Origin of the sequence: Methanothrix soehngenii GP6, assembly GCF_000204415.1 — an archaeon.
Classification (GTDB): Archaea; Halobacteriota; Methanosarcinia; order Methanotrichales; family Methanotrichaceae; genus Methanothrix; species Methanothrix soehngenii.
The window spans coordinates 571,025-798,560 of sequence record NC_015416.1 but is presented as its reverse complement, the minus strand read 5'-3'; the positions used below and the strand labels follow the sequence as shown (position 1 = coordinate 798,560).

At 51.4% G+C, this 227,536-nt stretch carries 240 protein-coding genes, 3 tRNA genes, 1 other RNA gene and 8 pseudogenes (2 of these 252 cut by a window edge); 131 read left to right on the top strand and 121 right to left on the bottom strand.

Going from position 1 to position 227,536, the window contains the following annotated elements; translation table 11 throughout:
- Positions 1–106: the final stretch of a C1 family peptidase gene (locus tag MCON_RS15075; protein WP_013718753.1), read on the top strand. The gene continues 1,883 nt to the left of window position 1, outside the view; the window shows 106 of its 1,989 coding nt (coding positions 1,884–1,989); the start codon falls outside the window, past its left edge; its stop codon occupies positions 104–106.
- Between the two features lie 36 nt (positions 107–142).
- On the opposite strand, the gene MCON_RS04020 is transcribed toward MCON_RS15075, so the two are convergent.
- Positions 143–595 carry a hypothetical protein gene (locus tag MCON_RS04020; protein ID WP_052297519.1) on the bottom strand — a complete coding sequence of 151 codons (453 nt, stop codon included), beginning with the start codon at positions 593–595 and terminating at the stop codon, positions 143–145.
- Positions 596–668: 73 nt separating this feature from the next.
- Positions 669–1,331, bottom strand: coding sequence for a tetratricopeptide repeat protein (locus MCON_RS04015; protein WP_013718751.1), 663 nt, complete (start codon positions 1,329–1,331; stop codon positions 669–671).
- A 213-nt stretch (positions 1,332–1,544) separates the two neighbouring features.
- Here MCON_RS04015 and MCON_RS04010 point away from each other — a divergent pair, with 213 nt between their 5' ends.
- Complete coding sequence (locus tag MCON_RS04010; RefSeq protein WP_013718750.1) at positions 1,545–1,964, top strand: YkvA family protein; 420 nt, start codon at positions 1,545–1,547, stop codon at positions 1,962–1,964.
- 21 nt (positions 1,965–1,985) lie between these two features.
- Here MCON_RS04010 and MCON_RS04005 read toward each other — a convergent pair whose 3' ends face one another.
- A complete protein-coding gene (locus tag MCON_RS04005; protein ID WP_232844335.1) occupies positions 1,986–2,300 on the bottom strand; it encodes a ribonuclease P protein component 4 in 315 nt (104 codons plus the stop codon).
- A gap of 81 nt (positions 2,301–2,381) precedes the next feature.
- On the opposite strand from MCON_RS04005, the gene MCON_RS04000 reads away from it, so the two are divergent.
- A complete protein-coding gene (locus MCON_RS04000; RefSeq protein WP_013718749.1) occupies positions 2,382–2,645 on the top strand; it encodes a hypothetical protein in 264 nt (87 codons plus the stop codon).
- Positions 2,646–2,931: 286 nt separating this feature from the next.
- A complete protein-coding gene (locus MCON_RS16000) occupies positions 2,932–3,105 on the top strand; it encodes a hypothetical protein (RefSeq protein ID WP_157863662.1) in 174 nt (57 codons plus the stop codon).
- Positions 3,106–3,136: 31 nt separating this feature from the next.
- Here MCON_RS16000 and MCON_RS03990 read toward each other — a convergent pair whose 3' ends face one another.
- Both MCON_RS03990 and MCON_RS03985 read right to left on the bottom strand, forming a co-directional pair.
- Positions 3,137–3,670: an XTP/dITP diphosphatase gene (locus MCON_RS03990; RefSeq protein ID WP_013718748.1), complete on the bottom strand. Its 534-nt coding sequence runs from the start codon at positions 3,668–3,670 to the stop codon at positions 3,137–3,139.
- Between the two features lie 20 nt (positions 3,671–3,690).
- Positions 3,691–4,509, bottom strand: a complete 819-nt coding sequence (locus tag MCON_RS03985; protein ID WP_013718747.1) for a class I SAM-dependent methyltransferase — start codon at positions 4,507–4,509, stop codon at positions 3,691–3,693.
- Positions 4,510–4,669: 160 nt separating this feature from the next.
- Here MCON_RS03985 and MCON_RS03980 point away from each other — a divergent pair, with 160 nt between their 5' ends.
- The 7 genes from MCON_RS03980 (at position 4,670) to cofC (ending at position 10,099) form a co-directional block, all read left to right on the top strand.
- Positions 4,670–5,842, top strand: a complete 1,173-nt coding sequence (locus MCON_RS03980) for an RNA-guided endonuclease InsQ/TnpB family protein (RefSeq protein ID WP_048131852.1) — start codon at positions 4,670–4,672, stop codon at positions 5,840–5,842.
- A 102-nt stretch (positions 5,843–5,944) separates the two neighbouring features.
- Positions 5,945–7,186, top strand: coding sequence for a Glu-tRNA(Gln) amidotransferase subunit GatD (gatD, locus tag MCON_RS03975; RefSeq protein WP_013718745.1), 1,242 nt, complete (start codon positions 5,945–5,947; stop codon positions 7,184–7,186).
- A 61-nt stretch (positions 7,187–7,247) separates the two neighbouring features.
- The gene (locus tag MCON_RS03970; RefSeq protein WP_013718744.1) at positions 7,248–7,763 is read left to right on the top strand and encodes a 50S ribosomal protein L16; all 516 of its coding nucleotides are present in this window, start codon (positions 7,248–7,250) and stop codon (positions 7,761–7,763) included.
- A gap of 5 nt (positions 7,764–7,768) precedes the next feature.
- Positions 7,769–8,398, top strand: a complete 630-nt coding sequence (locus tag MCON_RS03965) for a translation initiation factor IF-2 subunit beta (protein ID WP_013718743.1) — start codon at positions 7,769–7,771, stop codon at positions 8,396–8,398.
- Entirely contained in the window at positions 8,399–8,632 is a 234-nt protein-coding gene (locus MCON_RS03960; protein WP_013718742.1) for a hypothetical protein, read from the top strand.
- Between the two features lie 35 nt (positions 8,633–8,667).
- Entirely contained in the window at positions 8,668–9,408 is a 741-nt protein-coding gene (locus tag MCON_RS03955; RefSeq protein ID WP_013718741.1) for a coenzyme F420-0:L-glutamate ligase, read from the top strand.
- Between the two features lie 28 nt (positions 9,409–9,436).
- The gene (gene cofC / locus MCON_RS03950; RefSeq protein ID WP_013718740.1) at positions 9,437–10,099 is read left to right on the top strand and encodes a 2-phospho-L-lactate guanylyltransferase; all 663 of its coding nucleotides are present in this window, start codon (positions 9,437–9,439) and stop codon (positions 10,097–10,099) included.
- Positions 10,100–10,123: 24 nt separating this feature from the next.
- Here cofC and MCON_RS03945 read toward each other — a convergent pair whose 3' ends face one another.
- From MCON_RS03945 to MCON_RS03920, 6 genes are all read right to left on the bottom strand, one after another.
- Complete coding sequence (locus MCON_RS03945; RefSeq protein ID WP_013718739.1) at positions 10,124–10,396, bottom strand: non-histone chromosomal MC1 family protein; 273 nt, start codon at positions 10,394–10,396, stop codon at positions 10,124–10,126.
- A gap of 430 nt (positions 10,397–10,826) precedes the next feature.
- Entirely contained in the window at positions 10,827–11,549 is a 723-nt protein-coding gene (locus MCON_RS03940) for a UPF0280 family protein (protein ID WP_048132885.1), read from the bottom strand.
- A gap of 29 nt (positions 11,550–11,578) precedes the next feature.
- A complete protein-coding gene (gene hflX / locus MCON_RS03935; RefSeq protein WP_013718737.1) occupies positions 11,579–12,826 on the bottom strand; it encodes a GTPase HflX in 1,248 nt (415 codons plus the stop codon).
- 40 nt (positions 12,827–12,866) lie between these two features.
- Positions 12,867–13,223, bottom strand: coding sequence for a DUF2209 domain-containing protein (locus MCON_RS03930; RefSeq protein ID WP_269798866.1), 357 nt, complete (start codon positions 13,221–13,223; stop codon positions 12,867–12,869).
- A 100-nt stretch (positions 13,224–13,323) separates the two neighbouring features.
- Positions 13,324–13,956, bottom strand: a complete 633-nt coding sequence (locus MCON_RS03925; RefSeq protein ID WP_013718735.1) for a histidinol phosphate phosphatase domain-containing protein — start codon at positions 13,954–13,956, stop codon at positions 13,324–13,326.
- 9 nt (positions 13,957–13,965) lie between these two features.
- Positions 13,966–14,280 (bottom strand): signal recognition particle subunit SRP19/SEC65 family protein, encoded by a 315-nt coding sequence (locus tag MCON_RS03920; protein ID WP_013718734.1) that lies wholly within the window; start codon positions 14,278–14,280, stop codon positions 13,966–13,968.
- Between the two features lie 117 nt (positions 14,281–14,397).
- Between MCON_RS03920 and nifB the strand changes: the two genes are divergently transcribed.
- Positions 14,398–15,306 carry a nitrogenase cofactor biosynthesis protein NifB gene (nifB, locus tag MCON_RS03915; protein WP_013718733.1) on the top strand — a complete coding sequence of 303 codons (909 nt, stop codon included), beginning with the start codon at positions 14,398–14,400 and terminating at the stop codon, positions 15,304–15,306.
- 102 nt (positions 15,307–15,408) lie between these two features.
- Here nifB and MCON_RS03910 read toward each other — a convergent pair whose 3' ends face one another.
- The 9 genes from MCON_RS03910 to larC all read right to left on the bottom strand — a co-directional run bounded on the left by MCON_RS03910 (position 15,409) and on the right by larC (position 25,498).
- Positions 15,409–15,630, bottom strand: a complete 222-nt coding sequence (locus tag MCON_RS03910) for a hypothetical protein (protein WP_048131849.1) — start codon at positions 15,628–15,630, stop codon at positions 15,409–15,411.
- A gap of 144 nt (positions 15,631–15,774) precedes the next feature.
- On the bottom strand, positions 15,775–16,755 hold the full coding sequence (ala, locus tag MCON_RS03905) for an alanine dehydrogenase (RefSeq protein ID WP_048131848.1): 981 nt from the start codon (positions 16,753–16,755) through the stop codon (positions 15,775–15,777).
- A 289-nt stretch (positions 16,756–17,044) separates the two neighbouring features.
- Positions 17,045–17,548, bottom strand: coding sequence for an amino acid-binding protein (locus MCON_RS03900; protein ID WP_013718731.1), 504 nt, complete (start codon positions 17,546–17,548; stop codon positions 17,045–17,047).
- A gap of 43 nt (positions 17,549–17,591) precedes the next feature.
- Positions 17,592–18,692, bottom strand: coding sequence for an AAA family ATPase (locus MCON_RS03895; protein ID WP_013718730.1), 1,101 nt, complete (start codon positions 18,690–18,692; stop codon positions 17,592–17,594).
- 549 nt (positions 18,693–19,241) lie between these two features.
- Positions 19,242–20,402, bottom strand: coding sequence for a radical SAM/SPASM domain-containing protein (locus MCON_RS03890; RefSeq protein WP_013718729.1), 1,161 nt, complete (start codon positions 20,400–20,402; stop codon positions 19,242–19,244).
- Positions 20,403–20,409: 7 nt separating this feature from the next.
- A complete protein-coding gene (gene cobA / locus MCON_RS03885; RefSeq protein ID WP_013718728.1) occupies positions 20,410–21,915 on the bottom strand; it encodes a uroporphyrinogen-III C-methyltransferase in 1,506 nt (501 codons plus the stop codon).
- The gene (gene hemC / locus MCON_RS03880; RefSeq protein WP_048131846.1) at positions 21,902–22,825 is read right to left on the bottom strand and encodes a hydroxymethylbilane synthase; all 924 of its coding nucleotides are present in this window, start codon (positions 22,823–22,825) and stop codon (positions 21,902–21,904) included. The genes cobA and hemC overlap by 14 nt, the downstream gene beginning before the upstream one ends.
- Positions 22,822–24,093, bottom strand: coding sequence for a glutamate-1-semialdehyde 2,1-aminomutase (gene hemL / locus MCON_RS03875; protein WP_013718726.1), 1,272 nt, complete (start codon positions 24,091–24,093; stop codon positions 22,822–22,824). The genes hemC and hemL overlap by 4 nt, the downstream gene beginning before the upstream one ends.
- A gap of 202 nt (positions 24,094–24,295) precedes the next feature.
- Positions 24,296–25,498, bottom strand: coding sequence for a nickel pincer cofactor biosynthesis protein LarC (gene larC, locus MCON_RS03870; RefSeq protein WP_013718725.1), 1,203 nt, complete (start codon positions 25,496–25,498; stop codon positions 24,296–24,298).
- 155 nt (positions 25,499–25,653) lie between these two features.
- On the opposite strand from larC, the gene trkA reads away from it, so the two are divergent.
- Together trkA and MCON_RS03860 are read left to right on the top strand one after the other, a co-directional pair.
- Positions 25,654–26,967, top strand: coding sequence for a Trk system potassium transporter TrkA (trkA, locus tag MCON_RS03865; RefSeq protein WP_013718724.1), 1,314 nt, complete (start codon positions 25,654–25,656; stop codon positions 26,965–26,967).
- A gap of 83 nt (positions 26,968–27,050) precedes the next feature.
- Complete coding sequence (locus MCON_RS03860) at positions 27,051–28,619, top strand: TrkH family potassium uptake protein (protein WP_048131845.1); 1,569 nt, start codon at positions 27,051–27,053, stop codon at positions 28,617–28,619.
- A 13-nt stretch (positions 28,620–28,632) separates the two neighbouring features.
- Here the strand turns inward: MCON_RS03860 and MCON_RS03855 are convergent, their stop codons facing one another.
- The gene (locus tag MCON_RS03855) at positions 28,633–30,498 is read right to left on the bottom strand and encodes an amylo-alpha-1,6-glucosidase (RefSeq protein ID WP_013718722.1); all 1,866 of its coding nucleotides are present in this window, start codon (positions 30,496–30,498) and stop codon (positions 28,633–28,635) included.
- Entirely contained in the window at positions 30,499–31,977 is a 1,479-nt protein-coding gene (locus tag MCON_RS03850) for a glycoside hydrolase family 57 protein (RefSeq protein ID WP_013718721.1), read from the bottom strand. It abuts the gene before it with no gap.
- A 137-nt stretch (positions 31,978–32,114) separates the two neighbouring features.
- Between MCON_RS03850 and MCON_RS03845 the strand changes: the two genes are divergently transcribed.
- A complete protein-coding gene (locus MCON_RS03845) occupies positions 32,115–32,963 on the top strand; it encodes a CPBP family intramembrane glutamic endopeptidase (protein WP_013718720.1) in 849 nt (282 codons plus the stop codon).
- A 313-nt stretch (positions 32,964–33,276) separates the two neighbouring features.
- Here MCON_RS03845 and MCON_RS15570 read toward each other — a convergent pair whose 3' ends face one another.
- The 3 genes from MCON_RS15570 to MCON_RS15070 form a co-directional block, all read right to left on the bottom strand.
- Positions 33,277–33,570, bottom strand: coding sequence for a hypothetical protein (locus MCON_RS15570; protein ID WP_013718719.1), 294 nt, complete (start codon positions 33,568–33,570; stop codon positions 33,277–33,279).
- A gap of 337 nt (positions 33,571–33,907) precedes the next feature.
- Positions 33,908–34,207 (bottom strand): winged helix-turn-helix domain-containing protein, encoded by a 300-nt coding sequence (locus MCON_RS03835; protein WP_162144993.1) that lies wholly within the window; start codon positions 34,205–34,207, stop codon positions 33,908–33,910.
- Positions 34,208–34,978: 771 nt separating this feature from the next.
- On the bottom strand, positions 34,979–35,497 hold the full coding sequence (locus MCON_RS15070; protein ID WP_013718717.1) for a metal-dependent hydrolase: 519 nt from the start codon (positions 35,495–35,497) through the stop codon (positions 34,979–34,981).
- Positions 35,498–37,790: 2,293 nt separating this feature from the next.
- Here MCON_RS15070 and MCON_RS15065 point away from each other — a divergent pair.
- The 28 genes and pseudogenes from MCON_RS15065 to MCON_RS03670 all read left to right on the top strand — a co-directional run bounded on the left by MCON_RS15065 (position 37,791) and on the right by MCON_RS03670 (position 55,530).
- A complete protein-coding gene (locus tag MCON_RS15065; RefSeq protein WP_013718716.1) occupies positions 37,791–38,390 on the top strand; it encodes an acylphosphatase in 600 nt (199 codons plus the stop codon).
- A gap of 39 nt (positions 38,391–38,429) precedes the next feature.
- Positions 38,430–38,690: pseudogene (locus MCON_RS03800) on the top strand (UDP-N-acetylglucosamine 2-epimerase); the annotation flags it as partial.
- Positions 38,691–38,749: 59 nt separating this feature from the next.
- On the top strand, positions 38,750–39,046 hold the full coding sequence (locus MCON_RS03795; protein WP_013718714.1) for a UPF0175 family protein: 297 nt from the start codon (positions 38,750–38,752) through the stop codon (positions 39,044–39,046).
- Entirely contained in the window at positions 39,043–39,555 is a 513-nt protein-coding gene (locus tag MCON_RS03790) for a hypothetical protein (RefSeq protein WP_048131832.1), read from the top strand. Before MCON_RS03795 ends, MCON_RS03790 begins: the two co-directional genes overlap by 4 nt.
- A 563-nt stretch (positions 39,556–40,118) precedes the next feature.
- Positions 40,119–40,322, top strand: coding sequence for a type II toxin-antitoxin system HicB family antitoxin (locus MCON_RS03785; protein WP_013718712.1), 204 nt, complete (start codon positions 40,119–40,121; stop codon positions 40,320–40,322).
- On the top strand, positions 40,322–40,543 hold the full coding sequence (locus MCON_RS03780) for a type II toxin-antitoxin system HicA family toxin (protein WP_048131830.1): 222 nt from the start codon (positions 40,322–40,324) through the stop codon (positions 40,541–40,543). Before MCON_RS03785 ends, MCON_RS03780 begins: the two co-directional genes overlap by 1 nt.
- A gap of 320 nt (positions 40,544–40,863) precedes the next feature.
- Positions 40,864–41,097 carry a type II toxin-antitoxin system HicB family antitoxin gene (locus tag MCON_RS03775; protein ID WP_013718711.1) on the top strand — a complete coding sequence of 78 codons (234 nt, stop codon included), beginning with the start codon at positions 40,864–40,866 and terminating at the stop codon, positions 41,095–41,097.
- Positions 41,098–41,313: 216 nt separating this feature from the next.
- Positions 41,314–41,568, top strand: a complete 255-nt coding sequence (locus MCON_RS03770) for a hypothetical protein (protein ID WP_013718710.1) — start codon at positions 41,314–41,316, stop codon at positions 41,566–41,568.
- Positions 41,558–42,028 (top strand): type II toxin-antitoxin system VapC family toxin, encoded by a 471-nt coding sequence (locus MCON_RS03765; protein ID WP_013718709.1) that lies wholly within the window; start codon positions 41,558–41,560, stop codon positions 42,026–42,028. The genes MCON_RS03770 and MCON_RS03765 overlap by 11 nt, the downstream gene beginning before the upstream one ends.
- 284 nt (positions 42,029–42,312) lie before the next feature.
- Positions 42,313–42,645, top strand: a complete 333-nt coding sequence (locus tag MCON_RS03760) for a UDP-N-acetylglucosamine 2-epimerase (protein WP_013718708.1) — start codon at positions 42,313–42,315, stop codon at positions 42,643–42,645.
- Positions 42,646–42,969: 324 nt separating this feature from the next.
- Complete coding sequence (locus MCON_RS03750; protein WP_013718700.1) at positions 42,970–43,209, top strand: DUF2283 domain-containing protein; 240 nt, start codon at positions 42,970–42,972, stop codon at positions 43,207–43,209.
- A 353-nt stretch (positions 43,210–43,562) separates the two neighbouring features.
- Positions 43,563–43,958: a GxxExxY protein gene (locus MCON_RS03745; RefSeq protein ID WP_048132879.1), complete on the top strand. Its 396-nt coding sequence runs from the start codon at positions 43,563–43,565 to the stop codon at positions 43,956–43,958.
- A gap of 761 nt (positions 43,959–44,719) precedes the next feature.
- On the top strand, positions 44,720–45,676 hold the full coding sequence (locus MCON_RS03740) for a glycosyltransferase family 2 protein (RefSeq protein ID WP_013718706.1): 957 nt from the start codon (positions 44,720–44,722) through the stop codon (positions 45,674–45,676).
- Positions 45,677–45,791: 115 nt separating this feature from the next.
- Complete coding sequence (locus tag MCON_RS03735; RefSeq protein WP_013718705.1) at positions 45,792–45,977, top strand: hypothetical protein; 186 nt, start codon at positions 45,792–45,794, stop codon at positions 45,975–45,977.
- Positions 45,967–46,416 carry a type II toxin-antitoxin system VapC family toxin gene (locus tag MCON_RS03730; protein WP_048131822.1) on the top strand — a complete coding sequence of 150 codons (450 nt, stop codon included), beginning with the start codon at positions 45,967–45,969 and terminating at the stop codon, positions 46,414–46,416. The genes MCON_RS03735 and MCON_RS03730 overlap by 11 nt, the downstream gene beginning before the upstream one ends.
- A 570-nt stretch (positions 46,417–46,986) precedes the next feature.
- Positions 46,987–47,073: pseudogene (locus MCON_RS17225) on the top strand (UDP-N-acetylglucosamine 2-epimerase); the annotation flags it as partial.
- Between the two features lie 62 nt (positions 47,074–47,135).
- Entirely contained in the window at positions 47,136–47,444 is a 309-nt protein-coding gene (locus MCON_RS03725) for a UPF0175 family protein (protein WP_013718696.1), read from the top strand.
- Positions 47,437–47,931 (top strand): hypothetical protein, encoded by a 495-nt coding sequence (locus MCON_RS16480; protein WP_013718702.1) that lies wholly within the window; start codon positions 47,437–47,439, stop codon positions 47,929–47,931. The genes MCON_RS03725 and MCON_RS16480 overlap by 8 nt, the downstream gene beginning before the upstream one ends.
- Before the next feature lie 138 nt (positions 47,932–48,069).
- Positions 48,070–48,336, top strand: a pseudogene (locus tag MCON_RS03715) (UDP-N-acetylglucosamine 2-epimerase); the annotation flags it as partial.
- A 390-nt stretch (positions 48,337–48,726) separates the two neighbouring features.
- Positions 48,727–48,966: a DUF2283 domain-containing protein gene (locus MCON_RS03705; protein ID WP_013718700.1), complete on the top strand. Its 240-nt coding sequence runs from the start codon at positions 48,727–48,729 to the stop codon at positions 48,964–48,966.
- Positions 48,967–49,322: 356 nt separating this feature from the next.
- Positions 49,323–49,718: a GxxExxY protein gene (locus tag MCON_RS03700; protein ID WP_048132875.1), complete on the top strand. Its 396-nt coding sequence runs from the start codon at positions 49,323–49,325 to the stop codon at positions 49,716–49,718.
- 1,065 nt (positions 49,719–50,783) lie between these two features.
- Positions 50,784–51,740 (top strand): glycosyltransferase family 2 protein, encoded by a 957-nt coding sequence (locus MCON_RS03695; protein WP_013718698.1) that lies wholly within the window; start codon positions 50,784–50,786, stop codon positions 51,738–51,740.
- 368 nt (positions 51,741–52,108) lie between these two features.
- On the top strand, positions 52,109–52,363 hold the full coding sequence (locus MCON_RS03690; protein WP_013718697.1) for a UDP-N-acetylglucosamine 2-epimerase: 255 nt from the start codon (positions 52,109–52,111) through the stop codon (positions 52,361–52,363).
- A 34-nt stretch (positions 52,364–52,397) separates the two neighbouring features.
- Complete coding sequence (locus MCON_RS03685) at positions 52,398–52,706, top strand: UPF0175 family protein (RefSeq protein WP_013718696.1); 309 nt, start codon at positions 52,398–52,400, stop codon at positions 52,704–52,706.
- Positions 52,699–53,193: a hypothetical protein gene (locus MCON_RS03680; protein WP_013718695.1), complete on the top strand. Its 495-nt coding sequence runs from the start codon at positions 52,699–52,701 to the stop codon at positions 53,191–53,193. Before MCON_RS03685 ends, MCON_RS03680 begins: the two co-directional genes overlap by 8 nt.
- Before the next feature lie 438 nt (positions 53,194–53,631).
- On the top strand, positions 53,632–53,829 hold the full coding sequence (locus MCON_RS03675) for a hypothetical protein (RefSeq protein WP_013718694.1): 198 nt from the start codon (positions 53,632–53,634) through the stop codon (positions 53,827–53,829).
- On the top strand, positions 53,778–53,981 hold the full coding sequence (locus MCON_RS15560; protein WP_083804662.1) for a type II toxin-antitoxin system HicB family antitoxin: 204 nt from the start codon (positions 53,778–53,780) through the stop codon (positions 53,979–53,981). The genes MCON_RS03675 and MCON_RS15560 overlap by 52 nt, the downstream gene beginning before the upstream one ends.
- Positions 53,982–54,276: 295 nt before the next feature.
- A complete protein-coding gene (locus MCON_RS03670) occupies positions 54,277–55,530 on the top strand; it encodes an IS110 family RNA-guided transposase (protein WP_048131817.1) in 1,254 nt (417 codons plus the stop codon).
- A 74-nt stretch (positions 55,531–55,604) separates the two neighbouring features.
- Here the strand turns inward: MCON_RS03670 and MCON_RS03665 are convergent, their stop codons facing one another.
- The 14 genes from MCON_RS03665 to MCON_RS03600 form a co-directional block, all read right to left on the bottom strand.
- The gene (locus MCON_RS03665; RefSeq protein ID WP_013718692.1) at positions 55,605–55,805 is read right to left on the bottom strand and encodes an antitoxin AF2212-like protein; all 201 of its coding nucleotides are present in this window, start codon (positions 55,803–55,805) and stop codon (positions 55,605–55,607) included.
- A gap of 444 nt (positions 55,806–56,249) precedes the next feature.
- A complete protein-coding gene (locus tag MCON_RS03660) occupies positions 56,250–56,450 on the bottom strand; it encodes a type II toxin-antitoxin system HicA family toxin (protein ID WP_013718691.1) in 201 nt (66 codons plus the stop codon).
- A gap of 13 nt (positions 56,451–56,463) precedes the next feature.
- The gene (locus MCON_RS03655) at positions 56,464–56,718 is read right to left on the bottom strand and encodes a type II toxin-antitoxin system HicB family antitoxin (protein ID WP_013718690.1); all 255 of its coding nucleotides are present in this window, start codon (positions 56,716–56,718) and stop codon (positions 56,464–56,466) included.
- Between the two features lie 374 nt (positions 56,719–57,092).
- Positions 57,093–57,497, bottom strand: coding sequence for a PIN domain-containing protein (locus tag MCON_RS03650; RefSeq protein ID WP_232844371.1), 405 nt, complete (start codon positions 57,495–57,497; stop codon positions 57,093–57,095).
- A gap of 17 nt (positions 57,498–57,514) precedes the next feature.
- Entirely contained in the window at positions 57,515–57,793 is a 279-nt protein-coding gene (locus MCON_RS03645) for a hypothetical protein (protein ID WP_013718688.1), read from the bottom strand.
- Positions 57,794–58,287: 494 nt separating this feature from the next.
- Entirely contained in the window at positions 58,288–58,749 is a 462-nt protein-coding gene (locus MCON_RS03640) for a type II toxin-antitoxin system VapC family toxin (protein WP_013718687.1), read from the bottom strand.
- Between the two features lie 39 nt (positions 58,750–58,788).
- The gene (locus MCON_RS03635; RefSeq protein WP_013718686.1) at positions 58,789–58,974 is read right to left on the bottom strand and encodes an antitoxin family protein; all 186 of its coding nucleotides are present in this window, start codon (positions 58,972–58,974) and stop codon (positions 58,789–58,791) included.
- A 33-nt stretch (positions 58,975–59,007) separates the two neighbouring features.
- Positions 59,008–59,271, bottom strand: coding sequence for a winged helix-turn-helix domain-containing protein (locus tag MCON_RS17085; protein ID WP_394296219.1), 264 nt, complete (start codon positions 59,269–59,271; stop codon positions 59,008–59,010).
- Positions 59,272–59,479: 208 nt separating this feature from the next.
- Positions 59,480–59,752, bottom strand: a complete 273-nt coding sequence (locus MCON_RS17080) for a DUF3368 domain-containing protein (protein ID WP_202795825.1) — start codon at positions 59,750–59,752, stop codon at positions 59,480–59,482.
- Between the two features lie 257 nt (positions 59,753–60,009).
- Positions 60,010–60,657, bottom strand: coding sequence for an acylphosphatase (locus tag MCON_RS03625; protein ID WP_013718685.1), 648 nt, complete (start codon positions 60,655–60,657; stop codon positions 60,010–60,012).
- A gap of 1,330 nt (positions 60,658–61,987) precedes the next feature.
- A complete protein-coding gene (locus tag MCON_RS16630; RefSeq protein WP_013718684.1) occupies positions 61,988–62,248 on the bottom strand; it encodes a type II toxin-antitoxin system HicB family antitoxin in 261 nt (86 codons plus the stop codon).
- Between the two features lie 196 nt (positions 62,249–62,444).
- Positions 62,445–63,359: a class I SAM-dependent methyltransferase gene (locus MCON_RS03610; RefSeq protein WP_013718683.1), complete on the bottom strand. Its 915-nt coding sequence runs from the start codon at positions 63,357–63,359 to the stop codon at positions 62,445–62,447.
- A 148-nt stretch (positions 63,360–63,507) separates the two neighbouring features.
- Positions 63,508–63,750, bottom strand: coding sequence for a hypothetical protein (locus MCON_RS03605; protein WP_013718682.1), 243 nt, complete (start codon positions 63,748–63,750; stop codon positions 63,508–63,510).
- Positions 63,751–64,023: 273 nt separating this feature from the next.
- Positions 64,024–64,410 carry an acylphosphatase gene (locus MCON_RS03600; protein WP_013718681.1) on the bottom strand — a complete coding sequence of 129 codons (387 nt, stop codon included), beginning with the start codon at positions 64,408–64,410 and terminating at the stop codon, positions 64,024–64,026.
- A gap of 143 nt (positions 64,411–64,553) precedes the next feature.
- Here MCON_RS03600 and tnpA (MCON_RS03595) point away from each other — a divergent pair, with 143 nt between their 5' ends.
- Positions 64,554–64,964, top strand: coding sequence for an IS200/IS605 family transposase (tnpA, locus tag MCON_RS03595; protein WP_013718680.1), 411 nt, complete (start codon positions 64,554–64,556; stop codon positions 64,962–64,964).
- A 1-nt stretch (position 64,965) separates the two neighbouring features.
- Complete coding sequence (locus MCON_RS03590) at positions 64,966–66,108, top strand: RNA-guided endonuclease InsQ/TnpB family protein (protein WP_013718679.1); 1,143 nt, start codon at positions 64,966–64,968, stop codon at positions 66,106–66,108.
- Positions 66,109–66,140: 32 nt separating this feature from the next.
- On the opposite strand, the gene MCON_RS16835 is transcribed toward MCON_RS03590, so the two are convergent.
- Complete coding sequence (locus tag MCON_RS16835; protein ID WP_269798839.1) at positions 66,141–66,275, bottom strand: hypothetical protein; 135 nt, start codon at positions 66,273–66,275, stop codon at positions 66,141–66,143.
- A gap of 504 nt (positions 66,276–66,779) precedes the next feature.
- Here MCON_RS16835 and MCON_RS03585 point away from each other — a divergent pair.
- Positions 66,780–67,094 (top strand): hypothetical protein, encoded by a 315-nt coding sequence (locus MCON_RS03585; protein ID WP_013718678.1) that lies wholly within the window; start codon positions 66,780–66,782, stop codon positions 67,092–67,094.
- Between the two features lie 163 nt (positions 67,095–67,257).
- Complete coding sequence (locus tag MCON_RS03580) at positions 67,258–67,857, top strand: acylphosphatase (protein ID WP_013718677.1); 600 nt, start codon at positions 67,258–67,260, stop codon at positions 67,855–67,857.
- A gap of 298 nt (positions 67,858–68,155) precedes the next feature.
- Here the strand turns inward: MCON_RS03580 and MCON_RS17075 are convergent, their stop codons facing one another.
- Positions 68,156–68,317 (bottom strand): NAD-dependent epimerase/dehydratase family protein, encoded by a 162-nt coding sequence (locus MCON_RS17075; RefSeq protein ID WP_394296218.1) that lies wholly within the window; start codon positions 68,315–68,317, stop codon positions 68,156–68,158.
- A 216-nt stretch (positions 68,318–68,533) separates the two neighbouring features.
- On the opposite strand from MCON_RS17075, the gene MCON_RS03575 reads away from it, so the two are divergent.
- From MCON_RS03575 to MCON_RS17070, 7 genes are all read left to right on the top strand, one after another.
- Positions 68,534–70,810: a CDC48 family AAA ATPase gene (locus tag MCON_RS03575; protein WP_013718674.1), complete on the top strand. Its 2,277-nt coding sequence runs from the start codon at positions 68,534–68,536 to the stop codon at positions 70,808–70,810.
- Between the two features lie 136 nt (positions 70,811–70,946).
- Positions 70,947–71,402, top strand: coding sequence for a GNAT family N-acetyltransferase (locus tag MCON_RS03570; protein WP_013718673.1), 456 nt, complete (start codon positions 70,947–70,949; stop codon positions 71,400–71,402).
- Positions 71,396–72,304 carry a DUF2156 domain-containing protein gene (locus MCON_RS03565; RefSeq protein WP_013718672.1) on the top strand — a complete coding sequence of 303 codons (909 nt, stop codon included), beginning with the start codon at positions 71,396–71,398 and terminating at the stop codon, positions 72,302–72,304. Before MCON_RS03570 ends, MCON_RS03565 begins: the two co-directional genes overlap by 7 nt.
- Before the next feature lie 85 nt (positions 72,305–72,389).
- Complete coding sequence (locus tag MCON_RS03560) at positions 72,390–72,623, top strand: hypothetical protein (protein ID WP_013718671.1); 234 nt, start codon at positions 72,390–72,392, stop codon at positions 72,621–72,623.
- Positions 72,624–72,681: 58 nt separating this feature from the next.
- Positions 72,682–72,936, top strand: coding sequence for a hypothetical protein (locus MCON_RS03555; protein ID WP_232844333.1), 255 nt, complete (start codon positions 72,682–72,684; stop codon positions 72,934–72,936).
- 93 nt (positions 72,937–73,029) lie between these two features.
- Positions 73,030–73,497, top strand: coding sequence for a transposase-like zinc-binding domain-containing protein (locus MCON_RS03550; RefSeq protein WP_013718669.1), 468 nt, complete (start codon positions 73,030–73,032; stop codon positions 73,495–73,497).
- 65 nt (positions 73,498–73,562) lie between these two features.
- Positions 73,563–74,126: a transposase gene (locus MCON_RS17070; protein ID WP_157863658.1), complete on the top strand. Its 564-nt coding sequence runs from the start codon at positions 73,563–73,565 to the stop codon at positions 74,124–74,126.
- Positions 74,127–74,187: 61 nt separating this feature from the next.
- On the opposite strand, the gene MCON_RS03540 is transcribed toward MCON_RS17070, so the two are convergent.
- From MCON_RS03540 to MCON_RS03520, 5 genes are all read right to left on the bottom strand, one after another.
- Complete coding sequence (locus tag MCON_RS03540) at positions 74,188–74,730, bottom strand: hypothetical protein (RefSeq protein ID WP_013718668.1); 543 nt, start codon at positions 74,728–74,730, stop codon at positions 74,188–74,190.
- An 87-nt stretch (positions 74,731–74,817) separates the two neighbouring features.
- On the bottom strand, positions 74,818–75,252 hold the full coding sequence (locus MCON_RS03535) for an ACT domain-containing protein (protein WP_013718667.1): 435 nt from the start codon (positions 75,250–75,252) through the stop codon (positions 74,818–74,820).
- Positions 75,253–75,288: 36 nt separating this feature from the next.
- Positions 75,289–76,593 (bottom strand): phenylacetate--CoA ligase family protein, encoded by a 1,305-nt coding sequence (locus tag MCON_RS03530; protein WP_013718666.1) that lies wholly within the window; start codon positions 76,591–76,593, stop codon positions 75,289–75,291.
- 277 nt (positions 76,594–76,870) lie between these two features.
- On the bottom strand, positions 76,871–77,683 hold the full coding sequence (locus tag MCON_RS03525) for a hypothetical protein (RefSeq protein ID WP_013718665.1): 813 nt from the start codon (positions 77,681–77,683) through the stop codon (positions 76,871–76,873).
- 217 nt (positions 77,684–77,900) lie between these two features.
- The gene (locus tag MCON_RS03520; RefSeq protein ID WP_013718664.1) at positions 77,901–78,521 is read right to left on the bottom strand and encodes a hypothetical protein; all 621 of its coding nucleotides are present in this window, start codon (positions 78,519–78,521) and stop codon (positions 77,901–77,903) included.
- A 416-nt stretch (positions 78,522–78,937) separates the two neighbouring features.
- Between MCON_RS03520 and MCON_RS03510 the strand changes: the two genes are divergently transcribed.
- Together MCON_RS03510 and MCON_RS17065 are read left to right on the top strand one after the other, a co-directional pair.
- Positions 78,938–79,405 (top strand): transposase-like zinc-binding domain-containing protein, encoded by a 468-nt coding sequence (locus MCON_RS03510; RefSeq protein WP_013718669.1) that lies wholly within the window; start codon positions 78,938–78,940, stop codon positions 79,403–79,405.
- A 65-nt stretch (positions 79,406–79,470) separates the two neighbouring features.
- Entirely contained in the window at positions 79,471–80,034 is a 564-nt protein-coding gene (locus tag MCON_RS17065) for a transposase (protein ID WP_157863658.1), read from the top strand.
- Here the strand turns inward: MCON_RS17065 and MCON_RS03505 are convergent.
- From MCON_RS03505 to MCON_RS03495, 3 genes are all read right to left on the bottom strand, one after another.
- A complete protein-coding gene (locus MCON_RS03505; RefSeq protein ID WP_048131801.1) occupies positions 80,005–80,334 on the bottom strand; it encodes a hypothetical protein in 330 nt (109 codons plus the stop codon). The two genes, MCON_RS17065 and MCON_RS03505, sit on opposite strands and share 30 nt — an antisense overlap.
- A gap of 157 nt (positions 80,335–80,491) precedes the next feature.
- A complete protein-coding gene (locus tag MCON_RS03500) occupies positions 80,492–80,857 on the bottom strand; it encodes a hypothetical protein (RefSeq protein ID WP_048131799.1) in 366 nt (121 codons plus the stop codon).
- 228 nt (positions 80,858–81,085) lie between these two features.
- Complete coding sequence (locus MCON_RS03495) at positions 81,086–82,540, bottom strand: MFS transporter (protein WP_013718660.1); 1,455 nt, start codon at positions 82,538–82,540, stop codon at positions 81,086–81,088.
- An 80-nt stretch (positions 82,541–82,620) separates the two neighbouring features.
- On the opposite strand from MCON_RS03495, the gene MCON_RS03490 reads away from it, so the two are divergent.
- From MCON_RS03490 to MCON_RS03450, 9 genes are all read left to right on the top strand, one after another.
- A complete protein-coding gene (locus MCON_RS03490; RefSeq protein ID WP_048131797.1) occupies positions 82,621–82,833 on the top strand; it encodes a hypothetical protein in 213 nt (70 codons plus the stop codon).
- Positions 82,834–82,970: 137 nt separating this feature from the next.
- On the top strand, positions 82,971–84,170 hold the full coding sequence (locus MCON_RS03485) for an HD domain-containing protein (protein WP_048131794.1): 1,200 nt from the start codon (positions 82,971–82,973) through the stop codon (positions 84,168–84,170).
- Between the two features lie 25 nt (positions 84,171–84,195).
- Positions 84,196–84,645: a DUF61 family protein gene (locus MCON_RS03480; protein ID WP_013718658.1), complete on the top strand. Its 450-nt coding sequence runs from the start codon at positions 84,196–84,198 to the stop codon at positions 84,643–84,645.
- Between the two features lie 38 nt (positions 84,646–84,683).
- A complete protein-coding gene (locus MCON_RS03475) occupies positions 84,684–85,235 on the top strand; it encodes a hypothetical protein (protein ID WP_013718657.1) in 552 nt (183 codons plus the stop codon).
- Positions 85,236–85,296: 61 nt separating this feature from the next.
- Positions 85,297–86,646 carry a bifunctional hydroxymethylpyrimidine kinase/phosphomethylpyrimidine kinase gene (gene thiD, locus MCON_RS03470; RefSeq protein ID WP_048131791.1) on the top strand — a complete coding sequence of 450 codons (1,350 nt, stop codon included), beginning with the start codon at positions 85,297–85,299 and terminating at the stop codon, positions 86,644–86,646.
- Complete coding sequence (locus MCON_RS03465; protein ID WP_324322687.1) at positions 86,630–86,911, top strand: 30S ribosomal protein S17e; 282 nt, start codon at positions 86,630–86,632, stop codon at positions 86,909–86,911. The genes thiD and MCON_RS03465 overlap by 17 nt, the downstream gene beginning before the upstream one ends.
- Entirely contained in the window at positions 86,904–87,779 is an 876-nt protein-coding gene (gene dapA / locus MCON_RS03460) for a 4-hydroxy-tetrahydrodipicolinate synthase (RefSeq protein ID WP_013718654.1), read from the top strand. The genes MCON_RS03465 and dapA overlap by 8 nt, the downstream gene beginning before the upstream one ends.
- Positions 87,776–88,561 (top strand): 4-hydroxy-tetrahydrodipicolinate reductase, encoded by a 786-nt coding sequence (dapB, locus tag MCON_RS03455; RefSeq protein ID WP_013718653.1) that lies wholly within the window; start codon positions 87,776–87,778, stop codon positions 88,559–88,561. Before dapA ends, dapB begins: the two co-directional genes overlap by 4 nt.
- Positions 88,558–88,983 (top strand): hypothetical protein, encoded by a 426-nt coding sequence (locus MCON_RS03450; RefSeq protein WP_232844331.1) that lies wholly within the window; start codon positions 88,558–88,560, stop codon positions 88,981–88,983. Before dapB ends, MCON_RS03450 begins: the two co-directional genes overlap by 4 nt.
- 6 nt (positions 88,984–88,989) lie before the next feature.
- On the opposite strand, the gene MCON_RS03445 is transcribed toward MCON_RS03450, so the two are convergent.
- A complete protein-coding gene (locus tag MCON_RS03445; RefSeq protein ID WP_013718651.1) occupies positions 88,990–89,829 on the bottom strand; it encodes an SAM-dependent methyltransferase in 840 nt (279 codons plus the stop codon).
- A gap of 397 nt (positions 89,830–90,226) precedes the next feature.
- Between MCON_RS03445 and MCON_RS03440 the strand changes: the two genes are divergently transcribed.
- Genes MCON_RS03440 through MCON_RS03420 form a run of 5 tightly spaced genes read left to right on the top strand, consistent with a single transcriptional unit; the run spans position 90,227 to position 95,633 of the window.
- Positions 90,227–90,733, top strand: coding sequence for an amino acid-binding protein (locus MCON_RS03440; protein WP_013718650.1), 507 nt, complete (start codon positions 90,227–90,229; stop codon positions 90,731–90,733).
- Positions 90,730–91,737, top strand: coding sequence for a homoserine dehydrogenase (locus MCON_RS03435; RefSeq protein ID WP_013718649.1), 1,008 nt, complete (start codon positions 90,730–90,732; stop codon positions 91,735–91,737). Before MCON_RS03440 ends, MCON_RS03435 begins: the two co-directional genes overlap by 4 nt.
- A gap of 21 nt (positions 91,738–91,758) precedes the next feature.
- On the top strand, positions 91,759–93,429 hold the full coding sequence (locus tag MCON_RS03430; RefSeq protein WP_013718648.1) for an ATP-dependent DNA ligase: 1,671 nt from the start codon (positions 91,759–91,761) through the stop codon (positions 93,427–93,429).
- A gap of 26 nt (positions 93,430–93,455) precedes the next feature.
- On the top strand, positions 93,456–94,742 hold the full coding sequence (gene hisD, locus MCON_RS03425; RefSeq protein WP_013718647.1) for a histidinol dehydrogenase: 1,287 nt from the start codon (positions 93,456–93,458) through the stop codon (positions 94,740–94,742).
- Between the two features lie 30 nt (positions 94,743–94,772).
- Complete coding sequence (locus tag MCON_RS03420) at positions 94,773–95,633, top strand: methanogenesis marker 8 protein (protein WP_013718646.1); 861 nt, start codon at positions 94,773–94,775, stop codon at positions 95,631–95,633.
- Positions 95,634–95,645: 12 nt separating this feature from the next.
- On the opposite strand, the gene MCON_RS03415 is transcribed toward MCON_RS03420, so the two are convergent.
- The 6 genes from MCON_RS03415 to MCON_RS15990 all read right to left on the bottom strand — a co-directional run bounded on the left by MCON_RS03415 (position 95,646) and on the right by MCON_RS15990 (position 100,098).
- Positions 95,646–96,176: a hypothetical protein gene (locus MCON_RS03415; protein ID WP_013718645.1), complete on the bottom strand. Its 531-nt coding sequence runs from the start codon at positions 96,174–96,176 to the stop codon at positions 95,646–95,648.
- Positions 96,176–97,525, bottom strand: a complete 1,350-nt coding sequence (locus MCON_RS03410; protein ID WP_013718644.1) for an AAA family ATPase — start codon at positions 97,523–97,525, stop codon at positions 96,176–96,178. The genes MCON_RS03415 and MCON_RS03410 overlap by 1 nt, the downstream gene beginning before the upstream one ends.
- Positions 97,526–97,670: 145 nt before the next feature.
- A complete protein-coding gene (locus MCON_RS03405) occupies positions 97,671–98,225 on the bottom strand; it encodes a hypothetical protein (protein WP_013718643.1) in 555 nt (184 codons plus the stop codon).
- Complete coding sequence (locus MCON_RS16540; RefSeq protein WP_394296217.1) at positions 98,222–98,785, bottom strand: HD domain-containing protein; 564 nt, start codon at positions 98,783–98,785, stop codon at positions 98,222–98,224. The genes MCON_RS03405 and MCON_RS16540 overlap by 4 nt, the downstream gene beginning before the upstream one ends.
- 152 nt (positions 98,786–98,937) lie before the next feature.
- Positions 98,938–99,534, bottom strand: a complete 597-nt coding sequence (locus MCON_RS16535; RefSeq protein WP_202795823.1) for an HD domain-containing protein — start codon at positions 99,532–99,534, stop codon at positions 98,938–98,940.
- Between the two features lie 330 nt (positions 99,535–99,864).
- Positions 99,865–100,098 (bottom strand): Fpg/Nei family DNA glycosylase, encoded by a 234-nt coding sequence (locus tag MCON_RS15990; protein WP_157863657.1) that lies wholly within the window; start codon positions 100,096–100,098, stop codon positions 99,865–99,867.
- A 309-nt stretch (positions 100,099–100,407) separates the two neighbouring features.
- On the opposite strand from MCON_RS15990, the gene MCON_RS03385 reads away from it, so the two are divergent.
- On the top strand, positions 100,408–101,304 hold the full coding sequence (locus tag MCON_RS03385) for a hypothetical protein (protein WP_157863656.1): 897 nt from the start codon (positions 100,408–100,410) through the stop codon (positions 101,302–101,304).
- A 116-nt stretch (positions 101,305–101,420) separates the two neighbouring features.
- Entirely contained in the window at positions 101,421–101,894 is a 474-nt protein-coding gene (locus tag MCON_RS03380) for a hypothetical protein (RefSeq protein ID WP_013718640.1), read from the top strand.
- A 45-nt stretch (positions 101,895–101,939) separates the two neighbouring features.
- Here the strand turns inward: MCON_RS03380 and MCON_RS03375 are convergent, their stop codons facing one another.
- On the bottom strand, positions 101,940–103,904 hold the full coding sequence (locus MCON_RS03375) for a hypothetical protein (RefSeq protein ID WP_048131785.1): 1,965 nt from the start codon (positions 103,902–103,904) through the stop codon (positions 101,940–101,942).
- Positions 103,905–104,110: 206 nt separating this feature from the next.
- On the opposite strand from MCON_RS03375, the gene MCON_RS03370 reads away from it, so the two are divergent.
- From MCON_RS03370 to MCON_RS03340, 7 genes are all read left to right on the top strand, one after another.
- Complete coding sequence (locus tag MCON_RS03370) at positions 104,111–104,491, top strand: hypothetical protein (RefSeq protein WP_162144992.1); 381 nt, start codon at positions 104,111–104,113, stop codon at positions 104,489–104,491.
- Positions 104,492–104,946: 455 nt separating this feature from the next.
- Positions 104,947–105,510: a helix-turn-helix domain-containing protein gene (locus tag MCON_RS03365; protein WP_048132863.1), complete on the top strand. Its 564-nt coding sequence runs from the start codon at positions 104,947–104,949 to the stop codon at positions 105,508–105,510.
- 21 nt (positions 105,511–105,531) lie between these two features.
- Positions 105,532–107,433 (top strand): AMP-binding protein, encoded by a 1,902-nt coding sequence (locus tag MCON_RS03360; RefSeq protein ID WP_013718636.1) that lies wholly within the window; start codon positions 105,532–105,534, stop codon positions 107,431–107,433.
- A 2-nt stretch (positions 107,434–107,435) separates the two neighbouring features.
- A complete protein-coding gene (locus MCON_RS03355; RefSeq protein WP_013718635.1) occupies positions 107,436–108,479 on the top strand; it encodes a 3-methyl-2-oxobutanoate dehydrogenase subunit VorB in 1,044 nt (347 codons plus the stop codon).
- Complete coding sequence (locus MCON_RS03350) at positions 108,480–109,925, top strand: 2-oxoacid:acceptor oxidoreductase family protein (RefSeq protein ID WP_013718634.1); 1,446 nt, start codon at positions 108,480–108,482, stop codon at positions 109,923–109,925.
- A gap of 150 nt (positions 109,926–110,075) precedes the next feature.
- On the top strand, positions 110,076–110,282 hold the full coding sequence (locus tag MCON_RS03345; protein WP_013718633.1) for a DUF2281 domain-containing protein: 207 nt from the start codon (positions 110,076–110,078) through the stop codon (positions 110,280–110,282).
- A complete protein-coding gene (locus MCON_RS03340) occupies positions 110,282–110,677 on the top strand; it encodes a type II toxin-antitoxin system VapC family toxin (protein ID WP_013718632.1) in 396 nt (131 codons plus the stop codon). The genes MCON_RS03345 and MCON_RS03340 overlap by 1 nt, the downstream gene beginning before the upstream one ends.
- On the opposite strand, the gene MCON_RS03335 is transcribed toward MCON_RS03340, so the two are convergent.
- The 7 genes from MCON_RS03335 to MCON_RS03305 all read right to left on the bottom strand — a co-directional run bounded on the left by MCON_RS03335 (position 110,670) and on the right by MCON_RS03305 (position 115,635).
- Positions 110,670–110,894: a hypothetical protein gene (locus MCON_RS03335; RefSeq protein ID WP_048131781.1), complete on the bottom strand. Its 225-nt coding sequence runs from the start codon at positions 110,892–110,894 to the stop codon at positions 110,670–110,672. The genes MCON_RS03340 and MCON_RS03335 overlap by 8 nt on opposite strands.
- 16 nt (positions 110,895–110,910) lie before the next feature.
- Positions 110,911–111,519: a CDP-alcohol phosphatidyltransferase family protein gene (locus MCON_RS03330; RefSeq protein WP_013718631.1), complete on the bottom strand. Its 609-nt coding sequence runs from the start codon at positions 111,517–111,519 to the stop codon at positions 110,911–110,913.
- 30 nt (positions 111,520–111,549) lie between these two features.
- Positions 111,550–112,758, bottom strand: a complete 1,209-nt coding sequence (locus MCON_RS03325; protein ID WP_013718630.1) for an aminotransferase class I/II-fold pyridoxal phosphate-dependent enzyme — start codon at positions 112,756–112,758, stop codon at positions 111,550–111,552.
- The gene (locus tag MCON_RS03320; protein WP_013718629.1) at positions 112,755–113,234 is read right to left on the bottom strand and encodes an Lrp/AsnC family transcriptional regulator; all 480 of its coding nucleotides are present in this window, start codon (positions 113,232–113,234) and stop codon (positions 112,755–112,757) included. The genes MCON_RS03325 and MCON_RS03320 overlap by 4 nt, the downstream gene beginning before the upstream one ends.
- A gap of 430 nt (positions 113,235–113,664) precedes the next feature.
- A tRNA-Thr gene (locus MCON_RS03315) sits at positions 113,665–113,739 on the bottom strand.
- A 24-nt stretch (positions 113,740–113,763) separates the two neighbouring features.
- Positions 113,764–114,582 carry a tRNA lysidine(34) synthetase gene (locus tag MCON_RS03310; protein ID WP_157863655.1) on the bottom strand — a complete coding sequence of 273 codons (819 nt, stop codon included), beginning with the start codon at positions 114,580–114,582 and terminating at the stop codon, positions 113,764–113,766.
- Between the two features lie 15 nt (positions 114,583–114,597).
- On the bottom strand, positions 114,598–115,635 hold the full coding sequence (locus MCON_RS03305; RefSeq protein ID WP_013718627.1) for an mRNA surveillance protein pelota: 1,038 nt from the start codon (positions 115,633–115,635) through the stop codon (positions 114,598–114,600).
- 57 nt (positions 115,636–115,692) lie between these two features.
- Between MCON_RS03305 and MCON_RS03300 the strand changes: the two genes are divergently transcribed.
- Together MCON_RS03300 and MCON_RS03295 are read left to right on the top strand one after the other, a co-directional pair.
- A tRNA-Asn gene (locus MCON_RS03300) sits at positions 115,693–115,780 on the top strand.
- Positions 115,781–115,789: 9 nt separating this feature from the next.
- Positions 115,790–115,864 (top strand) — tRNA-Ile (locus MCON_RS03295).
- 87 nt (positions 115,865–115,951) lie between these two features.
- On the opposite strand, the gene MCON_RS03290 is transcribed toward MCON_RS03295, so the two are convergent.
- Positions 115,952–118,252: a DNA topoisomerase I gene (locus MCON_RS03290; protein WP_013718626.1), complete on the bottom strand. Its 2,301-nt coding sequence runs from the start codon at positions 118,250–118,252 to the stop codon at positions 115,952–115,954.
- Positions 118,253–118,971: 719 nt separating this feature from the next.
- Between MCON_RS03290 and mcrB the strand changes: the two genes are divergently transcribed.
- From mcrB to mcrA, 4 genes are read left to right on the top strand one after another with little or no spacing between them, the layout of a single operon-like run.
- Positions 118,972–120,276 carry a coenzyme-B sulfoethylthiotransferase subunit beta gene (gene mcrB, locus MCON_RS03285; protein ID WP_013718625.1) on the top strand — a complete coding sequence of 435 codons (1,305 nt, stop codon included), beginning with the start codon at positions 118,972–118,974 and terminating at the stop codon, positions 120,274–120,276.
- 9 nt (positions 120,277–120,285) lie between these two features.
- On the top strand, positions 120,286–120,789 hold the full coding sequence (gene mcrD, locus MCON_RS03280; RefSeq protein WP_013718624.1) for a methyl-coenzyme M reductase operon protein D: 504 nt from the start codon (positions 120,286–120,288) through the stop codon (positions 120,787–120,789).
- Positions 120,790–120,791: 2 nt separating this feature from the next.
- Positions 120,792–121,559 (top strand): coenzyme-B sulfoethylthiotransferase subunit gamma, encoded by a 768-nt coding sequence (gene mcrG / locus MCON_RS03275; protein ID WP_013718623.1) that lies wholly within the window; start codon positions 120,792–120,794, stop codon positions 121,557–121,559.
- A gap of 14 nt (positions 121,560–121,573) precedes the next feature.
- The gene (gene mcrA / locus MCON_RS03270; protein WP_013718622.1) at positions 121,574–123,253 is read left to right on the top strand and encodes a coenzyme-B sulfoethylthiotransferase subunit alpha; all 1,680 of its coding nucleotides are present in this window, start codon (positions 121,574–121,576) and stop codon (positions 123,251–123,253) included.
- 69 nt (positions 123,254–123,322) lie between these two features.
- Here mcrA and MCON_RS03265 read toward each other — a convergent pair whose 3' ends face one another.
- The 3 genes from MCON_RS03265 to MCON_RS03255 form a co-directional block, all read right to left on the bottom strand.
- The gene (locus MCON_RS03265; RefSeq protein WP_048131780.1) at positions 123,323–124,618 is read right to left on the bottom strand and encodes a methyl-coenzyme M reductase glutamine C-methyltransferase; all 1,296 of its coding nucleotides are present in this window, start codon (positions 124,616–124,618) and stop codon (positions 123,323–123,325) included.
- 304 nt (positions 124,619–124,922) lie between these two features.
- Positions 124,923–125,594 carry a hypothetical protein gene (locus MCON_RS03260; protein WP_157863654.1) on the bottom strand — a complete coding sequence of 224 codons (672 nt, stop codon included), beginning with the start codon at positions 125,592–125,594 and terminating at the stop codon, positions 124,923–124,925.
- A 355-nt stretch (positions 125,595–125,949) separates the two neighbouring features.
- Positions 125,950–126,225 carry a hypothetical protein gene (locus tag MCON_RS03255; RefSeq protein ID WP_013718619.1) on the bottom strand — a complete coding sequence of 92 codons (276 nt, stop codon included), beginning with the start codon at positions 126,223–126,225 and terminating at the stop codon, positions 125,950–125,952.
- A 263-nt stretch (positions 126,226–126,488) separates the two neighbouring features.
- Here MCON_RS03255 and tnpA (MCON_RS03250) point away from each other — a divergent pair, with 263 nt between their 5' ends.
- The 3 genes and pseudogenes from tnpA (MCON_RS03250) to MCON_RS15525 all read left to right on the top strand — a co-directional run.
- Positions 126,489–126,899, top strand: coding sequence for an IS200/IS605 family transposase (gene tnpA / locus MCON_RS03250; RefSeq protein WP_048131778.1), 411 nt, complete (start codon positions 126,489–126,491; stop codon positions 126,897–126,899).
- A gap of 1 nt (position 126,900) precedes the next feature.
- Positions 126,901–127,728: pseudogene (locus MCON_RS03245) on the top strand (RNA-guided endonuclease InsQ/TnpB family protein); the annotation flags it as partial.
- Positions 127,729–127,893: 165 nt separating this feature from the next.
- Positions 127,894–128,169, top strand: a pseudogene (locus MCON_RS15525) (RNA-guided endonuclease InsQ/TnpB family protein); the annotation flags it as partial.
- A 28-nt stretch (positions 128,170–128,197) separates the two neighbouring features.
- Here MCON_RS15525 and MCON_RS03240 read toward each other — a convergent pair.
- Positions 128,198–129,088 (bottom strand): Mrp/NBP35 family ATP-binding protein, encoded by an 891-nt coding sequence (locus MCON_RS03240; protein ID WP_013718617.1) that lies wholly within the window; start codon positions 129,086–129,088, stop codon positions 128,198–128,200.
- 131 nt (positions 129,089–129,219) lie between these two features.
- On the opposite strand from MCON_RS03240, the gene MCON_RS03235 reads away from it, so the two are divergent.
- Positions 129,220–129,651, top strand: a complete 432-nt coding sequence (locus MCON_RS03235) for a hypothetical protein (protein ID WP_048131776.1) — start codon at positions 129,220–129,222, stop codon at positions 129,649–129,651.
- A 46-nt stretch (positions 129,652–129,697) separates the two neighbouring features.
- Here MCON_RS03235 and MCON_RS03230 read toward each other — a convergent pair whose 3' ends face one another.
- A complete protein-coding gene (locus tag MCON_RS03230; protein ID WP_048131774.1) occupies positions 129,698–130,189 on the bottom strand; it encodes a DUF134 domain-containing protein in 492 nt (163 codons plus the stop codon).
- Between the two features lie 94 nt (positions 130,190–130,283).
- Between MCON_RS03230 and MCON_RS03225 the strand changes: the two genes are divergently transcribed.
- From MCON_RS03225 to MCON_RS03205, 5 genes are all read left to right on the top strand, one after another.
- Positions 130,284–130,544 carry a DUF5320 domain-containing protein gene (locus tag MCON_RS03225; RefSeq protein WP_013718614.1) on the top strand — a complete coding sequence of 87 codons (261 nt, stop codon included), beginning with the start codon at positions 130,284–130,286 and terminating at the stop codon, positions 130,542–130,544.
- 179 nt (positions 130,545–130,723) lie between these two features.
- On the top strand, positions 130,724–131,653 hold the full coding sequence (locus tag MCON_RS03220) for a sirohydrochlorin cobaltochelatase (protein ID WP_013718613.1): 930 nt from the start codon (positions 130,724–130,726) through the stop codon (positions 131,651–131,653).
- Between the two features lie 56 nt (positions 131,654–131,709).
- A complete protein-coding gene (locus MCON_RS03215) occupies positions 131,710–132,162 on the top strand; it encodes a lamin tail domain-containing protein (protein ID WP_048131772.1) in 453 nt (150 codons plus the stop codon).
- A 22-nt stretch (positions 132,163–132,184) separates the two neighbouring features.
- Complete coding sequence (locus tag MCON_RS03210; protein ID WP_013718611.1) at positions 132,185–133,267, top strand: FecCD family ABC transporter permease; 1,083 nt, start codon at positions 132,185–132,187, stop codon at positions 133,265–133,267.
- The gene (locus MCON_RS03205) at positions 133,261–133,782 is read left to right on the top strand and encodes an ABC transporter substrate-binding protein (protein WP_013718610.1); all 522 of its coding nucleotides are present in this window, start codon (positions 133,261–133,263) and stop codon (positions 133,780–133,782) included. Before MCON_RS03210 ends, MCON_RS03205 begins: the two co-directional genes overlap by 7 nt.
- Positions 133,783–133,829: 47 nt before the next feature.
- On the opposite strand, the gene MCON_RS03200 is transcribed toward MCON_RS03205, so the two are convergent.
- The gene (locus tag MCON_RS03200; protein ID WP_232844330.1) at positions 133,830–134,795 is read right to left on the bottom strand and encodes an ABC transporter substrate-binding protein; all 966 of its coding nucleotides are present in this window, start codon (positions 134,793–134,795) and stop codon (positions 133,830–133,832) included.
- 103 nt (positions 134,796–134,898) lie between these two features.
- Positions 134,899–135,900: an ABC transporter substrate-binding protein gene (locus MCON_RS03195; protein ID WP_013718608.1), complete on the bottom strand. Its 1,002-nt coding sequence runs from the start codon at positions 135,898–135,900 to the stop codon at positions 134,899–134,901.
- Between the two features lie 213 nt (positions 135,901–136,113).
- On the opposite strand from MCON_RS03195, the gene MCON_RS03190 reads away from it, so the two are divergent.
- From MCON_RS03190 to MCON_RS03180, 4 genes are all read left to right on the top strand, one after another.
- On the top strand, positions 136,114–137,304 hold the full coding sequence (locus MCON_RS03190; RefSeq protein ID WP_048131768.1) for an ABC transporter substrate-binding protein: 1,191 nt from the start codon (positions 136,114–136,116) through the stop codon (positions 137,302–137,304).
- A 238-nt stretch (positions 137,305–137,542) separates the two neighbouring features.
- On the top strand, positions 137,543–137,812 hold the full coding sequence (locus MCON_RS03185; protein ID WP_013718606.1) for a hypothetical protein: 270 nt from the start codon (positions 137,543–137,545) through the stop codon (positions 137,810–137,812).
- Positions 137,813–137,978: 166 nt separating this feature from the next.
- Positions 137,979–138,026 (top strand): helix-turn-helix domain-containing protein, encoded by a 48-nt coding sequence (locus MCON_RS17060; RefSeq protein ID WP_157863879.1) that lies wholly within the window; start codon positions 137,979–137,981, stop codon positions 138,024–138,026.
- 211 nt (positions 138,027–138,237) lie between these two features.
- On the top strand, positions 138,238–139,491 hold the full coding sequence (locus MCON_RS03180) for an IS110 family RNA-guided transposase (RefSeq protein ID WP_013718605.1): 1,254 nt from the start codon (positions 138,238–138,240) through the stop codon (positions 139,489–139,491).
- Between the two features lie 135 nt (positions 139,492–139,626).
- Here the strand turns inward: MCON_RS03180 and MCON_RS16610 are convergent, their stop codons facing one another.
- From MCON_RS16610 to MCON_RS03155, 5 genes are all read right to left on the bottom strand, one after another.
- Positions 139,627–140,178, bottom strand: a complete 552-nt coding sequence (locus tag MCON_RS16610) for a protease inhibitor I42 family protein (protein ID WP_013718604.1) — start codon at positions 140,176–140,178, stop codon at positions 139,627–139,629.
- 63 nt (positions 140,179–140,241) lie between these two features.
- Entirely contained in the window at positions 140,242–141,006 is a 765-nt protein-coding gene (locus MCON_RS15975; RefSeq protein ID WP_232844329.1) for a transglutaminase-like domain-containing protein, read from the bottom strand.
- A gap of 115 nt (positions 141,007–141,121) precedes the next feature.
- Positions 141,122–143,263 (bottom strand): transglutaminase-like domain-containing protein, encoded by a 2,142-nt coding sequence (locus MCON_RS15060; protein ID WP_013718602.1) that lies wholly within the window; start codon positions 143,261–143,263, stop codon positions 141,122–141,124.
- Positions 143,264–143,539: 276 nt separating this feature from the next.
- The gene (locus MCON_RS03160) at positions 143,540–144,277 is read right to left on the bottom strand and encodes a hypothetical protein (RefSeq protein WP_013718601.1); all 738 of its coding nucleotides are present in this window, start codon (positions 144,275–144,277) and stop codon (positions 143,540–143,542) included.
- A gap of 57 nt (positions 144,278–144,334) precedes the next feature.
- On the bottom strand, positions 144,335–144,736 hold the full coding sequence (locus tag MCON_RS03155) for a hypothetical protein (RefSeq protein WP_162144991.1): 402 nt from the start codon (positions 144,734–144,736) through the stop codon (positions 144,335–144,337).
- A 118-nt stretch (positions 144,737–144,854) separates the two neighbouring features.
- On the opposite strand from MCON_RS03155, the gene MCON_RS03150 reads away from it, so the two are divergent.
- Positions 144,855–146,546 (top strand): IS1634 family transposase, encoded by a 1,692-nt coding sequence (locus MCON_RS03150; protein ID WP_013718213.1) that lies wholly within the window; start codon positions 144,855–144,857, stop codon positions 146,544–146,546.
- A gap of 30 nt (positions 146,547–146,576) precedes the next feature.
- On the opposite strand, the gene MCON_RS15970 is transcribed toward MCON_RS03150, so the two are convergent.
- Both MCON_RS15970 and rnpB read right to left on the bottom strand, forming a co-directional pair.
- Positions 146,577–146,945, bottom strand: coding sequence for a hypothetical protein (locus tag MCON_RS15970; RefSeq protein WP_013718599.1), 369 nt, complete (start codon positions 146,943–146,945; stop codon positions 146,577–146,579).
- A gap of 734 nt (positions 146,946–147,679) precedes the next feature.
- An RNA gene (gene rnpB, locus MCON_RS15435) (RNase P RNA component) lies at positions 147,680–147,982 on the bottom strand.
- A 139-nt stretch (positions 147,983–148,121) separates the two neighbouring features.
- Between rnpB and MCON_RS03145 the strand changes: the two genes are divergently transcribed.
- The 4 genes from MCON_RS03145 (at position 148,122) to aglJ (ending at position 151,670) form a co-directional block, all read left to right on the top strand.
- The gene (locus MCON_RS03145; protein ID WP_013718598.1) at positions 148,122–148,892 is read left to right on the top strand and encodes a 23S rRNA (uridine(2552)-2'-O)-methyltransferase; all 771 of its coding nucleotides are present in this window, start codon (positions 148,122–148,124) and stop codon (positions 148,890–148,892) included.
- 37 nt (positions 148,893–148,929) lie between these two features.
- A complete protein-coding gene (gene albA / locus MCON_RS03140; protein WP_013718597.1) occupies positions 148,930–149,211 on the top strand; it encodes a DNA-binding protein Alba in 282 nt (93 codons plus the stop codon).
- 202 nt (positions 149,212–149,413) lie between these two features.
- Positions 149,414–150,733: a phosphoglucomutase gene (locus MCON_RS03135; RefSeq protein WP_013718596.1), complete on the top strand. Its 1,320-nt coding sequence runs from the start codon at positions 149,414–149,416 to the stop codon at positions 150,731–150,733.
- Positions 150,734–150,758: 25 nt separating this feature from the next.
- The gene (gene aglJ / locus MCON_RS03130; protein ID WP_013718595.1) at positions 150,759–151,670 is read left to right on the top strand and encodes an S-layer glycoprotein N-glycosyltransferase AglJ; all 912 of its coding nucleotides are present in this window, start codon (positions 150,759–150,761) and stop codon (positions 151,668–151,670) included.
- Between the two features lie 22 nt (positions 151,671–151,692).
- Here aglJ and MCON_RS03125 read toward each other — a convergent pair whose 3' ends face one another.
- Positions 151,693–156,033: a C25 family cysteine peptidase gene (locus MCON_RS03125; RefSeq protein ID WP_013718594.1), complete on the bottom strand. Its 4,341-nt coding sequence runs from the start codon at positions 156,031–156,033 to the stop codon at positions 151,693–151,695.
- On the bottom strand, positions 156,030–157,610 hold the full coding sequence (locus MCON_RS03120) for a COG1470 family protein (protein ID WP_157863652.1): 1,581 nt from the start codon (positions 157,608–157,610) through the stop codon (positions 156,030–156,032). The genes MCON_RS03125 and MCON_RS03120 overlap by 4 nt, the downstream gene beginning before the upstream one ends.
- Positions 157,611–157,782: 172 nt before the next feature.
- On the opposite strand from MCON_RS03120, the gene MCON_RS03115 reads away from it, so the two are divergent.
- From MCON_RS03115 to MCON_RS03080, 8 genes are all read left to right on the top strand, one after another.
- On the top strand, positions 157,783–158,256 hold the full coding sequence (locus MCON_RS03115) for a DUF2240 family protein (RefSeq protein WP_157863651.1): 474 nt from the start codon (positions 157,783–157,785) through the stop codon (positions 158,254–158,256).
- Positions 158,257–158,289: 33 nt separating this feature from the next.
- A complete protein-coding gene (locus MCON_RS03110) occupies positions 158,290–158,598 on the top strand; it encodes a hypothetical protein (RefSeq protein ID WP_013718591.1) in 309 nt (102 codons plus the stop codon).
- 114 nt (positions 158,599–158,712) lie between these two features.
- Entirely contained in the window at positions 158,713–160,077 is a 1,365-nt protein-coding gene (locus MCON_RS03105) for a B12-binding domain-containing radical SAM protein (protein WP_052297604.1), read from the top strand.
- A 37-nt stretch (positions 160,078–160,114) separates the two neighbouring features.
- Positions 160,115–161,575 carry a B12-binding domain-containing radical SAM protein gene (locus MCON_RS03100; protein WP_013718589.1) on the top strand — a complete coding sequence of 487 codons (1,461 nt, stop codon included), beginning with the start codon at positions 160,115–160,117 and terminating at the stop codon, positions 161,573–161,575.
- A gap of 144 nt (positions 161,576–161,719) precedes the next feature.
- Positions 161,720–163,360, top strand: coding sequence for a type I restriction-modification system subunit M (locus MCON_RS03095; protein ID WP_013718588.1), 1,641 nt, complete (start codon positions 161,720–161,722; stop codon positions 163,358–163,360).
- A gap of 1 nt (position 163,361) precedes the next feature.
- Positions 163,362–164,618: a restriction endonuclease subunit S gene (locus MCON_RS03090; protein ID WP_013718587.1), complete on the top strand. Its 1,257-nt coding sequence runs from the start codon at positions 163,362–163,364 to the stop codon at positions 164,616–164,618.
- A 24-nt stretch (positions 164,619–164,642) separates the two neighbouring features.
- Positions 164,643–166,484, top strand: a complete 1,842-nt coding sequence (locus MCON_RS15055; protein ID WP_013718586.1) for an ATP-dependent nuclease — start codon at positions 164,643–164,645, stop codon at positions 166,482–166,484.
- The gene (locus tag MCON_RS03080) at positions 166,465–168,261 is read left to right on the top strand and encodes a UvrD-helicase domain-containing protein (protein WP_013718585.1); all 1,797 of its coding nucleotides are present in this window, start codon (positions 166,465–166,467) and stop codon (positions 168,259–168,261) included. Before MCON_RS15055 ends, MCON_RS03080 begins: the two co-directional genes overlap by 20 nt.
- A gap of 169 nt (positions 168,262–168,430) precedes the next feature.
- Here MCON_RS03080 and MCON_RS03075 read toward each other — a convergent pair whose 3' ends face one another.
- Together MCON_RS03075 and MCON_RS03070 are read right to left on the bottom strand one after the other, a co-directional pair.
- A complete protein-coding gene (locus tag MCON_RS03075; RefSeq protein ID WP_013718584.1) occupies positions 168,431–168,730 on the bottom strand; it encodes a hypothetical protein in 300 nt (99 codons plus the stop codon).
- Complete coding sequence (locus MCON_RS03070; protein ID WP_048131762.1) at positions 168,730–169,776, bottom strand: hypothetical protein; 1,047 nt, start codon at positions 169,774–169,776, stop codon at positions 168,730–168,732. The genes MCON_RS03075 and MCON_RS03070 overlap by 1 nt, the downstream gene beginning before the upstream one ends.
- Positions 169,777–169,896: 120 nt before the next feature.
- Here MCON_RS03070 and MCON_RS15965 point away from each other — a divergent pair, with 120 nt between their 5' ends.
- The 3 genes from MCON_RS15965 (at position 169,897) to MCON_RS03060 (ending at position 170,935) form a co-directional block, all read left to right on the top strand.
- Entirely contained in the window at positions 169,897–170,052 is a 156-nt protein-coding gene (locus tag MCON_RS15965; RefSeq protein WP_157863649.1) for a hypothetical protein, read from the top strand.
- Positions 170,053–170,469: 417 nt separating this feature from the next.
- On the top strand, positions 170,470–170,721 hold the full coding sequence (locus tag MCON_RS03065) for a type II toxin-antitoxin system HicB family antitoxin (protein WP_052297603.1): 252 nt from the start codon (positions 170,470–170,472) through the stop codon (positions 170,719–170,721).
- On the top strand, positions 170,714–170,935 hold the full coding sequence (locus MCON_RS03060; RefSeq protein WP_048131760.1) for a type II toxin-antitoxin system HicA family toxin: 222 nt from the start codon (positions 170,714–170,716) through the stop codon (positions 170,933–170,935). Before MCON_RS03065 ends, MCON_RS03060 begins: the two co-directional genes overlap by 8 nt.
- Before the next feature lie 237 nt (positions 170,936–171,172).
- Here MCON_RS03060 and MCON_RS03055 read toward each other — a convergent pair whose 3' ends face one another.
- On the bottom strand, positions 171,173–172,387 hold the full coding sequence (locus MCON_RS03055; RefSeq protein ID WP_232844326.1) for an MFS transporter: 1,215 nt from the start codon (positions 172,385–172,387) through the stop codon (positions 171,173–171,175).
- Positions 172,388–172,446: 59 nt separating this feature from the next.
- Positions 172,447–172,896, bottom strand: a complete 450-nt coding sequence (locus MCON_RS03050) for an Hsp20/alpha crystallin family protein (protein WP_052297515.1) — start codon at positions 172,894–172,896, stop codon at positions 172,447–172,449.
- Between the two features lie 91 nt (positions 172,897–172,987).
- Here MCON_RS03050 and MCON_RS15050 point away from each other — a divergent pair, with 91 nt between their 5' ends.
- Positions 172,988–173,572, top strand: a complete 585-nt coding sequence (locus MCON_RS15050; RefSeq protein WP_157863648.1) for a GbsR/MarR family transcriptional regulator — start codon at positions 172,988–172,990, stop codon at positions 173,570–173,572.
- A 53-nt stretch (positions 173,573–173,625) separates the two neighbouring features.
- On the opposite strand, the gene MCON_RS16830 is transcribed toward MCON_RS15050, so the two are convergent.
- The gene (locus tag MCON_RS16830; RefSeq protein ID WP_269798836.1) at positions 173,626–173,748 is read right to left on the bottom strand and encodes a hypothetical protein; all 123 of its coding nucleotides are present in this window, start codon (positions 173,746–173,748) and stop codon (positions 173,626–173,628) included.
- Between the two features lie 135 nt (positions 173,749–173,883).
- Here MCON_RS16830 and MCON_RS03040 point away from each other — a divergent pair, with 135 nt between their 5' ends.
- The 3 genes from MCON_RS03040 to MCON_RS03030 all read left to right on the top strand — a co-directional run bounded on the left by MCON_RS03040 (position 173,884) and on the right by MCON_RS03030 (position 177,048).
- Positions 173,884–175,029, top strand: a complete 1,146-nt coding sequence (locus tag MCON_RS03040) for a DUF2202 domain-containing protein (protein WP_013718577.1) — start codon at positions 173,884–173,886, stop codon at positions 175,027–175,029.
- Between the two features lie 170 nt (positions 175,030–175,199).
- Entirely contained in the window at positions 175,200–176,060 is an 861-nt protein-coding gene (locus tag MCON_RS03035) for an MBL fold metallo-hydrolase (protein ID WP_013718576.1), read from the top strand.
- Between the two features lie 19 nt (positions 176,061–176,079).
- Positions 176,080–177,048: a radical SAM protein gene (locus MCON_RS03030; protein ID WP_013718575.1), complete on the top strand. Its 969-nt coding sequence runs from the start codon at positions 176,080–176,082 to the stop codon at positions 177,046–177,048.
- 169 nt (positions 177,049–177,217) lie between these two features.
- Here the strand turns inward: MCON_RS03030 and MCON_RS03025 are convergent, their stop codons facing one another.
- The 8 genes from MCON_RS03025 to zupT form a co-directional block, all read right to left on the bottom strand.
- Positions 177,218–177,817 (bottom strand): hypothetical protein, encoded by a 600-nt coding sequence (locus tag MCON_RS03025; RefSeq protein WP_157863647.1) that lies wholly within the window; start codon positions 177,815–177,817, stop codon positions 177,218–177,220.
- A 55-nt stretch (positions 177,818–177,872) separates the two neighbouring features.
- A complete protein-coding gene (locus tag MCON_RS03020; protein WP_013718573.1) occupies positions 177,873–178,727 on the bottom strand; it encodes an ATP-binding protein in 855 nt (284 codons plus the stop codon).
- A complete protein-coding gene (locus MCON_RS03015) occupies positions 178,709–179,572 on the bottom strand; it encodes a P-loop NTPase (protein WP_013718572.1) in 864 nt (287 codons plus the stop codon). The genes MCON_RS03020 and MCON_RS03015 overlap by 19 nt, the downstream gene beginning before the upstream one ends.
- Before the next feature lie 22 nt (positions 179,573–179,594).
- Entirely contained in the window at positions 179,595–179,954 is a 360-nt protein-coding gene (locus tag MCON_RS03010) for a NifB/NifX family molybdenum-iron cluster-binding protein (protein WP_013718571.1), read from the bottom strand.
- Positions 179,954–180,433 carry a NifB/NifX family molybdenum-iron cluster-binding protein gene (locus MCON_RS03005; RefSeq protein ID WP_013718570.1) on the bottom strand — a complete coding sequence of 160 codons (480 nt, stop codon included), beginning with the start codon at positions 180,431–180,433 and terminating at the stop codon, positions 179,954–179,956. The genes MCON_RS03010 and MCON_RS03005 overlap by 1 nt, the downstream gene beginning before the upstream one ends.
- Positions 180,434–180,551: 118 nt before the next feature.
- Positions 180,552–181,790 carry a cation diffusion facilitator family transporter gene (locus tag MCON_RS03000; RefSeq protein ID WP_048131758.1) on the bottom strand — a complete coding sequence of 413 codons (1,239 nt, stop codon included), beginning with the start codon at positions 181,788–181,790 and terminating at the stop codon, positions 180,552–180,554.
- 18 nt (positions 181,791–181,808) lie between these two features.
- The gene (locus tag MCON_RS02995) at positions 181,809–182,465 is read right to left on the bottom strand and encodes a DUF2202 domain-containing protein (protein ID WP_048131756.1); all 657 of its coding nucleotides are present in this window, start codon (positions 182,463–182,465) and stop codon (positions 181,809–181,811) included.
- 44 nt (positions 182,466–182,509) lie between these two features.
- Positions 182,510–183,268 (bottom strand): zinc transporter ZupT, encoded by a 759-nt coding sequence (zupT, locus tag MCON_RS02990; protein WP_013718567.1) that lies wholly within the window; start codon positions 183,266–183,268, stop codon positions 182,510–182,512.
- 68 nt (positions 183,269–183,336) lie between these two features.
- Here zupT and MCON_RS15515 point away from each other — a divergent pair, with 68 nt between their 5' ends.
- Positions 183,337–183,597 (top strand): hypothetical protein, encoded by a 261-nt coding sequence (locus MCON_RS15515; RefSeq protein WP_162144971.1) that lies wholly within the window; start codon positions 183,337–183,339, stop codon positions 183,595–183,597.
- 4 nt (positions 183,598–183,601) lie between these two features.
- Here MCON_RS15515 and MCON_RS02980 read toward each other — a convergent pair whose 3' ends face one another.
- Positions 183,602–184,453, bottom strand: coding sequence for a class I SAM-dependent methyltransferase (locus MCON_RS02980; protein ID WP_048131753.1), 852 nt, complete (start codon positions 184,451–184,453; stop codon positions 183,602–183,604).
- Positions 184,454–184,506: 53 nt separating this feature from the next.
- On the opposite strand from MCON_RS02980, the gene MCON_RS02975 reads away from it, so the two are divergent.
- Positions 184,507–185,157 (top strand): class I SAM-dependent methyltransferase, encoded by a 651-nt coding sequence (locus MCON_RS02975; RefSeq protein ID WP_013718565.1) that lies wholly within the window; start codon positions 184,507–184,509, stop codon positions 185,155–185,157.
- A gap of 44 nt (positions 185,158–185,201) precedes the next feature.
- On the opposite strand, the gene MCON_RS02970 is transcribed toward MCON_RS02975, so the two are convergent.
- Genes MCON_RS02970 through MCON_RS02955 form a run of 4 tightly spaced genes read right to left on the bottom strand, consistent with a single transcriptional unit; the run spans position 185,202 to position 188,193 of the window.
- Positions 185,202–185,534, bottom strand: a complete 333-nt coding sequence (locus MCON_RS02970) for a CGGC domain-containing protein (protein WP_013718564.1) — start codon at positions 185,532–185,534, stop codon at positions 185,202–185,204.
- Between the two features lie 42 nt (positions 185,535–185,576).
- Positions 185,577–186,308 (bottom strand): ABC transporter permease, encoded by a 732-nt coding sequence (locus MCON_RS02965; RefSeq protein ID WP_013718563.1) that lies wholly within the window; start codon positions 186,306–186,308, stop codon positions 185,577–185,579.
- Positions 186,309–186,313: 5 nt separating this feature from the next.
- Positions 186,314–187,300, bottom strand: a complete 987-nt coding sequence (locus tag MCON_RS02960) for an ABC transporter ATP-binding protein (RefSeq protein ID WP_013718562.1) — start codon at positions 187,298–187,300, stop codon at positions 186,314–186,316.
- A gap of 32 nt (positions 187,301–187,332) precedes the next feature.
- Positions 187,333–188,193: a 4Fe-4S binding protein gene (locus MCON_RS02955; protein ID WP_013718561.1), complete on the bottom strand. Its 861-nt coding sequence runs from the start codon at positions 188,191–188,193 to the stop codon at positions 187,333–187,335.
- A gap of 208 nt (positions 188,194–188,401) precedes the next feature.
- On the opposite strand from MCON_RS02955, the pseudogene MCON_RS17055 reads away from it, so the two are divergent.
- Positions 188,402–188,821, top strand: a pseudogene (locus MCON_RS17055) (HEAT repeat domain-containing protein); the annotation flags it as partial.
- A gap of 1,417 nt (positions 188,822–190,238) precedes the next feature.
- Here the strand turns inward: MCON_RS17055 and MCON_RS17050 are convergent.
- The 6 genes from MCON_RS17050 to MCON_RS02925 form a co-directional block, all read right to left on the bottom strand.
- Positions 190,239–190,745 (bottom strand): metal-dependent transcriptional regulator, encoded by a 507-nt coding sequence (locus MCON_RS17050; protein WP_083804650.1) that lies wholly within the window; start codon positions 190,743–190,745, stop codon positions 190,239–190,241.
- A complete protein-coding gene (locus tag MCON_RS02945; protein ID WP_048131750.1) occupies positions 190,742–192,466 on the bottom strand; it encodes a ferrous iron transporter B in 1,725 nt (574 codons plus the stop codon). The genes MCON_RS17050 and MCON_RS02945 overlap by 4 nt, the downstream gene beginning before the upstream one ends.
- A complete protein-coding gene (locus MCON_RS02940; RefSeq protein WP_013718558.1) occupies positions 192,463–192,699 on the bottom strand; it encodes a FeoA family protein in 237 nt (78 codons plus the stop codon). Before MCON_RS02940 ends, MCON_RS02945 begins: the two co-directional genes overlap by 4 nt.
- A 368-nt stretch (positions 192,700–193,067) precedes the next feature.
- On the bottom strand, positions 193,068–193,322 hold the full coding sequence (locus tag MCON_RS15505) for a type II toxin-antitoxin system RelE family toxin (RefSeq protein ID WP_013718557.1): 255 nt from the start codon (positions 193,320–193,322) through the stop codon (positions 193,068–193,070).
- A complete protein-coding gene (relB, locus tag MCON_RS02930; RefSeq protein WP_013718556.1) occupies positions 193,306–193,539 on the bottom strand; it encodes a type II toxin-antitoxin system RelB family antitoxin in 234 nt (77 codons plus the stop codon). Before relB ends, MCON_RS15505 begins: the two co-directional genes overlap by 17 nt.
- A gap of 320 nt (positions 193,540–193,859) precedes the next feature.
- Positions 193,860–194,045 carry an MM0924 family protein gene (locus tag MCON_RS02925; protein ID WP_013718555.1) on the bottom strand — a complete coding sequence of 62 codons (186 nt, stop codon included), beginning with the start codon at positions 194,043–194,045 and terminating at the stop codon, positions 193,860–193,862.
- 258 nt (positions 194,046–194,303) lie between these two features.
- Between MCON_RS02925 and MCON_RS02920 the strand changes: the two genes are divergently transcribed.
- Entirely contained in the window at positions 194,304–195,332 is a 1,029-nt protein-coding gene (locus tag MCON_RS02920; protein ID WP_013718554.1) for an ABC transporter substrate-binding protein, read from the top strand.
- Positions 195,333–195,369: 37 nt separating this feature from the next.
- Here the strand turns inward: MCON_RS02920 and MCON_RS16600 are convergent, their stop codons facing one another.
- The 6 genes from MCON_RS16600 to MCON_RS02895 form a co-directional block, all read right to left on the bottom strand.
- The gene (locus MCON_RS16600) at positions 195,370–195,459 is read right to left on the bottom strand and encodes a hypothetical protein (protein WP_232844367.1); all 90 of its coding nucleotides are present in this window, start codon (positions 195,457–195,459) and stop codon (positions 195,370–195,372) included.
- 122 nt (positions 195,460–195,581) lie between these two features.
- On the bottom strand, positions 195,582–196,316 hold the full coding sequence (locus MCON_RS02915) for an ABC transporter permease (RefSeq protein WP_013718552.1): 735 nt from the start codon (positions 196,314–196,316) through the stop codon (positions 195,582–195,584).
- A 1-nt stretch (position 196,317) separates the two neighbouring features.
- Positions 196,318–197,169 carry an ABC transporter ATP-binding protein gene (locus tag MCON_RS02910; RefSeq protein ID WP_048132839.1) on the bottom strand — a complete coding sequence of 284 codons (852 nt, stop codon included), beginning with the start codon at positions 197,167–197,169 and terminating at the stop codon, positions 196,318–196,320.
- 22 nt (positions 197,170–197,191) lie between these two features.
- A complete protein-coding gene (locus MCON_RS02905) occupies positions 197,192–199,252 on the bottom strand; it encodes a putative cobaltochelatase (protein WP_013718550.1) in 2,061 nt (686 codons plus the stop codon).
- Between the two features lie 9 nt (positions 199,253–199,261).
- Positions 199,262–200,044 carry an ABC transporter ATP-binding protein gene (locus tag MCON_RS02900; protein ID WP_013718549.1) on the bottom strand — a complete coding sequence of 261 codons (783 nt, stop codon included), beginning with the start codon at positions 200,042–200,044 and terminating at the stop codon, positions 199,262–199,264.
- The gene (locus MCON_RS02895; RefSeq protein WP_013718548.1) at positions 200,038–201,099 is read right to left on the bottom strand and encodes a FecCD family ABC transporter permease; all 1,062 of its coding nucleotides are present in this window, start codon (positions 201,097–201,099) and stop codon (positions 200,038–200,040) included. Before MCON_RS02895 ends, MCON_RS02900 begins: the two co-directional genes overlap by 7 nt.
- 396 nt (positions 201,100–201,495) lie before the next feature.
- Here MCON_RS02895 and MCON_RS02890 point away from each other — a divergent pair, with 396 nt between their 5' ends.
- Together MCON_RS02890 and MCON_RS17045 are read left to right on the top strand one after the other, a co-directional pair.
- Positions 201,496–201,831, top strand: coding sequence for a hypothetical protein (locus MCON_RS02890; protein ID WP_013718547.1), 336 nt, complete (start codon positions 201,496–201,498; stop codon positions 201,829–201,831).
- Positions 201,832–201,877: 46 nt separating this feature from the next.
- Positions 201,878–202,075, top strand: a pseudogene (locus MCON_RS17045) (hypothetical protein); the annotation flags it as partial.
- Here the strand turns inward: MCON_RS17045 and MCON_RS15045 are convergent.
- Together MCON_RS15045 and cobN (MCON_RS02880) are read right to left on the bottom strand one after the other, a co-directional pair.
- Complete coding sequence (locus MCON_RS15045; RefSeq protein WP_013718546.1) at positions 202,042–203,136, bottom strand: radical SAM/SPASM domain-containing protein; 1,095 nt, start codon at positions 203,134–203,136, stop codon at positions 202,042–202,044. The pseudogene MCON_RS17045 and the gene MCON_RS15045 overlap by 34 nt on opposite strands.
- A 17-nt stretch (positions 203,137–203,153) precedes the next feature.
- Positions 203,154–207,002, bottom strand: coding sequence for a cobaltochelatase subunit CobN (gene cobN, locus MCON_RS02880; protein ID WP_013718545.1), 3,849 nt, complete (start codon positions 207,000–207,002; stop codon positions 203,154–203,156).
- 68 nt (positions 207,003–207,070) lie between these two features.
- Between cobN (MCON_RS02880) and MCON_RS02875 the strand changes: the two genes are divergently transcribed.
- Positions 207,071–208,816, top strand: a complete 1,746-nt coding sequence (locus tag MCON_RS02875; RefSeq protein WP_202795821.1) for a carbon-nitrogen hydrolase family protein — start codon at positions 207,071–207,073, stop codon at positions 208,814–208,816.
- On the top strand, positions 208,813–210,033 hold the full coding sequence (locus tag MCON_RS02870) for an adenosylcobinamide amidohydrolase (protein ID WP_013718543.1): 1,221 nt from the start codon (positions 208,813–208,815) through the stop codon (positions 210,031–210,033). Before MCON_RS02875 ends, MCON_RS02870 begins: the two co-directional genes overlap by 4 nt.
- A gap of 20 nt (positions 210,034–210,053) precedes the next feature.
- Here MCON_RS02870 and MCON_RS16595 read toward each other — a convergent pair whose 3' ends face one another.
- From MCON_RS16595 to cobN (MCON_RS02845), 5 genes are read right to left on the bottom strand one after another with little or no spacing between them, the layout of a single operon-like run.
- Positions 210,054–210,725 (bottom strand): methanogenesis marker protein 6, encoded by a 672-nt coding sequence (locus MCON_RS16595; RefSeq protein WP_232844323.1) that lies wholly within the window; start codon positions 210,723–210,725, stop codon positions 210,054–210,056.
- A 30-nt stretch (positions 210,726–210,755) separates the two neighbouring features.
- Positions 210,756–211,766, bottom strand: coding sequence for an ABC transporter substrate-binding protein (locus MCON_RS02860; protein ID WP_013718541.1), 1,011 nt, complete (start codon positions 211,764–211,766; stop codon positions 210,756–210,758).
- Positions 211,767–211,798: 32 nt separating this feature from the next.
- On the bottom strand, positions 211,799–212,818 hold the full coding sequence (locus tag MCON_RS02855; RefSeq protein ID WP_013718540.1) for an ABC transporter substrate-binding protein: 1,020 nt from the start codon (positions 212,816–212,818) through the stop codon (positions 211,799–211,801).
- A gap of 27 nt (positions 212,819–212,845) precedes the next feature.
- Positions 212,846–213,814 (bottom strand): ABC transporter substrate-binding protein, encoded by a 969-nt coding sequence (locus tag MCON_RS02850; RefSeq protein ID WP_013718539.1) that lies wholly within the window; start codon positions 213,812–213,814, stop codon positions 212,846–212,848.
- Positions 213,801–217,595 carry a cobaltochelatase subunit CobN gene (cobN, locus tag MCON_RS02845; RefSeq protein WP_394296216.1) on the bottom strand — a complete coding sequence of 1,265 codons (3,795 nt, stop codon included), beginning with the start codon at positions 217,593–217,595 and terminating at the stop codon, positions 213,801–213,803. Before cobN (MCON_RS02845) ends, MCON_RS02850 begins: the two co-directional genes overlap by 14 nt.
- A 315-nt stretch (positions 217,596–217,910) precedes the next feature.
- Here cobN (MCON_RS02845) and MCON_RS02840 point away from each other — a divergent pair, with 315 nt between their 5' ends.
- Positions 217,911–219,224 (top strand): IS4 family transposase, encoded by a 1,314-nt coding sequence (locus MCON_RS02840; protein WP_083804753.1) that lies wholly within the window; start codon positions 217,911–217,913, stop codon positions 219,222–219,224.
- An 86-nt stretch (positions 219,225–219,310) separates the two neighbouring features.
- On the opposite strand, the gene MCON_RS02835 is transcribed toward MCON_RS02840, so the two are convergent.
- Positions 219,311–220,360, bottom strand: a complete 1,050-nt coding sequence (locus MCON_RS02835) for an ABC transporter substrate-binding protein (protein ID WP_162144990.1) — start codon at positions 220,358–220,360, stop codon at positions 219,311–219,313.
- 238 nt (positions 220,361–220,598) lie between these two features.
- Between MCON_RS02835 and MCON_RS02830 the strand changes: the two genes are divergently transcribed.
- Together MCON_RS02830 and MCON_RS02825 are read left to right on the top strand one after the other, a co-directional pair.
- Entirely contained in the window at positions 220,599–221,102 is a 504-nt protein-coding gene (locus tag MCON_RS02830) for a hypothetical protein (RefSeq protein WP_162144989.1), read from the top strand.
- 183 nt (positions 221,103–221,285) lie between these two features.
- Positions 221,286–222,689, top strand: coding sequence for a C13 family peptidase (locus tag MCON_RS02825; RefSeq protein ID WP_157863644.1), 1,404 nt, complete (start codon positions 221,286–221,288; stop codon positions 222,687–222,689).
- Positions 222,690–222,782: 93 nt separating this feature from the next.
- Here MCON_RS02825 and MCON_RS02820 read toward each other — a convergent pair whose 3' ends face one another.
- Complete coding sequence (locus MCON_RS02820) at positions 222,783–223,409, bottom strand: precorrin-8X methylmutase (RefSeq protein WP_013718534.1); 627 nt, start codon at positions 223,407–223,409, stop codon at positions 222,783–222,785.
- 583 nt (positions 223,410–223,992) lie between these two features.
- On the opposite strand from MCON_RS02820, the gene MCON_RS02815 reads away from it, so the two are divergent.
- Positions 223,993–225,012 (top strand): ABC transporter substrate-binding protein, encoded by a 1,020-nt coding sequence (locus MCON_RS02815; RefSeq protein WP_013718533.1) that lies wholly within the window; start codon positions 223,993–223,995, stop codon positions 225,010–225,012.
- A 79-nt stretch (positions 225,013–225,091) separates the two neighbouring features.
- Here MCON_RS02815 and MCON_RS02810 read toward each other — a convergent pair.
- Positions 225,092–226,221 (bottom strand): annotated as a pseudogene (locus MCON_RS02810) (RNA-guided endonuclease InsQ/TnpB family protein).
- Between the two features lie 322 nt (positions 226,222–226,543).
- Here MCON_RS02810 and MCON_RS15955 point away from each other — a divergent pair.
- Positions 226,544–227,536 carry the 5' portion of a hypothetical protein gene (locus tag MCON_RS15955; RefSeq protein ID WP_013718532.1) on the top strand. It continues 63 nt past the right edge of the window, so the window shows 993 of its 1,056 coding nt (coding positions 1–993); its start codon is at positions 226,544–226,546; the stop codon falls past the right edge of the window.

The following is a 227,536-nucleotide window of genomic DNA, read 5'->3' as shown; positions in this document are numbered from 1 at the left end:
TCGCTGGGAGGACCTTTACGGTCTGAAGGACACCGACTATAACGACCTGGTGGTGGAGATCAAGATGGATCCAAAACAGGATCCTAAAAAGCGGGTGACTGGATAATATCCAACGGGTGGCATGGGATTAGGCTGGAATAAATCAGGAACAAGGCAGCCAGTCCACGCAGATCTCGCCGGACTGGCTGTCAGACCACAGCTGGATCAACTTCTCGATGGAGAATACACCGGTCAGATCCTCAACGCTGCGGCCGATGAGAGGATGGCGGCCTTTTGCGGTGACGCCAGGGTCGACGGACTGCCAGGCGATATGAGCATTGCCTATGACATTGGAGCTGATGCTCGCCTCCAGGCCTCCTCTCGGCGATGCGGCGTCTGCGGAATTTGCATAGGCCCCCGTTCGAACCTGAGTATCTCTATTCAAGTGCTCTACATCGGTGTATGATTCGGTCATGACTGCACCGGTATCATAGTTTTTGACAGTGAGCATATCGTTCTGGCCGCCACTGATAGCGGCTGGTGTATAGGCCAGGGGTATCTCACCCTTAATGCCGGGAATGGCCATAAAAATGATCACCAGACAAATCAGCTTCATCCACATCCATCGGTCACCATTTCGGTAATTGACGTATTCGCATTTCAAGCTGTTGCTCTGAATAGAGTGCTGCTTATGCCCTGCCCGTTCCCAGCTGAACGATCCGATTCATATCTTGCAGGGTGTTATTCCGGTTCGTCTGAGCCGCCTGGTTGTTAGGGTCAAGAAGCAGGGCTTTATCGAAGCGTTCCAGCGCTTCCTGGTACTTTCCCTGCTCCCGCAGGACTACCCCCTCATTATTCCAGGCACCTGGATTCAGAGGATCGAGTTTGCTTGCCATCTGAAGACAGACCAGCGATCCGGAGAGATCGCCTTTATCAGCCAAAGCCATGCCCTTTCCATTCCAGGCTTCAGAGTCTGAAGCATTCAGCCCCAATACTTTGTCAAAGCAGGCTATAGCCTCATCATGCCTGTCTAATCCTCTGTAGAGGGCAAGGCCCTTCCAGTTCAAAGCCTCGACATTCGTGGAGTTTATCGCCAGAGCCTTTTCGAAACTTGCTATTGCATCCTCATAACGACCCAAGATGCCAAATGCATATCCCTTGCGGTTCCAAAGGTTAACATTGCCGGGGTCCAACTCCAGGGCCTCATCATAGCTTCTTGCGGCCTCTTCTATGCTGCCGTTATACAATTGCTGATCTCCAAGGCTCGACCAGTATTCCGCCGTATGCTCTTCCGCCGCCGAGGGAATGCTTGTCGCTGCCAGAAGAGCTAATAGGGTCAATGCGAGCTTCATGAACAGCCATCTTTCATTCTGGAGATATATCTCTACCTATTCTATCTATATCCCGCATTCTACTATTCTCTCTTGATCTGATCCATCTTCATGGATAGAATGAATATTCTCCAGCCCAAAAGTTAATTAATTCCCCCTTCATATCACCATATATAACGAGGCCAGGTTTATCGCTCTGGGGATCCTGGCAGAGGAGTGGAGGAGGTTCATTATTTGAAGAGATTCGATGTAATGCTGGAAAAGGATATATCCGGATACGAAGGAGAATTTTCCGATATCATTCATCAAGCTCCGGCCTTTTATAGAATGATGACCAGGCTGCTAGATGATAAAGATCTTCCCAAATCCATGTCGCCGCAGATTATTGCCGCCATCGCATACTTCATTCTGCCCGAGGACATAATTCCCGAAGATAAGTTCGGCCCGGTAGGATATGTCGATGATATCTATCTATGCGCCTTCGTCGCATATGAGGTGATGAAGGAAACAGGATCTTCCGATATCATATCCCGGAACTGGGATGGAGGCAGGCCTGTGATCGAGCTGGTAGAAGAGATACTCAATCGCGAAAAGGAGCTTTTGGGCAATAAGAAAGAAAGGATGATGCAGTATATAGGCTTCGACGAGATTTAGCTCGAGCAAATTTTTTGGTCCCTATTCCCTTCTGGGCTTATAGGGACGCCTCATCTGACCATTGCAGAATATGCAGGTAGTGACCATAACGCCTTCTGATAGCCTCACCCTGGAGTTCCCCGGGGACAGGTAGCTGCCACAGTGTCGGCAGCAAAGCCTCTTAAGAGATCGGGGCATTCTGACCCTGGTGCGAGTGCTTATCCGCCGGGCGATCTGGACATACCTATTGCTTCTCTCAGGATGAAGCCGGTGCGCCTCCTCTGCCAGGACAAAGAGCCTTTCCATACGCTGCAGGGCAAGATCTCTGGATCTATGATTGTCCTTTCTTCGTCTCACGCCAGGACTGTGGCCACCGGGTCTATAAACCTATTTCGTCGAGAGAATCTATTTCTACATCCAGTGAGAATATCGGATTCAATGGCTGCTACATCGCTTTCCATCAAGATCGCCCCGGAGATGGAGGATTATATCCGCGCTCGCTCTACAGATATGCGCATCGCCACCACCTGCGAAGGCCCTCTGATCTTCTCCGTCAAGACCAGTCCACCCAAGCCCACAGATCATGTCATATCTGTTGGAGGGCGTATGGTCTACATCTCTGCCGTCCAGGCACCTTATATCAAGACCATAGATGCGAGTATGCTTCCGCGCTGCGCTCTGGAAAAAAGGACCCGTAACTGATGGTCGCCAAAAGAAGGCTATTTCATTGCTATGTTATGCGACTGCCTCAACCCGGATGCGATCAGAATCATCCACCATACGGCCAGGCTCATCAACGCCAGAAGTGATAAAGAGGCATAATCCATTATCGAGATCACCAGAACGATAATTGCCTTTATATGGTGATATAGACGATTGTGATAAGATCGCATCCGGGCGGTATATTCAAAGGAAAATAGAGGATATCACAGATAAGATCGCAAACCGTCAAACCGAAACCATTAAGTCGCCAAGAGGGCGAATATGTATGGGAATGATTCCCAGGCGGATGCATGTGAATAAAACCAAGTCGTCAGTCTGGCTGACACTGATAGGCGCAATTGTATTTCTGGTTCTCTTGTGGCGTCGGATTTTGCAGATGCCTGCAGAAAGAGATGAAGAAGACGACAGCAGAAATCGCAAGAACCGTCCGGTATCATAGACTTCGATCTCCTTTTTTAAGCCAAAAAAATTTAGCGGCCCTCCAGCCATTCATCAAGAGCGCGCATTGATGCAGCACGGTGAGATATTCGATTCTTCTCCGCCAGCTCCATCTCGGCCAGGCTCTTTTCCCCCACATAGAATATGGGGTCGTATCCAAAGCCCGAGCTTCCCCGCGCCTCATGGCCGATCTGCCCCTCAACTATCCCCTGGAACATCCGGGGCTCAAGCCCCGGCTCGGAATACACAACCACCGACTTGAAGAAGGCCTTGCGATTCGAGATCCCATCCATGAGCCGCAGTATTCCCTCATTGCCAATGGTCTTCTGGACATAGGCGGAGTAGACCCCAGGAAAGCCGCCCAGCGCCTCGATGAAAAGGCCAGCATCCTCCAGCATTGCTGGCTCCTTTAGCCGGGCCATGATCTCGTTGATGCCATAGACCGCCACCTCTTCCAGAGTATCCGCTTGAATCTCAGTATAGCCAAGATCCTTCTGCTCCAGACCATCGATAATGGCCCGGGCCTCCACATACTTTCCTTTGTTACTGGTGATAAAGCTGATCATATTATCTCCCAAAATTCTTCTCAGTCGGATCTATTAAGCTTATTATCGGAATCGCTTTTCCTGGCCTCTACCTCCAGCCTCACCATCCCCACATGAACATCACCATTCTCATCCAGAGGATGAAGCTGGATGTATCTATCCACCACCTCATGAATAAAATCCGATCTCATCTCCACCGGGACTCTTTGGATATAGGGCAACCAGGTGCTCTCAATCCATGAGGCCAGGCCCGCCTTGTCCTTCTGGACCATATCCTTATGCAATAGCTCTACCCGAACCGCTCTCAGGCCGGATTCATCCAGCCAGGCCCGGTACTCCTCCGGTCCATAAAAGCCGTAAGGAAACTGGAAGCCTTCGAAGTAAGGATACCATTTCTCTTCATCGATCATCTCCCCGGCAAGATCCAGGACGCTGGCCGCATTGCCCCTTCCTCCAAACTGCATAAAGACCCGGCCTTCGCTCTTCAGGCTCCGCCTGATCCCCGCCAGAACTGGCCTGTGATCCAAAATCCAGTGAAGAGCAGCAAAAGAGAGGATAAGATCAAACTGGTCATGGTATGGCAGATCCCGGGCATCCTGGTGCTGGAACTCGAGGTTTGGCCATAGCTCATCAGGGAAGCGTGATTGTGCAAAGTTCAGCATCTCCAGGGAGCTATCAAGCCCCACCACCGACCCCCTGGGAACGAGGCGCGATATCTCGGCGGTGATCTTGCCGTCTCCGCATCCGATATCAAGTATCCTTTCATCTCCCCTGATTGAGATCTTGGACAAAAGTTCCTGCGCCCATGTCTGCTGGGCAGACGAGCTCTTCTCATAGGTCTCTGGATCCCATCTGTGCATGGTTTTCTCCTTATGCTATCCTTCTTCCCTATATGATAAGCCTTTTCGAGCGCCATATCACATAAACACAGGCTGGAAGCCCCGCTCTTCAGGGCGGGGAGGAAAGCCGCAAGTAGCCCACCAAAACCTATATATCACTCAGTGACTATACTGCCTACTGATGACTGAGCAGGTGTTAACCGTCCGATGCAAGTTAAGTCCAACAGACTCCCAGGCCGAAGAGATGGAGGATACTCTGAAAGCCTTTGCGGATGCCTGCAATTGGATAAACCAGAATACGCCTGCTAAGCTCAGAAATAAGGTCCGTATTCAGGGCATTGTATACCAAGATGTTCGAGCTAAGTTTGGTCTTTCTGCCAATCTGGCAATCAGGGCTATCAATCGCGTTGCATCTAACCGTAAGACTGCCATGAAGGATCATTCATCAGTTAAGAACTTTGAACCAACCAGTATAGATTATGATACTAGGATCTTTGCTTTCAGAGAGAAAGACGAAGAAATCAGCGTGACTCTTCTTAGATCGAGACAACGAATCAAGTTGGTTCTAGGCGACTATCAGCGAACCAGACTCAAGGATTCTAAACCGACAAGCGCAACGCTTTGTAAGAAAGGATCTGAATACTATATCAACATCCAGGTTAAAAGCGAAGCACCGGAGCAGATACATGTTGATACAGTTCTAGGTGTCGATCTTGGTATAACTGATATAGCTGTGACCTCCGAAGGCCAGAAGTTTGGCGGAAAGACTATCAAGCTAATCAAGAATCATTATGCGTCTATGCGTGCTGTTCTTCAACAGAAAGCCGTGAAAGGTACAAGGAGTTCAAGGCGAAGATGCCGAGAGCTTCAGCAACGACTATCAAGCAAAGAAGCACGCTACCAACGGCAGATCAACCACGAAATCAGCAAAGCCATTGTGACCAGAGCCCAGGAGATTCCTGCAAAGATAGCTCTGGAAGATCTAACCGGAATTAGAGAAGGCGTCAACCAGAAATCAGGAAAAAACCATAGACGAAAAGTCAATGGTTGGGCCTTCTACCAGCTTAAGGAGTTCCTTAGCTATAAGGCTCTCGCGGCTGGTGTTCCTCTGGTTCAGGTGGACCCCGCATACACCAGCCAGACGTGTCATCAGTGCGGTGAGCATGGAATCAGGAATGGCAAGAGCTTCAAGTGTCCTGTGTGTGGTTGGTCTGGCGATGCTGATTTCAATGGTGCTAAGAATATAGCTTTCTTGGGCCGCTATGTAGACCGGCCTGGAGGCTCGGAAGGACTTCCAAGCATCAAGGCAGTCCTTTCAGGGCTACTGAAAGCTCCGGTCTTTAGGCCGGAGTAGTTTACTATCTGATACCATGCCGCTGCCTCCATCTCCCAAGGGGAACGTTTTTAGATACGAGCAATAGTGACAGAAGCAAATTTGCATTCTGGTGAGGACGAAATGGATCTGGGAGATAGAGTCTTGGTGGAGAGGAACGGCATCTCCTATGAGGGGGTTCTCATGCCATCCCGCCGTGCGGATCACGTGGTCATAAAGCTCAAGAACGGCTACAACATCGGCCTTAAGGCAAGAGAGAGCGACATCAAGCTCATAGAAAAAGGCAAGGAGATCAAATCCCAGCAATTGGACAGACCCCTCAAGGATAAGCCTGGCCTGCCCCCGGTATCCATTCTCTCAACCGGAGGGACAATAGCCAGCAAGGTTGACTACCGGACGGGAGCAGTCACCAGCCAGTTCTCCGCCGGCGAGATCATCACCGCCATCCCTGAGCTGGAGGAGATCGCCAACTATCGAGCTCGGGTGATCTACCAGATCCTGAGCGAGAATATGCGTTCGGACTACTGGACGGCCCTCGCGCGGTCGGTGGCAGAGGAGATCGAGAGGGGCGCAGAAGGAGTCGTCATAACCCACGGCACTGACACCATGATGTACACTGCTGCCGCACTCTCCTTCATGCTAAAGACCCCGGTTCCTGTGGTGCTGGTCGGCTCCCAGAGGAGCTCCGATCGTCCCAGCAGCGATGCCTCCATGAATGCCGTCTGTGCAGCTACCGTTGCCACCAGCGATATCGCCGAGGTCAGCGTGGTCATGCACGGCACAACCAATGACGACTACTGCACCATCCATCGAGGCACACGGGTTCGCAAGATGCATACCTCTCGTCGGGATGCCTTCCAGACCATCAACCAGCACCCTCTGGGCAGGGTAGATTACCTCAGCAGAAAGGTAGAGACCTATCTTCCCTTTTGCCACCGGGGCGAGGTGGAGATGGAGCTGAATGAGAGGCTTGAGCCCAGGTGCAGTCTGGTCAAGTACACCCCGGGATCCTCTCCGGAGATCCTGCATTACTATATCGATAAAGGTTACCGGGGAGTAGTCCTGGAGGGGACTGGCTTAGGTCACGTCGCCTCCGACTGGATAGAGGGAATTGGCAGGGCAAAGGAGGAAAATATACCGGTGGTCGTGACCTCACAGTGCCTGCGGGGCAGGATATGTGACCGGGTATACGATACCGGTCGAGATATGCTTGATGCCGGTGCAATTGAGGGGGGCGATATGCTGCCCGAGGTGGCCCTGGTCAAGCTGATGTGGGTGCTGGCCAACAATCCAGAGGAGGTCGTCACACTGATGAAGACCTCATTGGCCGGCGAGATCTCCCACTCCATACCGATCACCGTTTAGCCAAAACCTTATAAGCAAGGTGAATAGTGCACCAACCTCAGGATTATTGGAGGAATTAGTTTTGACACGCAAGCCAGCAAGCATGTATCGAAGGCATGAACGTCCCTACACGCGCAGAAAGTACATGGGGGGCGTTCCGGGAAGCAAGGTAGTTCACTATGATATGGGGAATCTGCAGGAGGACTATCCCCTAAAGCTGACACTGGTTGTCATGGAGCCCTGCCAGATCAGGCACACCGCCCTGGAAGCGGCAAGAGTAGCAGCCAACCGTTACCTCCTGAAGCAAATGGGCAGGACCAACTTCCACCTCAAGCTCAGAACATATCCCCATCATGTCATTCGCGAGAATAAGCAGGCCACCGGTGCAGGTGCGGACCGTGTATCCAGCGGCATGAGAATGGCCTTCGGCAAAGCGGTAGGGACCGCGGCTAGAGTTGAAGCCGGCCAGAAGCTCTTCACCCTGGGAATACCCCCTCAGTACCTCAACGATGCTAAAGAAGCATTGACCAGAGCCGGACATAAGCTGCCCACTCCCATTCAGATCATAGTTGAATCCGGTCAAGAGCTGATAAGGTAATCTGGATGGATGACTATTTAGCGGGCCTGGATAGGGCCATGAAGAAGATGCCCGCCAACAGAGAGTCCAAGGAGAGGTTTGTGATACCTTCTGCGAAGGTATTCTATGAGGGCAAGACCACCGTCCTTGAGAACTTTGGGGCTATAGCTGATACTCTGAATCGTGATCCGGAACACCTTATGAAGTATCTTCTCCAGGAGATGGGTACAGCCGGAAAGATCGAGGGACAGAGGGGGATCTTTCAGGGAAAGTTTGGCGAGACCGCCATCGCCCGCCAGATAGAATCCTACTTCGAGGAGTATGTCGTCTGCACAGAGTGCAGGCTTCCAGATACTCATCTCATCAAGAGCGACCGCGTCCTCACCCTCAAGTGCGATGCCTGCGGCGCACATCGGCCGGTGCGCAAGAGAAAGGCAACGACAGCGGTTCAAAAGGACGTCATCGAGGAGGGAGAGACCTATGAGCTGCGCATTGAGTCTGTGGGCAATAAGGGCGACGGCATAGCCAAGGTCGACAAGTATCTCATCTTCGTGCCCAGCGCAATAAAAGGGGAGATCGTCCGAGCTAAGATCAAGAAGATCAGCGGAACCCTGGCCTTTGCCGAGGTTGTGGAGAGGAAGGGCAAGGTGTCCTGAATGGAGGAGAAGATCAGCCTCACCTTTACAGAAGAGCATAAGTATCAACTGGATTTTTTCCCTCCTTTGTTCTGGAGGGAGTTTGCAGAAGGTTATGGTGGTCTTCCCTGGATAGAGATCAGCGACGAGCGAACTGCAATAGTCGCTGCTAACTACTCTTATCTGCTCGATCTCCTGGTTCAGGCCAGGTTGTACCGCCTGAGCAGATTGCCATCTGGCTCGCGGCCACAGTAGAGAATTACAGTCTACAGGTTTCGGATCGATAGGTTATGTCTGAGCCAGCAGCATCTTTAAAGGGTTATCTGATCCGTGGCCTGCCGATTATAAAAGAAGGAGACGATATCCCAACGCTTATCCAGTCCCTCTTTGAGATCGAGGACGGGGATGTCATCTGCCTTGCCAGCACCATCGTGGCCAAATCAGAAGGCAGGATGAGGCATCTGGATGACTACCAACCGAGCAGCCACGCCATAGAGGCCGCCCGCGATCTGGGAAAGGACCCCAGATTTGTGCAGGCAGTTTTTGAAGAATCCAGCGATATATTGATCGAGCGACCATTTCTCTTGACTGTGACCCACTTTGGCCATATCGGCGTTAATGCCGGGATTGATCAGTCCAATGTGGGCGATGAAATGATACTGCTCTTGCCGATAGATCCCTGCAGCAGCGCCCAGAGGCTGCGTCAGGCTCTTGGCAGGGATTGTGCCGTCATAATCACCGATACCTGTGGCCGCCCATTCCGCAATGGCGTTGCCGGTGTGGCTGTTGGCTGGTCGGGCATCGCTGCTCTGCGAGACTGGCGCGGTGAGCTCGACATACATGGAAGAGCACTCAGTATCACCCAGGAGGCGATTGCGGATGAGATCGCTGCTGCTGCCAATCTGTTGATGGGTGAGGCTGGGGATCTGACCCCTGCAGTGGTCTTCCGGGGGCTGAAGTATCCCCGCTCTGGAGATGATCTCTTCAGGGCAAAGGAGAAAGACATAATCCGGTCCCGATTGAATAGATGAGATTTTGACAGTTCGGAGATTGCATTACATGCTGCAATCGATCCATGTGATCATTCCCTTCAAAGCCCGGGAAGGAAAGACCAGGCTTTCATCAGCTCTCAAGCCGGCAGAGCGGAGGCTCTTTGCATTTGCCATGCTCAGGGATGTTCTGGCGGCGGTCTTTGGCCAGGGAAGAACGACCATCCTCTCCAGGCAAGAGTTCAGAGCTGAGGAGTTGGGCATAGATGTCGAGATTCTGCAGTCGGAGCTGGAGCTGAACGATGCACTCAACTCCCTGATATCACATCAAGCCGACCTCGACTGGCCCGCGGATATTCTCATTGTAATGGCCGATCTGCCCCTCTTGAGAGAGAAAGAAATAAGAGGGATTCTCAGCTGCCAAGGAGATGTGGTCCTCTGTCCGGGACGGGGAGGAGGGACGAATATGATCCTCATTCGCAGCCCGAAATTCCGGACATGCTATCATGGCCTGAGCTTTCCTGAGCATATGGCCTACGCCCGAAAAGCATGCCTGAATTTTTCAGTCTTCGAATCCTTCCGAGCAGGCTGCGATATAGATGAGCCGCAAGACCTGGCGGAGGTGCTACTGCATAGTGATGGAGAGGCAAAAAAGGCTCTGGAGATGATGGGCTTTTCTCTTTCCGAGAGCGGGAGGTCAATTATTGAGCGCCACTACCAGAAGGCGATCTGATCGAAAAAAAATGAGTCTGGACCATCAGATCTCGTCGAGCTTCTCCACGCCGATCTTCTTTACCTTTGGCTTCCAGATCTCATTGGGCATCCATGCCGGTGCGCCCTTTGGTTTCTTTACCTTAACCCTCTCCCCCGCAAATATATGGACTTTCTTAGTTCCCCTCTCTCTTAGCCTTATATCCTTATGACCTCTGTTGGCTGCTTTTAAGGCTGCTTGTCTGGGCTGCTTTCCCGTAAAAACCCCGATCTCGTTGCCCTTCTTGTCCCTGAGGGCGAAATTTCTAGTCTCGGCCATGATATCCTCCATTTTCCAGCTAATCGGACTCTTATTTATCAATTGTTTTGCCCAATACCATTATATTAATTTTATCCAGATGGCATAAAAAACGGCCGGATTTTTAATGAATAAGGGATTGCGGCTGCAGAGCACAATTCCCATCCATAAACGATAATATGATAGCATAAGGCACTGTGGCTCTGCAAGAGTCCCTCTTGGCCGCCCATAATCATCGCGGCGGATATGCTCGCTCTGCCCCAAGTGAGCGCTCTTCGCTGAATTATGGGGGTGAGTTCAGGCAGAGATATGGCCTTTTGTTCCTCTGCGCCTCTGTGGTTGGGTCAGATCATAGCGGTTCACCACAGAAGGCACGGGGACATAGAGTTTCTCCGATTCAAGTTCACCCGCACTGAATAGCGAAGAGCATTTTTTTGACTGCAAACGGAACTCATCCTTTTGTAATCCTCTCCTCGCTAACATGAGCGCGCAGCAATGGGGGCAGTTCCCCCCATAGCGCCATCTCCTGTCCCCTGATCACAAGTGCGCCGGTTATTCCCGGCCGTTCGATGGCAGAAAAGCACTCCTTCAGCGATCCGGTTGACTGCACAGAATTACCCAGGGCAGTGGCAGCAGCGTCCGCTAAAGCCAGATTATCCGATATGACGGTGGCTGCATCGGCACAGCCGAAGGATATGGATGGGCCCACTGTTCCCGAGCTGGTGCAGATGCCAAAAGGCTTATTGCGAGCAGGGATCTGGAAGGCAAGATCCCGAATAGAAGAGCTTCCGGCGTATATTCCCACCAGTATGGGCCCGTCGTTTAGGATGCAGACATCTCCCCCGTTATCTACAATGGCATAAGTCGCTCCGTCATCGATCATCGCCTGCACAGCAAAACCGGCAATTGCGCCTGCTACACAGGCCATGGGACCGACGCCAATGATAGCGCTGGATTCGATCATCTGCTTGACGATATCCGGTGCATCATTCGCTTGAAGGTCATAAGGCTCTAAGGTGATGCGGAAGAATGGATCGTTCTCTATGAACTCCTCTAGATAGCAGCGCTGCTCGGCAATCGATGCTCTGGCGGCATCCATATGCTCCTTCTCCCGAGCAGAGATGGTGACTATCGTCTCCTTGAGGCGAAAGTGCTCATGCAAGATCTCCGTCATCGCTCCTGATCCTATGGCTTTCGCTGCGCTCACTTTGCTCGTTCATCCTCTGCAGCCTTGCTGAGCCGGGCCACATCCTCAGCCCTCCCCTGCAGGCTCAAGACCAGCTCATCCTCATAGCTCACATCCAGAAGCTCAGCCGTCCCATAGAGACGGGACAGCACTCCAAAGCTGCGGGAGGTATACGGGAGCCTGATTTGATACTCCTTTAATGGTGGCAGGTGCTGATAGATGCATTCCTTGAGGCTCTCTTGACCCTGAGAGGAATGTGCTGAGACCATAACCGGATTGGGAGCCAAATCCTTTATCTGATCAAACCTCATCCTGGCATCGAATTCATCCAATCGGTCCATCTTGTTCAAAACGGTGATCATGGGCGCAGTCACCTGGCAGTCCCAGAGGGCCTTGTGAGATGCCACCAGCTTACGCCTGAGAAGCTCTAATGGATCGCTCAGGTCGGCAACCAAAAGGACCAGATCCGCCTGGGCGATCTCAGAAAGGGTGGATTGGAAGGCTTTGATCAGGAAGTGGGGCAGATCATCGATAAATCCCACGGTATCGGTAAGCATAGTTCGGCGGCCGTTGATCTCAAGAGCCCTGGTGGTGGGAGAGAGGGTGGTGAAAGGCTGATCCTGGGCATTGACCACAGAGCCGGTGAGGGTGTTGAGCAGGGTGCTCTTGCCAGCATTGGTGTATCCGGCCAGGGCGATGAGGTCAAAGCCCAGTTCTCTGCGTCTCTTTCTCCTTCCTTCGCCCATTGCCTCCACCTCTTTAAGCTCCCCCCTGATCTTTGCCATCCTCCCCCGGATATCGTGGTACATCGACTGCTCATAAGCACCTGCACCGCGGAATCCTGGCTGCTCACCCCGCTTCTTAAGGGCAAGCTCGCTTCTCACCTGAGGAGCATCATAGCTCAGACGGGCCAGCTCCACCTGCAGCTTGGCCTCCCTGGTGGATGCCCGGGAGGCAAAGATCTCGAGGATCAGATTGAACCGGTCCAATACCTGGGCCGGAAACTCGCTACGAATGTTGAATACCTGGGTGGGGCTGAGCGGATTGTAGAAGATGAGCTTTTTTGGATGGCAGGAGAGGGCCTCCTCTATCTTTCCCCTGCCGATTTGAAAACGGTGGTCCCTCTCTCGGCGCTGCTTTATCTCTTGCAGGACTCGATAGCCGACGGCATTTGCCAGGCCCCGGAGCTCTATCATCCTGTAGGGATCTATTGGATTGGCAGGATTCTCCCTCATGAGAAGAACTGCGGTCTTGTCATTATCCATCAATTATCGTCCTTATTGATCAATTATCATTCTTCCTTAATTATTCATCATCCGGTTCAACGATAAGCCTTCGACCGGCCAGAGATATATGATGAGCCAACTCTATGGCGGTCCTTTCTGCTATCGTCTCAGGATACTTGAAATCCCTTCCGAGGATGCTCTGTGCCCTCCAGACCTCCAGGTTGTATAAGTCCCCCTGCTCAGCCACAATAGTCCCCGGGAGGCATAAGCAGGCATCGCTTATCAGGTCAGCAATAACATTGAGGTCCAGAGCCTCAGCGATGCGGGGAACGAGCCTGACCGAATGGACCTTCTCGATAAAATTGGGTGATACCCGGGCGGATAGGACGGCACATACCATCTTATACCTCCCCTTTACAGAATGCCGGCCCGATATGTCAATCGCTACGATGTCTATCTATTCAACCCCCTGGTAGATGCCCGGAGAATCCTGCCATTGCATAATCTATGATCGAATCTTCCACTCAATAGCGGTCTCATCTTATAATGGCATGGTGCAGTACGATCTCCCTGGCCTCTTCAAGAGTCAGTCCCGCGCCAAATGCAATCTGAATTGCCCTTTCGCTATCGATGAGATCTTCGGGAGCATGGGCGTCAGTGTCCACCACCATCTTCGCCCCGGCCTGAATTGCCATCTGCACCACATGGCCGTTGGTTATGTTATGGCCGGAGCGGGAGGTTATCTCCAGACAGACGTCGTTGTCCCTGGCCATCTCCGCCTCCTCTAAGGTGATGAACCCAGGATGGGCAAGGATATCCACGCCTGCCTCCAGAGCCGCCCGGTTGGTGCCAGGACGGACGGGCTCCACAGGAGATTCCCCGTGGACAACCACGATCTCCGCGCCCAGGTTGCGGGCCAGATCCGCTAGCTGCGCTATCTTCTGTGGCGGCACATGAGTCAGCTCCACCCCGGGAAGAATCCTGATATCCAGTATGCCTTCCAGATACTTGGCCTTGGAGACGCAGCTTATGATGTGCTCTATATTGGTATAGTCGGCATGATCGGTTATGCCAATGGCGGTATAGCCCAAGACCTCTGCCCGACGCACCAGCTCGCTGGGTATGAGCTCGCCATCGCTGAAGGTTGTATGGGTATGCAGATCGATCATATAAACCGCTCAACCTCGCTTGCCAGTGGCCTGCTTTTTATATTTCATCTTTAAGGATCCTGCGATCTTCTTCAAGGTAGCGGATTTGGAGCCCTTCTTCGCCACCAGTATTCGGCCTGCTGCCTCCGGCTTGTGCCAGGTCTTTGGGTGCTTTTTCTCCCTCTCGATCTCCGGCTTCAGCCCGGATTTTATCGATGCCGTTATGATCATATCCAGGTTGGGCTCATTTATGGCGTACTCTCTGGAGACCATTCTGCCCTCATCACGGGAACGGGCAGCATCGAAATATATCGGCCAGATCACAATCTTGCTCTTGTCAGGCATATACCCCCTGCCTTCTCTCCCCTCCTTAAAGTATCTTTGTCTAACTTCGCTTCTGGCACGCAAGTCTTTTAGCCATGGGAAAGGATACTAAGAGCAATACAATCGTGGAGTTCGATCATGAGTGAAGAGAGTTATCCCGTTGCCAATGTAAGAGGACAGGAGGTCCCCTACGACCCGGAGCAGCTGAGGAGGATATCAGAGCATCCCTGTTTCAGCGAGAAGGCCTGTCACAGCTTTGGCAGGATGCATCTGGCCGTGGCCCCAAAATGCAATATCCAGTGCAAATACTGTATCCGGGACTTCGACTGCGTGAACGAGTCCCGTCCCGGGGTCACCAGCCAGGTTTTAAAGCCCAAGGAGGCCCTGGAAAGGGTCGATCAGGTGCTGGAGAAGTACCATTACATCAAGGTGGTCGCTGTGGCAGGCCCTGGTGAGCCTCTGTTCAATGAGGAGACCTTCGAGACCCTGCGCATGGTGGGAGAGAAGTATCCCAACATCATTCTCTGCCTAAGCACCAACGGTCTGCTCCTGCCCGATAAGATCCAGGAGCTGGATCGCCTGGGCGTATGCAATATCACTGTCACCCTGAATGCCATCGATCCCCAGATCGGCCAGCATATCTATGACTACGTCAATTATGAGGGCAAGAGATATGAGGGCCTGGAAGCGGCGACGCTCTTATGCAATCAGCAGCTTAAGGGGATTGAGGAAGCGGTGAGGCTGAAGAAGATCGTCAAGATCAATACCGTCATCATCCCGGGGATAAATGATTTGCATATCATCGATATCGCTCACAAAATCAAGTCCATGGGGGTGTTCATCCATAATGTCATGCCCCTCATACCCCAGTACAAGTTCGCTCATATCAAGCCCCCATCGCCGGAGGAGAAGAGAAAGATTCAGGATGAGCTGGGGAAGATCATCAAGCAGATGAGGCACTGCCGGCAATGCCGCTCGGATGCCATTGGAAAGCTCGGATGCGATGTGCAACAGGAGTTCGAGAGCAGGACGAAGGAGCAGGCCTGACGAAATCCCCTTGATACCTGATGATCCATCCATCGATCTTCTCATCAGGCGGATGAAAAAAGCATGCCTGAGGCACCCCGGCACGCCTCAGCATGTTATATTTTAATGCTTGAGCTTCTTGGTTAGACTGCCTGTGGCACTGGAGATGCTCTTGGAGATGCCGGAGAGGAGGCCCTTCTGCCCGCTTGATTTGGAGCTGGCCTGCGCGGCGCTGGCGGAGCTAGCCTTTTTATCCCTATTCTTGGAGATGGGATTGCCGTTCTTCATCTGATAGTTGCTGTTTCGATCCTGTGGACCTTTGCTCTTCTTTTTATTCTTTGCCATAATAACCACCGCCTGCCTCTATGTCAAAATTTATATAGATTTCGGCCTCAAGATGCCAGATCCTGCCAGCCTCTTTTATTAATGGCGACATGAAATAAATATCCATAACAGCGGTTGGGAAGTGCTATCATATGGGCAATCCTCTCATGCCAGCCTCATTCTTCTCCCTATATTAGACCGAAGAGCCTTCTCATAGACCGCATGGCCTGCTGCTACATCCTGGATCCCAAGGCCGGTGGAGTCGAAGATGGTGATCTCATCATTGCTGGTCCGTCCGGTTTTTTTGCCAGTCAAGATCTCGCCGATCTCTGCATAGATATCCTTCTCGCGAATAATTCCCTCAGATAGGGGGACGTTGACCTCGCCGGAATGGACGGCCTGGGCGATATCATCCACCACGATCTTGGCCCTCTTCAAGAGAGTGGATTCCAGCTCCTGTTTGCCTGCGGCATCTGCCCCGATGGCGTTGATGTGCGTCCCGGGCTGGATCCATTCATCCCTGACCACTGGACGGCGTGAAGGGGTGGTGGTAACCAGAATATCGCATTCGCAGGCCTCTTCCGGTCCCGAGACCGCAATGCAGCTGCATTTCATAAATCCAGAGACGTCGTCTTTAAAGGCCAGGGCCTGATCTTCAAAGCTATCGAAGACCATCACCTGCTCGATTGGGAAGTAGCGGGAGAGGCCTTGAAGCTGCGTTCGCGCCTGGGTCCCGGCTCCGATCATCCCTACCACACGAGAATCCTGCCTGGCCAGATGCCGGGCGGCGACGGCACCAGCAGCGCCGGTGCGCATGCTGGTGAGATATGTTGCGCCCATAACAGCCAGTGGCTCGCCGGTCTGGGGGGAGTTCAAGATCAAGAGCGCCATGACCGAAGGAAGCCCGATCTGCGGATTTCCCGGATGGACGTTGACTATCTTCACCCCGGCCAGATCCTGCCCCTCAAGGTAGGCGGGCATGCATCTCAAGTCGCCATTATGCTTGGGCAGGTAAAGGTAAGACTTGGGAGGCATTTGAGTTCTGCCATTTCCGTGATCAAGAAAGGCCCTCTGGACTGCCGCTATCGCATCATCTATGGTCAGGAGTGACCTTACTTCCTCCTCTGTAAGCCAGAGCATTTCCATAAATCCACCATTTATGGGCGGAGGGTGCATGGGAGAAAAAGCCTTTGGCCTGCATCGGGATTGAGAGTCCTGTCAAATAGGAATCAAAGAACGATAATAGGGGGGGTTAGAGCCTTCGAGAGAAGGGATGAAGGGATATCACCGGAGGCTCCAAGAAATCACTTGTATTTTAAACTATTTAAGTTTAATTAATTGTGCAGCGGTCGCATTATTCCTTTGAAATAATCATAATGGTAATAACGATATTGCCGATATTGTTGATAGTAATAGGCCAACGAAATTATGAGGTCTAATATACGGTCACCCTTTTCACGCCCTCGATCTCCTTGAGCAGAATGACAAGATCGCCTGGGATCTTCCCCTCAGTGATGATGGTGAGCTTTGGGCTCTCTACGAAGTATGGATCGTCTGAGACAGCCTGGCGGATGGAGAGGCCGTTCCTGGCCACAGCGCTGGCCACATCGCCCAAAAGCCCTGTCTTGACGGCATTCACGGGAGTTATCTCGATAACACCCAATCCCAGGATGGGCGCCACCTCACCCAGATAGATCATGGAGCGCACATTTCTGAAGACCTTCCAGAGGACCTCATCCTCGCGAATGGCTTGGGCCGTGGTGTCCACCACTCTTCTGTCCACTTCCAGCTCCTTTGCGATCTGAGCATGAGGGATCTCTATCTGGCCCGATACCACCCGGGCCTGATCGTTGATCTGAAAGCCCCTCTGCAGGACGAGGCGGATGACCTTCTCCTGCGCGGGAAACCTCTTGAACTTATCCAAAATCTCCTGCCACATGTGCCTCAAGCCATATTGGACTTATAAGTACAAAAGGGCTTCCTCATGAGAACATTTCCGTCGGAGGCTGTCGGTAATGCTTTCGCGCTCTTGGTAATGCCTCTTCGATATGCTTTTGGGATATATTGCATTCATCCATGAGAGCATGGTGCAGTGCCACCTTCAGCACCTTCTCCACCAGATCTCGCCCGGAGAAGCCATCCGTCTGCCTGGCAATCTCCTTCAGGTCAACATCAACCATCTCCAGAGGCAGGGTGCTGGCATTCTTCTCCAGAATCTGCAAGCGCTCATCTTTATCCGGCAGCTTGAACTCGATCTCCTCCTCAAAGCGGGAACGAATGGAAGAGTCCAAGACCTCGATCTGATTGGTGGCGGCGATGGTGCAGATGCCCAGCCTGCTGGATATTCCATCCATCTCCGTAAGCAGAGAGTTGACCATCTCAGAGACATCGCCTCTCAGGTCCTGGTAGCGCCGGTCGAGGGCAATGGCATCCAGTTCATCGATGAAGATTATGCATGGTGCCATCTCCTCTGCCTTCTCATAGAGGCTGTGGATCTGTCTCGCTCCCTCGCCCACGAACTCGCCGATCAGGCTGGTGGACTTGACAGCGAGCATCGGCACACCAGCTTTAGCAGAGAGTGCTTTGGCGATCATGGTCTTTCCGGTGCCGGATACGCCATAAAAGAGGATGTTGCGCGGTGCCCAGCGCCCGAACCTCTCCGGGTCGGAGAGGTACTTCTCCACGATCTTCACCTTGCGCTTGGCCTCCTCCTGACCCACGACCTCATCAAAGGAGACGTCGTAGCTTACCCCTTTCTTGACCTCCGCTTTCTGCTCCACCTTGATGGTGGTTTCAAAGCCGACCACAGAGCGCCTGGGATAGGCCCGAACCACCTGGAAGGCATAGTCAGGATAGAGCCTGCGGTCGAAGAGGTAGCAGCCAGGTTTTACCTCCTCACCGTACCATTGCTCCCGGGCGTACAGCTCAAAGAGCCTGGCATCAGCAACGGATGGACACTCCTGAAATATGCTCTTCAAGGGATAGCCAGCAGGCCGCAAGAGGAGAAACTTTGCCCCTACTGCTTTTCCTCTCTCCGGCTTTGCCCCCTGAGGCTTGGACTGGGTCTTCTGGATGGATCGCACAATATGGTTCTTGCTGACGGAGATAGTTAAATCTTTTTATCGTTGAAAAAAAGATGGCCCTTCGCTGAATTATGGGGGTGAGGTCCAGGCAGAGAATATGGCCTCTGCGTCTCTGTGGTTGGGCCAGAGCATAGCGGTTCGCCACAAAAGACACATAGATTTTGCGATTCAAGTTCACCCAGAACAAATAGCGAGAGGACAAAAAAAAAATTCCAGTTAAGGTTAGCCAGCAGCTCACTGGCAGGTATCGAGAAGACCCTTCTTTTTGCCTCCCCTCTTGTCGCCAGGCTTTATGGGTTCAACCTTTGCTGCCTTCTCCTCTTTTTCCTCTTTCTTCTCTTCATGATGTGTCAATTTATCGCCTCCGTTTATCTCTATTATCCATCATAATGCAGCTGATCTCAAATATATCTTCCGGTGGAAGGAATGGTCTAGAGAAAAGATGATAAAACGGCCTAAAAAGAATGAGTTGTGGAGGGCAGCGGAATTCATCCCATCAGTTGAGCCGATCGGTTCAATTCAGGGATATCCCGCCCGGAGGATCGCGATTCAGCCGCATTTATTCTCGACGATGCAGGTGGGATCCTCTCCCAGCAAGTCGCCATTATAGTAATATGCCTTCTGGCGGCACCCTCCGCACAGATCCCGGTAGTTGCAGCTGCCACATGCTCCTTTGAGATTGGACTTGATCCCTCGCAACGCTAAAAGCTCTGGGGTTGGATGGTCTATCCAGATGTCCTGGAAGGACCTATCCCGGACGTTGCCCACCACCACCTGGGGCATGAAGTGGCAGGGATGAACATCTCCCTGATAGCTGATGTTGGCCACCTTAGCCCCGGCGGAGCAGCCCCCGGCATTGGTCAAGAGCTTTCTCACATAGTCCCTTCTCGGATCGTCCTTCAAGATCTCCAGGAGATAGGCCCCATCCATGGGAGAATCGGTGGTCAGGATCTCGATGTTCTTATCCTTGAGCTCCACCGCTGCCTCGGCCAGCAGGCGGATGACGCTGCGACGCTGCTCAGAGCTCACATCCTTATCCGATATCCCCGCCCCCCGGCCAGTGGGAACCAGATGGTAGAGGCAAAAGCGGGGGATGTTCTCCTCCAAGGCCAAATTGAGGAGGGCGGGAACATCCTGCCAGTTGTCCCGGGTCAGAGTTATCCTCAGGCCGGTCTTCAGGCCCGCATCCCTGGCGTTTCTCAATCCCTGGAGGGCGCGGTCGAACGCCCCAGGAACGCCCCGGAATTTGTCATGGCTGGCAGGGAGGGCGGAGTCCAGGCTGACCCCTACGTATCGAATCTTAGCCTCTGCCAAAAGCCTTGCCACCTCGGGGGTGATCAGGGTGCCATTGGTGGATATGACCGTCCTCAAACCCGCCTCCCGGGCGTGGAAGGCAATAGAGAAGAAGTTGCGGCTCATCAGTGGCTCGCCGCCAGTGAGGATGAGAATCGGTATCTTCATCCGGGCCAGATCGTCTGTCAGACGCATCCCTTCCTCAAGGCTCATCTCGTCATCCTCCTTTGGGATGGCATCCATATAACAATGGCTGCAGGCCAGGTTGCAGCGTCTGGTCAGATTCCACATCACCACCGGTTTCGTCTGGGCGGAGAAGCGGAGAAGATCTGCCGGAACGTCCTGGCAGGACTCGGATTCCCGCAGGGCCTCCCATACCGTGGCCTGGTCGGCCAGGGCTTTGGAAAATATGATCATGTAAACCTCACAACTCCATTCTATCCTTTGCCATGCTTGCAGCATTGCCAGAGGATCTCTTTCTCCCGACCAGGGCTGCCAGCATGGCCTCAAAGGTGAAGTTCTCCGGGATGACGTCCACCGCCACCCCCAGGCGGGACAACTCTTGGGCAGTAGGCTTGCCGATGGCGGCCACTGTGGCCCTGGCAAGAGCCTCTCGCAGCTGTTCTTCCCTTCCCATCGCTCTTGCTCTTTCCAGCAGATTTCGAGCTGTTGAGGAGCTGGTGAAGGCGAAGATGTCCACCTCGCCTGCCCGCTCTATCAGCCGGTCCAGGCGGGGATCGGATGAATTCACCACTCCATAAAGGGGAATGTCATCCACCACGATTCCCGCCTCCCTCAGGCCATCGGAGAGATACTGGCTCCCCTGGGCGCTGCGCAGGAAGAGAATGCTCTTATATCTTCCCTTGAGCATCCTCTCCAGCCCCTCAGAGCTGTAGCTTTCGGGCATCTCCGACTGGATATCGTATTCGTTCAGGGCCTGCTTCGTCTTGGGGCCGATGGAGACGATCTTCTTTGCTGCTAATGCTCTGGATATGGCCTTATTCCCAAGAGCGATATGCACCCCATTGGCGCTGGTGAAGGCCACGCATTCCGCGGCAGCGATCCTCTCGAGCAGATCTTCGGGCAGGGGATTTCTCTCCAGGGCGATGGCCGGAGCGGACAGGGGAATAAATCCGTAGCGCTCCGCCAGGTCAACCGACTCCTCCTGCTGGCCCGCCGGCCTGAGGATGGCGATCCTCTCCGGGGCGAGGACCTCTGCCAGCCGGACTACGTCTCCCACCACCAGTATGGCCGGAGACTGGACATTCTCTTCCTTTGCCCTCTCGGCGATATCCCCCAGGGTCCCCGAGATCAGCCTCTGATCCGGCCAGCCGCCCTTCTCCACCATGGCCGCCGGGGTCTGGGGGGACTTTCCCGCTTCTATGAGCCTATTGGTGTTCTCCTCCAGCCGGGAGACGCCCATGAGAACAACCAGGGTTCCATCAAGCCCGGCCATGGCCCGCCAGTCGAGGGGCGAGTCCTTTCCCGGCTCCTCATGGCCGGTGACTATGGTCAGGGCCGAGGCCACCTTTCTGTGAGTAACTGGAATTCCCGCCAGCTCCGGAGCGGCGATGGCCGAGGTGACGCCGGGGACAACCTCAAACGGGATTCCCCAATCCCGGCAGGCGATCGCCTCCTCGCCTCCCCGGCCGAAGAGGTAGGGGTCTCCGCCCTTCAGCCGGACAACGATTTTGCCCTCTTTGGCTTTCTCTATCAGGAGCTGGTTTATCTCCTCTTGCTTCAGCTTATGCCTTCCCGCGTTCTTGCCCACATCTATAAGCTCCCCCTTTACCCCGTCCAGCATCCTGGAGTCGAGCAGCCGGTCGAATAGGACAACGTCCGCCTCCATGAGCCTCTTTCTTCCCTTAATCGTCAGCAGCTCCGGGTCTCCGGGCCCCGCTCCCACCAGATAAACCTTACCGATTGCCAAAAAACTTCACCGCCTCGTCCACCAGCTCTCTTCCTCCCATCCTCATCAGCCGCTCTCCCATATCCTCTGCCACTGCCAGATGATTCTGAACGAGAGAGATCCTCTCCTCCAGGCGGACGAACCTCTTGCCGTCCGGGGATAAGACCTCAGCCAGAACCCGCGCCTCTCCCTTTTGCACCAAAGCATGGACGGCCATGGGCACCACACAGCCTCCGCCCACGGTCTCCATGATCTTGCGCTCGATCATGGTCTCAGATCTAGCATGAGCATCATCCAGAGCGCGGGAGCAGGCCTCAGCCTCTGATCCGGCCTTTGCAACTACGATTATCGTCCCCTGGTTGGCAGAGGGAACGAACCTCTCCCCATCTAGCCTCACATAATCTGGATGGTAGCCCATGCGCTCGAGGCCGGCCTCGGCCAGGACTATGGCATCGTAGTCTCCCCGCTCCAGCTTGCTCAGCCTGGTCTGAAGATTCCCCCGCAGGCTCAGAATGTTCAGGTCGGGGCGGGCGCGGAGAAGCTGGGCCATCCGCCGCATGCTCGATGTGCCCACTCGTGCCCCCTGGTCCAGCTCCTCGATGCTTTTGACAGATTTCTCCCTGCATAAGAGGACGTCGTATGGTGAGTCGCGTTTCAGGACAGCGGAGACTATCAGCTCCTCAGGCCTTTTGGTGGGGAGGTCCTTCATGCTGTGCACAGCGAGATCGATCTTGCCGGAAAGCATGCGTTCGTCTATCTCAGCCACGAAGACCCCAAAACCGGTGAGCTGGTGGAGGGGCTTGTCCAGGAAGACGTCCCCGCTGGTCTTAACCCGGCACAGCTGGGTCTGGATGCCAAGGCCCTTAAGCCTCTCCTGCACGATCTGCGTCTGGCGCAATGCCAGAGGGCTGCCCCTCGTCCCCACGATCAGCTTTTCAGGCAGGAGCGGAACGCCTCCAGGGTGGTCTCGATCACATCTTGGTTATGCGCTGCAGAAATGAAATCGGTCTCATACTGGCTGGGGGTGAGGAAGATGCCAGAATCCAGCATCCGGCGGAAGAACTCGAAGTAGCCCTGCCGATCACACCTCAAGGCCTGGGCATAGTTATGAGGCTCCGGGCCGAAGAATACCTTGAACATGGAGGCGATGCCGACCACGCTCCAGTCCTGCCCAAGATCCTCCACCATATCCTTAAGGGCCAGTCTCATGCTCTCTCCGGACCGGTTGAGTTTATTTATGGTATCCTCCTTCTCCATCACATCCAAAGTCGCCAGGCCGGCAGCCAGAGAGGCCGGACTTCCATTGTACGTCCCCGCCTGATAGATCGCTCCCCCTGGGGCCACCTGGTCCATCAGATCTGCCCGGCCTCCGAAGACCCCAATGGGAAAGCCTCCGCCTATTATCTTTCCCAGGGTGGTCAGATCGGGCTTGATGCCAAAGAGCTCCTGCGCCCCGCCCAGGGAGAGCCGGAATCCGGTTATAACCTCGTCGAAGATCAGGAGGACATCGTTCTTCTCCGTCAGGCGGCGCGCCGTCTGCAGGTAGCCCTTATCCGGCAGGATGGGGCCGATATTTCCCAGGACCGGCTCCATGATCAGGCAGGCGATCCGGCCGGAGAAACGCTCCAGGACCTCCTCCAGGGCAGCTGGGTCGTTGTAGGGCACCTGAATGGTATTTTTGGTGGCATCTCTTGGGACGCCCCGTGAGTCGGGAATGCCCAGGGTAGTGGCACCAGAGCCCGCTTTGACCAGGACGCTATCATGAGCGCCATGGAATCCGCCCTCGATCTTGATGATCATATCCCTGCCGGTGCTCCCCCGGGCCACTCGAATCGCTGCCATGGTGGCCTCGGTTCCGCTGCTCACAAAGCGCAGCCGCTCCATGCTGGGGTAGAGGGAGGACACCCTTTCCGCAAGCCGGACCTCCAGCTCGCTTGGCGTACCATAAAGCCAGCCCCGGTCCATCTGATCCGAAACCGCTTCTCTTATGGCAGGATGGCGGTGGCCCAGGATCATGGGGCCGTAGGCCAGGCAGTAATCGATGAACCTGTTGCCGTCGCAGTCCCATAGATAGGGGCCTATTGCCCGAGCGGTGTAGAAGGGATAAGGAGATATGGCGCGCACGGGGCTTGAGACCCCGCCGGGCATCAGTCTTTTAGCCTGGTCAAAGAGCCTGATGGAAGAGTCAAAATGCATCATGGGAGCTTTCTCTTCGGGCAGATTAATCAATCTTACGACACTATTAATTACAAAAACTATATATATTAGGAATTACTACCAAGACTATATTAGTATAATGAAAAGGTTATTAGAATAAATAGAGAGCAGGGAAGAGGACACGCGGGCAGCATAGTTATAAAAAACCGCATAGATCAAATGGAAATCAAAGGGATGGCACGATTCATTTATCTGCTGCCCGCCAACCCAATTCTTCCGCTTTTTTAATGACCATGCGCAAGGGAACGCCTGCCTCTTTTGCAATCCTTCTGCAGTCCTCGTACTCCGCTTTGACATTGACCAGGCTGCCGTCCATCCGGCTGATCTTTATGGCAACGCTATAGGTCACCCCCGCGAGATTCAGGTCCACAGTTCTCTCTTCTCTCTCCGCCACAAAACGGTGCAGGCTGGGAAAGACCCTGACCCCTAAAGATCCCGTCTCCCTGACTATCATTCCCGCCAGCTTCGACATATCCTCGTGACTGCTTATCGCCCGGATGACGTTCCCGCTTCTCCCCTTCTTCATCACCGCGGGAATGACTGAGACGTCCAGCGCTCCCGCCTGCATGAGCTCCTCTATCAGGTGGCCCAAAACCTCGCCTGTGACATCGTCCACATTGGTCTCCAGCTGCACCACACGATCCTTTTGGTGATCCATCCCAGCCCCTCTGGTTGGAGATACGATCCTGGCCTTTAGCGCTCGCAGGAGGTTGGGGGTGGCCAGGTCTTTCTTGCCTGCGCCGTAGCCCACCCTCTCCGCCTGGATGAGGGGAAAGCGGGGCACGAACTCGTCCACCAGAGCCGCCAGTAGGGCCGCCCCGGTGGGAGTGAGGAGCTCATCGTCCACCGGCCCCCCCATCCAGGGGATATTATGAGCCCGCAGAATCTCCAGGGCCGCCGGCCCGGGAACGGGAAGGAGACCATGGGCCGACTGGACATATCCCCCACCGACGGAGATGGGCCGGGAGAGGATTCGATCCGCTTTCAGGCTGCTGGCAGCCTCACAGGAACCGGCTATATCAGCGAGAGCATCCAGGGCACCGACCTCATGAAAATGGGCCCGGCTCTTGGGCACATCATGGACCCGGCTCTCCGCCTCCGCCAGAATATCCAGGGCGGCAAGGGCTTTCTTCAGTGCCTTTTCCTGGAGGCTTGAGCTCTTTAGAATGGATACCGCCTCCTCCAGGGAATGATACCTCCGGTCCGAGATCACCTGGGCCCTGGTGGCAGAGATATGCCCCTTCTCCTGCCGGGAGACCTCCAGGGTGCAGCCCACCGACTCCACTGCCTTCCTAACCCTCTTTTCATCCGCTCCCAGGTCCAGGAGTGAGGCCATGATCATGTCTCCGGCTGCGCCGGCGCTGGGATCGAAGAGAAGGGCGAACATAGTTTAGTGCAGTCGCTCTGTCAATATATACAGATCGGCCGATCAGAGGACGGACGAAAGAAAAGGGCAAACGAATGGAAAACGCTTATAACAAGGATGGATCAATTCTTATCCTTGGATCTCCTTTGCGCCCTGGTTGATGTGGAGGAAACAAGATGCGTATCCTGATCACCGGAGCTGGCGAGGTGGGCTTTCTAATCGCCAGCGAGCTTTATGCTGACCATGATGTCACCGTCATAGATAAGGATCCCGATGCCTGTGCCAGGCTTCAGGACATGGATGTGAAGGTCATGCAGGGGAATGCCGCCAACGCCCGGCTTCTCTCCGAGGCGGATATCAAGAAGGCGGACATAGTCGTGGCTGCAACCGGGAACGATGAGGTGAATGTGATAACCTGCATCATAGCCTCTCATCTGGGGGTCAGGCAGACCATCGCCAGGGTGAGCAATCCCGAGTACATCGATCAGCCGGTCCAGGATCGAAAGGAGATCGGCATATCATTCATGATCTGCCCGGAACTGACCATGGCCGAGGATATGGCAAGCTCTCTTTATTTCTCATCCATGCTCATGAACCGGGACCTGGCCAACGGCCTGGTGGAGCTGGTGGAGTTCAAGGTAACAGCAGAGATGAAGATCCAGGGGCCGGTGGAGAATATCGTCCTCCCCAATAACTGCAACCTGATCGCCATAAACCGGGCGGGCCGGATAGCCATACCGAAAGAGGGAGACGAGATAAGAAATGACGACCACCTAATGCTGTTGTGCGACGCCAGGTCCCTTCCCGACCTGGGAAGCATGCTGCATGAATCCAAGACCACTCAGAAGGCGATGATCGTGGGTGGGGGAATGGTGGGCTTCTACCTGGCCAGCAGGCTGGAGAAGATGGGAATGGACGTCAAGCTCATCGAGAAGGATGCCGATCGTTGCGCTGAGATTGCGGACAAGCTCTCAGGAACCATGATCCTCAATGGCGATGGATCAGATCTCGCCCTACTTCAAGAGGAGGGGGCAGGCGCGATGGATGTGGTCTATGCTGTGACCGGCCTTGATGACAAGAACCTATTATGCTCCCTCTTGGTAAAGCAGCTGGGAGCCACGAAGATCCTCTCCCGGGTCAACAGGAACGTCTACATCAAGCTCTTCGAGATGGTAGGGGTGGACAGAGCGGTCAGCCCGGGGCAGGTGACTGCCGATGCCGTCCTCCAGAGGGTGATCGGCGGAGAAGAGGTCATCACACTGAGCGATGAGAGGATGGAGCTGGTGGATTTCATCGCCAAGCCGGGAGCGAAGATCGTGGGCAAGTCGATATCCAAAGAGCTTCCCAAGAACTCCCTTGCCGGCATGGTGATAAGAGACGGCGCGCCTATTGTCCCCTATGAGGACTTCAAGGTGTCAGCCGGTGATCGGGTGTTCGTGATGTCCATGCCGGACGCTGTCTCCAAGGTCAAGAAGCTATTCGCGGCATAATGAGCAGATCCTTTTTATAGGAACAGGAGACAAGTTGCGCTTTCAGGAGGATGCCCTCCGCCATTTTGGTGCGGCATTGCTTGATGAAATTCAGGGTGTTTCTGCGACTGCTTGCACAGCTGCTGAAGCTGCTGGCCATCTTGCTGCTCGTTCCGGGTGCGGTAGCTGCTGTTTATGCTGAGACGGGAGGGGTGATCGCCTTTGCTGCCACCTCCCTAATCAGCCTGGCCACGGGGATAGCCCTGGGAAGGCTGTCATCTGAGGAGGAGCCGGGATTAAGAGAGGCTTTTGCCCTGGTGGCTCTGGGCTGGATTGCCGTCGCTTTCTTCGGAGCGTTTCCTTATGTCTTCCTGGGGATGAGCCTGATCGATGGCCTCTTCGAGTCCATGTCCGCCTTCACCACCACTGGATCGTCTGTATTCACAGAGATCAATCACCTGGGATACTGGAAGATGAACCAGACCCTGGCCGATAGCAGCCTGGTGGCGGAGATGCAGATGCAACTGGTGAGGATGACCGGCAACTCCATCCTCCTCCGGATGAGGAGCGGCCCCGATGATACAATCATGGGGCTGCTCTTCTGGAGGTCATTTGCCCAGTGGCTGGGAGGGATGGGGATAATACTGCTCTTCGTGGCCATACTGCCCCGCCTGGGAGTGGCGGGACGGCAGCTTTACCGGGCGGAGGTTCCCGGCCCGGATAAGGAATCCATCAAGCCCAGGATCAAGCAGACCGCTCGCATGCTCTGGATGGTCTATATCCTCCTGACCCTGGTGGAGGTCGCCCTCCTCCTTCTGGCAGGAATGCCCCCCTTTGACTCGTTCTGCCATGCCTTCTCATCCATGGCCACGGGAGGATTCTCGCCCCGGGGTTTGAGCATCATGGCCTACAATAGCTGGATCATAGATGCCATCATCGTCCTGTTCTGTTTCCTGGCCGGGGCCAACTTCGCCCTGCACTACAGGATGATCACCTCCGACCGGAAGGCCCTGATCAGCGACACGGAGTTCCGGGCTTATGCCTTGATCATCCTTTTGGCCACGTCGATCATCATCCTCTGGGGAGGGCTGGAGGGAGACATCTACCAGAAGATTCAACTGGCTGGCTTCCAGGTGGTCTCGATCCTGACCACCACCGGGTTTGCCACTGCCGATTTCAATCAGTGGACCGCCACCGCCAGGATCACCCTCCTCTTGCTTATGATCATCGGGGCCTGTGCCGGCTCCACCGCAGGAGCAATCAAGGTTGTTCGATTGATACTGATATTCAAGAGCGCATACAGAGAGCTGATTCGCACTCTTCATCCCAAGGCGGTTCAGAGCGTCCGGCTGGGCGATATGGTGGTGAAAGAGGAGATTTTAAGGGCGAGCAATATCTTCGTCTCCATGTACATCATCATCTTTGCCATAGCCTCCCTCCTCCTGGCCATGATCTCCTACAGCGATCCGAAGATGGATATGGAGAGCGTCCTGTCGGCAGTGGCGACGACCCTGGGGAATGTCGGACCGGGATTTGGTGTGGTGGGGCCGATGTTCAGCTTTGCAGATATCCATCCTGCGGGAAAGATGCTCCTCATATTATGCATGTGGATCGGCAGGCTGGAGGTGGTGACCGCTATGGTCCTCTTCTTGCCAGAGTTCTGGAAAAAATGAATGGAATTTTTTACTATTCATCCCGCAGCTCTTCATAAGCTCTGAGAACCTCTCCCACCGACCAGGCCTGGGAGATGCAGCCACCGGGATTCTGGGGCAGGTCGCCATCGAAGACCTCGGGAATGGTGCCCATCCCTTCTGCCAGATCCAAGAGCGGCCTTAAAGCCTCCAATCCCTTCTCCCGCGTTTCGGCGGAGCGGCCGCCTACAGCCAGCAGAAGATCGATATAGGGGCCGATGAGCCAGGGCCAGACCGTGCCCTGATGATAGCTGCGGTCCCTCTCCTTGGGTTCTCCAGCATATCGGCCCGCATAACGGGGATCGCGGGGGGAGAGGGTTCTCAGGCCGAAGGGGGTGAGAAGATCTCGAGCTACCACCTCCAGGATGCTCCTTCTCATCACATCCGGCAGGAGATCGGGAACGATCGCCGCGAAGATCTGGTTGGGGCGGATGGAGGCGTCCTCATGGTCTATCACATCGAAGAGGCAGCCGTTCTCGCTGTTCCAGAATCGGAGGTAGCTTTTCTGGACCTTATCTGCGAGCTCGGGAATCTTCGGGTCCAGGGGCATGTCCAGGGCCCGGGAAAGGCTCTCTGTCCTCCTCAGGGCGGAGTACCAGAGGGCGTTTATCTCGCAGCATTTGCCCGTCCGGGAGGTGACCGGCCGGCCGTCCACTCTGGCGTCCATCCAGGTGAGAGCCGGGCCGGAATTGATCAGGCCGTCCTCATCTGCGCCGAAGTCATCGCCCGGTCGGGAGTATCTCTCAACCACATCCAAGAGCTTCGGCCAGAGCTCGGCCAGGAAATCCAGATCACCTGTTGCATCGAAATATCTGCTCGTCGCCTGAACAAACCACAAAGAGGCGTCCACGGTGTTGTAGGACCGGGCCCCGAGGTCGTTGGGCAGCACACCGTCCTTCATCGCCCCGGCAAAGGAGCTGAGGACCAGCCTTGCTGCCTCATATCGGCCGGTGGAGAGGAGAATGCCGGGCAGGGCGATCATGGCGTCCCTTCCCCAGTCATCGAACCAGTGGTAGCCGGCGATGAGGCTCAGAGCGTTGCCCCTCTTGACCAGGAAGCTGTCCGCCGCTCGAGCCAGAGGAGGAACGGGTGCCTTTAAGGATATCAGGCGTTCTCTCTCGCTCTCCTGATCCGCCCTCCAGTTGGCCAAGGAGCTCCTCCAGGTGGAGGCGATGATGGCGAACTCCGCCTCTCCGGATACATCCAGCTCGAAGCAGCCGGGGGAGAAGAGGTTCTCCTTCCAGCCCAGGCCCCGGCGGCGCTCCTCCTCGTACTCGAAGTTGCTGTAGACCCTCTCCTGGGGAATATATCGGGCCAGGTCGGAGAAGATGGAGAAACGGGTTTGGCTGAGGATTGTGGTTCCTTTGCCCCAGGTATTCTGGTGAAGTGGAGGAAGATCGCCGGCAGCATGGAAGCTGCGGTCGTGGATCAGGGGTACGATGCGGATCAATCCACGGTAGCCCTTGATCCTGTAGCTGATGATGGTGCTGTTCTCATTGCGGACCATGGAGACGGTCTTCTCCAGGGTTGTAGTGCCCATCTGATAGCAGAACCGGGGGAGGGGATCGGTCCAGAATCCCTGCAGGTGAGAGAAGCCCTGGGGATAGATCGCTCCGGGGTACTGATGATTGGCCAGTCGGAATTCGCCCAGCTCCTCGTCCAGGCTGGCGAGGAGCAGTCTCTTCCTTGCTGGAGGCTCGGTGGCTGCCACCAGAAGGCCGTGATAGGCTCTGGTGTTGCTGCAGTTTGCGGTCGATGAGGCATAGCTGCCCAGGCCGTTAGCCACCAGCCACTCCCGGGATGTCCCCTGGGAATAGTCGGCCGGCTGGAAGGGCTGAGGTTGAGCTGCTCCTACAGTCATTTAGATCACCTCTGTTGCCAGGGAATCGGCCACTGCCCGGAGAAGGCCCTTTCTCAGCCTCTCCCCCTTGAGCTTCTGCAATCCGGCCAGCTTTTCCGCCAGGGCGCTGTCGCCCAGGCTCTTCTCCGCCCAGAGGGCATAATCGCCGTTGGCATTATGGTACTCCAAAGAGGGGAGAGGGATTTTGTCCAGGATGGCCTCCAGGCCCATCAGTGTCCAGGCGGAGTCGCCTGTGAACTGGTCTATTCCGGTGGCAAACCGGAATGGGGAATCGGCCAGATGGGTCTTTCCCTTCAGGCGGCAGTGAAAGTCGGATAAGACGGCAAAGTAGGTTACAGCTGCATCATAGGGGGAGCCGTAGGGGCTGAAGTAGTTGTGCACCTCGGCCGGCCCTCCGCCGTGGGTGAAGATATAGTAGAGATGGTCGGAGAGGCCCAGAGTCCTCCAGATGGCCAGGAGGTCGGGATCGCGGCTCTCTCTTGCCGGTGCCTGGAGCCTCTTCTGCTGGATGAAGCAGGCATGCTGAAGGGCGTTTCCCAGCCAGCAGCTGGTGTTTCTCTCCAGGTCTGCCCAGGAGACGAAGCTCTCTATCGATAGCTCTCTTTCCGGGGGAATTGTGCTGGCCACCTCGCAGGGGGTGGCGAACTGAAGGTTCTCGTAGCGGAGGACCTGGTTTGGCAGGCTGCGGATGAAGTCGAAGATACCGGTATCGATCCACTGGTGCTCGCCGAAGGTCTCGTAGTCGCAGAAGATGTTTATGCACTTGCCTGGGGTCCTCGCCAGCCAGGAGGCGTATTTGTCTGCGGTGAGGGGGTACTCTTCCCAATTATGGGAGGAGAAGCGAAAGCCGATGTCATCGGTGAGCTGGTAGTTACGCAAGAGCAGAGCGATCTTGGTGTTTGGCGGGCGGTAGACGTAGTTGGGATCTGCTACCACCCCTTCGGTGAATATGGCCTTATAGCCCATCCGGTCTGCGATTTGGGCGATTTTGTCGCTGTAGATCAGCTCGGTGTTCTCAAAGGTCGTAGGCCGGAGGGCGAAGATGTCCCAGATCAGCTCCCGGTGCATCTTGATCTGCTCGATGTACTCCTGGGAATCGTCGTAGAGGCTGGCCAGGCTGTGATAGTAGGTCTGATCCAGCACCTCCACCATTCCAGTCTGGACCAGGTCGACAAAGGAGTCTAACACATCCGGGCGGTACCTTTGGCATTCCTCCAGGAAGACGCCTGAGAAACTGTAGGAGACCTTGAAGGATCTATTCGATCCCTGGAGCTTTTTTATCCCCTCCAGGATGGCCCGGTTCGCGGGCAGGTAGCATTTGTCGGATACTCGCTCGAAGATCCTCTTATTCTCTGGGCAATCGAAGTAGTATTTCCATAAATCAGGTACCACCTGCCGGTTCATGTAGCCGTCCCAGAAGAAATTCTTCTTCAGACGGATTGGCTGGTGGACCTCAAAAGAGAGGGAGACAAGGGTCATACTATATCATCAGGGCCGCAAATTATTTACATCCTTCGCATTATATCTGCCAAAGTCAGGGCTAAAGTATGCTGATTTTTTGGTACAGTAAGGTTCGAGGGAATCTATTAAATCTTTGATGAGAACATGGCAATTATATGAAGGCGCTGAATGCGGAGAGGTACTATCTCGACCTGCTGATTCCCGTATTTTTGATACTGTTGGCCGAGATTCTGATCTTCTACGGCAAGGCTGAAGCAGCGATGCCCATTCATGCCCTGAACCTGGTTTTTTTAAGCCTATCAACGATATTCGTCAACAACCGGACCTATCCAGCCCTAATGCTCTTGCCACTGTTCCGCCTTTTGAATGTCGCGATGCCAGTCTTCTTCCACCTGACCCTTTACTCCTATGTGCTGGTTTATGCGCCCATGTTCATTCCCATGTATATGATCTTGAAAGAGAGATTCATAACCGCAGAGGAGGCGGGATTGACCTTTGAGCGGTTCTGGTTCTTTCTGCCCGTTTCCATATCCATGGGACTGGCTTTGGGGTGGGGGGAGTATATGGTGATCAAGCCTCAAATGCTGGTGGTGGACAATGATCTCCAGCAAATGCTCATTTTAGCCCTGACCATGATCTTTTTTGTGGGTATTGTGGAGGAGTTCGTATTTCGGTCGTCTTTGCAGACTGTGCTCCAGGAGAGGATCGGTCTGATTGGGGGGCTGGTCTTGGCCAGTGTGATATTCGGGTTCATGCATAGCGGCTATCACCTGACACTGGAGCTCCTCTACGTTAGCCTGGCGGGGCTGGCTTTCGGGGTGCTCTTCTGGCTATCCAAGAGCCTGCCTATTGTCTCCCTGGCCCACGGGGTCACCAATATAGCGCTGTTCCTCATCGCTCCCCTCAAACCGGAGATCCTGCCGTATTTGATCATAGGCCCGCTATTCCTGTTCTTCTTTTACGCTTATGCTCTGGATAGGATAAAAGAGCGTATCGCGACTTGAATGGTTCAGGGAGAAAAGAGGATTGAGCGTCTCTGTGAACTCTGTGCCTCAGTGGTTAATAATCGTAGCTGAGAAATCAATCCTGGCGGTTTACGGGAATAAAACCACAGAGTCGCAGAGCGCACAGAGGACGAACGAACGGAGACGACTATCCCGGAAGCAAATACGCTATTCATTTCAAGCAGGAAGGTAATTTGGACCTGGAATTTAGGCTCCTCGCTAAAAACGCTATATGCAATAGAATGAATAGACTGCTATGAAGAGCTACAAAAGGTGCTATAAAAGAGAGATTGTATGCAGCAGCAGGGCTTATCTAGCTGCCGATAACCTCTACTACCTTGTAGCCCACAATTAAGAAGAATGTTAAGACCATGGGAACTATGGCGATGTTGAGCACCGTTGAAAGGCGCCTGTGCCAGCAGGATGAGGCAGAGAGTATCTCAGAGGCGCTTAGGAGAGCGATGAGACATATGACGCTCACAACGCTGATATCCGCGACACCCACCGTGGCAAATGTACTGACTGCCGAGGTTGTGCTCATTGTGCTGGTGGCGCTGGCTGTTGCGCTCATGGTGCTACTGACCGTACTCATCATCGACGAAAGCATATATTACATCTCTCCTTTTGGTTCTGCCCTGAGTATCCTACATCAATACTGGGTATCAACTATAGATAACATGTCAAGATGAGTATTTATAGATATCCCTTGTAGAGGGGAGAACTATAGCCAAAAAAGAGCTTTTGAAAGAGGAGGCACTGGGGCAGTTATGCCTATCAAGCAGCCTTGCACTAACGAATGATGCTGGCGGATATGTTACAGGAATTTTTGCATAAGATCCTCGCGGGAGGATAAACGCATCAGAGGAGGATAATTGGAAGAGAATTCGTCCGCAGGATAGTTGAATCATCATCGGCTCAGGCCTCGTGGATCCTTCTTGCTCCCTCTATATCTTCAGGCCTTCCATCAGCTTATGTAGCCCTTCCAGTCGATCTCTCATTGCCAGGCCCTTTGGCGTTGTTTTATAGATTCGCGGAGAGCCATCCTGGTATATCAGAAGATCGTTTTTCATGAGCACAGCGAGATATGCCTTGATGGAAGCAAAACTGATACTGCTTCGATAGACGATATTGGTGAGATTTTCCCCTTTTTCGCATATGTTCAGGATCTCCACTATGATCTGATCTTTGCTCCTGCGTGCCCGCATATAGTTCCCCCAAAGAGCCTCAAGCCCTCCCTTTCGCAATCGAGCTGCATGCATAAAAATGTTTCTTAATTATATTACTTATGATAAATCATTTTAAAATTTTCGCGCATTACAGGATGCTGCCGGGAATAGGGGAAAAGAACCACAGAGGCACAGAGGACGACGGATCCTTGAAAGGGGGCAGGGAGAGAAGAGGATTGAGCAGCTCTGCGAATTCTGCGGCTCTGCGGTTAATTTTGGAGTTGGGGAAGAATGAGGCAGTAATCGGTGGTTTACGGGAATAAAACCGCAGAGTCGCAGAGCGCACAGAGGACGAACGAACGGAGACGACTATTGCTAAGAAGCAAATATGCAATTCTTTTCAAGTACTGTAATAAAGATGAATTTCACGTCTCTGCGAACTCTGCGTCTCTGCGGTTAATAATCGTAGCTGAGAAACCAACCCTGGCGGTTTACGGGAATAAAACCACAGAGTCGCAGAGCGCACAGAGGACGACGGACATTGGAGAGGGACAGGGAGAAAAGAGGATTGAGCGGCTTTGCAGACTATGTGGTTAATTTGGAGCTGGGGAAGCATGAGGCAGTACCCGGTGGTTTACGAGAATAAAACCGCAGAGGCGCAGAGCGCACAGAGGACTACGGTCCTTTGAGGGGAATTGAGCGTCTCTGCGGTTGATTTGGAGCTGGAGAAGCATGAGGCAGTGCCCGGTGGCATCGGGGAATAGAATCGCAGAGGAACAGAGGCCATATTCTCTGTCTGAACTCACCCCCATAATTCAGCGAAGAGCCGGCTGCTGCCAGGGTCCCGATCTAGGCGGAGCCGGTGCCAGTGCCCTTCCCCTGCCTGCGCAAAAGCCTCTTGATTTCTGCCCAGATCAAGCCCCTCTTGAGATATACTAAGACGAGGATGTAGCCCAGGCCGAGCAACTCCGGGATGAGGATCTCCGGCTTCTCCAGGCCAGAGAGAAGGATCTGCAGGTAGCTTAATGTATCCAGGTATGGAGCTGGGGGAAATCCTCCCAGCAGAGGCCAGAGGAGGATGACTGGAGAGCTCCACATGGAGTCCAGGATGAGATGGACCAAGACCCCCCAGGTGAGGGAGGCCAATCTGATGTCTCGCAGGCGGAGGGAGATCGCTCCTAAGATGAGCAGGAAGAGAAGGGTATGGGCGAATGTCCTTCCCATGTTCGGTGTCCCGAATACGAGCAGGCCCAAAGGCTTGTCTATGATATCGGGGAGGATGGACCCCAGGGCGAGAAATAATAGGTCCAGCCGGCTATAGAGGCGAGCGGTGGCCAGGGCCAGGCCCACGTGGGCGAAGAGGAGCATTGGATGAAGGTCGGATGCGAAGGTATAAAACGATTTTGAGGTTTTTTTGCCCGGGCGCGGAGGAGGGATGAGCGGGGCCAAGGCCGGGGAGGGGAAGGAGAGCCAATTCTGTATGGGTGAGCTTGAATCAGAAATTCTCCGTATTTCTTTGCCTCTGTGGTGAACCGCTATGCATTGACCCAACCACAGAGGCACAGAGGACGACGGATCCTTGAAAGGGGGCGGGGAGAGAAGAGGATTGAGCAGCTCTGCGAATTCTGCGGCTCTGCGGTTAATTTTGGAGTTGGGGAAGAATGAGGCAGTAAGTTTACGGGAATAAAACCGCAGAGTCGCAGAGCGCACAGAGGACGAACGAACGGAGACGACTATTGCTAAGAAGCAAATATGCAATTCTTTTCAAGTACTGTAATAAAGATGAATTTCACGTCTCTGCGAACTCTGCGTCTCTGCGGTTAATAATCGTTGTCGAAAAAATAAAAAAAACTGTTGGTTGCGGGATAAAACCGCAGAGTAGAGATCGCACAGAGGACGACGGCCATTGGAGGTGGGCAGGATGGAATGAGGATTGGGTGGATCTGTGGAATCTGTGGCTGTTAATCTGAGCGGGGGAAGCATGAGGCAGTAACCGGTGGTGTACGGGAATAAAACCGCAGAGTCGCAGAGCGCACAGAGGACGGCGGACATTGGAGAGGGTAAGGGAGAGAAGAGGATTGAGCGGCTCGGTGGAATCTGTGGCTGTTAATCTGAGCGGGGGAAGCATGAGGCAGTAACCGGTGGTGTACGGGAATAGAACCACAGAGGCGCAGAGCGCACAGAGGACGAACGAACGGAGACGACTATTGCTAAGAAGCAAATATGCAATTCTTTTCAAGTACTGTAATAAAGATGAATTTCACGTCTCTGCGAACTCTGCGTCTCTGCGGTTAATAATCGTTGTCGAAAAAATAAAAAAAACTGTTGGTTGCGGGATAAAACCGCAGAGTAGAGATCGCACAGAGGACGACGGCCATTGGAGGTGGGCAGGATGGAATGAGGATTGGGTGGATCTGTGGAATCTGTGGTTGTTAATTGCAGTGGAGAAGTATAAGGGCAGTAGTGACGGCTCCCGCGACTGAAGTCGCAGGCATCTATGGTCTCTCGACCAACGCCATGCCGCCCCAGGGCGATTGTTTCATGGCTTCGACGCTCGCCGTTCCAGATTTTACGTACAGGACTTTCCTGCACAACCTCATATCGGGAGTTCTGAGATCTAGTTTGGCTGACCTACCTGATTCAAACTGATATTTGACGCGCTCAATCTCAGTTTAGTGCCAGATGTGTTTCAGTCATTCGGTGCATGAGGGGAATGGCAATCCTTGATTATAATTTTATAGATATCCTTTGATGAATGTTCCCAGTTAGATTGCGGATGGGGCAATATTGCATTATATTTTGTTTTTTTAATTCAATATCATGAGAGCTAGTAGTAATTCATGCCAGGATCAGATAGCGAATATGGTATAAACCCAAGCAGCCAGACAGCATAATTGACCGAAATCTTTTTTAATGTTGCTCGATCCCTTGGATACTAATCATCATCAGTAATTCAGCATAGTATTAGGGCCGGAGCTAGCTGGTCACCTGCAAGAATTACAGTTCTTAGCGGCAACGGCCTGCAGCAAGAGACAACCCAGGAGAGATGATTTACCAGGCAGTGCGCTGAATTGATGGATGGCTCCTTCTCCCGAGCATATCAAGGCGAAGTGGGCTTCATCCTGAGATGATAAGAGGCGCCTGCTATGTAGCGAAGGCTATTTAGATTTGGTGAACTTGAATCGCAAAAACTCTATATCTTCGTGCCTTCTGTGGTGGACCGCGATGCACTGACCCAACCACAGAGGCGCAGAGGAACAGAGGCTATAATCTCTGCCGGACCGCACCCGCATAATTGAGCGAAGAGCCAAATCCGTTATCGTTCAATCCGATCAAACCGATTTGCGACGATATAAACCACAAAGCTCACAAAGGGCACAAAGCCCCCACTTAAAGGATGATCAGGTCTCAATGGCCCCGAAGCAACCTTTGCGGAGTCCTTTGTGATCTTTGTGCTCTTTGTGGTTATAATCCGTTATCCGCAATCCAATCAAACCGATTTGCTATCAAATACAAATCAAAGGCGACAACTACCCATGACCATTGCAATCATCCTCGGGACCGGCCGGAGATCATCAAGATGGCTCCGGTGATCCGGGAGTGCCAGCGCCAAGATGAGAGCCACGGATAGAGCCAAATAGAATGAATGTGGAAATTGTAGATGACGATGAGGCTTACGGCAATTGTATCAGGCAAGGTCCAGGAAGTCGGCTACCGGGCTAGAGTGATAGATATCGCTAACGCATTCGGGCTCAGAGGCATGGTCGAGAACCCGAAGGACGGCAGGGTGAAGATCATCGTTGAGGGCGAGGATGAGAAGATCAAATGGTTTGAGAACGCAATTGTCATTAAAAATGCCCTGATCTCTGTCTCATCCATCGAGAAGAGCTACTCTTCCGCCAACGTGGAGTTTGAGAAATTTGGAAAGCTGGTGACAAAAGGCGAGACTGATACCAGGCTTGACACGGCAGCAGTCTATCTAAAAGAGCTGGTATCTGCGGTCAACAACATGAACGATAATCTGGGCGGAAAGATGGGCCAAATGCTTGGCAAGCAGGATGAGCTTCTTGACGAAGTCAGAAACATGAACGATCGCCTGGGCGGAAAGATGGATCAGATGCTCGATAAACAAGATGATCTTATTATCGAAGTCAAAGACGTGAACCGGAAGATGGATCGAGTACTTGAAACCGATATTGTCGAATTGAAGAGCGACATGGCCGAGGTTAAATCTGCCCTGAGAGCCAAAGGGATAATCTAAGCAAATTTAAAAAAAGACACAAAGCCCGCACGTGGTCTCCGGCTGGCGCTGACCGACTCTGGCGGAGTGCAAGAGGAGACATGCATCCTGGGCGTGCCCTGCGTGACGCTGCGAGATAACACTGAGAGGCCAGAGGCCCTGGAGGTAAAGTCCAACGTTCTTGCTGGGGCTGATGCTCTGCGGATGGTTGAGAATGCAAAGCGGATGATGCAGCAGGGGAATGGGTGGAAGAATCCGTTTGGAGACGGCAGAGCGGGAAGGATTATCGTAAATGATCAAGAGCCAATTAAGTATTCGTGAGCGCTCATGATAGATGGGATCGATCTTATGGTTATTCATACATGGAGTTGTACCTGACAATGGCATCTGCGAATGACGAAATTGATGCTCTGATGCGAACTGAGATTTATAAGTCCCGAGAGGAGCTATTGAAGGATGCATTGAGAGCTCTATTATCTATGAAGCCGGGCCTCCGAATCGAGATAGCTATTGATCTTTACAGGAATGAGAAGGTCAGCCTCTGGAAGGCGGCTGAAATAGCAGGGCTTTGCATGGAAGAGTTTAAGGACGTGCTGGCCTCCAGGTCCATTAAACTCGAGGTAGGTGGGACGGATGAGGAGAGCCTGTTCCGACTGGCCAGATTGGGCCTCATATGACGACGATGATTATCATCGATTGCGATGTAGCAAGCATGCTTGCCAAGGTCGATCGCATCGATATCTTGAGTAAAGCCTTCCCGGATGCGAACTTCTGTATAACCAACTCAGTTTACGCAGAGCTCATGAGGGCTAAGCGTGCCGGTTATTCCTTTCCTGATCGGATCTTCGAACAGCTTCCGGTTATCACAATTGACCGAGATGATCTCAAGGCGTTTAAGGATATCTCAACAGATAGCACCGTGCATTATGGCGAAGCAGAGGGTTTGAGCATTTGCCGGGAAAAGAAGGCAACATTCTTGACTGATGACCGGAAGGTAATTCGATTTGCGGAAAAGAATGGAATTGCCGTTCTGGATATGAAGGATCTCTTAACACTGCTGGCCATAAGACAAGTCCTGGGATACAGCGAGATGATTTCGTTAATCAGAGATATTGAAGTCAAGGATAATACCTGCATAAAATACAAGGATAAGATATTGGCAAGGTATCTGAGAATTGATGTCTGATACGGAAGTATGATCCTATTTCGCTCCTTTGCCTCCCCTTGTGAGCTTTGTGCTCAAAGCCCGCACAAAAGGTTTTTCGGGTTATCAGGAACTGTATTAACCTTTGCGGAGTCCCTTTGTGTTCTTTGTGCGCTTTGTGGTTAAATCTGTAATCCGATCAAACCGATCTACGGCGAGTATAAACCACAAAGCTCACAAAGGGCACAAAGCCCGCACGAAAGGTTTTTCGGGTTATCAGGAACTTGTTTAACCTTTGCGAGTCCTTTGTGATCTTTGTGCGCTTTGTGGTTAAATCCGTAATCTGTAATCCGATCAAACCGATTTGCTATTAGATACATATCAAAGGCGACGATCTACCCATGACCATTGCAATCATCCTCGGGATCCGGCCGGAGATCATCAAGATGGCTCCGGTGATCCGGGAGTGCCAGCGCCGCAGCCTGGACTAGAGCGTGATCCCCACTGGCCTTCTCTGCTCTCGCCTGATGGATTATCTTTAATATGGTTTTGTCCTTTAGGAGAAAGCTATTTAGCCTTTAAAATCCTGTTTACAGTGGAGTCGTATGCGGTTTAAGGTCATTATCAGCAATGGAGAAGATGGCTGGCTCGTTGTAGAATGCCCCTCTCTGCCAGGTTGCGTCTCACAGGGAAGAACCGTTGAAGAAGCCCTGGAAAACATCAAGGATGCTATACAGGGTTGCCTGGATGTGCTTGGCGATAGAACCCTGATCAAAGACAGCGAAAGGATAGTAGAAGTCGAGGCTTAATGTCCCGGCTGCCCTTGGTCTCTGGAGCTGAAGCAGTTAAAGCGTTTAATAAAGCTGGATGGTATCCCGCCAGGCAGACCGGAAGCCATCTAATTATGATCAAGCAAGGCTCTATGGTTACACTTTCAGTACCCATGCATAGCGAAATTGACAGGGGAACACTAAGAAAGCTGATAGGTCTTGCCGGGCTTTCTGTAGAAGAGTTTTTGGAGTTATTGTAGGATTTTTTTGGATCTCTCATTGAATTCGTCTTGCGGCCTGTAAATCTCTCGTCTCTTTTTTTCATGTTAGAGCATCACGATTTCACCACAGAGGCGCAGAGGAACAGAGGCTATAGGCTTTGCCGGACCTCACCCACATAATTCAGCGATGAGCCTCCGTTTGGGGATGGTCGGGCGGGCAAGAGCATACTCGACCATTTAACGGCAGGCTAGAGATGCTCATGAGGACGCCCTTGAATTCTCATGCATATCTATAAATGATCAAATGACAAGAAAAATAGTACCTCTGAATCTGAGGGATCTGAGACTTGCCCGAATACATGGTATCAATAAAGATTGAAAAGCTTGATGAAGGGGCATACCTGGCCACAAGCGATGTTCTGCCCGGTCTGGTGGCAGAGGGAAGGACGATTGCAGAGACGATGGAGATCGCCCAGGATGTGGCCAGAAAGATCATTGAGTCTTACATCGAGCACGGAGATCCGCTTCCTCCCGAGATGGCTCCCGCATCCAGGACGGTCAGGAATATCAAGATCCCTGTGGCTGTGACTTGATGGCCAAACTTCCCGCGTTGTCTGCAATTGAGGTCATTCGCGGGCTGAAGAAGGCGGGATTTCCAGGATTTGCTCTCTGATCCACACAAAATCTGTGAACCTTTACAAATGATTAAGAACTAAGTAAGTAGCAATGAGTATTTCAATGATAGATGAAGACTGCTTTGAAAGAATATACCATGATGCAGAAAATCTCTCAGGATGTTGTTAGAATACATGTCAGATGTCATATTTAAAACCAAAGTGGATGATTTTTTGGCCCAGCGAGTGAAGGCCATCATTAAGCGAGGTTCCTTCAGAGACGAGGAGTCTTTCCTTAGAGTCGCCATTGAGGAAATGGTAAGAATACATGAGCTCAGAGAGCTAGAGGAAATGATGTGGAAGAACTCGCTAAAGATCGCCGCCAAACATCCCATGAGCATCTCTGATGCCTTATTGTCGGCCAGAGTTGAGGAAGACGATGAGTTATAGGCCGAGAGTCTGCCTTGATTCTTCGGTTGTGGTTAAATGGTTCAAGGTCGAAGAGGAAAGCGCAGAAGCCTTAAAGATAAGGAGATGGGCTGAAGAAGGGAGAATAAAGCTAATCATTTCTGCAATTGTTCTTTCGGAAAGTGCCAGGGCTCTTAAGAAGACGGGTTGCGATAAAGAAGAAATATATGAGATATTGGATTTATTCGACGCATTCATCAGTCTTTGCGGAGTTGATGTCGTTCCTGTTGAATTGTTGATAATCAAATCTGCCCAAAGCCTAGTAATAGAGCATAATTTGTATTCGGCAGATGCGATTCATGTTGCAACTGCTACATTGACTGAATCAGATTTTTTTGTCTCAATAGACGAGCATCATTTCAAGGAAAGCCTAAAATCGCATCTTGAGAAGAAGAACGTATGGCCTTTGAAGCTGTCTAATGTGGGAAAAATTTTAGTGTAGCTGCTGACTATAGTTTTCTTAATTTTTCCTTGCGACACACAGTCTTAATCAAACGTTTGCGACGAGTATAAACCACAGAGGCACAGAGTTCACAGAGACGCTCAGCCTTCCTTTCCATCCAACCTAAGAAATCCCACCCAATTGCTTCCGGGGATAGTCGTCTCCGTTCGTTCGTCCTCTGTGCGCTCTGCGACTCTGTGGTTTTCATCCCGTAAACCACCAGGGGTTGATTTCTCAGCTACGATTATTAACCACAGAACCAATAAACTGAGGCTAAATCAGACATGACCATTGCAATCATCCTCGGGACCAGGCCGGAGATCATCAAGATGGCACCGGTGATAAGAGAGTGCCAGCGCCGCGGCCTGGATTACAGCATCATCCACACCGGCCAGCACTACTCCTATCAGATGGACCGGATATTCTTCGAGCAGCTGGAGCTACCGCAGCCAGATCATAATTTAGATGTAGGCTCCGGCAATCATGGCGAGCAGACGGGGCGGATCCTGGCAGATCTGGAAGGAGTGCTGATGGCAAAGCGGCCCGATATAGCGCCATTCGAACAGCCGCTGCAGGGATGCAACGCTGGAAACCGAGGATGGCCATTGATCGGGTAGGAACTGAAAAATGGAGAGTGAATGCATAGCGAGGTCTAAGAATCAAGTACCTATCCGATTGACAGAGGAGAGATGGCTCCATATCGTAACATCTCACACAGAGATGAACGGGAACATCCTGGAGCTTATTAAGACAATTGAAGATCCGGAAACCATCACAAAAGGTGTCAGTGATGAGCTACGATGCATAAGGTTCTTCCCTCACACCCATCTAGGACCGAAGTATCTGATGGTTGCCTATAAGGAATTGTCACCAAACGATGGGTTTATTATCACAGCGTACAAAACATCCACGATAAGAAAGCTCATTGGCCGTGAGATAGTATGGACGAAGCAGAGCTAATAAAGATGATTCCACACGTGGTCAGATCCTCAACGAAGAAGGTCTGGATTGACTACGATGAAGAAGCGGATGTGCTTTATGTCAGCTTTGTCTATCCTCCAAATGCCATAGAGCATGAGGAGGACGAAGATGGGATCATCAGAAATTACGATAAAGAAGGCAAGCTCACGGGTTTGACTATCATTGCAGCCAAGAGATTCACGGAGGAGGCTGCTGCATAGCGCAGTATTTTTACTAATTTCCCACAGAGGTGAGAGACATAGAGGACTGAAACCTTTGCGAGTCCTTTGTGAGCTTCGTGATCTTTGTGGTTAAATTCCGTTATCGAAGCCCAATCAAACCGATCCACGACGAGTATAAACCACAAAGCTCACAAAGGGCACAAAGCCCGGACAAAAGGTTTTTCGGATTATCTGGAACTGGATTAACTTTTGCGAAGTCCTTTGTGATCTTTGTGCTCTTTGTGGTTAAATTCCGTCTACCGAAGCCCATTCAACCGAGTTCTACGACGATATAAACCAAAGAGCTAACAATGATTCCAATATCAGATGGCGACAAGGGATTGACCCATGAGATGCAATCCTCTCCTGAGAGACTGAGAGCGGATGCTCTCTCCAGAGAGATCATCGGCGCAGCCATCGAGGTTCATCGTCATCTCGGCCCCGGGCTTTTCGAATCCGTCTATGAGGAGTGCCTGTGCTGCGAGTTGGGTCTGAGGGGGATTAGTTTCCAACGCCAGGTCCCACTGCCACTGAGTTACAAGGGCCTAAATCTGGATTGCGGCTACCGGCTTGATATCCTGGTGGAGGACCTGGTGATTGTAGAGCTAAAGGCGGTGGAGGAGATCAATTTCCTCCACGAGGCTCAGCTTCTGACCTACCTGAAATTAAGGAATACGTGGCTTGGGTTGCTCATCAATTTCAATGTCAGGATGCTGAGGGATGGGATAACAAGACTCGTGAATGGGTAACGCATTTCGTATACTATTATTAATATTCGATGTGTGCAGTTAATTTAGTTTGATTTGCGACGAAATAATAAACCACAAAGCTCACAAAGGACACAAAGCCCACACAGAAGGTTTCTCGGGCTATCAGGAACTGTATTAACCTTTGCGATTCCTTTGTGATCTTCGTGCGCTTTGTGGTTAAAATCCGTAATCTGTAATCCGATCAAACCGATCTACGGCGAGTATAAACCACAAAGCTCACAAAGAACACAAAGCCCGCACAAAAAGTTTTTCGGGCTATCGGGAACTGTATTAACCTTTGCGAAGTCCTTTGTGATCTTTGTGCACTTTGTGGTTAAAATCCGTAATCTGTAATCCGACCAAACCGATCTACGGCGAGTATAAACCACAAAGCTCACAAAGGGCACAAAGCCCGCACGAAAGGTTTCTCGGGTTATCAGGAATTGCATTAACCTTTGCGAGTCCTTTGTGATCTTTGTGCGCTTTGTGGTTAAAATCCGTAATCTGTAATCCGATCAAACCGATCTACGGCGAGTATAAACCACAAAGCTCACAAAGATTGCAAAAAGGGTTTGGCTCCTCGCGTATCTTTTGTGCCTCAGTGGTGAACCGCGATGCACTGACCCAACCACAGAGGCGCAGAGGAACAGAGGCCATATTCTCTGCCGGACCTCATCCACATAATTCAGCGAAGAGCCATCTAAATTATCAGGATCATAAAGCAGAGATAATGCATCCATAGGGAAGATCTGAGAGGAAATATGTCATTTGTCATAGCCGCCATGCCTGCCTACAATGAGGAGAGGTCCATCGCCAAGATGGTTTTAGGCTGCAAGAAGTACGTCGACCAGGTGGTAGTGGTCGACGACGGCAGCTCTGACGCCACGGCGAGCATAGCCGAAGCTTTGGGGGCTTATGTGGTTCGGCATGAGAAGAACAGTGGCTATGGTGCAGCGCTCCGTTCCTGCTTTGAGGCGGCACGCAATCTGGGGGCGGAGAAGATGGTGATCATAGACTCGGACGGCCAGCATGATGCTGCTGAGATTCCAAAGCTCCTCGATCCACTCAACAATGGCTGCGATCTGGTTATAGGCTCCCGGTTCTGCGACGGCAATGGCAAAGACATTCCCGCCTATCGGAAGGTGGGGATGAAGGTTCTCGATGTAGCAACCAATGTTGCCGGGGGGGTCAGCGTCACTGATAGCCAGAGCGGCTTTCGAGCTTACGGGCGGAGGGCGATAGAGAGCATCTACATCAAGGACAGCGGCATGTCCGCCGGCTCGGAGGTACTCTTGCAGGCCAAGGACAATGATCTGTCCATCAAGGAGGTGCCGATCCACTGCCGGTACGATGTGGAGAGGGCCTCGACCCAGAATCCCGTATCCCACGGGGTGAAGACGCTGATCAAGATCCTGCATGATATGGAGCTGAGAAGGCCGCTTTATTACTTCACAGTGCCTGGGATTCTGCTGGCGGCAGTGGGGGTTGGAATGGGGCTGGATTTTCTGCGAGTGTTTTATCATGGAGGGAGCCTGGCGTATGGGCCTACGCTGCTTATGATATTGCTGACGCTGGTTGGGTCATTCCTGGCCATGACTGGGATCATATTGCACAGCATATCCAAGATGATGATTGAATTCAAGAATGAGATCGAGCAGATAAGAAAAACGAACCATGTCCATGGCCACAATGCTGGGAACAAGGCCAGAGATAATTAAGATGGCTCCTGCATCCAACACAGTAAGAAATGCAAAGATCCCGGCGGCGTGACCTGATGGGCAAGATAGATTTATTTAAATGATCGATGAGAGACAAGTATTGTGAGCATTTATGATGGATGAAGATTGCGTAGAAAGGATATACAAAGATGCTGAAGATCTCTTTCTCTCGGTCAAGCTGCGAAAAGGAAATAAGGTATCCCTTGATGAAGTAATCGCCGAAATTGGGGAACATGTCGTTGAGGATGCCGATTCCACCGAGATCATCCGGAAGATGAGAGATCGATCCTATGGCTACTAACGTAACGGTGGATACGTCAGTAATCGTAAAAGCCCTGGTGCCACCCAGACGAAAAAAGCAAGATAAGCTTTTCGATTTACAGCGCGAACTTCATTTGAGTTGCAGGGATGTTCTTCTGAAGACCGAATCAGGAGAATATGCAAACCATATTCCATTGCTGGCCCTCATAGAAACCGCGTGTGTTGTTTCCCGATTGTCAGACGCGCAGAGAGCAGGTCTCGCCCTGACATTTCTCGGCCAGAATTCCAGATTCTATGGCGACGCATATTTGATGGAGCGGTCGATTAGGATTGGCATGAGAACCAAAGCCAGCGGTTTTGATGTTGTCTTCATGGCATGTGCCGAGGAAACCGGATCAATCCTAATTACGGATGACCGAAAGATGTACGATCGAGCAAATGATTACGGCCTCGATGTCATCTTCATTCGAGATGTCTGATAGCTGATAGATTATTTAGAATTATTTATGGACCGGTTTTTGTGGTTAAAATCCGTTATCTTCAATCCGATCAAACCGATTTGCGACGATATAAACCATAAAGCTCACAAAGGGCACAAAGCCCGCACAGAAGGTTTTTTCGGATTATCAGGAACTGCATTAACCTTTGCGAGGCCTTTGTGATCTTTGTGCTCTTTGTGGTTAAAATCCGTTATCTTTAATCCGATCAAACCGATCTACGACGAATATAAACCACAAAGCTCACAAAGGGCACAAAGCCCGCACGAAAGGTTTTTCGGGTTATCAGGAACTGTATTAACCTTTGCGAGACCTTTGTGATCTTTGTGCTCTTTGTGGTTAAAATCCGTAATCTGTAATCCGATCGAACCGATCTACGACGAGTATAAACCACAAAGCTCACAAAGGACACAGAGCCCGCACGAAGGTTTTTTCGGCCTATCAAGAACTCGTTTAACCTTTGCGAGACCTTTGTGATCTTTGTGCTCTTTGTGGTTAAATTCCGTTTATCGCAGTCCAATCAACCCAAAAATCCAAAGGCTACGATCTACCATGACCATTGCAATCATCCTCGGGACCCGGCCGGAGATCATCAAGATGGCTCCGGTGATTCGGGAGTGCCAGTGCCGCGGCCTGGACCGATGTGGAATCCGATCATCTGAGGTAAGATTATTATAGTAATCAGAGGCAACAATCTTCATATGACTGCAGATATAGATGTTCTCAAAGAAGGAATTGAGGGCCTGATTCGAGCGGGCTATTACAAGAATCGAGAAGCTTTGATGGATGAGGCCTTCAGAACGATGATCGAGGTAAAACCATTTATTAGATTGGAAATGGCAGTTGAGCTGTATAAATCAGAAAAGATATCTATGAGCAGGGCAGCAGAGATTGCCGGGATCTCTATAGAGGGATTTAAGAGCTTTTTAGAATCAAGAGGAATAAAGAGAATAGTACATGCTCCGCCTCGGGAACGGTTAGAAAAGGGAGTTGACGCGATTCTTGGATAAAGCCATCATAGTGGATACCGATATAGCGAGCGCCTTTGCCAAAATAGAGCGCTTGGATCTACTTTTGTGCCTATTCTCAAATCATTCAATATATATTACTCCAAGAATCTTTGAAGAGTTATCTGTATCTCTTGATTATGGATATACATTCCCGTTAGATGTCTTCGAAAGCTTTGATATTGTTTATCCTTCTGAAGGCGAGAACAAGCTCTATAAAGAGATGCTCGTCGGCAACAAATCTCTCGGCAAAGGAGAACTTGAAGCCATAAGCATCTGCAAAAACAGAGGCTATATGTTCTCTTCAATGGATTTTGCGGCCCTGCAGTTTGCTGTTTCCATGAATATCGATGTCCTTGATCTCCAATCAATACTCCGGGCTTTATGGAGATCGGGGATAAAATCGAAAGATGAGGTCAAGATAATAATAAGAGAAATCGAAGATAAGGATAATACTTCGATAGGCGATTCGCATTCAATAGTTGAGTAACGCAGAGCCTTTATGCTAACTCAAGCAACCTTTGCGAGCCCTTTGTGGGCTTTGTGCTCTTTGTGGTTAAAATCCGTTTATCTCAGTCCAATCAAACCGATTTGCTATTAGATACATATCAAAGGCGACGATCTACCCATGACCATTGCAATCATCCTCGGGACCCGGCCGGAGATCATCAAGATGGCACCGGTGATAAGAGAGTGCCAGCGCCGCGGCCTGGATTACAGCATCATCCACACCGGCCAGCACTACTCCTATCAGATGGACCGGATATTCTTCGAGCAGCTGGAGCTACCGCAGCCAGATCATAATTTAGATGTAGGCTCCGGCAATCACGGAGAGCAGACGGGGCGAATCCTGGCAGATCTGGAAGGAGTGCCGATGGCAGAGCGGCCCGATATAGCGCCATTCGAACAGCCGCTGCAGGGATGCAACGCTGGAAACCGAGGATGGCCATTGATCGGGTAGGAACTGAAAAATGGAGAGTGAATGCATAGCGAGGTCTAAGAATCAAGTACCTATCCGATTGACAGAGGAGAGATGGCTCCATATCGTAACATCTCACACAGAGATGAACGGGAACATCCTGGAGCTTATTAAGACAATTGAAGATCCGGAAACCATCACAAAAGGTGTTAGTGATGAGCTACGATGCATAAGGTTCTTCCCTAACACCCATCTAGGACCGAAGTATCTAATGGTTGCCTATAAGGAATTGTCACCAAACGATGGGTTTATTATCACAGCGTACAAAACATCCACGATAAGAAAGCTCATTGGCCGTGAGATAATATGGACGAAGCAGAGCTAATAAAGATGATTCCACACGTGGTCAGATCCTCAACGAAGAAGGTCTGGATTGACTACGATGAAGAAGCTGATGTGCTTTATGTCAGCTTTGTCTATCCCCCAAATGCCATAGAACATGAGGAGGACGAAGATGGGATCATCAGAAATTACGATAAAGAAGGCAAGCTTACTGGTTTGACTATCATTGCAGCCAAAAGATTCACGGAGGAAGCTGCTGCATAGCGTAGTATTTTTACTAATTTCCCACAGAGGTGAGAGACATAGAGGACTGAAACCTTTGAGAGTCCTTTGTGAGCTTCGTGATCTTTGTGGTTAAATTCCGTTATCGAAGCCCAATCAAACCGAGATCTACGATGAGTATAAACCACAAAGCTCACAAAGGGCACAAAGCCCGCACTAAAGGATGATCAGGTCTCAATGACCCGAAGCAACCTTTGCGAGTCCTCTGTGATCTTTGTGCACTTTTGTGGTTAAAATCCGTCTACCGAAGCCCATTCAACCGAGATCTACGACGAATATAAATTACAGAGTTAACAATGATTCCAATATCAGATGGCGACAAGGGATTGACCCATGAGATGCAATCCTCTCCTGAGAGACTGAGAGCGGATGCTCTCTCCAGAGAGATCATCGGCGCAGCCATCGAGGTTCATCGCCATCTCGGCCCCGGGCTTTTCGAATCCGTCTATGAGGAGTGCCTCTGCTGCGAGTTGGGTCTGAGGGGGATTAGTTTTCGGCGCCAGGTCCCACTGCCACTGAGTTACAAGGGCCTAAATCTGGATTGCGGCTACCGGCTTGATATCCTGGTGGATGACCTGGTGATTGTAGAGCTAAAGGCGGTGGAGGAGATCAATTTCCTCCACGAGGCTCAGCTTCTGACCTACCTGAAATTAAGGAATACGTGGCTTGGGTTGCTCATCAATTTCAATGTCAGGATGCTGAGGGATGGGATAACAAGACTCGTGAATGGGTAACGCGTTTCGTATACTATTATTAATATTCGATGTGTGCAGTTAATTTAGTTTGATTTGCGACAAAATAGTGAAACGGCGGCAGCGCACCCACGCCGCAAGCGGCGGGGCATCCGAGGCGCTGCCGCATGAAGTTGGAGCCAGGCCAAGCAGATCTGAGCCTAAATTGAATACGCATGCCCTTTATCCCAGCCGCAGCGAGCTGCGGGGTATTACGTTTAAAAATAAACCACAAAGCTCACCCGCACAGAAGGTTTTTCGGGTTATCAGGAATTGCATTAACCTTTGCGAGTCCTTTGTGATCTTTGTGCGCTTTGTGGTTAAAATCCGTAATCTGTAATCCGATCAAACCGATCTACGACGATATAAACCACAAAGCTCACAAAGGGCACAAAGCCCGCACAAAAGGTTTTTCGGGCTATCGGGAACTGTATTAACCTTTGCGAAGTCCTTTGTGATCTTTGTGCACTTTGTGGTTAAAATCCGTAATCTGTAATCCGATCAAACCGATCTACGGCGAGTATAAACCACAAAGCTCACAAAGGGCACAAAGCCCGCACAGAAGGTTTTTCGGGTTATCAGGAACTGGATTAACCTTTGCGATTCCTTTGTGATCTTTGTGCACTTTGTGCACTTTGTGGTTAAAAACCGTAATCTGTACTCCGATCAAACCGATCTACGGCGAGTATAAACCACAAAGCTCACAAAGGGCACAAAGCCCGCACGAAAGGTTTCTCGGGTTATCAGGAATTGCATTAACCTTTGCGAGTCCTTTGTGATCTTTGTGCGCTTTGTGGTTAAAATCCGTAATCTGTAATCCGATCAAACCGATCTACGGCGAGTATAAACCACAAAGCTCACAAAGATTGCAAAAAGGGTTTGGCTCCTCGCGTATCTTTTGTGCCTCAGTGGTGAACCGCGATTCACTGACCCAACCACAGAGGCGCAGAGGAACAGAGGCCATATTCTCTGCCGGACCTCATCCACATAATTCAGCGAAGAGCCATCTAAATTATCAGGATCATAACGCAGAGATAATGCATCCATAGGGAAAATCTGAGAGGAAAAATGTCATTTGTCATAGCTGCCATGCCTGCCTACAATGAGGAGAGGTCCATCGCCAAGATGGTTTTAGGCTGCAAGAAGTACGTCGACCAGGTGGTTGTGGTCGACGACGGCAGCTCTGACGCCACGGCGAGCATAGCCGAAGCTCTGGGGGCTTATGTGGTTCGGCATGAGAAGAACAGCGGCTATGGCGCGGCACTCCGTTCCTGCTTTGAGACAGCACGCAATCTGGGGGCGGAAAAGATGGTGATCATAGACTCGGACGGCCAGCATGATGCCTCTGAGATTCCCGAGCTCCTCGATCCACTCAACAATGGCTGCGATCTGGTTATAGGCTCCCGGTTCTGCGACGGCAACGGCGAAAACATTCCCGCCTATCGGAAGGTGGGGATGAAGGTCCTCGATGTGGCGACCAGTGTTGCCGGGGGGGTCAGCGTCACCGATAGCCAGAGCGGCTTTCGAGCCTATGGGCAAAGGGCGATAGAGAGCATCTACATCAAGGACAGCGGCATGTCCGCCGGCTCGGAGGTCCTCTTGCAGGCCAAGGACAATGATCTGTCCATCAAGGAGGTTCCGATCCACTGCCGGTACGATGTGGAGAGGGCCTCGACCCAGAATCCCGTATCCCACGGGGTGAAGACGCTGATCAAGATCCTGCATGATATGGAGCTGAGAAGGCCGCTTTATTACTTCACAGTGCCTGGGATTCTGCTGGCGGCAGTGGGGGTTGGAATGGGGCTGGATTTTCTGCGAGTGTTTTATCATGGGGGGAGCCTGGCGTATGGGCCTACGCTGCTTATGATATTGCTGACGCTGGTGGGGTCCTTCCTGGCCATGACCGGGATCATATTGCACAGCATATCCAAGATGATGATTGAATTCAAGAATGAGATCGAGCAGATAAGAAAAGCGAACCATGTCCATGGCCACAATGCTGGGAATGGAGCCAGAGATAATTAGTCTCCTCGCTATTTGATATGGGTGAACTTGAATCGGAAATTCTCTGTGTCTCTGTTCCTCTGTGGTGAACCGCTATGCTTTGACTCAGCCACGGAGGTTATATTCCGTGCCGGACCTCACCCGCATAATTGAGCGAAGAGGCAAATCCGTTATCTTTCAATCCGATCAAACCGATTTGCGACGATATAAACCACAAAGCTCACAAAGGGCACAAAGCCCGCACTAAAGGATGATCTGATCTCAATAACCCCGAAGTAACCTTTGCGATTCCTTTGTGATCTTTGTGCTCTTTGTGGTTAAAAACCGTTTATCGCAGTCCAATCAAACCGATTTGCTATCAAATACAAATCAAAGGCGACGATCTACCCATGACCATTGCAATCATCCTCGGGACCAGGCCGGAGATCATCAAGATGGCTCCGGTGATTCGGGAGTGCCAGCGCCGCGGCCTGGACTACAGCATCATCCACACCGGCCAGCACTACTCCTATCACATGGACCGGATATTCTTCGAGCAGCTGGAGCTACCGCAGCCAGATCATAATTTAGATGTAGGCTCCGGCAATCACGGCGAGCAGACGGGGCGGATCTTGGCAGATCTGGAATCCGATCATCTGAGGTAAGATTATTATAGTAATCAGAGGCAACAATCTTCATATGACTGCAGATATAGATGTTCTCAAAGAAGGAATTGAGGGCCTGATTCGAGCAGGCTATTACAAGAATCGAGAAGCTTTGATGGATGAGGCCTTCAGAACGATGATCGAGGTAAAACCATTTATTAGATTGGAAATGGCAGTTGAGCTGTATAAATCAGAAAAGATATCTATGAGCAGGGCAGCAGAGATCGCCGGAATCTCTATAGAGGGATTTAAGAGCTTTTTAGAATCAAGAGGAATAAAGAGAATAGTACATGCTCCGCCTCGGGAACGGCTAGAAAAGGGAGTTGACGCGATTCTTGGATAAAGCCATCATAGTGGATACCGATATAGCGAGCGCCTTTGCCAAAATAGAGCGCTTGAATCTACTTTTGTGCCTATTCTCAAATCATTCAATATATATTACTCCAAGAATCTTTGAAGAGTTATCTGTATCTCTTGATTATGGATATACATTCCCGTTAGATGTCTTCGAAAGCTTTGATATTGTTTATCCTTCTGAAGGCGAGAACAAGCTCTATAAAGAGATGCTCGTCGGCAACAAATCTCTCGGCAAAGGAGAACTTGAAGCCATAAGCATATGCAAAAACAGAGGCTATATGTTCTCTTCAATGGATTTTGTGGCCCTGCAGTTTGCTGTTTCCATGAATATCGATGTCCTTGATCTCCAATCAATACTCCGGGCTTTATGGAGATCGGGGATAAAATCGAAAGATGAGGTCAAGATGATAATAAGAGAAATCGAAGATAAGGATAATACTTCGATAGGTGATTCGCATTCAATAGTTGAGTAACGCAGAGCCTTTGTGCTAACTCAAGCAACCTTTGCGAGGCCTTTGTGATCTTCGTGCTCTTTGTGGTTAAAATCCGTTATCATCAATCCGATCAAACCGATCTACGACGAATATAAACCACAAAGCTCACAAAGGACACAAAGCCCGCACGAAGATTTATCGGGTTATCAGGAACTTGATTAACCTTTGTGAGTCCTCTGTGATCTTTGTGCTCTTTGTGGTTAAAATCCGTTATCATCAATCCGATCAAACCGATCCACGACGAATATAAACCACAAAGCTCACAAAGGGCACAAAGCCCGCACGAAGGTTTATCGGATTATCAGGAATTGCATTAACCTTTGTGAGTCCTCTGTGCTCTTTGTGGTTAAAATCCGTTATCTGCAATCCAATCAAACCGATTTGCTATTAGATACAAATCAAAGGCGACAACTACCCATGACCATTGCAATCATCCACGGGACCCGGCCGGAGATCATCAAGATGGCTCCGGTGATTCGGGAGTGCCAGCGCCGCGGCCTGGACCACAGCGTGATCCCCACTGGCCTTCTCTGCTCTCGTCAGATGGATTATAGTGAAGTCGTATGCGGTTTAAGGTCATTATCAGCAATGGTGAAGATGGCTGGCTGGTTATAGAATGTCCCTCTCTGCCAGGTTGCGTCTCACAGGGAAGAACCGTCGAAGAGGCCCTGGAAAACATCAAGGATGCTATACAGGGATGCCTGAACGTGCTTGGCGATAGAACGACAGCAGATCCAATCGAACGTCTGAGATGGCGGCCATGGTAGGTGCTGCGTTCCTCTGCGGTTGATAATCGTAGCCGAAAAAACAAAAAATGTTGTTTACAGAATAGAACCACAAAGAGCCCATGATCCTCAGGCGGGGATCATGCCCAAAGCATGAAAAACCCATAGAGCCATAGGCAAGGCTGATATGGGCAGTGAAGGTTGATCTGTGACCTGAGACATGATCTCGACACAAAGACAACCATGATCTCGTGGATGCCCAAATGCGTCTTTGAACGCGTATGTGAAGTTGCACGCACGAGTGATCATCATCTGCCCATATCAGGCAAGTGAGACGATGGACTCAGATAAGGAAATAGTTTGCGGAGCAGATATCCACAGGGATTTTCTTATTGCTACAATGATATCCCGAAGTGGATTGAAGCTCCAAGAACGTTTTAATATGAACCAAGATGGCCTCTTGGCATTCAGATCCTGGATAATAAACCACAGATGCCAGAGGCTGGCTGTAGAATCCACGGGAGGTTTTTGGTATCCTATCTTCACCATTCTAGAAGGTCATGTCGAATTTATCCTGGCCAATGCATATCAGATCCGGAATATTGAGCACAAGAAAACCGATAAACTTGATTCGGAACGAATCGCGATATATTGTCTCAATAATCTCATCACGCCCTCCAGAATCTATCCAAAAGACTACCGAGATCTAAGAAGCATAACTCGTGCTCGTGAGACACTGGTCAATGCAAGGTCCAAAATCAAGAACCAGATTCATCAATCACTTTCGACCTGCTGCATCAAGCTCTCCTCAGTCATATCCGACTCTTTTGGCAAATCTGGAAGATATATCATTGATAGGCTTCTGGAAGGAAAGACGATCGATCAGATCATATCTGGAATACCTTCGAAGAGGATTCGGAAAAAGGAGGACGAACTCAGAGAAGCCATCAAGAATGGATTAGATCCCGTTCAGGTATTTTTGATCAAGGCAAATCTTGATGTCATAGATGATATTAGCAAGAAGATAAAAATTCTGGAAGCTGAGATCGCCGAAAAAGTCAAACCCTTCGAGGATGATTTGAAAATTATTTTGTCTGTTCCAGGTGTTGGATTCATTTCGGCAGCTACCATTATTGCAGAAATGGGAGATTACAGGGACTTTCCGAGTGCGGATAAGATGGCAAAATACTTCGGTATTGTGCCTTCGGTCTACCAATCGGCAGGGAAGCTGCGAACTGGGAAGATCACTAAGACGGGATCTAAGCATATGCGAAGGATCTTGGTGGAAGTTGCAAAAGCCATATCCAGGACCAAGAAGAATTCAAGGTTAATGAGATTCTTCCAGAGGATATTGGCAAGGTGCGGAAAGAAGAATATTGCAACCGTTGCGCTCGCCAGAAAAGTGCTCTGCATCATCTATCATTTGCTTATGAATCACGAGAATTATCAAGAACCAGAGGTCACGAAAACCAAACCAAAAATTCCCAGCTCTGTTTCGCCCATAAGAATGATGGATATCGACGAGATGATAAAGATCATCAGTCAGGCAGGATACTTGGTGGAGAAAGATTTGAAGGAGGGATGCGGATGATCCGCAGCATCTTGTTTTTTTAAGTTTTTCATGTGGAGTCACAGAGCGCACAGAGGACGAACGGACGGAGACGACTATTTATCTCGGAAGCATTGTGACCCATATTTCGTATCCTCTATGATTTCATCTATCGATTCTGCGTCAAGTTTAATCAACCCATATGTTCTCTTTACAATATTTTTCTTAATCTCTAATTCGACTTCCTCGCCCTCTTCCAGATCCAGGTCTCCAACTGGCCTCAGTACGTGACTTTTGTAAATGGCTTTTACCTTCAATAAAATCGCCCGAAATTAGTATCTGCTCAATGGCTAAATATTTTTGCACTCGATGAGTTTTGGAATGCTGGAGCGATTCTCGTGAGAGAAATATTCAGTTATATAAGCTGGATCCTGACAGAGCTGGGTTACGGAATAAAACCACAGAGACTCTGTGGGGGAAGCATAGAGCGATGGTGAAATCCTGGGGTTTACGGGAATAGAACCGCAGAGTCAAGAGAGCGCGCTGAGGACGAACGGACGGAGACGACTATTTATCCCGGAAGCAATTGGTGGGCTTTTCAAGGTTGGAAGGGATCGAGATAACAAAGATATCGCATCTCTGTGAACTCTGTGCCTCTGTGGTTAATAATCGTAGCCAAAACGGAATTAGCTTTTTGCTCTTCGTGTCTCTATGATGGGCTAGTAACCGCAGGAGCGATCATTAGTGTATTTGGCCAAATCTTACTTACTATAAAAATTATTTATATATTCGTCCTTATCAAGTTCTGCTTTCGCTATGAGCTTTTTAAGAAGTCCAATGCCCAGATCCTTTCCCTTATGCACTGGTATGGATAAATGGACATCGCTTCCTTCTTTAACCATGATGTAGTGGCTGCCCTCTATGTGATTCACCACCCATCCAGCCCTTTTAAACGCAGCCACGTGTTTATCTCCGCTAGCCCGTGGAAGCTTGTGCATACGAGTTACCTGTCAGATCTATAGATATGTCGAGCCTGCGGTCAAAGAAGGGTATTTTGAGCTTTTCTCCTGCAGTCTTCAGCCGGGATTTCAGGCATCCTATGATGGCCTCGTTTATGTTCTCTATGGCCTCCTCCAAAGTCTCTCCTTCGGAAAGGCAGCCCGGAAGGTCAAGGCATTCAGCCACGTATCTGCCATCATCATCTTTCTCAATGGTAATCTTAAATTTCATCTTTACCTGTCTCTTTCCTGTATTATGATAAGGCTTTCGCGACTACTGCTTGCCACGAGCATATGTGAAATTCGCTGGATTATTGGAAAAAGGCTCTTTTTGTGCGTCCTTTGTGAGGGCTATTGTGCCCTCTGTGGGGGAATCATAGAGCAATGGTGAATCCTGGGGGTTTACGGGAATAAAACCACAGATTCGAGAGAGCGCACAGAGGACGAACGACGGAGACGACTATTGCTACGAAGCAATTATGCAATCCCTTTTCAAGTGCTGCAATAAGATAAATTTCACGTCTCTGTGACCTCTGTGGTTAATAATCTCAGTTCCATAATTAGAAGACATCGTAGCTTTATGATTGAAATCGTACCCGAAGGCAGTTATCGAATTACATATAGAGATGCAACTCTATTGAAATCGCTATCAAACGTGGCTATTTTCTCTATCCCGTAATATTGGCAGGCAGCAACGATAGCTGCATCATTGGGAAGCAATCTGTAAGCCTCAACTGCTTTTAAAAGAAGATCGGGATCCTCGGGCATTGATAAGAGCTTAATCCTGAATTCAACCAAGAATGATTTAAGGCGCTCAAGAAAGACCCTGGCTGTCTCTTTGAGCTTCATTTTCAGTTGATCTCTCAACTTAAATCCGTGGCAACCATAGATGAGTGAAAGTCCAACATATGCCGCTTCTTCCAAAATGCTTATGGTTATGATCGGACCGTTTGACATTTCAAGGATCTCTCTGGCCCTCTCTGATTTATCTGTTGGGAATAGGAAAGAGATGATGATATTAGTGTCGATCAGTATCGCCAGGTATCTTCCTCCAGATCCAGGATCTCCTCTATGCTTATAGTTCTGTCAAGCTTGACGCTTCCATAATACTTATCTAGGATTCTCTTTCGCTCCTCTTTTTGCAGCGGTTCTTTTGTTTCTATTATTTCGTCGCTAAACACTTTCATCTTGTTTGACCTGTCAAGCAACATCAACTTGTCCTCTTCCTCTTTGATGAGCTCAAGGATCTTCTTCCGGAGATCTTTTAAAGGCAGACCCTCGGGTACATCCACTTTTATCTCGCCCACCGTTAACCACTATGAAACTTTAATCGCCTTTTTAGTTATAGACCTTTTCATTCAAAACTCATAAATTTCCGATCCAGTTCACCATGTTCTGCAGTGCTGGCAAATGCTGCGGGTCTGATGCGGACTTGTCTTGTATCCCGAGATGCTCGCCCTTGGATCCTGATAGATCTGAGTTACGGAATAGAACCTCAGAGTCGAGAGAGCGCGAGGGAGGACGAACGAACGGAGACGACTATCCCGGAGGCAATTGGGTAGGCTCTCTTAGGTTGGATGGAAAGGAATTCTGAGCGTCTCTGTGAACTCTGTGCCTCTGTGGTTAATAATCGTAGCTTTTTGATTAACCATCTTCCTAACCGTTTAGAAGTCTTCTTATCCCTTCCACAAGCAGACGCGCGTTGAAATTAATAATCAATCCAAGTCGTACATCTCTCATCATTGATAGTCATTGTATCTCTGCTTTTCCTCTTAGCACCAAGTTATGCCATGGGCTATCACTAATTAACAATCTCAGGTCTCCATAATTTCAGCCATGGAACCCTTTTGAAGTCCCGATCATTGCTGGCCATGCTAATGATGCCATTTGCTTCCATTGTCGCGAGATGGGCTGCATCCGCGGCGGTTAGCATATATTCCTTGGAAAGCCTAACAAATTCAGGATATGCTGTTGTGCTCAGGACAGATATCCCAAAGTTGGATATTAACTCCATCTCAGCCCAAAGTCGTTTTAATTCTCCTATTACGTCTGGCCTCCTCTTTATCAAACCAGCAACATTTCTGGCCTCGATCCCCTCAATCTCGGCGATATCTGCAATCATGAGCTTATGAAATACTTCATTCAAAACCAGATCGGATGTGAAACCTTTTATCTCATCGTTCTCCACATGCTTTAGGAATCCCCTGCAGCTCTTTCCGTAAGTGGGATGCTCGAAAACTGAGTAAAGGAATATATTTCGCATCTATGAAGATTCTTTCGCTTAATGGGACCTGAGATAAAATCAATCCCACATCTCCATTTCAATGATCTCATCGGCCAGTTTCTTTGGTATTTTCATCATTCCGTGAAATTCATCGACTGCGCTTTTCTTTACGACGATCTCTACTTCATCTCCTTCCTTTAAACCTATTTCCTTGAAAGGCTTCAATGCATTACCCTCGTATCTTGCCCTGATCTTGATACCCATAAAATCGCTTTTAGTTATTCGTCCTTGTAGTTCTTAAAGCCTTTCGCATGACATTGTCTCGCGCTGCCAGCCCATCCTCCGCCTCTTATGCAACTTCTGGGCCTCTCGCGGGTGCCCGAGAGCCTTCTCGCCCTTCGGAGGTAGTCCTGTACACACTGGTATCTGGCCCTCTGCGCGCACCACCAGGCCGCGGTTGGTGAGGAGGTCGAGATACGGAACGACGATGCGAAAATTCAGGCAGGATTTCTGGACAATCTGCGTTTTGCTTGCCCCTCCCCCCGCACACTTTTGTAAGATATTTGTGAGAATTTAGTCCTTATAGCGCTTGTTCGACATGAGGGATGGGTTTTGGGGGTACTTATATTAAGTTACTGATGACGTGCTAACTGAACCACAAAGTGCCCATGATCCTCAGGAGGGGATTATACACAAAGCATGAAAAACCAGTATGCTTTATGAGTCTTTCATGTGATGGCACAAAGACCGCACCGAAGATTCTTGGTTATCAGGAAATCGAAGCAACCTTTGGGAGTTCTTTGTGAGCTTTGTGTTCTTTGTGGTTCAATTTTGTTTTTTCTCCTCTGTGCCTCTCTCGTCTCTGTGGTTTCACCGTACCGCACACCGGGCATATGATGAACCCACATGCATGGGCCCGACTGTGATATAACAGTAATATTATATTTCTACGCCACGCTAGGCGAAATCCCAATTCCTGTAACTTATCAAGAGAGGGCTTCACTGCAATTATGTGGCCGGCTCGTTTGGCATCTAGAAGCACTCCCAATTGATGAAGATACTGGAGTGGCGATGTCCTGCAAGACCACTTCAGGCAAGGACAGCCTCCGCCTTTAGCTCTTCTTCTATTAATCTAAATGAATCAACGCCATAGGTTGGATGGAAAGGAATGCGGAGCGTCTCTGTGAATTCTGTGCCTCTGTGGTTAATAATCGTAGCCGAAAAAATAAAAAACTGTTGGTTGCGGAATAGAACCTCAGTGTCGAGAGGGCGCACAAAGATTGAGTCTCTGCGTCTCTTCTAGTTGCAGCTTCCACCGAGCTCCCTTATAGACCTCTTGATCTCAACGATATCATCTTCAATTCGAGCCAACCGCTTGTTCGCATTTTCATGCAGATCGGATCTCATGCCACGAATCTCATCAAGGGTCTCGTCCTGCGTCTCAATCGTACGGTCTTGCTTCTCAAGCATCCCGTCCTGTTTTTCGATCATCTTATCCTGTTTTTCAAGCATTTTATCTTGCTTTTCGAGCATCATCTTTCCGATGGACAAATTCTCTTTGCTCACCATTAGGTTTTCTTTGCTAACCATCAGGTTCTGCTCGCCTACCTCGATACCTCTATGCAGCAGGCCGACAGCAACATCGAACCTTTCGCCCAGCTCTTCCTGCCAGTCTCCCCTCAAGATCTTAAAGTACAGAAACTCGCCCGTCGCGGCAGACCAATTTACCTTCAGCTTCTGTACTCTGATTGGCCCATCCTGGATATTTATGGCCTTCAAAAACTCCTTTAAGGCATCCTCCTCTCCTTCGGCCACGATGCTTACGTCGTATGGCTCCAGGTTTTGAACGGTGCCGGAGAGCCCCAGGTTGCGGGCGATCTTCCAGACGGCATCCCGGAATCCAACCCTCTGGACGTCTCCCCCAGCAATGATCTCCACGCGAATCATATCAACCTCGCAGGGTCCTTTGGCCATGGGTTGTACACCAGACTCATCAAGTCAGTCCTTTCTCTTTCAATTTCGTTTTTTTTGGGTCCTCTGCGGTTTCGTGGTTGCACTGCGCAGTGCCGGCTGCAAACCGACAGACGGAACCACAGAGGAACAGAGACACAGAGAATTTTAGCTTTTTCAGGGAGCTCGATCTGAAATCTTCAAAAGCCCGAGCTATCTGGCCATCCCCTCTTATCACAACCTCAATTCAGATGATGACCGAGAATAGCTCCCAGAGAACTATGCAATTCATTTTAATATTATTTGCCTTTTGAGAGAGTATGATCATTACAAAGATTTAAAAAGATTTCGATCGATTATTGCCATGGCGATCTGCAGGAATCAACCACGAGCACACGAAGGACAAATGGTCTCAGGAGAAAAAGGGGGGAATTGCTCGGCTCTATGGCTCTGTGTGGGAATCGTAGAGCGATGGTGGAATCCAGGGGGTTTAACGGGAATAGAACCGCAGAGTCAAGAGAGCGCACGGAGGACGAACGAACGGAGACGACTATCCCAGAAGCAATTGGGTTGGCTTTCTTAGGTTGAATGGAAAGGAATGCTGGGCGTCTCTGTGAACTCTGTGCCTCTTTGGTTAATAATCCCGGCTCGATTATTGGATAGCTTTCATAAAGGAAAGCTTGGAAGCGTCATAGAAATAGAACCGAGGCAGATTGGCCGAAGTTCGGATAGTAGTTCACAGATCGCTCCGGGGTATAGGGGCAGCGGAAGCCTCGGTCTTTAGGCCGGGGAGGAGCGTGCCCCACCCATTACTTTCGCTGTGCTCTGCATACATATTTAACATGTCAAATCCATCTCCTGTATTGTACTTGGGCATCTTAGGCACCCACGCGGTAAACCGCTTGATGCTGATCCTGTACGGCTCTGCCAGACTCTTGCCCGAAAGGGTGCGGTCGAAACACGATTTGAAGCCGTCTTTGGCAGATCTGAGGCCAATGTTCCAGCAAGACTGGGACCTCTGCAGATCGTCGCTGCATGTAGGCTGGCCTGGAGGTCCGATCTGGTCTCTGATTTTTGGAACAGACCAGATCGGGGCTGCTGAAAGCTCCGGTCTTCAGGCCGGAGTAGCTTACGGCTTATTTTGGCATCACGCAAAATTCTGGATAAGAGCCTGACACTTATATCCTCACCATGATGTGGATTTGGAATCCTCACATAAATACCACTCCTCGCCAGGTATTCGTGGTCTCCCCCGGGATACGGACCTTCGAAGTCCATGCAAGTTAGCCGCCTGATTAGCTCTCTCCTTGAAACCGGAGTAAGTCTATTAGACAATGCAAATGGGCTCCGAGGAAGCATTTATCGTATGGCTATCAATAGGTGGTATTGGATCTCCAAATCTCAGCCTCAAAGCGATCCATCCCTCAATAACGGAAACTAGCTCCTTGCGACAATCCTCGAAGGTCCTGCCTGTAGCCCATACACCAGGAAGATCTGGCACATGAGCGTAATAAGGCTCAGGCTCATCATCTTCCATTACCTCATATTCGGCCCGCTCTAAAGCTGCTTGAATGTATTCTGCAAACATATCGAGATCCTATTATCCTTAATTGGATTTAAAATTAATCGATCGATCTCTCATAACCTCAATCCAGTGACGGCTGATATAGCCTTCAATTAACCGTAATTTCATCATGTTGGACAATGTACTACTATATGGGGGAGGATAATTTGAATAATGGCGGTTTTACGGGAATAAATAATCGGAAACAGCAAAGAGTCTCTCATATTTTCTTTCTCATCCAAAAACTCCCCGGAGAAATTTTCCCCTTCTTATAAGAACTAAAAGCCGCCTCCAATTCATTAGAATGCATAAGGTTCATGTAGTTTCCCATCCATAATACTTCAAAAGCCTGATTATAAATTAGAAATGCCTGTAATAAATATTGCTCATTCCAGAATCTGAAGTCCTCTAATATCCATTCTTTGGGATATTCCGCGGGCAAGAATATATCATGAATATGAACCAAAACCCCTTTTTTAAGTTTTGGCATTATATTGAGATATTCGTACTGGACATCGCTTCCAATCATCAATACATGGCTTGAGTCGATAAACAGTATATCATTCTTATTTAGTTCATTAAACCTGCACGACGGAACGTCCTGAATTTTTGCAGTAACAAGCTTTGAAAGTCCATGAAAGCCAGACTTCAGGGTATCATTCGGATAAGGTTCAAAGGCGATCAGCTCACAATTATCATAACCCTCTTCCTCATTTTTTAAAACCGCTTGAGCGGCCAATAGGGTTGAATATCCTGATCCTATCTCGAATACCTTTCTGGGCTTAAAATGTCGAATCATGCAATACAAGATTTCAGCATCTACCGATTCAAAAGCACCATTATTTAAATAGTATTGATGAGGAATCGATGTTTTATCTCTGGGAATCTTTTCATATTCATCTTTAAATTTCGAGGAAAACATCGCGAGAAGCTTAATTTGTTCCTCCTCGTTGATATCAATACCATTGAGGTCCGACGGTTCTTTCCATAAATCCATTTTCAACTTTCTCGTGTCAGGAATCGGGATGTAGAAATGGTTTGGTGTCAAATGAAGTCCCATTTTTTGAAAAAATAAGAAGGCCTTCCTTCTTGATAAGTTCAAAGCATGATTATATATTTTATTGGCTTTGCTCATTTTATGTATACACCCTGCATGGTTCGCTGTCACTTCGCTTGTTTTCTCTTTTGGGCACACTATGCATGCGTTCTCTTATATCCCGCTATCCGTCCTGCTCGACATCATGTTTAATCGCTAAGGCCATTTCGGTGAGAAATGCTCCCAATCACGTCTCTGTAAGCTCTGTGCCTAGTTGGCGAGATCTCCGTTGGATATGGGGTGTCATCATATTCATCAGATTAGTCCTTTCTCTATTGGTCTCTTCCTGCCTGTTTGGCGTCTGGTCCATCTTGCCGCCCAGGTTCCCGAATCCATTCTTTGTGGTGGTATTAAGGTTTTCGAAGCTCTCCTCAGTGAGGTCAGTCAGGTTGTCAACGCTGACAGTAAGACTCCTGATGTCGATTTGCATTCCTTCAACACGTTGCTCAAAGAGTCCCCATCCTTCAGGGTGGGGAGGAATTGGGCTCTCCCGTAAGCTATTTACTTCCCCTCGTTTTGACGAGGAACAGACAACAGCTTAACTGACTCGTACAAGCAAATACAGGGACACGGTATCGGAGGCATATGAGATCGGGCAACCGATCTAGGTGATAAGATGACAAATGAACCTCTCCTCCCGTACCTGGGGTGCCAGCACGCGAATATGTGCCACAGTGTAGTCAGCATGAAGAGTCAGCCACCCTTACGCCTCGCGACTTTTTGCGTAGAGGCAAGCCGCGCCCTTCAGGAAGCGGTAGTTGACTATCTCGACGCCATCAGGAAGACGCTCTCTGACCTCTTTTGGACCTGCAATCTTCCGGAAAGCTGAGTGTTGTCCTGATCCCTGAGAGTATTGGGCATCGACATTATCCGCATGGATGAGTGCGTTCTTGACTGCAATTGCTGAGGTGAACCACTCAGATTCGTCCTTCTTCTTTCCCTCAGCAATCACCAGGACACTGCCAACACTCTTATCAAGGCGGTCCTGGATAATGCCGGCCGGATCCATCTCATCGGCAAGAGTGATTGCTTTAACCCTGTATCCGACCCCCGGCACTCTGCCCGATAAGAAAGCCGCCAGCCGGATCATTGTTGAATCGTCCTCTATGTTCTAGATGTTTGGTATATATTTAGGACGAACTCAGGGCTAATCCCCGCTTTTTCAAAGGCGGGATACAGCCCGTGCCTACCGATAGATATATATGCATATGGTCACTATATGTATAGTTCAGGATGAATAAACAAGGGCATTGGATACGCGCAAGAGGATGCGTCTATAATGTGTATTACCACTTCGTATGGTCAACAAAGTATCGAAGGAAGGTTCTTATTGGTTCAATCGCCGAAGACCTTCATTGGTTGCATGAATTGATAGCAAAGCAGAAGGGTATTACATTGATCAATCAGGAGATTATGCCCGATCACGTTCACCTCTTTGTGACGGCTCATCCTATATTTGCTCCTGCTAACATTGCCAAGATCTTCAAAGGCATTACGGCAAAGAAGCTCTTTGAAAAGCATCCTGAACTAAGAGATCAGCTTTTGGATGGACATCTCTGGAATCCGTCTTATTATGTTGGCACCTGTGGAGATGCGACCAAAGATGTAATAGAACGCTATGTAGAGATGCAAAAGGTGAAGTGATTTGCTGAAGGTGCTTCGCTATAGGATCTATCCTACAAAATCTCAGAGAACCAAGATGGATGACGCCTTGGAGCTTTGCAGATGGACCTATAACGAAGTAATAGCCATCAGGATGAACGCTTACGAGCAAGAAAGCAAATCTCTCTCCTATTACGATACCAAGAAGCTTTTGCCAGGATGGAAAGAAGAAAAGCCCGAATTGAAGCAAGTCCATTCTCAGGTTCTACAGGAAGTCGTCAAAAGAGTTGATTTGGCCTATCAAGCCTTCTTCCGAAGAGTCAAGGCAGGAGAAAACCCAGGATATCCCAGGTTCAAGGGCTATGGCAGGTACGATAGCTTCACCTATACTCAATCAGGCTTTTCCCTGAAGCCTGGCAAACTATGGTTATCCAAGATCGGAGATGCCACGATTGCATCGATGGCAGCCTCGACGAAGTCGAGGCATATCAAGATCAAGCTTCATAGAGCTGTAGATGGAGAAATCCAGAGGCTTAATATCAGAAGAATGCCTACTGGGAAATGGTTTGTATCCTTCCTGGTTGAAGTTGAACCAGATGAACCTCTTCCTAAGACGGGATTATCAATAGGCGTTGATGTGGGTTTAAAAAGCTTCATCACCCTATCCAATGGCGAGCAGGTAGATAATCCAAGATTCTTTGTTCATGAAGAAAATGCTCTGGCAAAGGCTCAGAGAAAGCTATCAAATGCAGAAAAAGGAACACCGGAAAGGGCTAGAGCCTTAAAAGTGGTTCATAGGGTTCATGAAAGAATTACCAACAAGAGGGATGATTTTGTTCAAAAGCTCTCCATATCCCTGGTTAAATCCTATGACTTGATAGCCTTCGAAGACTTGAATATCAAGGGCATGGTCAAGAATCATTGTCTTGCAAAGCATATTACAGATGCTGCTTGGAACAAACTGATAACTACCACGTCTTACAAGGCAGAATGGGCCGGTAAACGTGTCGAACTAGTGAATCCCAATGGCACATCTCAAATATGCTCTGGTTGCGGTCAAGTGGTTCAAAAAGATCTATCAGAAAGAGTCCACAGATGTTCTTTCTGTGGTCTGACTCTGGACAGGGACCATAACGCCGCTATAAACATTCTCAGACTGGGGCTACAGTCTGTGGCTAAAGCCTAGATGCCCGCCAATTTATTGGTGGGAGTGGTCACCTATATCGCCGCGCACATTGCGATCTGCGTCCCTCCTCCCGCAGCGCTGCGAATGCATCCGCTGCCCTGGCCAACCAGCGCCCATACCAAATTAGAGCCGATGACTCCTGCTCCTCCCCTGACCCGTGCTTTCATTAATTGATATCTTTTTTGATTCTTATTGATATGTCATCAAATCGGTATCATGAATTGGAGGTCAAAAAGACCGGGCTTTGCGCGTCCTTTGTGATCTTTGTGTTCTTTGTGGTTTAATTCCGCTTTTTTTGTCCTCTGCTTCTGTGTGGTTTTGCGGTTGCAGTGCACGGTGCCGGGGCTGCAAACTAACGGACGGAACCACAGAGGCCTAAAGAGCAGCTATGCGAACAATCCAGTCTTCGCTCAATCCTTTATTCAATATCTTTTCGCATTATAAAAGAGAAAATTAAATATTATTTCTTGTCAGAACATGAATGCATAGCTGTCGACGAGTATGAAATTTTCTTAATAGTCATTATCCATTTATTTTTTCGATTTTTTGGAAAAATTTAATCAACTAACCACCATTTTCTTGCTATCTTGTCTTGGATCAATCATCCAGACGGGGAAAGGTTTTTAATTGGGATCAACGATACTTACCTGAAATTTGGGGGCAGAAAAATCATGAGAATAATTGCAGATAACTTAGGTGCTGATCTTGCTACCCTTCTGAGAACCATCAGAATCATCGAACCAGAGCTATGGAGTTCAAGCAATAGACGCTTTTTGCTTCCCAGAAAGCTGGGCGATTTGGATAACCCGGAGTATTTGAGGGAGATTAACGAAAAGGTCCAAAAGCTGCAGCATTATAGATATTTGCTCAATTCCGGATCGATAACCAATTCAGAATATGCCTCACTGAAAGATCAACTGCTCTATGGCGAATGCGAAGGCTGCTCAGCCTGCAGTTGCATTGGATTGGATGAATCGCAGCTTTAGCCTTAATCTCTGAATCATCCCCCAGTTGAATGCCCATTCATGATAAAAGCTGAAAAGTGTTGAGATATTCGAGAGCAACCGCATGAAGACAATACAAAGATATAAGCAATTATGAAGATCAGCGAAACTGCCAAATAGTTCAAGCAATATGTTTATGGATAGCATGAAGCTAAAAGTCACAATCACCGGCGAAAACGTGCACAACGTGGGCTACAGATATTTTCTCATGACCAGTGCCATAGACCAGGGTCTGGATGGTTTCAACGCCCGCAATACTATGAAGGGAAATGAACAGCAGGTAGTGGCCCTGATCGAGGGAAATGAAGAAGCAATTGCAGCCTTCAAGAAGCTAGCAGAGAGCCAAAGGCCGGAGCACTCCCTGGTATCGAGCATCGTATTTGAGGATACCAATAGCAATGTCATGAAGACAGGAGAATATGCCCAGGTTTGCACCGCAATCCAGCTAAACAAGGCTATCCCGCTGCTATTGGATATGAGGGATGATCTGAAAGAGATGAAGGGTGATATGAAAGAGATGAAGGGCGATATAAAAGAGATGAAGGGTGATATGAAAGAGATGAAGGGCGATATGAAAGAGATGAAGGGCGATATGAAAGTTGTAAGGAAGAACACCGACATAATACCTCAGATTCATGAAGAAATCAAAGGCATGAGAGAGGATATCCAGCCGGGATACGCAGCGCAATTCAGGCTGGTGCAGGCCGATATCCGGGCGATAAAAGAGCGTCTGGGCATGTCCTGATTTGAATTATGCTTCTTTTCTCTGTCATCCCCTAAACCAACCACAGTCTCCTTTAACCCTGATATAAGGCCTGTATTCCGGGCTCGTATCCAAGTTCATTTCTTGCCGCGGATATATCCGCTAGAGAATCCTGGATGTCCCCCGGCCTTGGCTTCTCGTACATCAACCCAATCCAAGTCCCACGAAGATGAAAATGGGAATCGACAGCCGAATACTCTGAAGCCGGATCCTGCCTGGGCCCATAAACACTAAAAAATCGCAGGCATACCGTCCTTAATCCATAGAGCCCAGAGAGACCCTAGCATAATATTCGCCTGTGATCTTGCCCGCAGCATAAGGATACAGTGGATCGGGCATCAGGTCCTTGCGCTTGGGCCCGCGCAGGCTCATCTCCGTAAACGGCGGAAGATGATGCGTACACCAACTTTTTAGCCCCGCAATCCCTGGCTGCGAAAAGGATTATTCAAGGCGCCATCGATATTGGCCGCATTGGAGGCCAGGAGATCATTTACAGACCTCTGGAATAAGAGATTTCTGCAAATAGGCTCCAACTATTATGGTCATCTCCCTGGAATAAGAGAGAATTGCCAGCCAATATGGACTCTAACTCAAGATAGCAAACTACTTAAAAAATAGAAACCCCAATACTGATCAGATAAGCAGGTGCATAAGAGAAATGACCGAAGGAGAAACCGTTAGGCTGAAGGCATCTGAGGCCAATCAGGGCGATGTAGGAAAGGGCATTGTCAGGATGGGCGACGAGTTCATGGAACGAATCGGCATCCGTCCCCTGGATGTAGTGGAGATAATCGGATCGCGACCCACAGCTGCTCTGGCCGTGAGCGCCTACACTCAGGACCAGGGCATCGACATGATCAGAATGGACGGTCTAATTCGATCCAATGCCGGAACAAGCATCGGTCAGTATGTAGAGGTCAAGAGGGCGACCTGGGAAGAGGCCAAGCATGTAACGCTGGCCCCCGTCACCCAGGGCATGCAGATCTTCGCCCCGGGCGATGTCCTCACCAAGGTCTTCAACGGCCGACCGCTATTAAGAGGCGATGTCATCTCCACCACCAGCGTGAGAAAGCCCCCCACCGATTCCATGGGCAGGGAGACCATGTTCGAGGAGATCTTCCGGGGCTTTCTTGGTGCTCAGGCCTTTGGCCTGGGGGAGATCAAGCTCCGGGTGGTCTCCACCAGCCCGGGCGGAATCGTCAAGATCACCGAGGGGACGGACATAGAGCTCCTGCCCCAGGCGGTGGAGACGCCTGAACGCTCCGTGCCCTCAGTGGTCTACGAGGACGTCGGCGGCCTCAAGCCGGTGATAACCAAGGTCCGGGAGATGATTGAGCTTCCGCTGAAGCATCCAGAGCTCTTCGACCGCCTGGGCATCGATCCGCCCAAAGGAGTGCTGCTGCACGGCCCGCCCGGCACGGGAAAGACCATGCTGGCCAAGGCAGTGGCCAATGAGAGCGACGCCTACTTCATAAGCATCAACGGCCCGGAGATCATGTCCAAGTACTATGGGGAGAGCGAGAAAGCCCTCAGAGACCTGTTCGAGGAGGCGGAGAAGAACACTCCCGCCATCATCTTCTTAGACGAGCTGGACTCCATCGCCCCCAAGAGAGGAGATGTCACTGGAGAGGTGGAACGGAGGGTGGTAGCTCAGCTCTTATCTCTCATGGACGGGCTGAAGGAGAGGAAGAACGTCATAGTCATCGGCTCAACCAACCGTCCCGAGGCCCTGGACATGGCACTGCGCCGGCCGGGAAGGTTCGACCGGGAGATCGAGCTGGGCGTTCCGGATATGGAAGGAAGGCTGGAGATCTTCCAGATCCATACCCGGGGCATGCCCCTGCACGAGGACGTGGTCCTGGAGGACTATGCAATAGAGACCTACGGCTTCGTGGGAGCGGACATCGCTGCGGTCAGCCGTGAGGCGGCGATGAACGCCCTGCGGCGTATCCTGCCACAGATCGATCTGGACGAGCCCACCATTCCCAAGGAGATCTTGGACCGGCTCATAGTGCAGAAGAGCGACTTCGAGGCCGCCCTGCGGGAGATTCAGCCCTCGGCGATGAGAGAGATCCTGGTGGAGGTCCCCAATGTGAGCTGGGAGGACATAGGTGGCCTGGAGAGGGTCAAGGATCTGATGGTGGAAGCAGTTGAATGGCCGCTGCGCAATGCGGAAAGCTTCCAGCGCCTGGGCATTGATGCCCCCAAGGGAATCCTGCTCTACGGCCCGCCGGGCACGGGAAAGACCATGCTGGCAAAAGCGGTGGCCAATGAGAGCGAGGCGAACTTCATAACCGTCAAAGGGAGCGCACTGCTGTCCAAGTGGTACGGAGAGAGCGAGAAGAGAGTAGAAGAGATATTCAGGAAGGCGAGGCAGGTTGCTCCTTCCATCATATTCTTAGACGAGCTGGATGCCTTGGTCCCCGTCAGAGGGGGAGCGATGGGCGAGCCCCATGTCACCGAGAGGATAGTCAACCAGCTTCTAAGCGAGATAGACGGCCTGGAGGAGCTGCACGGAGTGGTGGTGATCGGAGCGACCAACCGGCCGGATATCATCGATCCTGCTCTTCTCAGGCCGGGAAGGTTCGATGAGCTGATACTGGTGCCCGTGCCGGACCGCGAGTCCCGGCGCAAGATCTTCCAGGTCCATCTGAAAAAGTCGCCCCTGGCAGATGATATCGACGTCGAGGAGCTGCTCGAGCAGACTGATCAGTATACGGGCGCAGACATCGCTTCTCTGGTCAGAAAGGCCGGGCGCCTGGCCCTCAGGGAGGATATGGCCGCCACCAGGATCAGCCAGAAGCATTTCCTTGCCGCCTTAGAGGAGATTGGGCCCTCGGTGACTGCGGATACGATGAAATACTATTCATCAATGGCCAGGGAGCTGCGCAAGAAGGCCTCCAGAGAGGTAGAGAGAGCTGATATATACGCTTGAAGCAAAAACCGGAGCGTCGAGAACTTCCGACATAAGAATAGCAGTGGAGAGTGCGGGGATTGGATAACAAACTCGGTTCAATCACCCATCTTTCCTCGGCTTTTTCAATTTTCCTTTAATATTAGGGGTAGACTCATTGCCGGACAAAAGCCTTTTAGACAATAACAATTGTGTAGTGGTCGAATTCGTCAGCCGCTGGAAAGAAGAGGACATAGTGGAGCTGTACCGGGCCGGCGGCTGGTGGAGGGAGTACATGGACCCATCTCATCTCAATGACCTGATTCAGGGAAGCTTTCTATTCGCAGTGGCGGTTGACGGAAGGAGTGGCAGGGCAGTGGGTATGGGCCGGGTGATCTCCGATGGGGTCTCAGATGGGTACATTCAGGATCTGGTGGTTTTAGCCGACTGGCAGAATATGGGATTAGGCAGGATGATAATTGAGAAGCTTATAGAGGGGTGCAGAGCCAGGAAAATCGCCTGGGTGGGCCTGATCGCCGAGCCGGGAAAGGAGGACTTTTACGATTCAATTGGATTTCGCAAAATGCCTGGGCATGTGCCCATGCTCCTGGATTGGGAGGGCCAAGGGTGCTGAGCTCTTGCGACTTCAAGCCGGTGACGCTCTCGGACAGGGACTTTTTCGTCCAGCACTACCGCCGGTTCCCTCAGAGGCACAGCGACAACACCTTCACCAACATGGTCTGCTGGAACTATTACGCCAACTACCGGTATGCTATTGTCCAGGACTGCGTGCTCCTCTCCAGCACCATTGCCGGCAAGACCCGCTACCGTCCTCCCATCGGGCCAAGAAATCCGGATCTCCTCCATGAGGTTCTGGCCCTCGCTCTGAAGAGCGATGAGACGAGGCCCTTTGTGGTGCTGGACCAGGAGACGCTGGAATGGATAAGCGGTATCTATCCGGAGCTGCAGTTTCAGCCCGAGAGGATGTACTTTGATTATGTCTATCTGGCGAATGATCTGGCCCATCTGCCTGGAAAGGGATACTCGACCATCAGGCGCCAGCTCAACCAGTTCATGAAGACCTGCAGTCCCCTGGTCGAGGAGTTGGGGACAGATAATATCGAGGAGATAAACGATTTCGTAGAGCAGTGGTGCGAGTGGAAGGACTGCGATTCAAACCCGGATCTGGCATCGGAGAAGGATGCCCTGTGCTTTGCCCTGGCCCATTATCGGGAGCTTGAGCTGTCGGGAATAGCCATCCGCTCGGAGGGAAAGATCGGGGCCATATCCCTCTTTGAGGGGCAAAACGAGGATACAGCGCTGGTCCACTTCGAGAAGGGGCTCCCTGACTGCAAAGGAATCTACCGGGCGATAAATGCCGAGACGGCCAAAATCCTGGCCAAAAAATACACCTATATCAACCGGGAGAGCGATATGGGTGTGGAGGGGATCCGGGAGGCGAAGATGCGCTATCATCCTCATCATATGGTCCAGGTGCATATGCTCGGCCGGGAAGAGCTGGAGAAGGTGGTCTGACCAAACTCATTTGCCGCTCTTCAGAGCCTGAAGGCAAGGTTCAAATGAGGGAAAGGATCATCATGGGTCTGGAGCTGATTTAATTATGCACAGCCATGATCATAGCCATGATTCAAAGGGCCACGACCTGAACCGCCATGAGGTAGAGCACCTCCTGGAGCACTGGATAGAGCATAACCAGAGCCATAGCACCTCTTTTCGGGAGAGGGCGGCTCAGGTTGCCAGGGTGAGTGAATTGGCCGCCCAGGACATAAACCGGGCAGCTGAGCTCATGGACGAGTGCACAGAGATGCTGAAGAAGGCATTGAAGGATCTGTAAGAGGAGTCGTAATAAAATGGAATTGGTATATATTTATCCCATGGATAAAAGCAAAGATATGCAGAAGATGCTGGACGAGGAGTTCTGGAAGCGCCTGGGGCCCACGGTGAGGGACTGCAAAGCCATGGGCCTGGACAAAGATGGCATGTGCATCTACATCAAAGTCAAGGACGAGCTGGCAGCAGAAGCCAAAAAGCTCCTGGCAGATACGGCAGCCGAGGAACTCAAGGGCGAGGAGGGCAAGGCCCTGCTAAAAGCCTTCCGGGATGAGGCAGAAGCGGCAGAAGCAGGGATAGGGGCGATGTTCGGCTAAGGCCGGACTGCTCTTAAAAGACTTCCTGCAAATGGGTAGTCCCCCCTAATTAAGTTTATATTCCTTCATTGCATATTTAGCTTGGGGAATGCAATGAAGGCAGGTAGACTGGCAATTGCTGGTTCGTTTTGCTGGAATAAAGACTGTCCTGACTATGGCAAAGTGGATCACGGAAACATAGTCCGATACGGCCGCACTTCCAAGGGCACGCAACGTTTGAAATGCAAAACATGTGGCAGAGTATTTGTAGGAAATAAAGGGACTATCTTTTATGGCCTGCATCACAGCCCAAAAGAGATCCTCGAATGTCTGGCTATGCTTGCGGAAAGAAATAGCCTTGCCGCCATCCATAGAGTGAAAGGAATAAAGGAAGAGACTATTGTGGATTGGCTTCGCAAAGCATCGGCTCATGTTGAAGAGATTGAGGCTTTGCTTCTGGCTAACTACCATCTGACCCGAGTTCAGCTCGATGCGATGTGGACCTATGTAGGACATAAGGGGGAAAAAGCAACCATCCTGAAGAGGTCGATCGAGGCACATTCTGGCGAGGTACCGCGATAGATGTCGATACCAGGCTGAGAGTGGGACGTGCGATAGGAAAGAATGAAGAGGAAGTTGCAGTGGCTATGATGCTGCAAATAAAGAATCGCTGCAATCCGATTGAACCTCCTGCAATATCGAGCGACGGAAATGATAGTTATCCTGAAGCAATGCTTGAAACCTGGGGGAAGTCGCCTGAATACGCTGGCAGGGGAAGACCTCCAACTCGAAAACAACCGCAGCCTGGATGGAGATGTCTCCAGGTTACAAAGCATCGATCAGGTGGAAGATTGATTCGCATCACTCACAGAGTAGTCTATGGAGATCCTAACGAGGTACCAAGTTTTTTGGGATTGAATACCGCATATGTCGAAAGGACCAATCTAACTTCGAGACAAATGAATGGAAGAATGGTTCGAAAAACCTTATCATTCTCAAAAGAAGAGGAGATGCTTAAGGCTTCTTGTGCCTTGGAGGATATGGTTTATAACTATGGAAGACCTCTCAAATCCTTGCGAGAAGAATCCAATAGCGATCAAAGACAATGGGATCCCAGATCTCCAGCTATGGCAGCTGGCATAACTGATCATATCTGGACTATTGACGAGATGATGATGTTGCTAGTGGTTCCTGAAAGTATCAACGCATAAGGGGGTGACTACCTGCAAATGAGTGGCTCGAAAAAAGTAAGAGATCTGATGCATCCACCGCCTAGCTGACGGTCAGAGTCTTAATTATTTGGGTGGTGTTATATTCATCAAATGACGATACCAGCAAAGCATAAGTCGTACTATCCAGGTTCCAGATAGAGATATTGTAGACTCCATGGGGCATCTGAGCGTCTTCATCCCCAGAACTCATTGTGGTGACGCTAACATTTCTGCCTCTGCTATCAGCAGCCATCCATTTGCCGATCTCTGTATCGCCGTTTTCCTTTGCAGCCTCCACCCCTCCGATGAGGAAGAGTTCGGACAGAGCGTCTGGATTCATCTTGGTGAGGATCTCGTCGAATATGGTCAGTATGGATACAAAGGCAGACCCCGTCTGGGCGGTGTCGTTGATGAAGAAGTCATTGGATATCATCCCGCTGCTGCTGGCATCAACATTGCTGCTGACGATCTCGTAGCTCGGCCCAATGTCAATGGAGAGGTTCTTATCGCAGATCGTCAGGACACTTGATTCCAGAGCCGATACAGGCAAAGCAAGGCAGGCCAGCAGAACGATGCCGGTCAGAAAGGCGGCAAGAGATTTCATGTTCGGCCGAATTGGCGATTAATATATAAGAATTTTGTGAGACTATGATGAACAGAAAGCTGATTAAAAAAATGACCGTCCAGGCCGTCAGATGGCCTGGATCTCCTCTTTGGTGGCGATCTTGATGTTCTTGTCGCTCAGGACCTTGCGGGCTTTGGCGATATCGTCCACCCGCAGGATGAGCATGGCTCTCTGCGCTTTGGCGGTGACGAAGGCATAGGCGTAATCCACATTCACCAAATTCCCTCCCAGGGTATTGACGATCTCATACAGGCCACCGGGCTGATCCTTCATCTCCACCGCCAGCACATCGGTCATGGAGACGGTAAAGGCGTTCTCCTTCAGGACCTTGTACCCCTTCTCAGCATCGTCTAAGACCATGCGAATGACCCCGAAATCTCCTGCCTCGGCGATGGTGAGGGCGCGGATGTTCACCCCGGCATCCGATAGCGTCTTGGCAACCTTTGCCGTCCTTCCCGGCCGGTTCTCCACAAAGAGCGAAACCTGTTTTATCTCTGACATCTATAATAGCCTCCTAAGACTTATTCTAAACTTATTCTAAACCTTTCTGTTGTCTGTCACTCTCTTGGCCTTGCCCATGGATCGGGGGATGGTTCCGGGCTCCACCAGATCCACCTTTGCCGCTATGTTCAGCACACCTTTCAGCTCCTTGGAGACCTTGTTCTCCAGCTTCATCAGGTCGCCGATCTTATCCGAGAAGCCGGACTCTGTCAGCTCGACGCGCACGGTCATCATATCCAAAGGCCCCTTGCGGTCGACGATTATCTCCCAGTGGTCTCCCACCTCGGGAATTCTCATCAGCACCGACTCCACCTGGCTGGGGAAGACGTTGATTCCCCGGATGATGAGCATGTCGTCCGTCCGGCCCATGATCCTCATGATACGCGGGTGGGTTCGGCCGCACTCACAGACCTCGTTGCTCATTACGGAGAGGTCGCCAATTCTATAGCGGATGAGCGGCAGGGCGAACTTGTGCAGGGTGGTGAAGACCAGCTCACCCTGTTCCCCCTCAGCTACCGGCTCGCCGGTATCCGGATCCACCACCTCGGTGAGGAACATATCTCCCCAGACGTGGATGCCGTTCTTCGCCTGGCATTCGGTGAAAAGAGGCCCTGAGATCTCGCTCGTCCCGTAGATGTCATAGGCATTGATTCCCGTATTAGCCTCGATTCTCTTGCGGGTCTCAAGAGACCAGGGCTCCGCCCCGAAGATGCCCACCTTAAGCTGGGTATCGTTCCTGATGGAGACGCCCATCTTCTCTGCCACCTCCATGATGTGCAGGAAATAAGATGGTGTGCAGGCGATGGCTGTGGTGCCCAGGTCCTGCATCAGCTCGATCTGCCGCTCGGTGTTGCCCGTGCCGACGGGCAGGACGGCAGCGCCCATACGCTCTGCGCCATAGTGCAGCCCCAGGCCGCCGGTGAAAAGGCCGTAGCCGTATCCCACCTGGACCACGTCATCCCGGGAGAGCCCCAAGGATGTCAGCGCCCTGGCCAGCGACTCAGACCAGGTCTCGATATCGCCCCTGGTGTAGCCGACCACCGTCGGCTTGCCCGTCGTGCCGCTGGAAACATGGTAGCGCACCACCTGATTTTTGGGGGCGCTGAACATGCCTGTGGGATAGTTGTCTCGCAGATCTGCCTTTTTGGTGAAAGGCAGTTTCGCCACATCTGCCAGGGTCTTGATATCCTCTGGCGTTATGCCTGCCTCTTTGAACCTCTGCCGGTAGAAGGCGGAGTGGTCGTACACATAGCGCACTACGAACTTGAGCCTGTCCTCCTGAAGGGAATGCAGGTCCTCAAGGGGCATGCGCTCAATATGAGGGTCCCAGTAACCGGACATTGATGATCAACCTGATTCAGTGATGGCAAGGGTGCATAAAAAGCAATCGATTCACATTTTAAGCTCACTTCGACTTAGAGGTCAAGACGTCCTCGGTGCGTCGGAACAATGCATGCTTCAGCATTCTGCTGTCAACGGCCTGAATTTGCGTGGCTGCTGCCTGCAGAGAGATTCATCCGATAGCTAGAAGACAATATTCCGTCCATAAATTATAAAAATAAATAGTGAAAGAACCAGGTTGGCGGTTCATATTTCCAGCCTGGCTTGAATACATTCTTTACTTGCGCGAATGAGCTCTCTTGGCGATTTCAAGATCGATGAGAGCGAAGCTTCCGGTGGGTGGAGCTAAGCCGAACACCTTATAGAATTGGTCTTTTCCTAACACTTCTGCCAACTGCCTCAAGAAATCTCCAATGCCCTCATTTGCATCATGGACATATCTCTCAATGCTGATTTTTCCGCCCAAAAAGTCCTGATCCATCTCATGCTTGATCTCGAGGAAATTCGCTTGAAGCTTTGTGGCCGAGTCAACCTCTTCTAAGTCAAGAATCCCGCCGAGACGAAACTCCATCATCAATTGGAGTTCTTTTCCCAGGAGAGTAATGTCAAATCTCTCATCTGTACGTTCGGCCTTTGAATAGATGCCGATCACTTTTTGAATATATGCACTCTCTGGCGAAGTTATTGGGGTCTCGATTTCAGGCGACTCTGATAATCTCTTTGCATTTGCATCTTCACATTTTTTTAGCCTTCCGATCCACTCTTTATGATTAGTGCCGTAGGTTCCATACAATAAAACAGATGCGGAATAACCGCCAGCCTTTGATACAACGACTTCTTCTGCGGGAAATAGAATCCGATTTGCCGTCTGATGGCAAACCCCTGTAACCGCATATATGATGCCCGCGTGGGAACTTGGCTGAGATATGCAGTCTGCAACAGAGGCATAACCACTTCCACTGCAGATTTCTTTTCCACCCGAGTCTCTTCCCCAGCAAGGCCAAGAAAATGCGGGATTATCGCATTTCACATAGGTATGATCGGCTCCGGGAGCCCCTGTCGCTACAGCATAGCCTTTAAGTATTGACATAGTCTGTCTCCTAGTTTAAATTTCGATTTGGTAATATATTCCCTTGTATCCGGATTCTTGCGAAGCGTGCTTCGCAGGATGCTGTGTTGGGTTGGAAGACTTTTTCGAAACTCCACATCCAGATATCGGTTCTAGCCTAAGCTTTATTCCTGCTCGGAATGATCTCTTGGCCTGCGGACTTTCGGGATCAGCCCAACACTTGCATCCTTAAGATGATCTATGCCAGGTTAAGATCGGATAACACCCCAATTATCAGCGGTCGGTCATCGGTCGGCGCAAATGTAATCGTCTTGGTATGTTTTTCGCTATTTTCGATGACTGTTACCTTGTGCGTCTTGCTGCTGATCTGAAATGGGCCGATGCGAATGCCAGCATGACCTTCCCAATCTGTGCTGTGCCTGGAATACACAAAATCCGAGATGGTAAGTTCGCACTTAGGTCGGAAGCCCACCAGCACAGCACTGGGGATCAGCTTCAAAGTGCCGTCTTCTCCGAAGAATGTGGCGGGAGTGAAGCGTGAGTCATAGAACGGGCCATTTTTATATTCACTTAGCATACCGCCAATCCACCAGTCAGCGCGATCAAGCGTGTACAGCTTGACATCCTGCAAGTCGATCGTCAACTCCATTTGATTATCCGCCCAAACGTCGCTGTCGAAGGTAATTGAGCCACCAACATTTCCTCCAAAAAAGCCATCAAAGTAGCTGGCATCTGCACCACCACAAACCTTCCAGTGTTGATACACAGAAGTGCCACGAGTGATCTTGATTTCATTGAAATTTCGAAGCCCAGTTTTCCATGATTGCAGATCGGTATTGAGATTAGGCGTAATTGACATAATGGGGACTTCTCTATTGCCTCCACTGGGGGCTGTGATCGTCCACCAGTTCTTGCTATGATCATTGTAATTCTTGATGGCATCTTGGAGAGGTTTGCTCTGGGCGTCCTGCCAGTGAGCGATTTCCTGTTGATAGGCATCGACCTTCTTCTGAGCTGCCTTGATCTTTTCGTTTTCTGCAGACCCTTCCGAACTCAGCCAATCTTTTGCAGTTTTTATGTCCGGATAATCCTCAGAGTGCGTGGGATTGTTCTTCTTCCATGCCTGGTACCTGTTATTTGCATCGATTTTAGCGCTGCTCAGCCCTTCATTTGCAGCTTTTAGAGCTTCATCAGTTTTAACGTAGTCCGGATTTTGGGTAGTCCCCCCTAATTAAGTTTATATTCCTTCATTGCATATTTAGCTTGGGGAATGCAATGAAGGCAGGTAGACTGGCAATTGCTGGTTCGTTTTGCTGGAATAAAGACTGTCCTGACTATGGCAAAGTGGATCACGGAAACATAGTCCGATACGGCCGCACTTCCAAGGGCACGCAACGTTTGAAATGCAAAACATGTGGCAGAGTATTTGTAGGAAATAAAGGGACTATCTTTTATGGCCTGCATCACAGCCCAAAAGAGATCCTCGAATGTCTGGCTATGCTTGCGGAAAGAAATAGCCTTGCCGCCATCCATAGAGTGAAAGGAATAAAGGAAGAGACTATTGTGGATTGGCTTCGCAAAGCATCGGCTCATGTTGAAGAGATTGAGGCTTTGCTTCTGGCTAACTACCATCTGACCCGAGTTCAGCTCGATGCGATGTGGACCTATGTAGGACATAAGGGGGAAAAAGCAACCATCCTGAAGAGGTCGATCGAGGCACATTCTGGCGAGGTACCGCGATAGATGTCGATACCAGGCTGAGAGTGGGACGTGCGATAGGAAAGAATGAAGAGGAAGTTGCAGTGGCTATGATGCTGCAAATAAAGAATCGCTGCAATCCGATTGAACCTCCTGCAATATCGAGCGACGGAAATGATAGTTATCCTGAAGCAATGCTTGAAACCTGGGGGAAGTCGCCTGAATACGCTGGCAGGGGAAGACCTCCAACTCGAAAACAACCGCAGCCTGGATGGAGATGTCTCCAGGTTACAAAGCATCGATCAGGTGGAAGATTGATTCGCATCACTCACAGAGTAGTCTATGGAGATCCTAACGAGGTACCAAGTTTTTTGGGATTGAATACCGCATATGTCGAAAGGACCAATCTAACTTCGAGACAAATGAATGGAAGAATGGTTCGAAAAACCTTATCATTCTCAAAAGAAGAGGAGATGCTTAAGGCTTCTTGTGCCTTGGAGGATATGGTTTATAACTATGGAAGACCTCTCAAATCCTTGCGAGAAGAATCCAATAGCGATCAAAGACAATGGGATCCCAGATCTCCAGCTATGGCAGCTGGCATAACTGATCATATCTGGACTATTGACGAGATGATGATGTTGCTAGTGGTTCCTGAAAGTATCAACGCATAAGGGGGTGACTACCGGATTTTGTGGAGCCACATTAAGTCGCACGTTATTGAGAAAAGTCCCATAGTCTAAATGGATGTTTTTGGACGATGGCGTATAGTAACCATCGAGAGCTTGTGGTTCGCGGTCGATGATTTGATATGCATTAAATTCCGTATCCTGCCACCATGCGGCTTCCATTGGCATTCCTGCGAATTGGAATGATTTTTTTACACCATCTGATTCCAATCCTTTTATCTGCTTGCATAGCTCACTATAGAATATTGCCCAACCGCCTTTATCTATATCCTGATTATCTGCCATAGTTGCTCACCTTTTTTTCGGGTGCAATTGAAGAACATCCCGAATTGCTATCACTAATATTATTATCTATAACTAAAATAATTTTTGTATGTTGCAATCAAAAATAATCTCCAATGATGTCACAGAAAAATTCGTAATATTTTTTATATAATTTATTTTACGCCTCTAAACCCAAAAAAGTCGCCTTTAATCTTCGAGCCTTCGCCAGAGCCTCAATATAACTCAGGTTATTGGTGCTGCCAATGTATACGTTCTTAACTTTCCGGCCATCCCTCCAAGAGGCATACCAGTATGTGTATATCTTAGTCTTCCCCTTTCTCACGACCTTTTCCATCTTCACACAATAGACGCTCAAATCCTCGAGTCTTGCCTGCACCTTCAAGACTCTAATGGCATCCTTTTTCTCGATAATTGATCTCTCGAGTTTGATGGCCAAGTCTCTAGCTTCAACTATGTCCAATAATGTCAAGTTCTCTAAAACCATCATCTCGATACCGGTCATCTTCTTAAGATCTTTAAGCATCTTCCTGCTTTCTGTTGTATGCATGATTTCTTTTTTTGTAACTTAAAATAAAGTTATATTGTAATTACATAATCGATCGTTATGTCACTAACAAGCTTTAAACGAATATCCATTAAATAGGGATCGCAGAACGTCACGAATACTCCGATAATTAGGAAGTTGATGACATGAACACTCACCTATTTTTCGGGGTAAGTTTAAGGTCAATCAAGTGTCAGTCCTTTGGTATTATTTCATTTTCGATCCTCTATATATGGCCACAATGGCGCTTATAATACATAAGCCCCCTGCGATCATCATCACACGGCTTATGCTGCTTGCGAGGATCGCAGGGCCGGCATCGGATATGGTCCCATAGTAACCGGCCTGGGCCATCTGCAGCGAGACCAGAAGGCCGGAGAGGGAGACACCAAGTGCCATTCCCAGGTTTCTGATGGTGGCGGTGAAGCTGGAGGCGATGTTGATCTTGGAGACGGGCAGGGACCTCATCAGCTCGGTATTGTTGGGGCTCTGGAAGAACGCGGCACCCAACCCCATGAAGACGAAGCAGATCAAGAGCTGTCTGATATCGTTCGCCGTGCTCATCGCCAGGAATCCCAGAGCGATCATGGAGAGGGCCATGATCGACATTCCCAGAGCTGCCAGGTACCTGAACTGGTGCCTGTCGTATACGGCACCGGTCAGGGGCGCTCCGAAGACGGTGATGGCCGGGACGATAAGAAAGATCAGTCCCACCTGCGAAGCAGTATAGCCCCTCACCCCCTCAAAATAGAACGGCCCGAGGACGGTTATCATCAGGTTGGCCACGAAAAAGAGGATCATGCTGATGCTGGGCAGGACAAACATCCGGTAGCGGAAGATGGAAAGGTCCAGCAGGGGTGACTTCTGCCTGGACTCGTTGATTATGAATCCGAAGAAGGATAGGACAAAGATCAAGGCCAAGAGGAGTATGGGCGGCGTCGGGGCAAAGCCATAAGAGAGCTGGCCAAGAAATGTCATCATGGAGACGATGAGCGCGATCAGGGTCAGGCCGCCTATCCAGTCCACCTCCAGGCTCTTGGATCTCGTCTCCTCGATTCTCAGGTATCTGGCAGAGAGGAGGAGCTGGACTATGCCTATGGGCACGTTGATCAGAAAGATGTAGCTCCAGCCCAAGAGGTCCACGATGAAGCCTCCCAGAGTTGGCCCCAGGATGCTGCCAATGGCCACCGTCGATCCGATGTAGCCCATGGCCCGGCCCTGCTCGCTCTTGGGAAAGGCGAGGAATATTATCGCCGCGCTTATGGAGAACATCATCGCCCCTCCAGTAGCCTGAAAGATCCGGCATAAGACCAGCATCTCCAGGCTGGTGGAGATGCCGCAGGCAAGAGAGCTAGAGGTGAAGAGGGCCAGACCCAGCATGAAGAGCCTGGCCTTTCCCACCCGCTCAGCCACCTTCCCGAATATCAAAAGCAAGCTCGTGATCGTCACCAGATAGGCGGTCATTATCATCTGGGACTCGGCGATGGACACCCGGAAGTGCTCGGTTATGGTGGGCAGGGCGATGCTGACCACTGAGCCATCGAGAACGGCCATCAGGACGCCGGTCAGGACTAAAACCAGGACGATGTAGCGGTTCTTGCTGCCCGATTCCTGTTCTTTATCCTTATATTCTGCCTTCAGTTCTGTTGAGCCGGATCCCATAGCTCAAGGGCCTTGTACCAAGGGCTTAAAAAGAGTTCCGCAAAGTTGATAGCCTGCAATTGCTCATTCAAAGGAATCAGATGTATGAGAAGATAGACAAAACCACCCGCCTGAAATATGCAGCGATATCCATTCTGCTATTCGTTCTTGGCCTGCTGATCATGCTGACATTCTTTCTCGTGTTCACCATAGTCTTCGCCCTGGCGGTATGGGCATGGTCTGGGATATTCATGTACCTGGCAATTGAGGGGCGGCCTTATAGCGATTTTTGCCGGTCGATTGGATTGAGATAGATGTTTAAAGAAAGAGTCGACTGGCGTCGTCCCGGAAGAATGCGTAAATGCGGTCTTTTCTTTCAGTGAAAATCCTCTTGTTGAGAAAACGCGAAGAGCCAAGATTTTTAAGGTCCAGGATTTAAAAGGCTTCTTTGATGACAGAGGTCCGAGATCCGGTGCACGGCTACGTCAAGCTGGAGGGCCTGGCCCTGGAGATTGCCAATACCCCTCAGATGCAGAGGCTCCGCTGGATCAAGCAGCTGGGCCTGGCAAACCTGGTCTATCCCGGGGCCAACCACACCCGTTTCGAGCACAGCCTGGGAGCCTACCATATGGCTTTTCACCTCACCGATCACCTCGGCCTGGATGAGGATGATCGCTTGCTTGTGGGCGCTGCCGCCCTCCTGCACGACGTAGGCCACGGCCCCCTCTCTCATGCCACAGAGTCAGCCCTGGCCCCCTTTCTGAGAACAGAGCACGAGAGCGTCATCGAGATTCTGAAAAAAGGAGAGCTGGGGGAGGTGTTGGATAGACACGGCCTCAAGCCAACCGATATCCAATCCTTCATCCACGGCCAGGACAAAGGCCAGATCGTGAGCGGCGAGATCGATGTCGACCGCATGGACTACCTGATCCGGGACGCCCACTATACCGGCGTGGCCTATGGGGTGATAGACCGGCTGAGACTATTGCAGAAGATGACCCTTCACCAGGGCCAGCTGGCGGTGGAAGCTGGTGGGGTGCAGGCAGCAACGTCGCTTCTCATCTCCCGGCTGCTCATGCACCCCGCGGTCTACTACCATCACGTCTGCCGCATATCCGAGTGCATGATCTCCTCAGGAATCAGAAGGATGATTGAAGATGGCATCTCCAGCGCCGCAAAGGTGAAGGAGATGGACGACATCCAGCTTTTCACCGCTCTGGAGATAGCGGACGGCTATCCCGCAGAGATGGCCTCTCGCATAAGATCTCGCAAGCTATTCAAAAGAGCGGTCTATGTGGATCTGGAAAGCCTGGAGCCCTCGCTGCAGAGGGTAAGCGAGAAGATCATCGCTCAGGAGATAGCTGCGGAGGCAGGAATGGATCCGGGCAGCATCTTGGTGGACAATCCACCCCTGCCCGATAGCTCTGAAGGCAATTTTCCCGCCCTGGTCGGGGAAGAGACCAGACCCCTGCGAATGGTCTCCCCCCTGGTCAGCATCCTGGAGAGAGCCCAGAGGGCCACCTGGCGATTCGGCGTCTACGCCCCAGCGGAATTGAGGGATGATGTGGCAAAAGCTGCCAGAAGGTGCTTGAACCTGAAGAAGAGCACTGTGCAGCATACATTCTCAGACATCCATAACGATTACCTTTAAGTCAAAAGAAGAGAGATTGATTCCAATGGCGTTTTCCGGAGAAGGAAGAGGATTAAACAAGAACATACTGGTCAAGACCATCCAGACGATGAATCAGCACCTGCCAAACAGGCGGCTCAATCTGACCGAGCTCTTGGCAATGGAGAAGCCCGGAATCAGGGGAAAGGATAACACCTTTTTCATTATGGACAAGTCAGAGCTGAAGCTGATCTCCGAGTCAGTTCCAAGATTCCTGTGGAGCCGCCTCAGACTGCCAATGCTCATTGAGATGTCCCCGGATTTCGGCAGTGGTGGTGCCCGTATTCAGGGTGAGGCAGAGGTGGAGATGGTAAGCAAGATACTGGGCAAAGAGAAGCCGCTGAACAAGCAGATCGTAATCTACCTTCCCGATGTGCGAGAGCTTCGCCGGAAGCTTCCTACAACCACACAGTATGCATTCATTACCAATCTCCGGGACAGAAATATCAGCGACTGAAGGATCGATAAAATCAAAAGATAGCGGTGGAGGATTATATGGCAGAAGATAAGCTGGCAGAAGGCGCAAGACGGTTTAAAGAGAAGATGAACGCAGGGGCCTACAAAGAGGCAGCAAAGATCAAGTCGGATCTGGGCCTTCCGAACTCGATGCTTCAGGATGCGGTGAAGTCGGCATACGATGCCAATATGAAGAAGGGGGATTATTCTCTGGCTGCCGAACTGGCCAAACAATATGATCTTCCCAGCGACCATCGTCTGGAAGCCGCTCAGAGATCGTTTTATAGAAAGATAGACAGCGAGTTCTACCGGGCAGCGGCGGAGTACGCCAAGGAGTTCGGGCTGCCAGAGGATATGGTCCGGCAGGCGGCCATCCAGGCTTTCAATAAGAGCATGAGCATGGGCATGGTCAAGAACGCTGCTGAGATCGCCGATGACTTCGACCTCCCCAGACCAATGAAACAGGAAGCAGCAAAGAAGTCCTTTGAGCAGCATATGCAAGCCGGCCTCTACCGCAAAGCCCTGAAGATCGCCCAGAAGTACGACCTTCCAGAAGAGATGGTGGCAGAGGCAGAGAAGAAGATATCCTGAAAGATATTCTGAAGCCGGATAAAGCCGCTTGAAGCCATCCTGATTTTTCAATGCCCAAGATATGCCGAAAGTAGTGCTGACTATAGGCGGATCGGATTCAGGAGGAGGTGCCGGAATCCAGGCGGACATCAAGACATTTTCCGTCCTGGGCCTGCATGGAACATCCGCCATCACTGCCATCACCGCCCAGAACACTCTGGGAGTGCAAAACGTCTATGCACTCTCTCCCGAAGAGGTAAGAGCGCAGCTCGAATCGATCACAGAGGACTTTTCCATTGCCTGGGCCAAGACCGGTATGCTCCACTCGGCCCAGATTGTGGATACAGTAGCCGATCACCTCCAGGCAAATGATATTCCTTTGGTCCTGGATCCGGTGATCGAGGCTGAGGCTGGCGGCAGGCTCCTTCGGCCCGATGCGGTATCTGCCCTGAAAGAGCGCTTGATCCCCCTGGCAGGGGTGGTCACCCCCAACATCTTCGAGGCAGAGGCTCTTTCTGGAATCCGCGTTCGCGACATGGATAGTGCTGCTCATGCCGCCCGCGGTATCATGAGCCTGGGGGCACAAGCGGTGATCGTCAAGGGAGGGCACCTGGATTGCACCGATCTGCTCATGGTGCGCAACAAGTCCACTCTTCTGCCCTCAGAAAGGATACCAGGAGAGAACCACGGCATTGGATGTACCTTCTCTGCCGCTTTAACCTCTTTTCTTGCCCTGGGCTGCTCAATTGAAAACGCCGCCCTGAATGCAAAGGAGTTCGCAAAGAGTGCCCTTCGCGGGAGCCTCAGGGTGGGAAAGGGGGTGGGCCCGGTAAACCAGTCTGCAGCCCTGAGAGTTGAAGCGAGCCGTTACCGGGTTCTGTGCGATCTGGAAGTGGCGGTGGATCTGCTGGAAAACTCTCACGAGCTCTTCGATCTCATGCTGAAGGGAGGAGCAGGGCCTGCCATGGCCATTCCCGGTGCCAGATGCCCTGAGGATGTGGCAGCGCTGGAGGGAGGATTAACAAAGATCGAGGAGAGAGTATGCCGGTTTGGAGGATTTCGATTCGGTGGCAGGAGCGATAGCGCTTCTGTGATCCTTGCCGCAATGAAAATAGACCCTCTGGCAAAAGCGGCCATCGATTTAGAGCCAAAGGCCCTCCTATCCTGCAGAGAGCTTGGCCTCCCGATAATAGATCGCGCTCGATTGGATGAACTGGCAGCAATTGGCCAATGCCATTTGAAGGGCGAGGAGGAGCTGAGCGAAGGGGAAGGCTCAGCTCTACTGCCCGCTGCGATATGGGATGAGGGCGTCCTGGGTAAAGAGCCCAGGCTTTATCTGCTGGGGGCTTCAGCATCCTTGCTGGTCGAACTGTTGGCCAGCTTGCCGGCGTCCAGGGCTTGGGGCATTCTAGAGGATGATAGCAAGATATAAATTGTGGAGCAAGGATGCACAAAGGATTGATCTAGCTGGAGTGTTGATTATGGGAAGCGTAAAGCCTAGTTATATTAAGAATTTCGCGATGGACCTGTTGAGAACCTACGAGAGCTCATTTAGCCCTGACTTTGAGCAGAACAAGCTGCGGGTATCGGAGTATACCGATATCAAGAACAAAACCATCCGCAACCGCATAGCAGGCTACATATCCAATGTTATGAGGCAGAGAAGTACGAGAAGAGAGGTCGAGGTTGATGTATAGCGGCGTGCTTCCTGCGATAATCACGCCATTTCATGAGGACAAGAGCCTGGACGAGGAGGGTCTGAAGAGAAACGTAGAGTACCTGAGCAAAACAGGAATATCAGGCATGGTTCCCTGCGGCACTACCGGTGAGGCGGCAACTCTGACCTTCGAAGAGCATAAGCGAGTGATAGAGATCGCAGTGGAGAACTCCACGGTTCCGGTGATAGCAGGAACTGGCTCCAATAACACCCGCGAGGCGGTGGAGCTGACCTGTCATGCCGCAGAGGCGGGCGCACATGCTGCCCTGCTGATCACCCCATACTATAATAAGCCCAATGATCGCGGCATGTTCGAGCACTTCAAGACCGTAGCCGAGAAGTGCGACATCCCCATAGTGCTCTACAATGTTCCCAAGAGGACCGGAATCGACCTCAAGCCGGAGCTTGTGGCAAAGCTCTCTCGAATAAAGAATATCGTGGCCATAAAGGAGGCCAGCGGAAGCCTTTCCCAGCTATCTCAAATTATTGAGCAGACATGGGGAAGCGACTTTTCCGTTCTCTGTGGCGATGATGATCTTACGCTTCCAGCCATGGCCCTGGGTGCAAAGGGCGTGATCTCAGTGGTGGCCAATGTTGCCCCCAGAAAGACTGTGGCAATGGTGGATGCCATGATGAAGGGCGACCTGGAGAAGGCAAGATCCCTGCACTATGAGCTTGCTCCCCTGGTTCGAGCGATGTTCCTTGAGACCAACCCCATACCTGTGAAGACTGCTCATAAGTACCTGGGATTGGCAGGTGGCCCATTGCGCCTTCCCCTGGGGGAGATGGCTGCAGATAAAGAGAAGATGCTAAAGGAGCTGCTGGTGACCCTGGGCGAGAGAGCATGACTCGAATTGCGATTACTGGAGCGCTGGGGCGCATGGGCACCCTAGTCATCCAGGAGGCGGCCAGGATTGAGGGGATGGAGCTGGTGGCAGGCCTGGATGCGGTCGGCGCGGGAAAGCCGCTTCAGGGGGGCGTTCTGGTAAAAGATGCCTCACAGCTAGAGCAGGTCTTGAAAGAGACTAGGCCGGATGTGCTCATCGACTTCACAATAGCCAAAGCGGCAGTGAAAAACGTCTGCATAGCGGCCTCTCTAGGTGTCGATCTGGTGGTGGGAACCACAGGCATCTCTTCGGAACAGCATTCCGAGATGAGAGAGGCAATAGAAGGCAATGTGGCCGCGGTCATAACCCCCAACTTCAGCGTGGGAGTAAACCTGTTCTGGAAGCTGGTGGCTGATGCTGCAGCAGCTCTTAAAGGCTACGATTTCGATATAGAGATCATAGAAGCCCATCACAATCAAAAGAAGGACGCACCCAGCGGCACTGCTCTGGCCACATTGGAGGCTATAAGAAGAGCTCGGGGTGAGTCGGATCTCTCGGAGGTCGTCTATGGCCGGAACGGGATCATGCCGCGAGGCAAAGAGATTGGAGTTCATGCCGTGCGGGCAGGGGACATCGTAGGAGACCATACCGTCCTTTTGGCGGGTCCTGGCGAGAGGCTGGAGATCAGGCACCAGGCCCATAGCAGAGCCGCTTTTGCCAGCGGTGCAGTGCGGGCAGCCACCTGGGTGGTTGGCAGGAAGCCTGGTATTTACGGCATGGCGGACGTTCTAGAATCCAGATGAATCAGTTGACGGAGAAAGGGATGTTCCTTCTCTTCAATGGAGAGAGGCATAATCCCCTTTCCCAATCAAGGAATGTGATTGGCTTCTGCAGCACCTGTGGCTCGGATCTGGAAAGCCTGGCCTATTATAGCACTGATTCAGAGTGGCTGGTTTCGGCTCAATGTGCAAAAGGGCATCTGGCACTGATTCGCTATGGCAGGGACTGGAGCTGGCTAGATGATCTGCCGCTTGAATTCCTAAAGGAAGAGGTGAAGGTTGCTGATCTGCCCCGGGAGAAGCTGGATGCCATCTTCACCCCGGCCGAGATCAGGGATATGATCGCCTGCCAAGAGGGATCGCCCTATGTCAGGCAGAACATCTACCGCGCCAGGACAAAGTACGAAAGGTTCGAGAAGCTCTTCGGCATTAAGATCGACATTTAATAATCACTATTTCTTTTGCGCAATGATGGCAAACTCAGAGGCCATTTTATCAAACGGCGCGCCCGCAACGTCAGCATAGAGCTCTTGATCTGCGAAACCTGCCATCTCAAACTCGCGCCACAACGACTCGGGAGTGAAGTATTGCAGCCAGTTGTAGACAGTTCGTTTTCTCGCCGATTCGACGATGGTGTACTTATCCAAAACCACCATTGCGTCGTCGTACTTGAAAGTGTTCAGAAATCCATAGTACTTCTCCGCGGACCAGAATCCATCGAGAAGATTCACTCCATACGAGCTTGCCTCCTTGCGTTGCTTGAACGCACTTTGGGAATAAACATCGAGAAGGACAGACCCACCTGGCAGAAGCATGGAGTGGAACTTAGCGAGCATAATCCTGCGCTGCGACGGGCTTAAAGCGCAGAAGTCGCACATGATCATCAGAATGAGATCGAAGCGGTGTTCTGTTTCGAAATCCAGGTAGTTCTGGTTTATGTATTCAATGGTCAATCCCACCTCTCGCGCTGCTTCTCGGGCATGCTTGATTGAGCACTTAGAGAAATCAATACCAATTACACTAGCACCGACCTTCGCCAGCCGATTTGCATAGAGCCCGGGACCACAGCCAAAATCGGCGATTCGGGTGTCGGCGCCAATACTAAAGCGGGATGCAATCCATTCCACCGATCGATCGATGAACTCGCCTCGACGGGATGATACATCGATATCGGCATTGAGATGATATGCAAGCATTTGCTCTGAGGTATGTTCGTCGGTCCACAGGTCTGCCGCTGTGTAGAACCCAAATGGTTCAGGTCGACTATTGATTTCTTCCAGCTGAATGAACATATCTCTCCAGGTTGTAAATGAATCCACACTTCCGGATAGTAATGTTGGTATATAAAATATCCGTACTACTAGCAATGGTTTACAGGACCCACTAGCGTCCCTTATTAGACCTAATTGCTATAAAATAAATAGAATAGCCCCTTGGCCCGCCTGACTATCAAAACAGGCTGGTCAAGAACACCAGGGGCACTAAAAACAATACTACGAAACCGATAAGCATCAATCCAATTGCCAGACCATTTCCACCTGCCATGAAGATCCTCCTACTTTCGTTGGCAACTGCTTGGATGAGGTAATATTAATTACTATCGGACAGACGCCCACCCTCGGATCCCATCTGCACAAGGTTTATTTAATTTAACCAGCAGGAGAATTCCAGCAAAATATGAGGAATGCTATGCGACTTTCCATGGATTTAGAGCTGCAGGATGTTCCCGGCCAGCTGCTCCTTGCGATGCAACCCTTGAGTGATAACAAGGCTAACATCATCAGCGTGGTTCACCACAGGGACCGCAAGACTCCCCGGGGCATGATCCCGGTTCGATTCGTCGTGGAGATGGACCGCTCAAGAATCGAGGCTGTCCAGGCCAGGCTCCAAGAAAGCGGAATCTCCGTTGTCCGGGCGGGAGAGGACCGATTCATCGAAGCAGTATCAGTTGTGCTAGTGGGCCATGTGCTGGATAGCGACCTGGGAGACACCATAAACCGGATCGACTCCACCGGCTACGCTGAGGTGATGGACCTTTCCCTGACCATGCCCGGCGTGAATGAGCCCTCCTCTGCCTACCTCAAGATTCGCGCCACCGGCAAGGCTGAGATCCAAAAGGCTTTGACCATTCTGCGCAATGTGGGCGAGGAGAAGAAGCTGCTTGTTATCGAGCCCATAGAGACGGAGGCAGTATGAGAGATATTAAGGTCTCCTTGGTTGGCTACGGCATTGTGGGCCACGGAGTGGTTGACGTTCTCACCAGAAAGAGAGAGATCCTCCGGGATATGGGCCTGAACCTGATGCTGGTTAGCGTCACCGATCACACGGGAACGGTATTGTCCGAGGACGGTGTGGATGCGAACAAGATCCTGGGCGAGAGGACCCTGGCCAATGTGGCCACATCGAGCATGAAGGGGAAAGAGGCCATCAATGCCATTGACTCCGACCTGATGATCGAGGTCACTCCCACCAACATCGTTCACGGCCAGCCGGGTCTGGGCCATATGGAAGCTGCGCTCGCCTCGGGCAAGCATGTGGTTACATCCAACAAAGGGCCACTAGTGGTATCCTACGGCAGCCTGAAGAAGCTGGCAGAGGATAACGGCGTGATGCTGAAGTTCGAGGCCACAGTCGGCGGCACCATGCCCCTGATCAGCCTGGTTGAGCGCACCCTGGTAGGCAATACGATCCTCGGCGTCCGGGGCATATTCAACGGCACCTGCAACTATATTCTAACCCGCATGACTGAGGAGGGCATACCCTATGCTCACGCCTTGAGCGAGGCTCAGGATATGGGCATTGCCGAGGCCGACCCCAGCTATGATGTAGAGGGGGTGGATACCGCTGGAAAGGTGCTAATCCTGGCCAACTCCCTGTTCAACATGAATGTCAAGTACTCCGATGTGAATGTGACCGGCATCACAGGAGTCACTCCAGAGGCTCTTGCTCTGGCCAAGAAGAGAGGATATGCCATAAAGCTGATCGGAGATGTGCCCGCACTCACAGTCAGGCCCACTCTGGTGCCCCTGGACAGCCCACTGGCCGTGGCCGGGACTCTGAACTCCGCTGCTATTTATACCGATCTATCCGGGACGATTACTGTATCGGGTCTTGGTGCAGGCTCCATAGAGACGGCCTCGGCCATTCTCACCGATATCATCAGCATCTACCGGACTAAACGCATAGATGCCATATTCTAGATCAATGACTCGGGTCAGATAATGAGCAGCTTCTTGAGCTTCGCCGAGCTCTGTCAGCGAGTGGAGGGGGTCTCCGGCTCTCTGGAAAAGGTCGACCTAGTGGCAGCATTCCTGAAGAATTTGGATGATGATGAGCTGGCAGTTGCCTCAGGGTTCATCATGGGGGATCTCTTCTCCCCCAGCATGGACCTGGTGATGGGGGTGGGGCCGAGCATCCTTTACGAGGCGATGGCACGCGCCTGTGGATGCTCGACGGAGAGGATATCAGATATGCTGCGCGCTACCGGGGACCCGGGACTGGTGGCATCTGCGGCCGTCGATAAGAAAAAGCCCATCGGATTTGCTGCCTTCATCAAAGATGAGCCGCTCTCCATCAAAGAGGTTTATCAGAGGCTTGTAGCCGTGGCCCGGGCCTCGGGAAAGGGAAGCCAGGATGCCAAGGTCAAGAACCTGCAATATCTCTTCAGCCAGGCCACTCCTCTTGAAGCGCAATATATCGCTCGCCTGGCAATAGAGGATATGAGAATCGGAATCGGTGAAGGAGGAGTTAGAGATGCCATCGCCCAGGCTTTTTCCCAGGATGCGTCAAAAGTGGAGAGGGCCTACAACCTGACCAACGATATCGGCCTGGTGGCAGTCAATGCCCGCAAAGGGACGCTCGCAGATCTGAGTGTGCTGATCAACCATCCCATCAAGATGATGCTGGCCCAGGTGGGAGAGGGAATTTCCGCCTCCATGCAGGAGCTGGGGTCTGCGGCGATAGAGTGGAAGTACGATGGAGCCAGGGTGCAGATCCACAAGGATGGGAAGAGGGTTCGCATCTTCTCCCGCCGGCTGGAGGATGTGACCAGGTCCCTGCCCGAGATCGTCCGTCTTGCCCAGGAGGTCAGGGCGGATAAGGCCATCCTGGATGGAGAGGTGGTGGCCATTGGCAAAGACTCCAGACCCCTGGCCTTCCAGGAGATTTTGAAGCGCTTTCGCAGGAAGTACAATGTGGAAAAGCAGGCCAAAGAAACGCCTCTGCACTTATTTTTATTCGATCTGATATATCTTGATGGCCAAAGCACAGTGGATCTGCCCCTGACCAGACGGCGGGAACTGCTGGAGGGTATCGCCGATCCATCGATACTGGCAGATCAGGTCATATCCGACAGCGTCCAGAGGGCAGAAGAGATCTACCACCAGGCTTTGGAAAAAGGCCACGAGGGGCTGATCCTCAAGAATTCGATGTCGGTATACGCTCCGGGAAAGAGGGGCAAGAACTGGCTTAAGATAAAACCGGTTATGGAAACCCTGGACCTGGCAGTGATAGGGGCAAAATGGGGCGAGGGCAGGAGAGCTAGCTTCCTGGGCTCATACCGGCTGGCCTGCCTGGATGAGGCTACGAGCAAGCTCCAGGATATAGGCTGGGTAGCCACTGGCCTAACGGACGAGGCTCTGGCGGAGCTTACTGAGCTGTTCCGAGAGCTGATCCTGGTGCAGAATGGGATGGAGGTCGAGCTGAAGCCGGCGGTGATCTTCGAGGTGGCCTATGAGGAGATACAAAAGAGCCAGAGCTACTCATCGGGATATGCACTTCGTTTTCCCAGATTGGTGAGGGTGAGGGATGACAAGTCCCTGGAGGAAGCGGATAGCCTGGAGAGAGTGGAATCCCTCTACCGGGTGCAGCGAGGAAGGAATAACTCCCGCTGAAAGGGTATTATGAAGGAGGTTTTAAAGTGATAACTAAAAGGCTGAGCGAGCTCGAGGATGAGGATCTGCGTTCACTTCTCTCCAGGGATGTGGGCATTCAGGATGTTCTTCCTGCAGTAAATGAGATCATCATGGAGGTCGGGTCGAAAGGAGATGAGGCTCTATTCAAGTACACTGAGAAGTTTGAAGGGGCACACCTCGATGACCTGCGCGTGACCCAGGAGGAGATCGATCTATCATACGACCTGGTGGATGACAGGCTTCTTGAGGCGCTCTCCTCGGCAGCGGATCATATCTTTTATTTCCATAATGAACAGAAAGAGCATGACCTCTGGATGAGCGAGGCATCTCCCGGGGTGCTGGTGGGCCAGAAGGTCGTTCCTCTGGATTCTGTTGGAGCTTACGTTCCCGGGGGCAGGGCGGCCTACCCCAGTTCGGCCCTGATGACCGTCATTCCCGCCAAGGTTGCTGATGTGCCCAGGATTGTGGTCTGCACCCCGCCCCAAAAAGACGGATCGATCAATCCATTGACGCTGGCTGCTGCGGATATGGCAGGAGCTGACGAGATCTATAAGCTCGGAGGGGCTCAGGCGATAGCTGCCATGGCTTTGGGCACAGATAGCATTGAAAGGGTGGACAAGATCGTGGGGCCGGGCAATGTCTATGTCACTGCCGCCAAGATGCTTACCCGAGGCTCGGTGGAGATCGATTTTCCTGCTGGTCCCAGCGAGGTCTTGATCCTGGCCGATCGGACAGCGGATCCTGGGGTGATAGCTGCCGATATGATCGCTCAGGGAGAGCACGATCCCAAATCGATCTCCGTTTTCGTATCCCTGGATGATCTCCTGGCCAGCGCCGTGGCGGAGGAATTGAACATTCAGGCTCCTGGGGCTGCACGCAGCGATATTGTCTCTGAGAGCCTGGAGCACAGTGCCATTCTGCTGGCGGACGATATGGATGAGGCGCTTGATTTTGTCAATGCTTTTGCCCCTGAGCATCTGGAGATAATCACCAGGGAGCCCATGAACGTCCTGAGGTCCATTCGCAATGCAGGGAGCGTGTTCCTCGGAAAGTTCACCCCGGTGGCGGCAGGGGACTATGCCAGCGGGACGAATCATGTGCTTCCCACCTCGGGATATGCTCGCATCTTCTCCGGCCTGAATGTGGACCACTTCACCAAGAAGATGACCCTGCAGATGATCACCGATGAGGGGCTTCTGGGGCTGGAGGAGACGATTACCACTCTGGCCGAGGCGGAAGGGCTGCTCGCCCACGCCGAATCGGTGAGAAGAAGGCTGGAGCCGCGGGAATGAACCCGCGGCCTGATATCGATCTGATCTAGAGTGTCAGAGCATCTGCTGGAGATGGCCGGGGCCCGGGTCAGGGTTCGGGACGGGAAGGTCGAGGTTCTAACTGAGCCTGCCATCCGCTCATGTCCCTTGCGTCAGGATCTGTATGGCATCAAGGTCGAGAGCAAGGAGACGGTGAAGAGGGTATTAGAAGAGCATATGGCAGAGCTTGGCATGTACGGGCCGAAGAGAGTCCTGGAGCTGGAAGATAAGCCGGTGAGCTTCGGGGCTTCGGAGATCCTCTCAGATGCCCTGACAGAAGGGCTAATAGATGCCGCTGTGCTGGTCAGTGAGGGTGCAGGGACAGTGGTGGCCACTAGGCCCGAGGTCCTGCAGGCGATCGGAGCCCATATGACCGGCCTGGTGAAGACTGAGCCCATCGAAGAGATTCAAAGCGGCCTGGAGGAGAGGGGATGCATTCTGATCGACCGGCAGGGAACAGTAGATCAGGTCCTGGGTTTTGAGAGGGCAGTAGAAGCAGGATATAGCAGGATTGCTGTAAGCCTAGCCGGTCACAGGGCAGATGACGCTCGAGCGCTGCGGGAGAGGGAGAGAGCTTTGGGAGCCCGGGCCACAATTTTAGCCGTTCACACCACGGGCATAAGCGAGAACGAGGCCCAGGTTCTGGCGGAATGTTGCGACCTTGTCTGGTCCTGCGCCTCCCGATCCGTGAGGGAGGTGGCAGGAGGAAAGGCGCTGATGCAGATTGGCATTGCCATTCCCGTCTTCGCTCTGACCCCGATGGGAAAGAGGCTGATATTAAACCGGGCGATGCACTTTTCCGGGCAGCTGGTGCTGCACCGGGCGGGCCTGCCGGTGACGCCGGAGGGAAAGCAGCCGGAGCCACTGGTTTAAGCTTTACATAAATTAGGCAGGAGGACGTATCAGTCGTTCCTCTTCATTAGGAGCGCCCTCCTCTAACCACTGAATTGGCCTCTCGGTTTCCATGGCAGGATTTACCCACAAGATCTGCCTGAGCTCGCCAGCAATGGCGGAAGTTGCGCAGAAATATCTCCTCGCAGCGTCATCAAGCGAGACGATACGGTTATCTGTTGCCCTTGCTGCCTCGACAAGATGCAGATCTTTTTCCATAGCATTAAGAGCTTTTTCTGGTGTATTTGCCCGAACGATCTTTTCCGCCAATAGGGGATCGTGATCTATTCTTGGCCGATCAACCCTCTTTTTGGCGTTCATGCTTCTTCTCCATTTTCGAGCAAAAGGATGAGAGTGGACATCCCATTCAGCGCCTATCTCTTTCGTCATCACCAGCCGATGAGATGTCCTCTCTATCATGATTTTTAAGAATTGCTGGCAGAGCACACCTCTCTGGCCCCGCTCGCCGGTGGATGTGGCCACTGATGCATCGATGACCAGACACAACCCATCTGGGGATGACATTAGTTCGGCTCCAGACGAGCCTCGGCTGCATGAATGTAGCGGATATCAGCGTCCATTTCTGCGGATGAGAAATCCTCCGGCCAGTCACCGAAAGCCCCTGCTTTGTCCAAGTCCGCACTGGATACTTCCGTAACGCCGTCCTCCGGCCTCCTCTTGAACCAGTGGAGCTTGACCTTATCTGGCGATAGCTTTCCTTCGGCAACAATAGACTGTATGCCCAGAAGCAGCATGGAGCTGTGGGTCTCGACCACAACTCGAACACCGCAGTTGGCAGCCTCCGCCAGAATTTGCGCCATCGCCATCTGGGCCTTTGGATGCAGATGGATCTCAGGCTGCTCTATGTAGACCAGTTGGCCAGGCTCTGCCGCCAATAAAGCTACAAGGACGGGGAGAGTCTGCGATAGGCCAAATCCCACATCTGCAATGCTCACCATGTCGTTAGAATCATCATTTTTTTTATGGATGAGGCGCCCAACCATCACCTCAAAGCTGACATCATCGATAGCCCTTGCGCCGACCTTCCAGGTCAATCCCAACACCTCCAGGGCAGCTCCGAGAGCGTGAAGGCGCGGGTCCCGGTTTGCCTGCCAATTGTGGATTATGCTGGCGGCATAAATCTCAAAGGTTCCAGGAAATCTAGGGCCTGTAGAGGTCTTCTTATAGTTTCTCTCCGGATTTCCTCGCAACGCTGGAAGGTGAATCAAGCTTAAAATGGCATTTGAGAAAGTCCTATTTAATTGTGTGATATATTCATCATCACCTGTAATTAATTTTAATTCTAAAAAGAACCTATTTCGCTCAATGATCAGCTTCGGAACCTTATTATTCAGTTCATTTTTAAAATAATTCCTTGTCCACCCAGGACGACGAGCCAATAGAAAAGCTGAACTCATCTCGTCATGTGTCATTTTTGGACGCAGGATAGTATTGCCATATTCATTTTGGAATGAGATCTCACCTATATCTATTTCATAAGATTTTTTGATAATGAATGACTCATTAAATGACATAGAGTTTTCTAATTCCAATCCCAAGCTAAACTGATGTATCAGGTCGACACCAAACTCATTTAACAAACCAGGTGAGATCCAGTACCCTCCTGATGAATTGAACTTAGGCATAAATTGATTAACAGAGGTAAAACGTACATTTGGGCCATCAAGCAAGAGCGGGCCCGGATCATATGTAGCCTCCAGGGTCTGCTTCATTATCAACAATGGCTGCATTATGCTCGACTTGCCTGAGCTATTGGCACCTGCCAGTATTGTCAGGGGACGAACTTCTATGGAGCACTCTTCCGCCAGGGACTTGAAACCCTTCACAGAGATGCGCGTTATTCCTTCTGCCATATGATCCTCATAAAGATATTAGCAAATACAAGATGTAAGCCTTTTCCTCATCAAAGCTCGCCCCGGAAGGCCCGCTCCAGTATCGCGGGTGTGAGGGCGTCAAGCTCGGCGGCGGTCTGGGCCTGGTAGCGCTTGAGGACATGCATCATGAGCTGCTGGATAGTCCTTTTTCCATTGCTTCTCTTTTTATGGCATCAATTTTTTTCAATGCTTCGCAGGATTCATCAATCGTGATGTGAGGCTTCAGCTCAATGATCGTATCCTCTCGTGACTTTCCTTCTACGTTCTCGTCGAAGGTAACATACAGGGCAGTAGCAAGGCGTTCAAGATCTGCAACGCCTAAATTCCCGATCTTCTCAGCGACAAAGTTAATTCTGTCGGCATAATTGCTTAGCGTCTTAGGGTATCGAAGAAGGAATTCTTGGCCTTCTTTTGTGGGAAAAAGGTTTGGCCCATAGGGCACACGTGTTTTATACTCCAGCAAGCTATCCGCTCGCATCGCAGTGACCTCGTCGCTCAGATCAAATGAATACGGCCCATGCTTGTAAAGAATAAACTCGAAACCCATTGGGACTCCCAGCAGCTCTTGCAGAAAATACGCAGCCTTCTGGATGTGAGTCTCACCGCACCAACTCCCTTTATCTTTCATCTCTTTTATCAACGAGAGCAGAACGGCGTCTCGCTGCATTCTCTTCATCATTCTTCCACTCCCTCCTTCGAACTGATGATCCTTGTCAGATTCTTTTCACGCCAGGTCTCAGCTCTTTTTCTGCACACCGGGCTTATATAAACATAATCAATCGCTACCACTGGCACTTTTTCTATAGTCTCCGACCTGGAAAGAGAAGAAAAAATCCGGCCATCTCTGGCGATAACGGGAAAGTTTAGACCACTCCCCTTCTGGATGTATGTATCATGCCGGACCTCAGATTCCCCAAATTCCTTGCATGCTGCAATAAAAACAGCCTTGCCGGACTCGCGGTTTTTTTCTAGATCTTCCCTTGTCCTCTGGTAGAGCAATCTGAAATGCACCCTCTTGGCAATGCAACGGGCCGAATCAAAACCAGGATGATTTTCATCCCGGGCTGCCTTGGAGAGCTCTTGCGTTACCTCGCTGTCGGTCATCCTCAGTAGTTCTTCTATGGATGTAGAGAACACGCCACCAGGAAGCCAGCTCTTGAGAAAGTCTTTTAGATGAATATCGTAAATTCGGCGAACATGGTGACAATAGACCTGAGAGAACATGAAGTACCTCGCCAGCAGTAGCGCTTCTGCAGAGTGAATTCCTCCTTCTTCAATACCCAGGGCCGGTTCCTGTGATCCCGGTTCCTCCTCTGAGGTTCGGTCAACTTTGGGTAGAATGCGAAGGGTATCGATCAGACGATATTGGTCAAATCGCCCATAGGCAACTCCTATGTGATGGAGTCCCTAAGCAAGTAGTCCATCCTGTCGACTCCGAAGGCATCGCCTACTATTATCTCGGAGAGTATAGCCTCCCAGTCATCAAATCTGCTATCTTTGTAGTGTTTGGGACCCACGGCAAGCTTTGCCACATCCTCAGAGTTCACTTTCATCGCAGTCCAAATCGGCTCCATTTCGCCACTGCGAATCAGCTCCAGGGTTAGACGCTCGTGATCCCAGCCGGCTGGCAAGAGATCGCGCTCTGCTGCGTGAGAGAATGGAAGGTGGCCAAGATCGTGACATAAAGCCGCCATGCGCAATGCTCTTCTCCAGTATTCCAGATCAAATTTCCTGGGAATTATTGATCTTACTGATTCATGGATGTTATCCGGGTCCGTTATCACATCATAGACTCTGCTGGCAAGCTCCATGACCCCTAGAGAATGCTCAAATCGACGATGAGTGGCACTTGGATAGAGCAGATAGGTCAAAGCAAGCTGATGGATATGCCTGAGCCGCTGGAAGGGACCACAATCCAGGACCCGCATCTCTTCTGTCTCCAGCCGGATAAAATTATGGATGGGGTCTCGAATCTCTTGATTAGACATAGCTCGCCTTTAGAATGCCTTTTGCCACTTCATGAAATTATATGTTTTCTGCATTAATAAAGTTCACCGAAGGGCGGAACGAAAGTATTTTCTTGATGGAAATGCCAAATGGAGTCCACGATGCTGCTTGCAGCCAGAAGCCTTTGAGAGATGCTTTCGACTCATTTCGGATTTCTTATATCGCTTCTTGCCTCTCCTGCAGAGAGTGTACCGTCTGGGATATGGGCAGTAGTTCAGGAGGCCAGCTGGCCATGAATGCATTGGCCAGGGCATTGAGAAGGGGGTACACTTTGGCTCACAGCTATAATGCCATCATCACCTCAATCGGAATCATCTCTCATCTTCCGGCCCGGAATCGGCCAGTCTCTGATGCTCGGGACAGTAGTAGCAGGTCCGGCCGCCAAGCGTCTCATGCTGAAGAAGCGCTCCGTCTCTAGGGCAGCGACCGCCATGATGGCGATGGCGGAGGAGATAGGATTCGGGCAGGCGGTCGAAATCCGCCCGGACAGAGATCGAGGTCTTCAGAACCTCTTTGATAATTGAGATGAGGCGAGATAGCTGCATCTCATGGTTCCCCTCCTGCTGCGCATGATCTTTTGAAAATCATCCCAGTCTATCAGCAGAGCATCGGGCCCTGTCTTTCCCTCCGTCAGGAAAACGGAGGGGCTTTCTGTGAGTCCCGCCTCTCCAAAGATCCTCAGAAAGTGTGAGCCACAGGTCCTCCTCAAGCTCTAAAAAGAGCCTCTTTCCATGCCTTTGAACGGATCGGAAGGTCTTTCTTGCGAAGCATAGTGCTTTGCGCAGAGCAGTATACTCTGAGAAACAACTTAGCATATATACCTCAGGCCCGAATTTAAGGGCAGTGGCAGAATTGTGGTGTTGGCAGCAGCAAAAGGTGTGAGCATGGGCAGCAGCATAGCCAATGAGGCATATGTCTTCACAGAGACGGACAAGACCAAATCCAAATGGGTGGCCAGAGTCTACCAGGATTTTCTGCGGAGGACCGGCAGGCCCAAGACCACGTTGAGGGGGCTTTTCTATCATGCCCTGCAGATGAAGGATTCGGAATACCCGATCTGCGGGGGATTTGTAGGAGAGATCAGGATCATGAGGCCCTACCATGAGCAGGATGGGCTAAAACTCCTGAAATGGGCTCGAAAATCCAAAGCGATGGGATTCGTATCCCTCGAGGCTATAATCGAGGAGACCTCAGGCGAGGGCAGCTTTCTGCCGGCGGTTATGCAGACGAATGATCACACGAATGGCCAGATGAGATCCACCCCGGCCACTGAGGTCTGGCTGAATAAGCCCTCGCTCTCTTCGCTTCTCATTCCCATATGCAAAAAGCATGGCATCGCTCTAATCTGGTTCGACGGCCGGCCCTCTAAGGAGGCCGTAGCCAGTCTATTCGCTCGCGCCTGTGCCCAGACCACCATCCTTACCCTCTCCGACCTCAGCCCGAAGGACGCATTCTTCGCCCAGGATCTGGCGGATTTGATCGACGGCTCAAGGCCCGTGGGGCACAGCGCAAGCATTGAGGTGAAATCAATCGGTCTGGTGCCCGACCAGATTGGATTGCTGAAGATTCCGCTTGTACATGGCAATAGAGGCCAAAGGGAGGAAGAGGAACGCTACGAAAGATATCTGAAAAAATGCTCTCTCGATCCGAGAAAGGTGGCAGAGCTGGATGCCCTTGAGGTCTATTATCCCGGCGGAGTTGCCGCATATCTTGTCGATGCGCTGTCCAGATATCTGCATGGCGATATTTGATCTCTTTTTATCTTAGCAGCTCTACATTGCTCCTCATGCCGCGCTCCCTTTGCCTTCCATTCAGCTCAGTTCGGACGCGGAAGTATTATAATAGTCTGGATCGCACTTGAACTGATATGACAGAAGTTCCGGATATCCCTCTGGACCAGATCCAGCAGCGAGTGGTGGCCATGTGGATGGGAAGCTTTTACGGCAGCAGCGGCTATGTGGCCCGGAAGCTTGGCAAGAAGGGCTTGAGGGAGTTTCAGGATATCGGAGCCCGCCAGGTTGCGGCCACCTTCAAGCAGCTGGGCCTGGACGAGCCGGAGAGCGTTGCCATGGCCATAGCCACCAATGACAAGAACCTTTTTGGAAGCCAGGTGGAGGTGGCAGAAGGGGACGGCTTTGTGGAGATCAGACGACTCCGCTGCGGCCAGATGGGGGGTGCCAAGTCCTTTGCACGGGTGGGGGCGAGCCTGATCGCCAAGGAACATTGCAAGACCTGCATCGAATCCCACTGGCAGAAGGTGTTCTCTGAGCTGAAGATGGAGCTCCAGGTCGAGCACACCGACGAGGGATGCATAATGAGAATATCAAAGCAGAAAGCTTGAAAAAAAGCAACTGAAAGAGTCCCGTTCAAGATTGGACGAGTAATATCAGGCGGCAGATCTGGATCTGCCCTCTTCGAGCTCTCTGCTTTTTGCATCGGCCTTGGAGAGAGCCGTCTCCTTGGCCAATTCTCTTGCTTTCGTCCGCTCAGACTGGGCCTGGGACCGAAGATCTGCGGCTGAGGCCTTCGAGTCAGCAGCTGCAACATTGCGATCGGCTCTCATGACTGCTATTTTTTCGGACTGCTCTGATCGGCTGCTTTTCAAGTCCCTGCTATTCTCGATTGCCTCTGTCCTCTCTTTTTGCGCCTGATCGCGGGAGCTGGAGGCAGAGGCTTTAGACAGGGATGCAGAATCCTTTTCCTCTTGTGCAGGGGGAGAGGATTGTGCAGACGCGGAGCACTGGTCATTGCTTCCAACTTCTTTCTGAGGATCTGATGCTTGTATGGATAGGATCGCAGCCGCATTATTGCTTTTCTCTGAATTGGATGGTGCTGCAACAGCCTTTGCACTCATCGCTTCATCATTGCGTTCTGCCCGTTCCTCGGCCAGTTCGTCCTTATTCACAGATTGGCTCTCCTGCCGCTCTGTGCTTCTTTGCGATGCTGTCAAGCTCGCTTTTTCTGCAGATTGGCTCGATGACAGAGCTTTTTCATTTGCCACTTTTTCATTATGCTCTGCCCGTTCCTTTGCCAGTTCATCCTTCTTCACAGATTGGCTCTCCTGCCGCTCTGTGCTTCTTTGCGACGCTGTCAAGCTCGCCTTTTCTGCAGATTGGCTCGATGACAGAGCCTTTTCATTTGCCACTTTTTCATTATGCTCTGCCCGTTCCTTTGCCAGTTCATCCTTCTTCACAGATTGGCTCTCCTGCCGCTCTGTGCTTCTTTGCGACGCTGTCAAGCTCGCCTTTTCTGCAGATTGGCTCGATGACAGAGCCTTTTCATTTGCCACCTTTTCATTATGCTCTGCCCGTTCCTTTGCCAGTTCATCCTTCTTCACAGATTGGCTCTCCTGCCGCTCTGTGCTTCTTTGCGACGCTGTCAAGCTCGCCTTTTCTGCAGATTGGCTCGATGACAGAGCCTTTTCATTTGCCACTTTTTCATTATGCTCTGCCCGTTCCTTTGCCAGTTCATCTCTCTTCTCAGATTGGCTCTCCTGCATCTCATTTGCCTTTGCAGGTGTCGAGCTTGCCTCCCCAGCGGCCATAACCCGGGCATCGATATCGTTTGGTGTGTCTGCTTTGACCGTTGTCCCGGTCTCTGTCGTCTCTGGCTTGGCCGGTGTCTCCGCTTTGGCCGTTGCTTTAGCCTCCGCAGATGTTTCAATCTCTGCCGGCGTCTCTTCATTTGCCTGCTTTCCGGCCTTTTCGTCCTCGTCCGCCTTTATCGCTCCCTCATCAGAGCTTTTTTCTGGCAATTGACTTATGGATGTCTGATTTTTGGCAGTAGCATTTGCGCTCTCATTATCCGGGACGGCTGCTTTCTCTTCCTTCTCCGACGAGGACTTTGAACGGGATGAGCTTGAAGAGCCTGATGAGCTATGGCTTTTCTTGCTGCTGGTTGATGAGCTGGTCTTCTTTGCAGAAGCGATGGAGCCTGTCGCCTGCCCAGTTGCGGAGCTGTTTTGGGACGAATCAAGCTCCCTGCTCGCATTTCCATTTTCATCCTTGCCTGTTGAATTCGAGGTCGATTGGCTGCTCATCGCCTTATCTGGGGATGCATTGGCATCAAGAGCACTCAAAGCATTCTCCTGTCCTCCGTCATCCGTAGCACCACTGCTTGCTTTTTTGTCGCCCCAAAGAGCTGGGAATATGATGCCCTTGCCGCCCTGAATGCTCATATTATCGTAATCGATGCCGAAAGAAAAGATATCCGAAATCAGAAAAGCGGCTGTGCCAGTCAGTGACATCAGTGTGAGTATCAAAATAAGATTGTATATTCTGGGATGCTTTCCCTTCAATCTATCTTTAGCCAGACTGTAATAGGTGGTTCTCGATCCCATAAAGTCCTTCATACTTAATCAGATATTTTCTAAAGTTTATAACTCTTGCGATTGAATATTCCATTAATTTACGAAGTCTCTCGATTGAGATCTAATTCTACTTGATTACTGATGAGTATAAATAATTTATGTTCGCCATTGCACTGGATAGAGCGGCTCATTCCAATAAGTATTTTCTTAGGTAAATTATATATACTGTTATTAACTGAGTAATCTCATTGAAGGTGAGTAATATGAAAAAGATCATCTGCAAAAACTGCGGAGTGGTAAACGAGATCTCCGATGGAGCTTTAGACGATGGCGATGATTGGCTGGAATGCACCCTCCCTGAGGGCTTTGAATGGATCCTGCCTGCGGGGAAGATAACTCCGGTAGTAGGCGAGCCCCTCTACATCTCCGGCTTTGGCGAGCACCTCTCCCGCCAAGCCTACCGGGACAAATACGACATCGATCCGGAGATAGCCTATCAGCTCATGCGCGGGAGCAGTCGCGTTCGAACTGCCGCTATGGCATATGCCGGCAAGCAGAGGGTCGCAGCAACGGTCAGTTCAAAGAGAAGATCAGAGAGCTGGCTTGATGAAGACGACTGGACCTCTTGAAAGGATATGTATACTGGGCCCATAACAGGTAGAATATATGGCCATCTGCAGCTGCCAGGAGCCTCTGGCAATTGCTCACGACAGCTATAATAATTAAAAATCGCCCATAATGGCCATAATGGCCCATAGTATTCGTTTTTGCGGGGCAAAACACCTTTTCTCTGGCAAAGAATCGCCTGGTCAGTCAGGTTTCCGTTTTATCTCCAAGCTTCCCTCAGTCATCAATTTTGGGTGAATGATTAAGTGATTATTATGTATTTAAGGCACAATTGAGCATAATTGATAATTAAGGCACCATATCATCCTTATTCATCATCCGATATGGATCGGCCCGAATTGAGCCCATTTCCTGAGATAGATTCAAATATAAATGTATGGCAGTCTCAACCCTGCATTACCTGTGGCCTGGATCTACTGCTCTGGACCATGAAGTTGGGATGCGCCGAGGAATGTGCATGAAAGAAACGCTTGAGGAGATAGGAACGCGACTTCGTGAGCTGAGAGAGCTGAACCGAGTATCGCCCGAAGAGATGGCAGAGCACCTGAATGTGGCAGTTGACACGTACAACTGCTATGAGGACGGTATGCTGGACATCCCGGCCAGCATTCTCATAGGCATTGCGCGACGGCTGAACGTGGATACAGGCCTGCTCCTAACCGGCGAGGAGTCCAAGATGAGCATCTTCGCCATAACCCGTAAGGGCGAGGGTGTGGAGGTGGAGCGCAGAAAGCAGTATCATTATCAGAGCCTGGCCAGAAAGTTCGCCAATAAGAAGGCTGAGCCTTTTATCGTCACCATAGATCCCAAGAAAGAGAGCCAATCACATCCGGTCCACTCGCTATACAGCCACCCAGGCCAGGAGTTCGAGTATGTTCTTGAGGGCACACTAAAGATCACCATCAATGAGAACGAGGTCATTCTCAATGAAGGGGACTCGATATTCTTTGATTCAACATATGACCATGTCATGGAAGCTTTAAGTGATAAGCCGGTGAAGCTTTTGGCCGTGGTCATGTAAACCCGTTACAGAGGATTAAAAATGACATCTTTATTGCCTAGGTATGTCTCGCGATTGGATTTCAAATCATACGATGACTTCAGAGAGAACCTGAAGATCCTCGTCCCAGAGAACTTCAATTTCGCTTATGACGTCGTCGATGTTTATGCCGCTGAATGTCCTGATAAATGTGCACTCGTCTGGTGTAACGATCATGGCGAGGCGAAGACCATCAGCTTCAAAGAGCTGAAGAAATTAAGCGACAAAGCCGCCAACCTCTTTCAGGGCTTTGGGATAAAGAAAGGCGATACAGCAATGCTCACCCTCAAGAGCCGCTGGGAGTTCTGGGTGTGCATGGTGGGCTTGAACAAGCTCGGCGCAATCGCCATCCCTTCCACCCATATGCTGAAAGCCAAAGACTTTCTCTATCGCATCAAAAAAGCAGATCTGAAGCTCATCGTCTGCATCGGTGAGAACGGCGTTCCTGCAGAGTTCGATGCCGCCCACAGAGAGGCGGGAGACGTTCCCCTGGTCAAAGCCCTGGTGGGAAGCCGGGATCTGAATCGGGAGGGCTGGATCAACTTCGATCTGGAGCTGGAACGGGCAAGTGAAACCTTCGTTCGGCCTAAAGGAAATCAGGCGACTAAAAACGATGATATACTGCTGGCATACTTCACCTCCGGCACCACCGGCTATCCGAAGCTGGTCAAGCACGATCAGACCTATCCCCTGGGACATATCCTCACCGCCAAGTTCTGGCAGAACGTGGAGGATGACGGATTGCATTACACAGTTGCCGATACCGGCTGGGCCAAATGCGCCTGGGGCAAGATATTCGGCCAATGGATAGCAGGATCGGCCGTCTTCGTCTATGATTACGACCGCTTCGATGCCGGAAGGATGATGGACGAGATGGGCAAATACGGCGTGACCACCTTCTGCGCCCCGCCCACCATCTTCAGGTTCATGATCAAGAGCGATATGTCTCGCTATGACTTCTCCCGCCTCAAGTATGCAGTCACAGCAGGCGAGCCCCTCAACCCTTCGGTATATGAGAGCTTCCTTGAGACCACTGGCCTGCGGCTGATGGAGGGATACGGCCAGACGGAGACCGTGGTCTGCATCTCCAACTATCCCTGGATGGAGGCCAAACCAGGATCCATGGGAAAGCCCGCAGCAGGATACGATATCCTCCTGGTGGGAAAGAACGACAAGATCTGCGAGGTGGGCGAGGAAGGGGAGATTGTGATCAGGACGGATAAAGGAAAGCCGGTGGGCCTTTTCACCGACTACCACATGGACCCGGACAAGACCCAGAACACCTGGCACGATGACTATTATCATACCGGAGATACCGCCTGGCGAGACGAGGATGGATACTTCTGGTTCATCGGCCGGACGGACGACATGATCAAGAGCTCCGGCTACCGGGTGGGGCCCTTTGAGGTCGAGTCGGCTCTCATGTCCCATCCCGCCGTCCTGGAGGTGGCAATCACAGGAGTTCCCGATCCCATCCGCGGTCAGGTGGTCAAGGCTACGGTGGTTCTCACCCAGGGATTCAGCCCCTCCGAGGAGCTGAAACGAGAGCTGCAAGACCACGTTAAAAAGGTGACGGCGCCCTACAAGTACCCCCGAATAGTCGAGTTCGTTGATGAGCTTCCCAAGACCATCAGCGGCAAGATCAGGAGGGTGGAGATCCGGGATAAGGACAAGCCCTATCCGGTGATCAATTCCCTGGAATGCAAAGCATGCGAGAGGTGTGTTGAGGCCTGTCCGGCAGGAGTGCTGAAGATGGGCAGTGAGCTGAACGTCCGCGGCTACAACTATGTGCTATACTCAGGAGACGGATGCATAGGCTGCGCAGCCTGCTACTACACCTGTCCCGAGCCGCTGGCAATTGAGGTCCATGTGCCTCAGAAAGAGAAGTCTGCGCAGGAGAGCTGAAAATGGCATCTGGATTAATGGCGGGGAACAGTGCAGTGATCGTGGGAGCGCTCTATGCAGGATGCGACTGCTTCTTCGGCTATCCCATAACTCCGGCCAGCGAGATATTGCAGGAGGCCTCCAAATTCTTCCCTCTGGTGGGCCGCAAGTTCGTCCAGGCGGAATCGGAGGAAGCAGCGATCAACATGGTCTATGGGGCTGCGACTGCCGGCCACCGGGTGCTGGCCGCCAGCTCCGGGCCGGGAATGAGCCTGAAGCAGGAGGGAATAACATACATCGCCGGAGCGCAGCTGCCCTGCGTTATCGTGGACATCTGCCGGGCGGGGCCGGGCTTGGGCAACATCGGTCCAGAGCAGTCCGACTACAATCAGGCCTGTAAGGGAGGAGGCCACGGCTGCTACCACAACATTGTCCTCGCTCCAGCCAGCGTGCAGGAGATGTGCGACTTCACTCGCAAGGGCTTCGACCTGGCCTTCAAGTACAGAAATCCGGTGATCATCCTGGCGGACGGAGTTCTGGGGCATATGGTCGAGCCCCTCCAGTTTCCCCAGGAGGCAATAGAGCATACCATTGATACCACCTGGGCGGTGGCAGGCAGGGCGGAGACCAGAGGAAATCTGGTTACATCCATCTCTTTGGACTTCGGCGACCTGGAGAAGCATAACCTGATCTTGCAGGAGAAGTACCGCCAGGTGGAGGAGAACGAGGTTTTGTGGGATGGATACCGGCTGGAGGATGCGGATGTGGTCTTAGTCTCCTACGGCATCAGCAGCCGGATCGCCCGATCGGCGGTGGACAGTGCCAGAAAGGAGGGAATCCGGGCGGGGCTCTTCCGGCCCATAACCCTCTATCCATTCCCCACGGAGCAGATCGCCAAGCTTGCCGATAGGGGCTGCAAGTTCATATCGGTGGAGATGAGCAACGGCCAGATGCGAGATGATATTCGCCTTGCCAGCGGCTGCCGGCCGGTGGAGCTTGTCTGCCGTTACGGAGGAAATCTGATCAACATCGACGAGATCATGGATAAAATCAGGGAGGTGGCATAAATGGCGGCAAAAGAGAAGCTGTTTGGCGGGCATCCGGGAATGTACGACGTCTTCCCGCGCAAGGGTGGGTCTGCTCCTACCGCCACTCATTACTGTCCGGGCTGCGGGCATGGCATACTGCATAAGCTGATCGGCGAGGCCATGGCCGACCTGGGAATTCAGGACCGGTGCGTTGTGATCAGTCCCGTGGGGTGTGCTGTATTCGCTTACTATTATCTGGATTCGGGACACGTGCAGGCCGCTCACGGCAGGGCTCCAGCCATAGCCACAGGCATCTCCCGGGCAGAGGATGATGCCATAGTCATCTCCTATCAGGGGGACGGAGATCTGGCCTCCATCGGCCTGAACGAGACCATCCAGGCGGCCAACCGGGGGGAGAAGCTGGCGGTCTTCTTCGTCAATAACACCGTCTACGGCATGACCGGCGGCCAGATGGCTCCCACCACACTGATCGGCGAGATCACATCCACCACCCCCCAGGGGCGCGACCCCCAGGAGCAGGGCTATCCCATTCATATCTGCGAGATACTGGATACCCTCAGCGCCCCGGTATTCATCGAGAGGGCGAGCCTCTCGGATATCGAGCACATTCGCAAGGCCAGGAGGGCGGTGAGACGGGCGCTGGAGGTTCAGCGAGATAAAAAAGGCTATGCCTTTGTGGAGCTCCTCAGCCCCTGTCCCACCATTCTGAGGATGGATGCCCGGGGATGCGCCCGGTTCATCAACGAGCAGATGGAAAAGGAGTTTCCCTTGAAGAGATTCCGGGACAGGTCGGCTGAAGCAGAGCCCATCATCAGGCCGAACAGCGACTACACCCTGCAGTCCCTGGACAGGATCTTCGGCTGCGAGGATAATGTATGTGTCCAGTTCGAGAATGATCCGGAGTTCGTGCCCAAAGGGGTGAAGATCGCTGGGTTCGGCGGGCAGGGGGTGCTCAGCATGGGGCTGGCCCTGGCCCAGGCGGCCTTCGGATGCGGTCGGTTCGTCTCCTGGTATCCGGATTACGGGCCCGAGCAGAGGGGCGGGACATCCAACTGCTCGGTGATCATCTCAGGAGTGCCCATCGGCTCGCCGGTGGTGGACCATCCCGATGTGCTGGTGGCTTTCAACCGCCCATCTCTGGAAAAGTTCGCCCCTACGGTCAAGAAAGGGGGGGTGATCTTATACGACTCTCTGGCCGGCCAGTTTCAGGCTCCGGAAGGAGTAAAAGCCATATCCGTGCCTGCAACTGAGATCGCTGCGGACAAGGGGGCCAGTATGGCCGCCAACACGGCCATGCTGGGGGCCTTGATGCAGGCCGGAAAACTGGGTCTGCCGAAAGATGCCTATGGGGACGCCTTCCGCGTTACCTTTGCCAAGAAGCCCAAGCTCATACCCAAGAACCTGGAGATCATGGAGGCGGGAGCGCAGGCAGTCAAGGTGCTGGAGATGGCGGCAAGGAAGTAAGCAGTACCTTGGGCAAGATCGAAGAGATCCACTTAATGGGCTGGTGGATTTCATTCTCTTTTTTTTGATGGGGCAAAAAGCCCGTTTCATGATCGTTATATTAATCTCAAAAGAGGTTAATGTCATACTCAAGCAAAGGATGTCATCTCTATGTCTGAGCTGGAAGAAATAATCAAAGAGCTGCCTCCTGATTTACATCAAGAGGTTGTCGATTTCGCAAGGTTCCTGATGGAGAAACGAGGCCCAAAGCGGAAAGGTCGGATGAAGCTGGAGTGGAGGGGCGCTTTGCAGGATATGAAAGATGAGTACACATCAGTAGAGCTCCAGCACAAGATTCTGGAGTGGAGAGGGGATTGATGTACCTGCTGGATACCAATATTCTACTGGAACTGCTACTTAACCAAAAGAAAGCGGATGAGGTAGAACGGCTTCTTTTGGAAACACCTCCCGAGATGCTCTCCGTATCGGAGTTCACAATAGATTCAATTGGTGTTATTTTGATACGTCGCATCATGCATGATATCTTCCTAAAAGCGATGGAGGATATGCTCTTGGTGGGAGGTATTCGGCTAATGCGGATCGGCCCAGAAGATATGCAAAGAGTTGTTCTGGCATCAAGAAGATTCAAACTCGATTATGATGATGCTTATCAATATGCTCTGGCGGAAAAATATAATTTAATCATTGTGAGTTTTGATAGCGATTTTGACAGAACAGAGCGAGGAAAGTTAAAGCCTTCTGATATTAGATAATGGGGTCGGCAGTGAGGCGATCAGCTCCCGCGGATTGATCCACGGTCATCGGGCTGCCCAGAGCCATGGAGGCAAAGACCAGCACCATGAAGAGATTTCCCAGAATCGAGCTGGTGAGGAAAGCCAAGACCAGCTGGATCTGCCCGGCGCGGATGGCGGAAAGGATGATTATCAGGAAGAGCTGGAGCAGTAGCAGTCCGCATTGGATAGTCTTCAAGACATTGGCTTTGAGGCTAGGATTTTGCTCTCAGGGCAAACCGGATCCTCTGCAGGGCAGTGGCATTGGCCAGTAATGCGGTCAAAGCTATGACCGCCATCAGCCACTGGATGTCAAACAGGCCCAGAAACATCCCGAAATAGAGCAGCATGAGCCTCTCCAGCCTCTCGAGGAGACCTCCCATCCTCTTCAGCTCCCCCGGGTCTTTCACAATCCCCCGGTGGTCGGCATAGGCCCGGACAAAGCTGGTCATGAGCCCGCCAAATATCAGGAGCACTATCCAGACCTCATTGGGAAGGCCAAAAAACTCCCCTCGTCCAATATAAATGAGCAGCCCCAGGTAGAGCATCAGCTCCACATACCTGTCAACCACCCCATCGATATAGGCCCCTTTGTCGCTGACCTGATTGGTGACCCGGGCAACCGTCCCGTCCACGATATCGATGAAGGCAGATAGGGCGAACATGGCCAGGCCCAGGGCGAGCTGGTGCATGACCAGGGCCACCAGGCCTGCCAGTGCCGGCACCAGGGAGATTAGGGTCCAGGCATTGGGACTGAGTCCTATTGCTGCCAGGCCTCCTGCCAGGCGGTCGGTCTTCTCCGATCGAAGGGTGGCTTTGAGCATGTCTTTTTCTTCCTCTTTTCCTCTTTGCTCTCACAGGCTCTTGATGAATATCTCCATCCGGTCCAGCGCCTCTATCAGCTCCTCTCTGCTGGTGGCATAGCTGCAGCGCAAAAATCCCTCTCCGCTCTCGCCGAAGACATTGCCCGGGACTACCGCCACCTTCTGCTCGTATAATAGCCTTTCCGCAAACTCCTCTGAGGAGAGGCCAAACCTCTGGACTGAGGGGAAGGCATAAAATGCCCCCTTGGGCTCGAAGCAGTCCAGGCCAATGCGGTTTAATCCTGAGACGAAAAGGCGCCTGCGCAGGTCATACTCATGCCTCATGTGCAGCATCTCGTCCTTGCCCGATTGCATGGCTTCGAGGGCTGCCACCTGAGCCATGGTGGGGGCACAGAGCATGGTGTATTGATGGATCTTGGTCATCGCACCGACCAGCGCCGGGTCTCCCATCGCATAGCCTATCCGCCAGCCAGTCATGGCATGCGACTTGGAGAGGCCATTCAAGATGAGGGTCCTCTCCTTCATACCCTCCAGCTGGGCGAAGCTGATATGGCTTTTGGAATAGGTTAATTCTGCATAGACCTCATCGGATATCACTATCAGGTCGTTTTCCACCACCACATCAGCCAGGTCCTCCAGGTCCGAGCGGGTCATTATAGCTCCGGTGGGGTTGTTGGGATAGCTCAAGAGAAGGCTGCGGGTCTTCTCGGTCACTCTTCTGGCGACATCCTCCGCCTGGACTCGAAACTCATTCTCCAGCCGGGTGGGGACCGTCTTTGGCACTCCACCGGCCAGGATGATGTCCGGAGTATAAGCCACATAACAGGGCTCGGGAACCACCGCTTCCTCGCCGGGGTTCAGAGTCGCCCGGAAGGCCAGGTCCACCGCCTCGCTCACTCCAGTGGTGATGAGGATCTCCTCATTGCAGTCGAAGTCGATCCCCATATCCCTGCTGACCTCCTGACAGATGGCCTCCCTCAACTCGGGCATGCCTTTATTGGAGGTGTAATGGGTGTTTCCCAGTTCCAGTGAGTAGATGCAGGCCTCGCGCACATGCCAGGGCGTGACGAAGTCTGGCTCGCCCACTCCCAGGGAGATCGCACCTTTCATCTCGCTCACCAGGTCGAAGAACTTGCGTATCCCGGAGGGAGGCATATCCCTTACCGACTGATTGATGTGATCTTTTGCATTCCAGGGGAGGACATTCTTGAGGCGCTGCTTTTTTGTCTGCTGCTTCATGGAGTTATCACCAGTCTCTCGGGCTTGGGCTGCTCAGTGAGGATAGCCCCATGCTCCTTATAGCTCTTGAGTATGAAATGGGTGCAGGTGGACTGGACACCATCCAGGGGGGCGATCTTCTCCGCCACAAAATAGGCGATATCCTTCATGGATTTGCCCCGCACGGTAACGGACAGGTCGTGGCCTCCGGAGATCAGCCGCACTGACTCCACCTCCGAGAACCTGGCGATCCTCTCTGCCACTGCATCGTAGCCCGTCTTTCTCTGCAGAGCTACCTTCAGCTCCAGGACGGCGAAGACGACGCTCTGGTCGAGCTTCTCCCAGTTGATCAGAGTGATGTATTTCCTTATTATTCCTGCATCCTCCATCTCTTTGATCTCCCGGGCCACCTCCTCCTCGGATTTGCCCAGCAGCGCTGCGATCTCGGAAGGTGTTGCCTTGGCGTTTTCGTAAAGGATCTCCAAAATCTCGTGCATGAAATTCTCTCTTTTCCCTCTCTATTCAATTATAGGCTTTGCGCTTGCGGCCATAATAGGGATAATCATATACTATCGAAAGTTATTAATACTCTTATTACAACTGTATTAATATGAAACAAATGAAATGCCCCAAATGCCATTATGCATGGGAGACGCGGGTTAGCCGACCGAAGGCCTGTCCCAGATGTAAGACCAGACTGGATGTGAGAAGGACGAAGAAGGCTTAAGTGGATATTTCTGCCCAATATCCATATCCCTGGATTGAAAGGCGGCTCGCAAAATTTGAGCCAAGCCTATCTATTTTATCCAGGGGAAGGATAGAGCCCCTCGGATGGGGAGGGGAAATCAGACTTGATTGTTTTTCTTGTCTTCTTAATTATTTTAGGATTAAATCCTTATTTGCTCGACTTTAAATTTTTTAAAGAAAAGCCCCGAGCGTGATTCGAACACGCGACCTATTGATTACAAGTCAATCGCTCTGGACCAGCTGAGCTACCGAGGCACACCTCTCGGTTGTTTTTCATCATCACTTAAAGGCTTTGCTCCTCTGGGATCCAGATCGATCCGATCTCTCTTTATCCAGCTTCTCCAGGCTGCGCAACAGGGAATACTTCGTTCCCGGATGGCGGGAGTCAAAGCGGCAGAGCTCTTGCCTTGCCTCTTTATGCAGCTCGTCCTCTAATCTCATCTCGGCAAAGCACAGACCATGCTGGAGGGCATAGAGCCGGACCTCCTTGCCGGGTATTCGCCGCAATGGCTGGATGGTGGGGATCATTCCCTGCTCATATCCCTCCTGCCTCGTCTCCTGCCGTCCATATTGCAGCCCACAGATATTCCCCTCCAGATAGCTTATGAATACCTCCGTGGCCATATCGTCCAGGTCATGGCCGGTGGCAATAGCGTTCGCTCCCATCTCCCTCGCGAGTCCGGTCATCATCCTCATCTTTTGAGCAAAGCTGATTGGATCTGGGGCTGGATCGCTCGCCACCCTCTCATTCAGGAGCGATACAGGCAGAGCTTTGATGGACACGCGCAGCCCTAGCTGCTGGGAGGCGATCCAGGCCGACTTCGCGCCAGGGCCGTGGTCATCGAGGATCAGGAGGGCGAGGTCGATATCCCTTCGCCTCGCGAACAGCTCCTTTATGATATTGGCCATAACTGCGCTGCCCTTTCCTCCATCCATGGCCAGAGCCAGTCTCAGGCCGTGGGCAAAGAGCCCGGTCTGGCGAATTGTCTCCCTTACCTTTCGGTGGACATCATCATCAAAGTGAGATTGGCATAGATGCATTCCTGAGTACTTCTGATAGATTACGGCAGGCATAGGACACTTGCAGCATCTGGTCATTTCATCCCCCTTTGATCATGCTATCTTGAACCTGAGCAATGCCGCCACTCCGCCCAAAGAGGCCAGCCTATCCCCGGGCTCAAACTCAGAGCTGAATACGATCACCTTGCCGCGGGAATTGCCTACCTGTCGCATGATATCGTCCACATCACCCCGGCGGGCGAATTCGTCCAAGACCAGCAGGCTCTCTATGGCTCCGTAATTCATCGCCTTCTGCACCTCGGCGATGCCGTAGGCCGCTTTGCCGCCCGTAGCGATCTCCCTGAATAGCTCCTCGATCAGCTTTGCCTCCCTGGCTATGCGGCTGGACTCAAGGACGCTTTTCACCGCTCCCCGGCGGAGCACCTCCTGGAAGCCCGATCTGCCAATTGAGGAGGCATCGTCCATGGCGATCCTCCCCGCCAGGTCGGGGTAAGAGGAGTCTATCACCTTCTTCAGGTCGTCCTTGGCAAATCCCGGGCCAGCGAGGATCACGTCTGCTCCCCCTCCGGCGGCGTTATCTATGGCCTCGGCCACCCCTCTCATAAACGAGGCCCGGGTGTCCTCGCCGCTCCCTTTGCCGCTGCTCATGCGAATCTCTGCTGCCATCTGCACCCCGAACTGGCGGAGAAGGCCTATAGTGGCCTCTCCCTCCTCCACCAGGGCCAGCACCACCTTGGGCCGTTGCGATTCTTTCACCGCATCATCTATGCGCGCCAGGAGGTCTGGCCTCCAGTGATATTTGAGTATGGACAGGTCCGTTCCCACCTCGATATTAAGGGTGTGGTACGATCCCACATCCATGCCCGATACTATGCGTCCATGCAGCCGCAGCCAGTTGGAGTACATGTGAAACTCTACATCTTCTATCTTGACGCCCAGGCGTACCGTCTTTCTCTCCATCTTCTCCGGCCTGGCCTTGTCAGCAATCGCTGGAACCTTTCTCTGGCTCAGGGCGAATACCAGGTCTCCCCTCTCCACTAAGTGGCGCAGGTGCCACAGGTCATCCAGGGACTCGGGAAGAAGGGCGATCTCGCCCTCCTCGCCACGCAGATCTTTCTTCAGGACGCGCATAGGATATCCTCTCTAATCAAAAGGCTTAAATCATTGTGCATCCAGGGTGGTGGTCGAGCCGCCATAACTCAGATGGTAGAGTGTCTGGCTGTTAATTGAATAAGCAGCAACCAGAATGTCACAGGTTCGAGCCCTGTTGGCGGCGCATTCCTCTGGGCCTGTAGCTTAGTCCGGTTAGAGCGCTCGGCTCATAACCGAGTGGCCGCCGGTTCAAATCCGGCCAGGCCCATGCTGGCAACTATAGCCATCTTGGCCTTTCCTGAATTTCATATCTTTGAAAAGCCGAAAAAATTGGTGATGAGGGATATAGCGCGTCTCAGCTCAGGGCTTTGGCAGCGCTCTTCCAGGCGGCGATCTTCTTCTCGGACAGGCCGGTCTTGGCGGCGAGGCTCTTGGCATTGGCACCTGCCAGCTCTCCAGATGTCTTGATCCCTGCCGATGCCAGCTTTTCCAGGGTCTTGGGGCCAATTCCCGGCAATCTGGCGAGCCCATCGCCATCTGCATTGGATGGCCCGCTGGCCTTCTTGGCAGCTTTGGCCCCTGATCCCCTGACCGTCTTCTTTGCCGGCCGCGCTTTTGCCCCTTTTCCTTCCCCGCTCTCCTTGCCCTCCGCCAACTCCAGAGCCTTCTTCGCCTGCCAGTCCAAGAAGTTGCAGTGGGGGCAGCCCAGATCCCAGGGCCTCTTGCCCTTGTTTATGATGCGGATATGAAACATGCCGTGCTTCTCACAGACCTTATCCGTTACCACTACTGCCCCCGACCTGGGGAGCGGGAGGGTGAATCTGCATTCCGGATAGCCGGAGCAGCCGATAAAGCGCGATCCCCGGTGGCCGCGCCTGATTATCAGCTCGGAATTGCACTTCTCGCAGGTCCCCACGATCTTGTCTGTCCTCAGGCCGTCCTTGAGCGACTGGCCTATGTCCTCTTGGTTGCAGCTCAGCTCGTCGAAGACACTGGTGAGCATGACCCTTGACTCCTCTATCACCTCATCCTCCTTGATCTTCTGCTCGGAGATCTGGGTCATGTCCTTCTCCAGGGTCTGGGTCATCTCCGGTTTGGTGATGGTGGGAGCGTACTTCTGCAGGGTGTCCACCACGGCATAAGCGGTGTTTGTGGGCCGCATGGGATTGCCCTGCACATAAGCGCGGGCATAGAGCTTGCTGATGATATCATGGCGGGTGGACTTGGTCCCCAGGCCCAGCTCGTCCATCAGCTTGATCAGCTTTCCCTGGCCGTATCTGGCCGGTGGCTGAGTCTCTTTGGCCTCGACGCTGTGGCCCAAGACCCGGAGGCGTTCGCCCTCTTTCAGGGCGGGCAGGATGCGCTCTTCAGCTTTGCTGTAGGGATAGTAGTACCTCCATCCCGGTTCCACCAGCCGGGCACCGCTCGCCCTGAAGGGCTCGGGGCCGATGTCCACCTTGAGGCTGGTGGCATCCCAGACACAGGATTCGGCTAAGGTGGCGAAGAAGCGGCGCACCACCAGCTCATATATCTTCCACTGCTCCTCCTTCAGCTCGCTCTTATTGACAGGAGCGGTGGGGTAGATAGGAGGATGATCTGTGGTCGACCTCTTGCCCCGGGTGGGCACCATCTTTCCTCCGAGGAGCTTTTCCGCTTCTTTGGAGAATTCGCCCTTGAGGAACAGACGGGTGAGGGCGACCAGGTCGATGGATGGGGGATAGACGGTATTGTCCGTCCTGGGGTAGGATATGAATCCGTTGACGTAGAGCCATTCGGCTATCCGCATGGCGTTGGCCGCTGAAAAGCCGATTCCACTGGCTGCGGAGATGAAGCTGGTGGTGTCAAAGGGTGCTGGGGGCTTCTCGACGCGCGGCTTTGTCTGGATGGAGCGGATGATGCCCACCGGGCCCAGACGGGCCACGATAGAATCAACCTCATCCTTCTCCCAGATGCGGCCCCGGGCATGCTGGACGCGCAGATCACGTTCCAGGTCAGCATATATCTCCCAGTATGGCTTGGGGACAAAGGACTGGATCTCCTTCTCTCGATCGACGATCAGGGCCAGGGTGGGTGATTGGACCCTCCCCACGGAGAGAAACTCTTTGCCCAGACGGCCGGAGGTGAGAGATATATATCGGGTTAAGGCTGCTCCCCAGACTAGGTCTATGATCTGTCTGGCCTCTCCAGAGGCTGCCAGGTCGTAGTCCACCTTGCCGGCGTTCTTGAAGGCCTTGAGGATCTCATCCTTGACGATGGCGCTGTAGCGGACCCGGTCCTCCCTAAGGCGAGGGTTTGCCTCCTTTGCGATCTTCAGGGCTTCCACTCCGATGAGCTCTCCCTCCCGATCGTAGTCCGTGGCCACAGTGATGCGATCGGCTTCCTTTCCCAGGGAGCGCAGGGCATTGACGATCTTGTCATTGATGGGACGGACGACTATCTCCGCCCTGATCAGTTCTTTGCAATCCACCTTCTGCCAGTTGTTGTATCCAGGAGGATAGTCCACTCCCACGATGTGGCCGGATAGGCCCATCACCACCTTATCATCGAACTTGAAGGCCTCAACCCCACCTATCCGGTAAGGTCGGGGCTTATTGCCCGATAGGATTTGGGCAATCCTTTTTGCAGCATCGTGCTTCTCCGCTATTATGAGATGCATTCCTCAAAGGCAAAACATGGCATCGATTTAAATTTTTCTGTAAAAAAAATCGCTCCGATCGGTCAATCGTTCTCACCAGGTGGGCTATTATTCCTATCATTCTGAATCTGAGATTTTCGTAGTCTGGTATTCTGTATATTATTTAATAATGAAGTTTATTGGTCCAACTGACACGATTATTCTACAAATTTTAACTTTTATTATTTCGATATACCTCAATAAAATCGCTTTTGACCGGCGGTATACTCTCTCATGAAGATCAATTCGAATACCTATGTGAAATTGAACTTAGATCAATTATTTTAAAAGCATATATCTATTTATCGATAGCTGAAATAATATTCCTTCATCGGATCACCACTACCAGCAATCGCGATACAAGAAAAGAGGAAAGGTTTCCTTTGAATGCCGTGGAGGGGCCACATGTCAAGAAGCATAGAATTGCACAATTAAAGAGATATATTTTAATAAAAATTAATTTAAAAAAATTTTCGTTTATATCTACTCAAAGTCCACAGATTCATATAATATAATAAGTAATAATAATACCACGCAAAACCTTTAAGTATCAATGATGCAATGGGGAAAAAGGCGGGAGATTGTAACGAACTGCGAGGATGCTGGGTATGATACCTTTTAGACTTGGCGGTCATGCCATCGCTCCAGTATCATCCTTCGTTTCGGTCTTGCTGCTAAAAAGGTAAAGGAGGATAAAGAACGTGTCTGATAAGATAGACCTATATAGCGACCGCGGAGTTCTTTTGAAGAGCGACGTCGACCTGAGCGCCGTCAGCCCTCTCAAGAACGCGGCCATGCAGAGACTTATTTCTCTCACAAAGCGAACTGTAGCCGTCAATCTGGCCGGCGTCGAAGGTGCCTTGAAGACTGGAAAGGTAGCCGGAGGCCGCAGGCAGATCAAGGGACGGGAGCTCAATTACGATGTTGTTGCCAATGCAGGTGCCCTGGCTGAGAAGATCAAAACTCTGCTCCAGGTTGCCCCCGGCGACGATACTAATGTGCAGATCCTCGGCGGCGGCAAGCAGCTGCTCGTCCAGGTCCCCACCGCCAGGGTCAACGCTGCCTCTGAGTTCGTCGTGGGACTGACCGGCGCCGCATCGGCCACGGTTGAGGCTCTGATCCAGCAGTTCAAGGTAGGCATCGTCGAGGCTCCAATGGTCCACGCCTCCGTCTGGGGCGAGTACCCGCAGACAGTGGGCATGAACGGTGGAAATGTAGCTTCTGTTCTGAATATCCCCCAGAACGATGAGGGTCTGGGATTCGCACTCAGGAACGTCATGGCCAACCACCTGGCAATGATCACCAAGAGGAACGCCATGAACGCAGCTGCTCTTGCCTCTATCTACGAGCAGATCGGTGAGATGGAGATGGGCAATGCCATGGGCATATTCGAGCGCCATCAGCTCCTGGGCATGGCATACCAGGGCCTGAACGCCAACAACATGGTCTATGAGACCGTCAAGGCGAACGGCAAGACTGGAACCATCGGCACTGTAGTGCAGAGCATAGTGGGCAAGGCCCTTGAGGACAAGGTCATCAAGGCCGGCAAGAAGCTGCCCTCTGGCTATGTCATGTATGAGGCCAACGATGTATCCAAGTGGAACGCCTACGCCGCAGCAGGCGTTCTGGCAGCCACCATGGTCAACTGCGGCTCCCTCAGAGGCGCCCAGGCTGTGTCCTCAACACTGCTTTACTTCAACGATATCATCGAGAAGGAGACCGCCTTGCCCGGATGCGACTTCGGCAGGGTAATGGGAACTGCCGTCGGCTTCTCGTTCTTCAGCCACTCCATCTATGGCGGCGGCGGCCCCGGTGTGTTCAACGGCAACCACGTGGTAACCAGGCACTCCAGAGGATTTGCCATACCCTGCGTGGCTGCAGCAGTAGCGCTAGATGCCGGCACCCAGATGTTCACTCCTGAGATGACATCCGGACTGGTAGGCGCCATATACGGAGAGATCAAAGAATTCCGTGAGCCGATCGTATCGGTTGCGGAGGCTGTATAAGGCGGAATAATGGTCACTCCATCAGGCACGGAATCGATACAGGTCGAGATAACACCACAGAGATATCTCATGCCTGCTACGGCTCAGAAGCTGCTGAACGCGATCTATGAGAATGGGGGGATAACCAGGATAATGATCCATGGTCCCAACCTGCCCCGGACAATTCCCTACGGTCCAGGCAAAGGCACCCCCATCGATGAGCATAAAGATCTGCTGATAGAGGTAGCTGGACAGGTTTTCGAGTTAGGCGTGAAGGTTGGAAGGGTGAGGCTGGAGCTGGAGAGCGAAAAATACATGCCCGGCCTCGAGGCAGCGTGTGAGCGAGCGCTTCCCTTTTCCTTTCAGATCAAACGCGGCAGGTTCTTCCGCAACAGTCCCACTCTTTCGGACTATGCCAAATATGGCGATGTGGAGGACAAGAGACTCCTGGGGCTGATCGATCCCAAGGCCAGGAAGGAAAAGCTGGCCATTCTGTCTGAAGTTAAAGTGACTATGGAAGATGAGGAGAGATAATTATGGCATACACACCACAATTTTATCCCGGAAGCACCTCTGTTGGCATCAACAGAAGAAAGCACATGTCCGGCAATGTCGAGAAGCTAAGAGATATCCCTGAGGCGGATGTCGTAGCCGTCATGGGCCATAGAGCCCCCGGCGCAGATTACTCCAGCACTCACCCACCCCTCAAGGAGATGGGCGAGCCAGACTGCCCCATAAGGCAGATCGTGGCACCCACCGCAGGTGCTGCCGCAGGTGACCGCGTCAGGTACTCTCAGTGGACAGACTCCATGTACTTCGCCCCCTCTATCCCCTACTTCAGGTCCTATTGGGGAGCAATCAACTGCAAGGGCTGCGATCCAGGCACCCTGTCCGGCAGGCAGATCATCGAGGCCAGGGAGAGAGATATTGAGGATTACACCAAGGCCCAGTACGATAGCGAGATGACCGATGTCGCCCTCTGTTCCATGAGGGGCTGCACTGTGCACGGCCACTCCCTGAGGCTGGAAGAGAACGGCATGCAGTTCGATATGCTGGCCAGGACCGAGCTGGGCAGCGATGGAAACGTCTACGGTGTCAAGGACCAGGTAGGTATCCCTCTGGACAAGAAGGTAAACCTGGGCAAGCCCATGTCCGAGGCCGAGGCCAAGAAGAGAACCACCATCTTCAGGTTCGATGGTGTACCCATGGGTGGAAAGGTCGGCGCCAGACAGTTCGACGAGGCCATCGAGATGACCCACCACATGTGGGAGCGCAGAAGCAAGTGGGGCTACAGGCCGGAGTAAGAGGGGTGATTTAAATGGCAGTTAAGCACACTAAGAAGCTATTCGTTAAGGCTCTGAACAAGAAGTTCGGAAAGGATTTCGATCTGGCCAGCCAGAAGGTCGAGTACAAGAGGCTAGGCCCTGAACAGAACGCCCGCAAGCGGGAGTTCATGGAGTACGCCAAGAAGCTCGAGGGCAAGCGCGGCATGACCGGCTACAACCCCTATGTCCACGCTGGCGGCATTCCTCTTGGACAGAGGCAGCTCGTGCCCTACAAGCTCTCATCCACTGAGTATGTGGTAGAGGGCGACGACCTGCACTTCGTTAACAATCCAGCCATGCAGCAGTTCTGGGATGATATCAGGAGGACCATTGTGGTCGGCCTGGACATGGCCCATGAGGTGCTGCAGAAGAGGTTGGGCAAGGAAGTCACACCCGAGACCATCAACAACTACCTGGAGATCCTCAACCACGCCATGCCCGGCGCAGCCGTGGTTCAGGAGCACATGGTGGAGACCCACCCCGGCCTGGTAGATGACTGCAACGTTCGTGTCTTCTCCGGTGACGATGCCCTGGCTGATGAGATCGATGACCAGTACAAGATCGACATCAACAAGATGTTCCCCGAGGATCAGGCTGAGACCCTCAAGGCCGCTATCGGCAAGACCACCTGGCAGGCCATCCACGTCCCGACAATCGTCGTCAGGACCTGCGACGGCGGCACCACATCCAGATGGAGCGCCATGCAGCTGTGTATGACCTTCATCGATGCCTACAACATGTGCGCCGGTGAGGCCGCTGTGGCCGACCTGGCCTATGCTGCTAAGCATGCTGCAGTCCTGCAGATGTCCGATATGCTGCCCGCAAGGCGCGCTCGCGGACCCAACAACCCCGGCGGCATTTCCTTCGGCTTCATGTCCGATATGGTCCAGACCTCCAGGGTAAAGCCCCAGGATCCAGTATATGTATCCCTGAACGTGGTCGCCGCAGGCTCCATGTTCTATGATCAGATCTGGCTGGGAAGCTACATGTCCGGCGGTGTCGGTTTCACCCAGTACGCTACTGCTGCCTACACCAACGATGTCCTGGATGACTTCTCCTATTATGGTGTGGACTACGCCAACGACAAGTTCGGCGGATTCGCCAAGGCACCCGCGACCATCGATGTCGCCAAGGAGCTGGCCACTGAGGTCACTCTGTACGGCATTGAGCAGTACGAGGCCTTCCCCACCCTGCTTGAGGATCACTTCGGCGGGTCCCAGAGGGCAGCCGTTCTGGCAGCCGCTTCCGGTATCACCTCCGCCATCGCCACTGGTCACTCCCAGATCGGCCTGGCCGGCTGGTATCTCTCCATGCTCCTGCACAAGGAAGCCTGGGGCAGACTGGGATTCTTCGGCTACGACCTGCAGGATCAGTGCGGTCCAACCAATGTGTTCTCTTACCAGTCAGACGAGGGCAACCCATTGGAGCTGAGAGGCGCCAACTACCCGAACTACGCCATGAACGTGGGCCACCAGGGCGAGTACGCAGGCATCACCAGCGCCGCACATGCCGGCCGCATGGACGCCTTCGCTGTGAACCCATTGATCAAGGTCACCTTCGCCAACCCCGGATTGGTCTTCGACTTTGCCAACGTCCGCGATTGCTTCGGCAAGGGCGGTGCACGCGAGTTCCGCGCTGCAGGCGAGAGATCCTTGGTTATGCCCGCTGTGTAGGTCAATCGACCTACGCACCATTTTTCTTTTTTTTATCACGCGAAAAAAAGCTTTTAATATATAATAAGATTAATGGGGAAGTACATCCCGGTATTTTTCCAGGAGCTCAATGACCCTCTTGATATCCCTGCCCTGGCCCCGGCTCTCGTCCAGATAGGCATTGTAAAGATCCTGGCTCAGCGCTCTGGGAACAGGCTTGCATCCCTCTCCTTGCAGCATCAGCTCAAAGCAGCGCGCTTCCGCCTCGGAGAGCCGGAGGGCCTGATACTCTCCCTGATGCTCCTGGTAGAGTGCCAGCACATCTTTTGGCATATCCAGGACCTGCGCAGACAGTGGGGTTCCGGGGATGGGCTCGGCTATGCTTACAAACACATCATCCAGCATCGACTCCTCTACGAAGCTCATCGTCTCCTCAAAGTCCTCCCGGGTCTCCCCGGGATAGCCCACAATGAAGCTGCCTCCTACCTTCACTCCCAGGCTCTTGGCAAGCTCCACTGCCCGGAGGTTATCCTCCACTGTGACCCCTTTTCTCATCGCCCTGAGGATCCTGTCGCTCCCGCTCTCCAGGCCGAAGAATACCCAGCCGATGGTATAGTCGCGAACCGCCTCCAGCACTGTCTCGTCCACCAGATCCACCCTCATGTCCGGCACGGATAAATTCCTCTTGCCCAGGATCTGGGAGAGGGAACGGATCATCTCCACAAAAGCCTCTCGATTGATCTTATTGCGATAGCCGAAGAGAGATCCCGTGCCCCCGCTTATGGCTACCCGTTTCACGCCCAGGCGCTTCATCTCCTTCACCTCATCCACGATATTCTCGATGCTCCGGCTTCTGATGCTCCGGCCGAAGAAGCGAGGGACCTGGCAGAAGGTGCAGCTTCCCAGGCATCCTCGGTGGGTCTCGATGTAGACGTTGGCTCCTCGGACGTTTTGCTGGCCCAGGTCATCTGGAATCAGGGGAAGGATATGGTCCAAGGAGCCGACGGGCTCTGGGGGCGACTTTATGATCTCTCCCTGATGACGATAGGCTACGCCTGCCAGCCCCTCCGGCCCGTTCTCTACTAGCGGGGCCACTATATCCTCACCCTCACCGCTGACCACCGCTTTGGGATTCAGCTCACCCAAGACCATCTCCGGGCAGAGGCTCACCGGACCTCCCACGCAAACATTCCCTCTTTCAGCCACAAAATCTCGGATCTTTGGGTCGAGGAGCTGAAGGGTGGAGAAGAGGCTGAGGAGGACTGATTCACCTCGGGACTCCAGCTTTCTGGTGATCTTTATATCATGCCCTCTGTCCCTCAGCACCCCGCCCAAAACCAGGGAGCCGTAGGTGTATGTTCCCGGTGATACAATGTCTATCATCATCTGCAATCCCTGCTGGCCTGCCAAATCAGAAAAAACCATGCCCGCTCAAGATATAAATCCGCTTGCCAGAGCTGGCTGGCAGAGAGAATGGATAGGTCATGAGCAAATCGATATCAAATAAAAAAAGGGCTCCTCGCTATTTGGTATGGGTGGACTTGAATCGGAAATCCTCTGTGTCTCTATGCTTCCGTGGTGAACCGCGATGCACTGACCTAACCACAAAGATACAGAGGAACAGAGGCTATATTCTCTGCCGGACCTCACCCAATAATTCAGCGAAGAGCCTTATCCTTATTCTCTGCCTTTATGCCTGAGCCAGAACATCTATGATGAGCACATTGCTTGGCTGGCTTTCTATTATGAAGTAGAGCATATGCCTTCCGATCTCATTTGCCTGGAAGTTCATGCTGTTGTAGCCCTGGCCGAATTGATATGTGCTGAACTTCGAGCTGGTGGTATCCGTCTGCACCATCTCATAGAAGCCTGCGGTTCCCGCAGCCGGGGCGTGGGCGATCAGCTGCAACCAGGTTCCCGTGGGGCATATCACATACTGGGTCCAGTTGGACTCTCCCTGGATCCATAGGTCGTTGGTCTGCGATTGCACCGATGCTGAGTACTGAGAGAATGGCAATCCTGCACCGCTACCATAGTAAACGCTTGAAGGGGATTTCTCTGCGATATCATATCTTGCTGGATTGCTTATGATCCCGCTGCCGGCAGCAGTCCCCACGGCTGAGCCAAGGGCTGTATAGTACTCCTTATAGGGAGTGAAGGTGGTAGCTGGTGCTGCTTGCTTATAAAAGCTGGAATCGGAGCTGTACCATGGCAGATTGACTGGCCGATCCAACCACTGAAGCATGCCGGATATACCTGGGTCGGCCATGGAACGATCACCGCTGGCGACATATCCCCCTTCCAGGAAATCCGCCTGTCCAGATGCAGTGCTGAGAAGCAGGCATGCGGCAAGCGCTGCCATGCAAATTAAAATTACGTTATTCTTTTCATATGGCATATAATCACCTATGACAAGAAATGCGCCCTCCTTCGTATCATTTTCGCTCGTGCCTTGATATGCTCTTTTCCAGACGGCGGATGCAGTTAAGGAGGGTGGGCCGACACATTTGTCCTGGGAGGATGATCCTTTCAGCATTTGAAATTGTGCCGGCTTTTATTCGATTGTGTCTGGCTACAACACCGCCTGCGTGAGGCCTAATTAAGAGCTAATACGACTAAATATTTAATGATTTTGGTCGATCTGCGCTGGAGATGGGCCTTGCAGTCAAGCCAAAAAAGATAGGAAATATCGATTGCGAGCCCAGAATAAGCGGGCTCTATCTGAACAGCTCTTTAACGACCTCGGTCAATATAGGGCCGGACTGGTCTATCACTGAGGCCTCGTATAGCCATCCCTTGTGCTCAGGGAGAGAACCGGTTACCATAATGGCTTTGCCTTCGTATTCAGCCAGATTTATCTCATGTGATGCTACCAACTCCTCAGCTATGGATGCCGGCTTCATTATTCGTGTAAGCCTGACGGTGCAGCATTGAGGGCGGGGCAACAAAATCGAGAATCTGCCACCCTCTACTATGCCCAGAAATTTGTCCATTTTCGAAACCTCCTTGGAAAATTATCTATGCTTTTTGACAGTATAACAATTAGCTTTATCAATTAAATATCTTGTGACTCAGAAAGAAAATTAAGGGTTGCTGCCCCAGAAAAGAGGATGGACCGACACATCCCCCTCTCTATCCGAGCTCCTTTTTTTTTTAGGACGAACTCAGGGCTAATCCCCGCTTTTTCAAAGGCGGGATACAGCCCGTGCCTACCGATAGATATATATGTATATGGTCACCATATGTATAGTTCAGTATGAATAAACAAGGGCATTGGATACGCGCAAGAGGATGCGTCTATAATGTGTATTACCACTTCGTATGGTCAACAAAGTATCGAAGGAAGGTTCTTATTGGCTCAATCGCCGAAGACCTTCATTGGTTGCATGAATTGATAGCAAAGCAGAAGGGTATTACATTGATCAATCAGGAGATTATGCCCGATCACGTTCACCTCTTTGTGACGGCTCATCCTATATTTGCTCCTGCCAACATTGCCAAGATCTTCAAAGGCATTACGGCAAAGAAGCTCTTTGAAAAGCATCCTGAACTAAGAGATCAGCTTTGGGATGGACATCTCTGGAATCCGTCTTATTATGTTGGCACCTGTGGAGATGCGACCAAAGATGTAATAGAACGCTATGTAGAGATGCAAAAGGTGAAGTGATTTGCTGAAGGTGCTTCGCTATAGGATCTATCCTACAAAATCTCAGAGAACCAAGATGGATGACGCCTTGGAGCTTTGCAGATGGACCTATAACGAAGTAATAGCCATCAGGATGAACGCTTACGAGCAAGAAAGCAAATCTCTCTCCTATTACGATACCAAGAAGCTTTTGCCAGGATGGAAAGAAGAAAAGCCCGAATTGAAGGAAGTCCATTCTCAGGTTCTACAGGAAGTCGTCAAAAGAGTTGATTTGGCCTATCAAGCCTTCTTCCGAAGAGTCAAGGCAGGAGAAAACCCAGGATATCCCAGGTTCAAGGGCTATGGCAGGTACGATAGCTTCACCTATACTCAATCAGGCTTTTCCCTGAAGCCTGGCAAACTATGGTTATCCAAGATCGGAGATATCAAGATCAAGCTTCATAGAGCTGTAGATGGAGAAATCCAGAGGCTTAATATCAGAAGAATGCCTACTGGGAAATGGTTTGTATCCTTCCTGGTTGAAGTTGAACCAGATGAACCTCTTCCTAAGACGGGATTATCAATAGGCGTTGATGTGGGTTTAAAAAGCTTCATCACCCTATCCAATGGCGAGCAGGTAGATAATCCAAGATTCTTTGTTCATGAAGAAAATGCTCTGGCAAAGGCTCAGAGAAAGCTATCAAATGCAGAAAAAGGAACACCGGAAAGGGCTAGAGCCTTAAAAGTGGTTCATAGGGTTCATGAAAGAATTACCAACAAGAGGGATGATTTTGTTCAAAAGCTCTCCATATCTCTGGTTAAATCCTATGACTTGATAGCCTTCGAAGACTTGAATATCAAGGGCATGGTCAAGAAGGCTCTTCGCTGAAATATGTGGGTGAGTTAAGGCAGGGAATATGGTCTTTTGTTCCTCTGCGCCTCTGTGGTTGGGTCAGAGCATCGCGGTTCACCACAGAGGCGAAAAGATACAGGGAATTTCCGATTCAAGTTCACCCATTCCAAATAGCGAGGAGCCGTCAAGAATCATTGTCTTGCAAAGCATATTACAGATGCTGCTTGGAACAAACTGATAACTACCACGTCTTACAAGGCAGAATGGGCCGGTAAACGTGTCGAACTAGTGAATCCCAATGGCACATCTCAAATATGCTCTGGTTGCGGTCAAGTGGTTCAAAAAGATCTATCAGAAAGAGTCCACAGATGTTCTTTCTGTGGTCTGACTCTGGACAGGGACCATAACGCCGCTATAAACATTCTCAGACTGGGGCTACAGTCTGTGGCGAAAGCCTAGATGCTCGCCAATTTATTGGTGGGAGTGGTCACTTCGCTTGCTGGGCTTCCAGACGGTCCAGAATAGACTTTACGATCTCCTCGAATGCCTTGGCGGCAGCTGTCTTGCTGTTGGCGAAGGTCTTTCCCATATCTCCCAGGCTTCCAATCTCCGTGTCCAGGGGGATGGCTCCCAGGAATGGCACACCCAACTCCCTGGCTGCCTCTTCCCCTCCACCCGTCTTGAATACCTCAATTCTCTGGCCGCAGTGGGGGCAGATCAATCCGCTCATGTTCTCCACAATGCCCAGCATGGGCACATTCATCATCAGGAACATGTTGACTGCTTTGCGAGAATCCAGGAGCGCTACCTCTTGCGGGGTGGTGACGACGATCGCCCCGTCAAGACCCGGAATGAGCTGGGCAATGCTAATGGGCTCATCGCTGGTTCCTGGGGGCAGGTCCACCAAAAGGAAGTCCAGCTCTCCCCAGTTGACCTCTTCTATGAACTGCTTTAAGGCCGCCATCTTCATGGGGCCCCGCCAGACCACGGGCGAGTCCCGGCTCTTCAGGAGCAGGGCCATGGAGATGGCCTTGATGCCCCCGGCATCCGCAGGCTCAAGGCCTGACGGGCCGGCCACTAGCTTCTGGTCTTCGATTCCCAGGAGCTTGGGTATATCCGGGCCGGTGATATCGCCGTCAAGGATTCCCACCTTATAGCCCAGGCTTCTTAGGGCGGCAGCCAGGTTCACAGTAACTGTGCTCTTGCCCACGCCGCCTTTTCCGCTGGCAATCGCGATCTTGTACCCGATCCTGCTCAGTCGGTCATTGATCTTATTTTGCTGGGCTTTTGGGTCATCGCACTTTTCTTTCTCGGCGCATGAGCTGCAAACGCCGTCACAGCTATCATTGCTGTTTTTATTTGAGGGGGATGGATTCATGTCAACACCAGGTTATTCTCGATCTCTTTCTCATCAGCAGAATAAAGAGCCTATGAGAGCTTCTATTTAATTCTTTGGAGAAATAGGATTAAATCTAATAGGCGCGTTAATGGCCAGAGGTGAGAATGATTATGAATGGCGGAATTCTTTTTCCTTTAACGGTGCTTGCTGCTCTTTCCCTCCTGGTCGGCTCATCATCAGCCGATTGGCTGGAGGGCGGATATGTGGGACCGATCGACCGCAGCTCGATATTACCCTATTTCTCAGATCCGATATTCTATATGCCCGTTCCTTCCCATAGCCAGAGCTATCCTTATTTGAATTATTCACGCCCCGATGTGATTCATCTGGGCAAGAATCCATACCTGGGTTCCTTAGCGGTCTATCCCCGGGGAGGATATCCGCCCAGCGAGGAGCCCCGCAGCTCTGAGTTCAGAGTAAGCTCTCTGGCTGCAATGCAGTGGACGCCCTTCCATAAGAACTGGACTGAGACCGTGAGCTATGCTCAACAATACTCCTCTCTGCGAGTGAATCAGGGCGGGGAGTGGAAGACGGCTTTGTGATAGAGGTGAAAAAGGCAGGATGACTGCCTTAGAAAGGATGAGCTATTCATTGATCGGCCTCTTTCGAGACCGATCTCGGCTTCGACGCTGGCCCAGAATCGGCCATCTCTTCGCCCTTCAGGGAGGCCACTCTGCTGCTGAGGTGTTCCAGCCTCGACCCAAGGAGGGCGATCTCCCTTTCCATCAGCGCCATCTCCGTGTGGTGTTCCTGGGAGTCTGCGGTCGTTGATGCCTCCTCTCCTCGCAGGGCAAAGCTGCCTCCTTCAATTCTCAGGCCCATGCCGTAGACCAGGGCCGCAGCTATCTTCCTTCTGGCGTTCATCAGGTCATTCCAGAAGGCTTTCCTGGATATTCCCATGTAGAATGCTGCTTCCTCCTGGTCCAGGTCCAGGAGGTCCACCAGTCGCACCGCTTCCAGCTCCTCTAAGGTTATGGATACGGCCTCCACTCTGGGGCAGCCCTCAGGCAAAAAGCTCCTTACCTGAGGGACCTCTGATATCCAGCGCCGGCCCCTTCTTCTTCCTCGACAGGGAGACATGCTCGTCTGTTATGCATGGCGCGGTATTTCAACCTTGCGAAACAGAAAGCTTTAAATATATTATCTCATAAGTTACTATTGAGGTGTAAAATATATGCCATGGGGAGATTGTACGGGGCCCTGGTGGATGGGCTCTCGTGGGAATAGAGCAGCAGGATATTACAATCCCTGGTGTCGCCGGGCAGCCGGTTTCGGCATGGGCTATGGTAGGGGTTATGGATACATCCCAGCAGAGCCTTTTCGCCAGACCACCCCGGAGGAAGAGAGAGACTATCTGGAGGCAGTAGTTAGGAATCTGGAGGAAGAGCTCAAAGCGGTTCGTGCTCAGATCGAGAGATTGCAGTCCAAGCCTTAGAGACCATCTGGCCGCTCTCCTGCCGGTAGTCGGTCTCTATTCTATTTTCCAGCCCTATTCGATGAACAACGTTTTTTCACAATTTGAAAAATTTTATATCAGATCAATTCAGCGCAACTCTTTTATGTTATAACTAATTCTCTTGTTTTAAATAAACTTTATTTGAATAGGTGCGTCATATGAGAAAGATAGCATTAGGACTGGCGGCATTGATCGCCGTGGCGTTTGTGGTTCCTTCATACGGGGCCATGGACAGGCCTGCCAAGGAAGATCCGGCCATACTTCTGGTGGTATTCGGCACCAGCTATCCTGAGGCCCAGGCAGCCTACGAGAACATAGAGAGAGTCTATCGGGAGGAATTTCCCCAGGCGGAGGTAAGGATCGCTTTCACCTCAGACTATATCCGGAGAAAGCTGCTGGATAGGGATAATGTCACCATAGATAACCCTCTCACCGCCCTTGCTCATCTCAACGATGAAGGTTATACTGATGTTGTAGTCCAGTCGCTGCATGTGATACCTGGCGAGGAGTTCCACGACCTGGCCAACATCGTAGAGAGCGTAAGGGGGATTGAGGGAAAGTTCGGCTTTCGGAATCTGGTCCTTGGCGAGCCCCTGCTCATGAATTTCGTGGATTATCGCAACGTCTCCAGAGCTCTTGCCAGCCAGTTTGAGCAGAATACCACTGGAACGGAGAGAACTCCTCATTCCAGCCCCAGAGATGCCGGGCAGATGGCAGTGATCTATATGGGGCATGGAACCGAGCATTCGGCAAACAGCGCCTACTCCCAGATGGCCAACATACTGGCAGAGGATCACGAGAACGTCTTCCTGGGCACAGTGGAGGGATATCCGGGCTACGATGAGGTGCTGGCCCGCCTGAATGAATCGGGCGTGAAGAAAGCGAGATTGATCCCCTTCATGGTCGTGGCAGGAGATCATGCTTTAAACGATCTCACCGGCAATGAGTCCGAATCCTGGAAGAGCATGCTGGAGAAGGAAGGAGGATTCGAGATCGACTACAATCTCTTGGGAATGGGTGAGAACGACGGCATAGTCGAGATATTCGTTGGGCATACCAAGGAAGCCTTTGCCAAATTTAATAATTAATTATAAAATATATTTTAGGAGGCTTTAAATTGAGATATTCAATCTATCTGCTATCGATGCTCCTGCTGGTAAACCTGGCTGGTGCTGATGTGCTGATCAATGAGATGCTGGCCAATCCAGCCACGGATTGGAACGACAACGGACAGGTTGGGGGAATGGATGATGAATTCATAGAGCTTTACAATTCCGGAAACGAGTCCGTGGATGTCAGCGGATACTCTCTTAAAGATAAGGTATTCCGGTCGACGCCCACAGAGTACTCGATTCCCAATGGGACTGTGATAGGCCCTGGAGAATTCCTGGTCATATTCGTCTCTGAGAGCGGCGTATATCAGGGAAATGAGGGTGACGCTATAATGCTGTATGATCCCACTGGAGACCTGGTGGACGAAAAAGAGTATGATGCCGCAACAGAGGATGTCTCTTTTGCCCGGATCCCGGATGGAGGGGAATGGCGCAACAGCACCGCTCCATCGCCTGGCAAGCCAAACCAAGAGGCAGCTTCCTAGAGAGCAAGATGTGGTGCTTTAAATGGAGAGATCTCATGCTGCCATAGCCTTGCCGGAAATGGATCTTAAGGAGGAGTACGCTAGATTCCTGAAACGCAAATTCCTGGTCTTGGTCGCTGCGCTGCTGGGAATAGTGGCTCTGGCAGGAGTCGCAGTGACGCTTGGCTCGGCCCATATAACACCGTTTCAGGTTTACTCCTGCATACTGGCCAGGTTCTTTCCTGACTACTTTCAAACCACAGACTTCTTGGATACCATCGTCTGGAAGCTGAGGCTGCACCGGGTGATCTTGGCCATTTTTGCAGGGATGGGGCTGGCCATTGCAGGAGCAGCCATGCAGGGCATTCTCAAAAATCCTCTGGCCAGTCCTTTTACTCTGGGAATCGCTTCTGCTGCTTCCTTTGGGGCATCGCTGGCGATAATTCTCGGAGCAGGTTTCATCGGCGGCGAGTATCTGATCGTCGGCAATGCCTTCATCTTCACCATAATGGCCTCTTTAGCGGTCTACGGCCTGGCCAAGTACCGTGGGATCAGCCCGGAGACCATGGTCCTAGCTGGCATCGCCATCATGTACCTCTTCAGCGCCATGACCTCATTTCTGCAGTATGTGGGCCATGCAGAGCAGGTTCACGAGGTGGTCTTCTGGATGATGGGCAGCCTCGGTCGCTCCTCCTGGGACAAGGTGGGCATAATCGCCCTGGTGACGGTGCTCTGCTCGTTGATTTTGATGCGGCTCTCCTGGGACATCAACACCCTGGGAGCCGGAGACGAGACCGCCAAGAGCCTGGGGGTCAACGTAGAGCTGGTAAGGGTCTCGGGAATGATGCTGGCCGCTCTGATCACCGCCAGCGTGATCTGCTTTACCGGCACCATCGGCTTCATCGGCCTGGTGGCTCCTCATATTACCAGGATGGTTGTGTCGGGAGATCACAGGTTCCTGCTTCCGGCATCAGGGCTTTTCGGTGCCCTGCTGCTATTGGGTGCGGACACGGTGGCCAGGACCATCATGGCTCCGGTCATTTTGCCGGTGGGGATCATGACCGCCTTTATGGGAGTGCCATTCTTTCTGTATCTGTTCATGAAAAGGAGGAAGGCCTTTTGGTAAAAGACATCATTCTCCTAGCATCGCTGATCTTGTCAATCTCTCTTGGCTGCTGCCAGGTTCATCCGGCAAGTACGGCGGATAATGATAGGTCGGTGATGATCTCTGATGGGATGGGAAAGAAGGTCGAGGTTCCGCTGTGCCCGGATAGAATTGTCTGCGTGAATTCAGCTGCAGCAGAGTTGATATGCGCCCTTGGTTGTTCGGACCGCATAGTAGCTGTTACCTCTGCATGCACAATGCCTCCTGTTCTCCTGGAAAAGGAGGTCTTAGGCAGGTCGGCCCTGAGCCTGGAGGCTGAGCCTATCATCGCCCTAAAGCCTGATCTGGTAGTAGAAGGAGTGCCTCCACTAAAAGAGGATGTGAGACAGCAGCTGGATGAGGCAGGCATTCCCGTCCTTCAGTACTGGGCTTTGCATGTGGATAGGATACTGCCGATGATCGACGACTTTGGGGTCCAGGGGCACGGCCACATTCCGGCCGTCTTCGTCCGTGACCTTCTCTTCTTCCTCTGCTAAGGCAGGGGCTAGAAGAAGAGCAAGGACGATCAACAGTGTGGTTGTTCTCATTCGATCTCCATCTCTAGAAAGGAAGATGAGGGAAAGGCGTAAGCCCCCTCTAGATCAAGACCATAGAACTTATCTATGAGCTCCCGGTGCACAACATCAGGGTCCACATCTTCGAACCGTTGTGGATGAAGCCATTTAGCTAGATAAAGCTCACCAACTATGGCCCGTATTCCCGATGTGATCTTGCCGCTCATCACAAAGACCCGTCCGTCTTCTACCGCCTTTATGCTCTGCAGCTCCGGCCGGCTCATTATCTCATCCCTCAACTGGGCCAGCTCATCCTCAGTGTAGTTCTTGGTGCTGGGCTCCGACTGAAGGATTACATCTGGGTCGATCTGTACTACCCACTCGGGGCTCACGTCAGGATACGAATTCGATTCATTTCCCAGGTCAGCGGCAACATTCAATCCTCCGGCAAATGTTATGAAATTCTGATAAGAACCGCTGGATGAAACGGTATGATAGGGCGTTCCATACCACTCGAAGAAGACTCTTGGCACGTCCTCTTCCGGCAGATCAGCAACTTGATTCTGGATTTTATCCTGGTAATTCTTGATAAATTCTACGAGCTCTTGAGCTCGCTTTTCTTTTCCTAAAACCTGGCCCAGGTTCTCCATAACCAGGATCGTCCTGGAGGGATCTATGAATTTCTCCTCCATTACCGGTATTCCCGCATCCTCCAGGGTCTTCTTATCTCCGTCGGAGATCATTGTGTCGGCAACTACCAGATCAGGGTCCAGCTCCAATATCAGCTCAATATCAGGCGAATAGGAGTTCTTCCCCACCTCTGCAACCGTGGCCAGATAGGGAGGAAAGTCGGAGTTGGTCGAACGTCCCACCAGGCTCGCTCCCCCGTCCAGTGCACAGATGATCTCTGAAGCTCCTCCTGCGAGAGAGACGATGCTTTTTATCGGCGCATCCACGCTCACAGAGTGTCCGGTAAAATCGACTACTGTGACCATTTCTCCGCTTCCAGTAATGGAAAGGAGGCCGATACAGATAATAACTAGAAAGGCTGTCCTCATTAATGCCACCACACATTGTTTTCGTGCTACCATTGCTATCTCAGGCATTGGAGGGATAAGCATATCCTCCCTCCAGCTTCATGTTGTAGAACTCCTTTATGAGCTTCTCATGCTCGACACCCGGATCTATGTCCTCGAATAATTCGGGATAGAACCACTTGGCCAGGTAAAGCTCGCCGATCGCAGAGCGGACTCCCGTGGCCACCGTACCGCTTAAAACGTAGACCCGTCCCTCTTTGACCGCCCTTGAATTCTGCAGCTCCGGCCGAGATATGATCTCATCCCTCCACTGCTCTAGTTCCTCCTCTGTATAGTCCTTCGAGCTTCCCAGAATGTGAAGTATGACATCAGGATCTTTCTCTATCACCCATTCCGGGCTGACATCGGGATAATCGACCGATTCATTGGCTGCGATGTTGACTCCGCCGGCAAAGTCGATGAAGTTGTCATAGGATGTGCCGTTAGATGCCGAATGATACGGCTTTCCCAGCCACTCGAAGAACACGGTTGGTCTCTCCTCCGAATTTGTGCCCGAGATTCTCTCCTTTATGAGATCATGATAACCTTTCAGCTGGCCCGCCAGCTCAGAAGCGCGCTCCTCTTTTCCAAGAGCCCTTCCCAGGTTCTCGATGACCAGGAGCGTCCTATTGGGATCTATGAACCTTTCCACGACAACGGCAATTCCGTCCTCCTCGAGCACCTTCCGGTCCTCCTCCGAGAGCATGGTATCGGCAATTACCAGCTCGGGTTCAAGCTCCATGATGAGCTCTAAATCCGGTGAGTTGGAGTGCTTTCCCGCGACGGTTAAGCTCTCGATCATTGGGGGAAAGTTGGAGCTGGTGCTGCGTCCGACCATGCTTTTTCCCTCATCCAGAGCCCAGAGGATCTCAGAAGCAGCGGCTGAGAGAGATACTGTCTTGGTTACGGGAGCGGACAGCTCGACCTGATGCCCAGTAAAATCGATCAGGGTTACCGTCTCTCCACAGCATACTGATATGAGCAATAAAAGAGAGATCAGGATCTGCAAAGCCTTTTTTCTCAACGTTACTACCTCCCATTTAGTCAAATTAATTGGCTTTTAGACAAATTAAGTTGTATATAAATCTTGGGCCGGTGCGTCATACTGAGAGGCAATGAATCAAATGCAGCCTCGTCCGGATGAGAAAGACTTAAATCAATTAATCTTTCCTTTAATCAAAAAATGGTGATCGAAATGCTTAGTAAGACGCGAATATGGATACTATTGGCATGGTTAATGCTGTGCTCACTGCCGATCCTGGCATGCGGATCTCATCTCACCCTGAAGATCTATGGCAATGCAAACCTGGATGATACCATAGATCAAAGGGACGTCGATTATGTTGAAGGGATCATCAATGGCACACAGGAATATAGCGAGCTGGCCGATGCCAATAACGATGGCAATATCGGCCAGGAGGACATCGCGCAGATCGAGGACATCGTAGCAGGCAGAGAAACGAATCTCATCTTGAAGGATACTGCCAACCGGACGGTGTCAATCGATATACCTGTGGAAAGAGTCATCGTTCCCAGCGGCCTTACCGCTGAGGCATTCAAGGTTTTGAAGGCGACGGAGAAGGTCGTCGGCGTCTCCAATGCCATTCATGAAAAGACTTACTTCTTCCCCGAGTTTGCCGATCTGCCATCAGTCGGCGGCTGGAAGATAGAGGATTATGAGGCGGCCATCTCCCTTGATCCGGATCTGGTAATCAGCTACGAAAAATGGCCGCCCATATCCGAAGCAGAGGAGAAGCTTGATCCCGCAGGAATACCCGTAGTCGTCCTGGAGTTCACAGATCCGAACTTCGTGACGGAGGAGCTGGTCAAGCTCAGCTACATTCTGGGCACGAATGGGGCAGAGGACCGGTATATTCAATGGCGCTCCGGATATGAAAGGCAGATAGATGATTATGTGAACAATTTGAGCCGGGATGAGCGGCCCAGCGTCTTTTTGGAGACGGGCTTTAAGGGTCTAAATGATGTTGGGACATATGGAGAAGGGGCAAAGGGAAGCCTGGTGCTTGAACTGACCGGCGGCAGGAACATTGCTGCCAATATGTCGGAAGCTTATCCGCATGTGGATAGCGAGTGGATCATCACCGAGAATCCAGAGGTCTTGATGAAGTACGTTTACAGCTCAGAGTTGGACTGGGGCTGGAACAGCACTGATGAGCCCGAGGCGTTGATCGAAGAGATCTCAAGCCGCGATGGATGGGAGAGCATAGATGCGGTGAAAAACCAACGGGTATACTTGATCAGCAACGAGCTGATGACGGGGCTGGATAGCGTGGTAGGATACCTATACTGGGCCAAGCTGCTCCATCCGGAGTTCGCTGCAGATCCGACAGAGGCGTATAAAGAGTATATGACCGATTATTTAGGTATGGAATTTCCTGATTTGGTATTTGTTTTCCCCAAACCCTGAAGATGCTCTTGGGGAGAGAGTCTCAGCTCCATACCAATTTTTTATAAAAATTATTTTAAGCGTTTATAGATCTTTTAACCGCAAACTTTAAGTAAAATTAATTTGTATTAACTCAAACTTAGTGGATTAAGAATTCCACACAACCATTCAAATCAGGAGGTTGGGGCTAACCTGCGGTTTGTCACCACCTCCATCTCCCACTTAAAAAGGGCTGAAATGGTCAAAAGAGGAGGACAAAATGGCAGATGAGAAAAGTTCCATGAAAATGAAAGACATAAACGAGGCGTTATCCGATTACCAGGTTCAGAGCCTGGAGGGGGTCATCCTGGAGGGCGACATAGAAATTGAGATGGACATCTCCAGCGGGGCGCAGTCGCTCCTTTCTCAGTCGCTGGGCCAGGAGTTCACCAACCTTGCCCTACAGCTGTTCAACTTCTCCAGGTCTATGGGTTACCCGGTTGATTCCATGAATCAGATCATGAATACGGGTGGAGGGACGAACAGATAAAATGCAAGTTTCCGTCAGATGACCTCCTTGCTTTTTTAATTCCATCTTATAGGACTACAGTGCTGGGGCGCAGGGGTAGAGAGGGCTCCGGTCTTTAGGCCGGAGATGAATCGTACCCCGCCCTACGCTATGAACCTTAATATACTATAACAGCTTAGAACTGTACATGCTTAAGGCTTACAAGTTCAGGCTTTATCCCACAAAGAGCCCATGATCCTCAGGCGGGGATCATGCCCAAAGCATGAAAAACCCATAGAGCCATAGGCAAGGCTGATATGGGCAGTGAAGGTTGATCTGTGACCTGAGACATGATCTCGACACAAAGACAACCATGATCTCGTGGATGCCCAAATGCGTCTTTGAACGCGTATGTGAAGTTGCACGCACGAGTGATCATCATCTGCCCATATCAGGCAAGTGAGACGATGGACTCAGATAAGGAAATAGTTTGCGGAGCAGATATCCACAAGGATTTTCTTATTGCTACAATGATATCCCGAAGTGGATTGAAGCTCCAAGAACGTTTTAATATGAACCAAGATGGCCTCTTGGCATTCAGATCCTGGATAATAAATCACAGATGCCAGAGGCTGGCTGTAGAATCCACGGGAGGTTTTTGGTATCCTATCTTCACCATTCTAGAAGGTCATGTCGAATTTATCCTGGCCAATGCATATCAGATCCGGAATATTGAGCACAAGAAAACCGATAAACTTGATTCGGAACGAATCGCGATATATTGTCTCAATAATCTCATCACGCCCTCCAGAATCTATCCAAAAGACTACCGAGATCTAAGAAGCATAACTCGTGCTCGTGAGACACTGGTCAATGCAAGGTCCAAAATCAAGAACCAGATTCATCAATCACTTTCGGCCTGCTGCATCAAGCTCTCCTCTGTCATATCCGACTCTTTTGGCAAATCTGGAAGATATATCATTGATAGGCTTCTGGAAGGAAAGACGATCGATCAGATCATATCTGGAATACCTTCGAAGAGGATTCGGAAAAAGGAAGACGAACTCAGAGAAGCCATCAAGAATGGATTAGATCCCGTTCAGGTATTTTTGATCAAGGCAAATCTTGATGTCATAGATGATATTAGCAAGAAGATAAAAATTCTGGAAGCTGAGATCGCCGAAAAAGTCAAACCCTTCGAGGATGATTTGAAAATTATTTTGTCTGTTCCAGGTGTTGGATTCATTTCGGCAGCTACCATTATTGCAGAAATGGGAGATTACAGGGACTTTCCGAGTGCGGATAAGATGGCAAAGTACTTCGGTATTGTGCCTTCGGTCTACCAATCGGCAGGGAAGCTGCGAACTGGGAAGATCACTAAGACGGGATCTAAGCATATGCGAAGGATCTTGGTGGAAGCTGCAAAAGCCATATCCAGGACCAAGAAGAATTCAAGGTTAATGAGATTCTTCCAGAGGATATTGGCAAGGTGCGGAAAGAAGAATATTGCAACCGTTGCGCTCGCCAGAAAAGTGCTCTGCATCATCTATCATTTGCTTATGAATCACGAGAATTATCAAGAACCAGAGGTCACGAAAACCAAACCAAAAATTCCCAGCTCTGTTTCGCCCATAAGAATGATGGATATCGACGAGATGATAAAGATCATCAGTCAGGCAGGATACTTGGTGGAGAAAGATTTGAAGGAGGGATGCGGATGATCCGCAGCATCTTGTTTTTTTAAGTTTTTCATGTGGAGACACAGAGGCCATATTCTATGCCTGACCTCACCCACATAATTCAGCGAAGAGCCAAAAAGATCAATAGATCCGGATGGCACCGGATCAGCCTGCGTTTTATTCTGCTATATTCACTGGATAGATGAGCCTCTCAGCGATGGTGCCGTTTTCCCAAGGCTGAAGGAGAAGAAGATAAACCTCCGTCTCTCCAGGGATTACTGCCCGGTAGGTGAAGATCTCGTTCTCCGGCACTCCGACCATCTCCAAACTGACATTGTCCTGGGTTGATCTCGCTCCCACCAGGGTCAGGAATTGGGGATCGAATTCAGTCCACCACTCAAATCCAGTTGAGGGATTAGAGGGGATGGTGATGTTAAACTCCTCACCCATCGTGGCATTGATCACCGGCTCACAGGGAGCATTGTCACATACGCTGCTGCCAAGAGTCTTGGACCAGGACTGGGCTTCTATGCCAGTAGTGCTGGTTGTCTGTTGCCCTACGCGCGATTGGTCGATACTAACCGCTTCTTGAATTGATTCAGTGACCGTTTGGCCAATAGTTTTGTTGCCAGCCTCCAGCCGCTCAGACGTGCCTTGTTCAGCTTCATCTTCTGGTGCCTCCGGCAGCCTTAGCGGGGTCCTGCTAAAGGCGTCTCTTATGCATAGCACTATGTGCTTGTCTCCCTGATAGAATGGTCCACCCGGGTGAGTGGCCCCCTTCTCGTCCGGCCCTCAGTCCAGGTTCAGCCATACGTCTTTAGTGTCAGTATCGATATGGGTGTAGATCTTATCCGCATCAAGCTTCTCTTTCAGCCAATCGATGATTGCTTCCACCTGGCCGCCGCTATCACTATTATTGATCCTCCCCAGATAGACTTCGGTATAAGCATGTCCCCCGGTGCTGTTGTTTCGTGCGAGTATGATCCTTGTCGTCCCGCCGATGGACTCCACTAATGCGGACATGAGTATGGCAAAATCATCGCAATCGCCACCGCCCACACAGTTCGCTCTCTCGCCATTCCTGAGAGTCTGGTTGGCGAACATGAAATCGTCTATGCCCCTGGGATCGGATACGTATCCCCACCCTTTTTTGGATTCATCACCATTCTTCAGGTAGTCATAGATGGAGACTATCTGATCGATGGTCTTCTCGCCGGGATACTTGAGCGCCAGAACCACCGCCTCATCTCGCACCCGCGGATTATCAGGCTCTACCCTGGCATCCAGGGTCCTCTTGAGCTCTCCGATGTTCTTCTCCTGTGTCCCTGAACCACTGCCTCCGCCTGTGATTGGGATCTCCAGGGACTCGTTATCAGACGGCGAAGAGACGATGGGCACTCCGGCCAGATCGGGAGAGGTGGTATGGTCCTGCTCAATCTGGGCGGAAGTGTAGCCAGCTACGCCCGAAGTGCTCTGGTTAAAGACGAAGGGCACATCTGCCGCTGACCCTGAACCGATTAGAAGAACCATGCACAGCCAGATTGCCCCGTGAGCCATAGTGATCTGCATTTGCTTATCCGCTATAAATTATCTAATTCATACGTGTGATGCTTCTCTGCTCCTCTTGGCACCACACAGTCCTGTCACAAGCAGCTCATGGATGACACTGGCATCATACATTACCTTCGGCATCGGTCTTGATCAGACACAGATCCCAATCATATCCCTCGGAGAAGCCTGTTATGCCAGTAATGATATAGCCGCCATCGTGGGTCTGTTGGACTGAACTGAACTGATAAAAATTTGCAGTGGAAAAGGTCCTATCCCATAGCTTATTGCCGTTGGCATCGGTCTTGATCAGCCACAGATCATCAGTGTCTTCCACGTAGCTTTTGCCCATAATGATATATCCGCCGTCGAGAGTCTGCTGGACTGAACGGCCCTCACCACCATACCCATCTCCGCTAAAGGTTCTATCCCATAGCTTGTTTCCCTGGTCATCGGTCTTTATCAGCCACAGATCGGAATTGACTGCCTCGAAGGAGCGTTTTTCGCCAGTAATGATATACCCACCATCACTGGTCTGCTGGACTGACGCGCCCTCATCAAAGCCTCTTTCTCCATAAGTCCTATCCCAGAGCATGTTTCCCTGGTCATCGGTCTTGATCAGCCATAAATCGGTACCGCTACCCTCTGCGGATCTTATACGGCCAGTAATGATATAACCGCCGTCGAGGGTCTGCTGGACTGAGTTGCCCTGACCACTATATCCAGATTTGTCAATGCTTCTATTCAAGAGAACGTTTCCCTGGTCATCGGTCTTGATCAGCCATAAATCGATACCGTGTACCCCGAAGGAGGATGTCCAGCCCGTAATGATATACCCACCATCGAGGGGCTGCTGGACTGAATCAAATCCATGACCTTGTCCGACAAACCTTCTCTCCCATAGCTTGTTTCCCTGTTCATCGGTTTTTATCAGCCATAAATTGCCGTAGATTACCCCGAAGGAGGCTGTGTCGCCCATAATCATATACCCGCCATCGGTGGTCTGCTGGACTGAATAGCCTATATCATCTTTTGCTCCGCCAAAGGTCTTATCCCAGATCTTGTTTCCCTGGTCATCGGTCTTGATCAGCCACAGATCTTTTTCGCCTGCCCCGAAGGATTCTGTAAAGCCAGTAATTATATACCCGCCATCGAGGGTCTGCTGGACCGAAAAGCCTATATCATCTTTTGCTCCGCCGAATGTCTTGTACCAGGACTGGACTTCTATGCCTGAGGTGCTGGTTGTCTGTTGCCTTACGCGCGATTGGTCGATACTAACCGCTTCTTGAATTGATTCAGTGACCGTTTGGCCAATAGATTTGTTGCCAGCCTCCTGCCGCTCAGGCGTGCTTTGTTCAGCTTCATCTTCTGGTGCCTCCGGCAGCCTTAGCGGGGTCCTGCTAAAGGCGTCTCTTATGCATAGCACTATGTGCTTGTCTCCTTGATAGAACGGTCCACCGGGGTGAGCGGCCCCCTTCTCGTCCGGCCCCCAGTCCAGGTTCAGCCATACGTCTTTAGTGTCAGTATCGATATGGGTATAGATCTTATCCGCATCAAGCTTCTCTTTCAGCCAATCGACGATTGCCTCCACCTGGCCGCCGCTATCACTATTATTGATCCTCCCCAGATAGACCTCGGTATAAGCATGCCCCCCGGTGCTGTTGTTTCGTGCGAGTATGATCCTTGTCGTTCCGCCGATTGACTCCACCAGTGCGGACATGAGTATGGCAAAGTCATCGCAATCGCCACCGCCCACACAGTTCGCTCTCTCGCCATTCCTGAGAGTCTGGTTGGCGAACATGAAATCGTCTATGCCCCTGGGATCAGATACGTATCCCCACCCTTTCTTGGATTCATCACCATTCTTCAGGTAGTCATAGATGGAGACTATCTGATCGATGGTCTTCTCGCCGGGATACTTGAGCGCCAGGACCACTGCCTCATCTCGTACCCGTGGGTTATCTGGCTCCACCCTGGCATCCAGGGTCCTCTTGAGCTCTCCGATGTTCTTCTCCTGTGTCCCTGAACCACTGCCTCCGCCTGTAATCGGGATCTCCAGGGACTCGTTATCAGACGGCGAAGAGACGATGGGCACTCCAGCCAGATCGGGAGAGGTGGTATGGTCCTGCTCGATTTGGGCTGAAGTATAGCCAGCTACGCCCGATGTGCTCTGGTCAAAGACGAAGGGCACATCTGCAGCTGACCCCAATCCAACGAGAAGTACCATGCACAGCCAGATTGCCCCGTGAGCCATAGTGATCTGCATTTCATTATCCGCTATTAATTATTTAATCCATACGACATCCCACGAGCTTATGGCATCCATGAACCTGTATCCGCTTTTCTGCGCATCCTCAGGCTCTGGCGCCGCCAACCACAATGCTCGATGAGACATAGCTACCAATGCTCATTTTTTAATAGTGATTGTTATTTTTATCATGCTATTGTTGCAGATTTTTTGCTATAATCTACCTATTGCCCAGCCAAACCTCCAAAAATTAACCAAAAAAGGGGATAGAGTAATGAGCATAATCCCAGAACTCTATACCACATCGATGGTTATGTAGTTGCTTGGCTTATCGAATATGGTGAACAGCGATACATGCCTTCCCGGTGTATCTGCATAGAACCAGATGTACTTGTAGCCCGGATTGTTGAATCCATAGCTGTAGAGCTTGACAGTCCCGTCAGGATAGAACTCATACATCTTCATGGTTCCGGTGTAGGGCACATACATTAGATTCTGGATCCAGCCGCCAACAGGACAAGTCGCTTGCCAGGACCAGCCAGCAGACGATGCCACCCACAGCAAGGGCGAATTCGCCTGGAATGTTTGCGAGAACGATGCCCAGGGCATGAAAGTGCCGCTGTAATACACCGCCGTTGGTGGGGCAGTCTGGACATTGTAGTTCAGCAGAACCTTCTGTTCAGTGACCGGCGGGGCCTGGGTGGTATAGGTCGCGGTTATTTTGCTATTGGTCGTTACGCTCTCCGCTCTGCCCACTGAGCCAATCTGAATCAACGGCTTTCCTGTCTTTACCGTGGATGTAACTGATTCCTGAACCACGGTGGTGGCTGTCTGGCCAGGCGTAGTGGTGCTGACTATAGTCGCCTGCGCCTGCTGCCCGGTGACGGGCTGTGGTCCCCCAGGATATGCGTCATATGTCCCATCACCCTGATTGTCTGCGGCCAAAGCAAATCCGACTAAAACGATCCCGGCCAATGCAATGCCCAGGCAAAGAAGGCTCACCAGCGACCTTTTAGCTAAGTTGAATATCATATCATCATCCTTTCTTGATCATTCAATTTTCCACAGCTTGAAATGAGATCGGTTGAGCTATGCCGCGTCGACGATGATGTAGTTGCTCGGAATGTCGGCTATAGTAACCATGGTCATGTACCTGCCGGGCGTATCGGCGCGGAACCACCTGAGCTTATAGCCCGGAGTGGCAAATCCGTAGTTGACGTATCTTGTTGTGCCGTCGGGGTACAGGTCATACACCTTCATGCTTCCCGTGACCGGGACATACATCAGCTCCTGCACCCAGCTCCCCGCAGGACTGGTGGCATACCAGGCCCATCCCAGGGATGATGAGATCCAGAGTGCTGGGGCGTTTGCTGAGAATACCTGATAGAAAGATGTCCAGGGCAAATATGATCCGCTGTAGTATACCGCCGAGGGAGGAGCGGTCTGAACATCGTATGTCAGCACCTGAACAGCGTGGCACTTACTCCCCACTAGAATTTATCCTTCTGTTAATGAGCCATTTCTGAAACTGATTTTCCAAAATAAGCCACTATATTAAATTATCCTCGTACCGAAATATACTTATGCTTGTAGGGAGTATACTCCCCACATGGCTATCAAAAGGCGCAAGCGAGGAGGTCATGTTTACCTTGAGGAATACAAAACCACAAGGGAAGAGGGAAAAGTAGTCAGTAAGTTCGTGCGCTATATTGGACGAGAAGATGCCAAATCCGATACCTATAAACCTCGTAAGAAGGTCATAGATCGACTTGATTTGTCCAGATCATATCGAGCAGGTGACGTTCAATTGCTCTGGTCGATTGCCGAGGATCTTGGTTTTATCCAGATAATCGACGGAATCTGCTGCTCCGATTCAGGCTTAAACGGCGTCTCTCCAGGGAAATTGCTGACTGTTTGGGCAATAAACCGTGCGATCGACCCAGATAGTGCTACTATGCTTGAGCGATGGGTGCAAACTACAGATCTCCCGCATCTTGCAGGTCTTCCCGCAGATGTCTTCACAAAGGATGCATTCCTTTTTGCACTTGATTTCGTATGCAAGGAAGACAAGACCGCAGCTTCTATTACCGATTTGAGTTCGAGGATAGATGACGCTCTGTACCATAGATGGCGAAAAAGCCATCCACTCCCTGCCGATGAAAAAGAGACATTAGCTTACGACCTTACAACTTTGCTGTTTTTCGGAGTTAGTTGCCCTCTTGCTGAGCTTGGATATAATCCTGATAGAATTCGTCGGCGTCAAGCTAACCTCGCGATTCTTGTGTCAAAACGAGATCGATATCCTCTTTCGCATTTTGTGTACAACGGAAGCCGTCACAGCATATCCACAGTGAAAAACCTGCTGAATCGCTTATCTAAAATGGCCATTGAACCTGGAACTCTAATATGGGATCGCGGAAACGTATCAAAAAAACATGTGCAAATGGTAGATGAGTCTGGGTGGAAACTGATATGCGGCGTACCTAAAACATCGAAAGAAGCAAAAGAAATCATCGGCAAAACCAAAATCCCAATTAGCCCTGATTCGCTTGTCCGCAGCAGTCATGCGGGGCATATCTATGCGATAAAGACAGAAAATGAACTTTTCGGAAAAGAACGCTCTACAATCGTTTATGCCAATCGCGAAAGAAGCGTGAAGGATGCTGATGCAAGAAATGAAGCGCTTTCCGTAATCGGAGAAAGCCTCAACGAGCTAAGCCAGACTGGAAAAGACTGGTCCGAAAAACGACTCCATGATCGAATAAAAAACATAGTCGGACAGTGGTCTGGCTTTATTGATGCCAGCGTGCGCAGAAAAAAAGACGGGCCTAGGATTGAATGGAGTTATGATCGACAGAGACTCCGATCTGCGGAAAAATATGATGGAAAATGGCTCATATTATCTACTGATTACTCATTAAATGCAAATAATGCTGTGAACATGTATCTGGAAAAGGACTTCATAGAGAAAGTCTTTCGTGTTTTGAAAACACATGAAGAGGTCGAACCTGTTCGACACAGATTGGAGCATCGTGTGAAAGCTTACCTTTTCGTCTGCATGCTTGCATATCGATTGTTGGCTGTGCTTCAATGGAAGCTCAAAGAGGCTTCTGGCAAAGAAGGATCTTGGGAGAGCGCGGATATGTTTTTGCGGGATCTGGCCGTGGTGCAAAGAGTCGAGGTTCGATTTGGCAACGAGGTCAAAACATGGTATCTCAATATGACCGATTCTGTTTCTGCAAGATTAAAGGAGATCGGAATGAGTGCGTTATTCAAAGAGGAGACTCGACTCGTCGGCTAACGAGAGATGTAGGGAGGAAGTCATCGCTGATCAGGTCAGCAGTACATTCTGCTGTGTTGCAGGAGGTGCCTGAGCAGAGTAAACAGCAGTGGCGGTGGCTGAGCTAGATGATACAACCGGTGTGGTCATGACTGCCGTTTGCTGCTGTTGCGCTGCCGATGGTGCCACAATGGAAGTGGGTTGCATCTGATTCGAGGCAGGCACTGTCGTCTGTACCTGTGAAGGGATAGTCGTTTGGGTCTCGGCCGTTGGTGCCGGTGTGGGGATCTGAGTGGTCACTGGTGTGGGCGCTCCAGGGTATGCATCGTATGTATTCTGCCCTATGGCTAATCCAAAGAGCGATATCCCTATGCATAAGGCCCATAGGGCCAGCAATGCTTTCCGCTGTCTGTATATCAATATGCTACCTCCTACATCCTACATCTATTTTTTATACATATTCCACGCCTTTATTTATAGGTTATGTGATGGCGTATGTTTAGGCGCTCCACAGAAGGTCGAAAGGTGCCCTCTTTCAATTCACTGGTTATTTTATATTTATATCTATATTGAACATAATTGATCTCAATTTACTTTGCCTGAAAAATGAAAAAAAAGGGCTATTCGCTGTTTCCGGTGAAAAACAAAAAAACCAAATGTTAGTGGCATTATCCATTTACCCCAGATTTTTTCCTTTTAACGTCGTATCCTGCCTGTGCTATGCATTGAATCATGTCTTCGATGGTTAGAATTCCAGGCTCTTCGCTAAATTATGTGGGTGAGGCACAGCAGCGATTATAGCCTTTGTTTCTCTGCGTCTCAACATGAAAAACTCTTAAGGCATACTGGTTTTTCATGCCGCTGATGTATCATCCTTGGTCTGTTGTTTGAGCCAGAGAAAAAGCAAGGCGAAATGCTGAAAAAGAGGCTACATAATGGATGAATTGACTTAAAAACGACCATACAGATTGAAAATATTAACGCAAGAATTTAAATCTCTTCTAATTGGTGCTAAACCGAAACCCTCACATGGTGAGCATCCTGCATCACTATGAAATAACTGCTAATGAATGGATATATGGACCTATTTGAGAAAAATTGGCAGGATTTCAGAGGAGCGCAGAAGAATTGAGAAATCATAAGATTTGATATACGAGTGAGGAGAGTAAGCCCCCTTCTGTTCTATGACGGCATTCAGCTTAGCGCCATACCCGAGCTTGGCTGGACGTCCATGTTAGCAGCTCTATTTTGGCTTGCACCCACAGGGTTTCGCCGTTTCATCCGCATTCAGCGCGACCTCAGCCTTTCGGCATCATAGCTTTAACGCTGCGCGGTATCGTTTCTGTGCCAGAGCCGGAGCTCTCGCCCCACATCCTTTGGGATGTCTGTGTGTCCAGTGGTGGAGGGACTTTCCACACCGGCCGGAGCTGGCCAGCGGCAGCCGTCCTTCCTCTCTCGCATCATTCAAGACGCCGGTTTAGGTTTATAATGGCTTCGCTTGCCGGTCATAAACCGCCAGGCTTAACCTGGCCTGGCCAACCCCATATGCCACCCTCGGGCAAGTCTATATCCTATGACAGCCATTCTATCCCGCAGATGGCCCGAGACCAGAAGGATCACTACTACCGCAAGGCGAAAGAGGAAGGCTACAGGGCCCGATCGGCCTACAAGCTCCTGCAGATAAATGAGAAGTTCCATGTCATAAAAAAAGGCGACTCCGTGGTCGACCTGGGGGCGGCGCCAGGCGGCTGGCTGCAGGTAGCCCAGAAGCTCTCCGGAGGAAAGATCGTGGGAGTGGACCTGGAGGGCATCACCCCCATCCCAGGAGTGGTCACCTTCAGGGCGGACATCACCGCCCTGAGCACAGTGGACCAGGTAAAAGATGCCCTTGGTGGGGATGCAGATGTGGTGATATGCGACGCCGCCCCCAATCTCTCCGGGGCCTGGGACAGGGACCATGCCATCTCCATAGACCTGGCCCGGTCCGCTCTTGAAATGGCCAAAAAGCTCCTCCGGCCGCGGGGCAACTTCGTGGTCAAGGTGTTTCAGGGAGATATGTTCATAGATTTTCTCAATGATGTCAGACGGGAGTTTGCCGTTGTTCATGCCCATTCGCCTGCGGCCTCAAGAAAGGAGAGCGCAGAGACCTATGTAGTGGGAAAGAAGCTCCTTTCTGCCCCGGTCCGCAAAGGGGACATGCTCAATGTTCGGATAGAATCTGTGGGCAAATCTGGAGACGGCGTGGCCATGGTGGAGGGCTTCGCGATTATTGTCCGAGGATCGAAGCTGAAAGAAGAGCTTCTAGTTAAGGTGGATGCCGTTTTGACCAACTTCGCCTTTGCCGAAATCGTAGAGAGAAAGAGTTAATAACCTGCCCAAGAAAAGTGAACGGAGGGGCTAAACCATGGAAGACGATGCAGTGATTTTCATTGGAGACAAACCAGTCATGAACTACGTCCTGGCAGTTATGACCCAGTTTAACAAGCCTATTGCCAGTGTGATATTGAAAGCAAGAGGGCGTGCCATCTCCCGCGCTGTGGATACGGCAGAGATAACAAGAAACAGGTTCATGCCCAATCTCACAGTCAAGAACATAATCATCGGCACGGAATCCATTCCCAACGAGGAAGGAAAGATGGTGAATGTCTCTTCGATGGAGATAATCCTCACAAAACAGGAATCATAGATGGGCTACATGAGAAGAAGCGGTAGCAAGATCGAGGAAAGGAAAATATTATAACGATTGGCGCTACTTTTTGTGGCAAAATCGGCCGCAAACCATCGATCCATGAGATCGTATCGATTTTTTATCCGATGATCCTCTCCTATCTTTTCTCCAACTTCTTTTTTCCTGGCAGAAAATAATTTAAATGCCCGAGACACAACGGATGCATGTGACAGTATTCAGAGCTTATGATGTCAGAGGTGTCTACGGCACCGATCTCACAGAGCAGTTGGTGAAGAGAGTTGGTGAATCCTTTGGATCTTATGCTGAAGGTGGTTCAGTCTCCCTGGGAAGAGATACCCGGATCAGTGGCCCAAGCCTCCAGAAGGCGTTCCTGGATGGAGTACTGAGCACAGGCTGCCAGGTTAACAGCTTTGGCATCATCCCCATTGCCATAATCAGCTTTATCACCTGGAAAGAGGAGCTCAAGGCCGCAGCCTACATATCCGCCTCTCATAATCCGCCGGAGTACAACGGCGTGCGATTCAGAACCTGTGACGGTTATGGCCTGCTCTATCAGGAGTCCTCCATAATGAAGTACTATCGGGAGGGGGGCTTTCTCGCTGGCCAGGGGATCAAGACCGATCGCGATCCAGGGGAGGCGATCGAGAGATACAGGGAGTATGTGCAAGGGAAGCTGAACCTCAAGCGTCCCCTCAAGCTGGTTTTAGACATGGGAAATGGTGCAGCCTGCACAATGGCCTCCTTCTACCAGCAGCTGGGTTTTAATCCTTTGATTTTAAACGGAACCACGGACGGCCTGTTTCCCGGCCGAGGTCCCGCTCCCAATGAGGAATCTTTGCGCCCTGCCTGCCAGATGCTAAAGAAAAAAGAGGCAGATTTCGGCGTGGGATTTGATCCGGATGCTGACAGGGGAATCGTCATCGATGATAAAGGAGCTGTCCTGCCCCCGGAGAAGGTGGCGATCATCATCACCCGGGCAAGGTACAAGCCCGGTGACCTGGTCATATCCGGCTTCGACTGTTCAATGATCCTGGAGCGAGAGCTGGAAAAGGATGGCATAAAGGTTCTGCGAGAGAGGGTGGGCGATGTCTTCGTGGCAAACCGGGTGAAAAACTCAAAAGCGGTTCTGGGCGTAGAACGAAGCGGCCACTTCTTCCTGCCCGAGTTCCAGTATTCTGATGATCCCTTCGCCATGAGCCTCGCCCTGGCTGAGATCGTGTCCAGTGGAGAGAAGCTCTCAGATCTGGCGGGCATGATACCTGATTATCCCTATAAACAGATGAGCGTCCACCTCAATGAAGACCCGGCAGCGGTTATGCTCCGCCTGGCCGATTCACTGGCTTTCTTTGAGCCGGACACAACAGATGGCTTGAAGATCACCACCGAAAGCTACAGCGTTCTCATCCGGCCGAGCAACACCGAGCCCATCATCCGGCTGTATATCGAGACCACCAGAGGGGATATGAAAGAGCTGGAGGAGCAATACAAAAAGATCATCCACCAGGCGATGAAAGCCTGAAAATTTCGCCAGAGCTGATTTAAGCGTGAGCCATAAAGACATCTGCATTCTCATACCGACCCTCAACGAAGAGAAATCCATCCAGCCCGTCATCCGCGAATTCCAGGAGCTGGGCTATGATAACATCCTGGTCGTGGACGGCCATAGCACCGACAAGACCGTAGAGAAAGCCAGAGCGTCCGGCGCAAAAGTTTTCATTCAGTCGGGATCGGGCAAAGGCCAGGCTCTAAAGGAGGTCTTCGGCCATATAAAGGAGAGGTACATCCTCTTAATCGACGGGGACGGCACCTACCTTCCTCGCGATGCTGCCAGGATCATGGAGCCCATCTTAGAGGGACAGGCAGATCACGTGGTGGGAAACAGGCTGGAGAACATTCAGGGAGGAGCCATCAAAAGGCTGAATATGTTCGGCAATAAGATGATCAACCGCTTCTTTGCGGCAATCTACCGAGTCCAGCTGCACGATATCCTGTCCGGCTACAGAGCCTTCACCACGGAAGGAATAAGGATGCTCGATCTATCCATGCCTGGCTTTGAGATCGAGTCGGAGATGACCATTGAGAGCGTAAAGAAAGGCCTGAGGATAATCGAGGTTCCCATCACCTACCAGCCCCGGTCCGCCGGAACCAAGACAAAGCTGCATCCGTTCCGGGACGGTCTGAAGATCATTCTCACCATCTTCCGCATGGCCAAGACGGAGAACCCCATGTTCTACTTTGGCCTGATGGGCTCATTCGTGGGATTGCTCGGCTTTCTGGTAGGGGTCTATGTGGCCAGAGACTGGTTATTGTGGAGAATAGAGCATGTTCCCTTAACTATATTGACGGCGATTCTGATCATAGTCGGCATCCAATTGTTCATGATCGGCATGCAGGGAGATATGATGGCCTCCATGCACCGGGAGATGATGAGAGAGCTGTACCGGAAAAAAAGATAAGGCGTTCCGCTAAAAGCTCTTATTAGCGGAACTCGAGCTTGGCCTCCCTCTTCGCCTCGAAGAGATATGCCCTTCCTGGCTCCAGAGTCTCGTTCTCTCCTAGATTGGTCCAGTCCCCGCCCTCATGCTTCCAGACGAATGCTGAGACCAGGCCCTTTTCTACTGCCTCCGGGTACCTGTACCTCTTATGCTCGGCATTGATGGTGATGTTAGCCAGATCAACGGTCTGATTCACCGGCAGTCCGATCATATTCCAGCCCACATGCAGATCCAGTCGGCAGGGGAGGTCGACCGGCTTTCCCGGTATCTCCATTGTGAAGTTCCCGGTGCTGTCTATGAGATATCCCTCACCTGCTTTGAATTGAGTCACATTGAGCTTGCCTGCCTCTTTCATGCCGAAATTCCATCCATCTTCGGCAATGGTGAATATGCTCCTGTAGGGTTTGTTCTTCAGGTATCTCTCCGCAGATGCATCCCGCGGGTTCAGATAGATGGACACAGCATTCCAGCCGGCAGTGACATTGATCCTTTGAACCTGACCGGGTATCAGCTCGTACTCGACAATAAAGCTCCTCTTCTCCCCAAGCTTCGGCCTGATGATGGGCCACATCACCCTCTTCTCCAAGCCCCGGGAATATTCATCATGCCAGAGGGATAACCCCTCCTCCTTTACCACGATCTTCTCTGCGTCCTTGGGCAAGAGCACCTCACCTATGATGGCGGGAGTGGCATCGAGGTTTAGAAGTCCGCTGGAGCTCTTTGACTCAATCCAGTATACCCAATCGGTAGCGCTCTCGTTAAGCGGAATCACTGCCACATTTAAAATCGTCTGATTCAGATCGGTTTCGTTCTCCGCCGAGAGAACGGTGGCATAAGGAAGAGAAGGAGATTTTGGCAAAGCGGGCTTGAAGCTCGGATCGCCCAGGATTACGTTCATGTAAGAGGTCTGGTTGAGCATCTCATGAACGGAGATATCCCAGGCAGGCAGGACCTCATCGTAATCTGAGTTCGGCTTTAGGCTTTCAGTGCCTCTGGACTTCAGCCGAAAGAGGTTGTCCGCATCCAGCTGGGCCTGACCCACTGTGGAATTCCTGAAGATCAGGGACTGATAGAAGCTCTTGTAGTAGTCGTCTGAGAGGAAGATATAGGATAAGGCTGAGCCTCCAATGTAGTTTACCGCTCCCGCCCTTATGAATGCCAGAGCGATGGAATCCTCCAGGTTTCCGGGGACATACATCCTCGTGCCGGTCACATTCAGATAGTATCCCTTCAGGTTGGTGGTAACACAGGCAGAAGCAGTGGTTGTCTGAGGAGGCAAACTCAGCTCTTTTACCTGCGACCCGGTAAGAGCTGAATCCGTCATTGACCAGGCAGACAGCCCCCATGAATCCTCGCTTCCGTGATGATCGAAATGAGCGATATTCTGGCCGTTGTTCAATTGCGATATCGTCTGCTGATAAGTAGCCTCTTCATGACGCAGATCCTTGACCATGAGACCTGCCTCCTCCAGATACTCCTTTATGCGTATTCCCACAGGAGCCTGAGGAAATGAGAGAGCAGGAGAGGATACAACCAGCCCATTATTCTTCCAGCTTCCATTTAGCCGATCATAAGCCATTGTGCGGGCCATGAGCTGGGAGGCATCGTAAACCGATAGCCCCATGATCCTTCCCACAGCCACCGTGCTGTAGTTGTTCAAATCCGGCTTGATCTGATAGTCTCTGTAGACCTCATATTCCATAACCTCCGAAAGCTTCTGGATGAGCCCGGTGGATATGAAAGGAATAGAGCCGGGATCGCCCACCACCATGAGATACTCCGGATCCAGGTTAAGCTCCGCTACCTTTTGATTTAGCGTCTCCTCCACCACCAGGGGATCGATCTTTTGGGGATCACAGGCCACGTCAATCAGGATGGCTTTATGAGATGATGCCGCCCCCGCTGCCACCATAGAGAGCCTGGGGACCTTGGTATGGCTGAATGCTGTGATATTCAAGACCTTGACATTGGAGCGAACCTCTATGGTGTAGTTTTCAGTCCGGGCCTCATCCGTCTCGATATTGAAGAGCCAGTTGCCTGGAGTTTGAAGGGAGACTCTCACATCATAGAGCCCATCCCTGGTTATGTTTGTCAGCTTCAGGCGGCCAGATCTCTCGTCCGGGCTGTAAAGGTTTAAAGCGAGATAACTGCTGTTCCGCTCAATGTTCCAGGAGATATTGGTGCTGCCTGAGTAGATCCATTTGGGATAGGTTAGATTGATTATAGGCGGATCGTCCACATTTCTGAGAGTATGGTTGTAAGAGAAGCCTTCATAGGCGGCAGTAGCTCCAGTGTCCAGGCGCTGCGACCAGCCGGCATCCATGGGATATAGCAGCTCTACCTCAACATTCAGGCTGGCGGACTCTCCAGGCTCGAGCCGGCCGAAATCCCAGCGGATCAGAGATCCATTAAGAAAAGCGGAGGTCTCTGTAACCGGCTTTCTGCTGTAGGGGTCGGTCACATTGACCTCCCCGTATGCGGTGCTCGCCAGCCTTATGAGCCGCCCCATGGGAAAGATATCTCGTAGCTGCACCCCCCTGAGCACCTCATCTCCACTATTGGTGAGGGTAAAATTGAGCCTGACCACCTCTCCATCTTCCTCTGCAGGAACCTGGTCAGGGGATAGCTCCGTTCTCACCAGCAGATCTCCAACCAACGAACGCTCAACCGCCTTGCTCGACGCCGGCGGCAGGAGGGATAGATCATGGGAGTTGGTCAAGACAACCATTGATGGACTCTCGTTCCTTCTTTCCATCTCCTCGACCAGCAGATCACCGCTGCCCTCGATAAGGGTGATATTCATCTGGCTCAGGTTTTGTCTCACCCTCTCCCCTGTCGGACCTGCCAAGATCACATCCTTTGCCCCCAGCCGGACGAGAGCCGATCGGGTCTCCTCCGGCAGCGCCTCATTCACAAACAACAGCGGCCAGTTCAGATAGGATGCAATAGTGGCCGCCTGGAGAGCAGCAGTATAATTCTCACCCACAATTACTGCTCCTGGAGAGCTCGCCCAGCGGCGACTTATCTGCTCACTCAGATCAAAGCTGTTGTTGACCCTTATGTTCGAGTCGCTCCTCCAGGAGATATTTCCCACCGCAAGAACCTCTCCATTAAGCTGCCGCAGCAGCCAACTGGCCGCCGAGGAGGGAGGCTCAAGCTCAGACCAGAGGGGTGTATGGACCACATCGTACTCGAAGACGACTCCCGAGGCACCTGATCCCACCAGATCCTCGATATAGCTTACAGCTCCCTTCACATTCTGGGTGGAGAGGACATAGCCCACATAATCATCATTAAGGCGAACATAAACGGGATTCGTGCTCTCTCTGCTGGCCAGCTTGACATCCTGGGGAGAAACAGGAGATATAAAGGCAAAGTCTGCCACCCCAGTCATCCGGGCAAAGTTGTATCCCTTGCTTCGGTCAAATGGGCTGTCCAGTGCCACTCCGAGCAGCACAGGGCCCAGGTCAGATGTGATGTTCCGGGCATCCATTACGATATCCATGAGCTGGTCCTGCTTCCATTCAGCCCACTTCTCCCGGTTGTAGCTATTGGCATTGACCTTGCTGATATCTATTCCCGTGTCCTGATAGAACTTCTCTTTGCATACATCGCAGTAGCAGTGATTCTCATCCTGGAATCCGAACCGATATAGGACGACTCCATCGACATGATAGTCATCGATCAGCATCTCAATTTGGTTATAAAGACGGTCTTTTACCTCTGGGTTCATCGGGCAGTAATAGCTGCTGTTTCCCCCGATCTCTGGATTTGGCTCCTGCAGCATAGAGCGATCGATGGTGGACCGATCCGGCTCTGTTGTGGCGAGGCCAACCTCAGCCATCATTGCCATCTCTTTGCTGTCCAGACCTTCCAGCGCCTCCGATGAAGCCTGGGATTCAGGAATCTCTAAAGTGACGGCAACATAAGCTTCGATTCCGTCCTTTTGAGCCGCCTTCACCAGCGCACCGACCTTCTCGCCGGAACCATGTATGGTTATAGCGCTGACGTTTGCTCCTTTGAGGGTATCCAGGATTGCCGAAGCACCGTATCGCTCCAGATCGCTCTCCTCAATCCAGCCATTTCTCTCTCCAGCATGCACCTCTTTGGGGAGGATTAGCATAGGCTTGATGACGGTCTCGTTCTCCTGAGAATAGATGGCGAGGGGAGTAGCAGCAACAGATGCATGCCAGTCGTCTGCTCCCACCAGGATGATATCCTCGACCTCGCCTTTCACTCCTCTCGCCAGTGGTTTATCGTCTGCGGCGGAGAGCAGAGTGGCGGACAGTATTGCCACGAATAATAATAAATAAAGACGTCTCAAGCGCTCACCTCCTCTAATAAGACACCCGCTTCGCTAAGTGCCTCTGTATAATCCTCTCCCACTCTGCCCACGACCATCGCCCGAGAGAGGGTTGTATTGCGTCTGGTCATATCCTCAATAGCTTCTATGGAGGCACCAGTGACGTTGCCTCTGCACACCACCATCGGTAATCCCTCGTTCATCGCTATCTTATAGGCTCTGAATATGTCTGCCTCCCTGGGGGTGGTCAAGACAACCTCGGATGTGCCATTATCCCACATCAGTTTCGTGAACAGCCAGCACTCTTCAAAGAGGCTATCGCTTTGAATGCGCTTGAGTTCAATATCTTTCAGTTTCTCCTCAACACCAGAGGGGATCACAGAATCATTGCCCAGGATCACGATTTCCAGATAGCTCTGCAGCTTCTGCAGGTAATCATCGGAGATCTCATCCGCAGGAACCATAAATATGGATGGGCTCCTATTGCCAAATAAGGCCAGGGTACCAATAGTGCCATAGATGATGTCATCTCCGGTGAGCACCGCCAATCCCTCTGGAGGCGCAGCCACAATAGTGACGGTCTCCTCAGGCATGGGAATGCCGTGGGAATCCAATAGCTGGAAGGTAAGCGGATACTCGCCCCCTTTTGATGCCAGGAAGGTGAAGTTGGCCAACCCAGGCACCTCTGGTGTGACCGTTACCATTTGTGACTGGGGGATGACTATAAGCTCATCCGGAGATTGCATCGAGACCCATATGTCCTCTTTGACGTCCAGAATTACCTTGAATTTGCCCTCATAGCTCTTATTGGTGGCGATCTTCTCCGGGACCAGGATATCGGTATCGTAGCCTCTGACCACCATTCCGAACTCGACCTCTGCCTGGATTGAGGAGTTCATGGACCGGTTGCCCAGGGATGTGGCAGTGATGGTGACATTCTCCCGAGATCCGGGCTTGTCTGTCTGTATCTGCAGTTTGATCTCATGAGTTGCCCCGGGATTCAGGGGCAGGTCATAGGGCATGCTCATGGGCTCGTCATCGTCCATCAGCACGACGCTCCAGCCCTCGGGCACAGCTCCCGCGTCAATCGAGGCGATATCTCTGAATGAGCCCAGATTCTTGACTGCCAGATTGAACTGGGCAATATCTTTAGCGCTTGCCCGGAGATAGGCTGATTTGGCATCATCCACGGTCATAGCAATGCCGTAGCTCTCCTGCACAACGACATTAATATGAAAGTCTATTCGCACCGGAATGGAGGGAGGAGCGCTCTCCATCAAGTATACGAATCCGGTGTAGACTCCAGGCTTGGTCTCCGGGGGTATACCGATATAGATCTTGATCTCCGCCTCCTCTCCAGGAGAAAGAGGCTTATCCTCTGGAACGTCGATGAAGATAAAATCCCTGGCATTTCCGATCATTTCGGTTTTAGCGATATTGAAGATGGTTGAGTCCCCATTATTCATCACCTTAAGAATCCTCTCATCTCCATCCCCTGGATGAAGAACGATGTCAAATCTTTCCTTGTCTGGTGCCAGCTGGGCGGCGCCGGCGCCGATCAGCAGGAACAGTATTATAATCGGGTATATCAGCCTCATCTTGCCCCACTTGTCATATACTGGATCTTTGCACAGTGAAATATCACATCTGCTCGCTTTAAATCCTTTGCCCAGAGGATTGCGGGAATTCATTCACCCTCTAATTTGATTGGTCTTTCTGGACAGACTGGTTTATATCTGTTATGTGCGAGAACAGATCTGGTGTGTTTCTTTGGACCGTGAGAAAGAAATCCTCGTGGCCACGCCCTTTAAGAAGCGGGGCAAGAAAAGCCTGAAGATCAGCGATTTCATATTTGCCCTCTCTTTAGACCTGAAATGGGGATCTCCAGAGAAGGTGCGCGCTCTACTCAGAGAAGCGGAAGCTGAGGGGATGGTGAAGATGGATGGAGAGATAGTGTCAGCGGCGTTTGATATCGATGCGGTGGATGTACCCCTGGGATTTAAACCCTCGACGGAAGAGGCCATACTTGACCAGGGAATTAGGCTGATCACCTCCCAGACGGGCATGAGCAGAAAGGAGGTCATAGCCCTCGCTAATGATAAGCAGGATTCGCTGAAAAAGCTGGTGGAGATGGATGCAGTGGTACTCCTGCTAGCGAGAGAGATGGGGCTAGATGTTCATGATCTGGCAGCAAAGGCCTATGAGAATCTCCTTGCCCGCGCCCGGGAAGTTCAGCCGAGCTGAAGAGAGGCGGAATCGGAAAAAAGGCAGGACGATATGGCGAGAATAGCGCTCTATGAGCTGTTGGGAATTACCAAGGAGCGGGCCGATGAAATCGCCAGGAAGGTGAGAGACTCCTTTGCGCAATCGGATACTCCCGAGGAATGGATTGGAAGGCTGATAGAGGAGTCTGGAGTGGACAGGAGTAATGCGGATATCTTTGCCTGCGGGTGGTTTGCCGGAAAGTACGCCGGAGTTTCAGAGGTCTTCAATGTGGTGCAAAATGAGATGGACAGCATGGAGAAGGATAAAGCAGAAAAGCGAGAACTGGAGAGCCGACATCCTGGACAGAATGGATATGCTTAGGCTGCCAGTATCATTTTATTCTGAGCGGCAAAATTCTGTTGGAATTTATATGGAATTAACAAGTGCAATCAGTAATCGTAACCTTAATCTTCCATGGGAGCGATCTTGGGAGTTATGACTCATCGAGTCCTCTTTACAACCGCTTACCGAAATAGCTCTGAGCCATACGACTACATCGGGGCCAACACCCGGTCATGGTTCAGATTTTACTGGCCGCGCATTCAATCCTTCGGCCTGAGATTCCTGAAGCAGAACATTCCGGAGATTGAGATACTGGAGTTCCCCACCTGGGATGAATATGAAAAGAAGCTCCAAGAGGGCTGGGATGTTGTTGGCCTCTCCTTTTACCTTAGCGAGACCCACGAAGCAGTAGAGATGGCAGAGGCGGCACGCAGTGCGGGGGCAGGAGAGGTCTGGGCAGGAAACTATGGAGCCCTAACCACCGCCGTGCAGGACAGGTTCGACAAGGTCTTTGTGGGATATGCAGAGCATCAACTGGCGCCCTATTTCGGCAGGCAGATAAAGGATGTCATCCATCCGCCGCTTATCGAGTATCTGAATACGCCCTTCAATATCAAGGTGAACATCTATGGGGTCCTTTTCACTACCCGGGGCTGCCCAGTGGGATGCAAGTTCTGCCAGACTCCGGTTTTCTGCAATAAACCCAATATAATCTCCCTGGAGAGCATCGAGAGGGTTCTTGCCTACTACAAAAAAATGGGAATAAATGTGGTGATAATCGAGGATGAGAACTTCGGTTGCAACCGCCGCCATGCGGATGAGGTTGTGAAGCTCCTGGACAAGTATGGGATGGTCTGGGGGTGCATGGCCCGGGCTGATTATCTGAGAAAGAAGATCGATGATTGGGCTGACGCCCGGATGAAGAACGGCAAACAGGTATCCGGCTTTGCCGGGGCGGCTATCGGCATTGAGAACCTGCATCAAGAGCGTCTGGACGAAATCAAGAAGAAGGAAGGCACCGAGGATATTCTGGAGACGCTGAGAATGCTGCAGGCTCGAGGCCTGGGGACGATTGGCTACTATATGATCGGATTTGAGGAGGATACAAAAGAGTCGCTAAAGGTGGACATAAAGAAGCTGGCTGCCCTCAAGCTGGACATAACTCAGATATGCGTCATTACTCCTTTGCCCCAGACCCCATTGTGGAGAGAGATCGAGGAGAAGTATGGCATATTCGACCAGGACTATCATCATTATGATGGAAAGCATCTGGTCTGGAACCACCCCCATATAAAACCGGATGAGATGCAGGAGATATTAGACCGGTCGCTCCGCCAGGTCCATTCCTGGTATGTGCCCCTGCGCATCTCTGGAAGGGTGTGGTACAATGCTTATCGCTATGGAGGATGGGATGGGATAAAAGAGGTTGCCGGTTACATCTCCCGGGCAAACAAGTTCGACTGGAATCAGGGGCCCAGGTTCCTCCCCTTGCCGGGAAATAAAGGATCATCCGCATGAATATGAACGCAAAAACCTGAATAAACGAAGGCTCTGGATGAAGATACTCCTCCTATCCTCCCCTGTGGTTCAGCTGGACTTCGACCGCATAGCCCGCCTGCCCAATCTGGGGCTGGCCAGCCTGGCGGCGCATGTGGATGACCTGTGCACAGTTCATGTGGCAGACATTCACGGACTGAAAGACCATCGAGAATATGTGAAAAAACAGGTTCAAGATTACGATCTCGTCGGCCTGACCGCTATGAGCTTCCAGTATCAAGAGGCACTAGCTCTGGCCAGGATTGCCAAAGAGGCAGGGGCTCAGACGGTCTTTGGCGGCTATCATCCCACTCTCGCGGCAGAGGAGATCGGCCAGAGCGATGACAGCCAGCTCATCGACTATATCGTGCGGGGTGAAGGCGAGGCCACCTTCCGGGAGCTCACTGAGTCCCTGCTGGCAGGAAAAGAGCTGAAGGAGGTCCTGGGCCTGTCCTACCATGATCCGGGCAGCAATAGAATGGTTCACAATCCGGCCAGGCCTCTCTTGGATGTATCGGATATCAGGATGCCCAACAGAGACGCCCGGCTCATCACCCGCGGCTTTCTGACCTTTGATGTGCCCATCGATTCAGTGGAGACCAGCCGGGGATGCACTCAGGGCTGCAAGTTCTGTTCCATCAATCTCATGTACGGCCGCCACTTCCGTACCTTCCCCATCGAGAGAGTAGTCGAGGATATCCGGGATGCGGAGGAGCATGGTGCCGGCTCGATTTTTTTCCCAGATGACAACATCACATTGAACCCCAAGAGGCTGGAGAGGCTCTGCCAGGCGATAATCGATGCCGGGCTCACTCACCTCCGTTACAAGACCCAGGCCTCCGCTTCCGGCATTGCCTCGAGCAAGAGGCTTGTCGACAAGATGGGCGAGGCGGGTTTTGACGGCGTCTTTTTGGGGGTGGAGAGCATCAATAAGAGGAACCTGGAGTTCTTGGGCAAGGGCAAGATGTCAAATGATGCCGAGATCGCGGTGCAGTACCTGCATGACAACAACATCATCGTCTCCACTGGCCTCATCGGCGGGAACCCGGATGACGATGAGGAGGACCTGTGGGAGAACTTCCATCTGGCCCGCAGGCTGAAGGTGGACTTTCCCATCTTCTATATCTCCACTCCCTATCCGAAGACCCAGATGAGAGCGGAGCTGGAGGAGATGGGCCTTGTGACCAGGAACGACTTCAACAAGTACGATGGCATGCATGCCAACCTGAAGACGAAGCACCTCTCAGACGAAGAGGTGCAGTACATCACCTGGGAGATGAATGCCCGCTACTATGACCTGGACTGGATCAGGTATAATAAAGTCAAGAAGATCTACCCCAAGTGGTTTGCGGGAGAGATCAAGAGGCTGGTTCCCTTTTATGCTAAAAGAAAGCTGGACCTGGCCACTGGGAGGAAGACGCCCCGTGATTTCTTCCAGGAGGATTTAGAGAGCGGGGAGCTGTGCAAAGGAGTGGTCTAGGATATCGGCATCTGGCTATTTCGAGCCGGATTTCCCACCGCTACGATCCTCTTTCAGCTTGTTTTCAATTTTGATCGAATGCCACCAAATAATTAAAGACCTATCCGCATAAGTCTCTCTTGGATTTGAGGGGATGGCAGGAAAGTGGCGAGGAGAAAAAGGAACAACAATACCATTGGACTGAATTCAACAGGGCAGGTGGCCCCCGCCCTGGCGGAGGACGCCCATCTGGATATTTCAATGCTCGAGACATGGCTGTGGGATGCGGCCTGCGCTATCCGGGGGGCAACGGACGCGCCCAAGTTCAAGGACTTCATCCTGCCTTTGGTCTTCTTCAAGCGCCTCTCCGACGTCTTCGAGGATGAGTTTGCCGCTCACGTCCGGGAATACGGGGACGAAGAGCTAGCCAGGACTATTGTTGAAGAGGACCTGGCCCACTCTCTGAAGACGGGGAGCACTCCCATAATCAGATTCTACGTTCCCGGGGACTATAACTGGAGGGCCATTCGCAATCACGGTGCAGATGGCCGGCTGGGGGAGTTCGTGACGGAATCCCTGCGGGAGGTTGCCAGGCTTAATCCCGACCTGCAGGGCGTCCTGGATATCAAGGACTACAATGAGCGCCAGTCAGGGCAGCGCACTTTAGACGACGACCGGCTGGGGGCACTAATCGAGGTCTTGAGCCGGCATAGGCTTGGGCTGGAGAATGCAGAGCCCGATATCTTAGGAAGGGCATATGAGTATCTGCTGCGCAAGTTCGCCGAGGGGCAGGGGCAGTCTGCGGGGGAGTTTTACACCCCGAAAGAGGTAGGGGACCTCATTGCCGAGCTGATCGATCCCGTGCCCTACAGCACCATTTACGATCCGGCCTGCGGCTCGGGTGGCCTCTTGATCAAGGCCCGGCTGCTGTATGAGCGTCGTCATCCGGATGAGCGGTCGCGGGCGCCAAGGCTGTGGGGCCAGGAGCTGAATCCGGTCACCTTCGCCATGGCCAAGATGAACATGTTCCTGCATGACTACACCGATTCGAGCTTTGCCATTGGAGACACCTTCAGAAAGCCGGGATTCGGCCCGGAGGGCTCGCTCATGCAGTTCGATTACGTGGTCGCCAATCCGATGTGGAACCAGGACAACTATGATGATGCATTTTACGAGAACGACTCCTTCAACCGCTTCAACTTCGGCATACCGCCCCGCTCCTCGGCAGACTGGGGATGGGTGCAGCACATGTTCGCCTCCCTGAAAGAGGGCGGGAGGGCGGCTGTGGTCCTGGACACGGGTGCCGTCTCCCGTGGTTCGGGGTCTAGGTCCTCGAACCGGGAGAAGGCCATCCGGCAGGCTTTTGTCGAAGCGGACGCCATCGAGGGGGTGGTGCTCCTGCCTGAGAACCTGTTCTACAACACCACCGCACCCGGAATCATATTGCTTTTGAGAAAGGGCAAGCCAGAGGAGCGAGCCGGGCAGATTTTGCTGGTCAATGCCTCCAACTACTTTGTGAAGGAGAAGCCCAAGAACGCTCTCACCCCGGAGGGAATTGCAGCGGTGGCGGAGGTCTACCAGAAATGGGAGACGCGAGAGAAGCTCAGCCGGGTGATCACCCTGGACGAGGTGAGGGAGGCGGACTACAACCTCAGCCCGTCGCAGTTTGTGGAGATAAACGAGCGGGAGAAGCATCGGCCCATTGCGGAGATTCTGGCGGATTTGGAAGAGGCAAGGGCGGAGAGGGAGAGGGCGGATGGGGAGCTGGCGGAAATTCTTAATACGCTCAAGCTTGAGGCGTATTAAAATGGATTATGTGGACACCCCTTCTAGTTGGAAAATGATATCACTGGATGAAGTGTGTGAATTACGTAAAGAAGCAATACATCCCAACAAATACCCTGATCTGCCTTATGTTGGTTTAGAACATATTGATTCTAGCAATTCAATACTAAAAAGGAGTGGGAGCAGCTTTGAGGTAAACAGCTCTAAATCAAAGTTTCATTCAGGAGATATTCTTTACGGAAAACTGAGACCATACCTTGATAAATCGGTGTTAGTTGATTTTGATGGTATGTGCTCTACCGATATTCTCGTTTTGAAGACCAAAGAATCAATTGTCCCTCAATTCTTGGTTAATATTATTCATACCAGCCAATTCATAAATTATGCTGTAAATTCATCTAAGGGCTTGAATCATCCTAGAACTTCTTGGTCTTCTATATCTGCGTTTAAGTTTCTGCTCCCACCTCTTCCCGAGCAGCGCGCCATCGCCCGTGCCATGCGCGCGGTGCAGGCGGCGCGGGAGGCCCGGTTGCGGGAGATTGCGCTGGAGAGGGAGCGAAAGGCGGCATTGATGGAGCACCTCTTCACGCATGGAACCAGAGGCGAGCCGACCAAGATGACGGAGATCGGGGAGATGCCGGAGAGCTGGTCCATGATTCAATTAGAGGAGGCATGTATAAAAATTGTCGATTGCCCCCATAGTACGCCTCACTTTTCGCCTGCAGGAGTTCTTGTTGTAAGAAATTTCAATATCAGAAATGGACGATTGGATTTAAAGTTTCCCTCTTATACAACAGAAGAAGAATATTCTGAGAGGGTCAAACGTTGTGAACCTACTGAAGGCGATGTTTTATTCAGTCGAGAAGCACCAGTTGGAGAAGCATGTCTTGTTCCTCCAGATGTAAGATTGTGCTTAGGACAGAGGATGATGCTGCTAAGAGTTGACACCTCAAAATTGAATAGATTTTTCTTGGTTCAGGTGTTTTATTCCAATGCAATAAGATCCATCATGATGGCAATCTCAAGCGGTGTAACAGCCAAACATTTAAACGTGGCAGATGTTAAAAGACTTAGAATTCCGTTTTCATCGATGGAAGAACAGAAACAAATTAGTGATATTCTAAGCGCCTGCGATTCAAAGATCACCGCCTTGGAGCATGAGGCCAGTCTGCATGATGAGCTTTTCCGAGCTATGCTGGAGGAGCTGATGAATGGGAGACTCTTGACCAGATATTTGATCGAATCCGGATCAGATTCTTCCGTACTCAACGATATCTAATTTGGATGAAGGAGGGAGATAAATATGTATTTAAGCAAAATCAGCGTGCACAACTTTCGAAATTTAGAGTCGCTGGAAGCAAATCTTTCTCCAGGCCTCAATGTTATAGTAGGAGAAAATAATGTTGGGAAGACAAATCTCTTGGATGCACTACGTGTTGCATTAGGTTCTGCATGGAATAATTCGGAGCCGATTCATCTTTCAAAAGAAGATCTTCATCGTAGCTCTGATGGCAATATGATAGATAAATCGATAATAGTAGATTTAATATTTTCAGAGCTTTCAGAAGAAGAACAAGCTCAGTTTTTAGAAATACTGAATTATAATCCTAAATTTCCCGAAAAATCAACCGCTAGCATCCACTTTGAGTGGTCATGGAATGAAACTAATGACCGTGGATATTATCGACGTTGGGGGGGCGAAAGGTCAAATTCAGAAACATCGATCTCAGAGGATATACTACAAATGCTCTCAATAACACTACTCGGTGCATTGAGAGATGCGTCCAGCGGTCTAGCGCCCGGTAGACAAAATCGTTTAGGACGTCTTTTAAGAGTATCTGCAAATGCACACGATAAAGCTCAATTGGAGGAAGTAATCTCTAAAGCCAACAACGATTTAGAACAGAATCCATTTGTAAGAAGTGCTGAGGAAAAAATAAGCATGGCTCTAGAAGGTGCTTCTGGGCCGGAGTTCAAACAAGAAGCAATTATCAGATCATCCGAGCCAGAATTTGACCGAATTGCTAATAATTTACGCCTAGTGCTGAAGATTAGCGATTTGGATTTGGCCACAGGTAAGCCGATAACTCGGGAACTAAGATCAAATGGGTTGGGATATAATAATCTAATTTATATTGCTACTGTGCTCAGCGAACTTGAAACTGTAGCACAGGCTGCACTTCCACTTCTACTTGTCGAAGAGCCCGAGGCGCATTTACATCCACAATTACAGATCTTGCTTATAAATTTCCTTCTGAAACGCGGTGCAGGAAGCAGTGAGACTCATGGCGTCCAGGTAATTGTAACTGCTCACTCTCCAACAATAGCGTCATACGTTCCCATCGAAATACTCAGAGTTCTCCATAGAGATCCTTCTGGAAAGCTCCGTTGTATGTGCCTACGTGAATGCGGATTAACGAAAAAAGAGGCTTACCAGCTCAGAAGAATGTTCGATGTTACGAGAGCTACACTTCTATTTGCACGGGGAATAATTTTAGTCGAAGGCGTTACAGAGGCTATTCTTATTCCCGCGCTATCCAGGAGATTAGACATTAAACTTGAGGAGAAAGGGATTTCCGTAATCCCTATTTGCGGTGTACAATTTTCAACTATTGCTAAACTATTTGGAGAAAATAAATTAAAAATACCTCTTTCAATTATAACTGACGGAGATCCTAGTATTCAATACGAAAATGATGGCGAAAAAAATTGGACCAATGAGATTCCAAAAAAAGACGATGAAGGGAATATAGAAGTCTGCGATAGGGTAATCAAGCTCTTAGCCGAATTTATAGACAACCCAGTTGCAAGCGTATTTCCTTCAAAAGTTACATTGGAATATGATTTGGCTGATGCCGGTGAGAAAAACCCCGAGATGATATGTCGGGCCTGGGAAAGTTGTTCGAATCGGCCGAGAACTTTTAATCTAGACAGACTTAAGGCATGTGGTAATGATCATGAGAAGCGTGTACTTGCAGTTTGGCGCGGGATCTGTCGGGCTAATCCAAGCAGTGGGAAAGGCGATCTGGCTCAAGAGCTAGCAGAAATGCTTGAATCCAATGATGAGTATTTCATTGTTCCTGATTATATTAAACGCGCCATCTATCACGCAACCGGGTGTCCCCATGAAGACCTGTGCCGATAATTTTCCAACGCCGGAGCAAAAAGCTGTAATTGACAGCAATTCACGCATAACAGTTGTTCGTGCGTGTCCCGGTAGCGGCAAAACACGTGTATTTGTAGAGTCCTTGAAAATGCGTATCGATTCGTGGACAAAGAAAAATGCTGGCATAGCTTCAATTTCTTTTACGAATGTGGCTCAGGAGCAAATTGCTGAAGGCATCGGCAAACACCTGCCTTACCCTCACTTTATCGGAACACTTGATGCGTTTGCGTTAAGATACGTCGTTCGTCCATTTGGTCACCTTGTAGGATTACCTAAAGAAGGCCATCGTCTCATACCGTCTCCTTTGGATGAAGCAATTGAATATCCGGAAGTAGAGATTGACTCCAGTGGTCAAAAAATTAGTTTATTCAGCATCAGATTTGCAGATGGCCCACTCCATAAACCAAACATGAAAGCAAAGACATTTCGAGGTCAGATTGATATTGAGCCTGATTATACATCGAATATTTTAAAGAAGAAGAAAGCAGAATGGAGAAAGCGAGGCAGAATTACTCACTCAGACTGCCAATATATATCTTCCTTAATTTTGTGTCATCCGGAATTCGGGAAAAAAGTCTCGGAACTGGTTACTCGTAGATTTCCTATGATACTTGTTGATGAATTTCAGGACACTAATTGGTTTCTTGGACTTGCTTTAATAGAATTATTGCGTTCTCCTTTCCTGGAGTCTGGATTAGTTGTGGGAGATCCAGATCAAGCAATTTTTGAATTCGGAGGTGCCAATCCTGATCTATTTAAAGATATTGAAAATTTACCTGGTGCCAAGTCTTTGCCTTTGAATCAAACACATCGTTGCCCGAAGAAGATTGCTGCTATCGCAACTGCACTTTCCGATACCGGCAAACAAGTCTTGCCAAGAGATAACGCAGATCAAGGATCGGCAATAATTTTGGTGCACGATATGGAAAAAATAGATAGAAACAAAAAAGTTATAGCGAATATAAGCAAATTTTGTGAAGAAGAAGATCAGCTGGCTATCATATCGAGACGCGAATTAACCTTAAGAACTTTTTTGGGTGAATCAATCTCTAGCTTTAGAGGGGTTTCTCATTCAGGAAAGAATATCGAAAACGCTGTGCAAATGCTTCGTTCTGACCAATCAAAAGTCGCTTCGCATATAGTGGAAAGAGAACTCGCTTGGATTCTGTTTAAAAATGATTCACCTTCCATGAACGACCTTCGTGATCTTGATGTTGATCTAATTAAATGGCGAAGGATCATTTATCAAATACTTAAAGAAGCCAGCATCGATAAGAAAGATGAGACATGGAATGAGTGGCTGTTGAGAATAAGGAAGCTAATTCTAGATTCCGCGCTCGATCTCAATTGCGAATTTGATAAAAGAAGGATTTCGGATAATTTGAAGCAAAATCTAAAAGGTAATGTACTTCGAAAGATGGCTGAACACCTGGAATCAAGTGATAGTTTAATTGAAAGGGCAACCATAAAAACCATTCACCAAGTTAAAGGCGACGAGTTTGAATGCGTCGTTATATTGGTCCCTAAACCCAGCCCTAATAATTCGCCTTGTCCTTCTGTTGAATGGTGGCCAGATGGTCCTTCAGAAGAACGCCGCGTTGCCTTTGTGGCCGCATCTAGAGCTAAGAAGACTCTAATTCTTTGCATTCATCGCGACACATATAACGCTTTAAGAACATTGAGATCAGATTTTGTCGACAATTTTGAGCAAATTTTTCTATTCGAGAGACAACATTCATTGATGGAATTTTTATGATATGAATTTTTGAAATCAAACATTCCAGGATCTTCGCTTCGATCACGAGGCCCGCCTGCACGACGAGCTCTTCTCTTCCGGGCCAGGCAAAAGGAGCTGATGACGGGCAGGCTGCGGGCGGGGGCGCTTGTGTCTGATAAGTCATAGGTCAATCTATTTATTACGGATTTTATCTTTTTATTATCTTAATCCCTTCCACAAACCTCTCTTTCCTCTTGTTGAGGTATTCCTCAATAGTAAGAGGGCACCTCACTAAATCCACAAAGTCTTTTATGTTTATTCCCAGCTCTTTTGCCATTGGACCTAACAATCTGGGACCGATCTCTTGATTCTTCCCATGACTTACATGAGTCCCAGCTTCCTTTTTCCCATTGATATATAAATGATAGTATTTATGTTTATTATTACTTTGCTGAAAGCCCTTTCGTTTTAGTCCTGCTTCGACCTCATCCTGGTTGAGCGAGGTCATTAATTCACCTCAAAGAGTCCTAACAGGACTTCTCGCAACAGCTTTCCGGTCTCACCTAGATCATCCTCGGGACAGAGTGCATATTCCGTCCATAGTTCATCTATGAAGTCATGGAGTTGATTTTCTGCCTCGTAATAATCTGTGGAATACCCAACGGCGTCGACGTAGGGTATGCTCAGAACCCAGAGACCTTCATCGTATTCAACGCTCACTTCAATGGGAATTCGGGGGACAAAGATACGATCTCCTGCCTCAAATTCTTCCAGCTGATAGCTCTCATAAGGCTCAATTTTATCCACATAAAAATTCTTGATCTTTGGACTGCCGCTAATGCGCTCGGCACGTCCGGTTAATTTAACCGGATGTCCCAGTAGATCCCTGGCACTGGCCTCCAAATCGCCGGGGTATACCGCCTGGAATTTCTCGCCTATTCTTTCGATCTTCATTACCTTCTCAGGGTCAACTCGCAAGTCTGCTAAGAGCCCTATTCGGACTTCCTGGCCCAAATGTCGCTGACGTTGAGAAATTAATCCTTCAATGCGGCCCCGATTAGCGGCTTTCATTTCAAAGCTTCTGCCGCCCTGGCCCTCAAAGTGCAATGCATAATTGGGCTTCTTCGGGTATAGATTAAGTAGATCCAGGAGCAAACGCGATCTGTAAGCATGATCGGGGACAACATCGTCCACTTCTCGACCCTCTTCGCCCTCAACTGAAGCAATAAAATCTGTGATTTTAGTGATCACTCTCGGCCCGGGCGGTTGATACTTTTGAAAATTATCGATCTCGGGCTGTCCATATTTAACTGCCGACTCAACTTCAACTACGACGCTGCCTGAACTGATTGATTTAATTAGAAGACAATAGTCATCCAAAATCTGCTTTTTAAGTCGGCCGCCCTCACTGAATGGTTGGCCTTCCAGAAAACTGCCCATGTGCCAGGCAATCTCTTGCAGGGATATCAACAATTTTCCAGCATCCTCCAATCCGACTTTTTCCCCCTCAGAGGTGCATAATCTTAATATCAAAGTCGATTGCCCTGAATCCATTATGATTAATTTTCTTTCCCATTCTATTTCAATTTAACTGGATTTGGACACTAACATCAAATATTATCTTTGGAGCCTTGACTTCGATTTTCTCAGATAAACAAGAGATGCGCTTTCCCGTTGCTTCGATCACTGGCCCGCCTGCACGACGAGCTTTTCCTGGCCATGACAGAGGAGCTGATGACCGACGGGCTGCGAGCGGGAGGCACTGGTGGAGGCATAGAGATCCTGTTGGAGATGGTGGTTGGAGGCAGGCGGTCAGCTGGCCCGACGTAGACATATTCTTATAATTATAATATTTAGGGCTTCGCTCAATTCTCATTTCGAAAAAATCGATATTGCAGGTGCTGCACTATCCAGCAACCTTTGCCGCCACTGTATCCAAGCCTCCCCGGCGCTGAGGGGGGGCAGGGCACTTCCGCGCGTTTAACCGCGCGCGTCGCCCACTAAAAAAACAGATTTGAAGGATTAATATTAACCTCAATATATCAAGAACAATCGACAGCCCACATGTATTTCCTGGCTCTGATAGTCGCCGGCCTCTATCACGCGCAACAACCGCGCGCTGCGCCCCACTGAAAAGAGGCATAAGAAGCCACAACGCAATCATAATGAAATCATCATTATAATTCCAGGATGTCTCTGAGCTAACTCATGATAACAGTTAAATCCCATACTGGAATAGAATCCATTATGTTCTCAGAGTACATCAGAGCAGCTTTGAGTCGGGCCAAATACGAATCCCTGAAGGATGGCTCTTACATGGCTACGGTAGCCGGCCTTCCGGGAGTGATCGCTACCGGAGAGACGATCGAAACTTGTCGGGACGATCTCATAGAAGTAATTGAAGAGTGGGTTGCCATACGCCTGCAAAGAGGCTTTGCTATACCGGCCATCGATGGTCATACGATAGACGTCTCTGGGGAGCCGATGGCTATTGTGTAAATTGACTCCGGTCCCTTACCGCGTCCTCATAAAAAAGCTCAAAAATCTGGGCCTGGAGGGACCACACTCTGGCAACAAGCACCCTTACATGATCATTGGAGAGACGGTTATCATATTGCCAAATCCTCATCAGGGCAGGGATGTGGATGTTCGCCTGATCAAGACCATTCTGAAAGATGTCGGTATATCTCGAGAAGAATGGCTTTCAGCTTAGTGAAAATTGCAGGTCACAATCGACTGATCCAACCTGCAAGGTGAGTTCTCCCGAGTCATGCGAGAGGGGCTGATGGCCGGCAGGCTGCGGGTGGGGGCGCTGGTGGAGGCATAGGAGGCTAGCGGTCATCTGGCCCGCGCAGTGTATATTTTGCTAATTATAAATGCGCGCGCTCTTTTTGGGCGGCGGGTTCCGGGTGCAACCAGCTGATAAAAACGTCAAATGAATGGAAAACATCTATATCGCTTTTTCATCACCACCACTCATCATCACCAATAGCCCCACTGCTGCTAAAGCCGCAGCTGCAGCACCATATAGAAACGAAGCCTCTGCCCCCCACAGAGACCATATGGCTCCAGCAACTAGGCTGGAGATGATGGAGGCCACTCCCACTGCCCCGTAGTATATGCCCAGAGAGCTGCCCCGAAGTCCGGCCGGACAGAGGTCGGAGACATAAGCCCTCTCCGAGCCGTCCACCAGGGCATAGACCAGGCCGTACATAGCAAAAAGGGCAATCAAGCCCCAGAGGCTGGAGACGGCGGCAAATCCAACTGCCGTCAGGGCAAAAAGAGAATATCCCAGGAAGAGAACCCTCTTTCTTCCCACCCGGTCAGACCAAATGCCCACCGGCATGGCCAGGAGGGCATAGACCAGATTGAAGAGCAGATAGAGAAGAAGGGGCGCTGCCACTGCCATCGATCCGGAGAAATGGTCCTGGGCGCGGAGGATGAAGAACATATAGCTGAAGTTGCCCAGGGCGAAGAGGCAAGCGATGAATAGAAAGCGCTTCAGCTCCGGCGATAGAGAGGAGAGATTCAATCTGATGCTGCTAGTGCAGCAATCTGGAGCGCGAGAGCTCTCTTTTACCCAGTAGAAGGGAAGCAACGCCGCCACTGAGAGGATCCCCGCCAGCATCAGAATGGAAGGGTAGCCAAAGCCGCCCTGCCAGAGGAGATAGGCCAGCATCGAGCCGACGACCGCACCCGCTGAGTCCATGGCCCGGTGCAGGCCAAACCCCCGTCCTCTGTGGCCCTGATCAGTGGACTCGGATATCATGGCGTCTCTGGGAGCGGACCTCACTCCTTTGCCGCTTCTCTCCAGGGTCTTGAGGAGGAAGACATGCTGCCAGGCAGAGGCAAAAGGCAGGAAGAGCTTGCCCATTGCCGATATGGCATATCCGGCCACCACCAGCGGCTTTCTCCTGCCCAGGCGATCAGACCAGCATCCCGAGAGGACCTTGAGGATGCTGGGCAGGCCGTCGCTCACCCCGCCGATGAGGCCCACCGCCATGCTGCCTCCACCAAGTTGAGCGATGAAAAGAGGGAGGATGGGCTGGATGATCTCGCTGCTGATGTCGTTGAGAAAGCTGACAACGCCCAGCAAGAGGACGTTCATCCTCGTCTTTGCATCCGTCCGCTGATCGGGCTTTGGGCCTGTGGCAGGAGTCGCCATTTAGTTCTTCTTTGGGCTTGGCTTTTTTGCTTTTTTAGTGAAAAAAATGGGTCTCGATATCATTCCACCTGAATTCTCTGGGAGTCTACTACCATTAGCTTGGGAAGATGAACCTCCAGGATGCCATTATTGAAGCTGGCTTTAACCTGCTCCGGCTTGACCTCAAGAGGCAGCTTGATCTCACGTTCTACATTTCGGTTCTCTATCTCCTGATGCAGGTATTTTCCCTCACGGGCCGCTGCTTTGGCGCTTATGGTGAGGGTGTCCTCCGTCACTCGGAGATCGATCATATCCTTGCTCCTTCCCGGCAGGGATACGAGAGCGACCAGCTCGTCCTTTCCGTCCATGAGATCTATAGCAGGCTGATCCTGGCTCTTCTCCATAGAGATATCGCTTGGCAGGTCACCCAGTATCTTCTTCGCCGCCTGAATTGATATGCGAGCAACTTCAACCGCTGCATTGCCTATCATCTGCTCCAGATCGCTGCTTCCAGATGGATATGATTTCATATACAAAAATAGGTCGTTGTATCATAAAATCCTTTGCTTCCTTGCCGCGGGGAGAGCAAATTACTTAAACGCCTCTTTCGAGTGGAATGCTGTGAAGGACGGGGAAGCACTGAAACTGAAAAAGCCAGTAATAGAGGCGTGCATCAAATCAGCTCGGAAATATGGAAAGAGCGATGCAATAGGACTTCTGCGAGGCACCCTCTTCCTAGAGAGTGAACCCATGTCCCTGGATATGCTAGCAGAGAGGACCGGCTACAGCAAAACCACCGTCCGTTCCAGCATGAACCTGCTGGAGAGCCTGGGGATAGCTCGCCGAGTGGTCGACCCCCAGGATGTGCATCATAACATCAAGCAGCATCGCTACGCCCTGGTGAACGATGCCGAGGCAAAAAGGCAGGTCATTCTCTCAGCAGCCAAAGAGGAGGTTGATCTGATTCTGCAAGCCCTTCTTCAGGTGAGAGATAACCTGGAAAGAGAAGAGGATGAAGGTTGTAATAGAGCAAGGGATAAAGGGTACAAGCCAGAGAAGGATGAAGGGTACAGGAGAGACGATAAGCTAAAAGCCCTTTTAGCGGAATCCTTGCAGTTTTATGAGGAGATGAAAAGGACGCTGGATCTGATAAGCCGGTTCACCTCAAAGGAGCTGATAGAGATTCTGGAAGAACATGATAGATAAAAGAGCAATCTCTCTGTCGCTCTCTAGCCGGCCAGCTATCGTCGATTAAGATCTCATCTCAAAGCCCGACCTTTAGGATTTATGCTCTGGTCGTTCTTCTTGGCCAGGCAAGAATCCAAGCCGCCAGCAGCCACAAGAGAAGGAATGCAATGACGAGCCTTATCATGATCAATCACAATCATTAATAGTTATGTTTTGGTATATCTATGTTTTCCTCAGTCGAAGCTAGATGAGGGATTGGAGAAAATAAGCTGCAAATGGCATAGCCTGATATATGTTGCAGCCCAAATATCTTGAAATGGTGTTTGGATATGAGAGCGATCAATGCTGTTTTGCTCCTGGCTCTGCTGCTGACCTTTTCTGGCTGCGTTGAGCGGCCAGAGGCCCCGGCGGTCTCAGAGCAGCAGGCTACAGAGGAATGGAAGGCCGATGGGATAGTTAGCGAGGGGGAATACACCCGCAGCATGCTCCTTCAGGCCCCGACCAGGCAGGGCTACAGCGGCGGAGACATGCAGATCTCCTGGAGGAATGACGAAGAAGATCTCTATCTAGCCCTGAACGGCAGCACCCTTGGCTGGCTGGCGCTGGGCTTTGAGCCTCTGGAGTGGATGAAGGACTCCGATATAATCCTGGCCTCGGTGGACAAAGGCACTGCTGTAGTATTAGATGAGTACTGCACAGGCAACTACGGCCCCCATATCGAGGATACCATGTTGGGTGGCACAGACGACATCCAGGAGTTTTCTGGAAGCGAATCAGCTGGCAGGACCACCATAGAGCTGAAGAGATCGCTCCAGTCCTCTGACCGTTTTGACAAGTCCTTCTCCCCTGGACAGGCGGTCTCCATCATCTGGGCGCTGTCCGACAATCCTGACATCAGCCAGAAGCACGATGTGGCCTACGGCGAGGGCATCCTCTCCTTGACCCGAGCGGGGGGTGTGGCGTCCGCTTCCCTCCCAGGATCGCTGACCCCGATAGAGAAGGATGGTCTCATCTTCATCTGGGAGGAGGAGAAGGCAGCCCGAGACATCTACTCATCGCTATATGAAAAGAACAATCTCACCATCTTCCTGGATCTGACCAGATCAGAGGAGAGCCACATGGACCAGGCAAAGGCAGTGATCGATAAGTACGGCCTTGTCCTTCCGGCGGATGTGCCAGGAGTGTTCGAAAACCAGACACTGCAGGATATCCACGACCGCCTCCTGGCAGAGGGATTGGAGTCCGATGAACAGGCCCTGAAGGTGGCGGCTGAATTCGAGGAGATAAGCATCATGGACCTGGAGGCTGAGCTGGCGGCGGCGGAGAACGAGGATGTCAGGACCATGTATCAGGGACTCCTGGCCGGCTCAAGAAAGCACCTTCGCTCTTATGTCGCCGACCTAAAAGAGCAGGGAATAGAATACGAGCCGCGCCATCTTCTGAGGAGCGAGTTTGAAGAGACCGTACGAGTATAAATGGGATGGAGAGGAGTCTTGAAAAAAGCTCCTCTGACAGAGAGATGGCAGAAACCAAAAGATCTCTCTGTGAAAGCCACGATCACTGCCATACTGGAAAGACTGGAAATGCAGATAAAAAGCGGCCCTGACGCGTCATCCTTAAGCACCCAGCGGCCGTATAGTAACCCATGCTCCAGGACCTTTGTCTGACCATTGTGGTTGAAAACTCCTCTTCCCTTGAAAACGACCATCTGCAGGCCCAGCACGGCCTGTCCATTCTGCTGGATCTGGATATGAATCTGGGATCAGAGAACATGAAGCTTCTCTGGGACACCGGGGCCACGCCGGAGGTGATGCTCCATAATCTCGATGCTCTGCATATAGATCCAGAAGAGATCGATCTGATCTGCCTCAGCCACGGCCACTACGATCACACTGGGGGACTGATGGGCGTGCTGCAGAGGAGGAGGGCACCGGTTCCGATCGTTGCCCATCCTGATATCTTCGCCCCCAAGCTGAAGGTCCGGCCCTTTTTAAAGTACATAGGCGCCCCCTTCACCCGGGACCAGCTGGAGGCTGCTGGAGGGATAATGCTTCCCTGCCGGGGCCCGGTAACGCTGGCTCCAGGGGTCATGACCACCGGAGAGGTGCCCCGGATGGAGGCCTTGGAGACGGTTGAGGGATTCTGGACCATGAAAAATGACCAGTATACTCCCGACGCCATGCCTGATGATCAATCACTGGCCATACATCTGCCTGGAAAGGGGCTGGTTGTGATCAGCGGCTGCGCCCACAGCGGCATCATCAACACCATAAGATATGCCCAGAGGATAACGGGAGAGGAAAGGCTGTATGCGGTGATAGGCGGATTCCACCTCATGGGTGCAGACAATAAGCGCATAGATGCCACCGCCCGCGCCCTGCTCGACCTGGACCCGGCAGTTGTCCGGCCGGGTCACTGCACCGGTCAGAAGGCCCTCTCCCGGCTACAGGATATACTGGGGGAAAGCTGCCAGCCTCTGGCGGTGGGAGATTCAATCGAGTTTTAAGGATAATGGAGATGGGGAGATGGAGAGATTGATAGCTTTTGGGCCTGTGCCTTCCCGCAGGCTGGGACGATCCCTGGGGATCAACAACATTCCTGCCAAGATCTGCAGCTATTCCTGCGCCTACTGCCAGGTGGGCAGGACTCTGCAGATGTCGGCAGAGCGCCGCTCCTACTATCTACCCCAGCAGATCTTCGACCAGGTGGCCCAGAAGGTGGCAGAGGCAAGAGATCTAGGCCTGACTATAGATTACTTATCTTTTGTTCCTGACGGCGAGCCCACGTTGGACAGCAACCTGGGCGAAGAGATCGATATGCTCAAAACACTCGGCATAAAAATAGCGGTGATCAGCAATGCCTCCCTGATCTGGGATGAAAAGGTTCGAGAGGATCTATTCAAAGCGGACTGGGTGTCGGTCAAGGTGGATTCTCTGGAGGATAAAGCCTGGCGGCGAATAGACCGGCCCCACCGCAGTCTCAGGCTCGATACGATCCTTCAGGGAATCAAAGATTTCGCCCGGGAATATAGTGGCATCCTGGCCACGGAGAGCATGCTCTTAGCCGGCATAAACGATTGTAATGCCAGCCTCCTGGCCCTAGCTGAGTTCCTGGAGGGGATCGATCCTGAAGTATCCTATATCTCCGTTCCCATCCGTCCTCCAACAGAATCATGGGTACAGATGCCCTCCCCGGAGAACCTGTGCCTGGCTTATCAGATATTCAGCCAGAGGCTGAAGAGGGTCGAGCTCCTGGTCGGATATGAGGGAGACAGCTTCGACTTCACCGGCGAAGCTAAAGAGGATATCCTGGCGATCGCCTCCGTTCACCCCATGAGAGAAGCTGCCTTGAGAAGATTTTTAGAAAAATCTGGAAATAGCTGGGATATAATAGAAGAGCTGCTGGAAAAAAAAGAGCTCCTCCGAATTGAATACCAGGGCAATAGCTTCTACTTAAGGCGCCCTGAGAGACAGGATAAGATAGGAGCCGAATAAGAGTGTTGCGGGATATTTTGCGAAGCCCATCCTGCCCCAAAATCCGCTGTGAGATCCCGATCAAGGAATCTCGATAAGCGATCCTGACCGGTGATCTTGGGAGCGGAATTCTGTTCAGTCTTATCCCATCTGGGCAAATTTCTTGCCCATAATTTTTGGCCTATTCGATCTATGCCTGGCGGCTTCCCTGTATGGTTCCCGACCAGGCCCCTCCCTGAGCATCATAAGCATTGAAGCTGCCGGAGAGATTATCTTCGCTCATGGTGAGAGTGCACCGGTAGAGCATCATGTTCTGCATATCGACCATATCCAGATAGAGCACATCCTTCGCCGTCCATCCGCTGGCAGACAGGTCTTTTGTCGTTCCGAACGAGGTGAGCATGCCCCGGCCAAAGACTGCATCCTTGTTCTGCACGAGCGTAAGATCAACCGTGCCCGGCAAGCTGCCATATAGATTCAGCCTCCAGTTGCCCCGCAGATCCTGAGTGATCTGAACGAAGGGACTCAAATACTCCCGGCCGCTGATCTTATCCAGGTACTCCGCCGAATGCTGTGGATCGATCGGACGCATCAACGGGTCAATGCTCAGTGGATCGGCATTTGGATCGATATAGGTCTTAATATTGTCCTGGCCAGAGATTGCTCTCGACTCGCCTGGCATGAGGAAGATATCGCTTCCCAGTGGATCATAAGCCTGGGCCAGCATGAAGAGGCTGGCCATCAGACAGATCATCAAGGCCCCACGGGCCAGAGGATATTTTGCTTTCATCTTGATCAAAACCCCCAATTCATCTTCGTCGTCTTATTAATAAAAAATTCGCCTTCTAAAGCTGCCCCTCCAGGCCCTTGTACATATCTTCTATAGCCTCAGCCACCGGTCCTCCGATCTCCACCACCGCCTGCGCCTTGACCATTGCCTCGATGACCGAGGTATGATAGGGCAGCCTTCCCGCGATCTTCACCCCTCTCTTACCGCACAGCTCCTCGATCTTTCTTGCCGCCTCAGGGTTGAGGTCATACTTGTTGATGCAGACGGTCGTCTTTATGCCGAAGTGGTCGGCCACATCCAAGAGCCTCACCAGATCGTGCTCTCCAGTGACTGTGGGCTCCGTCACCACCAGCGCCAGGTCGACTCCGGTCAATGATGCGATCACCGGACAGCCTATGCCCGGAGAGCCATCTATGAGGATTAGATCAAGATTCTTCTCTGCCGCCAGGTCGCGAGCCATCTCCCTGACCATGGCCACCAGCTTTCCCGATGCCTCCTCACCTGGATACAGCTCGGCATGGACCATGGGACCGAATCTGGTCTGGGAAATGTAAGCCTCCCCGGCCTGGACGTCTCTCATATCGACCGCATCCTCAGGACAGACCAGCTGGCATACCCCACAGCCCTCGCAGAGGGGAGTTTCAACCTCAAAATCAGCGATAGCACCAAACCTGCAGGAATCCTGGCAGATCCCGCATTGAATGCACTTTTCTTTATCTATGAATGCCCTCTTGATGCCATAGAACTCCCGCCTTTCCAGGATCTCGGGCTGGAGGATGAGGTGCAGGTCGGGTGCGTCCACATCGCAATCGGCAAAGACTGCTTTTCCTCGGGCGAGAGCTGCCAGTGAGGCGATGATCGAGGTCTTGCCGGTTCCCCCTTTTCCGCTCACTATAGCGACCTGCAACATGCTATCATCTCCTCAATCCTATTTGCCAATTCAACAAACCTCTCCTTCCACTCTGGCATACGCAGGACGAATATCTCTCCCTGGGAGTAGATCTCAGCTATCTTTCGGTCCAGGGGAATCTCCATTAAAAGGGGTATCTTCTTCTCCTCCAGGTAGTGATAGAGCTTCCGGTCACCCACGCCGCTCTTGTTGACCAGAACCGCCTGGGGGATTTTCATCTTGTCCAGCACCTTCAAGGCGATGTCCAGGTCGTACAGGCCAAAGGGAGTGGGCTCGGTGACCAGCAGGCAGAAGTCGCTCCCTCGCACCGACTCCACCATAGAACAAGAGGTGCCGGGCGGGCAATCGACGATCACCGTATCGCCCTGGGCCCTCTGTTTTACTGCTTTGATGAGAGGAGTGGTCCTGGCCTCGCCAAGGGCCAGCTCTCCCCAGACGATATCCATGCCACCGGAACGGGCGTGAAATATCTCCCCTATCGATCGAGAGCCTTCGCTTATGGCCTTCTCCGGGCAGATGATGCTACAGGCCCCACAACCGTGGCAGAGCTCGGGAAAGATCAGCACCGTCCCAGGGAGCACGGCCAGAGCATGATAAGCGCAGACTTCACTGCATTTGCCGCAATGGGTGCACAACTCCTCATCTATCACCGGCACAGCAACCTGGCAGCTCTCTTTCTCCAGAAGGGTTCTGTCCGGAAAGAAAAGGTGAGAATTGGGCTCTTCAACATCACAATCTGCGATTGCAATCCGCCCATCACCCAGGGAATAAAGAGAGGCAGCAAGCGAGGTGGAGACCAGAGTCTTGCCAGTGCCGCCCTTGCCGCTAGCTATGGATAGCTTCAACTCATCCCCTCTAATTCAAAGACTAATGCTTATGATCCTGACAGGCGTTATCAGGGCTGGCTCGGCTCAGCACATCCTCTCTCCAGTCATCGATGGCATCCTTGACTGTGCCTGTAGCACCTACGAACACGTCTATGCCCGCCTCGCTGAAGGCCATGACCGCCTTAGGACCCAGGCCGCCTACAATCAGCACCTGCACGCCCTCGGCAAATATGGTCTCTGTGGGCAGGCCCGTCCCACCCATGTGCTCCGATACATTGGGCAGTACGCAGATCTCATTGTCATTCAGGTCCACCACGGTGAAGGTGGGAGCCCGTCCGAAGTGCTGGCAGATGGCCTCATCCAGGCCGGAATTGCCCATGGTGGGGACGCAGATCTTCATTAAAACTGCCCTCCTCTGCCAGCTCCCCGGCCACCGCCTCGTCCCATGCCCTGGCCGCCGCCCCTTCCAGCGCCGCCACCTCGCCCCATGCCCTGACCGCCCTGACCACCCGGGCCCATGCCGGCATGAGCGGGTACGGATGCACCAGCGATCTTTTGAAGCTCGCCACGCTTGAACTTCTCCACCACGTCTCTGACGCTACCTGCTCCCTGATACTGATAAACATCGATATTGGCTGCGGAGAGGGTCTGCATGGCATTGGGGCCGACGTTTCCGGTGATAAGAGCTGCTGCTCCCTGCCTGGCTATCTCCTGGGCAGCCTGTATGCCAGCGCCGCTGGTTGCATTGACATTAGAGTTAGCAATGGATATCTCGCTCATGCTTTCTGTATCTACTATCACAAAAAAGGGACAACGCCCAAACCTGGGATCCATGGGAGCATCAAGGCCCGATGCTCCTGCAGTAACACTTACCTTCATTAAACCTCACTGATTCTGATTTTTCGAACACATCATGCTCTTGTTCTGGCCGTTCTGCTCCTGCCGACAAATGTCGATGAGATGGAAAGAGCAATTACGCTTATATGCGATATTGTATTTAAAGATTTGTACGATTCCTTTCCGCCTCCAATAGATCTGCCATCAGCTCCTCCAGGGTTTCGGCATCCGTCTGCACCGTCTCTACACCCGCTTCCGCAAAGGCATAGCCAGGTCCTTTGCCCTCCAGGCCCTCTATAGAGAAGACGACATCTGGCTTGAAGCCTAGAAGGAACTGGGCCACCTTCAGGCCCTTGCCCTTGCTCAGATCCTTATGGGGATTGGCTATGATCTCCTGCCGGACAAGTTTCATCTCCTCAAAATCCATCTCTACTAGGGCGAAATAACTGGATTCACCAAAATGCCTGCTCAGCCTTCCACCCATATCTGCCAGAGGAGCCGCGTATCTGCGCCGGCTCTCTACAATGGGCTCATAATGAATCTGCACCCGATCCACCTGCGGTAGCTCTCTTTTAATCCTTGACTCGATCCTCTCGCTGGCCAGGTGGGCCCTCTTCAGATCGACCAGCCTTAGGATTAGATCGGCCTGGACAAAGAGATAACGTCCGGAGTTCCTGGCCACCAGCTCTTTGATGGATACAACCTCAGGAGCCTCCAGAATCAGGGCCCGGATCCTCTTCAGAGTCTGTGCGTCCACTGAGGCATCCAGCAGGACCCGCATGCCGTCGACCAGAATTCCCCAACCCTCCTTGACGATCACCAATGCGATTATCACCGCCGCAATCCTGTCCAAAGGAAGAGAGATGCTCTGAGCGATCAGAGCGAGGAAGACCAGGGAGGAGGTGAGGACATCGGCCTTATGCTGCACCCCATCGGCAATCAGGCTGGGCGATCCGGTCCTCTCTCCAACTTTGATCTGGAAGCTGCCGAATAGATAGGGAAGAGGAATTATCGCTGCCACGGCATAGAGCACCCATCCCTGATAATTGATGGGCAGAGCTTCCCCTCGCACCGCCTCCAGGACGATCTCATAAGCGGTAAGAAACAGCAAGAAGGATATGGCGATGGATGCCAGGTTCTCCACCTTATAAAGCCCCAGAGGAAAACTTTCGCTCTTCCTCTCGGAGATCTTCACCCCCAGGATCAGGGCCAGCGAGGCCATAACATCCACCGTGGAGTGAATGGCATCCGCTCGCAAGGCCAGGCTCCCGGATAGGGCGGAGAGAGTGAGCTTGGCCGCCACCAGGGCCAGGTTGAAGAGCAGAGAGTAGAGGGCTACTCTCAGCACGGAAGGGGCCTGGACGGGATCTATTTCGCGGCTAGCTTGCCCAGATGCCATAGATCCTTTGCAGTAGCTTCAGGCTTCCATTATGCTGCGGTACTCCTCCTCCGATAGGTACTGAGGAGTGTACTCGACCCTCTGCCTTTCCAGGTTATTGACAAATGCCCGGAGATGGTTCTCCGATCCGCGCAATAAATTGGCATACACGAGAAGTATGTCCTCTTTATCCGTTTGCGCCATATATTCCTCCAAATCGAGGATATCTATCTCCTCTATGGCCGCTCCCGCCATGAGGGCGTCACTGACCGAAGTGCTTCCCTTGGCCAATAGATCATTGTAGAGATCCTGCAGGGTTTCATTGGCAAACTCGCCCTCTCCCATCCTGGGATCAGGCAGGGAATACCTATCAAGAAGCCTTTTTACCGCCGCCTGATGAGTTAGCTCTGCCCTTCCGATGTTCTCGAAGACGCGCATATCCCACATTTCATCCAGTGCCGAATAGACGTCGCCCGCCAGCTTCTCCTCCTCAATCATAAATAGAAGGCCATCGACCTCTGCCTGGGTAAGCTCTCCGGATGGCTCTCCAGCCAGGGCCAGCACCAAAGCACTCTCATTTATCTCACCGTTCGATATCTCATCATCAGGAATCAAAAGATTCTGATCGGACGCATTTGCCCAATTCGAGGCTGCCAGGAGCAGCAGAAATAGGCTGCACAGGAATATCCGTTTCATTTCCATTCTCCATCCTTTCGTATTCATTATAATTCCAATAGGATTTATAGTGATTCCATCAAGACCAATCCCGCCATCATCACCAAAAACCCGGCGATAAGGCCTATGTTTGTGGTATGCTCGCCACCATATCGGTTGGCTATGGGAATGAGCTCGTCAAAGCTGAGGAATACCATGATTCCCGCGACCATTGAGGTGGCGGCAGCCAGTAGCCAGTCGTTTAGGAATGGATAGAGGATCAGGATGGCCAGAACCGCTCCCAGGGGCTCAGTCATTCCCGCAGCAAAGGAGATCAGACAGGATTTCCTCCGGTCGGATGTGGCGCAGTAAAGGGGAATGCTGCAGGCCAGGCCCTCAGGGATGTTATGGATGGCTATGGCAATGGCCACAGGCACGCCCAGCCGCAGGTCGGCCAGGGAGACCAGGGCCACAGTCATTCCCTCAGGCAGGTTATGGATGGCGATGCCGATGGTGGTCATGATCCCGCTCCGGTAGAGCCTGTCGCATTGGGAGTCCACCTGGCCATCCATGTGAATATGGGGAATGAGGTGGTCGAGCAGATAGATCAGCACCAAACCCATCAGAAAGAAGAGATTGGCATAGCCGAAGCCCAGGACGATCCTGGAGCTGCAGAAGAGGTCCACAAATCCCACGTAGACCATCACTCCGGCAGCAAAGCCCAGGCTCAGCGAGAGATAGCGCATGTCTGGCCGGGGAATGAAATAAGAGATCAGACTTCCTATTCCCGTGGCCAGGCCGGCAAAGAGGCTCAGAGCCAGGGCGATGAGGATATTACCTTCCACAGTAGATCTATGGCGAGAATATATTTCAATTTGCTGCCTGGACCGAATGGAGGTTTCCTCCAAAAGGATTGAGCTGGTCCAAGGCTGCTGTAAAGGGGGTTTGGAAAGAGGCGATATCATCTGCTGCTGCCCCATCTGGAGCGATGACCGGACCAAACATGTTGGTGGTGTTGCAGAGAAGGGGGAGACAGAAAAGGGTGACTAGCATCGCCTTTTTCATTGATCTTGAGGAATGGATTGTCGCCCGGATACCGTGGGGGTATCCGATTCCACCTATTGCTGGCCACACCATAGAATCCTCAAAGGAGACAATCGCTGTTTTCGACTAAAATCTCAATTTGCAATAATCAAACTGCCCGCCGCCACCCGCCCTGTGAATATGGTGTAGGTGATAAAACCATAGTAGTATTGGTTAGCGGCGATGAAATCAGCTGAGCAATTCGAGCATAAAACCCGAAAGTTCTCTCTTTCCTTTTCAGGCAGCTCCTCCGCCGCCCTTCCCCATAGCATCTGAAAGCACAGCTGTAGATCATCCTGGGCCTGATCGCTTAGGGGCCCCTGAATATCGGCCACGAACGTCCGGCCTCTGATATCCATTAATCCCGCCTCATTCATCCAGAGGGGGGCAGAGAGGATATGAGCTCTCGGGTCCCAGCCCTCCTGGAAGGGATAGCATGCCACAAGGGTGGCATTAAGCCTGGCCTCCAGCAAAGGGTGGCCAGGAAGGAGCTTTTGAGATGACCAGAAGAGGAGGGCAACTGTTCCCCCGGGCCTTGTCACCCGCACCAACTCCTCCAGGGCGGGTAAAGGATTCATTCCCAGGAATCCCTGCGACCTGGGGCCGGGCCACAGGCAGTCGGCGCACCAGACCCAGTCGAAGATATGATCGGGGAAGGGTATGGAGCACACATCTCCCTGCAGGAAAGCCAGCTCGCCCTTCAGCCCTGCACTCTTCGCGGATTCAATTGCCCTGACCAAGCCCTCCTTGCAGATGTCAATGCCAAATACACATCCATCTGGCTTTGCCGCCCTGGCGAGCCACAGGCTGTGATCTCCATTTCCACAAGCGACATCAAGCCCCCGGCTGCCAGGGACCAGCGGGAGAAGAGATATGGCAGAACTTACCGCCGGCTCGGTCAGGCGGTGCATGGCCGAGGCTAGGCTCAGATAGTCCAGATCCGTCATCAAAGGACTGTTGCCGCCTCAAATGTTAAAGCTATTCCATACTTCATACTATTATGGATAGCATAGAGGTCTTTGAAGAAAATGCGGCAGAGTATGATGAATGGTATGATGAGAACCCAGCCGCCTACATTTCCGAGATCCAGGCCTTGAGATCGCTCATCCCATCTTCTGGAACCGGCTTGGAGGTTGGGGCGGGAACAGGCAGATTCGCCGCTCCTCTGGGCATCAAGATCGGTGTGGAGCCCGCGCAGGCGATGGCGAAGAGGGCAAGAGCAAGGGGGATCGAGGTCATCTATGCGCTGGCAGAAGCGCTTCCTTTTCGGGATGAGTCCTTCGATTTCGTCTTGATGGTGACCACCGTATGCTTTCTTGATGATCCCCTCCTTGCCTGTCAGGAGGCGAAGAGGACTCTTGTGCCCGGCGGCAGTCTCATAATAGGGATGATCGACCGGGATAGCCCGGCGGGAAGGGATTATGATAGAAAGAAAACCACCAGCAAATTCTACAAATTCGCCCGATTTCGTTCTGCCGATGAGGTCATGAGCTGGCTGAAGGATCTCGATTTCTATGATATTCTAACCCGTCAGACCATATTTAAAAATTCAAAGACGGGTGCAGTTGACGCAGAGCCGTTTACAGAGGGGCATGGCAGAGGGGCCTTCCTGGCCCTCTCCGCCCGGAAGAGGGACAGGCCTCAGAAGTGACAGAATGAGATGGCCTAATTCTTCCATTGCTATTGTGCCCATTGCTAATGCGTCCACTCGATTATCTTCACCTCAGGACCGATCTTTTTAGCGATGCACTCCTTGATCTCCTCGAAGTGAGGGCAGGGAAAGCCGATCGGATTGCCCTTGCTGATGCAGGAGGCAATGACTATCGCCTCTGCTCCCCGATCAACCATCATCTTCGCCCTGGGAACTGCTCTCTTTCCCGGACATCCGCCGCAGGAAAGAAAGCCGACGATCTCAACCGGCCCCGTATCCGCAAAAGCCATCTTCCCCTCTGATGCTACCACAAAGTCCATCGTCCCCGGACACATATCCTCAGTCTGCTGACATCTTATGACGCCCACCTTAATCATTTCATTCACCTCATTCGCGCAATTAATAGGCTCTGCATTTTGCTACCGAAACCTCCTGTGCAGCAGGCTGATTGCTGGAAGCAGAAACAGAATCATAAAAACGAGAAGGGCTGCAAAGTCCTGCCACAAAAGAGAATCCCCATGCTCAAAGAAAGAAATCCTCAGTCCCTGCACAGTGTATGTCAGAGGCAGGAGCCTTGCCAAGAGCTGCAGCCCATCGGGCAGAGCGGAGATCGGATACACCACCCCGCAGAGGAAGACCATGAGGAATCTGGGAAGATTGAGCAACGTCTGAGCCTCAAATACCTCCTTGACAGAGACGCTGAAGAGAGCCCCCATGGAGGAGAAGACCATCAGAGATGGGACTGCTATTATGGCCAGTCCCAGGATGTCAGGATGAAGATCCATATAGAGAATAGATGCCGCTGCTACGATCGCCGTGGTAAAGAGGCCGAAGAGAAAGCCGCCCAACACCTTTCCTAATAGGACTGAGGTTATGCCTATCGGTGCTAAAAGCAGCCTCTCCAGGGTGCCCAGACGCAGCTCGAAGTTGATGACCACGGCCTCAGCGGCCGTAGTGCTGAATACGATGGTCATGGCCAGGAGGCCTGGCACCAGCTCGGCAAAGTCCCCTGGGCTGCGCAGATAGAAGGCCAGCGTCCAAGCTAGTGGAAAGACCATTCCCCAGCTCAGCGCTGGCGGCTTGAGGTAATAGGTTCTCATATCCTTGATGGCGATATGATAGATTCCTCGCAACTCATCCTGCCAGGCCACCGCCCTCACCCCCTCCCCTTGCCAGGGCTCTTCTCTGCCGCCATAACCTGAGGAGAAAGGCCAGCGACTTTGATGAAGGCATCCTCCAGGCTGGGCCGGATGGTAGATGCAGCCTCAATGCCGATGCCGATGTCTCTTGAGAACTGGAATATGGTATCGAATATCTGGGCCGGATCGCCCCCGTAAATCCGGATCCTGCGGGGGTCCAAAAAGGCGGCCTTTGCCTTCCCCAGTCTGCTTTCCAACTCTTTCGCCAGGGGCAAGATATCTCCCCGGAAGGTGAACTCGACCAGCGACTCCGTCTGCACCAGGCGCTTGAGCCCGGCAGGGGTATCGATCCTCACGATCCTGCCCCGAACCAGTATGGCTATGCGATCGCATAGGAGGTCTGCCTCCTCCAGATAGTGCGTGGTGAGAAAGATGGTCAGGCCCTTATCACTCAATCCGGAGATGAGAGCACGCAAGGACCTGGCTGCGGCCGCATCCAGGCCGGTGGTAGGCTCATCCAAGAAGAGTAGACGGGGCTGGTGTATCAGGGCGGCAGCAATGGTAAGAGCCCTCTTCATTCCCCGAGAGAAGGCAGAAAACCGATCGTTTCTTCTCTCATAAAGGCCGAAGTCTCGAAGTAGCTGCTCTGCCCTCGGCTTTTGCTCCTCATGCGGCACACCGTAGAGCTGGGCCATGAAGAGGAGATTATCAAGAGCTGACAGCTCATCGTAGAGGTTTGATACATCCGGCACCACGCCCATGTATCTCTTGGCCTGGTTGATTCCAGCTGGAAGATGGTAGCCCAGAAGGCTGGCACTGCCCTCATCGGGCTGGGCGAGGCCGACCAGCATGCGAATGGTGGTGGTCTTTCCCGAGCCGTTGGGGCCCAGAAAGCCGTAGATCTCTCCCTCAGTTACCTGGAAGCTGATATGATCTACTGCCAGCAGCTCTCCATAGCGCTTAACAAGTCCATCCACCAGTATGGCCGGCTCTTCTCTCGACATTCAGGATCAACCCTTTTGCTCTTGCCAAGCTTTTAGCTCAGGACTCTTCTCTTGAACTCCTCAAAGCCGATGGAGTTTATGAACTCCCTCATCCTCATGCCCGGCTTCGCCCCCTCCTTGTAGACCTGCAGTATTCGCTCTATGAGAGGAATGATCCTTTCTCTAGGCACCATATCGCAAAGGACCCAGCCCTCATGAGGTGGCCAGCTTCCTCTCCCGCCCACGAGCATGATGTACCCCTTCTCTGCCGAGTACTTGGCCGCCTCGGGGCAAACGGCCACACACCGACCACACCGGACGCACTTGTCGTAATCGATGATTGCCTTTTCCTCGACTATCTTCGTTGCTCCCACCTTGCAGACCTCAACGCATTTGCCGCAGCCGGTGCATTTCTCCAGGTCGATCTGGGGCAGGACTCTGCCCATCAGGCCGATCTCATTGAACTGCGGCCTGGTGCAGGGGAATGCACAGCCTCCGATGGCTACCTTCAGAGGCCCCGGGGTCTTCTCGCCGGTGAAGCGGTCGCCGATCTCCCTTGCCAGGGTGATGGTCTCCGCCACCGCCTTGTAGCAGTAGTCGGTGCCAAGGCAGGAGACCACATTGCGAAAGACCATTCCAGCCGAACCGGGATTCAAGCCCACCTCTTTAAGCTCAGCCAGGGCGGGTTCCAGATTCTCCTCCTGGATTCCCAGGATCAGAACCTCCTGGCGCACAGTGAAATGGACGCGCGAGCCGTACTTGGAAGCAACCTCGCCAATCCTCTGCACCTGCTGAGCAGTGAGCAATCCACCCGTTACCTGCAGCTTTATCTCGAACTTTCCGTCCCTTCTCTGAAAGACCGCCGGCATGTTTTTGTATATTACCGGCTTTGGAATTCCTCGCCCTTGGACCATCTTGATCTCCTCCTTTGTAAAAATGCGCTCACCTCTCACAGCGGTGGACGCTTTTATAGGTTAATAATTGCGTTAATAAATATAGCTGCTGGCCAAAACCAGAACCTTCTGAGCTTGGACCCAGGAATAGAATTAAGTATATATTCGCATCAGCTACAAACATGCTATATGGGTCGCTGGTAAGCTCATAAACAGGATGATCTGATAGATGCTCCTTCAGAGGTCTAACGAGATCGATATTGTGAAGACCGACCAGGAAGGGGCGCCCTTGAGGAGATCGACAATGGAGTGCCCAGACCGGGAGAGACAGGATCTGGTGAGACCGGCGCTGAAAAGACTGGTCCCGAAAAGACCGGTACTGGAAGGGTTTATTCTGGAAAGATCGGCCCTGGAGAGAATGGCCCTGGACAGGAGCCTGGACCACCGCATTCGTTACAGAGCAGTGAGAGCTTTGGGCCAGTTGAAGGATCCTCTATCAGAGGAAGTGCTGATCAGGGCTCTCGATGATGATTATCCCATCGTAAGGCATATGGCAGTCTCCGCTCTGGCCGGGATGGGGACGGACTCAGCTGCGTCCAAGCTGGAAGAGATGCTAGGCAGCAAGAGCAATTGTCTCAAAAGCATGGCCGCTCGGGCACTGATAGAGATAGCTGGCGTTCCTGATAGCCGCCTGGAGAACCTGGAGCTGCTATTCAAGCTGCTCAGCTCGGGAGACGAACGGGTGGAGAAGGCGATCCTGCAGATAGGAGATGAAGCCATCCCCTTTTTACTATCCAGGCTCGATCTTGGCTCCACTATCGTGCGCCAGCATGCAGCCCTCGTTTTGGCATTACGCATCAGAAGAGCAATCGATCATCTTCCACCTGGATGGGATCCATTTCCCTGGCTGGCCAGCCACGATATAGCCCCGCAGTCGATATCCGACCTCTACCGCTTCGACATCATCCGCGAGGGAGCTCTCGCCTATCAGGTGGTGAACACGGGATTCGATGGCATCTCCAGTGCCCTATGCCAGGGCAGTGAGATTCATTTTGCCCGGAGAAGGAGTGCAGAAATAGATAGGGAAATAGAATATCATGGTTATAATCTTACAGAATTTTTCGATAAAGCGGGTATAATCGATATCAACCTGAATGATATTATCCGCCAATATAAAGCCGGCCAGCCGCATAGAATGGGAAGAACCCTCATCGCCCCAATAAATAGAGGATTTTTAGCCCTGAAGATGTGCGTCAATCCAGGAGACGAGAGCCGACTCCTACATGAGATCTGCATGCAAGAGTATCTGAAGAAGCTGCCCGGTCTGCAGGGATTGTCTGTGGAGAGCACACTCCCCTGTCCCCTGAAGGGAATCTATAGAATTAGAGAGATCCCCCGCCACCTGAGAGAAGGGATATGCGCAGCCGAGCCCCATGCCATCGGCTATATTGCAGGCCGGGAGTACTTTGCCTATGTCAATGAGCCGCAGCACTCCATTCAGGTGATGCGCCGGAGCCTCTTGGTCTGTGCGCGGGATCTGGCTCGATTGACCGGCATGGGCTTGATTCATGCCTCATTGATGCCGCTCTATCATAGGAGAGGAGATGGCTCAGAGGAGGACGACGGTTATTGCTGGCAGAGAAAGGTCGCCGGCAGGCTGGAGAAGTGGCTTGAATCATGCCGTTATCCTAACCTCCGTCTATCCGGACTAGCCGATTATGAGCATCTAGAGGTTCATCAGGATATCCAGCCCCAGAGGCTGCAATCGCACATAGGAAGGCACCTCTTCTCCTTGAGCCTGCTACTGGCCAGCTACCTCAAAAACAGCGGCCAGCTGGAGGAGAATACATTGAAAAGCATCCTTGAAGAGTGCTTTATCCAGTATTATAGCACACTGGCAAGAGATCCGCCCGGTCTGGATGAAGCTGTTGATTGGGATCTTCTGGCCGGTCAGATGGTCGAGGAGATGGGATCGAACAAATACAGCGACGGAGATTCAGACAGCCAGCACCTCGGCAGGCCGAGAGGGCCATTCCCCATACCGGCACTGATTAGAGCCATTCATATCATATCCGCCTTTCTGGTGATCCAGATGCAGGCGGGCTCTCATTCCCTGATTTGCCACAGGGGCATTGATCGCAGTCCTCCACCCTCCCGGTCTCGCAGTACTTCTGGAAGCACTCCATCCACCCTGGCCGATCGGGGAAGTGGCCCGCAAACTCCACAAACCTCTCCAGCCGCTCCATGGTCTCCCGGCCCACATGGTGCTCGATCTGGCAGGCATCCCGCTCTGCTACCGCTCGGTCAACGCCGATGATCGCCAGGAAATCGGCAATGGCCTCATGCTTACCATTCAGCTCCAAAGCCAGCCTCCGGCCCGATTCGGTCAGTGTAGCTCCAGCATAGCTCTCATACTGCAGGAATCCTTCCTTTTGCAGCTTCTGGAGCATCTCCGTGGCCGAGGAGGGCTTCACATTCATCTCCGATGCGATCCTGCCGGTCGTCGCCCTCCCTTCCTCCCTTTCCAGGGCAAAGATGACCTCGATGTACTCCTCTACAGTCTTCTTTCTCATTGCACCCCCAACCCCGAGAGAGTCCAGCGCATCGCTCCCCCGGCCAATAGAGCGGTGGCCAGCATAATGGCAGTGGATTTTGCCGTATCCCTCATCCCCAGCTCCCGGATCAGCACAGCAAAGGTGGCCACGCAGGGGAAATAAAGGGAGAGCACTAACGTTGCCACCACCATCTGCTGGGCGCTCAATCCCAGGGGCAAGAGCATTCCCACCGCCAGGTCCTTCCTGAAAAAACCAACCAGAAGAGCAGCTACAGCCTCGCCGGGAATATTCAGCCACCCCTCCATGAAAGGAGCGAATATGGCCCCGATCCACTCTATGAAGCCCACTGTGTAGAGCACATTGACCAGCAGCACCCCCAGAAAGAGGAATGGTATGGCCTCAGAGAGAAACCAGCGAATGCGCATCCAGGTCTTCTTCAGGATCATACCCAGTTCAGGCCTTCGGTAGGGCGGTATCTCCAGAAAGATCTCCGGGCTCTCTCCTTTCACCATCCGGTTCAATATCAGCCCTGCTGCGATATAAACAAGTGCCAGGGTTGCAAAGACCAGGAATACGTATCTCTGGCCATAGGAGCCCAACACTCCGAAGATCATGGCCGATTTGGCAGTGCAGGGCACAGCCAGGCCCAGGAGGGTGGCAGAGATGAAACGCTGCTTTCTGGTCTCCAGGGTCCTGATGGCCAGTGCTCCCGGCACATTGCAGCCCAGCCCAAGGAAGAGGGGTATGATGGCATGGCCGTGCATGCCCAATCGATGGAAGAGGTTATCGGATAAGGTCGCCAGCCTGGGCAAATACCCCGAATCCTCCAGGATGGATAAGACCAGATAGAACCCCACGATATAGGGGAGGACCATGGCCAAAGGAACATAGATGCCCGTGGTCAGAATCCCCATGGACTGGACATAATCGATCTCGCCATCCAACAGCTTGCCGATGATAAAATCATGCAGCATCCCCGGGCCAAGCCCAGAGCTGATGGACATGGCTAGGGGGCGGTAGAGCTCAAAGAGCGGCTCGAAGAGGTGGGAGATCAAGCCCTCGCCGATGAACCTCACCGTGCCGAAGGTGGCGATCAATATCAACAGAGCGATGGGCATTCCCGTCGCCGGCTTGATGGTGGCCTCGCTGATCTTGCTTCCGATTCCAGGATGGCGGTGGGTGACCTTCTGCACCTCTCTGGTTATGCGGCCAATCTGGGTCCACATCTCCTCCTCGCTCAGTGCTTCATCATCCGCAGGGTACCTGGCCTGGTCCAGCCGTCGTACCAGCTCCGCGATCCCCTCTCCAGTGAGGGCAGTGGTGGCAACAACCGGCACCTGCAAGCGGGCCTCCAGCCCATCCAGATCGATCTGTACTCCCGATCTCTTCGCCTCATCCCACATGTTCAGGACGACGATCATCGGCTTCTTGCTCTCCAGCAGCTCCAGGGTGAGGAAGAGGTTCCTCTCCAGGTTGGTGGAATCAACCACATTGACGATCAGATCCGCCCAGCGCAATACCTCTACAGCCACTTCCTCCACCGGACTGGTGGGCTGCAGAGAATAGGTTCCAGGGGCATCTATCAGCTCCACCGGCTCCCCTTGAATGCGAGCCTTGCCACGGGAGAAGTCCACTGTGGTGCCCGGATAGTTGGATGTGATCACCTCTGCCCCGGTCAGACGGGAGAAGACCACGCTCTTTCCGATGTTCGGATTGCCCATCAGAACTATTCGCTTCAATCCTCCACCCTCACCATCACTCTCTGGGCGATGCTCCTGCCCAACGTTATCTGTCTGCCATCTATATCCAGAACCAGAGGTCCGGCAAAGGGATGGATCGCCACCACCCTCAGCCTTTTGCCCTCCCTGATCCCCATGGTCCGAAGCTTTCTCTGAAAAGAGCCGCCCTGGCCCAGCAGTGCCGTAACCTGGGCCACTGCCCCCGCTCTCAGGCTAGTAATTGGCATTTGCATTGTGTATCCCTGTTCTCCCTGACTTTAGGCAAGCCTAAAATAAGTGCATGGCAGATAAACATTTCGGCTTACCTAAAATATGTGGAGTCCCGAAATTAATTTGCAGCTCATCTAAGCCAGGGCACATAGTCCAGAATATGAAGTTGAAAAAGAAGAAGGTCCGTTACATTCTTCGTCAACTCAGGAGTATTGTCTGGAAGGGTAAGGCACTTCAATGGATTCCAGTGGTCGAGGAGATAGGATGGGACAATACTGCTACGGAGATGCCAGCTTTCGGCATCTCTGCATGTCGAGATAAGAGCCCATTCACATTGCCCCGTGCCCGCCACTTAGCTTCTCTTATGGCCGATACTGAAGATGCGAGGGTATCATCTATCGTAGACCTTGTTTCGAGGCCCAATTCTTAAAATAAGTACACCATCTCCGGTTTTTGAGTAAATGACACGATAATCATCAATGCACAGCTTTAAGAGGCCCTTGAACTGTCCTGTAAGGGGGATTCCCGCAGCAGGGTCAGACGCTAGCGTCCCTTCCGTATCCTTGAGAATTCGCTTAGCTATATTTTTATCCAGATGCCTCAGGTCTCGCGAGACCGAAGATTTATATTCAATCTTGCAGGCCAAGAAGCTCCCTCATCTCTCCAGCAGAGACGATCCTGTCGTCCTTGTCATTCATTCGTTCCAGAGCGATGAAGTAATCTGCATACTCTTCCAGATAAGCCTCGATCGCCTTTCGGATGATGTAAGTCTTGGGACGATCGAGCGCACTGGCAAGGTCTTCAAGGCCGCGGGCGATGTCATCGGGAAGCCGAACTGAGGCGGATGTGGAGATTTGAATCACCAGGATAATATTCGTATTACAAGTATATCAATGTATTACATGAGATTGATAGAGGTGGGAGAGTTTTAATATATTGGCGCTCTTCGCCGTATTTATATCTCTTGAAGATCCAAGGTCCAGCAGTTTGACTCAGAGTGGGCAGATGTCGAAGTCCTTCTCAAAGGCGAAAAAGCATGAGTGTTAAGAAGACCACCGAAAGTGAAGAATAAAATACGGCCCTTCTAGCTTCTATTGCAGAAGGCAGTTCTTTGCGCTTTTTTCATCAGGCTCTGATCTGAATGTCGGTGTGCAACCAGAAATCCAGTGAAAGGTTTTGCGGATCATACTTCCCAGGCTGCAACCACCTTTTCCACATTTACGTAATCCCTTCTATCATTATTCTCCAAGACAATGACTCCATCAGCGCTGCCCACCAGTTTGCCACGCATCCTCTCCTTCTCATCTCCCCCGAAGTAGACTTCAATGCTCTTGCCAAATAGATGTTCAGACATAAACTTGTCCAGCATACAAAACTCCTCACGCTCTAAATAGCTCAGCTTCATTGAAATAGTTTGTGGTCTTTTTTGCGAAAAATCACTAATTAAAGAAAATTTAATGAAACTATAATTTACTTGATTAAGCAAATTTGACTGCAATCAATTATTCTTTACAGTGAACTCGACCAAATACTATTTAAGCCGATATCGAATTCAATTATGCTTGAAAAAAGAAAAAATAATTTAATCAGATGAGATCAATCAGAAATATATGAATGGGGTTACCGAATGAGAGCAATCGCTTTATTGATCATAATCGCTGTTATGCTTGTACCTGCATTGGCAGCGGATGAGATGATCGCCATCACCGACGAAGAGGGCAGAAATGTGACTGTGCCCTTCAATCCAAGCAGCATCATATGCCTATCCCCAGGAGCGGCAGAGGTGATCTATGCTCTGGGAGAATCAGATCGGATAATTGCCGTTACCGACGACTGCGATATGCCCCCTGCACTGCTGGAAAAAGAGAGCATCGGGAAGTCCAGTCGAAATGCAGACCTGGAGAGGATAATCGAGCTGAACCCCGATCTGGTGATTGCCAAGACAGGAGGCCTCTTCCCTGAGGAGGACGAGCAAAAGCTGACAGACTATGGAATTCCTGTGCTCAGATACCGCCTTTTGCACATCAACGCCTTGATTCCGATGATCGAGGACCTGGGCAGGATCCTAGGAGAAGAGGAAGATGCCCGAGATATGGCCAATGACATCTCCGGATACTATGATTCCGTCCTGGATCGAACGGGGACGATGCCCGATGAAGATCGGCCTTCGGTCTATTTCATGTCCATGGGCCACTTTGATTGGACGGGCAACCGGGATTCGACGGGACATGTCAGGATAGCAGAGGCAGGGGGCAAAAATATAGCAGCTGACCTGCAAACTAAAGTGCCTCATGTCGATATGGAATGGGTTATCGAGGAAGATCCAGAGGTGATAGTCTACTCCATGACCTCTGAGCAGTACGATGGCACAACTCCTACCATCGAAGAGATGGAGGCCAAGCGAATGGAGATCATCTCCCTGCCTGGGTTTGAGAGCATCGATGCAGTCAAGACGGGACGGGTCTATATCACCGACATTAAGATGGCCAGCGGCCTGTCCGAGATGGCTGCTATGCTCTATTATGCCAAGTGGCTGCATCCCGATCTATTCCAGGATATCGATCCGAGAGCTGTTCATGGAGAGCTGCTGCAGAAGTACTTAAATATGGATATCGAGGACATATACCAGGTCTATCCCGATGCGCCAGTAAAATAGGAAGGGTGATCTATTCCAAAACACCCCCCTCTAATTTTTAAAACAGATACAGAAATAATGGCGCTCCCATGAAGGCGGTCATCGTATCCACCGGAAAATTGGCTGGAGCCATGATGGTCCTGGCCACCCGGTCCTCTCCCAATAGCAGCAGGGCTCCGAAAAGCCCTGGCGCCGGCAAAGCTGATCACGCTGGCGGCGATAAGAGCGGCCAGCATCATTCCTGATATCCTCACCGGCATAGCATGGATTTTAAATGCTGATCCTCCTCAAGACCACCATCCCTCCCGCCAGAAACGCTGCAAAGAAGACCAGAAGTATTAACAAAGAGGTCCAGGGCAGGGGCTGGTCTAGGGCTGCGGCTCGCAGAAACAGGCTGGAATGGGTTAGCGGCAGAGCATAGAGAGCATACTTCAGCCCGGATGGGACCTGGGATAGAGAGAAGAAGGTTCCGCCCAGAAAGGTCATGGGCATCAAGATCAAGCTTGCGAAGGTAGCCATGTCCTCATGAGACCTCGCCAGCAGAGCCGCCAGAACTCCCAGAAAGGCAAATGTAAGGCAGGTCAGAAGAAGACCAACCAGAAAAGGCGAACCGATATGAATGGTAGGTGCGATGAGAAAGGCTACAGCGATAAATACGAAGGAACTCATTAAGCCCCTCACCACCCCGATCATCGCCTTTCCCATGAGCATGGAGGGCAGTCCGATTGGGGCCATGAGACATTCATCAAAGCTCTTGTAGTAGAGACGATCGACGTTGAGCCTCGTGCTTGCGCCGTTGAAGCTGGTGGTCATGGCGGTGAGAGCGATGATTCCCGGTATCACGAACTCGAGATAGCTTGTTCCATTGAGATTTATGCTTCGCCCCAGTCCCCAGCCAAATGCCACCAGATAAAGCAGTGGGCTCATCAAAGTGGTGATGAGGTATCTGGACCAGTGGCGCTTCAGGGTCACAAGGTCCGCCCAAAGTATGTTATAAGCATCCATATTAACTCTCCATGACCTTCTGACCGGTCAGTTCAACAAAGACATCCTCCAGGTTCGACTCTCGCATGGCCAGCTTATTGGTTCCTGGCAGTCCCTGAACGAACTGGGCAGCGAGCGACCTATCGGGAAAATATCTATACTGCGTGCCGTTTCCATTAGTCTGCATCTCGACTGCTACCATTCCCAGCTTCTGGCGGAGACCCAAAGGAGACCCAATGGCAATCATCTTTCCTTTATGAAGGATGCCCACTCTTTCGCATAAGGCCTCAGCCTCCTCGATATAGTGGGTGGTTAAGAAGACCGTTGTACCATCTGAGTTCATTTTCCGAATGAGATCCCAGACCTTTCGACGGGTTTGAGCATCCAATCCCACCGTCGGCTCATCCAGAACTAGCAGCTTCGGCCTGTGGATAAGAGCCCTGGCGATCATGGCTCTCCTCTTCATGCCGCCTGAGACATCATCTATGAGATAGTCTGCGTGCTCGGACAGCTCCACATAATCGAGCAGTTCAGATATCCTTTTCGTTCTCTGTGCTTTGGGCAGATGATGAAGCCTTGCATGAAGCTCCAAGTTCTCAGCGATTGTCAGGTCTTTGTTCAGGCTCAGGTGCTGCTGAACTATGCCGAACTCCAGCTTTACCTTGGATAGGTCCCTGACCACATCAGAGCCGTTGATGAGCGCTCTCCCGGAGGTGGGCTTTGTAAGCGTGGTGAGAATTCGGATTGTAGTAGTCTTTCCGGCACCATTCGGCCCCAGAAATCCGAAGAGCTCTCCGGGATCAACCTGAAGGCTTTGGATATCAACTACCCTTTTTCCGGAGTACTCTTTAATTAGATTCGATATTTCTATCATCCCAATCACAACGCCCAAAAGATCAAGTGTTGGCCTCGAGGAGCAGCTTCTGCTCTTCATCCACAATGCTGTAGAGCGCCTCGGAGCTCAAGCCCGATATCGGATAATATTTTCCGCCGGTCATCTCTGCGATCTCCCGGCAGTAGCCGAGCCTCATCTCCATGAATGACGAATCCACCACCTCGGTATCTATGACAATGGTGTGGACTCCGAGCTGCTTTGTCCTTTCCGAGATTTCCATCAGCTCGTCTTTGATCTTTCCGCCCATTCCCACATTGGCCCTGCCATCGGATACGAGGACCATCATGAGCTTTGTCTCTGCATCTTTCCTCATCTCGCCCTGCAACAGCTGCAATCCGCGGGACAGACCTGCAGAAAGCGGCGTCTTGCCGCCCGTGGGTAGCTCCTTTAGCCTGCTTAAGGCCAGATCCACGCTGGAAGAGGGAGGAAGTATCAGCTCTGCCTCCGTTCCCCTAAAGGCCACCATCCCAATCTTGTCCCTTTTCTGGTAGGATTCCATGAGCAAGGAGAGGACTGCTCCCTTGGCGCTCTCCATCCTCTGCATGGCACCCATTGAGCCACTGCCATCTACCACAAAGAGCAGCATGGCCGACGTCTTTCGCGCCCGCTCCTTCTCTCGAATGTCCTCGCTCTTCACTTTAATGGCATTGGGTCCTGATCTGGCCTTTTGATATGGAGCTGCAGCACGAATGGTGGCATCGATGGCGATATCTTTTCCCTCTTTAGGCATCCTCTGTCTCAGGTACCTTCCGGAGTTTTGCAGTGCAAGGGTGTTTATCCTCCTGCCACTGGTTTTTCTGCGAAAAATCTTGTCCCTCTTTCGAGGCATATTGATCTGCCGCACATCTATTGGCGCTCCGATCTCGAAGATCTGCTCTTGCGGTGATGCAGCCTGAGCCTGATCAGAGTCCTCCTGTTGATCGGAACTCTCGGGCTGTTGCTCCTGTTTTTTCTGCTGGGGAGGCTGCTTTGGTTGCTGCTCTTGCGGCTGTTGCTCTTGTTGCTGTTGCTTTTGTTGCTGCTGGTCTTGCTGCTGCTTTTCCATGGACTTTTCCAGCTTATCTTTGTTAAGGGTCGGCGGCTCAAAGGGCCTGCTCCTCATCCTGTGAGCCAGCGCCAGCTCCATGGCCTTCTTCACATCCTCCTGGTTCGCCTCCGTCCTTCCTTCAAAAGCAGCTATGGTCTTGGCCGTTCTGGAGATCACTATCTCTGCCCTGTGGGTCTTGACCCCCAGGTCGATGCAGGTAGAGGCTATGATTCTCAGAAGATCATCGCTCATAGTCACCCTGCCAAGGATCTCCCTGGCAGCAGAGATCTTCCCCTTAAGACCATCCTGAAGAGCCTGCTGCTCTTTTGAGAAGCCCTCAGGGTCGGCATCAAACCGTTCCGCCGTCTTGGCAATCAGCATTCTCTGATCTACATCCTCGATGCCGACAACATTTACCTGCAGCCCGAATCTGTCCAGCAGCTGCGGTCTCAGCTCTCCCTCCTCGGGATTCATGGTGCCCACAAGGATAAACTTAGACGGATGGGCAACGGACACGCCCTCGCGTTCCACGATGTTCACCCCCATGGCAGCGGAGTCCAGCAGCACGTCTGCCACGTGATCATCCAGGAGATTCACCTCGTCGATGTACAGTATACCCCTGTTGGCAGCAGCCAGAATTCCCGGCTCCAGGGCCCGGATTCCCTCTTTGATTGCCCTTTCTACATTCAACGATCCCACAACCCGATCCTCTGTTGCACCCAGGGGAAGGTCGATCACCGGGGTCTTGCGTGAAGCTTCTTTAATCTGGCCTCTCTGACTCCTGTCAAAGCAAAGGTCGCACATCTCCTCCACATTTCTGGGATTGCAGTTGAAAGGGCAGTCCTCTACCACAACAATATCCTCAAGGAGGTCAGCTAGGGCTCGCACAGCGGTTGATTTAGCGGTTCCTTTATCACCTCTTATCAGCACGCCGCCTATGCGCGGATTGATCGCATTCAGGATTAATGCAAACTTCATGTCCTCCTGGCCCACAATGGATGTAAAAGGAATGGTCCTTCTTTTGATATGATGCATTTCTTCACCTTATGCTACGCCTTCGTTAAGTGATCGCAAAGGAACGATGTACGGCCTGTCGAGGTTATTCATCACCACGGCCTCGACTCCGTACACATCCCGGATATTCTTGGCATTTAAAAGATCAATAGGTTCTCCTGCTGCGTAGATCTTTCCGCCTTTCAGGATCGCCAGCTTGTCCACGAACATGGAGGCCAGATTCAGATCATGAAGTGCCATGACCGCAGAGATCTTCTTCTCTTTGACCAGGGACGATATCGTCTCCATGACCTCGAGCTGGTGTTTCATGTCCAGACTTGAGGTGGGCTCATCCAGTAGCAGCACCTCCGGCTCCTGGGCCAGAGCCCTGGCAATCAGAACCTTCTGCTTCTGACCCCCGGATAGCTGGGAGAAGTCCCTCATGGCCAAATATTCCAAATGCAAAAGCCCCAGGATATCTGCTACCTTATCGAGATCGGAGTCTGATACGCGCCAGCTTATATGCGGCCTCCTGCCCATGAGAACTGTATCAAAAACGGTAGTGGCCAGAGGAGTCGAGCTGGACTGAGGAACATACCCCAGGCGTTTGGCAAGCTCAGTTCTGCTTACAGTATCGATATCTCTGCCATCGATTAATATGCTTCCTTTGGGCTTGAGTATTTTATCCATGCATTTGATCAGAGTGGTCTTGCCCGAGCCGTTTGGGCCGACCAGCCCCAGCACTTCCGAATCCTCGACCACCAGATTGAGGTTGTCCAGGATCATGGAGCCATTGTAGCCGAATGTCAGGCTCTTTATAGTGATATTTACCAAAACACCTTCCTCCTTTTCATGAAGAGATAAACGAAGAACGGGACACCCAAAAACGATGTCATTATGCCCACAGGAAGTATTACCGGCGCGAGGATCGTCCTGGCAAGGGTGTCAGCACCGAGGAGAAGCAGAGCGCCCACCAGGGCCGAGCCCGGCAGAAGAAACCGGTGATCTCCTCCAATTACCATCCTGGTGATATGAGGAGCCACCAATCCCACAAAGCCGATGGTTCCAGTAAAGCAGATTATGCTGGCAGTTATGAGCGAGACCAGCACCATGCTGATAACGCGTGTCCTCTCGACGTTCACTCCCAGGCTCTTGGCAGTCTCGTCACCTGCCCCCATGGCATTGATGTCCCATGACTTGATGATCAGATAAGGTAGACAGACTGCCAGAATTGCTGAAATTATTCCGGCCTTTTCCCAGGAGGATTTGCCCAGGGAGCCCATCATCCAAAAAACGACCTCCTGCACCTGTTCTGCATGTCCAACATACTGCAGAAACGATGTCATGGCACTGAACAGGTACATGATGGCGATTCCTGCCAGGATCAGAGTTTCTGGAGTTATGCCTTTGTACTTGGCAAGGCCGTAGACGGTGAAGGATGCGATCAATGTGAAGATGAACGCATTGCCGATTACCAGGTACTCTCCTCCCACAAATCCGGCACCGAGCACTATGGCCAGGGCTGCACCGAAGCCGGCTGCTGAAGATACGCCCAGGGTGAATTCGCTGGCCAGTGGATTCTTCAAGATGCCCTGCATGGCTGCGCCTGCGATCGCCAATCCCATGCCTGACAGTATGCCCATGAGGATCCGATCGAGGCGGAGGCCCCAGACGATGGTGTTTGCATATGACGTTGATTCAAAGTAGTCGGGAAGAAACCTGGCCATGATGGCAACATAGACCTCCTTAATGCTGAGACTTGCAGAACCGAGGGTGACGGCCATGCTCGCCAGCAATGCGGTCCCCAGCAGCAGTATCAGGAAGAAGAGCGCCCTCTTGCCCATATAGCTCTGGTATTCGCCCATCACCTCAGTCTTTGATAGAGACATAGGCCTCCAGAACGATGCCCAAGCAGATCAAAACCCAGAATTTGTTATCTATCATGCCATTCTTCCATAGTAAACAAAATTGGATTTAATACAAATTAGATTGTATTTAAGCGTTTCGGGAAATTTCGAAAACCTAACCGACTCGAAACCACAACTGCTTCTGTACATGATAATCAGGTTGATAGTAATCGTTGACAGCAGGGTTTACGCCGAATTATTAATGATTTGGGCGCATCGCTGCTGGTTACGCTGAACGGGATGCGGCTGCTGAAGAACGGCCACTGGCGGCAGATCCAAATATCTGTGCATGCATAAACTCCTTCGATGTCCTGATCGCCGGAATCGCCGAGGCGAACGAGGCTGAGGCACAGATCGCAATAAAGAGCAGAGGGTAAAATGGCGGAATACGGTGAATGGAACCGAAAGGGCGCGAGCCTCAGCGATGTGACGGCAAAGAAGGAGTATGGCGTGGACCGGGAGTTCATAATCAAGGGAATCAACGCAGGAAAGCTTGAGTTCCGCGAGGGAAGCATCTATGGAAATCCTTACATCAAGGTCTTGAGACGCCAGCTCGAGGAGTACATCGCCGAAGAGCTAGGGAAAGAGTACCTGAACAAGGCCAAGAACAGGACCGAACTCCGAAAGATCAAGAAGGAGATCGCTGAGGTCGAGTGTAGGTTGGCCTCGCTTAAGCTGGAAAAGACCGCGCTTGAGAGATTGCTGGAAAAATAAGGAGAGATGAAGAGGGCCCTTCGCCAGTGGTGCCTCGATAAGGAGATTGTGCGCCCGGGCCTACCGGGCCGCCTACGAGCGTGAGTGCACGGTCATCGCGGAGAGAGTGCCCAGGATGGCCTCTGGAATCAGAGAGCCGGCAGGCCTGTGGCGGATTCATAACTTTCTGACCGAGAAGCGAAATGAGACTGACGAGAAGTATGACTGCAGCTACTCACTACTGCTCTGGGTCTTTAGCAGGCTGATGGTGGAGGGAGGGATCAGCGAGGATGATCTGAGGTGCCTCATGAAGGCCCTCTTGACGGCGCATTCCACCCTCAAGTTCGATTCAGGAACACAATGTGCCAGGCAAGGCCCGCCGCAAAGCCAGCGATCCCGGCAGGTCCGGCATTCCTGAGGGTCCTGCACAGATCTTCGTGCCCGAACCATTCGCCCTATCAGCCTCTTTGCGAAATCCGGCTCCTCAATATTACCCAGCCGAAGCTCCGGACGGAGCATGGAAGGACAGGCAAAGGCCTCGCCGCCGGGCATTACAACAACAGACCGACAGGCATCAAAGTAGCAATGATGAAGCCTCTCTCTTCCTTCTTCTACAGTATTGCGCATTCTCTCCAGTTCCCTGAATCGCACCAGGCTTCCGCCCATTTGGGCCAGGCCTTCTGCACGCTCTATGGCTGCCTCAATGCCTCTGGAAGCGACGACTGCATCTGGCTGCATTGAGTTATCGCCCCGGCCCGCTTGCCTTAGGAAGTCGATTGCGATTCCCTCAATGTTGCCAAGGTAGCTGCACAGCTCCACGAGCCCCGCAAGCGCCCCAGCATTGGCCCTGGTGAGAACACAGGTCGCGCCGACCCGAATTCCTGCCTCTCTAAGGGCCATAATTCCATTCAGTGCAGATTTGGCGGAGCCGCCACGTCCGCTGGAAAAGGGTCGGATACGATCGTTCACTGATGGAGGGCCATCCAGGCTCACGCCTATTCCGATTTTAAGATCATTCAGCCTTCCGGCAACATCGGAAGTGATGAGGGTGGCGTTGGTCTGAACCTGGCAGGGAACCTGCAGGCCCATCTCATCAAGGTAGTCCACTGCCCTTTCGATCAGGCCAAGGTTAAGAAGGGGCTCGCCGCCTGTGAACTGGATCTTAAAGCCATCGAAGCATTCCGCCATCACGTCGATGGCCCGCCTGGCAGTGACCCAGCCCATCGAGGCTCTCGACTCGCCACCATGGGCATAGCAGTAGCTGCAGCGGAGGTTGCAGTCACTTGTTACGGATAAAGCCAGAAGGCCGGGGCTTTCCTCGGGCATTTTACCAGTTTTAATCCTTAGCTTCCCGAACTTGCATCGGTTTGTGGTTGATCGTCCTCGATCCACCCCTCGATATCCAGATAGACGTCCCGAAGCTCCTCCTTCATCTCCTCAGTTGCCTGCCACATCCCCCTCTCCACTGCCTCGAGCAGCCTCTCGGCGATGTTCTGCAGTGCGTGGGGGTTCACTTTTTTCAGCCACTCCTGCATATCCTTATCCAGAGCGTACTTGTTCGCCAGCTCCTCGTACATCCAGTCCTCCAGGACCTCGGCAGTGGCATCCCAGCCGAAGGCGATGTCCACCATCCTGGATATGTCGCCAGCGCCCTTGTAACCATGACGCTTCATGCTCTCGATCCATTTGGGGTTGAGGATACGGGCCCGGAAGATATGCTTGGTCTCCTCGACAGTGCTCCTGGTCTTCACCCTGTCAGGATCTGAGCTGTCTCCGCAGTACGAACGGGGAAGCTCGCCTTTCAGGGCCTTGACGGCTGCGATCATCCCGCCGTGATAGGAGTAGAAATCATCGCCGTCCAGCATGTCATACTCCCGGGTGTCCTCGTTCTTGACCGTCAGGTCGAGACGGCTGAGGCGCCTTCGGAACTCGTCGGGAACGGTCGCTCCGAAGTTTTTGCGACCGTAAGCATAACCGCCCCACTTTACGTAGATCTCGGCCAGGTCTTTCTCATCCTTCCAGTTCTTGGAGTCGATGGCATCTGAGACTCCGGCGCCGTAGGCTCCGGGGCGGCAGCCGAATATGCGGTAGCAGGCCAGTGTCTTGGCCTGTTCTCCATCGATTCCAGCGGCCGTCTTCTCAGAAATGTCTGCAGATACATGCTTTGCCAGGAAGTTCTGCTCCGGCGGCTCCTTCTGCTCTGCCACCAGCTCTACTGCTCTATCAACAAGATGCACGATATTTGGAAATGCATCCCTGAAAAAACCGCTGATGCGCAGCATAACGTCTATCCGAGGACGCTGCAGCTCCTCCATGGGAATGAGCTCTATCCCTGTTACTCTGCCGCTCCTCTCCTCCCAGACCGGCCGAACCCCCATGAGGCAGAGGACCTCGGCAATGTCGTCTCCCTTGGTTCGCATGGTGGGACTGCCCCAGATGACCATTCCCAGGGATTCCGGATAGCAGCCCTCGTCCTCCAGATAGCGCTCAAGCAGGGCGTCTGCCTGGGCGACGCCCACCTTCCAGGCCGCCTGAGATGGTATGGCCTGGGGATCGACGGAGTAGAAATTTCGTCCCGTGGGCAATATGTCCGCCATTCCCCGGGTGGGAGCCCCGGAGGGTCCGGGCGAGACGAATCCTCCATCTGAGGCGCAAAGGATGGCTGAAAGCTCGTCCACTGTCGCATCTATGTTGGGCGCGAGCGTCGTGGCTATGTAATCCAGCACCTTTTCAATCTTGGGATTTCTCTTTCCCAGGATCTCTTCCACCAGTTCTGGAATCGTCCCAACGGCAAACCCCTGCTCATGGAGACCGGACACCAGCCGCAGGGCGAGAGAGTTCAGATCATCAATCACCTGCCCGCAGGTCTTCGACCCGGAAACGATCTTCCCCCTATTGTCCAGAAGATAATCATAATCATAGCCCATGGCCTCTGCCAGAGACTGCCGGAGAGAGGGTACCTGACCGTTGGCAAGCCTGGTGAGCGCAACCAGGAACTCGTCCAGGCGCGAGCCCTCGGGCGGCTCGCCAAGGATATGGAGGCCGTCCCTGATCTGAGTGTCCGCCATCTCGTGCAGATATTCGTGCAGCTTCTCCAGGAATTTATCGAAATCCGAGAACGCTTCTTCCTCTTCAATCTCCAGGTCGTGGTCCAGCTTTGCCTCGCAGACCTTATCCCAGATCATCTTCTTCTGTGTGGGCAGCTTGGATGGATCCTCGGAGGCGGCCTGGTAGTAATCGGCGAGCATCACCTCCAGCTCCGCCATTTCATCATAAGCATCGGCATTATGCATGACAGGAACCAGATGGTCGATGATGCAGCAGTAGCTCCTCCTCTTGGCTTGAGTCCCCTCGCCGGGATTGTTGATGATGTAGGGATAGATGTTGGGCAGATCTGATATTGCGATATCCGGGAAACATGAATCCGAAAGCCCAACCGACTTTCCCGGAAGCCATTCCAAGGACCCATGCTTTCCGATGTGCATCACGAGATCGGCCCGGAAGACATCTCGAATCCAGCGATAGTAGGCATAATAGTGGTGGGGAATGGGATGATCGGGGCTGTGGTAGATGGCGGCCGGGTCCTCCAGAAAGCCGCGCGGGGGCTGAAGGCCGATGAAGATATTGCCGTTGATGACTCCTGGAATTATCAGGTTTTTCTTATGAACAAAAAGCTTTCCCGGCGCCTCTCCCCAGGCGGAGGTCATCTTCTCCTGTACGGCCACGGGAAGCTGCTCGAACCAGTCTTTGTAATCACCCTCAGTAACGGAGTCTATTGCCCTCTTAGCCAGCTCTTCCGGGCTTCTCCAGCGCCGGTCGAGGGTAAGCCTGCTCTTCACATCCTCGATCAGGGCCTGGCCATTCTCGGGCATTCTCTCGATCGTATATCCCGCATCATCCATGGCCTTCATGATGTTCAAGACCGATACGGGCGAGTCCAGGCCGAATGCGGTGCCTATGCGGTCGTCCCGGGGAGGGTAGTTGTGGAAGATGATTGCCACCTTCTTTTGGGAATTGGGAATATGCCGGAGCTTTGCCCAGTTAAGGCTCAGGCGTACGATCTTGTTCGTGCGCTCGGGAAGCGGCTCGAACCGGATGACCCTCGCCCCGGTCAGTGGATCTATGTCCGTTCTCTCCCTGGCCGCTACAGGGACGGTGATCAGCATTCCGTCGAACTCCGGCATGGCGATTCCCATGGAGATGTCCATGGGGCTGCAGCCCTGAAGCGACTCATTCCAGTCAGCAAGAGTGTTGTAGGTCACAATGGCCTTAAGCACAGGCACATTCAGCCTTTTTATGAACCACTCCTCAGATCTGGCGACCTCCTGCCCCTCGCCGGTGTCCGATCCTTCCCAGGGTTTGATGGAGAGCGAGAACATGAGGGTGCTGATCAAGACGTCTATTATAGGCCGGCCGTCCTTCATGAAGAGGTTTTCCACCACCCACTCTGCTCCCTTCGTCCCCCGCTCGACGTCCTTTGCGGCATGAAGGAAGACGGGAATGACATTTGCGCCTTGCCTCTCGATCTCCTCAATCAGCCTGTCGATGAAGAGTGTGTTTCCCGCCTGCCAGAGGCTCTGGTAAAACCACAGGCCCACAGTCGGCCTGCCGGCAACGCACTTGCTCTGCAGATACTCCTTCAGCGTTGGTACGTGGTCGAAATCCGGATGATAGATGCCTTCCCAGATGGGCCTTGCGGGCTCGGAGAATTCATAATTCGATCCTATGAAATAGTTGGCCAGGTAGAGGATGAGGCTATAGAAGTTCTTCCGTCCACCATAATCAAGATACTGAGATACTTTCCTGTAGATGGCATCGTCTACTGTTGACAGCTTCATTAGCTCAATCTCAGGCTCATTTGAAGCAGACTGCGCATAGATGGAGACACTGCTATCTTGCAAGCTCTGGACCAATTCGTCAAAGGAGGAAAGGCTCTTCTTCCCCCCGTGCAGATTGAAGATGGCTATATGGCAGCTTCTGGCAAAATGCTCGAACTCTTCCCATTGATCGACGTCTTTTAAGTCTTCCCCGGATCTGACGGCCACCTCCGCTACCTCTCCATGCTGGCGGATCAGCTCTTTTAAGGCAGATATGAGAGGGAAGACGTCGCTTGCTTCCTGTGTGGTGACATAGGCAATCTTGACCTTCTTCGTAATAATCCATCCCGTAATCTCATTAGCATAACGAAACATTTTTTTAGTTAGAGCTAGTTGAATTGATTAAATAAAGCTTTCGAGAGACATCAAATAATTCAGCGAGAATGAATCAAATGACTCCAAATTGCAGTGAAGCCGCTAATAAAATGCCCTGTGAAGAGCTGAAAGTTGCCCTCGTTCATGCATCAATTTCCTGGAAGGAGAAAGATAAAAATATTGCCAGACTATTGGCTTTGAACAGAGAGGCGGCTCAAAATGGCGCCCGTCTCATCGTGAATACCGAGCTTGCCACTACCGGCTATGCCTTTCTAAGCAGAAAGGAGATTGCTCCTCTCACAGAGAGCATTCCCGGGCCCACTACTGAGGCCTTCGGCCTAATTGCGAATGAGTTTGGCTGCTATATCTGCATTGGCCTGGCTGAGCACGACATGAGAACGGGCATATTCTACAATTCAGCGGCCTTGCTGGGGCCAACCAAAGGTGTAGCGGCCAGATACCGCAAATTATCCCCCGCCTTTCGGGAGAATCTATGGGCCGCTAAGGGCAACCTCCCAGTTCCCGTGGTTCAGACCGAATTTGGCGCGCTCGGTATGGTGATCTGCGCCGACTCATACTCATATAGACCGGCGAGGATTGCTGCCCTGCAGGGAGCCAGGATCCTGCTGGTTCCGGCTAACTGGCCTCCTGAGCACCATAATCCTGAAAGATTCTGGCGGGCCAGATCCCTGGAAAACGGCATTTACGTCCTGGCATGCAACCGAACGGGAATGGACAAGACGATGGACTGTAATGGTGCACAATCCTTCATAGTAAATCCTCAGGGAGAGACGGTAGCTCAGATGAGCTCTCCTGATGATACCATCATATACGGCTCTTTGCCGCTAAATGGCGTCACGACGCAAAATGCTTTGAGCGGGAGAAGGCCTCAATGCTATGGAAACATAACCCTGGATCCATACTCTCACATCAGCATCGATTTCCTTCTCGGTTTGCCGCAAGCCGCCGATTTTACAGCCGCGACACTGCAGTTATGCTCTGAGCCCCGGAATGTAGTAGAAAATACAAAAAGGGCGATTAGGCTCATAGATGATGCCCTGGCCAAGGCTGCCAGGGAGAAGGGAACGACGATCAACCTGGTCGTCCTGCCTGAGCTCTCCACCTCGGGGGCGATCTTCGGTGCAGAGGTGGCAGAGATCTGCTCGGAGGAGATACCAGGCAAAGTCACCGATCTATTTTCCCAAAAGGCAGGTGAAAGAGATCTCTTCATCGTTCTGGGCATGGCTGAGAGGGATGAATTGGGATTCTACAACAGCTCCGTCCTGATCGGTCCCGATGGAATTGTGGGCAAGTACAGGGCGGTCCACCTCTCTTGGCGCGATAGGAACTGGGCCTCCCCCGGCGACGGCGGTTTTGCAGCATATGATCTCCCCTTTGCCAGGATAGGAATGCTCATAGGCCATGACCTCCTGTTTCCGGAGGCTGCAGACTCGCTGGCAAAGCTTGGCGCCGACGTGCTCTGTGTGCCTGCCCTCTGGGACGATGCTAAATCCAGATTCATATGGGAGGCGAGGCTGAGCGAGCAGATGCATCTGGCCGTCGCCAATCAATGGGGAGACTGCGCCGGGCTCCAGGCCATTGGAGAGAGCCTTTTATGCAGCTACTCCCGATTTCAGGAAAAGGTCATCCGTCTCTCTTCTCCGCCGACTGGAGATGCCATCAATATCGCAAGGCTCGGAACGAAGGACTCCAGAGAGAAGAGGTTCCTGGAGAACATAGACTACGACGTGCTTTTGGATTTATCAAATGCTGGAAAATCCAGTAATGGTTCACAAAGGAGGCCAAAAAAATGAAGCTTGCACAGTTCTATGATGGAATTGAGCTATATCGAGAGGAGAAGATAGTCTATGCCAGGCTCATGACTCCTCACCGGGTCCTGTCCACCTGTCGCAGTTCCGCTGGCGGGATGCATGACGACCTCATGTATCTTTACAACCACCAGTCCTGTGAGCCGGCAGGAGGGCACATGAACGCCAGGATGTACCGGCTGGCGGTTGACAGTCCGGAGGATTACAAGAGAGAAGTGGCCGACCGCCACAACCTGCCTTTCCAAAGGTGTGCCACGCTTGGAACTGCAGCCAATATGAACAACGCCGCCATCTGCATCGAGAGGTTTTGCGATCTTGAGGTCGTGACAGTATGTACCGGTGGCGTGGAGGGAAATGCAGGCAGGGCAGGGGATCCGGCCACCTATTACGAGCCGCAGGATGATAGCGCAAAAGGACAAATAGATCTGGAATGCGAAAGAAGACCGGGAACAATAAACGCCATGATCTTCCTCAACCGGGAGCTGACACCGGGCGCCATGGTCACCGCAGTCATCACCGCCACTGAGGCCAAGACTGCTGCCCTTCAGGAGCTAGTGGTTGGATCCAAATATTCAGAGGGTCTTGCTACGGGCACTGGAACAGACCAGATTGCAGTGGCATCAAAACTTGGGGGAAAAGCAATATCGTTTGCCGGCAAGCACTCGAAGGTGGGCGAGCTCATCGGTCGCACCATGCACGACGCCGTCTTAGAAACGCTCGCCCTACAAAACGGCCTGACGGCTGCGGGCCAGTGCTCCTCACTGGCCCATCTGGAGAGGCTGGGAATTGACAGCAGGGAGATGTGCCAGGGAATTGGAGAGTTTCTGTCCAGGGACAACGCCGACCTCTTCGAGAAGAGCTTCTCGAATATAATCAAGGATCCTCTCACGGTAGCAGCCGTGGCGGCTCTCGTCCATCTGCGGGACAAGTTCGTATGGGGCACTCTTCCCAAAAGCTGTATGCCAGAGGTCATGGCCCTTTACGGCGCACAGATTTCTGCGGCCGTTTCAGGCAAAAGCCACCGCATTCACGATTACATGCAGGTGCTCTCCTCTTTGCACAAGTCACTTGATAAGCATGTGTTCCTGGAGTTCGTATACCAGGCATTTGCTCTTGGTTTTAGCGAGAAATGGACCGATCCGAAGAGCGAGATATGCGAAGGGACCGGGCTTCGGGATGAAGAGGCAGCAACAATGCGCTAGTAGCAACATTTTTTTTCATTTTATAAAATCTCGCCTTTGGCAATAGACTCCAAAGCTCTGGAGATCAAGGGCAGCATCTTCGACTCGGCCTCGATCATGTAGCTGCCTGGCCTGACGCTTCCGCTCCGTCTGCCAGATGTTATCCAGAGCAATTTGCACGGAGATCCGGAGGCATCCCCTCGGCAGCGCCTGGGATCTCCCAGAAGGAATCCTCGGTCCTTAATAAAAATCCCTGCTGGGTCAAGGGCCCTGATCTCCTTGATCAGCGACTCGATAGCGTCCTCCTCGCCTTCGATGATGGCTCCAAAGCAAGTCTCTTTTACCTCTATGCCATGCTTTGATTCGTAGATCATCGTGGATACGTCACAAGGTAGGACGTCAGTGCATTCAGGGGATAGTATCACGTACTTTGTAACTCTCATGTTCGTGGTCAACAGCATCCTTTTTCCTTTTTTCATCCATATATATGGCGCGAGGGAAATCCGGTCTTCAGGCCGGAGAAGCTGACATCCATAACATTGGCGAAGCCCTCGCAATAATTTGCGAGGTTCGCCGCAGTTTGACTTGGACCCATTTCGGGTGTCTATGCTGGCATTCTCCGGGTCCTTCTCGCAGCTCTGGTTCAGGATCTCCCATGCCCTCTCATTGGCCGCTACAGCCTCTTCTTCATTGCCCAGGAAATAAAGAGCCATGCACCAGCGTTTTTCTCAACTAAACGCCCTTCATGGATAGACGTACACGCCGTCCGGCTCCAGGCCGAAGAACTTTTGGAGAAGCTCTCTATGCACTGCCTCGGGATCGATATCTTTGAAGAGGTCGGGATGGAACCATTTGGCAAGGTAAAGATCTCCGACTACCGAGCGTATGCCGCTTGCCACAGGGTTGCCGAGGATATAGACCCGGCCATCTACGATCGCCTTCACATCGCCAAGTTCGGGCCGGGAGAGGATCTCATCTCTCGTCTTCTCCATGTTATCGGTCAAATTTCCTTTTTCAGTGGAATAGTCGTAACGAATGATTATATCAGGGTCCTTCTCGACGAGCCATTCTGGATCCATTGTGGGATACTTGACTGGCTCATCGGCAACTATGTTTATCCCACCTGCAGCAACTGTGAGGTTGTGGAAGAGCGTTCCATTGCCCATGCTATAGTAAGGCCTGGACCACTCGAAGAAGACCGCAGGCTTATCCTCCTCCTCGAGACCAGCAGTGCGTTCCTCGATGATGCCCTGATACCTTTCTATAAAGCCGATGATCTCCTCTGCCCGATCAGCTTTATCCAGCAAAACCCCAATATGTCTCACAGGAGTGGCCACCGTTTTTGAATCCCAGGTGGTCTCTACAATCACGGGTATGCCCGCAGACTCTATCTTCTTCCGATCGTCGTTGGACAGCATGCTGTCGGCTATTACCAGATCAGGATCTAGTTTATGGATGAGCTCTATGTTTGGCGTATAGGAGCTTTCTGCCACCACCTGCACATCCGCAAGAGCTGGTGGAAAGAACGAGTATGAGTCGCGCCCAACGATCTTATCGCAGGCGCCAAGGGCACATATGATCTCTGAGGCACGAGAGCTGATCGAGGCTATCCGTTCCACAGGAGTCGGTACATCGACAGACTGCCCCCTGCCGTCGACGATGGTTATCATCTCTGCCTTTGCGTCCTCACATGCCCCCAGGAAGCTCAAAAGCATAAGGGCTATGAAAAGGCCAGTTAAAACTTTGCCAGTCACCTATTTCAACTCCACTAAAGTTATCTTGAATATCATGGATAGACGCACTTCTCCGTTAGATCTTCACCGAAAAATTCATCGAGAAGCTCTCTATCCACTGTCTCTGGATCGATATCCTCGAAGAGATCCGGATGGAGCCATTTAGCGAGCCAAAGCTCTCCGACTATTGAGCGAATGCCCCATGCTACGGGATTTCCCAGGACATAAACCCGGCCCTCCTTGACCGCCTTGACATCGCTCAATTCGGGCCTGGAGAGAATTTCGTCATGAATTTCCTTCATCTTGTCAGTCAAGTTCTCTTCAGCGGTGTTAGTAGCATAGCTGAAAATTATATCAGGATCTCTCTCGACGATCCATTCAGGGTCCATAATTGGATATTTGATAGGCTGGTCGGCAGCGATGTTTATACCACCGGCAGCGATTGTGAGATTGTGGAATGTCGTTGCTGAAGCCATGGTGCTATATGGATATCCGATCTCAATATATACTGCAGGCTTATCCTCGGACTTCAGATCTTCAGTACGCTCTTTTATGATATCCTGATATTTTTTGATGAAGTTTATGAGCTCTTGTGCCTGTTCTTCTTTATCAAGCAAAATCCCAAGATGGCTCACAAATGCCTCTATGGTGGTGGAGTCCAAGGCAGTCTCTACGATTACCGGTATGCCCGCAGCCTCTATCTTCTTTCGATCGTCTTCAGAGAGCATACTGTCCGCAATCACCAGGTCGGGATCGATCTTATGGATAAGCTCTATATTTGGACTGTAGGAGCTCTCAGCAACTACAGGAACATCTTTCAGAGATGAAGGAAAGAAGGAATACGAGTCGCGCCCAACTATCCTATCTTCAGAGCCAAGCACAGAGATGATCTCAGATGCACGTGATGTGATTGAGACTATTCTATCCACGGGAAGCGATATGTTTGCTGATTTTCCGGTTCCGTCCACTATGGTAATGATATCATCTGTCCCCTCACCCGTGCCCACACAGGCCCCCAAGAGGCAAAAAAGGATGAGGGCCAGGAGAGCGCCTCCCAAAAGTTTGCCATTCATGTTTACCAGCTCCTTAAATGTGAATCTTCATACCTCTGGATAGGCCCATGCCCCTTCCAGATTGAGCCCGTAAAACTTCTGCAGCATATCCTTTTCCACCGCTGCCGGATCGATATCCTGGAACAGTTCGGGATGGAACCATTTTGCCAAATAAAGCAGATATCCAACCATTCGAGGCCCTCTTCTGATAGAGAGATGGCTTATGTAGACCCGTCCGTTTCTGATGGCGTTGGTTCCTTTCAGCTCCGGCCGTGACAGAATCTCATCCCTCTTTGAGAGCAGCATCTCGACAGTTGCTGGAGAAGTAGAGGAGACCTGAGAGATGATTATATCCGGGTTATTCCCAATCAGCCATTCTTCGCTCACTGCCAGCCTGCCCAGATCCTCACCGTGGGCTATATTTGCGCCCCCGGCAAGAGCTATACCCTCATCCGCGGCTGTGCAGGCTTTGGTCATATATTTTCTAAAGGCGCATTCGTTGTAGACAAGGGGTCTGCTCTCGATATTCAGGCTCCCGATCCTATCTCTGATAAGGTTCGCATATCTCTCCAAAAAATCTACGAGCTCTCCCGTCTTCTTCTCAGTAGCAAGCATCCTGCCCAGGTTCCAAGCGTTGCTTATGAGAGCCTCCAGCTCGCAGCCAGTCCCAATGACGACTACAGGGATGCCTGCAGACCCTATCTTTTCAAACTCCTCCTGCGGGACGCGCCTGCCTGTGACCACGATATCGGGGTCCAGATCCAGCACCCGCTTTGCGCTGATCGTCCTGTAAACGCCGCTCCCAACCGCCGGTTTCTCACCAAGCGCAGGAGGAAATGTGGAATGATCATCCCGTCCCACGATCCTGTCGATGCAGCCGAAGATGCAGATAAGCTCTGATGCTATGGGCGTCAGGGAGACAATTCGGCCGGGTGGAGATGGTGCTGCTCTGCTAATTTCCCTATCCTCCAAATCTTTTGGGTGATAGATGCCCTCATCGATCCTATGCGCTGTCATCCTCAATCATCCCCTCTATCTCCAGATACACCTCTCTCAGTTTCTGTTTCATCTCGTCTGTTGCATTCCACATATTCCGGTCTATTGCCTCCAGGAGACGCTCAGATATATTCAGTAGAGCATGAGGATTCACATCCTTGAGCCACTCCTGCATCTTTTCGTCCAGGGCGTACCTGTTGGCAAGCTCCTCGTACATCCAGTCCTCCAGAACCTCAGCTGTGGCATCCCAGCCAAAAGCAATGTCCACCATCCTTGACATGTCACCAGCGCCCTTGTAGCCGTGGCGTTTCATGCTCTCGATCCATTTGGGATTGAGAATCCTGGCCCGGAAGATGTGCTTGGTCTCTTCAACGGTATTCCTTATCTTCACCCGCTCCGGGTCTGAGCTGTCACCGCAGTACGACTTGGGCAGCTCCCCCTTGATTGATTTGACTGCAGCGATCATGCCCCCATGGAAGGAATAGAAATCGTCGCCATCAAGCATGTCCCACTCTCTGGAGTCCTCGTTCTTCACAGTCAGATCCAGCTGGCCAAGCCTCCTCCTGAACTGCTCGGGCACAGTTATGCCGTAGTTCTTCTTCCCGTAGGCGTAGCCCCCCCAGGTGATGTAAATCTCTGCCAGATCGTGCTCGTCCTTCCAGTTCTTGGAGTCGATGGCATCGCACACTCCTGCACCGTAAGCGCCGGGGCGGCAGCCAAAGATCCTGTAGCATGCCTCCTCTTTTGCCTTCTCAAAGTCGATTCCCTGGCCGACCTTCTCAGCGATCTCTTCTGCCACATGCCTGGCCAAATAGTTGGATTCAGGCGGCTCCCTCAAGCTGGCCACCAGCTCCACTGCCTCGTCGAGGAGGGTCACGATGTTCGGAAAAGCGTCCCGGAAGAAGCCGCTTATTCTGAGGGTGACATCTATGCGGGGTCGGTTCAGGTCCTGCAGGGGTATGAGTTCCAGGCCGGTTACTCTTCCGCTGCGCGGCTCCCATACGGGCCGAACTCCCATGAGATAGAGGATCTCGGCCACGTCATCTCCCTTGGTGCGCATGATGGGAGTGCCCCAAACTATGATTCCAACGTTCTCGGGATACTTGCCTTCCTCTTTCAGATATCTATCAAGCAAAGCCTCTGCCTGAGCAATGCCTACCTTCCAGGCGGCCTGTGATGGTATCGCCAGCGGATCGACCGAGTAGAAGTTCCTGCCCGTGGGAAGGATGTCGGCCATTCCTCTGGTAGGAGCCCCCGAAGGTCCCGGCGGCACAAATCCGCCTCTGCAGGCGACCAGCGTATTGGTCAGCTCGTTTGTCGTGGAGGCGATATTGGGCACAAGGGTCATGCCGATATACCTTAACACCGCCTCAACATCAGGGTCTGTGCGGCCCACAATCTCTAATAGGACTGACGGGATATCGTCGACGGAGAATCCCGCCTCGTGAAACCGCTTCATGATCTTAAGCGAGAGCTCGTGAACCTCCTCGATGATATGGCCTCCGCTTCTTTCCCCGTCCAAAAGCTTTCCCCGGCACTCCAGCAGATGGTCGTAGTCAAATCCCTGAAGATGAACCAGAGCTTCTCTCAAAGACGGCACCTTTCCGTTCTTCAATCTGGTCAAGGCCACCAGAAATTCTTCCAGCCTGGAGCCCTCTGGAGGTTCGCCAAAGATGTGCAGGCCGTCTCTGATCTGAGTGTCTGCTATCTCATGAAGATATCCGTGCAGTCTCTCCAGGAAACTGTCAAAGTCGCTGAAGGCGGTCTCTTCATCTGTCTCCAGGTCGTGGTCAAGCTTCGCCTCGCAAACCTTCTCCCAGATCATCTTTCTCTGAGTCGGCAACTTTGCCGGATCTTCGGATGCCGCATGAGTATAATCGTGAAGCATCACCTCGATCTGCGCCATCTCATCATAAATGTCGGCATTGTGCATCACCGGAATCAGGTGGTCGATGATGCAGCAGTAGCTCCTCCTCTTGGCCTGGGTTCCCTCCCCGGGGTTGTTTATGATGTATGGATAGATGTTAGGCAGATCGGATATGGCGATGTCTGGGAAGCATGATTCTGAAAGCCCCACCGACTTTCCGGGAAGCCATTCCAGGGAGCCATGTTTTCCGATGTGCATGACCAGGTCAGCCCGGAAGACGTCCCGGATCCAGCGGTAATAGGCATAATAGTGGTGCGGTATGGGAAGGTCCGGGCTGTGATAAATGGCTTCAGGGTTTTCCAGGAAACCACGTGGCGGCTGAAGTCCAATGAAGATATTGCCGTTGCTGATTCCGGGGATTATGAGCTCTCCCTGGTGGACGAAGAGTTCGCCTGGCGGCTCTCCCCAAGACATGACCATCTTCTCCTGTATGGCCCCGGGAAGCTCTTCAAACCATTTTCTGTACTGCTCTGCAGGGACGAGGTCGATCGCCTTCTCAGCCATCATCTCAGGGCTCGACCAGCGTCTGTCGTTGGTGACCCTGGAGATCATGCTCTCGATCAGAACCTGGCCGCTCTCAGGAAGGCTCTCCAGCCCGTATCCTTCCCCTTCAAGGTCACGCAGGATGTTGTATACGGATACAGGCGAATCAAGGCCGAAGGCGGTGCCAATCCGGTCGTTTCTGGGAGGGTAGTTGTGGAAGATTATGGCTACCCTTTTCTCCTGATTCGAGATATGCCTCAGTTTTGCCCAGTTCAAGGTGAGACTGACGATCTTTCGCACCCTCTCATCGATCGGCTCAAATCTGGTTAGCTTGGCTCCGGTAAGCGTGTCAGTCTCTGTCATCTTTTTGGCGGCTACGGGCACCGCTATCAGCATTCCGTCGAATTCGGGCATGGCAATGCTCATGCTCACATCCATCGGATTCAAACCCTGAAATGACTCCCTCCACTCCTCCTCGGTGTTGTAGGTCAGTATTGCCTTAATCACTGGAACGCCCAGCCTCTCGAAGAATGGTTTGTCAAAAAGCTTCTCCTCATCCCTGGGCTTCATGGTAAGGGAGAACATGAGGGTGGAGATCAGGGCGTCTATCACCGGCTGCCCGTCTTTCATGAAATAGTTATCAATCACCCATTCGGCGCCCTTGGTCCCGAGTTCCACATCCTTCAGGCTGTAGAGAAAGACCGGGATGACGTTGGCATCTCTTCTCTCGATCTCTCTGATCAGGCTATCGACAAACCTCAGGTTGTCGGCCTGCCAGAAGCCGCTGTAAAACCACAGACCAATTGTGGGCCTGCCTTCTTTGTAGTTCTTCCGGAAGTATTCATCAAGCGTGGCAATGTAGCCAAAGTCCGGGTGGTATATCCCCTCCCAGGGAGGCCTCTTCGGCTCGCCGACCTCGTAGCTTGTGCCGAGGAATTGATTCAGGCAGTAAAGGAGCAGGTTCTTGGAGTTATCTTTTCCCCCATAGGCAAGATAGCGGAATATCGAGGTATGCACATCTCTACCTACCGTTGAGATGCTCATGAGCTCAGGGTCCAGCTTGGACGTATCCTGGGCGTACATCGGAACATTTGCATCTCTTAGTCTACCGGCTATCTCATCGAAACTGCCAAGGATCGCCTTGCCGCCGTGAAGGCTCAGTATTGCCAGATCCGACCCGACTGCGAAGCTCATGAAATCGTCCATGGTCTTTGGATCGGCCAGATCATCTTTGGATCGGAGAATGACCTCTGCCACATCACCTTTTTCTGTCTCCAACTCCTCGAGCGCTGTTATTAATGGGAATACGTCAAGCCCTGTTGTGCTGATATATGCGATCTTGATCTTCTTCATATTGACATCGCCATTTTTATCTCGGTTATCGTTTGAAATTTTGAAGCCGGTACATCCATGAGATGTGCTCTTTCCCACATCACATTATTTTGAATTAAAGCAAGTCAAATTGATTTAATAATCTTTCGGTTAGTCGTCTGCAAAAAGTGGAACAAAGATCGATCACATAAGCTCATCAGAGCTGATCGTGCCGCTTTTCCGGTCCTCTTTCGCAATGGCCAGCCATGCGTCTTCGGTTAGCAGATCATTCCTAGCACAATCGTTATAAATGCACATTAATTTATCTTCTGGAATAGTTCATCTAATAAGATTTATATGGAATATGTGATACTATATTCAATCCAAGGGATTAGCATGCGAAAAGGAGTATCACAAATTGAGAAAGATATAGTCGAGCAAGAACTAACCAGGATGTTTGAATCCAAGTGGATTCGAGATAAAGCAAGAGAGAGCGGATTGATCGAAAGAGAAAGAAAGATTGATCCAGTGATAATGTTTTGGACTCTCGCTATCGGCTATGGCTCACAGTTGTATCGAACTATAGTGGAGTTGAAACGCGTTTACGAAGTCAGAGGGAAAGTATCAATTTCAGACAGCAGTTGGCATGATCGTTTCACTCCAGAACTGGTAAAATTTCTCAGAGAATGTGTGATTCACGGCATAGAGCACATTTCTGAAGAACCCAGTAGGATTTTGGGTGACCGTCTAGCTAGCTTTCGGGATGTAATGATTCAAGATAGCACTATTATTCGGCTTCATAAAAGCCTTGCTGATAAGTGGCCAGCCACTCGTTCCCGAAAAGTGGCTGCAGGAGTAAAAGTGGCATTTTTAACAAGTGCCATAGCCAATAGTCCAAAAAGCATTTCGATACTGCCTGAGAATACCAACGATGTAAAGACCTTAAAAATAGGTCCCTGGGTAAAAGATATAATATTATTAATAGATCTAGGATTTTACAAATATCAACTGTTCAGCAGGATAGTTGAAAACGGCGGATCCTTTGTCTCTCGCCTCAAGAGCAATGCAAATCCCTTAATAGTAGGAACAAATCAGGTACGCAATACCCGTGGCGTTGATCTAAACGGGAAACATTTGAAAGATATTAAACTAGAAAAATCCGATGATATTTTTGATGTAAATGTGGAAGTATCATTTGACCGAAGATCCTATCGCGGCGAGAGCAAAAAAGATAATAAGATATTTAGATTAGTCGCCATTTATAATACCGAAGCAGAAGAACATCACTTTTATCTAACTAATATTTCATCAGATATATTAAATGCTTCAGAGGTTGCAGCGGTTTATTCTGGGAGATGGGAAGTCGAACTCATCTTCAAAGAATTGAAGAGCAGATATGCGCTAGATCAGATAACAACAAAGAGCCCATACGCGATTGAGGCCTTAATCTGGGTCTCAATTTTGACGCTTCTTGTCAGCAGAAAATTGTATTCGATAGTGCGAAAACTAAATCCCGGTGCCAAAATGGTTCGCTTTACTCAATTGAGATGGAGTAACATCTTTGTCCAAAATTCCTCGCATCTATTGTCTGCGATATTGGATTACCTTGGAATAGAGCATGATTTCTCTACAGTCTTAAATGTGTGTTCAAGTGAGGCACTTGATCCGCATGTCAATAGAGAACGATTCAGGGAGGGATTGTGGTCTTAACCGAAGACGCATGAATGGCCAGCTCATCATCGGAGATTATATGGTCCCCATTGCGATCTCCAGGAACCGTATGATTTTGTAATAGCTCACTGAGCCCACACATTTTCAAGATCAATACCCAAGAATTTTTTCACATATTCGCGGTTATACTCTTCAGGATCAATATCCTGGAACAACTCCGGATGACACCATTTGGCCCAGTATAGAAGACCTATGGAGAACCGCAGTCCCTTAAACAAACACCACCCAATGACGTGCACTCTTCCATCCTTTACGGCCGTCGTCATGTTCAAAACGGGGTCGTTTGAGTAAGACTCCTTCACTTCAATGAGGGGTTCAGGAGTTGGTTTTATTTTTGAGCTCGTAATCCAATGAACGATCACCTGAGGATCTTGATCCAAAACCCATTCAGGATCCACTGTAACTGATGATTCTCCAGGAAGCTCTGAGCCAATGCTTTTCGCTCCAACTGCGCTCAAATACGGTTCTATGCCGCCATCTTTGCCAAATGTTGTCCCGCCCCCAGTAAGATACAGAGAAGTCCTTTGATCGGAACTTATGCTGCGGGTCCTTTCTGCAATCAAATCCATTATGGAATTGTGAAAGGCAAGAAACTCTTTTGCATTATCTTCCTTGCCGAGAATCCTGCCCATAAGCTCAACATCTTTCTCAAAAGTTTGAATTCTGTTGCACTCGCAGACGACAAAGGGGATTCCCATGCCTTTCAGCTCATCTGCCACTCCATTCTCAAGTGAGGATTTATACCCCAAGACCACATCAGGGTTTAAATCTGCAATCTTCTCAAAGTCTGGCTCCTGGCTGCCCCCGGCATTTGCTGCTTTCCCGAACATCTCCCCAATTTCTGCGTAACCGGGTGCGCTTTTTTCTACTCCAACAACCTTATCCCGGGCATCCAATACGACCGCCAGTTCGCAATTGTCGGCTGTGAGCAAGACGACTTTGTTAGCTGGATACGGAATCTCTACTTCTCTCCCTGCCGAATCGATAATAGTAATATTCTCAGACGCGGCCTGTGCAGCACAGCTTGCGCATAAAACAGTTGCTGCAGCCATAAGCAAAATCAAGGTGATCGATATGCTTAGAGCTTCCCTCAATAGATGTCTTCTGAGTCTCATGACCATCACCTTAAATCAATCAAATTTGAGTTAAAACTAATAAAATTGATTAATAAACCTTTTGGTAAATGTCAGTCCATTATCAGCAAAACCAACAGGAAAAAAATCCGCACAAGGATTCCGTGATGGGGTTCGACGGCAAATCCAGATAAAATATTAGCTTGAGATTCATGACAATGTATTATAATGAACTATCAGGAAGATATTTATCCTAGCAGCAAGCATTCTGGCCTGAGGATTGGGCATGCTTGCCAAAAGAGTCGGTTATCACCGGCATTTGTTAGCGCTTTGTGCCATTGCATTGACAGCATTTTTTTTTATCATTTTGGCGAATTCTGTCCAGGCATCCGATTCAGTTAACGGCTCTTTGAACCAGACGCTAATGACCAAGGAGGATGCCGCACAGATGATGATTGCCACAGTTGCTGTGGATATCAACGATAGTAGTTTTCGCATGCATCAGTACCCAGCCTTGATTGATGCTGGATCGAAGGTAAGACAAGCGGTCACTGATGAGAGCAAGGCGCCTGAATATTTGGCCTGTGAACGCCAAAGCTGGCTGTTCTTCATTGATCTTTCCCCTGGTGCTCATTTTGCCCATCCGGCGATAATTGCGCTGCTGGATGCTGTCAGTGGAGAGATCAAGAGCATGGATGCAGAATGGTGGCCGGTCTTTGAGGTGCCGGTCTTTGACAGCACTGCCAAAAGGCAAGACCCTAGCATGATAGTGTTTGAAAGATAACCTATTGTATTGTTATATTACCGCAGGAGGATGTCTTAGGTGGAAAAATCGTCAGTTATAAGGTTAGCTGCCGCTCTATTGGTGGGAGCGCTGCTATTAGTACCGTTGTTTTCGGGAATCGGGGCAATGGCGGCCGAAAATTTACGGATCAGTCCTGTAATGCAAAAGCCCGAAATGATCTCAATGGCAAATAAAAGCTCAGAGCTTCTCTCTCTGGCCGAGCCCGCTGCAACAGATACTGAGGTTCCAGCATTCGGGGGCTCGCAGGCGCTATTAAATAAGGCAGATGCCGCCAATCTAGTACAGAATTCCATTGTCAATCCTCTATGGGCTAACGCCGACCAGGAAGATGGATTGAAGGTACTTCAGTACAGCGAGATTCTGCCTCAGGGTACTCTGATAGAGCCGGCTTTTGAGACTTTTGGCCGGCCTTCGGCTGCAATCGTCAGCCAGAACCCAAGCTGGCTTTTTATGATCGACGAGATGCCAGGAGCGCATTTTGCCCATCCCGTTAAGCTGGTGGTGGTGGATGCGGTTACAAGAGATCAGCAGGTCATAGAGACGGAATGGTGGCCAAAGGTTGATTCTCGCCAGGTCTTCGACAAGGAGTCCATCAGGGCTGATCCAGCGCTCATCACATTTTATAAGAAACCGTCGCGCCTAACAGATGCAATCTCCGACATAAGGATGATTGATTCAGGTCTCTTGGCAGTTGCCTCGCAGTGTGACGCCTGGGCGGTAATCGTGTGCGGATTCAATGATCTTCCAGATACCTTTGACGAAGATACCGAGGGCATATACAGCATTCTCAAGAGCCTGGGGATCGACGACAGCCACATCTACTTCCTGAGCCCCCATACAGGCCATACGGGCGTGGATGCGCTAAATACGATTGAGAACGTGCAATGGGCAATAAACGAGGTTGCCGCCAAGTCTGGCGTCAACGATAAGGTGCTGTTCTTCTACAGCTCTCATGGCGGAGTTGACGGCCTGGTTTGCTCCACCGGCACTTCTGGCGGAACGATATATGCAGGCGATCTGGACAACTGGCTGGACAGGATCACCTGCAAAGAGATGGCGATTATCGTGGAGGCATGCCATAGCGGCAGCCTGATCGGCAAATACAGCGATGGAACATTCGTGCCCGCGGAAAGCGACCTGACAGCAGATGGAGAGACCAACCGCGTGATATTCACATCGGCCTCGACAGATTCTTCATCCTATCCGGACATAGACGGACCCGATGATCCCAATCCATCCGACAGCGGCAGCGAATCGATCTACGGCTATATCATGGCCTTCAGCGAGCCCTCTGCGGATGAGGACGGCGATGGAAGGATCAGCTTTGGCGAAGCATACCAGTATGCCTGGGATAACGATGTCACGCGCCTAAGGGGGGACAACATGCCGCAGATGCTGGAGGCGGGGCTGAACAGGAACAATGTCTTCCATCAGTGCCTGTCGTCTCAGACGGGATCGAAATTCAAGAAGCCTTTGTATGAGGTTCCATTTGAGCGAATAATACCTGAAGTGATACCTCAGCCTGGTCCAGTAGAGAAAATCGTTTCGAGGAGCGGTGGGCTGTAAAAGATCGGGAAATATCGACGGCGTCCGAGTTTATTTGTGAAGGGGCGCCGATCGATTTTTTGAAAGGAAAAAGGAGGTAAAGGATCGCAATTCTCAGGATCTATCATACATATTGATCATCTCATTCATGGCTGCTACTGCAATAGGCGTTCCCCCGCGCGTGCCCACGATCGATATGGACGGCACGTCCAGACTCCTGAGACGTTCTTTGCTTGCTGCTGCGTTCACAAAGCCGACTGGCGTGCCGATGACCAGGGCCGGCTTGACAATCCCAGAGGCTATGAGGTCGCAGAGAGTCAGAAGTGCTGATGGCGCATTGCCTATCATCACGATGCCTCCAGATAACTCGCTTTGAAATGCCAGAACGCCTGCCGAAGTCCTGGTAATTCCATCTTTTTCGGCCAGATCATCGCCCTTTCCAATCATGGCTGTGATGGAGCATTGATGGCCTTTCTTGACCACTCCATCCTTTACCATATTGATATCCACAAATATCCTGGCCTTTTCATCAAGGGCCCTTAGCCCTGCACTTATGGGATCCTTCACGAACCTCATGATCTCGGCCACACTGGGGTCGCCAGTGGCTATTGCGCATCTCTGTCTGATTCTGTCCTCTGGCGTTCTGTCTCCCACTATCTCCGAGATGATCTTTCTGCTCCTTCTGCTTATATCCATTGCCTCAGGAGTAGTGGCTCCAATATCGGTATATTTCTCATCCATTACCAAGCACCTTCGACATCTTCTCTTCCATCCATCCTTCGATCTCAAGATACAAATTTTTCAGGGCAGCCAATACAATGGATCACAGCCTATGCATACAATAGGAATCCGTTGCCCTATCTCTTGATCTCGATTCCATTTCTCCCAGATTGCGTATCCGCTCCTAATTCAGAAACATCAAGTCTGAATGTCGAAGCCTATAAACTTAATTTGATTTAAGTCTTATTAACTTGATTTAATAAGCTTTCGCTGGGCGACAAGCAGAACAGACGCCATGGAGCAATGAAATTTAGGTATCGAGAAGGCGCAAATTCGATAGAAAATCCGATTTAATAGAAAGCTGCCTATCCTAATGAAAATTGAAGCTGTATCAGAGAGTCAGATCGATTTTCCCATGTGAGAAGCGCGGAGGATGATGAATCCACTCTCAAAATTGCCCTCGCAACGACAGGATGGCTTTAGCCCATATATTTAAGGTAGCAACATCTAATTTTTATAAAAGTACTCTAAATTAATCAGCATATGTTTATATACAAGTTAAATTGATCTAGAGCAAATTAATCTTAACAAGGAGGATAAGCATTTGCTCAAGAAAATCGTCTTGATAATGATATGCCTCAGCCTATTCATCATGGCGGGTAGTGCTGAGAGCATAACAGTTGTTGACTCCACCGGACGCTCTGTAAGCGTGAATGTGCCGGTGCAAAAGGTTGTATCGCTGGGGACAGGTGTTGCAGAGTACCTTTATGCTCTGGATGGAGAAAAGAGCCTGGTAGGAAGGGATTCTTATTCTCATTTCCCGCCGGGCTTAGAAGAGGTGCCTATTGCCGGGAAGAGCTCCTATTCGCCAGATCTGGAGCGGATAATATCGCTCCATCCGGACCTGGTGATCGCAGATACCATGCTGTCGGATGATGATTCAAAAGAGCTTGAGAATGCAGGAATCCCTGTGATGCTCGAGTCCCTTGTAGATCCGGCCAAAGATAATGAGGTTATGGAAAAGCTGGGAGCATTGATGGGGAAGGAAGAGCGCGCCCAGGAGATCACCGATTTTATCGCAGGCTATCAGGATATGATTCAAGAACGCATCGCAAGCGTAAAACCTGAGGACAGGCCCAAGGTCTTCTTTGAATGGGCTGGAAAGCCGTATTACACTGTTTCTAACGGCAACCCCTCAGATACATTGATCCGACTGGCAGGCGGAGACAACATTGCAAAAGATCTGGGAAACAGCACTCATTCATATCCCACCGTCAGCCCGGAGTGGGTGGTAGAGGTTGATCCGGATGTGATAATCCAGCAAAGGTCCAGCGACAAGGCATTCACAGGAAATGAGCTGAAGACGCTGAGAGACGAGATCATCGCCCGCCCTGAGCTTGCTGACGTGAAGGCCGTCAAGGATGGTAGGGTTTATCTGGTCTCCGGAGAGCTCAGATACGGCGTGCGCTCTGTTATCTGCCAGATTTACATGGCCAAGCTGTTCTATCCAGAGCTGTTTCAGGATGTGGATCCAGAGGAAGTCCACCAGGAGCTTGCAGAGAAGTTCTATGGTCTGAGCCAACTTGATGGCGTTTACACATATCCCACGGGCTCATCAATCTGATTTTTTTTTAATATTTTTATGATTAATTTCGCATGGTTCCAGGCGATTCAAAAGCTCCTTTTGGTGACTGCTCCCCGCCCTAAAGAGCAGGGCTTCCAGGGCTTCCTGTGCCGACAGATTGCAATCCCAATCTGAGAATATTTATCGCTGCGTTCCAATCCCGGTCCATCGACAGCCCGCACTGAGTGCAGTTATGGACTCTATCGGACAGCGACTTTTCAATGAGAGTACCACACCTGGAACACATCTTAGACGTATTCCTTGGATCTACCAGGACCACCACCGAACCGGCACTTGCAGCCTTGTAAGAGGTTAAAGTCACTAGCATGTTCCAAGCTACGTCTGAGATGCTTTTAGCCAGGCAATGATTATGAACCATGCCTTTGATGTTAAGATCTTCAAAAGATATTAGACCAAATCTATCTACCAAGTTATGACTAACCCGATGGGCAAACTCATATCGCTTGTTAGCTATCCGCTCATGGACTCGCTCAACAACCTTAAGAGCTTTCTTGCGATCTGGAGTTCCTTTAGGAGCCTTAGAGAGTTTCCTTTGGGCTCTAGCTAACTCGTGTTCTTCTTCTCGGAAGAATCGAGGATTAGCTATCGTCTCACCATTGGAAAAGGTGGCGAAGCTCTCAAGGCCGACATCAATACCTACTACAGCCCCATCTTTCCAGGGGGGAGAGGAACATCTTCAGTTTCGACGGAGAAGCATGCAAACCATTTGCCTGTGGCTGTCCTTCTGACGGTCAGCCGTTTGATCTTGCCTTCTATCTGGCGATGGAGCTTGATCTTGATATCGCCTATCTTGGGAAGACGTACCATGCCGTTAACAAGATTGCCGCCCTTCTCAGGTTGTGGATAAGTAAATGAATCGTACCAACCCTTCCCTCGGAATCTGGGATATCCGGGTTCTTCTCCCGCCTTAACCCTTCTGAAAAAGGCTTTAAAGGCTAGATCTACCCGCTCCTGAACATTCTGAAGGGTCTGAGCATATACGTCTCTCAGTTCGGGTTTATCCTCTTTCCAACCAGGAAGAAGAGCGTTCGTTTCATATTTGGAAACTGATTTGCCTTCATTCTCCCAGGCGTTCTTTCTGTATGCTAGAGTCTGGTTGTATGTCCATCGGCACAAGTCCAGCGTTCGCTCCATCTTGGTTATCTGAGACCTTGTGGGATAAAGCCTGAACTTGCAAGCCTTAAGCATGTACAGTTCTACGCTGTTATAGTATATTAAGGTTCATAGCGTAGGGCGGGGTACGATTCATCTCCGGCCTAAAGACCGGAGCCCTCTCTACCCCTGCGCCCCAGCACTGTAGAGCATTCCTGAGAACATTGTTTATCTATTCCAGTCAGGAGAACCAATCATGCTCGTAAGGCTGCTTCCGGCTATGGAACATCGGACCCGGTTGACGGGTAGGTTCAGGTCGTTCTTTCCCTTACGGAGGGAGCAGTCCACTGTGGGATTATCATTGAACAAACACGCAAAGGGCTAAGATTAAATGCTTCCAATCCAGGAGATAGTGATCATGCTGAAGAAAAAAATAGTCTACCGTCTGCTGCCGATGGCTATAGTATTGGCGCTTTTTTTCATTGTTATTGCCGAACCAGCAGCATCAGACCAGGAATCAGATGATGCAAAAGTCCTCCGTCAGTTTGGTGAGCAGATCGTGAAGAATAATCCCTCTCTCGCTTCAGCGAGCAATTTAGAGAAAGCTAAAGCGGGATTTGTCGAGTATCTGAAAAAGCTCAGCGCATCCAATGCAGGGGTCAGTAACGATGTATGGGGAAGGATAAGCGATAAATTATTTGCTGATGAGAGAACAGCCTTCACATGTTCGGTTCACACCTTCAATTTGCAGGATATTTTTGCGGGGATGGGTATCGATTCTCAGAGTATCGGTCAGATTGGAGGAGAAATGGATACGTATAATCCATTGAACGTTAACAGTGATCATGGTGCAGTCCTTATCCGCGATAATGATGGGAAGGAATATGTCTTCGATGCATGGGCTCATGCCACCATGCGTGACACCTTATCTCCCTTAGATGATCTGTATGGCGAGGGAGAAACAAGTCCCTTTAATGGAATGCCTAAGAATGAATGGACCGATCAGATGAAAGAAGAGGGATACACTACCTTCTTCGAGGATGGTTTTTTAGCCGATCCGATCCCGGCAATAGTTGAGGAATCAGATTCAAATGGCTGCACCGAGTTTAAAGTGCCACCCACGGCATGGGCAGGTGAGTCATGGTTCAATACAGGCATCAGCATACTCTCTGGGCAAAATATTTCCATTGTTGCCACTGGTACAGTACAGCCGAATAGTGGAAGCATATCCTGTGGACCGGATGGAACATATGAAGTCGACTATTGGCTGACTGATTACTCCTACCGTTCAGATTGGGGACATGAGTCGCTAATTGCAAGAATCGGCGCCGAAGGCTTGCCGATTTTCATTGGCAGCAATGCCACTTTCACTGCTCCCGAGGGGGGAGAGCTCTGGCTCGGCGTTAATGAC

What these genes read in the sequence shown, in the direction of transcription:
- MCON_RS02970 (WP_013718564.1), bottom strand. Translation starts at nt 185,534, where the DNA reads ATGATTAAGGTGGGCGTCATAAGATGTCAGCAGACTGAGGATATGTGT.
- MCON_RS03435 (WP_013718649.1), top strand. Translation starts at nt 90,730, where the DNA reads ATGAGAGATATTAAGGTCTCCTTGGTTGGCTACGGCATTGTGGGCCAC.
- MCON_RS02955 (WP_013718561.1), bottom strand. Translation starts at nt 188,193, where the DNA reads ATGGTCCAAGGGCGAGGAATTCCAAAGCCGGTAATATACAAAAACATG.
- MCON_RS03850 (WP_013718721.1), bottom strand. Translation starts at nt 31,977, where the DNA reads ATGACCCTTGTCTCCCTCTCTTTTGAGGTCCACCAGCCAATCCGTCTG.
- MCON_RS03375 (WP_048131785.1), bottom strand. Translation starts at nt 103,904, where the DNA reads ATGAAGGACTTTATGGGATCGAGAACCACCTATTACAGTCTGGCTAAA.
- MCON_RS03480 (WP_013718658.1), top strand. Translation starts at nt 84,196, where the DNA reads ATGGCGTTTTCCGGAGAAGGAAGAGGATTAAACAAGAACATACTGGTC.
- MCON_RS03635 (WP_013718686.1), bottom strand. Translation starts at nt 58,974, where the DNA reads ATGGGTATCAAGATCAGGGCAAGATACGAGGGTAATGCATTGAAGCCT.
- MCON_RS02835 (WP_162144990.1), bottom strand. Translation starts at nt 220,360, where the DNA reads ATGAGACTCAGAAGACATCTATTGAGGGAAGCTCTAAGCATATCGATC.
- MCON_RS03005 (WP_013718570.1), bottom strand. Translation starts at nt 180,433, where the DNA reads ATGAAGGTAAGTGTTACTGCAGGAGCATCGGGCCTTGATGCTCCCATG.
- MCON_RS03610 (WP_013718683.1), bottom strand. Translation starts at nt 63,359, where the DNA reads ATGAGCAAAGCCAATAAAATATATAATCATGCTTTGAACTTATCAAGA.
- albA (WP_013718597.1), top strand. Translation starts at nt 148,930, where the DNA reads ATGGAAGACGATGCAGTGATTTTCATTGGAGACAAACCAGTCATGAAC.
- MCON_RS02925 (WP_013718555.1), bottom strand. Translation starts at nt 194,045, where the DNA reads ATGCTGGACAAGTTTATGTCTGAACATCTATTTGGCAAGAGCATTGAA.
- MCON_RS03945 (WP_013718739.1), bottom strand. Translation starts at nt 10,396, where the DNA reads ATGGCCGAGACTAGAAATTTCGCCCTCAGGGACAAGAAGGGCAACGAG.
- MCON_RS03960 (WP_013718742.1), top strand. Translation starts at nt 8,399, where the DNA reads ATGGAGGAGAAGATCAGCCTCACCTTTACAGAAGAGCATAAGTATCAA.
- MCON_RS03540 (WP_013718668.1), bottom strand. Translation starts at nt 74,730, where the DNA reads ATGAAATCTCTTGCCGCCTTTCTGACCGGCATCGTTCTGCTGGCCTGC.
- MCON_RS03560 (WP_013718671.1), top strand. Translation starts at nt 72,390, where the DNA reads ATGCACAGCCATGATCATAGCCATGATTCAAAGGGCCACGACCTGAAC.
- MCON_RS03980 (WP_048131852.1), top strand. Translation starts at nt 4,670, where the DNA reads ATGACTGAGCAGGTGTTAACCGTCCGATGCAAGTTAAGTCCAACAGAC.
- MCON_RS03760 (WP_013718708.1), top strand. Translation starts at nt 42,313, where the DNA reads ATGACCATTGCAATCATCCTCGGGACCAGGCCGGAGATCATCAAGATG.
- MCON_RS02870 (WP_013718543.1), top strand. Translation starts at nt 208,813, where the DNA reads ATGAAGCTTGCACAGTTCTATGATGGAATTGAGCTATATCGAGAGGAG.
- mcrG (WP_013718623.1), top strand. Translation starts at nt 120,792, where the DNA reads ATGGCATACACACCACAATTTTATCCCGGAAGCACCTCTGTTGGCATC.
- MCON_RS02875 (WP_202795821.1), top strand. Translation starts at nt 207,071, where the DNA reads ATGAATCAAATGACTCCAAATTGCAGTGAAGCCGCTAATAAAATGCCC.
- MCON_RS03575 (WP_013718674.1), top strand. Translation starts at nt 68,534, where the DNA reads ATGACCGAAGGAGAAACCGTTAGGCTGAAGGCATCTGAGGCCAATCAG.
- MCON_RS03520 (WP_013718664.1), bottom strand. Translation starts at nt 78,521, where the DNA reads ATGTCAATTACGCCTAATCTCAATACCGATCTGCAATCATGGAAAACT.
- MCON_RS03190 (WP_048131768.1), top strand. Translation starts at nt 136,114, where the DNA reads ATGCTGTGCTCACTGCCGATCCTGGCATGCGGATCTCATCTCACCCTG.
- MCON_RS03990 (WP_013718748.1), bottom strand. Translation starts at nt 3,670, where the DNA reads ATGATCAGCTTTATCACCAGTAACAAAGGAAAGTATGTGGAGGCCCGG.
- MCON_RS03675 (WP_013718694.1), top strand. Translation starts at nt 53,632, where the DNA reads ATGACCATTGCAATCATCCACGGGACCCGGCCGGAGATCATCAAGATG.
- MCON_RS03070 (WP_048131762.1), bottom strand. Translation starts at nt 169,776, where the DNA reads ATGGATTCAGGGCAATCGACTTTGATATTAAGATTATGCACCTCTGAG.
- MCON_RS02980 (WP_048131753.1), bottom strand. Translation starts at nt 184,453, where the DNA reads ATGACGGATCTGGACTATCTGAGCCTAGCCTCGGCCATGCACCGCCTG.
- MCON_RS03075 (WP_013718584.1), bottom strand. Translation starts at nt 168,730, where the DNA reads ATGACCTCGCTCAACCAGGATGAGGTCGAAGCAGGACTAAAACGAAAG.
- MCON_RS03025 (WP_157863647.1), bottom strand. Translation starts at nt 177,817, where the DNA reads ATGAAAGCAAAATATCCTCTGGCCCGTGGGGCCTTGATGATCTGTCTG.
- MCON_RS03655 (WP_013718690.1), bottom strand. Translation starts at nt 56,718, where the DNA reads ATGAAATTTAAGATTACCATTGAGAAAGATGATGATGGCAGATACGTG.
- MCON_RS03210 (WP_013718611.1), top strand. Translation starts at nt 132,185, where the DNA reads ATGGAGAGATCTCATGCTGCCATAGCCTTGCCGGAAATGGATCTTAAG.
- MCON_RS03780 (WP_048131830.1), top strand. Translation starts at nt 40,322, where the DNA reads ATGTCCCGGCTGCCCTTGGTCTCTGGAGCTGAAGCAGTTAAAGCGTTT.
- MCON_RS03745 (WP_048132879.1), top strand. Translation starts at nt 43,563, where the DNA reads ATGCAATCCTCTCCTGAGAGACTGAGAGCGGATGCTCTCTCCAGAGAG.
- MCON_RS15975 (WP_232844329.1), bottom strand. Translation starts at nt 141,006, where the DNA reads ATGGCTCACGGGGCAATCTGGCTGTGCATGGTTCTTCTAATCGGTTCA.
- trkA (WP_013718724.1), top strand. Translation starts at nt 25,654, where the DNA reads ATGCGTATCCTGATCACCGGAGCTGGCGAGGTGGGCTTTCTAATCGCC.
- MCON_RS03355 (WP_013718635.1), top strand. Translation starts at nt 107,436, where the DNA reads ATGGCATCTGGATTAATGGCGGGGAACAGTGCAGTGATCGTGGGAGCG.
- MCON_RS03700 (WP_048132875.1), top strand. Translation starts at nt 49,323, where the DNA reads ATGCAATCCTCTCCTGAGAGACTGAGAGCGGATGCTCTCTCCAGAGAG.
- MCON_RS03330 (WP_013718631.1), bottom strand. Translation starts at nt 111,519, where the DNA reads ATGCTCAAAGCCACCCTTCGATCGGAGAAGACCGACCGCCTGGCAGGA.
- MCON_RS03730 (WP_048131822.1), top strand. Translation starts at nt 45,967, where the DNA reads ATGGCTACTAACGTAACGGTGGATACGTCAGTAATCGTAAAAGCCCTG.
- MCON_RS03120 (WP_157863652.1), bottom strand. Translation starts at nt 157,610, where the DNA reads ATGAGGCTGATATACCCGATTATAATACTGTTCCTGCTGATCGGCGCC.
- MCON_RS03750 (WP_013718700.1), top strand. Translation starts at nt 42,970, where the DNA reads ATGGACGAAGCAGAGCTAATAAAGATGATTCCACACGTGGTCAGATCC.
- MCON_RS03925 (WP_013718735.1), bottom strand. Translation starts at nt 13,956, where the DNA reads ATGATCGATCTGCATACCCATACAACCTTCAGCGATGGCGAGCTCATA.
- MCON_RS17065 (WP_157863658.1), top strand. Translation starts at nt 79,471, where the DNA reads ATGATGCTGCAAATAAAGAATCGCTGCAATCCGATTGAACCTCCTGCA.
- MCON_RS03135 (WP_013718596.1), top strand. Translation starts at nt 149,414, where the DNA reads ATGCATGTGACAGTATTCAGAGCTTATGATGTCAGAGGTGTCTACGGC.
- MCON_RS02820 (WP_013718534.1), bottom strand. Translation starts at nt 223,409, where the DNA reads ATGGATGAGAAATATACCGATATTGGAGCCACTACTCCTGAGGCAATG.
- MCON_RS02915 (WP_013718552.1), bottom strand. Translation starts at nt 196,316, where the DNA reads ATGGATGCTTATAACATACTTTGGGCGGACCTTGTGACCCTGAAGCGC.
- MCON_RS02995 (WP_048131756.1), bottom strand. Translation starts at nt 182,465, where the DNA reads ATGAAACGGATATTCCTGTGCAGCCTATTTCTGCTGCTCCTGGCAGCC.
- MCON_RS03065 (WP_052297603.1), top strand. Translation starts at nt 170,470, where the DNA reads ATGTTCTCAGAGTACATCAGAGCAGCTTTGAGTCGGGCCAAATACGAA.
- MCON_RS16835 (WP_269798839.1), bottom strand. Translation starts at nt 66,275, where the DNA reads ATGAAAGCACGGGTCAGGGGAGGAGCAGGAGTCATCGGCTCTAATTTG.
- MCON_RS03855 (WP_013718722.1), bottom strand. Translation starts at nt 30,498, where the DNA reads ATGACTGTAGGAGCAGCTCAACCTCAGCCCTTCCAGCCGGCCGACTAT.
- MCON_RS03505 (WP_048131801.1), bottom strand. Translation starts at nt 80,334, where the DNA reads ATGGCAGATAATCAGGATATAGATAAAGGCGGTTGGGCAATATTCTAT.
- MCON_RS03325 (WP_013718630.1), bottom strand. Translation starts at nt 112,758, where the DNA reads ATGAAGCAGCAGACAAAAAAGCAGCGCCTCAAGAATGTCCTCCCCTGG.
- mcrD (WP_013718624.1), top strand. Translation starts at nt 120,286, where the DNA reads ATGGTCACTCCATCAGGCACGGAATCGATACAGGTCGAGATAACACCA.
- MCON_RS15990 (WP_157863657.1), bottom strand. Translation starts at nt 100,098, where the DNA reads ATGCAGCTATCTCGCCTCATCTCAATTATCAAAGAGGTTCTGAAGACC.
- MCON_RS03410 (WP_013718644.1), bottom strand. Translation starts at nt 97,525, where the DNA reads ATGGCAGAAGGAATAACGCGCATCTCTGTGAAGGGTTTCAAGTCCCTG.
- MCON_RS03465 (WP_324322687.1), top strand. Translation starts at nt 86,630, where the DNA reads ATGATAGCAAGATATAAATTGTGGAGCAAGGATGCACAAAGGATTGAT.
- MCON_RS03790 (WP_048131832.1), top strand. Translation starts at nt 39,043, where the DNA reads ATGACGACGATGATTATCATCGATTGCGATGTAGCAAGCATGCTTGCC.
- MCON_RS03160 (WP_013718601.1), bottom strand. Translation starts at nt 144,277, where the DNA reads ATGATATTCAACTTAGCTAAAAGGTCGCTGGTGAGCCTTCTTTGCCTG.
- MCON_RS03265 (WP_048131780.1), bottom strand. Translation starts at nt 124,618, where the DNA reads ATGATGATAGACATTGTATCACCGGGAACATACACCTACGGCTCCCTG.
- MCON_RS03955 (WP_013718741.1), top strand. Translation starts at nt 8,668, where the DNA reads ATGTCTGAGCCAGCAGCATCTTTAAAGGGTTATCTGATCCGTGGCCTG.
- MCON_RS03240 (WP_013718617.1), bottom strand. Translation starts at nt 129,088, where the DNA reads ATGAATCCATCCCCCTCAAATAAAAACAGCAATGATAGCTGTGACGGC.
- MCON_RS03010 (WP_013718571.1), bottom strand. Translation starts at nt 179,954, where the DNA reads ATGAAGATCTGCGTCCCCACCATGGGCAATTCCGGCCTGGATGAGGCC.
- MCON_RS03350 (WP_013718634.1), top strand. Translation starts at nt 108,480, where the DNA reads ATGGCGGCAAAAGAGAAGCTGTTTGGCGGGCATCCGGGAATGTACGAC.
- MCON_RS03105 (WP_052297604.1), top strand. Translation starts at nt 158,713, where the DNA reads ATGACTCATCGAGTCCTCTTTACAACCGCTTACCGAAATAGCTCTGAG.
- MCON_RS03360 (WP_013718636.1), top strand. Translation starts at nt 105,532, where the DNA reads ATGACATCTTTATTGCCTAGGTATGTCTCGCGATTGGATTTCAAATCA.
- MCON_RS02940 (WP_013718558.1), bottom strand. Translation starts at nt 192,699, where the DNA reads ATGCAAATGCCAATTACTAGCCTGAGAGCGGGGGCAGTGGCCCAGGTT.
- MCON_RS03290 (WP_013718626.1), bottom strand. Translation starts at nt 118,252, where the DNA reads ATGCATCTCATAATAGCGGAGAAGCACGATGCTGCAAAAAGGATTGCC.
- MCON_RS03305 (WP_013718627.1), bottom strand. Translation starts at nt 115,635, where the DNA reads ATGCGCGTCCTGAAGAAAGATCTGCGTGGCGAGGAGGGCGAGATCGCC.
- MCON_RS03785 (WP_013718712.1), top strand. Translation starts at nt 40,119, where the DNA reads ATGCGGTTTAAGGTCATTATCAGCAATGGAGAAGATGGCTGGCTCGTT.
- hflX (WP_013718737.1), bottom strand. Translation starts at nt 12,826, where the DNA reads ATGGATAATGACAAGACCGCAGTTCTTCTCATGAGGGAGAATCCTGCC.
- MCON_RS03110 (WP_013718591.1), top strand. Translation starts at nt 158,290, where the DNA reads ATGGCGAGAATAGCGCTCTATGAGCTGTTGGGAATTACCAAGGAGCGG.
- MCON_RS03030 (WP_013718575.1), top strand. Translation starts at nt 176,080, where the DNA reads ATGGAGAGATTGATAGCTTTTGGGCCTGTGCCTTCCCGCAGGCTGGGA.
- MCON_RS03890 (WP_013718729.1), bottom strand. Translation starts at nt 20,402, where the DNA reads ATGATCATATTTTCCAAAGCCCTGGCCGACCAGGCCACGGTATGGGAG.
- MCON_RS04000 (WP_013718749.1), top strand. Translation starts at nt 2,382, where the DNA reads ATGGCTGCTACATCGCTTTCCATCAAGATCGCCCCGGAGATGGAGGAT.
- MCON_RS03555 (WP_232844333.1), top strand. Translation starts at nt 72,682, where the DNA reads ATGCAGAAGATGCTGGACGAGGAGTTCTGGAAGCGCCTGGGGCCCACG.
- MCON_RS03225 (WP_013718614.1), top strand. Translation starts at nt 130,284, where the DNA reads ATGCCATGGGGAGATTGTACGGGGCCCTGGTGGATGGGCTCTCGTGGG.
- MCON_RS03185 (WP_013718606.1), top strand. Translation starts at nt 137,543, where the DNA reads ATGGCAGATGAGAAAAGTTCCATGAAAATGAAAGACATAAACGAGGCG.
- larC (WP_013718725.1), bottom strand. Translation starts at nt 25,498, where the DNA reads ATGTTCGCCCTTCTCTTCGATCCCAGCGCCGGCGCAGCCGGAGACATG.
- MCON_RS03770 (WP_013718710.1), top strand. Translation starts at nt 41,314, where the DNA reads ATGTCAGATGTCATATTTAAAACCAAAGTGGATGATTTTTTGGCCCAG.
- MCON_RS16630 (WP_013718684.1), bottom strand. Translation starts at nt 62,248, where the DNA reads ATGTTTGCAGAATACATTCAAGCAGCTTTAGAGCGGGCCGAATATGAG.
- MCON_RS16595 (WP_232844323.1), bottom strand. Translation starts at nt 210,725, where the DNA reads ATGGCTCTTTATTTCCTGGGCAATGAAGAAGAGGCTGTAGCGGCCAAT.
- MCON_RS03035 (WP_013718576.1), top strand. Translation starts at nt 175,200, where the DNA reads ATGCTCCAGGACCTTTGTCTGACCATTGTGGTTGAAAACTCCTCTTCC.
- MCON_RS03670 (WP_048131817.1), top strand. Translation starts at nt 54,277, where the DNA reads ATGGACTCAGATAAGGAAATAGTTTGCGGAGCAGATATCCACAGGGAT.
- MCON_RS03600 (WP_013718681.1), bottom strand. Translation starts at nt 64,410, where the DNA reads ATGATCCGGCTGGCGGCTTTCTTATCGGGCAGAGTGCCGGGGGTCGGA.
- MCON_RS03985 (WP_013718747.1), bottom strand. Translation starts at nt 4,509, where the DNA reads ATGCACAGATGGGATCCAGAGACCTATGAGAAGAGCTCGTCTGCCCAG.
- ala (WP_048131848.1), bottom strand. Translation starts at nt 16,755, where the DNA reads ATGGAAATGCTCTGGCTTACAGAGGAGGAAGTAAGGTCACTCCTGACC.
- MCON_RS03310 (WP_157863655.1), bottom strand. Translation starts at nt 114,582, where the DNA reads ATGACCAGATGCTGCAAGTGTCCTATGCCTGCCGTAATCTATCAGAAG.
- MCON_RS02840 (WP_083804753.1), top strand. Translation starts at nt 217,911, where the DNA reads ATGCGAAAAGGAGTATCACAAATTGAGAAAGATATAGTCGAGCAAGAA.
- MCON_RS03405 (WP_013718643.1), bottom strand. Translation starts at nt 98,225, where the DNA reads ATGATGAAGAGAATGCAGCGAGACGCCGTTCTGCTCTCGTTGATAAAA.
- tnpA (WP_048131778.1), top strand. Translation starts at nt 126,489, where the DNA reads ATGAATAAACAAGGGCATTGGATACGCGCAAGAGGATGCGTCTATAAT.
- MCON_RS16000 (WP_157863662.1), top strand. Translation starts at nt 2,932, where the DNA reads ATGGGAATGATTCCCAGGCGGATGCATGTGAATAAAACCAAGTCGTCA.
- MCON_RS03215 (WP_048131772.1), top strand. Translation starts at nt 131,710, where the DNA reads ATGCTCCTGCTGGTAAACCTGGCTGGTGCTGATGTGCTGATCAATGAG.
- MCON_RS15060 (WP_013718602.1), bottom strand. Translation starts at nt 143,263, where the DNA reads ATGCAGATCACTATGGCTCACGGGGCAATCTGGCTGTGCATGGTACTT.
- MCON_RS03020 (WP_013718573.1), bottom strand. Translation starts at nt 178,727, where the DNA reads ATGTTGCAGGTCGCTATAGTGAGCGGAAAAGGGGGAACCGGCAAGACC.
- dapB (WP_013718653.1), top strand. Translation starts at nt 87,776, where the DNA reads ATGACTCGAATTGCGATTACTGGAGCGCTGGGGCGCATGGGCACCCTA.
- MCON_RS03235 (WP_048131776.1), top strand. Translation starts at nt 129,220, where the DNA reads ATGAATGGCGGAATTCTTTTTCCTTTAACGGTGCTTGCTGCTCTTTCC.
- MCON_RS15065 (WP_013718716.1), top strand. Translation starts at nt 37,791, where the DNA reads ATGACGATGAGGCTTACGGCAATTGTATCAGGCAAGGTCCAGGAAGTC.
- MCON_RS04015 (WP_013718751.1), bottom strand. Translation starts at nt 1,331, where the DNA reads ATGAAGCTCGCATTGACCCTATTAGCTCTTCTGGCAGCGACAAGCATT.
- MCON_RS03625 (WP_013718685.1), bottom strand. Translation starts at nt 60,657, where the DNA reads ATGATTCGCGTGGAGATCATTGCTGGGGGAGACGTCCAGAGGGTTGGA.
- MCON_RS02920 (WP_013718554.1), top strand. Translation starts at nt 194,304, where the DNA reads ATGAGAGCAATCGCTTTATTGATCATAATCGCTGTTATGCTTGTACCT.
- MCON_RS03550 (WP_013718669.1), top strand. Translation starts at nt 73,030, where the DNA reads ATGAAGGCAGGTAGACTGGCAATTGCTGGTTCGTTTTGCTGGAATAAA.
- dapA (WP_013718654.1), top strand. Translation starts at nt 86,904, where the DNA reads ATGTATAGCGGCGTGCTTCCTGCGATAATCACGCCATTTCATGAGGAC.
- MCON_RS03585 (WP_013718678.1), top strand. Translation starts at nt 66,780, where the DNA reads ATGAGAATAATTGCAGATAACTTAGGTGCTGATCTTGCTACCCTTCTG.
- MCON_RS15055 (WP_013718586.1), top strand. Translation starts at nt 164,643, where the DNA reads ATGTATTTAAGCAAAATCAGCGTGCACAACTTTCGAAATTTAGAGTCG.
- MCON_RS03180 (WP_013718605.1), top strand. Translation starts at nt 138,238, where the DNA reads ATGGACTCAGATAAGGAAATAGTTTGCGGAGCAGATATCCACAAGGAT.
- MCON_RS03775 (WP_013718711.1), top strand. Translation starts at nt 40,864, where the DNA reads ATGGTATCAATAAAGATTGAAAAGCTTGATGAAGGGGCATACCTGGCC.
- hemL (WP_013718726.1), bottom strand. Translation starts at nt 24,093, where the DNA reads ATGATGCATTTTGACTCTTCCATCAGGCTCTTTGACCAGGCTAAAAGA.
- MCON_RS03535 (WP_013718667.1), bottom strand. Translation starts at nt 75,252, where the DNA reads ATGTCAGAGATAAAACAGGTTTCGCTCTTTGTGGAGAACCGGCCGGGA.
- MCON_RS03145 (WP_013718598.1), top strand. Translation starts at nt 148,122, where the DNA reads ATGGCCCGAGACCAGAAGGATCACTACTACCGCAAGGCGAAAGAGGAA.
- MCON_RS03050 (WP_052297515.1), bottom strand. Translation starts at nt 172,896, where the DNA reads ATGAAATCATATCCATCTGGAAGCAGCGATCTGGAGCAGATGATAGGC.
- MCON_RS03440 (WP_013718650.1), top strand. Translation starts at nt 90,227, where the DNA reads ATGCGACTTTCCATGGATTTAGAGCTGCAGGATGTTCCCGGCCAGCTG.
- thiD (WP_048131791.1), top strand. Translation starts at nt 85,297, where the DNA reads ATGCCGAAAGTAGTGCTGACTATAGGCGGATCGGATTCAGGAGGAGGT.
- MCON_RS03845 (WP_013718720.1), top strand. Translation starts at nt 32,115, where the DNA reads ATGAAGGCGCTGAATGCGGAGAGGTACTATCTCGACCTGCTGATTCCC.
- gatD (WP_013718745.1), top strand. Translation starts at nt 5,945, where the DNA reads ATGGATCTGGGAGATAGAGTCTTGGTGGAGAGGAACGGCATCTCCTAT.
- MCON_RS03365 (WP_048132863.1), top strand. Translation starts at nt 104,947, where the DNA reads ATGAAAGAAACGCTTGAGGAGATAGGAACGCGACTTCGTGAGCTGAGA.
- mcrA (WP_013718622.1), top strand. Translation starts at nt 121,574, where the DNA reads ATGGCAGTTAAGCACACTAAGAAGCTATTCGTTAAGGCTCTGAACAAG.
- MCON_RS03500 (WP_048131799.1), bottom strand. Translation starts at nt 80,857, where the DNA reads ATGCTTAAAGATCTTAAGAAGATGACCGGTATCGAGATGATGGTTTTA.
- nifB (WP_013718733.1), top strand. Translation starts at nt 14,398, where the DNA reads ATGAGTGAAGAGAGTTATCCCGTTGCCAATGTAAGAGGACAGGAGGTC.
- MCON_RS03685 (WP_013718696.1), top strand. Translation starts at nt 52,398, where the DNA reads ATGACTGCAGATATAGATGTTCTCAAAGAAGGAATTGAGGGCCTGATT.
- MCON_RS03450 (WP_232844331.1), top strand. Translation starts at nt 88,558, where the DNA reads ATGAATCAGTTGACGGAGAAAGGGATGTTCCTTCTCTTCAATGGAGAG.
- MCON_RS03605 (WP_013718682.1), bottom strand. Translation starts at nt 63,750, where the DNA reads ATGCAAATCGACATCAGGAGTCTTACTGTCAGCGTTGACAACCTGACT.
- MCON_RS15070 (WP_013718717.1), bottom strand. Translation starts at nt 35,497, where the DNA reads ATGCTCCTCTTCGCCCACGTGGGCCTGGCCCTGGCCACCGCTCGCCTC.
- MCON_RS03735 (WP_013718705.1), top strand. Translation starts at nt 45,792, where the DNA reads ATGGATGAAGATTGCGTAGAAAGGATATACAAAGATGCTGAAGATCTC.
- MCON_RS02905 (WP_013718550.1), bottom strand. Translation starts at nt 199,252, where the DNA reads ATGCATCATATCAAAAGAAGGACCATTCCTTTTACATCCATTGTGGGC.
- MCON_RS03530 (WP_013718666.1), bottom strand. Translation starts at nt 76,593, where the DNA reads ATGTCCGGTTACTGGGACCCTCATATTGAGCGCATGCCCCTTGAGGAC.
- MCON_RS17050 (WP_083804650.1), bottom strand. Translation starts at nt 190,745, where the DNA reads ATGAGAAAGAAGACTGTAGAGGAGTACATCGAGGTCATCTTTGCCCTG.
- MCON_RS02895 (WP_013718548.1), bottom strand. Translation starts at nt 201,099, where the DNA reads ATGTCTCTATCAAAGACTGAGGTGATGGGCGAATACCAGAGCTATATG.
- tnpA (WP_013718680.1), top strand. Translation starts at nt 64,554, where the DNA reads ATGAATAAACAAGGGCATTGGATACGCGCAAGAGGATGCGTCTATAAT.
- MCON_RS02825 (WP_157863644.1), top strand. Translation starts at nt 221,286, where the DNA reads ATGGCAAATAAAAGCTCAGAGCTTCTCTCTCTGGCCGAGCCCGCTGCA.
- MCON_RS03090 (WP_013718587.1), top strand. Translation starts at nt 163,362, where the DNA reads ATGGATTATGTGGACACCCCTTCTAGTTGGAAAATGATATCACTGGAT.
- MCON_RS03485 (WP_048131794.1), top strand. Translation starts at nt 82,971, where the DNA reads ATGACAGAGGTCCGAGATCCGGTGCACGGCTACGTCAAGCTGGAGGGC.
- MCON_RS02975 (WP_013718565.1), top strand. Translation starts at nt 184,507, where the DNA reads ATGGATAGCATAGAGGTCTTTGAAGAAAATGCGGCAGAGTATGATGAA.
- MCON_RS03000 (WP_048131758.1), bottom strand. Translation starts at nt 181,790, where the DNA reads ATGGCATCTGGGCAAGCTAGCCGCGAAATAGATCCCGTCCAGGCCCCT.
- MCON_RS02960 (WP_013718562.1), bottom strand. Translation starts at nt 187,300, where the DNA reads ATGTCGAGAGAAGAGCCGGCCATACTGGTGGATGGACTTGTTAAGCGC.
- MCON_RS03100 (WP_013718589.1), top strand. Translation starts at nt 160,115, where the DNA reads ATGAAGATACTCCTCCTATCCTCCCCTGTGGTTCAGCTGGACTTCGAC.
- MCON_RS02910 (WP_048132839.1), bottom strand. Translation starts at nt 197,169, where the DNA reads ATGATAGAAATATCGAATCTAATTAAAGAGTACTCCGGAAAAAGGGTA.
- MCON_RS03965 (WP_013718743.1), top strand. Translation starts at nt 7,769, where the DNA reads ATGGATGACTATTTAGCGGGCCTGGATAGGGCCATGAAGAAGATGCCC.
- MCON_RS16535 (WP_202795823.1), bottom strand. Translation starts at nt 99,534, where the DNA reads ATGTCTAATCAAGAGATTCGAGACCCCATCCATAATTTTATCCGGCTG.
- MCON_RS03580 (WP_013718677.1), top strand. Translation starts at nt 67,258, where the DNA reads ATGAAGCTAAAAGTCACAATCACCGGCGAAAACGTGCACAACGTGGGC.
- MCON_RS03920 (WP_013718734.1), bottom strand. Translation starts at nt 14,280, where the DNA reads ATGCCTGACAAGAGCAAGATTGTGATCTGGCCGATATATTTCGATGCT.
- MCON_RS03430 (WP_013718648.1), top strand. Translation starts at nt 91,759, where the DNA reads ATGAGCAGCTTCTTGAGCTTCGCCGAGCTCTGTCAGCGAGTGGAGGGG.
- MCON_RS03490 (WP_048131797.1), top strand. Translation starts at nt 82,621, where the DNA reads ATGTATGAGAAGATAGACAAAACCACCCGCCTGAAATATGCAGCGATA.
- MCON_RS03200 (WP_232844330.1), bottom strand. Translation starts at nt 134,795, where the DNA reads ATGGTCACAGTAGTCGATTTTACCGGACACTCTGTGAGCGTGGATGCG.
- MCON_RS03220 (WP_013718613.1), top strand. Translation starts at nt 130,724, where the DNA reads ATGAGAAAGATAGCATTAGGACTGGCGGCATTGATCGCCGTGGCGTTT.
- MCON_RS02850 (WP_013718539.1), bottom strand. Translation starts at nt 213,814, where the DNA reads ATGACAGCGCATAGGATCGATGAGGGCATCTATCACCCAAAAGATTTG.
- MCON_RS03495 (WP_013718660.1), bottom strand. Translation starts at nt 82,540, where the DNA reads ATGGGATCCGGCTCAACAGAACTGAAGGCAGAATATAAGGATAAAGAA.
- MCON_RS03690 (WP_013718697.1), top strand. Translation starts at nt 52,109, where the DNA reads ATGACCATTGCAATCATCCTCGGGACCAGGCCGGAGATCATCAAGATG.
- cobN (WP_013718545.1), bottom strand. Translation starts at nt 207,002, where the DNA reads ATGTTTCGTTATGCTAATGAGATTACGGGATGGATTATTACGAAGAAG.
- MCON_RS03910 (WP_048131849.1), bottom strand. Translation starts at nt 15,630, where the DNA reads ATGGCAAAGAATAAAAAGAAGAGCAAAGGTCCACAGGATCGAAACAGC.
- MCON_RS03525 (WP_013718665.1), bottom strand. Translation starts at nt 77,683, where the DNA reads ATGTCAATACTTAAAGGCTATGCTGTAGCGACAGGGGCTCCCGGAGCC.
- MCON_RS03940 (WP_048132885.1), bottom strand. Translation starts at nt 11,549, where the DNA reads ATGACGGAGATCTTGCATGAGCACTTTCGCCTCAAGGAGACGATAGTC.
- MCON_RS02890 (WP_013718547.1), top strand. Translation starts at nt 201,496, where the DNA reads ATGGCGGAATACGGTGAATGGAACCGAAAGGGCGCGAGCCTCAGCGAT.
- MCON_RS03740 (WP_013718706.1), top strand. Translation starts at nt 44,720, where the DNA reads ATGTCATTTGTCATAGCCGCCATGCCTGCCTACAATGAGGAGAGGTCC.
- MCON_RS02855 (WP_013718540.1), bottom strand. Translation starts at nt 212,818, where the DNA reads ATGAATGGCAAACTTTTGGGAGGCGCTCTCCTGGCCCTCATCCTTTTT.
- MCON_RS03380 (WP_013718640.1), top strand. Translation starts at nt 101,421, where the DNA reads ATGACAGAAGTTCCGGATATCCCTCTGGACCAGATCCAGCAGCGAGTG.
- MCON_RS17070 (WP_157863658.1), top strand. Translation starts at nt 73,563, where the DNA reads ATGATGCTGCAAATAAAGAATCGCTGCAATCCGATTGAACCTCCTGCA.
- MCON_RS03510 (WP_013718669.1), top strand. Translation starts at nt 78,938, where the DNA reads ATGAAGGCAGGTAGACTGGCAATTGCTGGTTCGTTTTGCTGGAATAAA.
- MCON_RS04020 (WP_052297519.1), bottom strand. Translation starts at nt 595, where the DNA reads ATGAAGCTGATTTGTCTGGTGATCATTTTTATGGCCATTCCCGGCATT.
- MCON_RS03725 (WP_013718696.1), top strand. Translation starts at nt 47,136, where the DNA reads ATGACTGCAGATATAGATGTTCTCAAAGAAGGAATTGAGGGCCTGATT.
- MCON_RS03080 (WP_013718585.1), top strand. Translation starts at nt 166,465, where the DNA reads ATGAAGACCTGTGCCGATAATTTTCCAACGCCGGAGCAAAAAGCTGTA.
- MCON_RS03255 (WP_013718619.1), bottom strand. Translation starts at nt 126,225, where the DNA reads ATGGACAAATTTCTGGGCATAGTAGAGGGTGGCAGATTCTCGATTTTG.
- MCON_RS03055 (WP_232844326.1), bottom strand. Translation starts at nt 172,387, where the DNA reads ATGGCGACTCCTGCCACAGGCCCAAAGCCCGATCAGCGGACGGATGCA.
- MCON_RS03260 (WP_157863654.1), bottom strand. Translation starts at nt 125,594, where the DNA reads ATGGCAGCGCTTGCCGCATGCCTGCTTCTCAGCACTGCATCTGGACAG.
- cofC (WP_013718740.1), top strand. Translation starts at nt 9,437, where the DNA reads ATGCTGCAATCGATCCATGTGATCATTCCCTTCAAAGCCCGGGAAGGA.
- MCON_RS03150 (WP_013718213.1), top strand. Translation starts at nt 144,855, where the DNA reads ATGGCTATCAAAAGGCGCAAGCGAGGAGGTCATGTTTACCTTGAGGAA.
- MCON_RS03900 (WP_013718731.1), bottom strand. Translation starts at nt 17,548, where the DNA reads ATGTGGCAGGAGATTTTGGATAAGTTCAAGAGGTTTCCCGCGCAGGAG.
- MCON_RS15570 (WP_013718719.1), bottom strand. Translation starts at nt 33,570, where the DNA reads ATGCTTTCGTCGATGATGAGTACGGTCAGTAGCACCATGAGCGCAACA.
- MCON_RS03415 (WP_013718645.1), bottom strand. Translation starts at nt 96,176, where the DNA reads ATGTCATCCCCAGATGGGTTGTGTCTGGTCATCGATGCATCAGTGGCC.
- MCON_RS03345 (WP_013718633.1), top strand. Translation starts at nt 110,076, where the DNA reads ATGTCTGAGCTGGAAGAAATAATCAAAGAGCTGCCTCCTGATTTACAT.
- MCON_RS03795 (WP_013718714.1), top strand. Translation starts at nt 38,750, where the DNA reads ATGGCATCTGCGAATGACGAAATTGATGCTCTGATGCGAACTGAGATT.
- MCON_RS15560 (WP_083804662.1), top strand. Translation starts at nt 53,778, where the DNA reads ATGCGGTTTAAGGTCATTATCAGCAATGGTGAAGATGGCTGGCTGGTT.
- MCON_RS03320 (WP_013718629.1), bottom strand. Translation starts at nt 113,234, where the DNA reads ATGCACGAGATTTTGGAGATCCTTTACGAAAACGCCAAGGCAACACCT.
- MCON_RS03695 (WP_013718698.1), top strand. Translation starts at nt 50,784, where the DNA reads ATGTCATTTGTCATAGCTGCCATGCCTGCCTACAATGAGGAGAGGTCC.
- MCON_RS03445 (WP_013718651.1), bottom strand. Translation starts at nt 89,829, where the DNA reads ATGTTCATTCAGCTGGAAGAAATCAATAGTCGACCTGAACCATTTGGG.
- MCON_RS03230 (WP_048131774.1), bottom strand. Translation starts at nt 130,189, where the DNA reads ATGTCTCCCTGTCGAGGAAGAAGAAGGGGCCGGCGCTGGATATCAGAG.
- MCON_RS03040 (WP_013718577.1), top strand. Translation starts at nt 173,884, where the DNA reads ATGAGAGCGATCAATGCTGTTTTGCTCCTGGCTCTGCTGCTGACCTTT.
- MCON_RS03340 (WP_013718632.1), top strand. Translation starts at nt 110,282, where the DNA reads ATGTACCTGCTGGATACCAATATTCTACTGGAACTGCTACTTAACCAA.
- MCON_RS03640 (WP_013718687.1), bottom strand. Translation starts at nt 58,749, where the DNA reads ATGCGAAATATATTCCTTTACTCAGTTTTCGAGCATCCCACTTACGGA.
- MCON_RS03475 (WP_013718657.1), top strand. Translation starts at nt 84,684, where the DNA reads ATGGCAGAAGATAAGCTGGCAGAAGGCGCAAGACGGTTTAAAGAGAAG.
- MCON_RS03860 (WP_048131845.1), top strand. Translation starts at nt 27,051, where the DNA reads ATGAAATTCAGGGTGTTTCTGCGACTGCTTGCACAGCTGCTGAAGCTG.
- MCON_RS03705 (WP_013718700.1), top strand. Translation starts at nt 48,727, where the DNA reads ATGGACGAAGCAGAGCTAATAAAGATGATTCCACACGTGGTCAGATCC.
- MCON_RS15045 (WP_013718546.1), bottom strand. Translation starts at nt 203,136, where the DNA reads ATGCCCGAGGAAAGCCCCGGCCTTCTGGCTTTATCCGTAACAAGTGAC.
- MCON_RS03765 (WP_013718709.1), top strand. Translation starts at nt 41,558, where the DNA reads ATGAGTTATAGGCCGAGAGTCTGCCTTGATTCTTCGGTTGTGGTTAAA.